General features: G+C 59.4%; 197 protein-coding genes, 1 tRNA gene, 3 pseudogenes and 1 riboswitch. Of the genes and pseudogenes, 101 read left to right on the plus strand and 100 right to left on the minus strand.

The annotated features are described in order from the left end of the window. Positions 1 to 86: 86 nt before the first annotated feature. Entirely contained in the window at positions 87 to 749 is a 663-nt protein-coding gene (locus AN476_RS06620; RefSeq protein ID WP_054460209.1) for a GntR family transcriptional regulator, read from the minus strand. Positions 750 to 947: 198 nt separating this feature from the next. On the opposite strand from AN476_RS06620, the gene AN476_RS06625 reads away from it, so the two are divergent. Continuing rightward, positions 948 to 2,222 (plus strand): FAD-binding oxidoreductase, encoded by a 1,275-nt coding sequence (locus AN476_RS06625; protein ID WP_083464261.1) that lies wholly within the window; start codon positions 948 to 950, stop codon positions 2,220 to 2,222. Positions 2,223 to 2,252: 30 nt separating this feature from the next. Here the strand turns inward: AN476_RS06625 and AN476_RS06630 are convergent. Beyond that, positions 2,253 to 2,828: pseudogene (locus AN476_RS06630) on the minus strand (PLP-dependent transferase); the annotation flags it as partial. Beyond that, positions 2,744 to 2,971, minus strand: a complete 228-nt coding sequence (locus AN476_RS23525; RefSeq protein ID WP_054460211.1) for a hypothetical protein — start codon at positions 2,969 to 2,971, stop codon at positions 2,744 to 2,746. The pseudogene AN476_RS06630 and the gene AN476_RS23525, both read right to left, overlap by 85 nt. A 103-nt stretch (positions 2,972 to 3,074) precedes the next feature. Between AN476_RS23525 and AN476_RS06640 the strand changes: the two genes are divergently transcribed. Further along, positions 3,075 to 3,533 (plus strand): Lrp/AsnC family transcriptional regulator, encoded by a 459-nt coding sequence (locus AN476_RS06640; RefSeq protein ID WP_054460384.1) that lies wholly within the window; start codon positions 3,075 to 3,077, stop codon positions 3,531 to 3,533. Positions 3,534 to 3,577: 44 nt separating this feature from the next. Here AN476_RS06640 and AN476_RS06645 read toward each other — a convergent pair whose 3' ends face one another. The 8 genes from AN476_RS06645 to AN476_RS06680 form a co-directional block, all read right to left on the minus strand. After that, positions 3,578 to 4,747 (minus strand): M56 family metallopeptidase, encoded by a 1,170-nt coding sequence (locus tag AN476_RS06645; RefSeq protein WP_054460212.1) that lies wholly within the window; start codon positions 4,745 to 4,747, stop codon positions 3,578 to 3,580. Further along, positions 4,737 to 5,153, minus strand: a complete 417-nt coding sequence (locus AN476_RS06650) for a BlaI/MecI/CopY family transcriptional regulator (protein ID WP_253279843.1) — start codon at positions 5,151 to 5,153, stop codon at positions 4,737 to 4,739. Before AN476_RS06650 ends, AN476_RS06645 begins: the two co-directional genes overlap by 11 nt. A 298-nt stretch (positions 5,154 to 5,451) precedes the next feature. Further along, the gene (locus tag AN476_RS06655; RefSeq protein ID WP_054460213.1) at positions 5,452 to 5,730 is read right to left on the minus strand and encodes a DUF2160 domain-containing protein; all 279 of its coding nucleotides are present in this window, start codon (positions 5,728 to 5,730) and stop codon (positions 5,452 to 5,454) included. Beyond that, a complete protein-coding gene (locus AN476_RS06660; RefSeq protein ID WP_009809434.1) occupies positions 5,730 to 6,527 on the minus strand; it encodes a carbohydrate ABC transporter permease in 798 nt (265 codons plus the stop codon). The genes AN476_RS06655 and AN476_RS06660 overlap by 1 nt, the downstream gene beginning before the upstream one ends. Positions 6,528 to 6,541: 14 nt before the next feature. Then, complete coding sequence (locus AN476_RS06665; RefSeq protein WP_054460214.1) at positions 6,542 to 7,405, minus strand: carbohydrate ABC transporter permease; 864 nt, start codon at positions 7,403 to 7,405, stop codon at positions 6,542 to 6,544. Further along, on the minus strand, positions 7,402 to 8,496 hold the full coding sequence (locus tag AN476_RS06670; protein WP_054460215.1) for an ABC transporter ATP-binding protein: 1,095 nt from the start codon (positions 8,494 to 8,496) through the stop codon (positions 7,402 to 7,404). The genes AN476_RS06665 and AN476_RS06670 overlap by 4 nt, the downstream gene beginning before the upstream one ends. Before the next feature lie 9 nt (positions 8,497 to 8,505). Continuing rightward, on the minus strand, positions 8,506 to 9,597 hold the full coding sequence (locus tag AN476_RS06675) for an ABC transporter ATP-binding protein (RefSeq protein ID WP_054460216.1): 1,092 nt from the start codon (positions 9,595 to 9,597) through the stop codon (positions 8,506 to 8,508). Between the two features lie 163 nt (positions 9,598 to 9,760). Then, on the minus strand, positions 9,761 to 11,494 hold the full coding sequence (locus AN476_RS06680) for an ABC transporter substrate-binding protein (protein ID WP_054460217.1): 1,734 nt from the start codon (positions 11,492 to 11,494) through the stop codon (positions 9,761 to 9,763). 298 nt (positions 11,495 to 11,792) lie between these two features. Between AN476_RS06680 and AN476_RS06685 the strand changes: the two genes are divergently transcribed. Beyond that, positions 11,793 to 12,923, plus strand: coding sequence for a class I SAM-dependent RNA methyltransferase (locus AN476_RS06685; protein ID WP_054460218.1), 1,131 nt, complete (start codon positions 11,793 to 11,795; stop codon positions 12,921 to 12,923). 51 nt (positions 12,924 to 12,974) lie between these two features. After that, positions 12,975 to 13,514, plus strand: a complete 540-nt coding sequence (locus AN476_RS06690; protein ID WP_253279844.1) for a thioesterase family protein — start codon at positions 12,975 to 12,977, stop codon at positions 13,512 to 13,514. A 111-nt stretch (positions 13,515 to 13,625) separates the two neighbouring features. Here AN476_RS06690 and AN476_RS23215 read toward each other — a convergent pair whose 3' ends face one another. Together AN476_RS23215 and AN476_RS22815 are read right to left on the minus strand one after the other, a co-directional pair. After that, positions 13,626 to 14,945, minus strand: a complete 1,320-nt coding sequence (locus AN476_RS23215; RefSeq protein ID WP_054460220.1) for a hypothetical protein — start codon at positions 14,943 to 14,945, stop codon at positions 13,626 to 13,628. Positions 14,946 to 15,059: 114 nt separating this feature from the next. After that, positions 15,060 to 15,242 carry a hypothetical protein gene (locus tag AN476_RS22815; RefSeq protein ID WP_157063693.1) on the minus strand — a complete coding sequence of 61 codons (183 nt, stop codon included), beginning with the start codon at positions 15,240 to 15,242 and terminating at the stop codon, positions 15,060 to 15,062. A 72-nt stretch (positions 15,243 to 15,314) separates the two neighbouring features. Between AN476_RS22815 and AN476_RS06700 the strand changes: the two genes are divergently transcribed. After that, positions 15,315 to 16,328: a hypothetical protein gene (locus AN476_RS06700; protein ID WP_054460221.1), complete on the plus strand. Its 1,014-nt coding sequence runs from the start codon at positions 15,315 to 15,317 to the stop codon at positions 16,326 to 16,328. Between the two features lie 153 nt (positions 16,329 to 16,481). Here the strand turns inward: AN476_RS06700 and AN476_RS06705 are convergent, their stop codons facing one another. Further along, positions 16,482 to 17,624, minus strand: coding sequence for an acyl-CoA dehydrogenase family protein (locus tag AN476_RS06705; protein ID WP_054460222.1), 1,143 nt, complete (start codon positions 17,622 to 17,624; stop codon positions 16,482 to 16,484). Continuing rightward, positions 17,608 to 18,312, minus strand: coding sequence for a TetR/AcrR family transcriptional regulator (locus tag AN476_RS06710; RefSeq protein WP_253279845.1), 705 nt, complete (start codon positions 18,310 to 18,312; stop codon positions 17,608 to 17,610). Before AN476_RS06710 ends, AN476_RS06705 begins: the two co-directional genes overlap by 17 nt. A gap of 103 nt (positions 18,313 to 18,415) precedes the next feature. Between AN476_RS06710 and AN476_RS06715 the strand changes: the two genes are divergently transcribed. After that, positions 18,416 to 19,210 carry a TIGR03084 family metal-binding protein gene (locus AN476_RS06715; protein WP_054460224.1) on the plus strand — a complete coding sequence of 265 codons (795 nt, stop codon included), beginning with the start codon at positions 18,416 to 18,418 and terminating at the stop codon, positions 19,208 to 19,210. 161 nt (positions 19,211 to 19,371) lie between these two features. Here the strand turns inward: AN476_RS06715 and AN476_RS06720 are convergent, their stop codons facing one another. Then, positions 19,372 to 20,253, minus strand: coding sequence for a 2-dehydro-3-deoxygalactonokinase (locus AN476_RS06720; RefSeq protein ID WP_054460225.1), 882 nt, complete (start codon positions 20,251 to 20,253; stop codon positions 19,372 to 19,374). A 552-nt stretch (positions 20,254 to 20,805) separates the two neighbouring features. Between AN476_RS06720 and AN476_RS06725 the strand changes: the two genes are divergently transcribed. The 3 genes from AN476_RS06725 (at position 20,806) to AN476_RS06735 (ending at position 24,367) form a co-directional block, all read left to right on the plus strand. Further along, positions 20,806 to 21,597 (plus strand): sugar transferase, encoded by a 792-nt coding sequence (locus AN476_RS06725; protein ID WP_054460226.1) that lies wholly within the window; start codon positions 20,806 to 20,808, stop codon positions 21,595 to 21,597. 221 nt (positions 21,598 to 21,818) lie between these two features. Beyond that, positions 21,819 to 22,934, plus strand: coding sequence for a CpsD/CapB family tyrosine-protein kinase (locus AN476_RS06730; RefSeq protein ID WP_054460227.1), 1,116 nt, complete (start codon positions 21,819 to 21,821; stop codon positions 22,932 to 22,934). Positions 22,935 to 23,086: 152 nt separating this feature from the next. Beyond that, the gene (locus tag AN476_RS06735) at positions 23,087 to 24,367 is read left to right on the plus strand and encodes a chain-length determining protein (RefSeq protein ID WP_054460228.1); all 1,281 of its coding nucleotides are present in this window, start codon (positions 23,087 to 23,089) and stop codon (positions 24,365 to 24,367) included. Between the two features lie 88 nt (positions 24,368 to 24,455). Here AN476_RS06735 and AN476_RS06740 read toward each other — a convergent pair whose 3' ends face one another. Then, on the minus strand, positions 24,456 to 25,823 hold the full coding sequence (locus tag AN476_RS06740) for an oligosaccharide flippase family protein (RefSeq protein WP_054460229.1): 1,368 nt from the start codon (positions 25,821 to 25,823) through the stop codon (positions 24,456 to 24,458). Between the two features lie 280 nt (positions 25,824 to 26,103). On the opposite strand from AN476_RS06740, the gene AN476_RS06745 reads away from it, so the two are divergent. Then, positions 26,104 to 27,318: a glycosyltransferase family 4 protein gene (locus AN476_RS06745; RefSeq protein ID WP_054460230.1), complete on the plus strand. Its 1,215-nt coding sequence runs from the start codon at positions 26,104 to 26,106 to the stop codon at positions 27,316 to 27,318. A 78-nt stretch (positions 27,319 to 27,396) separates the two neighbouring features. Here the strand turns inward: AN476_RS06745 and AN476_RS06750 are convergent, their stop codons facing one another. The 8 genes from AN476_RS06750 to AN476_RS06785 form a co-directional block, all read right to left on the minus strand. Beyond that, positions 27,397 to 28,266, minus strand: coding sequence for a glycosyltransferase family 2 protein (locus tag AN476_RS06750; protein WP_054460231.1), 870 nt, complete (start codon positions 28,264 to 28,266; stop codon positions 27,397 to 27,399). Next, on the minus strand, positions 28,263 to 30,791 hold the full coding sequence (locus tag AN476_RS06755) for a hypothetical protein (RefSeq protein ID WP_054460232.1): 2,529 nt from the start codon (positions 30,789 to 30,791) through the stop codon (positions 28,263 to 28,265). Before AN476_RS06755 ends, AN476_RS06750 begins: the two co-directional genes overlap by 4 nt. After that, complete coding sequence (locus AN476_RS06760) at positions 30,788 to 31,753, minus strand: hypothetical protein (protein ID WP_054460233.1); 966 nt, start codon at positions 31,751 to 31,753, stop codon at positions 30,788 to 30,790. Before AN476_RS06760 ends, AN476_RS06755 begins: the two co-directional genes overlap by 4 nt. 3 nt (positions 31,754 to 31,756) lie before the next feature. After that, positions 31,757 to 32,443, minus strand: coding sequence for a 4'-phosphopantetheinyl transferase (locus AN476_RS06765; RefSeq protein WP_054460234.1), 687 nt, complete (start codon positions 32,441 to 32,443; stop codon positions 31,757 to 31,759). After that, complete coding sequence (locus AN476_RS06770; RefSeq protein WP_054460235.1) at positions 32,440 to 37,074, minus strand: MupA/Atu3671 family FMN-dependent luciferase-like monooxygenase; 4,635 nt, start codon at positions 37,072 to 37,074, stop codon at positions 32,440 to 32,442. Before AN476_RS06770 ends, AN476_RS06765 begins: the two co-directional genes overlap by 4 nt. Beyond that, complete coding sequence (locus AN476_RS06775; RefSeq protein ID WP_054460236.1) at positions 37,071 to 38,084, minus strand: glycosyltransferase family 2 protein; 1,014 nt, start codon at positions 38,082 to 38,084, stop codon at positions 37,071 to 37,073. The genes AN476_RS06770 and AN476_RS06775 overlap by 4 nt, the downstream gene beginning before the upstream one ends. A 5-nt stretch (positions 38,085 to 38,089) precedes the next feature. After that, a complete protein-coding gene (locus AN476_RS06780) occupies positions 38,090 to 44,605 on the minus strand; it encodes a type I polyketide synthase (RefSeq protein WP_054460237.1) in 6,516 nt (2,171 codons plus the stop codon). Positions 44,606 to 44,875: 270 nt separating this feature from the next. Continuing rightward, on the minus strand, positions 44,876 to 46,339 hold the full coding sequence (locus AN476_RS06785) for a hypothetical protein (protein WP_054460238.1): 1,464 nt from the start codon (positions 46,337 to 46,339) through the stop codon (positions 44,876 to 44,878). 294 nt (positions 46,340 to 46,633) lie between these two features. Between AN476_RS06785 and AN476_RS06790 the strand changes: the two genes are divergently transcribed. Then, positions 46,634 to 47,383, plus strand: coding sequence for a WecB/TagA/CpsF family glycosyltransferase (locus tag AN476_RS06790; RefSeq protein WP_054460239.1), 750 nt, complete (start codon positions 46,634 to 46,636; stop codon positions 47,381 to 47,383). A 49-nt stretch (positions 47,384 to 47,432) separates the two neighbouring features. Here the strand turns inward: AN476_RS06790 and AN476_RS06795 are convergent, their stop codons facing one another. The 5 genes from AN476_RS06795 to AN476_RS06815 form a co-directional block, all read right to left on the minus strand. Then, a complete protein-coding gene (locus AN476_RS06795) occupies positions 47,433 to 48,398 on the minus strand; it encodes a glycosyltransferase family 2 protein (protein WP_054460240.1) in 966 nt (321 codons plus the stop codon). Continuing rightward, on the minus strand, positions 48,391 to 49,458 hold the full coding sequence (locus tag AN476_RS06800) for a glycosyltransferase family 2 protein (protein ID WP_054460241.1): 1,068 nt from the start codon (positions 49,456 to 49,458) through the stop codon (positions 48,391 to 48,393). The genes AN476_RS06795 and AN476_RS06800 overlap by 8 nt, the downstream gene beginning before the upstream one ends. Before the next feature lie 146 nt (positions 49,459 to 49,604). Then, a complete protein-coding gene (locus tag AN476_RS06805; protein ID WP_054460242.1) occupies positions 49,605 to 53,078 on the minus strand; it encodes a translocation/assembly module TamB domain-containing protein in 3,474 nt (1,157 codons plus the stop codon). Beyond that, positions 53,078 to 54,877, minus strand: coding sequence for an autotransporter assembly complex family protein (locus tag AN476_RS06810; protein WP_054460243.1), 1,800 nt, complete (start codon positions 54,875 to 54,877; stop codon positions 53,078 to 53,080). Before AN476_RS06810 ends, AN476_RS06805 begins: the two co-directional genes overlap by 1 nt. Positions 54,878 to 55,140: 263 nt before the next feature. Further along, positions 55,141 to 56,373 (minus strand): urate hydroxylase PuuD, encoded by a 1,233-nt coding sequence (locus AN476_RS06815; RefSeq protein ID WP_054460244.1) that lies wholly within the window; start codon positions 56,371 to 56,373, stop codon positions 55,141 to 55,143. A 139-nt stretch (positions 56,374 to 56,512) separates the two neighbouring features. Here AN476_RS06815 and AN476_RS06820 point away from each other — a divergent pair, with 139 nt between their 5' ends. After that, positions 56,513 to 57,457 carry a LysR family transcriptional regulator gene (locus AN476_RS06820; protein ID WP_054460245.1) on the plus strand — a complete coding sequence of 315 codons (945 nt, stop codon included), beginning with the start codon at positions 56,513 to 56,515 and terminating at the stop codon, positions 57,455 to 57,457. A 305-nt stretch (positions 57,458 to 57,762) separates the two neighbouring features. Here the strand turns inward: AN476_RS06820 and uraH are convergent, their stop codons facing one another. Continuing rightward, complete coding sequence (gene uraH, locus AN476_RS06825; protein ID WP_054460386.1) at positions 57,763 to 58,119, minus strand: hydroxyisourate hydrolase; 357 nt, start codon at positions 58,117 to 58,119, stop codon at positions 57,763 to 57,765. A 198-nt stretch (positions 58,120 to 58,317) separates the two neighbouring features. Between uraH and puuE the strand changes: the two genes are divergently transcribed. From puuE to AN476_RS06840, 3 genes are all read left to right on the plus strand, one after another. Next, positions 58,318 to 59,736 (plus strand): allantoinase PuuE, encoded by a 1,419-nt coding sequence (puuE, locus tag AN476_RS06830; protein WP_054460246.1) that lies wholly within the window; start codon positions 58,318 to 58,320, stop codon positions 59,734 to 59,736. Then, positions 59,733 to 60,224: an ureidoglycolate lyase gene (locus AN476_RS06835; RefSeq protein WP_054460247.1), complete on the plus strand. Its 492-nt coding sequence runs from the start codon at positions 59,733 to 59,735 to the stop codon at positions 60,222 to 60,224. Before puuE ends, AN476_RS06835 begins: the two co-directional genes overlap by 4 nt. A gap of 108 nt (positions 60,225 to 60,332) precedes the next feature. Then, entirely contained in the window at positions 60,333 to 61,760 is a 1,428-nt protein-coding gene (locus tag AN476_RS06840; RefSeq protein ID WP_054460387.1) for a uracil-xanthine permease family protein, read from the plus strand. Between the two features lie 350 nt (positions 61,761 to 62,110). Here the strand turns inward: AN476_RS06840 and AN476_RS06850 are convergent, their stop codons facing one another. From AN476_RS06850 to AN476_RS06865, 4 genes are all read right to left on the minus strand, one after another. Then, entirely contained in the window at positions 62,111 to 63,097 is a 987-nt protein-coding gene (locus tag AN476_RS06850) for a type I glyceraldehyde-3-phosphate dehydrogenase (RefSeq protein WP_054460249.1), read from the minus strand. A 111-nt stretch (positions 63,098 to 63,208) separates the two neighbouring features. Continuing rightward, on the minus strand, positions 63,209 to 63,571 hold the full coding sequence (locus tag AN476_RS06855) for a hypothetical protein (RefSeq protein ID WP_054460250.1): 363 nt from the start codon (positions 63,569 to 63,571) through the stop codon (positions 63,209 to 63,211). Between the two features lie 178 nt (positions 63,572 to 63,749). Then, positions 63,750 to 64,574: a bifunctional allantoicase/(S)-ureidoglycine aminohydrolase gene (locus AN476_RS06860; protein ID WP_054460251.1), complete on the minus strand. Its 825-nt coding sequence runs from the start codon at positions 64,572 to 64,574 to the stop codon at positions 63,750 to 63,752. A 205-nt stretch (positions 64,575 to 64,779) separates the two neighbouring features. Beyond that, a complete protein-coding gene (locus AN476_RS06865; protein WP_054460252.1) occupies positions 64,780 to 65,556 on the minus strand; it encodes an IclR family transcriptional regulator in 777 nt (258 codons plus the stop codon). Between the two features lie 166 nt (positions 65,557 to 65,722). Between AN476_RS06865 and AN476_RS06870 the strand changes: the two genes are divergently transcribed. The 6 genes from AN476_RS06870 (at position 65,723) to AN476_RS06895 (ending at position 75,483) form a co-directional block, all read left to right on the plus strand. Next, positions 65,723 to 67,072 carry an aromatic ring-hydroxylating dioxygenase subunit alpha gene (locus tag AN476_RS06870; protein WP_054460253.1) on the plus strand — a complete coding sequence of 450 codons (1,350 nt, stop codon included), beginning with the start codon at positions 65,723 to 65,725 and terminating at the stop codon, positions 67,070 to 67,072. A 152-nt stretch (positions 67,073 to 67,224) separates the two neighbouring features. Next, on the plus strand, positions 67,225 to 68,685 hold the full coding sequence (locus AN476_RS06875) for a glutamine synthetase family protein (RefSeq protein WP_054460254.1): 1,461 nt from the start codon (positions 67,225 to 67,227) through the stop codon (positions 68,683 to 68,685). A gap of 211 nt (positions 68,686 to 68,896) precedes the next feature. Beyond that, positions 68,897 to 68,979, plus strand: a riboswitch (glycine riboswitch). 179 nt (positions 68,980 to 69,158) lie between these two features. Beyond that, entirely contained in the window at positions 69,159 to 69,518 is a 360-nt protein-coding gene (gene gcvH / locus AN476_RS06880; RefSeq protein ID WP_054460255.1) for a glycine cleavage system protein GcvH, read from the plus strand. A 148-nt stretch (positions 69,519 to 69,666) separates the two neighbouring features. Next, entirely contained in the window at positions 69,667 to 72,516 is a 2,850-nt protein-coding gene (gene gcvP, locus AN476_RS06885; protein WP_054460256.1) for an aminomethyl-transferring glycine dehydrogenase, read from the plus strand. A gap of 110 nt (positions 72,517 to 72,626) precedes the next feature. Next, the gene (locus AN476_RS06890; RefSeq protein WP_054460257.1) at positions 72,627 to 73,082 is read left to right on the plus strand and encodes an SgcJ/EcaC family oxidoreductase; all 456 of its coding nucleotides are present in this window, start codon (positions 72,627 to 72,629) and stop codon (positions 73,080 to 73,082) included. A 667-nt stretch (positions 73,083 to 73,749) separates the two neighbouring features. Further along, complete coding sequence (locus AN476_RS06895) at positions 73,750 to 75,483, plus strand: amidohydrolase (protein ID WP_054460258.1); 1,734 nt, start codon at positions 73,750 to 73,752, stop codon at positions 75,481 to 75,483. Between the two features lie 185 nt (positions 75,484 to 75,668). Here the strand turns inward: AN476_RS06895 and AN476_RS06900 are convergent. Continuing rightward, positions 75,669 to 76,017 (minus strand): annotated as a pseudogene (locus AN476_RS06900) (cupin domain-containing protein). 49 nt (positions 76,018 to 76,066) lie between these two features. After that, a complete protein-coding gene (locus tag AN476_RS06905) occupies positions 76,067 to 77,002 on the minus strand; it encodes a glyoxylate/hydroxypyruvate reductase A (RefSeq protein WP_054460259.1) in 936 nt (311 codons plus the stop codon). Positions 77,003 to 77,126: 124 nt separating this feature from the next. On the opposite strand from AN476_RS06905, the gene AN476_RS06910 reads away from it, so the two are divergent. The 3 genes from AN476_RS06910 (at position 77,127) to AN476_RS06920 (ending at position 80,026) form a co-directional block, all read left to right on the plus strand. After that, the gene (locus AN476_RS06910) at positions 77,127 to 78,362 is read left to right on the plus strand and encodes an acyl-CoA dehydrogenase family protein (protein ID WP_054460260.1); all 1,236 of its coding nucleotides are present in this window, start codon (positions 77,127 to 77,129) and stop codon (positions 78,360 to 78,362) included. A gap of 4 nt (positions 78,363 to 78,366) precedes the next feature. Further along, a complete protein-coding gene (locus AN476_RS06915; RefSeq protein ID WP_054460261.1) occupies positions 78,367 to 79,173 on the plus strand; it encodes a thioesterase family protein in 807 nt (268 codons plus the stop codon). 337 nt (positions 79,174 to 79,510) lie between these two features. Continuing rightward, the gene (locus AN476_RS06920) at positions 79,511 to 80,026 is read left to right on the plus strand and encodes a hypothetical protein (protein WP_157063694.1); all 516 of its coding nucleotides are present in this window, start codon (positions 79,511 to 79,513) and stop codon (positions 80,024 to 80,026) included. 247 nt (positions 80,027 to 80,273) lie between these two features. Here the strand turns inward: AN476_RS06920 and truA are convergent, their stop codons facing one another. After that, positions 80,274 to 81,053 (minus strand): tRNA pseudouridine(38-40) synthase TruA, encoded by a 780-nt coding sequence (gene truA, locus AN476_RS06925; RefSeq protein WP_054460263.1) that lies wholly within the window; start codon positions 81,051 to 81,053, stop codon positions 80,274 to 80,276. 110 nt (positions 81,054 to 81,163) lie between these two features. On the opposite strand from truA, the gene AN476_RS06930 reads away from it, so the two are divergent. From AN476_RS06930 to AN476_RS06940, 3 genes are read left to right on the plus strand one after another with little or no spacing between them, the layout of a single operon-like run. After that, complete coding sequence (locus tag AN476_RS06930) at positions 81,164 to 82,579, plus strand: YcjX family protein (protein ID WP_054460388.1); 1,416 nt, start codon at positions 81,164 to 81,166, stop codon at positions 82,577 to 82,579. Then, positions 82,576 to 83,088, plus strand: coding sequence for a GNAT family N-acetyltransferase (locus AN476_RS06935; protein ID WP_253279846.1), 513 nt, complete (start codon positions 82,576 to 82,578; stop codon positions 83,086 to 83,088). The genes AN476_RS06930 and AN476_RS06935 overlap by 4 nt, the downstream gene beginning before the upstream one ends. Continuing rightward, positions 83,085 to 84,113 carry a YcjF family protein gene (locus AN476_RS06940; protein WP_054460264.1) on the plus strand — a complete coding sequence of 343 codons (1,029 nt, stop codon included), beginning with the start codon at positions 83,085 to 83,087 and terminating at the stop codon, positions 84,111 to 84,113. Before AN476_RS06935 ends, AN476_RS06940 begins: the two co-directional genes overlap by 4 nt. Positions 84,114 to 84,759: 646 nt before the next feature. Here the strand turns inward: AN476_RS06940 and AN476_RS06945 are convergent. Next, positions 84,760 to 85,194 (minus strand): group III truncated hemoglobin, encoded by a 435-nt coding sequence (locus AN476_RS06945; RefSeq protein WP_054460265.1) that lies wholly within the window; start codon positions 85,192 to 85,194, stop codon positions 84,760 to 84,762. A 159-nt stretch (positions 85,195 to 85,353) separates the two neighbouring features. On the opposite strand from AN476_RS06945, the gene AN476_RS06950 reads away from it, so the two are divergent. Both AN476_RS06950 and ileS read left to right on the plus strand, forming a co-directional pair. Next, positions 85,354 to 86,064: a VIT1/CCC1 transporter family protein gene (locus AN476_RS06950; RefSeq protein ID WP_054460266.1), complete on the plus strand. Its 711-nt coding sequence runs from the start codon at positions 85,354 to 85,356 to the stop codon at positions 86,062 to 86,064. A gap of 438 nt (positions 86,065 to 86,502) precedes the next feature. After that, complete coding sequence (gene ileS / locus AN476_RS06955; protein ID WP_054460267.1) at positions 86,503 to 89,412, plus strand: isoleucine--tRNA ligase; 2,910 nt, start codon at positions 86,503 to 86,505, stop codon at positions 89,410 to 89,412. A gap of 93 nt (positions 89,413 to 89,505) precedes the next feature. Here ileS and AN476_RS06960 read toward each other — a convergent pair whose 3' ends face one another. Further along, entirely contained in the window at positions 89,506 to 89,907 is a 402-nt protein-coding gene (locus AN476_RS06960) for a hypothetical protein (protein WP_157063695.1), read from the minus strand. A gap of 173 nt (positions 89,908 to 90,080) precedes the next feature. Here AN476_RS06960 and AN476_RS06965 point away from each other — a divergent pair, with 173 nt between their 5' ends. Continuing rightward, positions 90,081 to 90,545: a methylated-DNA--[protein]-cysteine S-methyltransferase gene (locus AN476_RS06965; RefSeq protein WP_054460269.1), complete on the plus strand. Its 465-nt coding sequence runs from the start codon at positions 90,081 to 90,083 to the stop codon at positions 90,543 to 90,545. 162 nt (positions 90,546 to 90,707) lie between these two features. Here the strand turns inward: AN476_RS06965 and AN476_RS06970 are convergent, their stop codons facing one another. Further along, the gene (locus AN476_RS06970) at positions 90,708 to 91,400 is read right to left on the minus strand and encodes a phosphatidylcholine/phosphatidylserine synthase (RefSeq protein WP_054460270.1); all 693 of its coding nucleotides are present in this window, start codon (positions 91,398 to 91,400) and stop codon (positions 90,708 to 90,710) included. A gap of 477 nt (positions 91,401 to 91,877) precedes the next feature. On the opposite strand from AN476_RS06970, the gene AN476_RS06980 reads away from it, so the two are divergent. Beyond that, entirely contained in the window at positions 91,878 to 92,489 is a 612-nt protein-coding gene (locus AN476_RS06980) for a trans-aconitate 2-methyltransferase (protein WP_054460272.1), read from the plus strand. A 49-nt stretch (positions 92,490 to 92,538) separates the two neighbouring features. Here the strand turns inward: AN476_RS06980 and AN476_RS06985 are convergent, their stop codons facing one another. From AN476_RS06985 to fsa, 3 genes are all read right to left on the minus strand, one after another. Beyond that, positions 92,539 to 93,477: a tyrosine recombinase XerC gene (locus tag AN476_RS06985; protein ID WP_054460273.1), complete on the minus strand. Its 939-nt coding sequence runs from the start codon at positions 93,475 to 93,477 to the stop codon at positions 92,539 to 92,541. Positions 93,478 to 93,595: 118 nt separating this feature from the next. Then, positions 93,596 to 94,306, minus strand: a complete 711-nt coding sequence (locus tag AN476_RS06990) for a DUF484 family protein (protein ID WP_054460274.1) — start codon at positions 94,304 to 94,306, stop codon at positions 93,596 to 93,598. Positions 94,307 to 94,859: 553 nt separating this feature from the next. After that, positions 94,860 to 95,513, minus strand: coding sequence for a fructose-6-phosphate aldolase (gene fsa, locus AN476_RS07000; protein ID WP_054460276.1), 654 nt, complete (start codon positions 95,511 to 95,513; stop codon positions 94,860 to 94,862). Between the two features lie 97 nt (positions 95,514 to 95,610). On the opposite strand from fsa, the gene AN476_RS07005 reads away from it, so the two are divergent. Continuing rightward, positions 95,611 to 97,806: a primosomal protein N' gene (locus tag AN476_RS07005; RefSeq protein WP_054460277.1), complete on the plus strand. Its 2,196-nt coding sequence runs from the start codon at positions 95,611 to 95,613 to the stop codon at positions 97,804 to 97,806. 149 nt (positions 97,807 to 97,955) lie between these two features. On the opposite strand, the gene AN476_RS07010 is transcribed toward AN476_RS07005, so the two are convergent. Then, complete coding sequence (locus AN476_RS07010; protein ID WP_054460390.1) at positions 97,956 to 99,029, minus strand: YeeE/YedE family protein; 1,074 nt, start codon at positions 99,027 to 99,029, stop codon at positions 97,956 to 97,958. A gap of 203 nt (positions 99,030 to 99,232) precedes the next feature. Here AN476_RS07010 and AN476_RS07015 point away from each other — a divergent pair, with 203 nt between their 5' ends. The 3 genes from AN476_RS07015 to AN476_RS07025 all read left to right on the plus strand — a co-directional run bounded on the left by AN476_RS07015 (position 99,233) and on the right by AN476_RS07025 (position 101,897). Beyond that, complete coding sequence (locus tag AN476_RS07015) at positions 99,233 to 100,468, plus strand: MFS transporter (protein WP_054460278.1); 1,236 nt, start codon at positions 99,233 to 99,235, stop codon at positions 100,466 to 100,468. Positions 100,469 to 100,575: 107 nt separating this feature from the next. Beyond that, positions 100,576 to 101,448, plus strand: coding sequence for a 50S ribosomal protein L11 methyltransferase (locus tag AN476_RS07020; protein WP_054460279.1), 873 nt, complete (start codon positions 100,576 to 100,578; stop codon positions 101,446 to 101,448). A 104-nt stretch (positions 101,449 to 101,552) separates the two neighbouring features. Further along, the gene (locus tag AN476_RS07025; protein WP_054460280.1) at positions 101,553 to 101,897 is read left to right on the plus strand and encodes a hypothetical protein; all 345 of its coding nucleotides are present in this window, start codon (positions 101,553 to 101,555) and stop codon (positions 101,895 to 101,897) included. 274 nt (positions 101,898 to 102,171) lie between these two features. Here the strand turns inward: AN476_RS07025 and AN476_RS07030 are convergent, their stop codons facing one another. Then, the gene (locus AN476_RS07030) at positions 102,172 to 102,390 is read right to left on the minus strand and encodes a DUF1127 domain-containing protein (RefSeq protein WP_054460281.1); all 219 of its coding nucleotides are present in this window, start codon (positions 102,388 to 102,390) and stop codon (positions 102,172 to 102,174) included. A 371-nt stretch (positions 102,391 to 102,761) separates the two neighbouring features. Between AN476_RS07030 and ruvC the strand changes: the two genes are divergently transcribed. From ruvC to folD, 19 genes are all read left to right on the plus strand, one after another. Then, positions 102,762 to 103,259: a crossover junction endodeoxyribonuclease RuvC gene (gene ruvC / locus AN476_RS07035; RefSeq protein ID WP_054460282.1), complete on the plus strand. Its 498-nt coding sequence runs from the start codon at positions 102,762 to 102,764 to the stop codon at positions 103,257 to 103,259. After that, positions 103,256 to 103,945, plus strand: a complete 690-nt coding sequence (gene ruvA / locus AN476_RS07040; protein ID WP_054460283.1) for a Holliday junction branch migration protein RuvA — start codon at positions 103,256 to 103,258, stop codon at positions 103,943 to 103,945. Before ruvC ends, ruvA begins: the two co-directional genes overlap by 4 nt. A gap of 134 nt (positions 103,946 to 104,079) precedes the next feature. Next, entirely contained in the window at positions 104,080 to 105,102 is a 1,023-nt protein-coding gene (ruvB, locus tag AN476_RS07045) for a Holliday junction branch migration DNA helicase RuvB (RefSeq protein WP_054460284.1), read from the plus strand. 7 nt (positions 105,103 to 105,109) lie between these two features. Beyond that, complete coding sequence (locus AN476_RS07050) at positions 105,110 to 105,436, plus strand: MazG nucleotide pyrophosphohydrolase domain-containing protein (RefSeq protein ID WP_054460391.1); 327 nt, start codon at positions 105,110 to 105,112, stop codon at positions 105,434 to 105,436. Positions 105,437 to 105,648: 212 nt separating this feature from the next. Continuing rightward, on the plus strand, positions 105,649 to 106,326 hold the full coding sequence (locus AN476_RS07055) for a hypothetical protein (RefSeq protein ID WP_054460285.1): 678 nt from the start codon (positions 105,649 to 105,651) through the stop codon (positions 106,324 to 106,326). A gap of 13 nt (positions 106,327 to 106,339) precedes the next feature. After that, positions 106,340 to 106,894: an RNA 2',3'-cyclic phosphodiesterase gene (gene thpR / locus AN476_RS07060; RefSeq protein ID WP_054460286.1), complete on the plus strand. Its 555-nt coding sequence runs from the start codon at positions 106,340 to 106,342 to the stop codon at positions 106,892 to 106,894. A 95-nt stretch (positions 106,895 to 106,989) separates the two neighbouring features. Continuing rightward, on the plus strand, positions 106,990 to 107,376 hold the full coding sequence (gene ybgC / locus AN476_RS07065; protein ID WP_054460287.1) for a tol-pal system-associated acyl-CoA thioesterase: 387 nt from the start codon (positions 106,990 to 106,992) through the stop codon (positions 107,374 to 107,376). 207 nt (positions 107,377 to 107,583) lie between these two features. Continuing rightward, positions 107,584 to 108,279: a protein TolQ gene (gene tolQ / locus AN476_RS07070; RefSeq protein WP_054460288.1), complete on the plus strand. Its 696-nt coding sequence runs from the start codon at positions 107,584 to 107,586 to the stop codon at positions 108,277 to 108,279. 3 nt (positions 108,280 to 108,282) lie between these two features. Next, the gene (gene tolR, locus AN476_RS07075; RefSeq protein WP_054460289.1) at positions 108,283 to 108,771 is read left to right on the plus strand and encodes a protein TolR; all 489 of its coding nucleotides are present in this window, start codon (positions 108,283 to 108,285) and stop codon (positions 108,769 to 108,771) included. Between the two features lie 27 nt (positions 108,772 to 108,798). Further along, entirely contained in the window at positions 108,799 to 109,920 is a 1,122-nt protein-coding gene (locus AN476_RS07080) for a hypothetical protein (RefSeq protein ID WP_054460392.1), read from the plus strand. A 142-nt stretch (positions 109,921 to 110,062) separates the two neighbouring features. After that, positions 110,063 to 111,400: a Tol-Pal system beta propeller repeat protein TolB gene (gene tolB / locus AN476_RS07085; RefSeq protein WP_054460290.1), complete on the plus strand. Its 1,338-nt coding sequence runs from the start codon at positions 110,063 to 110,065 to the stop codon at positions 111,398 to 111,400. Positions 111,401 to 111,516: 116 nt separating this feature from the next. Continuing rightward, complete coding sequence (pal, locus tag AN476_RS07090; RefSeq protein WP_054460291.1) at positions 111,517 to 112,017, plus strand: peptidoglycan-associated lipoprotein Pal; 501 nt, start codon at positions 111,517 to 111,519, stop codon at positions 112,015 to 112,017. 4 nt (positions 112,018 to 112,021) lie between these two features. Beyond that, complete coding sequence (ybgF, locus tag AN476_RS07095) at positions 112,022 to 112,861, plus strand: tol-pal system protein YbgF (protein ID WP_054460393.1); 840 nt, start codon at positions 112,022 to 112,024, stop codon at positions 112,859 to 112,861. Positions 112,862 to 112,899: 38 nt separating this feature from the next. Continuing rightward, positions 112,900 to 114,135 (plus strand): tRNA lysidine(34) synthetase TilS, encoded by a 1,236-nt coding sequence (gene tilS / locus AN476_RS07100; RefSeq protein ID WP_083464267.1) that lies wholly within the window; start codon positions 112,900 to 112,902, stop codon positions 114,133 to 114,135. A 75-nt stretch (positions 114,136 to 114,210) separates the two neighbouring features. After that, complete coding sequence (gene ftsH, locus AN476_RS07105; RefSeq protein ID WP_054460292.1) at positions 114,211 to 116,136, plus strand: ATP-dependent zinc metalloprotease FtsH; 1,926 nt, start codon at positions 114,211 to 114,213, stop codon at positions 116,134 to 116,136. 268 nt (positions 116,137 to 116,404) lie between these two features. Further along, positions 116,405 to 116,980 carry an MOSC domain-containing protein gene (locus AN476_RS07110; RefSeq protein ID WP_054460293.1) on the plus strand — a complete coding sequence of 192 codons (576 nt, stop codon included), beginning with the start codon at positions 116,405 to 116,407 and terminating at the stop codon, positions 116,978 to 116,980. 187 nt (positions 116,981 to 117,167) lie between these two features. Then, on the plus strand, positions 117,168 to 118,844 hold the full coding sequence (locus AN476_RS07115; RefSeq protein WP_054460294.1) for a formate--tetrahydrofolate ligase: 1,677 nt from the start codon (positions 117,168 to 117,170) through the stop codon (positions 118,842 to 118,844). 57 nt (positions 118,845 to 118,901) lie between these two features. Further along, a complete protein-coding gene (locus AN476_RS07120) occupies positions 118,902 to 119,207 on the plus strand; it encodes a chorismate mutase (RefSeq protein WP_054460295.1) in 306 nt (101 codons plus the stop codon). A 38-nt stretch (positions 119,208 to 119,245) separates the two neighbouring features. Continuing rightward, the gene (gene folD, locus AN476_RS07125) at positions 119,246 to 120,148 is read left to right on the plus strand and encodes a bifunctional methylenetetrahydrofolate dehydrogenase/methenyltetrahydrofolate cyclohydrolase FolD (protein WP_054460296.1); all 903 of its coding nucleotides are present in this window, start codon (positions 119,246 to 119,248) and stop codon (positions 120,146 to 120,148) included. Between the two features lie 851 nt (positions 120,149 to 120,999). On the opposite strand, the gene AN476_RS07135 is transcribed toward folD, so the two are convergent. Then, on the minus strand, positions 121,000 to 121,398 hold the full coding sequence (locus AN476_RS07135; protein WP_054460298.1) for a DUF2306 domain-containing protein: 399 nt from the start codon (positions 121,396 to 121,398) through the stop codon (positions 121,000 to 121,002). 115 nt (positions 121,399 to 121,513) lie between these two features. Between AN476_RS07135 and AN476_RS07140 the strand changes: the two genes are divergently transcribed. Then, positions 121,514 to 122,290 (plus strand): LytTR family DNA-binding domain-containing protein, encoded by a 777-nt coding sequence (locus AN476_RS07140; RefSeq protein ID WP_253279847.1) that lies wholly within the window; start codon positions 121,514 to 121,516, stop codon positions 122,288 to 122,290. Positions 122,291 to 122,302: 12 nt separating this feature from the next. Here the strand turns inward: AN476_RS07140 and AN476_RS07145 are convergent, their stop codons facing one another. From AN476_RS07145 to AN476_RS07155, 3 genes are all read right to left on the minus strand, one after another. Further along, the gene (locus AN476_RS07145; protein WP_054460300.1) at positions 122,303 to 122,710 is read right to left on the minus strand and encodes a PaaI family thioesterase; all 408 of its coding nucleotides are present in this window, start codon (positions 122,708 to 122,710) and stop codon (positions 122,303 to 122,305) included. 154 nt (positions 122,711 to 122,864) lie between these two features. Next, a complete protein-coding gene (locus AN476_RS07150) occupies positions 122,865 to 124,172 on the minus strand; it encodes an ATP-binding protein (protein ID WP_054460301.1) in 1,308 nt (435 codons plus the stop codon). 174 nt (positions 124,173 to 124,346) lie between these two features. Beyond that, entirely contained in the window at positions 124,347 to 124,865 is a 519-nt protein-coding gene (locus tag AN476_RS07155; protein ID WP_253279848.1) for a TetR/AcrR family transcriptional regulator, read from the minus strand. A gap of 77 nt (positions 124,866 to 124,942) precedes the next feature. Here AN476_RS07155 and AN476_RS07160 point away from each other — a divergent pair, with 77 nt between their 5' ends. After that, positions 124,943 to 125,992, plus strand: coding sequence for an alcohol dehydrogenase family protein (locus tag AN476_RS07160; protein WP_054460303.1), 1,050 nt, complete (start codon positions 124,943 to 124,945; stop codon positions 125,990 to 125,992). A 64-nt stretch (positions 125,993 to 126,056) separates the two neighbouring features. On the opposite strand, the gene AN476_RS07165 is transcribed toward AN476_RS07160, so the two are convergent. The 12 genes from AN476_RS07165 to AN476_RS07215 form a co-directional block, all read right to left on the minus strand. Next, a complete protein-coding gene (locus tag AN476_RS07165) occupies positions 126,057 to 126,563 on the minus strand; it encodes a prepilin peptidase (RefSeq protein WP_054460304.1) in 507 nt (168 codons plus the stop codon). 2 nt (positions 126,564 to 126,565) lie between these two features. Next, the gene (locus tag AN476_RS07170) at positions 126,566 to 127,417 is read right to left on the minus strand and encodes a lipopolysaccharide assembly protein LapB (RefSeq protein WP_054460305.1); all 852 of its coding nucleotides are present in this window, start codon (positions 127,415 to 127,417) and stop codon (positions 126,566 to 126,568) included. Between the two features lie 26 nt (positions 127,418 to 127,443). After that, positions 127,444 to 128,055: a tetratricopeptide repeat protein gene (locus AN476_RS07175; RefSeq protein ID WP_054460306.1), complete on the minus strand. Its 612-nt coding sequence runs from the start codon at positions 128,053 to 128,055 to the stop codon at positions 127,444 to 127,446. Next, on the minus strand, positions 128,055 to 129,038 hold the full coding sequence (locus tag AN476_RS07180) for a type II secretion system F family protein (protein WP_054460307.1): 984 nt from the start codon (positions 129,036 to 129,038) through the stop codon (positions 128,055 to 128,057). Before AN476_RS07180 ends, AN476_RS07175 begins: the two co-directional genes overlap by 1 nt. Before the next feature lie 10 nt (positions 129,039 to 129,048). Next, a complete protein-coding gene (locus AN476_RS07185) occupies positions 129,049 to 130,017 on the minus strand; it encodes a type II secretion system F family protein (protein WP_054460308.1) in 969 nt (322 codons plus the stop codon). Positions 130,018 to 130,019: 2 nt separating this feature from the next. Further along, positions 130,020 to 131,459 (minus strand): CpaF family protein, encoded by a 1,440-nt coding sequence (locus tag AN476_RS07190; RefSeq protein WP_054460309.1) that lies wholly within the window; start codon positions 131,457 to 131,459, stop codon positions 130,020 to 130,022. Positions 131,460 to 131,500: 41 nt separating this feature from the next. Then, positions 131,501 to 132,739, minus strand: a complete 1,239-nt coding sequence (locus AN476_RS07195; RefSeq protein ID WP_054460395.1) for an AAA family ATPase — start codon at positions 132,737 to 132,739, stop codon at positions 131,501 to 131,503. A gap of 156 nt (positions 132,740 to 132,895) precedes the next feature. Continuing rightward, complete coding sequence (locus tag AN476_RS07200; protein WP_054460310.1) at positions 132,896 to 133,525, minus strand: OmpA family protein; 630 nt, start codon at positions 133,523 to 133,525, stop codon at positions 132,896 to 132,898. 19 nt (positions 133,526 to 133,544) lie between these two features. After that, positions 133,545 to 134,921 (minus strand): type II and III secretion system protein family protein, encoded by a 1,377-nt coding sequence (locus AN476_RS07205; RefSeq protein WP_054460311.1) that lies wholly within the window; start codon positions 134,919 to 134,921, stop codon positions 133,545 to 133,547. Positions 134,922 to 135,176: 255 nt separating this feature from the next. Then, on the minus strand, positions 135,177 to 136,037 hold the full coding sequence (gene cpaB / locus AN476_RS07210) for a Flp pilus assembly protein CpaB (RefSeq protein WP_054460312.1): 861 nt from the start codon (positions 136,035 to 136,037) through the stop codon (positions 135,177 to 135,179). A 104-nt stretch (positions 136,038 to 136,141) separates the two neighbouring features. Further along, a complete protein-coding gene (locus tag AN476_RS23065; RefSeq protein ID WP_172684803.1) occupies positions 136,142 to 136,318 on the minus strand; it encodes a hypothetical protein in 177 nt (58 codons plus the stop codon). Positions 136,319 to 136,409: 91 nt separating this feature from the next. Further along, positions 136,410 to 136,607 (minus strand): hypothetical protein, encoded by a 198-nt coding sequence (locus tag AN476_RS07215; protein WP_054460313.1) that lies wholly within the window; start codon positions 136,605 to 136,607, stop codon positions 136,410 to 136,412. A gap of 362 nt (positions 136,608 to 136,969) precedes the next feature. On the opposite strand from AN476_RS07215, the gene AN476_RS07220 reads away from it, so the two are divergent. Next, the gene (locus tag AN476_RS07220; RefSeq protein WP_054460396.1) at positions 136,970 to 137,839 is read left to right on the plus strand and encodes a lytic transglycosylase domain-containing protein; all 870 of its coding nucleotides are present in this window, start codon (positions 136,970 to 136,972) and stop codon (positions 137,837 to 137,839) included. Between the two features lie 109 nt (positions 137,840 to 137,948). On the opposite strand, the gene AN476_RS07225 is transcribed toward AN476_RS07220, so the two are convergent. From AN476_RS07225 to tldD, 6 genes are all read right to left on the minus strand, one after another. Next, positions 137,949 to 138,971, minus strand: coding sequence for a fatty acid desaturase (locus AN476_RS07225; RefSeq protein WP_253279850.1), 1,023 nt, complete (start codon positions 138,969 to 138,971; stop codon positions 137,949 to 137,951). A 311-nt stretch (positions 138,972 to 139,282) separates the two neighbouring features. Next, a complete protein-coding gene (locus AN476_RS07230; protein ID WP_054460315.1) occupies positions 139,283 to 139,912 on the minus strand; it encodes a 3-oxoacid CoA-transferase subunit B in 630 nt (209 codons plus the stop codon). A gap of 3 nt (positions 139,913 to 139,915) precedes the next feature. After that, the gene (locus AN476_RS07235) at positions 139,916 to 140,635 is read right to left on the minus strand and encodes a CoA transferase subunit A (protein ID WP_054460316.1); all 720 of its coding nucleotides are present in this window, start codon (positions 140,633 to 140,635) and stop codon (positions 139,916 to 139,918) included. Positions 140,636 to 140,866: 231 nt separating this feature from the next. Beyond that, positions 140,867 to 143,527: a type I DNA topoisomerase gene (gene topA, locus AN476_RS07240; RefSeq protein WP_054460317.1), complete on the minus strand. Its 2,661-nt coding sequence runs from the start codon at positions 143,525 to 143,527 to the stop codon at positions 140,867 to 140,869. Positions 143,528 to 143,783: 256 nt separating this feature from the next. Further along, positions 143,784 to 145,121: a DNA-processing protein DprA gene (gene dprA / locus AN476_RS07245; RefSeq protein ID WP_054460318.1), complete on the minus strand. Its 1,338-nt coding sequence runs from the start codon at positions 145,119 to 145,121 to the stop codon at positions 143,784 to 143,786. A 326-nt stretch (positions 145,122 to 145,447) separates the two neighbouring features. Then, positions 145,448 to 146,869: a metalloprotease TldD gene (gene tldD, locus AN476_RS07250; RefSeq protein WP_054460319.1), complete on the minus strand. Its 1,422-nt coding sequence runs from the start codon at positions 146,867 to 146,869 to the stop codon at positions 145,448 to 145,450. A gap of 197 nt (positions 146,870 to 147,066) precedes the next feature. On the opposite strand from tldD, the gene coxB reads away from it, so the two are divergent. The 10 genes from coxB to AN476_RS07300 all read left to right on the plus strand — a co-directional run bounded on the left by coxB (position 147,067) and on the right by AN476_RS07300 (position 156,302). Further along, positions 147,067 to 147,906 (plus strand): cytochrome c oxidase subunit II, encoded by an 840-nt coding sequence (gene coxB, locus AN476_RS07255; protein WP_054460320.1) that lies wholly within the window; start codon positions 147,067 to 147,069, stop codon positions 147,904 to 147,906. A gap of 108 nt (positions 147,907 to 148,014) precedes the next feature. Beyond that, positions 148,015 to 148,956, plus strand: coding sequence for a heme o synthase (cyoE, locus tag AN476_RS07260; protein ID WP_054460397.1), 942 nt, complete (start codon positions 148,015 to 148,017; stop codon positions 148,954 to 148,956). 4 nt (positions 148,957 to 148,960) lie between these two features. Continuing rightward, the gene (locus AN476_RS07265) at positions 148,961 to 149,125 is read left to right on the plus strand and encodes a hypothetical protein (RefSeq protein WP_054460398.1); all 165 of its coding nucleotides are present in this window, start codon (positions 148,961 to 148,963) and stop codon (positions 149,123 to 149,125) included. Then, on the plus strand, positions 149,125 to 149,724 hold the full coding sequence (locus AN476_RS07270) for a cytochrome c oxidase assembly protein (protein ID WP_054460321.1): 600 nt from the start codon (positions 149,125 to 149,127) through the stop codon (positions 149,722 to 149,724). The genes AN476_RS07265 and AN476_RS07270 overlap by 1 nt, the downstream gene beginning before the upstream one ends. A gap of 11 nt (positions 149,725 to 149,735) precedes the next feature. After that, positions 149,736 to 150,545 (plus strand): cytochrome c oxidase subunit 3, encoded by an 810-nt coding sequence (locus AN476_RS07275; RefSeq protein ID WP_054460322.1) that lies wholly within the window; start codon positions 149,736 to 149,738, stop codon positions 150,543 to 150,545. A gap of 125 nt (positions 150,546 to 150,670) precedes the next feature. Beyond that, positions 150,671 to 151,345 (plus strand): SURF1 family protein, encoded by a 675-nt coding sequence (locus tag AN476_RS07280; protein WP_054460399.1) that lies wholly within the window; start codon positions 150,671 to 150,673, stop codon positions 151,343 to 151,345. A gap of 4 nt (positions 151,346 to 151,349) precedes the next feature. Continuing rightward, positions 151,350 to 152,738 (plus strand): threonine synthase, encoded by a 1,389-nt coding sequence (gene thrC, locus AN476_RS07285; RefSeq protein WP_054460323.1) that lies wholly within the window; start codon positions 151,350 to 151,352, stop codon positions 152,736 to 152,738. 10 nt (positions 152,739 to 152,748) lie between these two features. Further along, on the plus strand, positions 152,749 to 154,011 hold the full coding sequence (locus AN476_RS07290) for a pitrilysin family protein (protein WP_054460324.1): 1,263 nt from the start codon (positions 152,749 to 152,751) through the stop codon (positions 154,009 to 154,011). Further along, positions 154,011 to 154,595, plus strand: coding sequence for a GNAT family N-acetyltransferase (locus AN476_RS07295; RefSeq protein WP_054460325.1), 585 nt, complete (start codon positions 154,011 to 154,013; stop codon positions 154,593 to 154,595). The genes AN476_RS07290 and AN476_RS07295 overlap by 1 nt, the downstream gene beginning before the upstream one ends. Before the next feature lie 252 nt (positions 154,596 to 154,847). Beyond that, on the plus strand, positions 154,848 to 156,302 hold the full coding sequence (locus AN476_RS07300; RefSeq protein WP_054460326.1) for an FAD-binding oxidoreductase: 1,455 nt from the start codon (positions 154,848 to 154,850) through the stop codon (positions 156,300 to 156,302). 198 nt (positions 156,303 to 156,500) lie between these two features. On the opposite strand, the gene AN476_RS07305 is transcribed toward AN476_RS07300, so the two are convergent. The 5 genes from AN476_RS07305 to AN476_RS07325 all read right to left on the minus strand — a co-directional run bounded on the left by AN476_RS07305 (position 156,501) and on the right by AN476_RS07325 (position 160,457). Continuing rightward, positions 156,501 to 157,040: an adenine phosphoribosyltransferase gene (locus AN476_RS07305; RefSeq protein WP_054460327.1), complete on the minus strand. Its 540-nt coding sequence runs from the start codon at positions 157,038 to 157,040 to the stop codon at positions 156,501 to 156,503. A 140-nt stretch (positions 157,041 to 157,180) separates the two neighbouring features. Next, on the minus strand, positions 157,181 to 157,813 hold the full coding sequence (locus AN476_RS07310; RefSeq protein WP_054460328.1) for a LysE family translocator: 633 nt from the start codon (positions 157,811 to 157,813) through the stop codon (positions 157,181 to 157,183). 59 nt (positions 157,814 to 157,872) lie between these two features. After that, positions 157,873 to 158,883, minus strand: a complete 1,011-nt coding sequence (locus AN476_RS07315; RefSeq protein ID WP_054460400.1) for a DUF418 domain-containing protein — start codon at positions 158,881 to 158,883, stop codon at positions 157,873 to 157,875. A 117-nt stretch (positions 158,884 to 159,000) separates the two neighbouring features. Further along, the gene (locus tag AN476_RS07320) at positions 159,001 to 159,864 is read right to left on the minus strand and encodes an S-methyl-5'-thioadenosine phosphorylase (protein ID WP_054460402.1); all 864 of its coding nucleotides are present in this window, start codon (positions 159,862 to 159,864) and stop codon (positions 159,001 to 159,003) included. Between the two features lie 164 nt (positions 159,865 to 160,028). After that, positions 160,029 to 160,457 (minus strand): helix-turn-helix domain-containing protein, encoded by a 429-nt coding sequence (locus AN476_RS07325; RefSeq protein WP_054460329.1) that lies wholly within the window; start codon positions 160,455 to 160,457, stop codon positions 160,029 to 160,031. Positions 160,458 to 160,531: 74 nt separating this feature from the next. Between AN476_RS07325 and AN476_RS07330 the strand changes: the two genes are divergently transcribed. Beyond that, positions 160,532 to 161,032, plus strand: a complete 501-nt coding sequence (locus AN476_RS07330; protein WP_054460330.1) for a DUF2938 family protein — start codon at positions 160,532 to 160,534, stop codon at positions 161,030 to 161,032. Positions 161,033 to 161,154: 122 nt separating this feature from the next. Then, positions 161,155 to 162,798 carry a SulP family inorganic anion transporter gene (locus tag AN476_RS07335; protein WP_054460331.1) on the plus strand — a complete coding sequence of 548 codons (1,644 nt, stop codon included), beginning with the start codon at positions 161,155 to 161,157 and terminating at the stop codon, positions 162,796 to 162,798. Positions 162,799 to 162,911: 113 nt separating this feature from the next. On the opposite strand, the gene AN476_RS07340 is transcribed toward AN476_RS07335, so the two are convergent. Further along, complete coding sequence (locus AN476_RS07340; RefSeq protein ID WP_054460332.1) at positions 162,912 to 163,553, minus strand: CatB-related O-acetyltransferase; 642 nt, start codon at positions 163,551 to 163,553, stop codon at positions 162,912 to 162,914. Positions 163,554 to 163,562: 9 nt separating this feature from the next. After that, positions 163,563 to 164,168, minus strand: coding sequence for a flavin reductase family protein (locus AN476_RS07345; protein WP_054460333.1), 606 nt, complete (start codon positions 164,166 to 164,168; stop codon positions 163,563 to 163,565). Between the two features lie 92 nt (positions 164,169 to 164,260). Here AN476_RS07345 and AN476_RS07350 point away from each other — a divergent pair, with 92 nt between their 5' ends. From AN476_RS07350 to AN476_RS07365, 4 genes are all read left to right on the plus strand, one after another. After that, positions 164,261 to 164,803 carry a GNAT family N-acetyltransferase gene (locus AN476_RS07350; protein ID WP_054460334.1) on the plus strand — a complete coding sequence of 181 codons (543 nt, stop codon included), beginning with the start codon at positions 164,261 to 164,263 and terminating at the stop codon, positions 164,801 to 164,803. A 57-nt stretch (positions 164,804 to 164,860) separates the two neighbouring features. Then, a complete protein-coding gene (locus AN476_RS07355) occupies positions 164,861 to 165,628 on the plus strand; it encodes an EcsC family protein (protein WP_054460335.1) in 768 nt (255 codons plus the stop codon). Between the two features lie 142 nt (positions 165,629 to 165,770). Then, positions 165,771 to 166,319, plus strand: coding sequence for a DUF1178 family protein (locus AN476_RS07360; protein WP_054460336.1), 549 nt, complete (start codon positions 165,771 to 165,773; stop codon positions 166,317 to 166,319). 78 nt (positions 166,320 to 166,397) lie between these two features. Then, complete coding sequence (locus tag AN476_RS07365) at positions 166,398 to 167,039, plus strand: SDR family oxidoreductase (protein ID WP_054460337.1); 642 nt, start codon at positions 166,398 to 166,400, stop codon at positions 167,037 to 167,039. Positions 167,040 to 167,166: 127 nt separating this feature from the next. Here AN476_RS07365 and AN476_RS07370 read toward each other — a convergent pair whose 3' ends face one another. Further along, entirely contained in the window at positions 167,167 to 168,951 is a 1,785-nt protein-coding gene (locus AN476_RS07370) for a trypsin-like peptidase domain-containing protein (RefSeq protein WP_054460338.1), read from the minus strand. 327 nt (positions 168,952 to 169,278) lie between these two features. Between AN476_RS07370 and AN476_RS07375 the strand changes: the two genes are divergently transcribed. The 8 genes from AN476_RS07375 to folP all read left to right on the plus strand — a co-directional run bounded on the left by AN476_RS07375 (position 169,279) and on the right by folP (position 180,225). After that, entirely contained in the window at positions 169,279 to 170,214 is a 936-nt protein-coding gene (locus AN476_RS07375) for a glycine--tRNA ligase subunit alpha (RefSeq protein ID WP_054460404.1), read from the plus strand. An 89-nt stretch (positions 170,215 to 170,303) separates the two neighbouring features. Then, positions 170,304 to 170,828, plus strand: a complete 525-nt coding sequence (locus AN476_RS07380) for a DUF6446 family protein (protein WP_054460339.1) — start codon at positions 170,304 to 170,306, stop codon at positions 170,826 to 170,828. 109 nt (positions 170,829 to 170,937) lie between these two features. After that, a complete protein-coding gene (gene gltS / locus AN476_RS07385) occupies positions 170,938 to 172,146 on the plus strand; it encodes a sodium/glutamate symporter (RefSeq protein ID WP_054460340.1) in 1,209 nt (402 codons plus the stop codon). Between the two features lie 9 nt (positions 172,147 to 172,155). Next, positions 172,156 to 174,381, plus strand: coding sequence for a glycine--tRNA ligase subunit beta (gene glyS / locus AN476_RS07390; RefSeq protein ID WP_054460341.1), 2,226 nt, complete (start codon positions 172,156 to 172,158; stop codon positions 174,379 to 174,381). A 330-nt stretch (positions 174,382 to 174,711) separates the two neighbouring features. Then, positions 174,712 to 177,270 (plus strand): putative PEP-binding protein, encoded by a 2,559-nt coding sequence (locus AN476_RS07395; protein ID WP_054460342.1) that lies wholly within the window; start codon positions 174,712 to 174,714, stop codon positions 177,268 to 177,270. A 178-nt stretch (positions 177,271 to 177,448) separates the two neighbouring features. Further along, positions 177,449 to 178,096: a cell wall hydrolase gene (locus AN476_RS07400; protein ID WP_157063696.1), complete on the plus strand. Its 648-nt coding sequence runs from the start codon at positions 177,449 to 177,451 to the stop codon at positions 178,094 to 178,096. Between the two features lie 216 nt (positions 178,097 to 178,312). Continuing rightward, positions 178,313 to 179,233, plus strand: a complete 921-nt coding sequence (locus AN476_RS07405; protein ID WP_054460344.1) for a dihydroneopterin aldolase — start codon at positions 178,313 to 178,315, stop codon at positions 179,231 to 179,233. Next, positions 179,230 to 180,225 carry a dihydropteroate synthase gene (gene folP / locus AN476_RS07410; RefSeq protein WP_054460345.1) on the plus strand — a complete coding sequence of 332 codons (996 nt, stop codon included), beginning with the start codon at positions 179,230 to 179,232 and terminating at the stop codon, positions 180,223 to 180,225. Before AN476_RS07405 ends, folP begins: the two co-directional genes overlap by 4 nt. Before the next feature lie 7 nt (positions 180,226 to 180,232). Here folP and AN476_RS07415 read toward each other — a convergent pair whose 3' ends face one another. Together AN476_RS07415 and AN476_RS07420 are read right to left on the minus strand one after the other, a co-directional pair. Continuing rightward, positions 180,233 to 181,144: a DMT family transporter gene (locus AN476_RS07415; protein ID WP_054460346.1), complete on the minus strand. Its 912-nt coding sequence runs from the start codon at positions 181,142 to 181,144 to the stop codon at positions 180,233 to 180,235. 109 nt (positions 181,145 to 181,253) lie between these two features. Further along, positions 181,254 to 182,165 (minus strand): DMT family transporter, encoded by a 912-nt coding sequence (locus AN476_RS07420; RefSeq protein WP_054460347.1) that lies wholly within the window; start codon positions 182,163 to 182,165, stop codon positions 181,254 to 181,256. A 153-nt stretch (positions 182,166 to 182,318) separates the two neighbouring features. Here AN476_RS07420 and AN476_RS07425 point away from each other — a divergent pair, with 153 nt between their 5' ends. Then, entirely contained in the window at positions 182,319 to 182,945 is a 627-nt protein-coding gene (locus AN476_RS07425) for a hypothetical protein (RefSeq protein WP_054460348.1), read from the plus strand. 7 nt (positions 182,946 to 182,952) lie between these two features. After that, positions 182,953 to 184,191 (plus strand): hypothetical protein, encoded by a 1,239-nt coding sequence (locus AN476_RS07430; RefSeq protein WP_054460349.1) that lies wholly within the window; start codon positions 182,953 to 182,955, stop codon positions 184,189 to 184,191. A 65-nt stretch (positions 184,192 to 184,256) separates the two neighbouring features. Here the strand turns inward: AN476_RS07430 and ilvC are convergent, their stop codons facing one another. Beyond that, positions 184,257 to 185,279: a ketol-acid reductoisomerase gene (gene ilvC / locus AN476_RS07435; protein ID WP_009809277.1), complete on the minus strand. Its 1,023-nt coding sequence runs from the start codon at positions 185,277 to 185,279 to the stop codon at positions 184,257 to 184,259. Positions 185,280 to 185,411: 132 nt separating this feature from the next. On the opposite strand from ilvC, the gene AN476_RS07440 reads away from it, so the two are divergent. From AN476_RS07440 to AN476_RS07455, 4 genes are all read left to right on the plus strand, one after another. After that, on the plus strand, positions 185,412 to 185,867 hold the full coding sequence (locus AN476_RS07440) for an Lrp/AsnC family transcriptional regulator (protein ID WP_054460350.1): 456 nt from the start codon (positions 185,412 to 185,414) through the stop codon (positions 185,865 to 185,867). Beyond that, entirely contained in the window at positions 185,864 to 186,439 is a 576-nt protein-coding gene (locus AN476_RS07445; RefSeq protein WP_157063697.1) for a hypothetical protein, read from the plus strand. Before AN476_RS07440 ends, AN476_RS07445 begins: the two co-directional genes overlap by 4 nt. After that, positions 186,436 to 186,912 (plus strand): Lrp/AsnC family transcriptional regulator, encoded by a 477-nt coding sequence (locus AN476_RS07450; protein ID WP_054460352.1) that lies wholly within the window; start codon positions 186,436 to 186,438, stop codon positions 186,910 to 186,912. Before AN476_RS07445 ends, AN476_RS07450 begins: the two co-directional genes overlap by 4 nt. A gap of 156 nt (positions 186,913 to 187,068) precedes the next feature. Continuing rightward, the gene (locus AN476_RS07455) at positions 187,069 to 188,193 is read left to right on the plus strand and encodes an aminotransferase class V-fold PLP-dependent enzyme (protein ID WP_054460353.1); all 1,125 of its coding nucleotides are present in this window, start codon (positions 187,069 to 187,071) and stop codon (positions 188,191 to 188,193) included. Between the two features lie 103 nt (positions 188,194 to 188,296). On the opposite strand, the gene AN476_RS07460 is transcribed toward AN476_RS07455, so the two are convergent. The 3 genes from AN476_RS07460 to AN476_RS07470 all read right to left on the minus strand — a co-directional run bounded on the left by AN476_RS07460 (position 188,297) and on the right by AN476_RS07470 (position 190,634). Continuing rightward, the gene (locus AN476_RS07460) at positions 188,297 to 189,493 is read right to left on the minus strand and encodes a UbiH/UbiF family hydroxylase (RefSeq protein ID WP_054460354.1); all 1,197 of its coding nucleotides are present in this window, start codon (positions 189,491 to 189,493) and stop codon (positions 188,297 to 188,299) included. A gap of 99 nt (positions 189,494 to 189,592) precedes the next feature. Further along, a complete protein-coding gene (locus AN476_RS07465) occupies positions 189,593 to 189,844 on the minus strand; it encodes a hypothetical protein (RefSeq protein ID WP_054460355.1) in 252 nt (83 codons plus the stop codon). Between the two features lie 133 nt (positions 189,845 to 189,977). Continuing rightward, positions 189,978 to 190,634 (minus strand): pyrimidine 5'-nucleotidase, encoded by a 657-nt coding sequence (locus AN476_RS07470; RefSeq protein ID WP_054460356.1) that lies wholly within the window; start codon positions 190,632 to 190,634, stop codon positions 189,978 to 189,980. A 168-nt stretch (positions 190,635 to 190,802) separates the two neighbouring features. Here AN476_RS07470 and AN476_RS07475 point away from each other — a divergent pair, with 168 nt between their 5' ends. Beyond that, positions 190,803 to 191,456 (plus strand): GntR family transcriptional regulator, encoded by a 654-nt coding sequence (locus AN476_RS07475; RefSeq protein WP_054460406.1) that lies wholly within the window; start codon positions 190,803 to 190,805, stop codon positions 191,454 to 191,456. Between the two features lie 22 nt (positions 191,457 to 191,478). Here the strand turns inward: AN476_RS07475 and AN476_RS07480 are convergent, their stop codons facing one another. After that, positions 191,479 to 193,461, minus strand: coding sequence for a glycosyltransferase family 2 protein (locus tag AN476_RS07480; RefSeq protein ID WP_083464262.1), 1,983 nt, complete (start codon positions 193,459 to 193,461; stop codon positions 191,479 to 191,481). 187 nt (positions 193,462 to 193,648) lie between these two features. Continuing rightward, the gene (gene carA, locus AN476_RS07485) at positions 193,649 to 194,812 is read right to left on the minus strand and encodes a glutamine-hydrolyzing carbamoyl-phosphate synthase small subunit (RefSeq protein WP_054460357.1); all 1,164 of its coding nucleotides are present in this window, start codon (positions 194,810 to 194,812) and stop codon (positions 193,649 to 193,651) included. A 222-nt stretch (positions 194,813 to 195,034) separates the two neighbouring features. Between carA and AN476_RS07490 the strand changes: the two genes are divergently transcribed. Both AN476_RS07490 and AN476_RS07495 read left to right on the plus strand, forming a co-directional pair. Beyond that, positions 195,035 to 195,508 (plus strand): GatB/YqeY domain-containing protein, encoded by a 474-nt coding sequence (locus AN476_RS07490; RefSeq protein WP_054460358.1) that lies wholly within the window; start codon positions 195,035 to 195,037, stop codon positions 195,506 to 195,508. Positions 195,509 to 195,725: 217 nt separating this feature from the next. Continuing rightward, complete coding sequence (locus AN476_RS07495) at positions 195,726 to 196,193, plus strand: GNAT family N-acetyltransferase (protein ID WP_054460359.1); 468 nt, start codon at positions 195,726 to 195,728, stop codon at positions 196,191 to 196,193. 89 nt (positions 196,194 to 196,282) lie between these two features. Here AN476_RS07495 and AN476_RS07500 read toward each other — a convergent pair whose 3' ends face one another. Then, entirely contained in the window at positions 196,283 to 196,774 is a 492-nt protein-coding gene (locus AN476_RS07500) for a DUF2244 domain-containing protein (RefSeq protein WP_054460360.1), read from the minus strand. A 164-nt stretch (positions 196,775 to 196,938) separates the two neighbouring features. Continuing rightward, complete coding sequence (gene ctaD / locus AN476_RS07505) at positions 196,939 to 198,612, minus strand: cytochrome c oxidase subunit I (RefSeq protein WP_054460361.1); 1,674 nt, start codon at positions 198,610 to 198,612, stop codon at positions 196,939 to 196,941. A 339-nt stretch (positions 198,613 to 198,951) separates the two neighbouring features. Between ctaD and AN476_RS07510 the strand changes: the two genes are divergently transcribed. Both AN476_RS07510 and AN476_RS07515 read left to right on the plus strand, forming a co-directional pair. After that, positions 198,952 to 199,377, plus strand: a complete 426-nt coding sequence (locus AN476_RS07510; RefSeq protein WP_054460362.1) for an HIT family protein — start codon at positions 198,952 to 198,954, stop codon at positions 199,375 to 199,377. 593 nt (positions 199,378 to 199,970) lie between these two features. After that, on the plus strand, positions 199,971 to 201,611 hold the full coding sequence (locus AN476_RS07515) for an alpha/beta fold hydrolase (RefSeq protein WP_157063698.1): 1,641 nt from the start codon (positions 199,971 to 199,973) through the stop codon (positions 201,609 to 201,611). 118 nt (positions 201,612 to 201,729) lie between these two features. Here AN476_RS07515 and lipB read toward each other — a convergent pair whose 3' ends face one another. Next, positions 201,730 to 202,389: a lipoyl(octanoyl) transferase LipB gene (lipB, locus tag AN476_RS07520; RefSeq protein ID WP_054460408.1), complete on the minus strand. Its 660-nt coding sequence runs from the start codon at positions 202,387 to 202,389 to the stop codon at positions 201,730 to 201,732. Positions 202,390 to 202,515: 126 nt separating this feature from the next. On the opposite strand from lipB, the gene AN476_RS07525 reads away from it, so the two are divergent. The 3 genes from AN476_RS07525 (at position 202,516) to AN476_RS23335 (ending at position 205,174) form a co-directional block, all read left to right on the plus strand. Next, on the plus strand, positions 202,516 to 204,360 hold the full coding sequence (locus AN476_RS07525) for a caspase family protein (RefSeq protein WP_054460364.1): 1,845 nt from the start codon (positions 202,516 to 202,518) through the stop codon (positions 204,358 to 204,360). 190 nt (positions 204,361 to 204,550) lie between these two features. Beyond that, positions 204,551 to 204,637 (plus strand) — tRNA-Leu (locus AN476_RS07530). 321 nt (positions 204,638 to 204,958) lie between these two features. Further along, positions 204,959 to 205,174: a hypothetical protein gene (locus AN476_RS23335; RefSeq protein WP_054460365.1), complete on the plus strand. Its 216-nt coding sequence runs from the start codon at positions 204,959 to 204,961 to the stop codon at positions 205,172 to 205,174. Between the two features lie 5 nt (positions 205,175 to 205,179). Here the strand turns inward: AN476_RS23335 and AN476_RS23530 are convergent. Together AN476_RS23530 and AN476_RS07550 are read right to left on the minus strand one after the other, a co-directional pair. Beyond that, a pseudogene (locus tag AN476_RS23530) lies at positions 205,180 to 206,151 on the minus strand (recombinase family protein); the annotation flags it as partial. After that, positions 206,151 to 206,471 (minus strand): hypothetical protein, encoded by a 321-nt coding sequence (locus tag AN476_RS07550; protein ID WP_157063699.1) that lies wholly within the window; start codon positions 206,469 to 206,471, stop codon positions 206,151 to 206,153. The gene AN476_RS07550 and the pseudogene AN476_RS23530, both read right to left, overlap by 1 nt. Positions 206,472 to 206,678: 207 nt before the next feature. Here AN476_RS07550 and AN476_RS07555 point away from each other — a divergent pair, with 207 nt between their 5' ends. Continuing rightward, positions 206,679 to 207,419 carry a hypothetical protein gene (locus tag AN476_RS07555; protein WP_054460369.1) on the plus strand — a complete coding sequence of 247 codons (741 nt, stop codon included), beginning with the start codon at positions 206,679 to 206,681 and terminating at the stop codon, positions 207,417 to 207,419. An 87-nt stretch (positions 207,420 to 207,506) separates the two neighbouring features. On the opposite strand, the gene AN476_RS07560 is transcribed toward AN476_RS07555, so the two are convergent. The 5 genes from AN476_RS07560 to AN476_RS22825 all read right to left on the minus strand — a co-directional run bounded on the left by AN476_RS07560 (position 207,507) and on the right by AN476_RS22825 (position 215,933). After that, the gene (locus AN476_RS07560) at positions 207,507 to 209,429 is read right to left on the minus strand and encodes a UvrD-helicase domain-containing protein (protein ID WP_054460370.1); all 1,923 of its coding nucleotides are present in this window, start codon (positions 209,427 to 209,429) and stop codon (positions 207,507 to 207,509) included. Positions 209,430 to 209,438: 9 nt separating this feature from the next. Then, a complete protein-coding gene (locus AN476_RS07565; protein WP_054460371.1) occupies positions 209,439 to 211,601 on the minus strand; it encodes an ATP-dependent endonuclease in 2,163 nt (720 codons plus the stop codon). 157 nt (positions 211,602 to 211,758) lie between these two features. Further along, the gene (locus AN476_RS07570) at positions 211,759 to 212,721 is read right to left on the minus strand and encodes a hypothetical protein (protein WP_054460372.1); all 963 of its coding nucleotides are present in this window, start codon (positions 212,719 to 212,721) and stop codon (positions 211,759 to 211,761) included. A 91-nt stretch (positions 212,722 to 212,812) separates the two neighbouring features. Continuing rightward, positions 212,813 to 213,034 carry a hypothetical protein gene (locus tag AN476_RS22820; RefSeq protein ID WP_157063700.1) on the minus strand — a complete coding sequence of 74 codons (222 nt, stop codon included), beginning with the start codon at positions 213,032 to 213,034 and terminating at the stop codon, positions 212,813 to 212,815. Positions 213,035 to 213,734: 700 nt separating this feature from the next. Further along, on the minus strand, positions 213,735 to 215,933 hold the full coding sequence (locus AN476_RS22825) for a CHAT domain-containing protein (protein WP_157063701.1): 2,199 nt from the start codon (positions 215,931 to 215,933) through the stop codon (positions 213,735 to 213,737). Between the two features lie 403 nt (positions 215,934 to 216,336). On the opposite strand from AN476_RS22825, the gene AN476_RS07580 reads away from it, so the two are divergent. The 4 genes from AN476_RS07580 (at position 216,337) to AN476_RS07600 (ending at position 220,285) form a co-directional block, all read left to right on the plus strand. Then, positions 216,337 to 216,843 carry an antirestriction protein ArdA gene (locus AN476_RS07580; protein WP_054460374.1) on the plus strand — a complete coding sequence of 169 codons (507 nt, stop codon included), beginning with the start codon at positions 216,337 to 216,339 and terminating at the stop codon, positions 216,841 to 216,843. Between the two features lie 359 nt (positions 216,844 to 217,202). Continuing rightward, positions 217,203 to 217,907, plus strand: coding sequence for a recombinase family protein (locus AN476_RS07590; protein WP_253279852.1), 705 nt, complete (start codon positions 217,203 to 217,205; stop codon positions 217,905 to 217,907). 120 nt (positions 217,908 to 218,027) lie between these two features. Next, entirely contained in the window at positions 218,028 to 219,536 is a 1,509-nt protein-coding gene (locus tag AN476_RS07595; protein WP_083464264.1) for a type IV secretory system conjugative DNA transfer family protein, read from the plus strand. After that, the gene (locus AN476_RS07600) at positions 219,533 to 220,285 is read left to right on the plus strand and encodes a hypothetical protein (RefSeq protein ID WP_054460378.1); all 753 of its coding nucleotides are present in this window, start codon (positions 219,533 to 219,535) and stop codon (positions 220,283 to 220,285) included. The genes AN476_RS07595 and AN476_RS07600 overlap by 4 nt, the downstream gene beginning before the upstream one ends. Here the strand turns inward: AN476_RS07600 and AN476_RS07605 are convergent. The 6 genes from AN476_RS07605 to mobC are packed head-to-tail and all read right to left on the minus strand — an operon-like array spanning position 220,282 to position 223,944. After that, the gene (locus AN476_RS07605) at positions 220,282 to 220,986 is read right to left on the minus strand and encodes a Fic family protein (RefSeq protein ID WP_083464265.1); all 705 of its coding nucleotides are present in this window, start codon (positions 220,984 to 220,986) and stop codon (positions 220,282 to 220,284) included. The genes AN476_RS07600 and AN476_RS07605 overlap by 4 nt on opposite strands. Beyond that, positions 220,983 to 221,207 (minus strand): hypothetical protein, encoded by a 225-nt coding sequence (locus AN476_RS22830; protein ID WP_157063702.1) that lies wholly within the window; start codon positions 221,205 to 221,207, stop codon positions 220,983 to 220,985. The genes AN476_RS07605 and AN476_RS22830 overlap by 4 nt, the downstream gene beginning before the upstream one ends. Positions 221,208 to 221,244: 37 nt before the next feature. After that, complete coding sequence (locus tag AN476_RS07610; protein ID WP_054460379.1) at positions 221,245 to 221,853, minus strand: hypothetical protein; 609 nt, start codon at positions 221,851 to 221,853, stop codon at positions 221,245 to 221,247. Positions 221,854 to 221,903: 50 nt separating this feature from the next. Next, a complete protein-coding gene (locus tag AN476_RS07615) occupies positions 221,904 to 222,230 on the minus strand; it encodes a hypothetical protein (RefSeq protein ID WP_054460380.1) in 327 nt (108 codons plus the stop codon). A 56-nt stretch (positions 222,231 to 222,286) separates the two neighbouring features. Beyond that, positions 222,287 to 223,591 carry a relaxase/mobilization nuclease domain-containing protein gene (locus AN476_RS07620; RefSeq protein WP_054460381.1) on the minus strand — a complete coding sequence of 435 codons (1,305 nt, stop codon included), beginning with the start codon at positions 223,589 to 223,591 and terminating at the stop codon, positions 222,287 to 222,289. After that, the gene (gene mobC / locus AN476_RS07625; RefSeq protein ID WP_054460382.1) at positions 223,588 to 223,944 is read right to left on the minus strand and encodes a plasmid mobilization relaxosome protein MobC; all 357 of its coding nucleotides are present in this window, start codon (positions 223,942 to 223,944) and stop codon (positions 223,588 to 223,590) included. The genes AN476_RS07620 and mobC overlap by 4 nt, the downstream gene beginning before the upstream one ends. A 745-nt stretch (positions 223,945 to 224,689) precedes the next feature. On the opposite strand from mobC, the gene AN476_RS07635 reads away from it, so the two are divergent. Beyond that, a partial coding sequence (locus tag AN476_RS07635) for a hypothetical protein (protein WP_253279853.1) occupies positions 224,690 to 225,644 on the plus strand: 955 nt, incomplete at its 3' end.

Genomic DNA, 225,644 nt, shown 5'->3' on the forward strand with positions numbered 1-225,644 from the left:
CCAGCTAGAGTTCCCCGGGTTAAACCGGGACCGAATTTGAAACGCAGCCTCTTGAAATGGGGCTGCGTTTTTTATTGTCAGGCGGCCTAGCGTAGGCTGTTGATGTTTTGCAGCAGGGATTCCCGCGCGCCGGAAATATGTATGCGGGTCAGCTCGGCAGCCTGTGCTGCATTGCCCGCCACGCAGGCCTCCCAGATGGCGATATGTTCCTCATTGGCGCGCTCCATACCGTTGGACATCACCAGCTGGGCCCGCAGGTAGCGATCAATGCGGTCCATGGCATTGTCGATGACATCCAGATGATATTGCAACCCGCTGGCCCGATAGAGGGTCGCGTGGAAGTCTCGGTTGAGATCCCCCCAGCGCATCGGATCAGCTGAGGCCGAAAACGCCGCCCAGGAGCTGCGGGCCCGGTCGAGCGTTTCTGGTGACATCAAAGGCACGGCACGGCGGATCACTTCCGGCTCGATCAAGGCCCGGAAATCAAAGATCTCCTCGGCTTCTGTTGCGGAGAGGCCGGAAACAACAGCGCCTTTGTAGCGCTGTGTCTTGACCAGACCCTGCTCCTCCAACCTGGATATCGCTTCGCGCACCGGGATCCGGCTGGTGTTGAAAAGCCGCGCGATTTCGTCCTGTCGCAGGGGCTCGCCCTCTTTGACCTCGCCCTCGATAATGGCCCTGCGCAACGCCTCAAAGACAATGGAAGAGGCCGAAGCTGTCTTGGAAATATCGACGGAGTTCAACTTCATGGAGCTCGCTTTCTGCAGGGATCCAGGCGGGACCGACCGCTGACGGGACGTTGGCAGACAGCATAAGATAAATTGGATTCAATAGAAAATGAGAAAGCGCCGCGGCAGCGATTTCTGCACTGGCGCAAACTCGGCCTATACACTGCTCTGACATCGCGAGATAACCCCAGCAATGGTGATCGGTAACGGGAGCTCCTGATGGGCAAAGTGGCGGCGACAAGAGCGTCTTCTCAGGCGGGTATGACAATTGCCGTCATTGGCGCGGGCATTGTCGGAGTGTGTTGTGCCCTGCGGCTACAAGGCCTGGGCCATCAGGTAACGATCTATGACCGCAAGGGCCTGGCGGCAGAGGCCTCTGCCGGAAATGCCGGGGCTTTTGCCTTTAGTGAAATTATCCCGCTGGCCACGCCGGGGATGATGCGCAAGGCGCCAAAATGGCTGTTGGACCCTATGGGGCCGCTGTCGATCCCGCCGCGCTATGCCTTGCAATTGGCACCCTGGCTGCTGCGGTTTTGGCGCGCCAGCTGGCGGGACCGCTATGCGGCGTCGATGGCGGCGCAGGCTTCTCTGATGGGGCTGGCACGGCAGGCCCTGGAACGGCAGATCCGCGAGAGTGAGGCCGAGCATCTGATCCAGCGCGACGGCCAGCTGCAACTCTTTGAGGGCGAACGGGAATACCAGGCCAGCCAGGCTGCCTGGAAAGAGCGAAAAGCTAATGGCATAAGCTACGATCTGCTGCAAAGCCCCGATGAGATCGCCGAGATCCAACCTGGGTTGAGCCGCCAATTCACCCATGCCGGCTATACGCCGGACTGGATCAATACGGTCGACCCAAAGTCCTGGTGCGAGTATCTGGCCGGTCAATTCCTGGCCCGTGGCGGCCGCGTTGAGGTGCAGGAGGTGAGAGCGCTCAGCGCAGATCGCTGCTCCGCAGCCTTGGATCTGGGTAGCCACCGGATCACACCGGACCGGGTGGTTCTTGCGGCCGGAGCCTGGTCGCATCACCTGGCGCGCGGTCTGGGCGATGCATTGCCACTGGAGACGGAGCGTGGCTATAACACCACCCTACCGCAAGGGGCCTTTGATCTCCGGACACATATCACCTTTGGCAGTCATGGCTTTGTGGCCAGCCGGATCAATGGCGGCGTCCGGATCGGCGGCGCCGTGGAGTTGGGTGGGCTGAAACTGCCGCCCAATTACAAGCGCTCTGAGGTGTTGTTGCAAAAGGCCTGCCGCTTTATGCCGGGGCTCGACAGCTCTGGCGGCACGCAGTGGATGGGCTTTCGTCCCTCCATGCCAGACAGCCTGCCGGTGATTGGCGCCTCGCCTGCATCTGAGGCCGTGATCTATGCCTTTGGCCACGGCCATCTGGGACTGACCCAATCGGCGGCAACGGCGGAGTTGGTGGCAGACCTGATCATGGCCCGCACACCTGAAATTGACCTCAGCGCCGTTTCACCACAGCGATTCTAACCAGGGCGAAGAGCCAAAGGAAGGCCGCGATCAGGCGGCCTGTTCGTTGGCAGTGGACAGGGATTGCTCCAGATCCTGCAGGATGTCGTCGGGATCTTCCAACCCGGCAGAGAGCCGCACCAACCCATCGGTGATCCCATGCGCGGCGCGCTCTTCCGGGGTATAGGTCGAATGGGTCATGGAGGCCGGGTGCTGGATCAGGGTTTCCGCATCTCCCAAAGAGACGGCGCGGGCAATCATCTCGAGACGGTTCATCATAGCCTGACCAGCAGCCATACCGCCCTTGAGCTCAAAGGCAATCATGCCACCGGGCAGCGCCATCTGGCGGCAGGCCAGATCATATTGATCAAAACTGTCCAAACCGGGGTAATGCACTTTGGCCCCTGCGGGATGAGCCTCCCGCCAATCCGCGACTTCGGCGGCGGTGGTGCGGTGGCGCTCCATTCGCACGGCGAGGGTTTTGAGCCCGCGCATGACCAACAGGGCATTGAAAGGCGACATCACCGCGCCGGCCATGTCTTTCATACCCAACAGGCGGATTTGTTGGATCTGTTCGGCGCTGTCGGCAACCAGCCCGGCGACAACATCCCCATGGCCGCCCAGGTAGTGTCGACCACCACGATGGCGCCCAGGGCATGGGCGATCCGGCTGGCCTGGGAATCATAGGCGTGAAGGATGGCACGGGTAGTAAACAGGGTTTCGGGATGAGGCGACGATTCATGGTGGCCACCCGTCGATGTTTGAGCCATAATCAACTTGATAAATAGGTAAAGAATTGCGATTCATGCCTTTGAAACCTAATTTGTTGGCAGATCATGCCAAATATTTGAAGAGGGCTGAGGCGTGGTGACATTGGATCAAAAAGACCGTCAGATCATCCGAACCCTGCAACGCGATGGGCGGATGTCCAATCAGGATCTGGCCGAGGCGGTGAACCTGTCACCGTCTCCCTGTTTGCGGCGGCTGCGCAATCTGGAAAAATCGGGGGTGATCACTGGCTTTGCCGCCAGCGCAGATGCCAAGCTTTATGGGCTGGGTATGGAAATCTTTGTGCGTATTCGTCTGGAACGGCACCACGAGGATGTGGTGCAGAATTTTGAGCGTCGGGTCATCGCCATGCCCGAGGTGCTGGAATGCCATATGATGACCGGACAAGTGGATTACCAACTGCGGGTTCTGGTCTCGGGGTTGGACGCCTATGAGAACTTTATTCGCAAAAAGATCCATCCCATTGGCGGCGTAGGCTCGATCGAGACCAGTTTTGTCTATGGCACGGTCAAGAAAACGGCGGTGTTTCCGGATCTGGGATAGCCGCTACGTTTTGCGGCTGGGTAAACCCCATCCGCCGCATGGCGTTAGCGTTCTGCCGGCATAAAACTGCCCTGCAAAATGGCACTGGCCGAGGCAACCGGATCCGTGTCGCCAGCGCTGGTGTTGCCGGCGGTACGATTGGCCATGCGTTCAAGATTGACAATAGTCGACAGCATCAACCGGTCATGGCTCCAGTCGCCAGGGCGCTGCATCAGCAGGGCGGTGGTGAGAACCGAGGCGATCATCAGGACAGAGATCATTGCCCAGCCAAAGCCGCTTTGCCCCTGTGGGGGCGGCGCGGTCAGCGCAATGATCCGCTGTTGCAGCGTCGAATCACGGCGGGTTTCGCGCTGATCTACCAGCGCAACGGCAGGGCTGCGGCGGGTGAAGAAAACGCGCTCCTGAGCGGCATGGGCGCAGGCGCGGATCAGGCATTCGCCATAGGCGCGGATATCCAGGCCGGGGCGCGCGGTCAGGGCCTGGTCGCAGGCAAATTCACGCAGGCGGCGGACTTCGCGCTGCCAGAGATAAAAGGCGGGGTTCCAGAAGAGCAGGGGACGCAGCATTTCGAGCAGGAATTCGCATTCGATGTCGCGCTGGCGGAAATGCTGCAGCTCATGAGCCAGGGTAAGCCGCAGATCCTGCGGCTGGGTCAGCAGCGCGGAGGGCAGGACCACATAGCGGCGCATCAGCCCACGGGTGGAAAAGGCCACGGGGGTCCCGTCCGAGACCAGAATGTGGGTGCCTCCGATACGTTTCCACAGAAAGCTGCCTTTCAGCGCCCGGCGCAGGCGCAGGACCGAAGAGGCCAGCTGGGCTGCGCAGATCAGCCCGCCAATGACCAGGGCCAAGGTGAGCAGCCGGGGCCAGAGCAACTGTTGGGTCGACAAGATGCGCACGGTGTCTTCGCGCAGCCCCAGCAGGCTTTCAAAGCGGGTTGCGCTCATGTTGACGTTGCCCTGCAGGAACTGTGAGACCAGCAGGTCGGAGATATTGGGCGGATGGGCCATCACCAGACGGGTGAAGGCGAACATCAATAGCGGCGACAGCGCCAGCAACAGGGTCAGCGCATTCATCAGGCGCAGCTGGGCGCCAAAGGCATGGGCCAGCCGGGTATAAGACAGGAGTTTTCGCGCGCCAAGCCAGAGCAGGGTGCCAACAAGCAGCAATAGGTTGAGATCCAGGTAGCTATTGATCAGCGCGTCAGTTTCCATTGTCCCCCAACCTTTCGTTCAGCAGCGCCCGCATCTCAACGAGCATGTCGTCGGTTACTTCTTCATCATCCACAAGGCGGGCGACCAGGGCCGCCGGTGTGCCGTTGAAAAGCTTGCTCGAAAGGTCTTTCAGAGAGGTTTTTTGATACTCTGCCTTGGGAATGGCGGGGCGGTAGATCAGCGAGCGATCCTGTCTTTCGCTGGTCAGAAAACCCTTTTGTTCCATGATTTTTAAGACCGTGGCCACAGAGGTATAGGCACGTTCCTGTGCCTGGTTCAGCACTGCAAGGATGTCGCGCACGGTGCCGCCCCCAGTGGCCCAAACGACGGTCATGAATTCAAGCTCAACCTCGGTCAGCAGTGAATTGTCCTGTTTCTTGCGCATGTCGTCTGTTGTCCGGTCCATTTTGGTCTTTCAGAGATGCTAGTAGAAAAGCGGTGGCTTTGAAAACTATTTCTTTAGCAGAGAGGCGGTTCAGGGCTGGCCCTGTTAAAAGGAGCGCTTCCGCGCGCCGATTTCAGCCTGCCCAGAGGTGATAGGCCATCGCGGGCCTTAGAGATCTGAAGAGAGTTGGGAGGATCTGCTGAGAGGGCCTGAAGGGGCAGATGTGCCCTTCAGGCCCCTAGCAATTTTGGAAAGCTTGGCGCGTCAAGGGCAAGCCGCTGGCGCGGGGCCTTTGGCCCCCTTGACCCGCCGGTTCAGTTCAAACCTTCCAGAAGGTGAAACAGCCCCAGGCAACCGATATCGCCAGCGGTGTCCAAAGTGGCATGCCAATAAGGCCAAGCCAGGCGAGGAAGATGTAACTGGTGCCCAGAAGGGTGATGAACAAACGGTCCCCGCGGGTGGTGGTGAGCCCCAGCACGCCTTTGCGCGTGTCTCCGCCGGGGCTGCGGATTTCGAGCAAGACCAGTACCCCAATGGCAGAAAAAATACCGATAAAGACCAGAGCAGTGGGCCAGGTCCAGGCCATCCATGACAGCATTACACTCTCCCCATCGCAAAACCTTTTGCGATATAGTTGCGGACGAACCAGATCACGATGGCCCCCGGAATGATTGTCAATGTGCCTGCCGCTGCCAGCAGGCCCAGCTCGTACCCCGCACTGGAGGCGGTTTTGGTCATGGTGGCAGCGATGGGCTTTGCCGCCACGGCTGTCAGGGTTTTTGCCAGCAAAAGCTCCACCCAGGAGAACATGAAACAGAAGAAGGCGGCAACGCCGACGCCTGCCTTGATCGAGGGGATGAAGATGGTGCCAAAGAAACGCGGGAAGGAATAGCCGTCCACATAGGCGGTCTCATCCAGTTCTTTAGGGATGCCGCCCATGAAGCCTTCGAGGATCCAGACCGCCAATGGGATGTTGAACAGGCAATGGGCCAGGGCCACGGCCAGGTGGGTGTCAAAGATCCCCACCGCGGAATAGAGCTGGAAGAAGGGCAGGGCAAAGACCGCAGCGGGTGCCATGCGGTTGGTCAAAAGCCAAAAGAACAGCTGCTTGTCGCCGAGAAAGCGATAGCGCGAGAAGGCATAGGCCGCAGGCAGGGCAACGGCGACCGAGATCACCGTGTTGATGCTCACGTAGATGATCGAGTTGATATAGCCCCAATACCAGGAGGGGTCGGTGAAGATGGTGACGTAGTTCTCCAGCGTGAAGGTCTGCGGGAACAGGGAGAAGCCGGAGAGGATCTCGTTTGTGGTCTTAAAGCTCATCGCCACCAGCCAGTAGATCGGCAGCATCAGGAAGAGAATATAGACAATGGGGATGATGGATCGTTTTTGCATCTGTCAAACCCTCCTTAGTTCAGGTCGTCTTTGGTCATCAGCGTGTAGAACAGCCAGGAGACCAGAAGCGTGATTGCAAAGTAGATGAGGCTCATCGCGGCGGCGGGGCCGAGGTCGAACTGACCCAAGGCGATTTTCACCAGATCGATTGACAACAGGGTTGTGGAGTTGCCGGGGCCTCCACCGGTGAGCACGAAGGGTTCGGTGTAGATGTTGAAACTGTCCATGAAGCGCAACAGGATGGCGATGGTCAGAACAGTTTTCATCTTGGGAAGCTGGATAAAGCGGAACACCGCCCAGTTGGAGGCGCCATCGATCTTGGCCGCCTGATAATAGGCATCGGGGATCGAGACCAAGCCGGCGTAGCTGAGCAGCACCACCAGCGAGGTCCAGTGCCAGACATCCATGGTGACGATTGTGACCCAGGCGGCCAGCGGGTTCTGGGTCATGTCGTAAGAGATGCCCAGCACATGGTTGAGGAAATAGCCCAGGAGGCCAATGTCGGGCAGGGTAAAGATGTTCCACATCGCGCCCACCACGTTCCAGGGGATCAGCATCGGCAACGCCATGGTGACCAGACACACCGGCACCCAGAAGCCTTTGCGCGGCATTGAGAGCGCGATAATGATGCCCAGCGGCACCTCGATGATCAGGATCAGGAAGGTGAAGAGAAATTGGCGCCCCAGGGCGGCATGGAAACGCTCGGAGCGCAGGATTTGCTCGAACCAGTCCAGACCCTGCCAAAAGAACACATTGTCGCCAAAGGTCTCTTGCACCGAATAGTTCACCACCGTCATCATCGGGATCAGCGCGTTAAAGGCGACCAGTACCAGGACGGGCAGCACAAAGAACCAGGCTTTTTGGTTTTCGGTTTTCATGATGCGGCCTCCGCCGGGGTTGAAGGATCTGTGGCCAGCCAGCCATCGACATAAAGCCGGGTCTGATCACGGCGGAAATCAAGATGTACGGAGGCGCCCTTTTCCGGGGCGGACCCGTCGATCACAGCGTTGATCTTGCAGCCATCTGTATTGCATTCCACCACCGTGTGACGGCCGACATCCGAGATTTTGGTCACCGTTGCAGGCAGGCCCTTGTCAGCGAGCGCGACAAATTCGGGGCGGATGCCCACTTCGGTCCTGCCCACGGCCTCGCCTCTGATTGGACCCTCCAGTGCAATGGCATGGGCGCCAAAGCGCGCGACGCCGGCCTGTAAATCGCAGGGAAGAATATTCATACCGGGCGAGCCGATGAAATGGCCGACAAAGGTATGTGCGGGACGTTCGAACAGCTCGACGGGGGTGCCGATCTGCACCACCTCGCCGTCCTGCATCACCACCACCTGATCGGCGAAGGTCAGCGCTTCGGTCTGGTCATGGGTCACATAGATCATCGTCGCCTTGACCCTTTGGTGCAGTTCTTTCAGCTTGCTGCGCAGTTTCCATTTCAGATGTGGATCAATGACGGTCAGAGGTTCGTCAAACATCACCACATTGACGTCTTCGCGGACCAGGCCACGGCCCATCGAGATCTTCTGTTTGTTGTCTGGGCTGAGGCCAGCGGCCTTTTGATCCAGCATCTCGGTGACTTCGAGCATCTCGGCAATGGCCATGACCCGCGCGCGCACGGTGGTCTCATCGCGGCCACGATTGCGCAGCGGAAAGGCCAGGTTGTCATAGACCGTCATGGTGTCGTAGATCACTGGGAACTGGAACACCTGGGCGATATTGCGCTGATCCGGGGGCAGGGCGGTGACGTCCTGGCCGTCAAACAGGATCTGCCCCTCGGACGGCACCAGCAGGCCTGAGATGATGTTCAGCAGGGTGGATTTGCCACAGCCCGAGGGGCCCAGCAGCGCATAGGCGCCGCCATCGCTCCAATCCAGATCGATCTCCTTCAGGGCATAGTCTGACGGGGATTTGGGCGCGGGCATGTAGCTGTGCCGCAGCTTTGAAAGGGTAATTTTTGCCATTGTTGGGCCTCAGGCTGCGCGGGAGCCGTCGGGTGCAAAGAAGTAGCACGCCGAAGGATCCATGTAGAAGTCATGCATTTCGCCAATCTCGTAAGGGTGCACCCCAGCCGAGAGCGAGACCCAATTGGCGTGCAGTTCGCTGCCACTGGTCTTGCCCAGGCCCAGGTCGAAATGGGCGGAGCTTTCAGAGCCGGAAAGCTCGGTTACCTGTACCTGGCCGGCCAAGCGAACAGAGGCCTTAGGGCTGGCGGTGGGCAGGACGTGATAGGGGCGGATGGCAATGGAATAGGGGCCGTCACTTAGGCCAGCGGCATCACCGCTCAGCTGCCAGCTGACCCGGCTGCCCAAGCGGGCCGTCGTGCCCTCCTTGATCACCGTGGCGGTGTTGATTGGCGGATCGGAAAAGACCCGCGCCGCATCCAGATTTTCGGGATTTCGGTAGATTTCAGCAGTCGGACCAAACTGGGTCACATGCCCGTCGCGCATCAATGCGGTCTTACCACCCAGCAGCAGCGCCTCTTCGGGTTCCGAGGTGGCATAGACCACCACCGCGCCACGACCAGCAAAAAGCTCGGGCAGCTGATCGCGCAGCTCTTCGCGCAATTTGTAGTCGAGGTTTGCAAGCGGTTCGTCCAGAAAAACCGCGCGGCTTTCCTTGGCAATTGCCCGCGCCAGGGCACAGCGCTGTTGCTGGCCGCCAGACAGTTCATGCGGACGGCGCTGCAGCATCGGTTCCAACTGCAGGATCTTGGCCGCCTCGGCGACGCGATCCTCGATCTCGGACTTCGCCATTCCAGCCACTTTGAGCGGCGAGGCGATATTATCATAGACCGTCATATGCGGGTAGTTGATGAAAAACTGATGCACCAGACTGATGTTGCGTTTCTGGGTGCTGAGCTGCGAGACATCCTCGCCCTCCATCAACACCTGCCCGCTGGCCATCGGGTCCAGCCCGGCCATCAATTTGATGAGTGAGGTCTTACCCGACCCGGTGGCGCCCAGAAGGACGTTGAAGTGACCGGGTTCAAGCAGCAGGGAAGTGTCCTTGATATGCTCGATTGCGCCGACGCGCTTGGTCACGTTTCTTAATTCAAGTGCCATCGTTGTTTAACTTTCCGGCAAACCGGCCATGCAGCGGGAACTGACGGGGCCGTATCTGTATGTCGCAGGGGAGAAAGCGCCCCGCAGTCCTGCGGGGTGCAGGGCTGCGGGGCAAAGTGCCGGGCCAGAGCCGAAGGCGATCAGGCCCGACGGGGAGGAGCGGTTACTGCGAGGCCCAGCGGGCGACCAGCTCGTCATAGTTGACGGTCTGACCTGCGGGCTTTTCGTTCTCCAGCGGAGGCTTGGCGCCACCGTTGGCATACCACCATTCAGCGTCTTTTTCCTCGTTCAGACGTGGGCCACAGCCGCCGTAGATTTCCGCCTGTTCATCAGCACGCTGCATCCGAGCCATGGTGATGTCCATTTCCTCGGCCAGACGGTTCATGGCTTCCTGCGGAGTAAAGGCGCCGGAGTTCACGTCACCAATCTGCTGCCACCAGATCTGTGCCAGTTTTGGATAGTCTGGCACGTTCACGCCGGTTGGCGACCAAGCCACCCGATCTGGCGAGCGGTAGAATTCCACCAGACCGCCCAGGTTTGCAGCACGCTCCGAGAAGCTCTCGTGGTTGACCGAGCTGTCGCGGATGAAGGTCAGACCCACGTGGGACTTTTTCACGTCGACAGTTTTGGACACGACGAACTGAGCATAGAGCCAAGCCGCCTGCGACCGTTCCAGAGGCGTGGACTTGAGGAAGGTCCAGGAGCCAACGTCCTGATAACCAACCTTCTGGCCTTCTTCCCAATAGGGACCATGGGGGCTGGGCGCCATCCGCCACAGCGGTGCACCGGCTTCGTCCACGGTGTTGTTGCCTTCGGACTGCGGCTTTACCATGTCGGCGGTAAAGGCGGTGTACCAGAAGATCTGCTGGGCAACATTGCCCTGGGCCAAAGCGGGCAGCGACTGGTAGAAGTCATAGGACGCCGCACCGGGAGGTGCGTATTTGCGCAGCCATTCGTCCCATTTGCGGATCGCATAGACCGCCGCCGGACCGTTTGCAGCACCACCACGGGTGACACTTGCGCCCGCAGGGTTACAGGAGCCGGCTTCCATACGGATGCCCCATTCATCAATTGGCACGCCGTTAGGCTCACCCACGGAACCCGCACCGGCCATCGACAGCCAGGCATCGGTCATCCGCCAGCCCAGATCCGGCGCACGTTTGCCGTAATCCATGTGGCCATAGATGGCGGTGCCGTCGATTTCCTTTACGTCTTCGCTAAAGAATTCGGCGATGTCCTCATAGGCGGACCAGTTGACCGGAACACCCAGGTCATAGCCGTATTTTGCCTTAAAGGCCTCTTGCAGATCAGCGCGATCAAACCAGTCTTTGCGGAACCAATAGAGGTTGGCAAACTGCTGGTCGGGCAGCTGATACAGATCGCCATCGGGACCGGTGGTGAACTGGGTGCCCATGAAGTCATCCAGGTCGAGACCGGGGTTGGTCTGGTCCTTGAAATCCCCTGCCATCATATCCGTGAGGTTATGGGCCAGCTGCAGCCGCGAATGGGTGCCGATCAGATCCGAGTCATTGACATAGGCATCGTAAAGATTGCGCTGTGTCTGCATCTGGGTCTGAACCGCCTGAACCACTTCGCCTTCGCCTAGGATTTGGTGATTAACCTTGATCCCGGTGATTTCCTCAAAGGCTTTGGTCAGAACTTCCGACTCGTAAGAATGCGTCGGGATCCCTTCGGAGAGCACGTTGATCTCCATACCTTTGAAGGGTTCCGCGGCGGTGATAAACCACTGCATCTCGCTCATCTGTTCATCTTTGGTCAGGACCGAGGGCTGGAATTCCTCATCGATCCACTTAAGTGCGGCTGCTTCATCGGCATAGACCGCCTGTCCCGCAGCCACGGCGCATACCGCTGCTGCGGACAAAAGATACCTGCGCATCTTTTTCCTCCCTAAAAGTCTGTAAGGCCAGCTACGCTCTCTCGCATCTGACTGGCATTTAGCTTTCATATCAGCGTCACAGTTGTCAAACTAAAAATTTAGTTTGAATGTAAGTTAATGAAAACGCTTTATATTTAGTGACTACTTTTAGGGCTTTAGCGGTCGGGGTAACGACTCTTTTTCGTCCTGTTCGGCCGCTTTTGCAATGCTGCAATGCGGTAATTCGGACGCTACTCTTGTGGTGGGCTTGGGCAAGATTGTCATCGCGGCGCGGCGCAAAGCGGGGTAAGAGATCCCCATGAGCGATACAGATACATTCGAGATTTTCCTGACCGCAGCCCCTGGGCTGGAAGCGGCGTTGCTGGCCGAGACCCGCGAAGCGGGGTTTGCCGCAGCCAAATCGGTGCCCGGTGGCGTCACCGTCCAGGGGACTTGGTCTGAGGTCTGGCGGGCCAATCTTTGCCTGCGGGGCGCGGCGCGTGTCCTGGCCCGGATCGGCGAATTTCGCGCCTTTCACCTGGCGCAGCTGGACAAACGGTCGCGCAAATTCCCCTGGGGCGAGGTGCTGCGCCGCGAGGTGCCGGTAAAGGTCGAAGTCAGTACCAACAAAAAGTCCAAGATCTACCATGCCGGGGCGGCCGCTCAACGGGTGGAAAAGGCCCTGGTCGAGAGCTTTGGCGCCACCCTGTCCAAAGAGGCTCCAGTGACGTTGAAGCTGCGCATTGATGACAATATGTGCCAGTTCAGCGTCGATACCTCGGGCGAAGGGCTGCACAAACGAGGCCATAAACCTGCCGTTGGCAAGGCGCCGATGCGGGAAAACCTGGCGGCGCTGTTTCTGCGCGACTGTGGCTTTGACGGGCAAGAGGCCGTGGTGGATCCCATGTGTGGCTCCGGCACCTTTGTGCTTGAAGCGGCCGAGATCGCCCTGGGCCTTGTGCCGGGGCGCAGCCGCAGCTTTGCCTTTGAACAGATGGCGAGTTTCGACCCCACAGCCTATGCCGCCCTGAAGGCCGAACTCAGCCCGCAAGCTGTCGATATGGCGGGGCTCGCGTTCTTTGGCTCGGATCGCAATGCAGGCGCGGTGGAGATGGCCACAGCCAATGCCGAACGTGCCGGGGTGGCAGGATGCACCCAGTTCAGCCAACAGGCGGTCAGCGATCTGCTGCCCCCCGAGGGGGTGGAACCAGGGCTGGTCATCGTCAATCCGCCCTATGGGGCCCGTATCGGCAACAAGAAACTGCTCTTTGCTCTCTATGGCGCGCTGGGCAAGACCCTGATGGAGCGTTTCTCAGGCTGGCGTGTTGGCATTGTCACCAGCGAGACCTCTTTGGCCAAGGCAACAGGGCTGCCCTTTTTGCCCCTGGGCGCACCGGTGGCGCATGGCGGGTTGAAAATCCGCCTGTTCAAAACCAAACCGTTGCCGTGACGCAAGGATCTGCTTTACCCGTCTTGCGCTGCAGGGCAGGGGCTGGACAGAATGAGGTCCTACAGCGATGAGGCAGCCCGGATGACACCAGAGCCAATCGGAGGCCATGATGGCCCCTATGCCGCGCCCATTCTGGTGGCGGAGCAATCGGTCTTACCTGAGTGGATCGACTACAACGGCCATATGAATGTGGGCTACTACGGGCTGGCCTTTGATCGGGCGATCGATCAGCTGTTTGATCACCAGCTGGGCAATGGCGAGGCCTTAGTGCGTGCTGCGGGGCAGGGGCTGTTTGTTCTGCAGTCCAGCATCCAATTCCTGCGGGAGCTCAAGCAGGGGCAGGCGTTCACCGTGCGCTTCCAGCTGATTGATCACGATCACAAGCGGATTCATTTCTGGGCCGAGATCCAGGTCGCTGGCCAGACCTGCGCCACGCAGGAAGTGTTGGCGATGAATGTTGATCATATCAGCAAGCGTTCTACGCCCTTCCCGAATTGGCTGCAGGCACGGCTGGCGCAGATGCAGGGAGACCATGCCGGGCTGGGGCGCCCCGATCAGCTGGGGGCCAGGATCGGTATCCGGCGGGTGTGAGGGGCGTCGGGTGCTCTCTCTACCGCGCAGCCATCTCAGTGACATGAGGCGAAACAAAAAAGGGGGCGCTGTGCAGCGCCCCCTTTGGGGAGGTCCGTCAGGGGACAAGGCTTAAACGAAACAGTCGTTCTCCATTTCCTCGTCGTCCTTGCAATCCTCGGTGGGGTCTTCGACCGGTTGGTTCATCAGCGCCATGAATTCTGCCGCCTCAGCTTCGCCAGCCTCTGTTGCGCTGTCAGAGCCCTCTGATGGTGCAGTATTGGCCGCATACCAGGCTTCCATGCCGGCATCGGACACCCCGCCATTGGCATAGCTGTCGCTGTCAGAGGCCGCCGCTGCCGGATCATAGCCGCCCGTCAGTACCTCCTGGGTGCCATCCGGGTTAGAAATCACCAGGGACATCGAGCTGAGGTCGATATCATCCAGGGTCAGGCCAGAGTCGGACCAGAGGGTGAAATTGGCGTTGTTTACGGTGCCATCGGTGCTGTCCGGCGCCTGGCCAAACTGTACCATGCCGTCGTAGTTCTCGGGCACTGTGGCGCCATCGTCCAACGTGTTGACCGCGTTGGCCTCGGCTGCGTGGCCGGTCACCGGCAGGGCGTTTTCATCCGGGAAGAAGTTCAGACCATCCACGGTGGCATCATCGGACATGTTGAAGAACATACCGTCGACGTCAGCCACTTCGCCGTCATAGGAGGTTGGCTCCAGCTTGATAAAGAGCTGACCCTGCGGGGTCTGGGTGACTTCTACCGTGACGCTGGGATCGCCATTGCCGCCGATCTCAAAGCTGACGGAGGTTTTTCCATCGCCGCCGCCAGTATCGCCACCACCGCCAGTGTCACCCGTCCCACCTGTGCCAGAACCGCCCGTACCAGAACCGCCTGCGCCGGAGCCGCCTGTGCCCGAGCCACCTGTGCCGGAGCCGCCTGTGCCCGAGCCGCCCGTACCAGAGCCACCTGTGCCAGAGCCACCTGTGCCAGAACCACCTGTACCAGAGCCGTTCTCATCCTCGTCGCGGTCCTGCCACCACTTCTTTTTGCCCCAACGGCCATGTCCGCGTCCGCCGCCAGTGCCACAGCCATCCTTGCCTGATCCGCCAGTCCCGGACCCGCCAGTCCCGGATCCACCAGTGCCCGAGCCGTTCTCGTTGTCGTCGTCGCGGTTATTCCACCATTTCTTTTTGCCCCAGCGGCCATGCCCACCGCCAGTCCCACCGGTGCCACCTGTGCCCGAGCCATGCTCGTCCTCATCGCGCTGCCAGTGTTTGCGACCGCCGCGGCCGCCATAGTGGTTGGAGAGCTTGTCGCTGTACCAGCGGTCAAAGCCACCATCGCGCACGCCACCGTCATGGTAGCTCCGGCTTTGGCAAGCCCCCTTGCCGCCCCAGCCAGATCGCCCGCCACCCCAGTTCGAAAAATGTCCTCGACCCATACCTCAGCACCTCTTGAAAATGTCCTTCGCAGCTGCCGGGAATTTCCCTCAGCACGCGCATCCCGCAAAATTAATAAGGTGCTGGGTTTGAGCCAAATTTTTGCCGCAATTAGGTCAAATTTTCCGAATCTCGCCGTCCAGCCGGAAACAAAGTGTGAAGCGGCTGCGTGACTGTTCGCACCGCTGCGACAGCGGGTTGATTCGTTCGGCCTGGGTGACATCGGAGCCGCGTCCCGGGGCATAGACCGCCAATGACTGTCCCATGAAGGCGACCTCATCTCTCCTGAAAAATGCCATCTTCTGCGCCTAAGGGGTTACCACAGATGCTCGAAACACAGGCTGTTTCGCAGAGAAGAGAGGGTGACGCTGATGGCGGACGGAAGCTTTGATGAACGCGCGGCCTATATCGTCGCAAAAGCACAAGAGACCCTGGGCAAGGCCCCGGACCGGATCACCACGCCGGGCGGCAAGTCCCGCTCTTCGATGCGCCTGCACTTTGGCGAGGACAGGGCGATTGCCACCCTGCGCGATAATTTCCGCCGCACCCATTTGGAAGCCTATGTGCTGGAAAAGCTCGGACCTCACTGTGATGACATTCCTCGGGTGCTGGGCGTCAACGACGATGTCCTGTTCCAGTCAGACACCGGCGAGATCCGTCTGAGCCGCGAGGTGCTGGAACATGACACGGGGGATCAGGTCGAGTTGGCGGCCGAGGCCTGCGCGGCGATTTTCCGCATTCATGCCGCCGCGCGTCAGACTGACCTGGCCGAGATGCTGCCGCATCTGGGCTCCAACCGGGACTGGATCATCAATCTGGTGGGATCGGTGGATGCGCTGCAGGCCTATTCCATGGGTATCTCGAAAGACTTCGACTTTGTGGCTGTCGCTGAACGGATGGACCAGCCGGGACGGCAGTTTTTGAAATGGGATTGCCGGGCGGGCAATGCGGCCATTGGCGATGACGGGTTTGTGCGCTGGTTTGACTTTGAATATGCGGGTCTGCGCCACGGGGCTGAGGATTTTGCCTGGCTCATCGCTGACGAGACCTGGCCGGTTGCGCCGGACAAGATGGCCGATGTGATGATTGATACCTTTGATCACGGCGCAGGCTATGACATTGCCGATTATCTGGATTATCTGTCGGTTTATACCAGCCTGCATGCGGTGCAGCGGCTAAAACTGATCCAGAAAGAGGTGAAGAAGCGCGGCTGGCTTAGCAAGGCGCGGGTGGTCAAATATGACGATGCCGGGGTGCACCCGGACTATGCCCAGCAGCTCTGCCGGGTTGGGGCCTATTATGCGGCGCAGTCAAAACTGACCGCCCCCTTGGCGCGAAATTTTGAAGCCGCGGCGCGGGCCTTTAAGGCCATCGCCGAGGGATAAGCTCTGGTGCAGATCCGGTGAGATCTGTTTTGCCGGCCCCCCCGCCGGGCAGCGCCCGCCCCCCCCCACGGGAGGGCGCTTTCGCACCCACCCAGGGTCAGGCGCGGCCCTTTGAGAGTGCAGGTATCGACGACAAGCTGGTGTCAGACGTTTTTACAGCCCCATCTGGCGCACGGCGAGGTCGCGCATGATTTCCTCGGAGCCGCCGCCGATCGCCATGACCTTGACCTCGCGGTAGATGCGCTCCACCCGGTTGCCGCGCAGATAGCCAGCCCCGCCGAGGATCTGCATCGCTTCGGAGGCGCAGAATTCGCAGGCCTTGGTGGCAAAGAACTTGGCCTTGCTCAGTTCCGCCACTGGCATATCGCCCTGGTTTACCTGCCAGCAGATCATCCGCAGGGTGGCTTCGACTGCATCGATATGCGCTGACATATCGGCGATCTTGTGGCGGATCACCTGATGTTTGATCAGCTTCTTGCCAAAGGTCTCGCGGTCTTGCGCCCAGGCAATGCTGTCCTCCAGGCAGGCCTTCATCATCCCCAGAACCCCGGCAATCAGGGCAATCCGTTCCATGTTGAAATTGTTCATGATGGCCAGGAAGCCGGTGCCCTCGTCGCCCATCATATTGCTGGCGGGAACGCGGACCTCATCGAGGAATAGCGTCGCCTGATCCGAACACCACCAGCCCATTTTGCGGGTGAGGGGCGAGCGGGTGAAGCCCGGCGTGTCGGCCTCGACAAAGAACAAGGAAATGCCCTGCAGCCCTTCACCGCCGGTACGGGCCGGGATCACAAAGTAATCCGAAGTCATGCCACCGGTGATAAAAGTCTTGGAACCATTGATCACCCAGTGATTGCCATCGCGCCGCGCCGTGGTCTTCAGGTTTGCGACATCCGAGCCGCCGCCGGGTTCGGTCACCCCCAGCGAGGAGCCTTTGCGCCCGGAAATGATCTCGGGCAGCACCCGTTCTTTGATCTCATCCGTGGCGAGGCGTGCGATGGGCTCGATCGAGATGGTGCGCCCGGCCATGGCCGCGGTGACCCCGCCCGCGCCGCAGCGGGCCAGCTCTTCGCTATAGGCCGCGCGCAGGAAACAATCGTCAAAGCCCAGTCCGCCGTATTTCTCGTCGATCCCAAAGCCCCAGACGCCAAAGGCGCCAACCTTCTGGTGCAGCTCCCAGGGGATCTCGCCGGCTTCGTCCCAATCATCGCAATGGGGCTGAATTTCCTTTTCGACAAAGCTGCGCAGGTTGTCGCGAAAGGCGCGGTGCTCTTCGGTTTCAAATGGGTTCTTCATCTTTCTCTGTGTCTCCCTGACGGCTGCGCGCGGACATGTGCGGCGCCATGATGCGGCCGAAGAGATCGACCATCTTGGTTATGATTTTTGGATCCCGCTCATAGGGCACCTGGGTGTGCAGCCCCCGCATGAAGCTGCGGCAGATCGACCAGAGCAACGCCAGCTCATCCTCATGACCCTCGGCGGCCTGGTAGAGATTGGCGATATTGCGGTTGAAATCGTCATTATAGGCGTGCAGCGAGGGGGTGATCCGCTCACTCAGGGCCACGTCAGTGCGCGCTGCCACCAGAATCTCCATCAGGGCGCGGCCCTCGCGGGTGTTTATCACCCGACTCCAAAGCGCGTGCAGCTGTTCCTGCAGGCAATCACTGCCTTCTGAGGGGCGCAGCAGATTGGCCTCTTGATCATCCGACACGGAGGTGCCGCGCACCGGGGCCAGCAGATGCTCGAGGGTTTTCACCATCATCTCTTCTTTGGAGGGGAAGTGGTGGGTAAGGGCACCGCGGGATACGCCCGCCAGGGTCTGCACCCGGTTGATGGAACATTCAGAATAACCCAGATCGTCAAGCGAGGTGATCACCGCGTTCAGGATCTTGCCACGTGTGCGGGCCACACGCGCCGGGTTGCCGCGCATTTGCGCGGCGGCGCTAGAGGTGACGTTCGGTTGGTCTTCGGTTCCTGGGCACATCAGCTTATCCTTTTGACGAATCATAAAACAGAACGTTTGGTCTGTTCAATCACATGAATTTGGGTCAGACGCAGCGGCATTTGATCAGGAGAGGGAGCAAAACATGCAACAAGCCGAAGATTTCCGCGCCGAGAGCCGGGCTCTGGCCGAGGTACTACAGGATCTGCCAGAGGCGGATCTGCATCGGGCGACCCTATTCAAGGATTGGACCATTGATCACGTGTTGGGGCATCTGCATCTGTTTAATGTGGCGGCCGAGACCTCGTTGCAGGGGAGCGCGGCCTTTGGTGCCTTTATTGGCCCCATTGTAAAAGACATGCAATCTGGCAAGTCGATTTTGCAGTGTCAGTTTCCCTGGCTTGATGGCCTGTCGGGGCGGGCGCTGTTTGATGCCTGGCGCGCGGGCGCCGAGAGCTGCGCCGATGCCTTTGCCAGGGCCGACCCAAAAGAGCGGGTGAAATGGGTGGGGCCGGATATGAGCGCGCTGAGTTCGATCACCGCGCGACAGATGGAAACCTGGGCCCATGGCCAGGAGGTCTTTGATCTGTTGGGACTGGAACGGTCCGAGCAGGACCGCATCCGCAATATCGCGCATCTGGGCGTCTCGACCTATGGCTGGACCTTTATGAACCGCAAGGAAGAGATTCCTGACCCGGCCCCCCACGTGGAACTGACGGGGCCGTCGGGGGCGGTCTGGACCTGGAACGCCGCGCAGGAAGACAATGTGGTGCGGGGCTCTGCGGTGGAATTTGCCCAGGTGGTGACCCAGGTGCGCAACATCGCCGATACGGATCTGGAGACCCGAGGGGCAACAGCGGCGCGCTGGATGGAGGTTGCCCAATGTTTTGCCGGCCCGGCGGAAACGCCACCAGAAAAAGGCGCGCGTCACAAGGCATAGGCTGAGTGGCCGTACCGCCCGCGACGAGGGGAGGGCTCCCGCGCAGATTTATCTCCTTTGGAGCCTGCATCCCTTGGGCCCAGCGCCGCCGCCCACAGGGCGACGGCGCTGCAGCGCGAGATTGCCGTGCTGCGCCTGGGGGCGCGGCGGGTGTTTCGCTTTTAGGGGGTGGTGGGGCTGTCGCCCTTTCGCCGCCAGGCCTGCTTCAATCCCTCCAATGCCATCCGGTCAGGCTGGGCCTGTGTCACCGGCAGGCCCTGGGCGGCGAGGGCGGAAATATAGGGGCTGGCGAGACTGTCCGGCGCAATCAGGGCCAGGTTCTGGCCCAGCCAATAGGGGCGTGTCGCTGCCAGGTCCGCGCCAAGCAAATAGCCCCAGAGCAGTCCGGCGGCCTCTGTCCTGTCACCGGGGGCAGAAACGGTATCGGTGCTTTGCAGGCTGGCCTGCAGTTCGGCCAGACGGGAGGCCAGCCGTTCGGGGCGAGAGATGGTATCGGCCACGGCCTGAGCCAGGGCGCTTTCGGACCAGCTGGCGGGCAGGGCAAAGCGCGTTTCCAGCGCCGCATAGAGCCCGGTTGTCAGGGTGCTCTGAAAGCTGACGACCTCGGCGGCGCTGACCTGCACCCAATGGGTGACGGCGCCGGGCAGGCAGATTACCCCGTCCCATTTGGGATTGAGGGCGAGAAAACCGGCGATCTGCGCGGTGCTGTTCTGCATGAGCCCAACAGGGCTTGTCTGGCGCAGCCCAGGCAGGGCCAATAGCGGCCAACCTTCGAGGTCATAAGCCATCAGGTCCAGATCCGCAGGCGTCACAGGGACTTTGAGCGCGGCCCTGGGCTCCGTCAAACCGCAGACCAGAACGGGCGCTGATTTGGTCACCTGGGCCTGGCTGAGCGCAGCAATCAGATCCTGCTTTGCATCTGCCGCGGTGCGTGGGGTGCGCTGATGATGGATCACATCCCCGGAGGCTAAGGTCCAAAGCAGTGTTTCCTTGTCGCCCAGATGAACGGCGGTCCAGTGTTTCGAGCTGAGGGATGCACACATAGTCTGACGGCCTTTTTTGGGGCAATATTCACAGGTGGTGGCTACCGGTGCCCATCAACGGTAGCCCTATCCTCGTCATACTGGCGCAGGCCGCAGGTTTCAAATCCCCATAGCATCTGGGGCCGTGTTGGCGGCCAGAAGAGAGCGCCCTTGCGAGCTGCAAGATCAGAGAATCGGGCAATTTGACGTCGAAAACAAGAATGGGGGCAGGATGGTTTTAGGAGTAATCGTGGATAGTTACTGACCCAAAAGGTGAATTGTTTCCTCTTTTGAGCAGATAAGACCCTATTTCGCCATAATCCCTAACCTTTGGTTATAATTCTCATTAATTTGGCTAGATATATCCTTGTCGCGGAATGCTGTATCTTGAAAAGCAAGAGGGGGTCCAACCCAGGCATTCATCAGGGCCGAAACATGTGGGGGCATGGTTCGGGAAACAACCCTGAACGTGACGAGGATATCCGCGTCGCTGCTGTCGCGGAAATCAAATGGTGAAAAAGTTTTTGCACTGGGATTTTCCCGGGGCTCTAGCTGCGAGCGCATGGGGTGACGATGAAAGATTTCGTATCAAACGCAACCGAGCAGGCTTTGACCAGCTCAGGCTTGGCTATGCCAGGTGTCAGCGCTGCCCGGCGATCTTCGATGATCTGCGCTGCGGTTCCGTCGTCGTCCGTTGCGAGCCTGTCTGCCGGAGCTGGTATCGGCCAAGCACTGGCAATGGCGCGGGGGCAAAACTCGGGATATGCCGTGGCGGGGAAGCGAATGCTTGATCTGCTTTTGGTCTTGCTGGCGCTGCCCGTCGCCCTGCCGATCATTGTATTATCTGCTTTGGTGCTTTGGCTGGAAAGCGGCTTGCCGTTTTACAGCCAGGATCGTTTGGGCCAGCACGGCAAGCGGTTTCGTATTTTTAAATTGCGTACCATGGTGCGGGATGCGGACGCGCGGTTGCAAGCCTGCCTAGAGAGCGATCCCGCGCTGCGACAGGAGTGGGAAACAACGCAAAAGCTGAAGTCTGATCCCCGTATTACCCGCGTGGGGCGCGTTTTGCGAATGACCTCATTGGATGAGCTGCCACAGCTTTGGAACGTGTTTATCGGCGAAATGAGCCTGGTCGGCCCGCGTCCAATGTTGCCCGAGCAACTGCCGCTCTATGGGGATGCTTCGGCCTATTTCGCTGTGAAACCCGGCATTACGGGCATCTGGCAAGTCTCGACCCGCAACGAAAGCGGTTTTTCCTCGCGGGCAAAGGCGGATGTGGATTATCTGGCCCAGATGGGATTGCAGCAGGACCTGAACCTGCTGATGCGCACCGTTGGCGTCGTCGCCAAGGGAACCGGATACTAGGCCCGTCGCCAAGAATGCTTGGCGCGATGGGCACTGGATGTTAATTTCTTTGCTCTTGACTGCTCGGGGGCATTGAACGGTCAGGAAACTGGGCAGAGCGGCCCCACGTAAGGCGCCGTGACGCAGGGTGAAAAACGAGTGTTGAGAAAACCAGCCCCGGCTGGGGCAAGCCAGTCCCAGGACTGTGGTTGTCTTATTTTGGAATTGTCAGGAGATGACGCATGAAGCACTTTGCTGTATCAGCCTCTGATGGCACTCCGGCCCGTCCAGAGGGCGGGGAAAATGAGTTGAGCAACACAGGACCTACCTTTGAAACGGGAGGTGAGGACCGCATGACGCAAAGAGGTTTCAAAAGGTTCCGCCGTCGCGGCACGCAGTCACAGTCGCTGACTGATCCAGCGCCGGCGCTGGATCAGCAGGTCGCAGCCCGGCCCGAGACAGCATCATCGCAAGAGGCACCAACGGAAAACCCGCAAACCGCTGAGGCAGTCCCCATTGGCACGGCGGAGGCGTCATCGCGGGTGCAGCCTGCACGTGTGAAACCGCGACTCGAGCTGGATCCGCAGTCACGCGTTGATATCGCCCAGGAGATCATTTCAGAACCTCGGGTGGATCTGCCAGCCCGGTTCGACCCCTGGCTGCAGATGCCAGAGGTCCCTTTTGACTTTCTGGGACAAAGAACCTCGCGGTTGCCACTGGTCAGCGCCTTTCGATCTTCGCCAACGGCACGCGCTTTTGATCTGCTGCGCACCCGGCTGTTGCACAGTCTCAAAGCCCATGGCTGGAAGCGAGTGGCTGTCACCAGCCCTTCGGCAGGGGGCGGGACCACCTTTTCTGCGGTCAATCTTGCGCTTAGTTTGGCGCGTGTGCCCCACAGTCGTACCCTGTTGATGGATCTGAACTTCCGCGCGCCGGGTGTTGCGGCAGCGCTGGGCATCCCGCCACATGGTGACATGGCGGCCTTTCTGGCCGGAGAGGTGCCTCTGGGGCAGCACCTGCAGCGCCTGTCAGACACTTTGGCCGTTGGCTGTAACTGCCATCCTGATCAGAATGCTTCAGATATCCTGCATGACCCCCGGGCGGCCGAGGTGATCTCTGAGCTGATTGACGAAACTCGGGCCGATACGGTTCTGTTTGATCTGCCCCCGGTGCTGGAACATGATGATGTGACCGCCTTTTTGCCGCAGGTCGACGGCGTGCTGTTGATCTCTGATGGCGATAAAACCACCGCTGCCGAACTGGCGGCCTGTGAAAAGATGCTGGCGGGGCATGCGCCTCTGCTGGGGGTGGTGCTGAACAGGGCTCAGCAAGCGGATAAGACGCAGGTCACCCCCTGAGAAATTCACGAAACGACATCGCAGCAGCCGGTCAAAGCCACAGTTTTGCCCGGTTGCTGTGTTTTCTTGGCGATTGAATGTATCCGCTGCGCTCTGGCCTGCTGTGCAAAAGCCAGGCAGAATGAGAAAAAGACGACAAGGTGAACTGACCCATGGGGCCGATTTTTTCGCTGGCTGATTTTCTGGACATGCTGCGCCGCCGTGCGGCGGTTATCCTCTATGTCGTGGTGGCCGGCAGTATCCTGTCGCTCTGGATGGCGCTTAATCAGCAGCATATGTATCACAGCGCCGAGGTGATCCAGGTCACCCGCCCAACCATCGCGGATGAGTTGGCCAAATCCACCGTCGAAGGCTCCTCGGCACGGCGGATGCAGCTGATCGAACAGCGCTTGATGGCGCGCGGCACCCTGTTAGAAATCATCGAGAAATTTGCCCTCTATGCCGATATGGCGGGGCTGACACCAACCGAGAAAGTGGTGATGCTGCGCAATGCCGTGAGCATCACCGGGGTTGCGGCGGTACGCGAAGGCTTTGCCGATGACGGCACCATTTCGGTTCTCACCATCACTGCAATGCTGCCGACGGCCGAACAGGCGCAGCAGGTGGCTAGCGAATTTGGCCGCCGCACCATTGAATTGAGCGTCAGCAGCCGGATTGCTCAGGCCCGCGAGACCCTGACCTTCTTTGCCGAGAAGGAAGCAGCTCTGGCCAGCCAGATCACCGCACTGGAAGATGAGATTTCCGCCTTTCATACCGCCAATGATGTGGCCCTGCCGGGCACCGCCGAATTCCGGCGCAATGAGGTGGCAGCCATCAACCAAAGCCTGCTGGATATCGAACGCGAAAAGATCCTGATCCGGCGCGCCGCAGATCAGGCCAGCGCCACCGAGCGCCCGGCAACCGCCCGACGTTTGTTGGCCGAAGCGCAGGAACAGCTGGCAACGCTGGACGCGCAGCACGATCTGCTGAGCCAGCGCAAGAATGAATTGGAAGCCGCGCTACAGACCACCCCGGAGGTGCAGCGCCAGCTGGGCGTCTATGCACGTCAGATGCAGTCGCTGCAGGGCGAGCTGGAGGTGGTCTCGACCCGCCGCAATGAGGCCGAGGTGGGCTTTCGATTGGAAACCTCAAACCAGGGCGAACGGCTGACGGTGCTGGAACCGGCTGAGCTGGCGGATTATCCTTCAACCTCGGCCCGCAAGAATAAGGCTCTGATGGGCGGGTTTGCCAGCATACTCGCGGGTATTGGGATTGCATTTTTGCTGGAACTGCGGGCGCCTGTGCTGCGTTCTGCCGCCCAGATGGAGCGCGAAACCGGTCTGGCCCCGGTGGCCTCGATCCCGGTTTTGGACACCCGACCACGCCGTCGTGGGCTGGGCGATGTCCTGCGCAGTTGGCGGCGGCTGCTGCCGCAGAAAATGGCGCGCCGCTAGAGCCCCCGGCAGATCCCGTAAGAGACAAAGGCGCTACCTTCCCGTTAGAGCGGGGGGACTTTGGGGGAGCAGTGCTACGGGGCTGTTGCTAGGTGGGCAGGGGCGTGATCAGCGCCATGATCCTGTCCAGATGCCAATAGGCCGCGCCGCCGCCGACACAGAGCGCCAGCAGCGCAAACCCCAGATCATGCAGTGGATCCCAGGCGCAGTGTTTGACCGCCAGCCAGATCAACACCGGATAGGCGGCCAGCATGGACAGCCCCATGGAGCCAATGCCACCGGCCAGGCCAAACCACATGGTGGCCAGCAGGAACAGGCCAGTCTGCACCAGGGCGCGTGTGGCGGTAAATACAAAGAACGCCCGGCTGTCGCCTGCGGCCAGCGCGGCCTGATCATAGGTCATGGTGAGCACCGCCGGCACCAGCGCCAGGGAGATCATCACGATCATGGCGCCGGCCTGCGCATAGCGGGGATCATAGAGCACATCCACCAGCCAGGGGCCGATCCAGGCCATCACGAGCAACATCGACAGCACCACTGTGGTCAGCCCGGCGCGCAGCAGTCTCTGTTTGCGCCGATTGGCGGGATCTGCCGAGACGGGCTTGTCGCGATAGACCGGAATCATCAGCCGCTGATTGACCGTATGACCCAGCAGCATGGGGAAACTGGCAAGGAAGAAACCAATGTTATAGATGCCCAGCATCTCGAGCGAGACAAAGCGGCCCAGGATCGCCCGGTCCCCCTGCGAGGTCAGAAACCAAAAGGCGGTGGACAGGAAAATCCATTTGCCAAAGCGCACGAGCTCCTTCACCGATGCGGGCTCCCAGCAAAAGCGGTTGCGCATCCCTGGCAGGCCAAAATGCGTCAACCCCAGCTTCGCCGCAGCCTGGATGACACCGCCCAGTACCAGCGCAATTACCGATCCGCTCATCCAGGCCAAAAGCACCATCGCGCCAACCCCAATGATTTGTGCCGCCAGATCCAGCAGGGTTAACCGTCCCACCAGCAGATGGCGATTGGCGGTCTCGATCCGGGTGGGGTTGAAACCGGCGATGGCCAGGCCGATCCCGGCAATCGGCAGGTAATACAGCAGCTCGGGAACCTGATAGAACCAGGCCATCGGCCAGGCCAGAGCCAGGGTCAGCGCCCAAAGCGCAAACCCCCGCAGCACCTGAATGCTCCAGGCAGTGTTCAGGAAATTCGGCTCATCGCCGCGTTTGTTCTGGGCAACTGAGGGGCCGATGCCCACATCCGAGAACAGCGACAACCCCACCGTGACCACGGTGACCAGCGCCATCAGGCCAAAGGCTTCAGGAAAGAGAAGTCGGGCCAGCACCAGATTGGCCGCCAGCCGCAGCGCCTGGCTACCGCCATAGCCGATCATCATCCAGGAGGCCGAGCGCAGCACCCGAGCCATCAGCCCCTGGCCGGCAAAGTGACGGGTCAGCTGTTTCATGAGAACTCCGGTTGGGCGGCTTTGGGTGATCTGTCTTAGCGGCTGATGCGGAGCCAGTCGACACCGATTGGCTTTAGGCTAGGCAGGCTGGCGGGGCGCGTCAATTGTCGGCGCGCCGGGCACTGCACAGAGGTGAAAATACGGTTTGATCTGGCAGACAATCGCGACTGAAATTCGACATTGAACAGGTTTTGGCGACAGGTGTCCGCCCCCCCTAGGCAAGCCCGAACAGAGGGGCTACCCTAGCCAAAACCCAGCGGGCTGTCAGGAGTATGGGCCATTGAAAATTGCTTATGTTCTGAACAGTTATCCGCAGCCTTCCCATAGTTTTATCCGTCGCGAAATTCAGGCGCTGGAGCGTCAGGGGCTCGCGGTGTTGCGGTTGGCGATGCGCCCCGGTTCAGCCCCTTTGGTGGATCCGGGCGATCAGGCTGAGGCCAGCAAAACTCAGTATATCCTGCAAGCCGGAGCGCTGTCTTTGGGGGGGGGGCTGCTGCGTCAGGCTCTGGGCGCGCCCTCTCGGTTTTGGCGCGCATTGAAACTGGCGCTGCAGCTGGGGCGGGTGTCGCAGGCCGGAGTGCTCCGGCATCTGATCTACCTGGCCGAGGCCTGCGCTGTGAAGATGCGCTGTCAGGCGGAAGGGGTTGACCATATACACGCGCATTTTGGCACCAATGCCACTGCGGTTGCTTTCTTGGCCCAGGCGCTTGGCGGGCCAGGCTATAGTTTCACCACCCATGGTCCCGAGGAATTTGACGCGCCCATCGCCCTGTCTTTGGGAGAAAAGATTGCCCAGGCACGCTTTGCCGTGGCGATCAGCAGCTTTGGCAAAAGCCAGCTGAGCCGCTGGGCTGATTTTGGCGCTTGGGAGCGTTTGCAGGTGGTGCATTGCGGCATTGAACCGGCCAAGTTCGCCGCGCCGGCGCCGCTGCCAGCGGGGCCGTTGCGGCTCGCCGCCATAGGGCGCTTTGTTGAACAGAAAGGCCAGATGGTGCTGGTGCGCGCCATGGCGGAAGTGGTGCAGACCCATCCGCAGGTGCATCTGGCGCTGATCGGCGATGGCGAGATGCGGATTGATCTGGAGGCGGCCATTGCCGCGGCTGGGTTACAAAAGAACATCACTCTGACGGGCTGGCTGTCAGAGGAGGGCGTGCGGGATGAGCTCGCGGCCTCCCATGCTCTGGTGATGCCCTCCTTTGCCGAGGGTCTGCCCATGGTGGTGATGGAGGCCATGGCTGCGGCGCGCCCGGTTTTGGCAACCTATATTGCCGGTACCCCGGAGCTAGTCCTGCAAGGCGAGACCGGCTGGATGGTGCCTGCGGGGGACGCCGGGGTCCTGGCCGCGGCGATTGGTGAGCTGACGCAGGTCCCGCCCGCGCGCCTGGCTGCGATGGGGGCTGCCGCCCGCAAGCGGGTCATGCAGCGTCATGACAGCGATGTCGAAGCCAGAAAGCTGGCGGGTCATTTCCGGGCAGCTTGCCACCGCAAAGACTAGCAATGTTCAGGACACAGGGGTAAATCCCCCTGGCTCAAAAGACATTCAGACAGAATGTGCGCACAGGCCGAACGGGGGTCAGCGCCCGCGTGTCCAGCGCTGCTCACTGGCAAAGAGCGGTGATTTCACCGCCAGCGACACCAGCGCATAGGTGGCAAAGCCAAGTGGGTCTTGCAGCAGTAGCCCCAAGAGCTGCGACAGCGGCAACGCCGGCTTATCATCGTTTTCCAGCAACTGCGGGTATTTCTTTGCCAGCTCGGCCACGCCTGCATTCTGCCGCCGCCGCACCCGGGTGAGATTGCGAAACCCTTCAACCATGGGCCAGGTGTAGCAGGCGGGCAGCTTGACGCGCTCAGCCGGAGCAAAGGAGAGACGGGCAAAGGTGTCATCGGCAATGATATCGGGCCAGGTCTGCCAGCGATCGCGCCCGGCGCGGTTCATTGCAAAGAGGCCAAAGCCGGGAGTGCCGTTCCGGACAAAGGGCAAGCGCATCCAAAACCCGCCATAGGCGCGGGTCACGGCGCTGCGGGCAGGGGCGAGCTGCGGTGTGCCGCTGGCGTAGCGTGGTTGTGGGAGGTCAAGTGCCTTGGTGATCTGCCCGATCAGGGAAGGGTCAACAGTGACATCTGCGTCCAGATAGATCAGCACCGCAGCGCGGGCCTCGGCGTCACCCGCATTCAGCGCCTTGAGCTTATTGCCCTCAGCCAGGTCCAGAATCCTGAGCTGCCAATGGAGCGGCGGGATCTGGGCAGCGGCGACCCTGGCAGTGGCATCGCTACAGCCATTTGCCAGGACCAGTATTTCGCCCTTCATCTCCGGTGGCAGCTCGGATGCAAATAGCGCAGCAAGGCAGTCCGCGATGTAATCGGCCTCGTTATGGGCGGGGATCAGAACGCTCACCTCTGGGCGAGGCGCCGCTGTGGCGGAGGCGGCGGTGGTAGGGCTCATTTTACCTCCTCCAGCGCGGACCAGCGCGGGTTGTCATCGCTGAGGCTGCGCAGCGCACCCCAGCTGCCCCATTTGCCGGGCACCGCCACATCGGCATAGGCGCCAAACAGGCTGCCGCCCAGCTCCTGCCAGCCGCGCAGTAAATTCGCATAGAGCGCGCCCATTTCCGGGGTGTAGTTGAAATGGGTAAAGAAGCCGGTGAGCGTTGCATCCTCGACCATGGGACCAATGCCAACCACATGGCTGCCGCCCTCATACATGATCAGATCCAGCCCATGTTGGTCAGCGATGGCGCGATGGTAGGGCAAGACCCGGCCCAGCAGATCACTCAGCGTATCGGTGCTGTCGCCCGTCACCAGCCCATCGGTGAGCTCGGCCGCGGCCTGGACGCTGGCCACGTCATATTGATGCTTGGCAATAAAGGCCTCGGCCTCGGCGCCCTGCAGCCCCTGTGCTGCGGCGATGTCACGGGCGTGTTGCTGGCTATCGGCGATCCAGGCCCGCAGAATTGGTGCGCGATCTTGCAACCCCAGAATGCCGCCAAAGTATCCGGTTACCGCATAGGCGTCGAAATAGCTGGCCGGTGCTTGACGGTCAGCCGCTTCTGCCACCCAGAGCGGCGCGGACAGGCTGTGTTCTTCCAGCCCCAGCCAGCCGGTCTGGGTGGATAGGACCCGCACCATGCGGTCGGGCGCGGGCGCGCCAAAGACCTCACTCCAGATCTGCGCCACCTCTGCGGCGCGGCCACCGTAAAACTGCATCCACAGGTCCTGGCCCCCCCAACGTGCCTGGGCCTGGGCATCGGCCCAGGCGGCCTGTTCAAACTGCCAGTTCCAGACCTCGTTGGAATATTCCACATAGGCTTTTAGATCAAAATCCAGGCCGGCATCCACGGCGCGAGCAAAATTGCGCAGGTAGCTGTCATCGGCGCGATGGGGCATGTTGAACCAAGGGTGGGCGCCCAGCTCATTGGCCAGCGCCAGCATTACCTGCAGCGGCACGCCTCTGCGGGCCCAGCTGTAGTCACGCAGCTGTGGGCGTTCCTCCCAGCCGGTGATGGCGGAGTCATTGGTGGCCATCCAATCCATAAAGCGCAGCACGTCAAAACCGTCTAGTATGTCCAGCCAGTCCGGGTTGAACAGCTCACCGGCGGCATGGCGTTGCAGGTGCTCTTCTTTCACCACGGTGATATTACGCGGGTAGTCACCGTCCTTGCTGATGCGCTGCAGCCTGATTTCAACGGGACCGGGGCCGGGGGTGAAGTCAAAGGAGACTTCGCCCTTGCCATAGCGCTGGTTGCGCGCCCGACCGGACACTTCAACAATGCCCTCACCCTCATAGCGCAGCACATAGCGCCCTTTGAGCGAGCGGGCGCTTTCGGGCAAGTCGGTCAGGATCACCGTTCCGATCGAGCCGAGCTCGGGTGGAAGCGCTGTCGGCCAGCCCTGCGGATCCAGATAGCCGGCTACCGCCAGATCCTGTTCCGTGGCTCCGCCCCATTGACCGGGCAGATGCCCGACCCAGGGGCGCGCGGTCTTGAAGTGATCCAAAAACGGTGCCTGGGGGCTCCAGTCGGCAATTGGCATCAGGTTCATTGCAATGGGTTGCCGACTGGGGGGCGGCTGCGTCAGATCCTGAGGCGCCAGTGCTTCGGCAACGGGGCCGTTGAGCCGGGGCATTGCAGGGTCGCTTGGCAGATCGGCCAAATCGGGTGGCAGGGCGGGGGAGGCAAGGTCGGTGCCCCCCGCAGCTGCCCAGGCAAGGCGTTGTAGCTGGCGGGCCAGGGGCTTGGATGGGGCCGGGTAGTCCTGCCCCCAGCGGTCCTGCAACACCCCGGACAACCCCTGGGGATCTTGCCCGGTGAGGACTGCATATTGCACCAGGCTGAGATAATAAAACCCAATGTGATTGGGGTGAATGTCATCGGAAAATACCGCTGAAATATCCGCCAGCTCCGGGACTGTGCCAGCCTGGATGGCGTCATCAAGTCGGGCCAGTGCCTGCCCCGTGGGCAGCAGCTCTATATTGCCGCCGGTTGCGTGGTTGACTTCGTCCACCAGGGCTTGCCAGCGGGGCAGGTCCTGTTCCAACCGATCGCGCCAGGCTATCGCACCTCCCGCGTCAAAGGGCACCTCGGTACCGGTGCCACTGTTCAGGCTGTGCCAGGTTTCCTGCAGATAGAACTTCACCTCCGGGTTGGCGGCACGGGCCAGCTCATAGAATTGGGTGATAGCCGCTTCGGAATTGCTCCACTTCAGATGATTGGCCAGCGGGATTGCTTCGGTGACGATCACCGCATCCACAGGAGAGGCCAGCCGGGTGCGCGCATTGATGCCTTCGGCGCTGTCAGCATGTTGCCAATTGTAGCTCAGTGGCGCGCCATTGATGATCTGCGCCTCAACCCTTGCTGGCACCTTGGCACCGGGCTGTGACCTCAGCAGCTGTTGCAACATCTGCGGATTGTCCTGGCCAAAAAGCGAATGCCCGACCATCACCACCGAGGTGATCAATGTCTCCAGGTTCATCTGTTGCCCGCCTTTGCTGCGCCCGCGTCCGCCGACTGTGCGGCGGCGGCAAGACCGCTGCGCGGCTGCGCCAGAACAACCTCCCAAACGATGCTTTGCACCTTGGCAGCGGCCTGATCGGTCAGAGGCTGCGCAGCACTACCATCCGCGCGGTTCAGCCGATGAGGCAGGCCCAGGGGGGGGCGCTGATACAGCACCGCAAAATGGGTGAGCGCCACAACATAGGCTCCCAGATCATTGATATGGATGGTGTCCAGGTCTCCCTGGGGGCTGCGGGCAAAGAGGTCCTGGCGCGATGTCAGCCCGTCGATGTCGCCAGCCTCTATCGCGCGGACAACGGCGGCCATGACCTGCCCTGCGGGGATCAGATAGGCGGGGCGATCCGGTGCAGCACGGCTGTCTTCTCCGGTCAGTTTTTCCAGCCAGAGGCTGTCCAGGTCTTGGTGAATGCGGTTGTTCCAGCCATCGGGATCATCCAAATGATGCCAGGTTTCATAAAGATAGATCCGGGTATCGGCGCTGCTTGACCGGGCCAGATTGGCCCAGCGTTGGAAATAGTCGGCGCCATCAAAGTAGCGAATGGCATCGCGCAGCTCGACCATTTCGGTCAGAACCACCGCATCGTAGTCCCCCGAGCCGATGGCTTCCCGGGCGTCCCGGTAGACCGGAGGGCGGTTGGTTGTTTCAAAGTCGAGGATCGCGAGATCCGGCTCCCAATGCTGTTTCAGATTGGTGCCCGACCCCAGCTGGCTGTTCCAGCCATGGCCCTGAGGCGCGAGCTGCGCCAGCATATGGGGCATGTCTGCGCCCACCAACGAATGGCCGAGGTGAAACACCCGCAGCGCGCCTTCGGGGGGCGATAGCACGGGGACAGCTGGCAGCGGATCAGGTCGCAGCCAGCGGCTTAGCGGCCAGAGAGCGAAGAGGGCGGGCACCGCCAGAAGAGCGCGACGTGACATCATGGATCAGCCCCGCAGCTCGGCGATGGTGGCAATCACCCCGGTCCCAATGGCAAAGTGCCCACAGATCTGGTCGCCACAGTTGAAGGGGGGCTGGTCGGCACAAAACCGGGCGGCGAACCGACGGTTTTCCAGGTCGATTGTCAGCTCCATTCCGTCAAACCCATAGTATCTTTCGCTGAGGGTAAACTGGCATTTATAGGCGGCCTCCTTGGCGGAAAACATCAGCTTTGCCAGTTGCCCGGGGTTGTCCTGTTGGCGCAGCCAGTCCTGTTCCTGCGCCGAACAGATCGCAGGCCAAAGATCATCGGCCAGTGGTTTGTCTTCTTCCACATCGATGCCCAGGCCCAGAACCTCCCGCTTAGGGGCGACCACGGCCATGGCGCAACTGCGGGTATGGGTGATCGATCCGACCAGATGGTCGGGCCAGACGGGCGCGCGATTTTCTGCCACCACGATGGCGCGGGGCTGCTGCCCCAGCATCTGCATGGCCTGATGCGCGGCGGCGCGCCCGGCGGCAAACTCGCGCTGGCGCTTTTCCACCGCATTGGGTGACAGACAGGCGAGCTCCTCGGCAAAGGGCTGAGGGAGCTGCCCCAGAGGGTTTTCCACCGCCAGGGCAATATCGTCAGCCAGCAGCGGGCGCACCAGCGCCAGCCGCTCAAGATTCAAAGGTGCAATTTCAGCCGTCATCCTGCCCGTGCTTTGCGGTTTGCCCGCATTGCCCGCCGTTTCGACATGGTGTCGGACTTGGCGGCCTGTGCGGCGTCATCTTCCGCCGGATCATCGGGTTTTGTGCCGCCGCCTGCAAGGGTCTCAATATGCAGGGCGAGCCCGGCCAGCGTCGGGAAACGGAAGATATCGGTGATCGACAGTTTGCTCACCTCCAGGGCGGCGCGGATGTCGCGATGCGACTGCACCGCCAGCAAGGAGTGCCCGCCAAGGGCAAAGAAATTGTCCTGGGCGCCAATACCTTCGACGCCGAGTATGCGCGACCATATCTTGGCGATTTCGGCCTGCACTCCAGCGCTAAGCGGCACCACGGCGGCCTCGTCTGCTGGTTTGACCGTCGCGTTCAGGTCCGGCGCAGGCAGCGCCTTGCGGTCGATTTTCTTGTTTGGTGTCAGCGGGAAACTCTCGAGCGCGACAAGATGCGCAGGCACCATTACAGCGGCAAGACGACGGGAGAGCTCCTCTCGGATGGCCGCCAGATCCGCCGGTTTGGCGCTGTCCTGCGTGACATAGCCGACCAGCTGAGCATCCGCGCCGATGTGGCGTTCCACAACCACAGCACCGGTGACGTTGGGCTGGTTGGCCAGGGCTGCTTCGATCTCACCCAGTTCAATGCGCTGGCCGCGGATCTTGACCTGATGGTCGGTCCGTCCGAGGAAGGCCAGCTGCCCCTGCGCGGTCCAACGCACCAGATCACCGGTGCGATACATGGGGGCGCCTGACAGCGGATCGGCAACAAAACGCTCCTGTGTCAGCTCCGGGCGCTGCCAGTAGCCCGCCGTGACACCTGTGCCGCCGATATACAGCTCACCAGCGGCCCCCATGGGCACCGGGCGCTGGGCCGTGTCCAGCACATAGACCTGTGTATTGGCCAGCGGCGTGCCGATATTGGCCACGCCCGCAGGCTGCTCCGTCAATGTGGTCGAGGTTGACCAGATGGTGGTCTCCGTGGGCCCATACATATTGTGGATCTGGGCCGGGGTGGCCTCGCGCAGGGTGCCGACCAGATCGCCGGGCAGGGCTTCGCCGCCAACCAGCAGATGTTTGAGCCGCCCCATAACCATGCGGGCCTCGTCATCCTGCACCAGCATCCGCGCCATTGAAGGCGTGCATTGCATATGGCTGACACCGTGGCGCATCATCTGCGCCGACAGGGAGAAGTCATCCTCGGCCAGCTCTTGCGGGGTATTGGCACGTTTCAACACCTCGGCCAGGGGTTTCAACCCTTCCAGCGCCACATCGGGCGCGATGCCATAGTCGATCAGGCAGGCGATTTCGTCCACACCAATGCGTTTGAGCTGCTCGGTACGCGCCAGCGCATCCTCCACGGTGCCAAACAACCCAGAGTCCTCAAAGTAGCGCTCAAAGGCAAACTCGAGGATCGCCTCCAGCTCTTCGGTGCTGAGCGCGTCCAGCTGCATGTCAAAGGCATTGTTGACCCCCTTGGGCCGTTTGAAAGCGGGAAAGGCCCAGGCATATTGCTTGATTAGCCCGGCGGCTGAACGCAGATAGTCCTTCATCGGTTCGCGGGCGATACGGCGGGATTCCTCGCGGGTTTCGGCCAGATAGCTGTGCAGCATCAGCGTCACCTTGAAATCCGCCGGATCATGACCGGCTGCGCGCAGGGCATCGTGATAGATGCGGATCTTGCCGCCCACTTCTTCGATGCTTTGCCCCAACAGATGGGTCAGCACATTGGCGCCGATCTCGCCTGCTTCGCGCCAGGTCTCGGGGTTACCTGCGGTGGTGACCCAGACCGGTAGTTCCTGTGACACCGGGCGCGGCTGGGTGACAACCGCATGTGTTGATCCATCCTTGCGGGGAAATTCCACTTCCTCGCCGCGCCAGAGCCTGCGCAGGGTCTCGATGCACTCATACATGGCCGGTTTATTGGCGGGGGGCGTGTTTTCCGGGCGCAGCACAAAATCATCCGGTTGCCAGCCCGCTGCGATCCCCAGACCAGCGCGGCCATTGGTGAGGTTGTCGATCACCGACCATTCCTCGGCCACACGGGCGGGATGGTGCAGCGGCGCAACGCAGGACCCTGCCCGAACGCTCAGATTATGGGTGACGGCAGCAACGGCTGCCCCAGTCACTGAGGGGTTGGGGTAGGGACCGCCAAAGGCGTGGAAGTGGCGCTCGGGGGTCCAGACCGCGTTAAAGCCATTGGCATCGGCGAATTTGGCGCCTTCCAGCAGCAGGTGATATTTACGGGGGCCAGGGCCATCGTCATTGCCCCAGTAAAACAGATTGAAATCCATCCGCCTGTCGGAAATCCCAATGGGACCATTGGACAGCTCAAGCCGGCTTTCATCGCTGGAGAGTACCAGTTTGAAGCCCCGCGACAGGGTCCAGAACAGCTCGAGCACCGAGATATCAAAGGAGAGCGAAGTTACCGCCAGCCAGGCATCGCCCGCCTTATGTGGGATGCGCGCATCCATGGCGGCAAAGAAATTGGCCACATTGTCCTGACGCACCATGACGCCCTTGGGTGTGCCGGTAGAGCCCGAAGTATAGATCAGATAGGCCAGATCGGCGCCACTGGCCGCACTGGTGACATTCTCGGCCAGGGCCTCGGTCACCGGCAGGGTCTCCAGTGTGAGGATCTCCGCCTGGGTGGCGGGCAGATCGGCGCGCAGAGCCTCCTGGGTGAGGACGACGCTGGCCTGGCTGTCTGACAGGTAATGGGCAATGCGATCCTGTGGGTAGGCAGGGTCCAGCGGGACATAGGCCCCCCCGGCTTTGAGCACCGCTAGGGCACCAACCAACAGATCCGCCGAGCGTTTGATATAGACGCCCACATGGGTGCCGGGCTTGACGCCTAAACCTTGCAAGCGGGCGGCCAGCGCATTGGCACGGGCGTTCAACCCCTCGTAGCTGTAGCTTTCGCCTTCAAACACCAGCGCTGTGGCTTTGGGGGTGCGGGCCACCTGGGCTTCAAAGGCCGCCTGAATGGTTGTTTCAATAGGCAGGTCAGTCGCAGTCTGATTCCAGTCCTGCAACAGGATCCTGCGCTCTGCCTCTGGCAGGATGCACAGATCCGACAGGGCGCAATCCGTGCCCGCTGCAAGATGAGATGCGGTGACACCCAGCGTGGTTTCGAGCCGCGCGGCGAGCAGCTCCGCGGCCCGAGTATCCAGCCGGGTGTCATCCACATGTAGCGCCAAGGCGCCCTCTACCAGCGAAACGGTCATGATGCAGCCTGGCAGGGCCGCATCCCGATGCGCTGTAAACCCAATCCCCGGCATGGTCTGCGCTGTAAGTTCCGGGGCACGGGCCACCAAATCCAGAGCGAAACCGCCGAATCTGCGGGCCTTTTCTATATCCCTATCTACCTCAGCCACCAAAAGGTTAACAGACGAATCCCGCTTTGCCTGCAGCGGGACCCAGGGGGAGACGAGCTGCCTGGCCGACTCTGGGGTGCTCTGCGCGGTGGCACAGGCGATATCGGCCTGATCTGCCCCGGTGCTCAGCAGCGCCCAGGCGAGAACGGCGCTGATGATCTGCGGTTCGCTTAGCTTTGGAGCTGCCCCCTCGGGTAGGGACAGCGCATGGCGGGAGGTCTTGGCAGGCTTGCCCGTCGCACTGGCCAGGGGCACCGTGACCGGCTGCATCGCTGCCAAAGCGCGCCGCCAATGAGCCTCGCCCGCCTGCGATTGTGTCAGGGTAGCGCTGATCTTTTGCGCGGTCTCGGGGCTCAGCGCCGGGAGCTGAGCGCCTGTCTCAAACAGGGTCGGCAGGTCCAGCTTTGTGCCCGCCAGCGTGGTGATGTCCTGCAGGGCGACAGCGCCTTCGCCACAGGCAACAGTGACAACCGCGCCGGTCACCGAGAGCAGGGTTCCAGGCGCGGCATTCGCGGCATCCGATACCTGCACTGGCTTGGCATGACCCACCCGCAGCACTTGATCACTGAGCAGCAGCTTGGCAGAGCCAAGCGGGTTCCAATAGGTGCCATAGTCCAACCCGCGCACCAGCCGACTCAGCTCTTGGGCCGTGCGCGAAAAATCGAGAATGGCGCCGGCCGCGGGTCGATGGTCTTTGGCAAAGTAGCTGCGCTGCGACAGGTCCTGCGGCTGGCGCTGCAGGTTATCTGTGCTCAGCTGGTCCAGGACTTCGCCAAAACTGTCCATGGCGGCGGCATAGCATTTGGAGTTGAGACTAAAGGCCGTCTCATCCTCGGCAATGTCGATGAGGCGCTGGGCGAGGATATCGCCCTCATCAATGCCGCCCTCCATCACATGCCAGGTAATGCCATGTTGAGCTTCCCCGGCCATCAATGCCCAGTTGGGCGTGTTCAGCCCCGCATAGCGCGGCAGCGGGCCGTCATGAAAGTTGACCGCGCCCTTGCGGGCCAGGGCCAGAACGGGATCGGGGATCACCCGCAGGTTGGCAATGGACAATAGCCAGTCAAAGCCTTCGGTGATCTCGGCGGGGGCGTTCAAGAGGCGCAGTTCCTTGCCCTTGGCCCAGGCGCAAATGTCCCTGTCGGTGGAGACCACCGCAGCGATCTGATGGCCCTGGGCCAGGACCGCTTCGGCGCAGCCGATCAACAGAGATTCATTGCCGATGACAACACAGGAAAATTGGTTCATTTGAGATCCTCCGAAACCGGGGCGTGAAGGCGCGTTTCACGAGAGAAAGAGGGGGCGCGGGGCGCGGGGCGCAGCGCATGGGCGATCAAATCGCGCAGAAAATGATCCGGGTCCGCCTGCGGTTTGCGCTGCACCAGGCGGCGCAGCCCATAAAGGGCAGAACCGGCAATGCGGGCCAGGGTGGCCAAAGCGGCATAGAGACGCCCGTGAGATTTGGTGAAGTAATGGCTGCGTGAGCGGAACCAATAGGCTGGCGTGCGGTGCCAGTCTTTCATTCCGGTTGAGGCAGAGCCGAGATGTTCGATCCTGCTGTCCGGCACATAGTGGGTCCGCCAGCCCGCGCGGGCGGCGCGACGGCACAGGTCGGTTTCCTCGAAATACAAAAAGAAGGTCTCGTCAAAGCCGCCGGTCTCTTCGATGACGGGTTGGCGGATCATCAGGCTGGCCCCGGCGGTCCAATCCACCTGGGTCTGGGCCTGCGGCATCTCCATCGCCACCACCCAAGGGGCCAGCAACCGGGTAAAGACACCGGTGCGCGCGGCCATCTCAAACTCGCCCGCAATGGAGGGAAAGCGAAAGGCGGTGCGATGGGGGCTGCCATCGGTGCCATGCACATAGGATCCGGCCAGCCCGGCACCGGGATGATCGGCCAGGAAATCGCGCAGAGTGGCGATGGTCTGCCCCTGCACAAAGGCATCAGAGTTCAACAGGTAATAGTAGTCCGGGGCCGAGCCATCCGACAGGCCGGCAGCAAAGCCGATGTTCATGCCGGCGCCAAAGCCGCCATTGACCAGGGATTGATGCAAGCGGATCTTTTTGCTGTTCTGCCAGCCGCGCTGGGCCGCACCAGCTTGCAGGGCCTCCCAGGATCCATCGCCCGAGCCATTGTCGATCACCAGAACTTCACCGGGGAGATCCTCCATCTCGGCCAGCGCGGCCTCGGCCGCCCTGAGGGTCATCTCAGGGGTGCGGTAGTTCAGGATGATGGTGAGAATGCTGCCTGTGCTCATGACTGTCACTCCGCCGCTCGGGCATAGGAAGGCTGCTGCGCGTCCTGCTGAGGCGCGGGCTGCGGGGCAGTCGGGGTCGGCGCAACCGCCAGTCGAGGCTTCAGCGCCGCCGCCAGAGTGCTGACATTGGGCACCAGAACCATGCTGTCATGATCGCCGGGTACTTCGATCACCTCCAGCCCCGGCGCCCAGCCTGTCCAGTCGTTATCGGCAAAGACATATTCGCGTTCCGAGCTCACCCAATTGCTGCCAGAGACCTGCCAGTGACGATCCAGCGGTGGGCGCATCAGCGTCAGCGGGCCATTCCAGGGCTGCAACGCGTAGCTCTCGACGGCTTGGCGGAAGGCCAGTTCGATTTTGCGGTTGTTAAAGGCGGGGGCCTGGCCAGTCTCGGCAGGGAGCTGGCGGCGTTTGGTGACCTCCCAGAGGATGCGGTTCTTTGCCCATTCCAACAGATAGCCGGGCCCCTTGCGGCGCAGCTCCTGTACTTTGATCAGCGCCTTGTCGATCGGCTTGAGGGCCGGGCGCACCGGCAATGGGGTGTCGAGCAGAACCAGCGCGGCAGTCTCTTGACCTGTGGCCTGCAATTGCTGCGCCATCTCATATGCAGTGATGCCGCCGCCTGAAAAGCCCCCCAGCAGATAGGGGCCCTGGGGTTGGATCTGTCGAATTTCCGCCAGGTAGTCCTGGGCTGCCTGGGCGATACTGATATGGGGTTCGTCATCGCCGATCAGACCTCGGGCCTGAAGTCCGTAGACGGGCCGCTCGCCGCCCAATTCCAGTGCCAGATGACGCAGGTTCAAGACATTGCCAAACATGCCTGCCACCACAAAGAACGGGGCGGCCTCCGTATTGGCGCCGGGGTGCAGCAGGACCAGATGGGTATGGGCGGCCGGGGTCTCCGGGTCGGGTTGGGCGGTGGTGGGACTGTCGCCGCCATCGCTGACCCCACGCTGGATCAGCAGCTGGGCCAGGTCGGCAACACTGGGCGCCTCGAACAGGGTCGCCAACGGCAGGTCCTGGCCGTAGAGCCGTTTGATCTGAGCGAACAGACGCACGGCGATCAGCGAATGGCCGCCAAGATCAAAGAAACTATCGGCTACGCCAACCTGTGAAACCCCAAGCAGGCTTTGGAACAGTTCGGCCAGCCGTTCCTCTACCGGGTTGGAGGGCGCCAGGTAATCCGTGTCCAGCTGTGGTCTTTCAAACCCCTGGCTTTCCGCGCTTGTGGATTGGGCGGTTGCCTGTGCTGCCTGCTCAATCAACGCGGGCAAATCCAGTGAAGAGACCACAACCTGTGCCCGGCCGGTGGCCATGGCGCGGGTCAGGGCCACTGGGCCTTCCTCGGCGCGGATCCCATTGGAGAGGTTCAGTTGTAGACGGCGCTCTTCCTCGGACAGCGGTTGTTGCGGGGCGCTGGCGGCCAGGCCCAGAGCCTCGGCACTGTGATCCGCGCTGGTCTGGTCGGGCAGCGCGTCAAAGCCACCGGCAAGCCGGGTCATCTGGAAACCTGAGATTTCAACCAGCACCCGACCTGTGGCGTCGGTGAGGGTGACATCAAAACTGGCGCTGTCAGCGGTGGCACCGGGGCAGAGCCGCATATGGCTGTGGATCTCAGCCGTCAAAGGCGCCAGCACAAGGATGCTGTGATAGCCCAGTGGCACCCAGAGGTCAGAGCCATCATAGCCCGGCGCCAGGGAGATGGCCCAGCCGGTTGCCAGATCCATCAGGCCGGGGTGCAGCAGGCAGCCATCGGTTTGGGCGGCCTGAGGCAGAGCCAGATGGGCCAGCCCTTCATCCGTGCCGAGTGCGGTCTGCCGTAGCACCTGCCAACGCGGGCCAAAATTCAGATGCGCCTCTTGTGGGGAGTGCAGCGGTGCCGTGGCCGAGCTGATTTCCACCTGCGGGCAGCGGGCCTGAATCGCGGCCAGATCCAGCGCGGGGGGGCGGTTTGCCTCGGGCAGCAGGATGATATCTGCCTCGGCATTTTGTGCGTAGCCTCCCGCAGGCAGGGCGCCATGTGCGGTAAAGCCATAGCCCTGGTCCTTTGCCTGCAGGCGCAGAACCACCTCACGCGGGGTGCTCTGCGCGACCACCAGCGGGCGCAGGAAATAGAGATCCTTGATTTCAAACGGCGCGCCGAGATCCAGCGCGCAGAGCGCCTCATTGATCCATTCGATATGGCCCGTGCCGGGCACCAGCGCGGTGCCGGATTTGGTGCGATGTTCATTCAGCAGCCAGGACTGATCTGCCTGCAGCGTGGTGGCAAAGATCGGATTGCCAAACGTGTCAAAACCGGTCTCTTGCAACAGCGGTTGCGCACAGCCTGTGCGTTTGCTGGGCGCAGCACCGCCCTGGCGCAGGGCCATGGCTTCGGCGGCCATGCCGGTATCGGCCCAGACGCCCCAGTCAACCGCGACGACATGGGTTTGATTGCCCTGGCGATGGGCCGCATAGGCGTTCAGATACTCATTGGCGGCGATATAGTCGATCTGCCCCGCAGGCCGTGTCACTGTCGAGGAAGAAGAAAACAGCACCATCAGATCCAGGCTGCCATCCGGGAAAAGATCATGCAGAACTCTGAGGCCCGTCACCTTGGGGGCAAGAACCCGGGCGATCTCGGCTTCAGTTTTGGCAAGGATTGCGCCGTCATCAATGATGCCGGCACCGTGGATCACCCCGTTGATAGAGCCAAATTCGGCCTCTGCATGATCCAGGGCCGCGCGCATCTCGGCGCTGTTGCAGATATCGGCGGCCAGCGGCAGCACCGCGCCTGTGCCGATCTTTTCCATCTCCTGCACCGCGCGGATGCGCTGGGCGGTTTGATTGGCGGGGCTATGCGTGGCAAGATAGCGGGTCCAGTCGGCGCGCGCAGGTAGGCCAGAGCGCGACAGCAATGTGACCCGGGCTTCAAAATGGCGCATCAGATGCGCCGCCGTCGCCAGGCCAATGCCGCCATAGCCTCCGGTGATCAGATAGTGGCCGCCGCGTTTGATTTCGGGCAAATCTGTGCCGGAACCCTCTGCCAGCTCTGGCAGAGAAAGACTGCGCCAGCTTTTTTCAAACCGCTTGTCACCACGCCAGGCGACAGTTGTATTGCCGGGCTCGGCCAGCAGCTCTTCCAGAATGCGCCAGGTCAGATCAGAGGGTTCCGCGCCGCGCAGGGTTGCGAGGAAACCCGGGGCCTTGGGCAACTCAACATCAATTGTGCTGCAGCTGATTTGCGGAAACTCGCGCGGGATCACCCCGGCGGGGCCAATGATCATTGCCTTTTCCGGATAGGGCAGGGGTTCTGAGCTGAGCTGCGCCGCACCAGTGGTAAAGACGCTCAGGTGGATGGGATGTTCCAGCTCCAAACCGCCCAGTTCCTGGGCCAGAGCGGTGAGGGAGGCAAAGCCCATCTCGATATTGCGATCAAAGAAGGAAGAGCCGGGGCGGAACTGTTCCTGGGCACCGGTCACCAGCCAGAAATGTGCAATGCGGCTGGGCAGGGCACCCGACTCGGCCAGATCGGCCAGCAGGGCCCCATAGCCAAAGCGGCCCTGCTCGGGGGGCAGGATGTAATTGCCTTCGCCAAGGTCCGCATAGGTGTCGCCAGGGCGCACCACGGCAACACCGTGTCCTGCCGCGCGCAGACGTTGAGCTGTGGCATCGGCCAGGCCGCAGTCATCGGCAAAAAGCAGCCAGCTTTCCGGGCTTTCCTTGAGCTCGGTGTCAAGATCCAGCGGACATTCGGCCAGACGCGGAATCCAGGCCGGGCGGTAGCCCCAGTCGCTGATCGCGTCATGGCGCCGGGGCAGCGCCGCGTCTTCTTGCAGCTGTGGCGTGCCCGGCGCGATGAAATAGCGGCTTCTTTGGAACTGGTAGCCGGGCAGCGGCAGGCGATGGCGCTTGGCCTCGCCCCAGATCTGATCCCAATCGGCCTCGACCCCACAGGCCCAGAGCCGTCCGATGACGCCAAAGAAATAGGCGTCATCCATCATGTCCTGATCCGGGTGGCGCAGCGAGCTGAGCACCTGGCCGGGCTGAACTGAAGGGCACATCTGTGCCAGCGCAGAGAGCGCTTTGCCGGGGCCGACCTCGAGGAAGACACGACCGGGCGTTGCCGCCAGGGTCTCGATGCAATCGGCAAACATCACCGTATTGCGCAGCTGGCCGACCCAGTAGTCAGGGCTGGTGGCCTCTTGGTCTGTCAGGGGGTGGCCGGAGCGGTTGGAAATAACCGGTATCTGCGGCGCAGCAAGCGTCAGCCCGGCGAGGAAGGCGCGATACTCCGCCAGAATGCCATCCAGCATGCGCGAATGAGCGGCGATGTCGATCTGGATGCGCTGATGGTCAATGTCCCGGGTCCCGAGATCGTGGGAGAGCTGGTCCAGCGCGGCCTGAGGACCAGAGACGGCGGTCAGGCTGGGGCCATTGACGCTGGCAATGTCCAGATCATCCCCGATCAGCGCCTCGACCTCTGCTAGGGGCAGGGCAATGGACAACATGCCGCCCGCTGGCACCGTGTCAAACAGACGCCCCCGCAGCAGCACCAGATCAATGCAATCCTCAAAGCTCAGCACCCCTGCCAGACAGGCGGCAGTGTTTTCCCCCATGGAATGTCCCACCAGCGCTGCCGGGCGAATGCCCCAGCTGATCCAGAGCTGTGCCAGCGCATATTCCACCATCATGATCAGCGGCAATTGCACCGAGGGCTGTTGCAGCTTGGCATTGGCTGCGGCCTCTGCGCCCTCTTCCGGCAGCCAGAGCGCGCGTAGGTCATAGTCAATCTGCGGCTGCAAATGGTCCAGCCCGCGGTCCATCCAATCGGCAAAGACTGGCTCGGTCTCGTATAGATCCCGCGCCATGCCCGCATATTGCGCGCCACCACCGGGAAAGGAAAAAACCACCTCGGGATCGGCGCCCAGATGATCATGGGTAAAGACCTGACGCAGATCAGCGGCGCGCAACAGTTCTGCGGCCTCAGTCGCGGTTTCGGCCACAAGGCAACGGCGCTTGGCAAAGCCGCGGCGACCCTGTTTTAGGGTATAGGCCACATCGGCCAGATCCACTTCGGGGTTGGCCTCGAGATAGCTGGCGAGCGCGGTGCTATTGGCCTCGAGCGCGGCTTTTGACTGGCCGGAAATGCACAGCACATGAAAGGGGAAATCGCTTTCCTCAGAGGCGACACGCGCGGGGGCCTCCTCCAGAATGGCATGGGCATTGGTGCCACCCACCCCCAGCGCGTTGATCCCGGCGCGGCGGGGCCCTTGATGGGAGGCCCAGGGGGTGAGCTGGCTATTCACCTTGAAGGGTGAGCTGTCAAAATCAATCGCCGGATTGGGCGCCTCATAGCTTAGCGAGGGCGGGATTTCGCGATGTTTCAGCCCCAGCGAGGTCTTGACCAGCCCGGCAATGCCCGCAGCGGTGTCCAGATGGCCGATATTGGTTTTCACCGAGCCGATGCGGCAATAGCCGGTCTCCTCGGTGCTGTCGCGGTAAGCTTCGGTCAGGGCTGAGACCTCGATCGGGTCGCCCAGATAGGTGCCGGTGCCATGGCATTCCACATAGTCGATGGTCTCAGCCGAGACATCGGCCTCTTCCAGGGCCTGCCGGATGGCGGTGGCCTGACCGCCGACCGAGGGCGCCAGATAGCCGGCCTTGTCGGCGCCATCATTGTTGATGGCAGAGCCTTTGATCACGGCCCAGATATGATCGCCATCTGCCTGAGCATCCTCGAGCCGCCGCAGGGCCACTGCGCCCGCACCCGAACCAAAGACGGTGCCCTGGGCGCGGTGGTCAAAGGCGTGGCAATGGCCATCGGGGCTGAGGATCTCGTTCTCTTTATAGAGATAACCGCGCCCCTGCGGCATATCGATGGTGACCCCCCCGGCCAGAGCCATGCCACATTCGCCTGCGCGCAGGGCCTTGCAGGCGTAGTGCACCGCCACCAGCGAGGTTGAGCAGGCGGTTTGGATATTGACCGACGGGCCTTTGAGATCAAAGACATGGCTGACGCGGGTGGTGAGGAAGTCCTTGTCGTTACCAGTGTGGCGCAGCAGGAACATGCCGACCTCATCCACCAGACCAGGGTTCGAGCAGATATTGAAATAGAAATAGCTGCCCATGCCGCAGCCGGCATAGACCCCGATGGGATCTTTCATGCTCTCAGGCGGATGGGCGGCATTTTCCATCGCGCCCCAGGCCACTTCCAGAAACTTGCGGTGTTGTGGGTCGAGGATGGCGGCCTCTTTGGGGCTGAAACCAAAGAATTCGGCGTCAAAATCGGCAAAGCCGTCGAGCAGGGCGGCATGGGGCACATAGTTGGGATCAGCCAGGGTGGCAGCAGAAACGCCGGCCTCGAGCAGGGCCTCGCGCTCGAGCGGCACGATGGATTCAATGCCCGCACGCAGGTTGTTCCAATAGGTTTCGACCCCTTCGGCACCGGGCACATTGACCGACATGCCAACAATGGCGATATCCCCAGAGTACTGGGGAGAGACGGACCGCTGATCTGCTGTCTTTGCCACGAAAAACACCGACCTTTACTCTCGGCAAACCTAAGATGCCTCCCCTGCCGGACTGCTCCACTATGCCGAAAAGCGGAGCCCGGTGCCCCAGGAGAGGCGATTGTCTATTGGGTGGTCAGGGGCGTAATCTCTGGCGGATCTGCTGGCCGTTGCCAGTTGTTCTGCCGGGCGGTTACGAATCCTTCTTACCCAAGGCGAAAATGGTTCTTCACTGCGGCAATGCTGTGAAGGCTTGATGTTGAAAACGGGTATAAAAGCGGAAACAATAAGGCATGGTTATCATATATGACGGGGTGGTTTCAGGGACAGGGATTGCGGCATCAGAACTTGCCTACCTTCAAAGAGCGCGCGAGGTTTTTCAAACAGGCCAGGATAGCGCAGCCGCTCAGCATAGCCCAGAACCGACCCAACGCAGAGCCAGGTCATAGGCACCAGGGTATCATTGAGCATCATATCCACCATGGTCGCGGCCAGGATCAGCGCGATGGGCGTGGCATAGGGAGAGATATCTTTGGCGCCACGGCGGTGGATCTCGATGCCCAATAGGAAAATGGACAGCGAAAGCAGGCCCATCTCGGCCAAATAGCCCAGCCAGCCCAGGGTGCCAAAGACCAGGATCCAATGGCCATCCGGGATCGATAGAATGGCGCCGGTTTCCAATTCGCGCACCAGATTACGGCCCCAGCCGCCCCAGCCAAACCAGGGCTTTTCAGCGGCGCGGTCCAGCATCATCGCCTCATTGTCAAAACGATAACCTAGGGATTGGGCCCGCTCGGCGCTGATGGCCTCGGCCTGGGCCAGGATAGCCTCGGTAGGGATCAGGCCCAAATTGCGCAGCATCGGATAGGTGATGGCCAGGGCTGCCAGCGCCATGGCAACCCGGATCTGCCAGCGCGGCGAGGCCAGGGCCACCAGCGGCACAAAGCTCAAGCCATAGGCCAACGAGGCGAAACTCTTGCACAAAACCAACACAACAAAGAGATATGTTGAGGCCAGGGCGAAGTTCAGTCGCCTCTTGGCTTGAGCCGCCCGCGCCAGTGCCGTGGTGGCCAGAAGCGCCGAGAGCATAAACAGGGCCAGCCAGAGCGAATGCGGCATAAAGACAATCGGGCGAAAGCCCCCCTGACGCATGGTCTGGGAGAAATCATGCTGGAAAAACCCATAGATGGTGGTGTTGATCTGTGGGCTGAACCGGATCTCGATCAGCGAGGGAATCGAATAAGCAAGCCCGGCGATGCAGAAGGCCAGCAGCAGTTCCCGTTGCCCTTCGGGCGAAGAGAGATAACGCCGCGCCAGCAAAAAGGGCATCAGGATGATCACCTGATTGATCATCACCGAGCCAAGGTCGCGCCAGCGCAGCCCGGGCAGCATATCGATGATAAAGACAATCGGATCGGCATCGGCCAGCACCTCAAAGATCACCGGGTCTCCATTGGTCATCACCGTTGGAATGACCGCAAAGGCAAACAGGATCGTGAGGAGGCGGGCCAGCGGATGGCGCGGCAACAGTGGGACCTTCTTGCGCATCAGGCCCACGCAAAGCACAAAGGCCATGATCGAGGGTATGGTGAATTTGTCCATATCCGGCACCAGTGGCAGATCGAATTCGGCCACAGGCGGCAACACCATATAGCCTGCAAGAATGCACCACAAAATCGCCCGTTCCAGCGGTAGACGCCGGAACAGCACCAGGCTGACCAAAGGCCAGAGCAGCAGCATCAGATAGGCGAGCGCGTTGGGCATGAGGCTGGGTCTAATCTCCAATTGAGGCAGCGCGATGGGTATTTGTTGTCGGGCTGGTGGCGCTGTGGTGACCGGGAAAGGCGACTGTGACCCCAGAATAAAACACCTGCGCGGGACTGTCGCGGTGAATTCCGCGCGAAACATATCCTGAAGGATAGGGGGAAAGGCGCAAAAGGCTAGATTCAGCCGGTTCTGATTGAGGAGCTTGAGCCGTAGCCTTTTGCGGGGTATTTGCGCAGTGCTGCCAGATAAAGGCTGATCTCGAATTTAGGGGAGCAGCGCAGAGGTGAACCAGTGATTTTTGACTTTCAGGACAAACGTATAACGGTGAATGTGCCGACGCGGGCTGCGTTGGAAGCGGAGGTTCTGCGCCGCTTTTCTGCAGGCGAAGGCTTTGCCCTGGCGACGGTGAACCTGGATCATCTGGTCAAGCTGGCCGAGTCGCAGGAGTTTCTGGAGGCCTATCTGGGGCAGGATCTGGTGGTTGCGGATGGGCGGCCAATTGTCTGGCTGTCGCAGCTGGCCAGACGACCGGTTGAACTGATGCCGGGGTCCGACATGGTGCTGCCGCTTTGTCGTCTTGCTGCTGCTGCTGGGGTGCCTGTTGCTCTGGTGGGCAGCACCGATCAGGCCCTGACGGATGCCAAATCACATCTGGAAGGGCAGGTGCCGGGATTAGATCTGGCCTGGTGTCATGCGCCTTCGGGGGTGTTCGACCCCCAGAGCACAGAGGCGGGTGACATTCTCAAAGAGTTGAACAGTCGGGGCATTCGGCTGTGTTTCCTGGCTCTGGGCGCCCCCAAGCAGGAGAGCCTGGCGCATCGGGGTCGTCAGGACGCCCCTTTGGTTGGATTCGCCTCAATCGGGGCCGGGCTCGATTTTCTGGGCGGGCATCAAACGCGCGCGCCTCTCTGGGTGCGCCGGATCGCCATGGAATGGCTGTGGCGGGCACTCAGCAGCCCGGCGCGATTGGTGCCACGCTATGCCAAGTGTTTCGCCATTTTGCCTGGGCAGATCTGGAAAGCCCTGCGCAACCGCCTCTAATACTGGTCTGGAAGCCAGATCAGTCCCTTTGCCCGGGGGCGCAACGGGGCTATTTATACTCTAGGATCTTGCGGTTCCGGCCCCGCAGGCGGTTCCACCAGTATTCGGCAACTCCCGCGCATTCGGCAAACTTGCCCAGCAGGGAAAACCCGGCGGGCAGGGCCCCAAGCCGCGAAGTGAGCCGCAGCCATTGCAGCGGATAGATCCCTGCGGTCAGCAGCATCCAGGGGGAAATCACAAAGGCCGACAGCAGGATTGCCAAGGGGAAGATGCCGCCCCAGAGGAGCGCTCGCCGGGTCTCGGTGACCCAGTGTCGTTCTGGCGGGGCGCCGTGCAAGGCCGCCCCTTGGGCAAAAGCATAGCCCGCACGTCGACTGCGTTTCCACCATTGGCCAAATCGCGTCATCTGGGCGTCATGCATTGTCATTTCAGCCTGCAGCCGCCAGATCTTCCAACCCCTGTGACGCAGACGTAGACACATCTCAGGCTCTTCGCCTGCGATCAGATCGGCGCGATAGCCGCCGACCGCGCGCAGGGCCTCTAGCCGCATCAAGGCGTCGCCGCCACAGGCCTTGGCCTCGCCTACTGGCGTGTCCCATTCCGCATCGCACAGCTGGTTGTAGATCGACGCTTCGGGACAGCGCTCGCGGCGCCGCCCGCAGACCACCGCCACTTCCGGGTGTTGCTGCAGGAATGCGGTGGCCTGGGAAATCCAATTGGCGTCTACCTCGCAATCGCCATCGACCAGCTGTACATAGCCCTCCTGCTGCGCCAGCAGCGCCAGCCCGGCATTGCGGGCGCGGGCGGCGGTAAAGGGCAGAGACATATCAAGATCAACCACCTCGACCCCCATCGCGCGGGCGGCCTCGGCTGACCCATCGCTGGAGCCACTGTCCACATAGATCAGCCGGCTGACCTGGGCTTGCAACGAGGTGAGGCAGGCGAGCAGCCGAGCGCCTTCGTTGCGGCCAATCACAACCGCGCTGAGAGCAGGGGCAGGGGGCGCGTCAGTCATTCAACACCTCGCTTTTGCGCTGCACCAGATCGGCGGAGTAAGCTGCATCTGTCTGCAAAAATCCTTGAGATTGTAGCGCAGTAATTCCGGGGTAGCGCTGTGCAGTGGGAGACCAGAGGCTCAGGTCTGGGGTTTGTGCCAGAACCGAGAGACGCTGGCGGTCCTCGCCATGGCTGATTGATCCCTCTGCCACCGAAGCCTGGTCGCGCGCCAAGGCATCATTGGCGAATTTGTAATGTTTGATCAGGGCCGTCATTGGCGCGATGCGGATCCCGGTCGAGGCATGGGGATGCAGCGCCGGTTCGACATCGGGTCCGACAAAGACCAACGGATGTTTGGTCAGGCAGCAGTTCTCGCCAAAGACCTTGCCGCGGATGCCGCCAAACAGCACCTTTGGCTCTGGAGCAGTGGTCTGGTTCTGGCGCAGGAAATAGCCCAGCCCTGATCCCGGGCTTTGGTAGTCATGCGCCGTGACGCTGCTGATATCGCAGTAATCGAACTGCAACAGTGATTGAGCATAAGAGAGCGTGGCGACCTCGCGCAGGGGGGGCTTGGGGAACATCTCCAGCATTTGCGCCACCACGCCAGTGTAGCCCCGCCTGGTGAGAAATGCGGTCAGCCCCGCCAGCCCAATTTCGGTACTGCCTTCAAAATCAAAGATCTCGTCCATATCGGTGATGAGGCACCAACGATCCGTGGCAAAGCGTTTGGCGGCATAGTTGCGAAAGCTGTTTTCAAATGCGCCCCAGGGCAGGGTTGACTGCAGCAGGCTGACATCCGGCTCTTGGCGCAGCCTCTCCAGGGTATCATCCTGCGAGCCATTGTCGAAAAAGACAAAATGCGCCACCCCAAGGCGGCGGTAATGGTCAAAGAAGGCCTCGAGATAATAGGCGCCATCGCGTACCAGAGCGATCAGAACCACTTCATCCGATGCGGCGATGCGCTGCTTTGGCCCATGGAGGTGACGCAACGAGGCCTTGAACCGGCCATGATGCCACGCAACGCTCATCCGTTTGCGGAGGCGCGCGGCAAAAGAAGTTTGTGGCAAAGGATCACTCATGCGGTCTGTCCAGCTCTGGGGCTCATGCTCAGGATAAGCCGCTGCTCCGATTTGGAAAAGCACTTGCTGACCTAAACAGGACTTGTGTCGAAATTGCGCCGCAGGATTGATTTGCTGATGACCCTTGCCGGGCAGGGCCTGCGGTATTAGTAGTCGCGCTTGAAAAATAGCCCAAACCCGCTTTCGCCCTCGCTGTCGACGGTACCGGTCACGGTGACTGAATCGCTCAGGTCGACATTGATGCTCAGCTCGCTGTCGCCCCGCGTGTTGACGTTGAAATCGGTATAGGCCTTTTCGCCAATATAGCCGCCCAGCCCCAAAAGGCCCGAACCAATACTGTCGAGGCCGATTTCCGCGTTGTCGGCTCCGGTTGCTTCGCGCAGGCGGTTTTGCCCGCTGAGGCTATTGCCGCTGAGATCCAGCGCGGATTTGGCCAGCCGCGCCAGGGCAAGCGGTGACAGATCGTCCAGATTGTCGCCAAAGAGCAAGAGCGCCAGAGCCTCTTCGCTGGGACGGGGCGGATCCGATGTCACCTTGATCTGCGGCGCATCCACCGTACCGTCGATTTCCAGCGTGGCTGTGCCGTTTGCAGTGCTGGCAGAAGAGCGGAACTCCAGATTTGGCTTGAGGTCCCCCAGCAGGGTGATGCGGCCTTCGTCCAGCTCCAGTCGCCGCCCAAGGATGTCAAAGGTGCCACGTTTGAGGCTGATCTGGCCAGAGGGCGCCAAGGCCGAAGTGCTGCCGCGCAGATGGATGCGCCCGCCCAACTCGGCATTCAGCCCGCGCCCGCGCGCATAGATGCGGTTGGGGGCATCAATGATCAGATCGAGGTCGATATTGGTCTTGGAACCACTGCTGCTGCCGGTCTGGATCAACCCGGCACGGGCCCGCGTTTGTCGCGCTTGGGGCGGCTCGCCAATGTGGCGGATCGGCGGGATGGGCGCGGCAGAAATGGCCCCCCCGGCGGTGTTCAGATTGATATTGCTCTCCCCGACATCAATGCGCCCGCTCAGCTGGCTGTTGCCCGCCAGTGGTCCCGCCAGAGTGAGATCGCCGTTCAATCGAGTTTCATAGCTCAGATGATCGGTGAGGGTGACATCCGAGATGCCAATCCTGAGGGTCCCGTCAAAGGGCGGCGCCAGCGCAACCGGTCCGGTAAGGCGCAGCAGCCCACCATCGCGCGGGCGGGCAGAGACTTGAAGCTGCGCCCGGGCCTGCTGCAGCGTAATGGCAGCGGTGATATCGTCAATCCGCTGGGCCGCCGCCGGAAGCGCCATGGAGGCGCCCTGGGTGGTGATCTGACCGCTCAGGGACTCCAGGGATGGGGGGCCTTTTAGCGCGAGATCAAACTTCGCAGTGCCTTGCAGCAGGTTTGGGGTGATAAAGGGGTTGGCCCCTTCCAGCCGTGCCTGCCCCTTGGCCGCGATATCGGCCAGACCGCTGGTCTCGTTAAAACTGCCCGACAGTTTGGCCTCGGCTCCCGATGGGGCCTTGGCATCGCTGCGGATCTGCCACACCCTGTCGCGCCGCTGCGCCACACCGCTGGCAATCAGTTGGCCCGGCAGTTCCGGTACAAAGCGCTGCATCTCTGCGAGTGCTGCGTCAAATTTGATATCCGCCGCCCCGTCTAGGCGGGCGCTGCCATTGATCCGCGCAAAAGAGGCATGCGGCCCCTTGAGCTCCAGGGCCCCGGTGAGACTCTCCCCAGACCGGCTCAGATCGCCCTCGAGGCTGAGCGCGCCAGAGACCTGGGGCACCAGCGGGTTCAGGTCCTCGAGCCGTGCCTGCAGGCTCAAGACGCCGCTTTGGCTGTTTAGATTGCCGTGGGCTGTGGCCGAGATCTGACCGCCGAGCAGTTTGAAATCTTCGATCTCCAGACCCGTGGCGCCACGCCCGCCGGTAAAGGTGAGCGCCAGATTGCCCTTTGTCAGTTGGTCAAGGCTCTCAATTCCGGTTGTAACCCCCTGTCCCTGCAGCGCCAGATCGGCATCAAAGGCACCGGAGAGTGGGGTGAAAGAGCCTTTGACCTGGCTTTGCAGCGCTCCCGACAGGGGCAACCCTGCCAATGCCGAGAATCGCTCCAGGTTTCCGGCTCCGATGCGCAGGTTTGCAACGATCTGCAGGCCCTGCTCTAGGCCCGCAAAGCCCAGGTCTCCGCTGGCCTGGTAGTCAGCGCCCTGCACCAGCAGATCCGTCAGCTCGATGGCCGAGGCACCACCGGTGGTGATGGCGCTGCGCAACGAGACTGCATCGCCCATCGCCTCTGCCAGAGCCGGATCGCGCAGCTTCACGCCCTGCAGTTTTGCAGTTACACGCCCGTCGAGTTGCGGCTCTCCGGTGACTACTGGTGTCAGCAGCCCATCGGCGGTGATAACCCCGGCGTCGATCAGCGCCTCTGCGTGGCTGAGCTGGTTGAGCTCGGCTGTAATCGACCAGGGCCCCTCAGCAGTTTTCCGGGCCTGAAGCTGGGCTGCAGCAAGCGTGGTATCGGCACCGGGAAGCGGCAGGATCACTGCGGCATGGCCCTCAGGCGGGGCAATCGCTGCGCGAATATTTGCGGTGTCCAGCTGGCCGGATGGGGCCAAGGCCAGGGCTCCGGTCAGGCGCAGAGCCTGGCTGCGCAGGGCAAAACTGTCCAGCACCACGCCGCCTGCGTCGCTGGTGCTGCCGCGCAGGGTCAGTTTCAGATCGGGGCCAAAGAAGGGGCGATAATCTGGCAAGAGCAAGACATCGATATCACCGCCAAGATCAGCGGAGAACCGGAGACCCGCCCCCAAACCCGCATCGCCCGCCTCTGTTTCGCCGGCCTCTGTTTCGGGTGTGGCGGGCTCCGGGATGGCGGCCAGTTCGACGGTTCCTGCCAGCCGGGGGCTGTCGTTAGAGGCCAGGCCAATCTGCGCGGTGAAATCCTCGACCTGGCCCGTGCCGGCCGCCGTCAGCTGCAGGCTCGGGGCACCGGGCAGGGCCAGGGCGGTGGAAATCAACCCGCCTGCGGCCTCCTGCAGGGCCAGATCCAGAGTGATCTGGCGGCTGTCGTTGGCATATCCGGCCACCAGTTTCAGCCGGTCACCGGGTTTGTCGAGCCGATTCACTTCTAGGTTGGTGGCCAAGCTACCTTCGGCCAGTTCCAGCTCGCCCTGCAGGTTCAGCGTTGCAGCAAAACCCAGCAGCGCCTTGCCTAGATCAATACGCGCAACACTGATCTCACCCAGTTTGACCGAGACGGGAAGCTCTGGCAGCTGAAACGGTGTGGCCTCGGGGGCGGGCAGGCTGGGATCTTGTGGCAGGGGCTGTGGCTGGCGCAACAGGGTGACCTCGGCAGCCTTCAGATGGTTGATCGACAGGTTCCCCCGCAACAGTGCCAGCCGGTTCCAGTCCAGTTCCGCGCCGCGCAGGCGCAGCCAGATGCCAGCCTCATCCGCAACCGTGATTTCATCGATTGTGGCCTGGGATGAAAAGGCCCCCACCAGTCCGGTCACAGTGATAAATTGGTTGTCCCCCGACAGGGTGTCTTCCAGAAACACCTCCAGATAGCTGGGCTCCGGGGCAGCGTCCTGCGCGGTGACAGTGAGGGCCGTACTGGCCAGCAGCGCGGCGCAGAGGAGAAGAGGCAGGCGCATCAAAAGGCCTGCCCGATGCCAATGTAAAACTGCAAGCCGTCATCCGTTCCGCCCTCCACCGGATAGGCAAAATCCACCCGCAGGGGCCCGATCCCGGCCACATCATAGCGCAGGCCCAAGCCGGCGCCGGAATGGCTGGCGGAGCTGCCAGAGACAAAGGCGTCACTGTCGACATAACCAATGTCAAAGAAACCAACCAATGAGAGCTTGTCGCTGAGACGTCCGCGCAGCTCAGTCGACAGGGAGAGATAGCCCCGTCCGCCTGCAGAGCTTGTGCCGATGGGAATGCCAAGCGACTGATACTCGTGACCGCGCACCGATCCAGCCCCGCCAGAGAAAAACAGCAGCGTTGGCGAGGTGTTGCCAAGAGAGGGGCCGATCACCGAACCCAGCTGGGCACGGGCAGCCAGTACCAGGCGGTCATTGCTGCCCAACCCGTGATAGATCCGCCCATCCAGTTTGATCTGCAGCCCATCATCGGTGCCGTCCAGCCCCAGAAACGGGGTCAGCCGGGCGTTGAGGAAATAGCCGCCCGTGGCATCAACCCTGCTGTTGCGGCGGTCATATTCGGCGCGCAGAAATCCGGCGACATATTTGAAACGCCGCTTGCCAAAGGCATCCGTCGCCAGGATCGAGTTAAAGCCAATGCCAGCCTCGGCAAAAAGCTGATCTGAATAGACCCGGCGCACGCCAATGCCGCCCAGACCCTGGGTGGCGGTGTAATGCTCTTCGTCCAGCCGTTCGGCCTCGGCCAGGTAGAACAGATTGTCATCCGGCCCCAGTGTGGCCGGGCGGTCCAGACGCAGGGCGATGCGCCCGTCGATGTCATTGCTGCTGCCCAGCCCGCTGAGCCGCGCCTCAAAGCGCAGTTTCTCTGCCCCACCAAAGAGGTTGCGATGCATCCAGGTGGTGGTGAGCTCAATTCCATCAGAAGAGCTGATCTCGGCGCCAAAGGTCAGACGGCGCGGCGGCATGTCCTCGACCCCGGCGATATAGTCCAGGGTGCCATCCGGGTTGGGCTGCTCTTCAGCCCGCAGCGTGACCGAGGAAAACGCCCCGGTGCGCCGCAACCGGGTGGCGGACCTGGCCACCAAGTCGGGATGATAAATCTCGCCGCTGGGCAGACCTGCGATATGCTGGATGGCTGCAGCGCGCACCGCGCTGGGCGTGGCCAGCTTTAGGCGGCCAAAGCGCAGTTGCGCACCCGGAGCCAGGGTCAGCCGCGCGTCCAGGGTATGGGCGCGATGATTGGCGGTGATGGCCTGTTGGGCCAATCGCACCTTGGGGTGGCCCGCGCGGCGCCAGGCCATGACACCGGCGGCTCCGGCATCGCGCAGCACGCCTGTTGTTGCGGGCGCACCGGTGACAAACTCAGCGGGCGGTGTCACATCACTGTTCTTGGGCCAGGGGGTGATCTCGGCACGGGAGAAGCGAAAGCTGGGGCCGGGCACAACATTGATGCGCAGGGAGGCGATCTGGCTCGGCGCATTCAGGGGCTGGATGCGGGCGGCCTCTTGCCCGTCGAGCAGGATATTGACCTGCGGGGAAAAATACCCGGCATCATAGAGGACCTGCACCAGGGTTCGGTAATCCGACAGGGCGGCGGCAAGCAGCTCCTGCGCGTCGGTCTGCGGAGCGGCGGCCAAGGCGCTGGAGGCATCCCGCAGGCGCTGTTGCAGCTCCGGCGCAGCACCGGGAGCAGTCAGGAGTGCTTCGGCAGCGGTGCCGGAATGCGGCAGGGATACCCCAACGAGGCAGAGGCACATGGCTGCTGCGCGCAGAGGAAAAGTGAAAGGCATAGGCACTCCGGGCAGCGTGCAGAAATCGGGCGCAGAACAGCAATCTCAAAAATGTGGCAGCAGGCAGAATGGCCACGCGAGATGGTCCAGCGACCCTAGCACAGGGCGGCGGAAGGTAAAGTGGTCTCAAGCGTGATTTGGAGCCTGCCTGTGCCGACGGGCAGGAAGCCGCGCAGACCAGGGCCTAGTTGCCAGAGGCCCAGCCCAGGGGAGCGACAGAACCAGTCGGTGGGAGGGCAGGGAGCAGGTTGCTAAACAGCGGGCTACATGCGGGCGTTTTTGAACCAGCGCCGGATGGCAGCGCGGTCTTCGGGTTCCATGAAGGTGACATTGGCGGGGGGCATGGCATCCGTCACCCCGGCATGCAGAAAGACGGCCTCTGCCTGACGCGCCAGATCGCCCTCTGTCTCCAGCAGGACGGCCTTGGGGGCGGTGCGTATACCATCCCAGAAAGGTTCGCGCGCGTGGCACATGCTACAGCGGCCCAGAACGATTTCATGCACCTCTTCAAAGCCTTCGGCCTGGGCCATCATCAGGGCCGTGCCGGTCAGGACGGCACTGTCCTCCTCGGCATCGCCATCGTGCTCCAGCCCCAGGGTGGAGAGCATGATCACGCCCAGGAACAGCAGGGTGGTAACCAGCCAGGTCCAGGTGGGATTGCCGGTGCCGGCATGTTTGGTGTTGAAATAGTGCCGGATGGTGACGCCCATCAAAAACACCAGTGCCGCGATCAGCCAGTTGTATTCAGAGGCAAAGGCCAGCGGGTAGTGGTTGGACAGCATCAGGAAGATCACCGGCAGGGTGAGGTAGTTGTTATGGGTCGAGCGCAGCTTGGCGATCTTGCCATATTTGGCATCCGGGGTACGGCCGGCCTGTAGGTCCGCCACCACGATGCGCTGGTTCGGCATGATGATGAAAAAGACATTGGCGGTCATGATCGTGGCGGTAAAGGCCCCGAGGTGCAGCATCATAGCGCGGCCGGTAAAGACCTGATTTAGCCCATAGCCCATCACCACCAGCAATCCGAACAAAAGCACCATCAGCAGAGTGGGGCGCTCAGCCAGGCCGGACTTGCACAGGCGGTCATAGATCAGCCAGCCAATCGACAGGGTGGCCGCTGAAATCGCGATGCCCTGCCAGAGCGTCAGCTCCGCCTTGCTTTGGTCTATCAAATAGAGCTCGCCGCCGACCCAATAGACCACCATCAACAGGGCAAAGCCCGAGAGCCAGGTGGTGTAGCTCTCCCATTTGAACCAGATCAGATGCTCGGGCATGCGGTCGGGGGCGACCAGAAATTTGGTAATGTGGTAAAAGCCGCCGCCATGCACCTGCCATTCTTCGCCATGGGCTCCGGCAGGCAGATCGGGGGCCTTGCGCAGACCCAGATCCAGGGCAATGAAATAGAAGGAGGAGCCAATCCAGGCCATGGCGGTGATCACATGCAGCCAGCGAAAGACAAAGCCAAGCCAGTCCCACATCATCAAAATCTCATACATTGCGTGCCTTTCGCTGTCTTTTTGGCTGGGTTTACCCTGTCGCCACCCTAGGCAAAGCCAAGTTTATTCGGTATTCCAGTAAACTTCCAAACTGTATCAAAAAAACAAGAAGAATGCCGCAGGGGCGGAGAGGGGGCCGATGTCATATCTGGACAATATCAGAACCTTTGTACGGGTCTATGAGCTGGGCTCGATGTCGGCAGCGGGGCGGGATCTACGGGTCTCTCCGGCGGTGACCTCGGCGCGGATCTCGCAGCTTGAGGATTACCTCGGCGTGCGCCTGTTTCAGCGCACCACCCGCAATCTGACGGCGACGGAACAGGGGCAGGCGTTTTATTCCGGCGCGGTCTCGGTGCTTGAGGCGGTGGATCAGGCCGAGGCGCAGGTGATGCATCTGACCGACACGCCGCGCGGCACCCTGTTTGTGGCGGCACCTTTGGGGGCCGGGCGGCGATTGGTCGCCCCGGAAGTGCCGGAATTTCTGACCGATTATCCTGAGATCAATATCCGATTGCGGCTGTCGGATCGCACGGTGGATCTGACCACCGAAGGCCTGGATCTGGCGTTTTTCCTGGGCCAGCCGGAAGACAGTAACCTGCGCATTCGCAAGATCGCCGACTGTCAGCGGGTGCTCTGCGCGGCGCCGGACTATGTGGCCCGCCATGGCATGCCTGCCAGCGGCGAGGACTTAGTGAAGGGCCGTCACAACTGCCTGAACCTGCGCTATCCTGGCGCCAGTGAATTTCAGTGGATGCTGCAGACGGATGAAGGGCCAAAGCGGTTTGCGGTTTCGGGGCGGTATGAATGTGACGATGGCGATGTGCTGACGGATTGGGCCTTGGCCGGGGAGGGTATCGCGCTGAAACCGGTATTTGAAGTGGCGGAGCATCTGACCTCGGGGGCGCTGATCGCGGTGGCAGAGCAGACCCCACCGGTGCCGGTACAGATGGCCTGTCTGTATACTCATCGCCGCCACCAGGACCCAAAGACGCGATTGTTCATGGATTTTATGACCCAGCGCATGGGGGCTTCGGTGCGTGCGGCAGAAGCTTTGGTCGGAACAGTCACGGCAAAGGAGAGCTGATCTCCCAGGATCAGGGCGGGGCTCCCGCCCCCGGGGGAGCAGGCCCTTTGGGCCCGCCCCGGCGTTGGGCCCGGCACCGCTGTCGCGGTGCGGTTGCGCGGATCGAGGGCGGTGCGTTTGGGCGCTTCCCTTGTACTGGACCGGCAGAAAAATCTGCTGAGAAGCGCTTCAGGAGGTTTTCTGCCTCCTGAAGACGCCCTGTCTATGGTGTCGGATTTTTGATCACCTCAAGGGCAAGCCGGGCGGGGCCCGGCGGCTGCGCCGTCCTTGACCTGATCAAAGATCCTGTGGGGGGCGGCTGGCGATCAGCTGCCGCGATAGGTGGAATAGCCATAGGGCGAGAGCAGCAGCGGTACGTGGTAATGGGCCTGCGCGTCATTGATGCCAAAGCGGATCGGCACCTGATCGAGAAACAGCGGGTCTGCGCCGGCCTGGCCAGAGGCCCGCAGATAGCTGCCCGCCTCAAAGACCAGCTCATAGGTGCCGGGGCTGAACTGCTCCGCTGGCAGGATGGGGCTATCGGTGCGCCCATCCGAATTGGTGGTCATGGCGGCCAGCTTTTGGCGGACCTCGCCATCGAGGCGATAGAGCGTGATGGGCAGGTCCGCGGCGGGGCAGCCCCGGGCGGTGTCCAGAACATGGGTGGTGAGATATCCGGTCATTTCAGAGGCGCTCCGTGAGATATATGCCGTATTTTCCTGCATCACTTGGGGTTTTGCTGCAAACCCCCCTGCTTTGACAGTGTATTCGGGAAATTTTGAAAAAGAAGCGGGGTCTTTTACAATAGCAAGAGAGATGAGGCGAAATTTGCAATGTCAGAGCAGATGTCGCCAGCCAAGGTTAGGAAAGAGACGCAGCGCATGAACAGATACCCGCGCAATATGATTGGTTATGGGGCGCAAAGGCCGGAGGCGGCCTGGCCCGGCGGCGCCCGTGTGGCGGTGCAATTTGTGTTGAACTATGAAGAGGGCGGCGAGAACTGCATCCTGCATGGCGATGCAGGGTCAGAGGCCTTTCTGTCCGATATTGCCGGGGCGGCACCCTGGCCGGGACAGCGCCATTGGAACATGGAATCAATCTATGAATATGGCGCGCGGGCTGGGTTCTGGCGGCTGCATGACATGTTCACCCAGGCTGATATTCCGCTGACCATCTATGGGGTGGCCACGGCGCTGGCGCGCTCGCCCGATCAGGTGGCGGCAATGAAATCCGCAGGCTGGGAGATCGCCAGCCATGGGCTGAAATGGGTCGAACACAAGGATATGAGCGAGGCGGAGGAACGTGCCGCCATCACTGAGGCCGTGCGCCTGCACACCGAGGTGGTCGGCGCGCGGCCTCGTGGCTGGTACACCGGGCGCTGCAGCAGCAACACGGTGCGATTGGTGGCTGAAGAGGGGGGCTTTGATTATGTCTCGGACACCTATGACGATGACCTGCCCTATTGGCTGGAAGTCGGGGACCGTGACCAACTGGTGATCCCCTATACGCTGGAAGCCAATGATATGCGCTTTGCCACGGCGCCCGGTTACATCACCGGCGAGCAGTTTTTTCAGTATCTGAAAGATGCCTTTGATTTGCTTTATGCGGAAGGCGCAGCAGGCAAACCCAAGATGATGAGCATCGGGTTGCATTGCCGCCTGATCGGCCGGCCTGGCAAGGCGGCGGGGTTGAAGAAGTTCATCGACTATATTCAGAGGTTCGATCAGGTCTGGTGCCCGCGCCGGATCGATATTGCAGACCACTGGGCCAAGACCCATCCGCATCAGCGCCATGAGCGAGCCAGCCAGATGGAGCGCGCGCGTTTTGTTGAGGTCTTTGGCGGTGTCTTTGAACATTCGCCCTGGATTGCGGAACGCGCCCATGGGTTGGAGCTGGGACCGGCGCATGACACTGCGGGGGGCGTGCATAATGCCCTGTGCCGGATGTTCCGCTCTGCCAGTGAGGACGAACGCCTTGGCGTGCTGACGGCCCACCCGGATCTTGCGGGCAAGCTGGCGGCGGCCAAACGGCTGACCGCCGAGAGCACCTCGGAGCAGGCCAGCGCGGGCCTGGATGCGCTGACTGATGCGGAGCGAGCGCGGTTTAGCGAACTCAACAGCGCCTATGTGGAAAAATATGGTTTTCCCTTCATCATAGCGGTGCGCGACTACGACAAACCCAGCATTCTGGCGGCGTTTGAACGTCGTATCAACAATGATCGCGCGGTGGAATTTTCCGAGGCCTGCAAACAGGTGGAACGCATTGCCGAATTCCGGCTGCGCGACCTGGTGCCCGCATGAGCGCGCCGGTTGAGATTCGTATCCAGCCGATGAGCGCCGCGGCGTTTGCGCCCTTTGGTGATCTTCTGGATATCTCGGGCAACCCTGACAAGATGATCAATCAGGGGCTTTGCGGCCGCTATCATGACCGGGCGCAGATGGCGTTTGTCGAGGGGCGTGCCGGGCTGAGCCTGTTCAATGCAGAGCCACGCGATTTGCCGATGCCGCTGGCGATGATGGAGCGCCACCCCGAGGGCAGCCAGGCCTTTATCCCCATGAGCGAACATGGGTTTTTGGTTATTGTGGCAGCGGATGCGGGGGGGAAGCCGGGCCATCCCATCGCCTTTGAGACCCAGCCGGGTCAGGCCGTGAATTTCCATCGCGGCACCTGGCACGGGGTGCTGACGCCTCTGCAGGCGCCCGGGCTCTTTGCGGTGGTGGACAGGATCGGTGCAGGTGACAACCTGCAGGAACATTGGTTCGACGCGGCCTATGTGGTGTGCCGCTAGGCCAATACCTGTGTGAATAAGTTTGGAAATATGAAGTAAATCAAATGGGTAAAGCAGATCGTCCAAAGAAGGCGACAGCTTATCAACCAACAGAACGAGGGAATGAAAATGGCCGATGGCTCTTTGGGAAGCCCCGCGCAAATGCGGGATCCGAACTATACTCCACCCCTGGCGCGCGCGGTGCCGCTGGGCATCCAGCATGTGCTGGCAATGTTTGTCTCTAATGTAACGCCGGCGATCATCGTGGCGGGGGCGGCGGGTTTTGGCTTTGGCTCCAACTCGCCGGATTTCCCGGAACTGCTCTATCTGATCCAGATGTCGATGCTCTTTGCCGGGGTGGCGACGCTGTTGCAGACCGTCACTCTGGGGCCGGTTGGCGCGGCGCTGCCGATTGTGCAGGGCACCAGCTTTGCCTTTTTGCCGATCATGATCCCGCTGGTGGCGGGCAAAGGCGTGGACGGCCTGGCGGCGCTCTATGGCGGTGTGCTGATTGGCGGCATCTTCCATGGGCTCCTGGGGCTGGTGATTGGCAAGGTCCGGTTCGCGCTGCCGCCGCTGGTCACGGGGCTGGTGGTGACGATGATCGGTCTTGCTCTGGTCAAGGTGGGTATCCAATACGCCGCGGGCGGTGTGCCTGCGATTGGCACGCCGGAATATGGTTCTTTGTTGAACTGGTCAGCGGCGCTGGTGGTGATCTTTGCCACGCTGGGGCTCAAGTTTTTTGCCCGTGGTATGCTGTCGGTTTCTGCCGTGCTTTTGGGGCTGATCGTGGGCTATATCTATGCGCTGATGATGGGCATGGTCACCATTGAAGCGATCAGTGGCAGCTGGTCACGCGCGGCGGGCTTTGCGCTGCCGGTGCCTTTCAAATACGGGTTTGAACTCTCGTTTGCGGCTATTCTGGGCTTTTGCTTGATGGCCTTTGTTTCGGCAGTTGAGACGGTTGGTGATGTCAGCGGCATCACCCGGGGCGGGGCCAAGCGGGAAGCAACAGAGGCGGAAATCACCGGGGCCACCTATGCCGATGGTATCGGATCGGCTGTTGCGGGGATCTTTGGCGGGCTGCCCAATACCTCGTTCAGCCAGAACGTCGGGTTGATTGCCATGACTGGGGTGATGAGCCGCCATGTGGTGACTATCGGCGCCTTGTTCCTGATCCTCTGTGGCCTGGTGCCCAAGGTTGGCGCGATCATTCGTACCATCCCGATCGAGGTGCTGGGCGGTGGCGTCATTGTGATGTTTGGCATGGTGGTGGCCGCAGGGATTTCGATGCTGTCGGATGTGGACTGGAACCGGCGCAATATGGTGATCTTTGCGATTTCTCTGTCGGTTGGCCTGGGGCTGCAGCTGGAACCCGGCGCGGTGCAATACCTGCCGGGCACGCTGAAAATCTTGATGACCAGTGGCCTGCTGCCAGCGGCGCTTATTGCCATTGTTTTGAACTTGATCCTCCCGGCGGAACTTGCGGATGAGGCAACTGAGGAAGTCTCAGGTGGCATGGCAGGTCATGGCGATGGCAGCCTGCCCGGAGAATGAGGTCAAAGCCTTCTGGGTTGAGGCGGGGCTCCCGCCCAATCCAGGACAATCAAAGATTGGCCTAGATCAGTTGGGCCCAGCGCCGCGCTTTGCGCGGCGCTTTTCTTTTGCTGAGAAGCCCTTTACGGGCAGATCTGCCCGTAAAGGGCGGCAACCAGGATGGTGCACCGCAGCCCGCGTCAAAGGTAAACCGCGCTGGCGCGCGGCAGCCATGGCTGCCCTTGACCCAGTCCGCGGCAAAGATCTCCGGTGGTGAGGGGGCGCACGCCGCGCAAAGCGCGGCGCCGGGCCCAACGGGAGCTCTGCAGCTTTGCTGCTGTGGCGACGGGCGGGAGCCATCCCTCTTTTGGTTAGCTTCTGGCCATCAGCTGGGCGACATCTAGCATGCGGGCGGAAAACCCCCATTCATTGTCATACCAGCCAAAGACCCGCGCTTGCCGCGCGCCAATCATGCGGATTTCCGGTGCGGCCAGCACCAAGGATTCCGGTCGGGCCCGCAGATCCGAAGATACCAGTGGCATCTCGGTCCAGCCCAGGACTTCAGCGCTGTGACAGCCCGCCTTCAGGGTGGAAAGGAAATCGACCTCATCCATGGGCTCTTGTAGCTGGGCGACCAGATCCACCGCCGAGACACTGGCAGTCGGCACTCGCACCGCTGCCCCGCTGATCCTGCCCTTCAGGTGCGGCAGCACCTCGTCGATCAGATGGGTGGCAGAACTGGTGGTGGGCACCATCGACAGAGCCCCGGCCCGCGAACGGGCAAAATCGCCACGCGGCGCATCCACCATGGGCTGCGAGTTGGTATAGCAATGGATGGTGGTCATATGGGCGCTGGCAATGCCGGCAATCTCATCCACCAGCTTGACCAGTGGCGCCAGGCCATTGGTGGTACAGGAGGCGTTTGAGACAATCCGCGCCGCTCCAAGCTGGTCCTCATTGGCGCCATAGACCACCGTCAGCTCGGCGGCGGGCGAGGGACCTGAGATCAGCACCTTGGCGGCCCCCGCCGCCAGGCCACGCTGGGCCACATCCGAACTGCGGGCAATGCCGGTGCAGTCCAGCACCACATCAACCCCAGAAAGATCGACACGGGTAAGATTATCCTCGTGGCGCATCTCGATAGCCTGATCCAGCACGTGGAGCTGGCCGTCACTATGGGTCACTGCATGGGGAAAGGGGCCAAAGGTGCTGTCATATTGAAACAGATAGGCGCACATTTCCAGCGGCGCGATATCATTGATCAACACGACCTCGACACCCTCGCCGCGCGCGGTGGTAAGGATCTGGCGCAAAATGGCACGGCCGATACGTCCAAACCCATTGATGGCAATTTTCATGAGCGCAACTCTCTGGCGTTCCGGATGGCGCCCAAAGGGGCGCGGGACCGGACTCTGTTGAACGAAGGTCCGGCGCAGCACATGGGACCGCAGGACCGTGAGGGAATAGGGTCAGTTCCGGGGGCAGATCAGGGTGGCATAATAGGCCCCGGTGATGTCACGATACAGCGTGTCGATATTGGCGCTGCAGCCAGTGGCCCCGCGAAAGGCGCGTACCGCCTGCCGGGCGCTCAGCACCGCAGGCGGGCGGTGGGGCAACAGTGCCTCATTCAACCGGATCGCCCGATGAAATCCCGGAGCCTGCTCGGCTGGGGCAACAACCCAGTTGCGGCCCAGAACCGTGACCTGTTTGGCCTCTTCCTGTGCTGCCACGGTCTGGGGCATCAGGCTGCTGGCCAGGGTGACAGCAAGCGCGGCCACCAGGCTCAGGGGGCGTTTGGAGGTCGGTCTTGCGGATGGGCGACTTGTGATCATCAGGAAAAACTCCGGCAGTCAAAAGCATTTGCCTCAGCCTAGCGCTGGGGCCTGGCTTTGCAATGGGCATCTCCGCCAGTTGGCACAAAGAATGCGGCAACCTGCGGGATCTGACAAAAGAGTGTATTGCCTTAATGGCCCTGCCAGGGGTTGTCCCCGGGGATGGCCTGCACTTGCGCTACAGAGAGAGAGGCATGTGCCGATTTACATCTTTGTAGAGCAGATAGCGGAAGGGGCCGGGACCGGCGGCATAGCAGGCCTGCGGGCAAAAGGCGCGCAGCCACATGAAATCCCCGGCTTCGACCTCGACCCAGTCCTTGTTCAGCAGATAGACCGCCTTACCCTCAAGCACATAGAGCCCGTGCTCCATCACATGGGTCTCTTCAAAGGGAATGACGCCGCCGGGCTGGAAGGTGACGATGGTGACATGCATGTCGTGCGACATGTCCTCTGGATCCATAAAGCGGGTGGTGGCCCAGCGTCCCTCGGTGTCAGGCATGGCATTGGGGGCGATGTCCTGCTCGTTGCAGGTAAAGGCGCGGGGTTTGTCTATGCCGGGGGCGTCCTGCCAGCGTTTGCGGATCCAGTGGAAGTTGGCGCTGGTCTCACTTCTGTTGTGCAGGGTCCAGTTGCTGCCCGCGGGCAGATAGGCAAAGCTGCCAGATCTAAGGGTCTGAACTGCGCCCTCAATGCTGATTTGCAGGCTGCCTTCGGTGACAAACAGCGCGCTTTGCGCAGCCTCATCGCTTTCGGGGCTGTCTGAGCCGCCACCGGGCTGCAGTTCGACAATATATTGCGAGAAGGTTTCGGCAAATCCAGTCATTGGCCGGGCGATGACCCACATGCGCATGCCCCACCATCCCGGCAGGAAAGAGGTGGTGATATCGCGCATGGTGCCGCCGGGCAGCACCGCATAGGCCTCGGTAAAGACCGCGCGCCCGGTGAGCAGTTGATCCTGGCCGGGCAGGCCGCCTTTGGGGGTGAAATAGCTGCTCTGGCTCATGTCGCGTTCCTATTGCTCGCTGTCCCGCCAGTGAGGGCAGGTCAGGACCAATATGCGCCTGTCGCGAGGTGGCTCCAAGCGGCGCCGCGCTGATAACAACCTTCGCGTTTTTTTGAAAACGATCCATGGTTTGAATAAGATCCTAAAGACCGGGCAGAGGCACAATCAGGCTGCAACTGCACGGCCTTTGAGGCAAGCGGCAGGATCAGAGATCATCAACCGCATGGGTCTGGCGCAACTCAGCGGCACAGAGCTGCAGCCCCTGCAGCAATTCTTCGGCCTTGGGTCCAGTGGCCAACCCTCCCGGAGCGGAGCTGCCCAGAACCACGGGGGTTTTTCCCGGGCGCGACAGGGGCACGGCATAGCCGACAATGCCGGGTTCGAATTCGCTGTCGGTCAGGCAGTAGCCCTGGCTGCGGGCCTGCTCCACCTGGGCCAGGATCGCCTCCGGGTTCAGTAGCGATTGTACCGTATGCTGCGGGATTTCCGCCCCCTGTACCAGCGCCTCGGCGTCCGCCTGTGGCAGACAGCTCATCAGCATTCTGCCAAGGCTGGTATGCAGCAGCGGAATATGCGCGCCGGGGGTAAAGCCATAGGTCACAGGGCCGCCTTCGGTGGTGGATTGCGCCAGCAACAAGACCCGCCCGCGGTCCAATGTGGCCAGGCTGAGCTCCGCCCCCAGTTTGCGGGCATGTTGGTTCAGCACCGGCTGGACCCGGCGGCCAAATTGATTGCCCTGCAAAAACCCGCCGGCCAGCGCCAGAACCCGCGGGGTGAGCGACAGCATGCGCCCCTGTTGGCGCAGATAGCCGGCCTGAACCAGTGTCAGCGCGCCACGTCGCGCCGTAGCGCGATCTTGATTCGTGCGACGGGCAATTTCCGCCAATGTCATGCAGGGGGTTGCGGCATCGAACACAGCCAGAACAGATAAGCCTTTGGCAAAGCTGGAAGAAATATTTCGGTCTTGCACGTGTTTGGTCATGTGATCCGTCGTCTGTCTTTACTGAAATGATTTTGCTGACCTTGACAATGGCCGATACACACAACAAAACTTGATCGTATTTAATAACATATGTTCGTATGTTGAACCAAGTCAACTAGGTTAAAATACGTAGCCTTTGATCGCTCCGCAAAAGAAAGACCCGTCCATGATCAGCCAGGAAATGAACGACAGCCTCACCCGTGTCGGCAAAGGCAGCGATGCCGGAGAGGTCTTGCGGCGGTATTGGCAACCGGCAGCGCTCTTGGATGAGCTGGAGGGCGCCCGCCCAGTGGTGCCGGTGCGCCTGCTGGGAGAGGATCTTGTGTTGTTTCGCGACAGTGAGGGTGAGTTGGGACTGATCGGGCGCCATTGCCCGCATCGCGGTGCGGATATGTGCTTTGGCCGCCTCGAGAACAACGGGCTGCGCTGCCCCTTCCATGGCTGGCATTTCAACCGTGCAGGCCAATGCGTTGAACAGCCCGGCGAGCCGGAAGGCAGCCGGATGCACAAACAGATCCAAAGCGCCGCCTATCCGGTGGTCGAGAGAAACGGCATTATCTGGGCCTATATGGGACCGGGGGAGCCTCCGGCTTTTCCGGCGCTCGATTGTTTTCGCGCGCCCACCAGTCATGTCTTTGCCTTCAAAGGACTCTGGCAGTGCAACTGGCTGCAGGCGATGGAAGTGGGGATTGACCCGGCCCATGCTTCCTTCTTGCATCGGTTCCTGCAGGACGAAGACCCGGCCGAGGCCTATGGCAAGCAATTCCGCGATACAGCCGGCAATACCGAAATCCCGATGACCAAGCTGTTGCGCGATTTTCCGCGCCCCGAAATCACAGCGGAAGAGGCGGATCACGGGCTCAGGATCACCGCCCTGCGGCATTTGGGGGATGGGCGCACCCATGTGCGGATCACCAATCAGATCTTCCCCGAGGCGATCTGCATTCCGATGTCGCGCGAGATGACCATCACCCAGTGGCATGTGCCGATTGATGATGAGAACTGCTATTGGTATTCGATGTTCACCAGCTTTGATCAACCCGTAAACAAGGCGCTGATGCGTGAACAGCGCCTGAAAGAGCACCGCCTGCCGGACTATGCGCCGCTGAAGGGGCGTCATAACAACTATGGCTTTGACCCACAGGAGCAGCAGCGCGAGACCTATACCGGCATGGGGCTGGACATCAACGTGCATGACCAATGGGCCGTGGAAAGCATGGGCGCCATTCAGGACCGCACCCAGGAGCATCTGGGTAAGTCGGATGTGGCCATCATCCGCTATCGGCGCCAGCTGCGCGCCGCGATTGCGGCGGTCAAGGAGGGGCGGGATCAGGATCTGCCGATGTATGGCGGGCTGGATCTTGCGACGCTGTTTGGGCCAATCTCCAACGATTCCATTGCACAGGATGGCGATTGGCAACGGGCCGCGCAGCAGGCAGATCAGAGCCGCCGGGGCGGCTGTCCTTGGGATGCCAGGGTTGCGCAGGCTGCAGATCAAGACACGGCGCCTGGCTGAAGTGCTGCCTATTCCCAGAGCAAAGGGGGATTACCTTACGGCAGAATTACCGCGCTGCCCGGTGCAGGGCGCTATTGCTAGTGACCTTCAACGCGCACAGCGGCAGGATGCCCCCAAGGTGAACCACTAGCCGCAAAGGACATGACGACGCAATGACTTATGATCTGGCAACAGGGCGACTGGCCCGCAGGGGGCTGCTTGAGTCACAGGCGTTGCAACAGGCGCAGGCGGTTCTGGACGCTGCCAAGGCGGCCGGGATTGAAACCCTGCGTGTGCTCTTTGTCGATCAGCACGGCATCCTGCGGGGCAAAACCCTGGTGGCAGATGCCTTTGCCGGATTGTTTCGCACCGGGCTCAACATGCCCTCGACATTGTTGTTGAAAGATACCTCGCATCGCACCGCCTTTGGCGTCTGGGAGGGCGAACAGGGCGGTGACGTGGAGGGCTTTGTGCCGATGCGGGGCGCTGGGGATGTGCTGCTGGTGCCGCGCCCCGAAACATTTCGGGTGCTGCCTTGGTCGTCGCATTCCGCCTGGATCCTCTGCGATCCGGTGCAAAACGATGGCAGCGCCATCAGCTTTTCCTCAACCCAGGTTCTGCGCCATGCCATCGGCAGTCTGGATGCGCAGGGCCTGGAGGCGGTGTTTGGCCTTGAGGTGGAATTCCAGATCTTTGAACGGCTGGACCCGGCGCTGGACCATTGGCAGGGCAGTATGCCCGGCGCGCCGGTGGCAACCCGTAACCTGACACAGGGCCATCAGTTTCTGACCGAAAGCCGCTATAGCGACTGCGAGGCGGTGCTGGATGACATCCGCCGCAATGCGCAAGGATTGGGCCTGCAGCTGCGCTCGGTCGAGATCGAGATGGGACCAAGCCAATTCGAATTCACCTTTGCGCCGCTGCCTGCGCTGGAGCAGGCCGATGCCATGGTGATGTTCCGCACCATGGTCAAAGAGGTCTGCGCCCGCGCAGGGTTGCACGCCAGCTTTATGGCGAAGCCGCGGCTGGAAAACGCCATGGCCAATGGCTGGCACCTGCATCAGTCACTGGTAGAGCGCAGCTCTGGGCGCAACCTCTTTGAACCCGCAGCTGATGGCAGTCTCAGTGCGCAGGCCTCGGGCTGGATTGCCGGACTGCTAAATCACGCGGCGGAATGCTCGCTGATGATTGCACCGACGGTGAACAGCTACAAACGCTATCTGCCCTATCAACTGGCGCCGGACCGCATTCAATGGGGGCAGGACAATCGCGGCGCCATGCTGCGGGCCTTGATGCAGCCCAATGATGCCGCTTCGCGTATTGAAAACCGCGCGCCAGACAGTTCGGCCAACCCCTATTATGCCATTGCGGCGCAAATCCTTGCAGGCTCGGCCGGGATGGCGGCGGGGCTTCAGGCTCCGGCCCCGACCACCTCGCCCTACGGTGCAGGAGCGGAGCGTCTGCCACGCTCGCTGGGGCAGGCCTTGGAGGGGTTTTCCTCCTCAGAACTTTTTGCCAGCAGCCTGGGTGCGGAGTTTGTCAGCTACTTAACCCAGCTCAAGCGCTTTGAATGGAATCGCTACCTCAATACCGTCAGCGAGTGGGAGCAGGCGGAGTATTTCAACCTGTTCTGATCCGCTTTTATCTGGTTCAAGATTGTTATGAGTAAAAGCGACAAATCGGTGCGCATTTGCGCCTTGAACGCCTGTTATGGCGCTGGTACTTGTGGACCTGCGTATTGGGGAGAACCGGTGCTGCGTTTTTGAGCGTTTGCTTATCTGCGCAAGTCCGGTGCCGAAGGAGCAACCGCCCCGGAAACTCTCAGGCAGCAGGGACCTTATGCGCGCTAAAGACTCTGGAGAGAGCCTGTGAAACCCATAGGCCGCCGAAGGGATAACGATCTCAGGCACCTGGACAGAGGGGGCATCAGACCGGGCGGCCGTCCTCTTTGGGGCGGGGCGCGAAGATGCCGGAGTGACTTGACCAGATCCCACTGATCAAGCCGGCCCCAGTTTTCGGCACTCTGCCCAGGGATTGGCAAGGGACCGGAAGGCCAGATCAAACCACCGGGCAGGCGCACCGGGGCAAGCAATAGGGGATAAGACAGATGAAATTTACCGAAGAACACGAATGGCTGGACGTGGACGGCGATATTGTGACCGTGGGGATCACGGCCCATGCCGCCGAGCAGCTGGGCGATGTGGTCTTTATCGAGCTGCCCGAGGTCGGCGACGAATTTGCCAAGGATGATGAGATCGTGGTGATTGAATCGGTCAAGGCCGCCTCTGACATCCTGTCGCCGCTGGACGGCGAAGTGGTCGAGGTCAACGCCGCCCTGACCGAGACCCCCGGCAAGGTGAATGAAGACCCACAGGGCGATGCCTGGTTCTTCAAGCTCAAGGTCGAAGACATGTCACCCATGGACGACTATATGGAAGAAGCCGCCTATAAGGACTTCATCGGTTAAACCCGCCCCCGCCGCGCCCCTGGTTCGGCGGGATTTCTTTTTCCAGCGCAGCGTTCAGGTCAGCCGCAACTGACACCGGGTTTGCCCGAATAAAAGCCTGCGCCCTGCGCTGTGCCTGCAACCTCTCCAGATCAACAGGACCCCTGTGATGCCTTTCACCCCGACCGACTATTTGCCCTACGATTTTGCCAATCGCCGCCATATCGGCCCCTCTCCCGAGGAGATGCAGGAGATGCTGGCCGTTATCGGCGTCGAGAGCTTGGATGCGCTGATCGACGACACCGTGCCTGCCTCTATCCGTCAGGCTGCTGGGTTGGAATTTGGACGGCCCTTGTCGGAGCGCGAACTGCTGTTTCACATGCGCGAAGTGGCGGATAAGAATCAGCTGATGACCTCGCTCATCGGTCAGGGCTACCATGGTACCGTGACGCCCCCGGCGATCCAGCGCAATATTCTGGAAAACCCCGCCTGGTACACCGCCTATACGCCTTACCAGCCAGAGATATCTCAAGGTCGGCTTGAGGCGCTTTTGAACTTTCAGACAATGATTTCCGACCTCACCGGGCTTGAGATCGCCAATGCCTCTCTGCTGGATGAGGGCACTGCTGCGGCTGAGGCGATGACCATGGCGCAGCGGCTGGCCAAATCCAAGGCAAAGGCGTTTTTTGTTGACCGTGACTGCCACCCGCAGACCATCGCCGTGGTACAGACAAGGGCCGCGCCACTGGATATCGAGGTGATCGTCGGCAACCCGGACAAGCTGCAGGCGGATCAAGTCTTTGGCGCCCTGTTCCAATACCCTGGCACCTATGGTCATGTGCGCGACTTCACCCCGCAGATGGAGGCCCTGCATGCCGCCAAGGCGATTGGCGTGGTGGCCGCAGACCCCCTGGCGCTGACCCTGCTGAAAGAGCCGGGCGCCATGGGCGTCGATATTGCCGTGGGCTCGACCCAGCGTTTTGGCGTGCCCATGGGGGCGGGCGGTCCCCATGCGGCCTATATGGCCACGCGCGATGCCTATAAACGAGCAATGCCGGGGCGCATTGTCGGCGTGTCGATTGATGCCCAGGGCAACAAGGCCTACCGGCTGTCGCTGCAAACCCGCGAGCAACACATCCGCCGCGAAAAGGCCACCTCGAATGTCTGTACCGCGCAGGCACTGCTGGCGGTGATGGCCTCCATGTATGCGGTGTTCCACGGTCCCAAGGGGCTGAAGGCCATCGCGCAGCGGATCCACCGCAAAACTGTGCGTCTGGCCCGTGGGCTGGAAGAGGCGGGCTTCAAGGTCGATCCCAAGAGCTTTTTTGACACCATCACCGTGGATGTGGGGCCTTTGCAGGCGGCGGTGATGAAGTCGGCCCTGGACGAGGGCATCAACCTGCGCCGCGTTGGCGAGACCCGCGTTGGCATTACCCTGGATGAAACCACCCGCCGCGACACCACCGAGGCCGTCTGGCGCGCCTTTGGCATTACCCGCGCGGATGATGCGCTGGTGCCAGAGTATCGCGTGCCACAGGATATGCACCGCAGCTCCGACTACCTGAGCCATCCGATTTTCCACATGAATCGGGCGGAGACTGAGATGATGCGCTATATGCGCCGTCTGGCGGACCGTGATCTGGCCCTTGACCGGGCGATGATCCCGCTGGGCTCCTGCACCATGAAGCTGAACGCCGCGGCTGAGATGATGCCGCTGAGCTGGCCTGAGTTTGCGCATATCCACCCCTTTGCCCCGGCAGCGCAGCAGGCAGGTTACGCCGAGATGCTGACGGATTTGTCGGCGAAACTGTGCCAGATCACTGGCTATGATGCGATCTCGATGCAACCAAATTCCGGCGCGCAGGGCGAATATGCGGGTCTGTTGACCATTGCCGCCTATCACCGGGCGAAAGGGGAGGGGCATCGCAATATCTGTCTGATCCCGATGTCAGCCCATGGCACCAACCCGGCCTCGGCTCAGATGGTGGGCTGGAAGGTTGTGGTGGTGAAATCCGCCCAGAATGGCGATATCGATCTGGATGATTTCCGCGCCAAGGCGGAAAAACACAGCGAAAACCTGGCGGGCTGCATGATCACATACCCCTCCACCCATGGGGTGTTTGAGGAAACCGTGCACGAGGTCTGCCAGATCACCCATGATCACGGCGGCCAGGTCTATATTGATGGCGCCAATATGAACGCCATGGTGGGGCTCAGCCGTCCCGGGGATCTGGGCGGCGATGTGAGCCACCTGAACCTGCACAAGACATTTGCCATTCCCCATGGCGGCGGTGGCCCCGGCATGGGGCCGATTGGCGTTAAGGCACATCTGGCGGCGCATCTGCCGGGCCACCCTGAATTGGGTGGTGCCCAAGGGCCTGTCTCGGCAGCGCCCTATGGCTCGGCCTCGATCCTGACCATTTCCTGGGCCTATTGCCTGATGATGGGCGGCGAGGGTCTGACCCAGGCGACCAAGGTGGCAATTCTCAATGCCAACTATATCGCCAAACGGTTGGAGGGCGCCTATGGCGTCTTGTACAAGGGGCCAACAGGCCGGGTGGCGCATGAGTGTATCCTGGACACCCGTCCCTTTGATGAAAGCGCGGGTGTAACTGTCGATGACGTGGCGAAACGGCTGATCGATAGTGGCTTTCACGCCCCCACCATGAGCTGGCCGGTTGCGGGGACGCTGATGGTGGAGCCTACAGAATCCGAGACCAAGGCCGAGCTGGATCGTTTTGTCGATGCCATGCTGTCGATCCGCGCCGAGGTGCAGGCCATCGAGGAGGGGGCGATTGATCCACAGAACAACCCGCTGAAACATGCGCCCCACACGATGGAGGATCTGGTGAAGGATTGGGATCGTCCCTACAGCCGCGAGCAGGGCTGCTTTCCCCCCGGTGCCTTCCGCGTCGACAAATACTGGCCGCCGGTCAACCGCGTCGACAATGCCTATGGTGACCGCAACCTCATCTGCACCTGCCCACCGCTAGAAGACTACGCTGAGGCCGCGGAGTAGGCCTAGGGTGCAGCTTTGTTAAATTGGACGGGCCCTGTGGGGCCCGTTCTGGTTTCTGGTACTGCCATTGACAGGTTGAGGCAGGGGCGCGGGCTTGGCATACTGCGCCCATGACCCTGCCGCAAACACCAGAAGAGATCCCCGAGCTTTTTGCTGCCGCATGGAACGCCCGCGACGCTGCTGCTCTGGCTGCGCTCTTTGTTGAGGATGCGGATTTTGTCAATGTGGTTGGGCTGTGGTGGCACAAGCGTGCAGATATCCAGCGTGCCCATGCCTATGGGCTTCAGGTGATCTTTGACCAAAGCAGCCTGCGTGCCGGAGGCATCAAAGTCCGCCTTTTGGGGAAAGACTATGCGGTAGTGCATTGCCGTTGGCATCTCACGGGGCAGCGCGATCCAGTGGGGGAGCTCTTGGGAGAGCGCACCACGGTCATGGTCTTTGTCGCGCAGCAATCCAGCTCGGGCTGGCAGGTTGTAACCGCGCAGAATACCGATGTGATCCCCGGCTCGGAAACCCTGGGAAATCGCGCCGAAGGCAGCGCGGCGCTGCGCTATCAAGACCGCTAGCTCAGGACCTAAAAAACGCGGGCCAAGGCTGGGTCACTTCCCGAAGCCATGATATGATGTTTCCACTGTCTCAATGCAAACCCACGAAGGTATCGCCGGCTTTGGGAGCCGTATTCGGCCAGCCAAAGCGACTTCGTTCCAAACCATTTATCTTCCAGATAACAGAGCCTTCATGGCCCAGCATTTGAACGTCTCCCCAGGCTTTACAGTAGCAACAAGAATTGCTCATGTCAGGCCTGAATTGGCTTACAGGTGAACAGGTTGAACGGATCATGCCGTTCTTTGCCAAAGCTCCCTGGCGTAGATCGTGCTGACGACCGTAGCGTCCTGATCCGCCTCATCTACTTCATCATGAATGGGCTGCCACGAGGCCGATAAAGCTTGGCTCGACGTGGAAAGTTTTTTCTAGTCTCACTGACTCGCGGCGTATCGCTAGCCGATATGACAGCTGCGTCGATGGGGTCAGACCGCTCAACTCCCTCGCAAGATTGCTCCTCTTTCGGGCATGAGTGCTGGCCCGGAGATTTCGGCTTGGCTCCGAATCTTGCCTGGATTGCACTCCAGACCTCTCTGTTGCCTTAAAGGCGTGCCCCTTTCGCAACGTCAGCCTTGTTCTCAATGACCTGGGCTTTGATCCTTTCGGCGGGATCCAAGGGGGAGTGGCGCGATGAGATGGCTTGGTCGGGAAATCATAGGGTTTTTGTTGTTGCTTGCCCTCGCGGCGGGGGGGAGCTGGTATGCGCTGCGATCTGAACAGGTTCCGGGGCGGCTGATCCTCACCGGCGGGCAGATCCTTCCCATGGGAGGAGATCCTGCGGAGCCGAGCCCCGAGGCGCTGTTGCTCGAAGAGGGGGTGATCACGGCCATGGGGTCGCTGGCGGCGCTGCAAGAGATCGGTGCGCCCCTCTACGATCTGGGCGGCAGAGTGCTGACACCAGGGCTGATCGAACCCCATACCCACCCCATCGCCACGGCGCTGCTGGGGGCAGTGGTGGATGTCAGCGGTTTCTCCCACACCAGCCGCGCTGAGGTGATGCAGAGCCTGCGCACCGCAGCGGATAAGACCGCGCTGACCCCCTGGCTGGTGGCCTATGGCTGGGACCCGGTGGCCATTGCGGATCTTGCCGCTCCCACCCTGGCCGAGCTGGACGAGATCGCGCCCGAGCGGCCGCTGGTGGTGATCACCCAGATGCTGCATGAGGTCTTTGCCAATAGCGCAGCGATGCGGGCCGCGGGCATTTCTCTGGCCGCTCCTGCGGAGGGGGAAGCCCATGGCATCATCCGCGATGCGGCAGGGCAGGCGACCGGCGCCTTTCGCGAGCTGGAGGCGGTGAACAGCATTCTGGGCGCCATGCCTGCCGCCAATCCGGCGGTGATCGAGCTCCTGGTGCGCCGGGCCTATACGGCTTACGCAAAGGCAGGCTATACTGCGATTGGCATCACCGGGGCAGTGGGGAAACATCCCGATCCGGTGGGGCTCCTGCGCCATATCGGCGCCACGGGATCGCCGCTGCGGGCCTATCTCTATCTGCTGCCCCATCAGGGCAGGGATCTGGGCGGCAGCGATGATTTCCGGGTGCTGGGGTCCAAGTTTTGGATGGATGGCTCGCCCTTTACCGGGGGTGCAGCCTTTGCCGAGGCCTATGAGCAAAGCGATCTTACCTCAAAGCGGATGCATCTCCCCCATGGGCATCTGGGGCCGGTGAACCATGCGCCAGCGGATTTTAATGCCAAGGTGGCAGAGCTGCAAGCGGCGGGTCATCAGATTGCGGTGCATGGCCAGGGAGAGCGCGCCATTGATCAGATCCTCGACGCCTTTGAGGCCGCAGGGCCCAATCCGGGTCTGCCGCATCGGTTGGAGCATAACGCGCTGATCACCCCGGAACAGATTGTACGGGCCGGGGCGCTGGGGGTGAGCCTGGGCTTCTTTGTGGATCATATCCACTACTACGGCGATGCGCTGCCGGATATCGTCGGAGCCCGTGCCGATCGCTATATGCCGGTTGCAGAGGCCCTGCGGGCCGGGGTGGTCACAACGCTGCACGGGGATCATCCCGCCTCGCCGATTGAGGCGTTGCGAACCCTGCGTACGGCGGTGGAACGCCGCTCGGTTTCGGGGCAGACCGTCACCGCGCCGGATCAGGCGCTCACCCGCTACGAGGCCCTGTTGGCGATGACGCGATTGGCGGCACAGCAGCTGGGACAGGATGATCTGATCGGCTCGATTGAGGTGGGGAAACGCGCGGATTTCACCCTGTTCAATGGCAACCCGCTGACCAGTGACTGGTCGGAGCTCTCGGTGGCAGCGACCTGGAAGCAGGGGCAGCCAACCCATATCGGAGTGACCAGCTGGCTTCGCATCGGCCCTGCCTGGGCTGCGGCAAAATCGCTGTTGTTCTGACCCAAGCAGGCCATGAGTTCTGCGGCCAGCGGATGTGCAATTGAATATTTGGGGAAAGATGATGGGGGGAGCCCCTTGCCCTTTCATCTTTCCAATAAATATTCATTGCGCCAGGTTGCCACGGGGGGAGGTCGCTTGGCGCTCTGCCAATGGCCACCTGGCGCAAAGGCAGCAATGCGCGGCGATCAGAGCTTGATCACATAGTCTTTGACGGTGGTCTCGATCACCTCCCAGATGCCTTCAAAGCCGGGGCGGATCAGAAAGCTGTCGCCTTCTTTCAAGACCCGTTCGCTGCCGTCTGCGCTGCGCAGCACGGAATGTCCCCTGCGGATGCGGCAGTATTCCCATTCCTCATAGCTGACGCGCCAGGCGCCTGGGGTGGATTGCCAAATCCCGGCATAAAAGCCCCTCTGCCTCGCGCTCTTCAAAATCCCAAGTGGTGAAAACGGGATCCCCCGATATCAGTTTTTCTGGGGCTGTGCGGTCGGTGGTCGGGGTGAGGGTTGATGGATCTAGGGGTTGGAAGACGTCCATGGGGATCTTTCGTGTTTTGATTTGTTGGCAGGTGCTGGTCCTTGGGGCTTTAGTAGCCGCGTGCGCGATCCACTGCATGCAGCAGATCCTCCTTGGCGCCCAAACGGCGGTAGTTTTCCATCACATCTGCCAGAGCCTCGCCCAGGTGCCAGCCCGAAACATGCGGCGTGATGGTAACTTTTGGATGCGCCCAAAGCGGATCGGAAGCGGGCAGGGGTTCGGTGCAGAGCACATCCAGTATCGCCTGGCCCAGATGGCCACGATCCAGATCGGCAATCAAAGCAGCCTCCTCCACCAGGTCACCACGTCCAGCATTGATAAATGTGGCGCCGGGCTTCATCGCGGCCAGTGTCTGCGCATTGATCAGCCCACGGGTCTCTTCGGTGGAGGGCAAGATGGCGCAGATATAGTCGCAGCTGCCCAGCATCGGTTCAAGCGCCTTGGCCCCATGATGACAGGTGACCCCCTGCAATTCCTTGGCCGAGCGGCTCCAGCCATGGACGTCAAACCCGAGGTCGCGCATCAGCTTGGCGGTCTCGCCGCCGATATGGCCCAGGCCCAATACCCCGACGCGGGTCTTGTGGTTCTGCCGGGGCTCCAGGGGTTCCCAGGCGGCGCGGGACTGGCTGTCCGCATGGGCGGCAACGTTGCGCTGCCCCATCAGCACATAGGTGAGGCAGAATTGGGCAATCTCGCGGGCGGGCTCGAGCGGCTTGAGCCGGGCCACCTGCACATGGGGCGCAAGGGCCGGATGGGCGACGATGGTTTCGACGCCGGCCCCCAGTTTTTGCACCAAAGCCAAATTGGGCAGGCTGGCAGGCAATTCGGGGTCAAGCCCGGAGACCGCCAGCATGGTGATTTCGGCCATATCGCCAGGTGCGTCCAGGGTACGAATATCTGCTCCGGGTTCCAAGGCGCGCAGCTCCGCCGCCAGGTCGGTGTCTGTGTACCATCCGTCATGTCCTATGTTGACAAGCAATGCCATGGCAGTTCCCTTTCGTGCTTTTTCCTCTGTCAGCCCGTGACGTCCCGTCATTGCGCTGGACAGTTCTGGCGCGACTAAGCCATGGTTTTTGCAAAAGGGAAAGCGCACTGGAGGAGAATGTAGGATGGATATGAATTTTGGCATGCGGGCCGAGAACCGCAAGCTGCTGGAGCGGGTTGCCGCTATGGTGCGCGATGAGATCATGCCGCTGGAGGCCGAGTACCAGGCCGAGATCGGCAAGCAGGATCGCTGGCAGTATACCGAGCGTCAGGCCGAGATCCTCGAAGGGTTGAAAGCCAAGGCCAAGGCCGAGGGGCTGTGGAACTTCTGGCTCACTGACAGCGACAAGGGCTTTGGCCTGTCGACCGTGGAATACGCCTATTTTGCCGAAGAAATGGGCAAGACCCCGCTGGGGGCCGAGGTGTTCAACTGTGCCGCACCGGACACTGGCAATATGGAAGTGTTTGAGCGCTACGGCTCGGAACAGATGAAAGTGGAGTGGCTGGCGCCGCTGCTCGAAGGCAAGATCCGCTCCGCCTATCTGATGACTGAGCCCGATGTGGCCTCGTCCGATGCCACCAATGTGTCGATGGCCTGTGTGCGTGATGGCGACGACTATGTGCTGAACGGCGAAAAATGGTGGGCCTCGGGGGCGGGGGATCCGCGCTGCAAGGTCTATATCGTCATGGTGAAAACCGGCGGCGAGGAGCAGCCCAAGCACCAGCGTCAGTCGATGATCGTGGTGCCTGCGGACACGCCGGGCATCGAGGTCCTGCGCCCGATGGAGGTCTATGGCCACGATGACGCCCCCCATGGCCATATGCATATCCGTTTTACAAATGTGCGGGTGCCGGCGGAAAACATCCTGCTGGGCGAAGGCCGCGGTTTTGAAATCGCGCAAGGCCGCCTGGGGCCCGGACGCATCCACCACTGCATGCGCGCCATTGGTCAGGCCGAAAGCGCCCTGGATCAGATGTGCAAACGCGCGCTCCAGCGGGAGGCCTTTGGCAAGAAGCTGGCGCATCTGGGGGCAAATTACGATATCATTGCCGAATGCCGGATGGAGATCGAAATGGCGCGGCTGCTCTGTCTCAAGGCCGCCTGGTACATGGATCAGGGCGACGGCCGTGCCGCCGCCCCCTGGATCAGCCAGATCAAAGTGGTGGCGCCGCGCGTTGCGCTCAAGGTTATTGACGAGGCGGTGCAGATGTTCGGTGGGCAGGGCGTCAGCCAGGATACTCCGCTGGCGATCGCCTGGACCCATGTGCGCACCCTGCGTCTGGCGGATGGTCCTGACGCGGTGCATCGCCGTCAGGTGGCCCGGACCGAGCTGAAAAAGCACACCCAGGAAAAGGTCTGACCAAATGGCATCAAAGGCCCTGTCTGCCCCGGCTTTCTTTACGCAAAGAGAGGACGGGGCCTTTGTTGGCAATGATCCGGCGCGCGGACCCTGGTCGCCAGACCATTGTCACGCGGGTCCGGTTGCCGGGCTTTGCGCCCGCGCCGCCGAAGTGGAAGTCGGCCCGGACAAGATGCTGTGCCGGCTCACGCTTGATATCCTGCGCCCCGTGCCCCTGGCGGGCATCCGTGTTGCGGCGGAAACCACGCGCCACACCCGGACGCTCGCCACCACCCGGATTACCGTGCATGATCTGAACGATGGGCTCTGTGTACAGGGCACTTCAATGCATCTGATGCGCAAGGACTTAGGTCAGGTGCCCTCTGCGCCTGTGACCCGCTTGAACCGGGCCGAGGCCGAACCAGGACCGTTTTCCATTGGCGCAGGCCTGCATGACAAACCCTATTTTGGCCAGTTCCTGGATGTGGCCTACCCGCCCGGTTTTGGGCTTGAACCCGGACCAAAGACGCTGTGGATGCGGACACCCCAGCTGCTGGAGGGCGAAGAACAATCCCCGGTGCAGTCGCTTTGTGCGCTGGCCGATTGTGGCAATGGCATCTCCTGGAACGCCCGCCCCAGTGAAATGGGCTTTATGAACACCGATCTGACCCTGAATGTGCACCGGGAACCGCGCGGAGACTGGCTGGCCTCGGAGTCGATCTCGCATTGGCACGAGACAGGGATCGGCATGTCGCAATCCGTGTTGCAGGACGAGGCGGGGCCAGTGGCAACCGCCTTGCAAACCCTGGTGCTGCACCCACCAAAGACTTAATTGCACCCTGGCTTTGCAGATGCGCCGCGGCGGGCATGACCCCTGGGGCATGCGACACCTCCCTTTTAAAGGGCTCACAGTTCCAGGGGCTGAGCCCCCCTTTTTGCCAAGAGCGCGTCTGCATAAGGCAGATTTCCGACAGGGCCGAGGATGAGCGCGTACCCACAGGAGGATTGCGACACTCATAGGTAGAGTAAACCTGTCGCAAGAAGTGGTGCTAGGCCCCCTTTTTTCTTTACGATTCTAAACATGGCTGACAACCTTTGGGTGTGTTCTGGCAGTGTCGCAGGGGCTGTTCCCGCGCGCGACGCCTGAACATTTTCGAAGGGAGAGAGAGATGAAGTCTTTTACACAAGTAATTCTCTGCGCAATGGCGGCCAGCCTGTTTGGGGCAGGGGCAATGGCGCAGCAGGCTCCTGATGTAGGTGAACCCTGGACGGCAAATGGCAAGCTCGACACCCAGGGGGACAAACTGTTTGGCATGCAGGCCGGGCCAATCTTTTCCAATGCCCAGGCGCCCAAGTCCTGCGCGGCGGCCTGCAACATCAGCTGGAACGGCGAATGGGTGACTGTGATCGAGGGCGAAATGTCGATCTGTGCGGGCACCAATGCCGCCACGGATGGTAAGAATTTTAACGTTCTGAATGTGAATGGCGTGGCCGCGGGTCTCGAAGCCGGACCGATCTGGGACAATGACGATGCCAAGGCAAAATGCGAAGCGGCCTTTAACACCGTCAGTTGGGAAACCAATAATTGGATCACCTATGTGGAGGGCGAAGCCTCTGCATGCGCCTGCACCTCCAGCGCAGGCTACAAGGTGCGCTCCTGGCTGCCAAACAACGTCGAGCAATAGGCAATGGGAGCACAAGCCGAGCCCTCAGCGGATCGGCTTGTGCTCAAGACCTCGGTGCTGGACACCCGGTGCTGGACACCCGGTGCCTGACGTTCGGTGCCTGACCCTTTCTGCGGTCGCGGATGCCTGCGCTGGCCTGGCTGCGACAGGCTGGCTTGGCGAGCGGGTGCACCTGCATTCAGGCCTGTCTTTGGACCTCTGAACAGCGTTGAATTCAGCGGCGGGGGGGATCTAAACGAGGCCTGTCTCAAACCGCTCCTGGCAGAAACGGATCCTCCGGATAGCCGACCCGCGCCAGATAGAGCCCATGGCCAGGGCAGACCGGGCCACAGGCGGAGCGGTCCTTTGCCTCGAGCGCCGTTTTTACATCAACCGGGTCCCAGGCGCCGGCGCCAACACGCTCCAGCGTGCCGACAAAGCTGCGCACCTGATTGTGCAGAAAGCTGCGCGCGCGCACATGGAAATGTACTTCAGGGCCGGATAGGCCCTGCACCCGCTCCACCCGCAGCTCATCCAGCGTTTTCTGCGGGCTTTGCGCCTGACAGATCGACGAGCGGAAAGTGGTGAAATCATGATTTCCCAGCAGGTGGTTGGCCGCTTCCTGCATGGCCTCGACATCCAGATCATTGTTGATCTGCCAGACCTGCCCTGCGTCATGGGTTGCAGGCGCGCGGCGCACCAGAATGCGGAACAGATACTGCCGCTCGATGGCGGAAAACCGCGCGTGCCAGTCCGGCTCCACCTCGGCGCAGTCCACAATGGCCACCGGGGCGGGCTTGAGGTGAAAATTCAGCGCTTCCGACAGGCGAAAGGGCGTCCAGGGCTTTTGTAGATCGCAATGGGCGACCTGACCCAGCCCATGCACGCCGGTATCCGTGCGGCCGGCCGCGGCAATGGTATGGGGCCTGGGCTCCAAACGTGCCAGGGCCTCTTCGATCGCCCCCTGCACCGAGGGCTGATCCTTCTGCCGCTGCCATCCGGCAAAGGGCTTTCCGTGATATTCAACTTTGAGAGCAAAACGAGCCATGGAGGGGCAAGTAACCCGGCAACAGGAGCGAGGCAAGTGGTGGGCTGCTCTGGAAACCCTCTGTGGCTCTGCCTATCTTGGGACCAGACGAACAACAGCGGGTGAGCCGGGTGGTATTATCGACATTGACCGAGGGCGCGGTGCGCGGGCTTGATACGCTTGGCACGGGCCTGTCATCGCGGGTTTTTGACACAACACTCAGGCTAGGCGTCACCGGCTTGGCGCGGGCGGGCAAGACGGTCTTTATCACTTCGCTGGTGGCCAACCTGTTGAACCGGGGGCGGATGCTACAGCTGGAGGCCGCGCGCGCCGGGCGTATCGACAGCGCCTATCTGCAACCTCAGCCCGACGATACCGTGCCCCGTTTTGCCTATGAGGACCATCTGGCCTCTCTTACCGGTCCGCAGCCCCATTGGCCGGCCAGCACCCGCGTCGTATCCGAACTGCGGCTCAGCCTGACCCTGCGCCCCTCGGGTCTGTTGTCGGGCTTCCAAGCCCCGCGGCGGCTGCATCTGGATATCGTGGATTATCCGGGGGAATGGCTGCTGGATCTGGCACTCCTGGACAAATCCTACGCGGAATGGTCCGCCGAGGTTCTGGAACGGTTACCGGCCCGGGATGTGGCTGCGAAATTCCTGCAGGTGCTGACCACGGTGGCGGCCAATGAGCCCCATGATGAGCCTCAGGCGCAGCGCCTGGCGGCAGAGTTCACCGCCTATCTGAACGCGGCACGTCAGGCCGGGTTTTACGATTGCTCGCCGGGGCGCTTCTTGTTGCCTGGCGACCTAGAGGGCTCCCCGGTGCTGACCTTTGGCCCGCTGCCGCCCGCGTCTGCCGCGCCGCGCCGCAGCCTGTGGCGCGAGATGGAGCGCCGCTATGAGGCTTACAAGTCCAAAGTGGTCCAACCTTTCTTTCGCGATCACTTTACCCGGATCGACCGCCAGGTGGTGCTGGTGGATGCGCTCAGCGCCATTCACTCCGGTCCGCAGGCGGTGGAGGATCTGCGCCTGGCCATGGGCGATGCGCTCGCGGCCTTTCGTCCCGGCCGCAATGGGTTCCTGACCTCGCTTCTGCGCGGCAAGCGGGTGGAGAAAATCCTCTTTGCCGCCACCAAGGCCGATCATCTGCACCATTTGCAACACCCGCAGATGACCGCGGTCATCGAAGCCCTGACCCGCGATGCGCGCGATCGGGCGCAGTTTGCCGGAGCGGAAACCGCTGCCCTGGCGCTGGCCTCTCTGCGCGCCACCACCGAAGAGATGCGACCCCACAACGGCAGCGAGCTGCCCTGCGTGCGTGGGCGGTTGCTGGAAACAGGACGGCAGGCAGCCTTTTACCCCGGCGCCCTGCCCGAGGATCCGGCGCAATTGCTCGCCCCCGCCCGGCAGGGGGCAACGCGCTGGCTCGAAGGGGAGTACAGGGCGATGCAATTTGCCCCGGCGGCGCTGAGCCTGAAGCCCGGGGATGGCCCGCCGCATATCCGGCTGGACCGGGCGGCGGAGTTTCTGATCGGAGATGCCCTGTGAGCGCGTCGCGGCCTGCGCTGCCTGAGCCGGGAATCACTCTGCGCCCCGCCGGGGCCTTGGATGCAGGGGCTACGGGCTGGATACTATACCGCTTTGCCCAGGACACCCCCTGGATGCCCAAGCTGTATTCCGAGGCCGAGACAATATCCTTTTGTGGCGTGATGATCTCACGGGGCTGGGTCACGGTGGCGGAGCAGGAGGGGCAGGTGGTGGGCTTTATCGCGCGGGACGGGGCCGAAATCTGCAGCCTCTATCTGGCACCTGGCCGCTGCGGCCAGGGGGTTGGCAAGGCCTTGTTGCAGCAGGCACAGGCGGCGCAGCCGCAGCTATGGTTGCAGGCCTTTGTTGCCAATCGCGGCGCGCGGCGTTTTTACCAGCGCGAGGGGTTTTATGAGACACAGCGCTCTGACGGCGCCGATAACGAAGAGGGGCTGCCGGATGTTCGGCTGGCCTGGTCGCCGCAGGGGAAGGGTGCCGGTCAGCACCCTGCACAGGAGGAACAGGGATGAGCCAGAAACCGGTAGTGTTCGATCTGGAGGACGGCGACAGCGCCCAGGGACCGGATGTGTCGGCGGCGCCACCAGTGCCTGACCCGTTGCCAAGCCTGTCCGAGAGGGCCGCTCCGGCAGCGATGGAACAGGCCGCGCGCCTGGCGGCCCGACCGACCTCCAAGCTGGGGCGTTGGTTCTGGGGGCTGGTTCTGGCGCTTCTGGGAACGGTTGTCTCGCTGGCGGCCTGGGACTATGCGGTTGGATTGGTGGCGCGGGTGCCGGTGCTGGGCTGGGCGGTCAGCGCCGGGTTGGCGCTTGCCCTTGTGTTGGCACTGGTGATGGTGCTGCGCGAACTGGCCGCCCTGGCCCGGATGAAGCGGGTGGATGGGCTGCGACAGGGGGCTATTCAGGCCAGTGCGGATCTGGCTGCGGCCCAGACACATATCGCCCGGCTGGAGGCTTTCTATGCCGCCCGCCCGGATATGGCCTGGCAATTGGCGCGGCTCTCGGAGCGGCGGGGCGAGGTCCTGGACGCGGATGCTTTGCTGATGCTGGCCGAAGAAGAGCTGCTGCTGCCGCTGGATGCCCGCGCTTTGCAAGAGGTCGAGGCCGCCGCTCGTCAGGTTGCGACCGTCACCGCCTTGGTGCCTCTGGCGCTGGCCGATGTTGCTGTGGCGCTGCTCACCTCGGTTCGGATGATCCGGCAGGTGGCACAGATCTATGGCGGGCACTCGGGCCTGTTCAGTTCCTGGCGGCTCACCCGCGCGGTTCTGGCGCATTTGACCGCCACCGGCGCAGTGGCGGCCGGTGATGATCTGCTGGACTCCGTTCTTGGAGGCTCGGTTCTGTCCAAACTGTCGCGCCGCTTTGGCGAAGGCGTGGTGAACGGCGCCCTGTCGGCCCGCGTCGGCATCGCCGCCATGGAGGTCTGCCGCCCGATGCCTTTCTCGCCCGCCCATCGCCCTGCGACCCGCCGGGTGATCAGGGGAGCTCTGGCTGGGCTGTTTCGCCGCGAGCAGACCGCTGCCGAGCCAAAGCCCTGAGGGCGCCAATCAGGTGACTCTTTCCAGCGGAGATCTTGAGCCCCTAAGGTTTTCTCCTTGGGGACAGGCGGGATTTGCCACCTGATGGAGCAGGCTGCAACGGGCAACGGGTTTGGTGCCTGCCAGGTCTGAATGCCGTTGCGACGCGCGGGCTGTGGGTAAGCCCCTGTGTAAGTCTGGGGGTGGATCTGTGGGTAAGGCCAGAAATTGATGTCTATCAGTCCGTTGCAGCATTTTCTTTGGCACAAAAATAGCCTGGGAGGCCTGGGAGGCCTGTGAGTATCGGTGATGCTTTTTCTACAAGACTGGGGCAGATGCCTGGCCTGTGCCTGCATCACCAGGGGCGGAACTGGTTAAGTGGAGCCCAGGGGGTGGCGATGCCCGTAACCTCCTACAATAAAGTAGTTTTCCACAGGGCGAGACGGTTTTTCCCCAGGTGGCGCGCTGTTATGCACAGGGCCGTGACCGGGGGGACGCGTAACCCAGTCACATTTTTCAGGAGATAGTTTTACATTTGTGAACTTTTTGATCCTGAAATCTGCGGCAATCCGAAAAATTGATGTCTTTTATCAACTTTTTTCAGTCTGGGTTTGCCTGCGGTGGTAAGTTGTCTCATTCACAGCAACTCTCAGAGACCACCTCTGGCCTAGAACAGCTTGGGTGGGGCGTCCTTGGGTTGGCGCATGGCGACGATACCGGTGCGAAAGCCTTCGCCGATGCGATCTGCCAAAACGCCCCATTGGCGGGCGGTTAGCTCGGGCAGTTCGGCCTGCAGGACCTGGTGAAACAGCCCAAGCCACTGCGGGAAATGTTCCGCCTGGATTTCTGGGCGCGAGACATGCACCCGCATGGGATTGCCGCTATAGCTCTTCTCGCGCAGGATCGCATTGCGCCAGAAGCGGGCGATCTTTGCCTCATGCTCGGGCCAGTCTCCATCCGCCACATAGCGCGCAAAGATGGGCCCCAATTCCGCATGGGCTCGGACACGGATGTAAAACAGGGTCACAATCCTGTCGATCTCCGCCCCGGTGATGTCAAAGCGTTTCATCGGATAGTCGGTGGTTTCTGGGGCTTGGCTCATGTCTTGTCTCGCGCTGGAGGGAGGGCACAGATACCCACCCATGCCGCCGTCCCCACATAGGGGATGGGCGCGGCGATGGGTAGAGGTGGCGTTGATCTGTCGCAAGGCAAAGAGAGTTCACTGGGCTAGATTAGGGGTTCACAGCAAAAAGAGCCCGCCATGATCGACCACGGTCACAGCCCGCAAGAAGTCAGCGATCGTATAGGAGCCCCGCCGGGACGCGGGGTGCTGCGCGATGTGATCTACGGGGCCATTGACGGCTCGGTCACCACCTTCGCCATTGTTGCCGGGGTGGCGGGGGCCGGGTTGTCCCCCTTTGTCATTGTCGCCCTGGGGTTGGCCAATGTGCTGGCGGATGGGTTTTCCATGGCGGCAGGGAATTACTCTGGCACCAAGGCAGAGCTCGACAACCTAAAACGCCTGCGCCGGGTCGAGGAGCGCCATATTCAAACCTTCCCCGAAGGCGAGCGCAGAGAGGCCCGAGAGATCCTGCGGCTCAAGGGGCTGTCAGGCCCTGTGCTGGAGGCCGCCACCGATGCCATCTGCGCCGACAGGGAGGCCTGGATCAATCTGATGATGGAGGGCGAATATGGCGCCAGCCCGGTGGATCCAGAGCCGATGCGCGCCGCGATTGCCACCTTTGCGGCCTTTTTATTGGCGGGGCTGGTGCCGCTCTTGCCCTTCTTGCTGGGACTTGAGGCGGCCTTCTCCCTCTCGGTCTGGCTGACGCTGGCAGTCTTTTTTGCCATTGGCGCCTTCAAAAGCCATTGGTCGCTGACCCCCTGGTGGCGCTCTGGGGCGGAGACCTTGGCAATCGGCGGTGCGGCGGCGGCCTTGGCCTATGGGGTGGGCAGCCTGTTTCAGCTGTGATCTGGGCACTCATAGTGCCCGTGTCTGAAGGGGCCATATGATGCATAGAAGGTTTCGCGCGCGAAACGAATTAGGCTTGTGTTAACACCGCCGCACGCTTTGGCTGCACCGTTCCGGCCGGGCCATGGCGATCTGCCCTGCGGGACGGCGTTTGCAGGCTCCGGGGCAGCCTCAAAATGGTGCTTCGAGCTGAGATGCGGCCCGGCGTGGGGACCGGTCAACAGGCGAGCAGGCTGCGACACTGCGCGCAGCCACAAGCCCGCTTTACCCCGGCCCCTAGTCGGCCTATAACGCCCCCATGTCCTATATCGAGGCCATCATTATTCGAATTATATCCCCGGCGCTCTGACACCATGAGACGCCGGGCAAAGGCGCTTGAGCCATCGCGCCGCACCGAACACCCGATTTTCCGAACAGCTCATCCAAAGGACGCCACCCATGTGCGCCGACACACCTGAATACAAAGACTCGCTGAACCTGCCCAAGACCGATTTCCCCATGCGCGCGGGCCTGCCCAAGCGCGAACCCTCCTGGCTGGAGCGCTGGGAAAAGATCGGTGTCTATGACCGCCTGCGCGAAAAAGAGGGGCGCACCCCTTTTGTGCTGCATGACGGCCCTCCCTATGCCAATGGCCATCTGCACATCGGTCACGCGCTGAACAAGACCATCAAGGACATGATCGTGCGCTCGCATCAGATGATGGGTTTTGACAGCCGCTATGTACCGGGCTGGGATTGCCACGGTCTGCCGATTGAGTGGAAGATCGAAGAGCAGTACCGCAAGAAGGGCAAGAACAAGGATGCAGTGGATGTGGTTGAGTTCCGCCAGGAATGCCGCGCCTTTGCTGACAAATGGGTGGATATCCAGCGCGAAGAATTCAAGCGTCTTGGCATCACCGGCAATTGGGCTGACCCCTATCTGACCATGGATTTCCATGCCGAGGCGGTGATCGCGGCTGAGTTCCAGAAGTTCCTAATGAACGGCACGCTCTATCAGGGCTCCAAACCCGTTATGTGGTCGCCGGTTGAGAAAACCGCCCTGGCCGAGGCCGAGGTGGAATACAAAGACAAAGACAGCTTTACCATCTGGGTGAAGTTTGCGGTTTTCGGTGCAGGTGATGATCTGAACGGGGCCAGCGTTGTGATCTGGACCACCACCCCCTGGACCATCCCGTCCAACAAGGCCGTGGTCTACGGTGCCGACTATGACTACGGCCTATATGAGGTCACCGACGCGCCAGAAGAATGCTGGGCGGCCAAGGGCGATCGCTTCCTGCTGGCCGACAAACTGGCCGGTGATGTGATGTCGCGCGCTCGCCTGGAAGAGGGGCAATACACCCGTGTCCGCGCCGTGCCTGCGGATGAGCTGGCAACCCTGCAGCTGAGCCACCCGCTGGCCGGGGCCGAAGGCTCCAACGGCGAATGGGATCAGCCCCGTGATTTCCGAGCAGCACCTTTTGTGACTGATGAGGAAGGCACCGGTTTCGTGCACTGCGCGCCAAGCCACGGTATGGAGGAATTCGAGCTCTATCGTGACCTTGGCATGCTGGAAGATGTCATCACCTACAATGTGATGGATGATGGCGGTTTCCGCGCTGATCTGCCTTTCTTTGGTGGCAAATACATCCTCAACCGCAAGGGCGGTGAAGGCGATGCCAACAAGACGGTCATCGACAAGCTGGTCGAGGTCGGCGGTCTGCTGGCCCGTGGCAAGATCAAGCACAGCTACCCGCACTCCTGGCGCTCCAAGGCGCCGATCATCTATCGCAACACGCCGCAGTGGTTTGCTTCTGTGGACCGCGAAGTTGGCGACGGTCAGGACGAGATGGGCACAACCATCCGCGAACGCGCCCTGCGCTCAATTGATGAGCTGGTGAAATGGACCCCGCAAAAGGGTCGTAACCGGCTCTATTCGATGATCGAAGCCCGCCCGGACTGGGTGCTGTCACGCCAGCGCGCCTGGGGCGTACCGCTGACTTGCTTTGTCAAAAAGGGTCTGCTGCCCACAGATGCGGGTTTCATTCTGCGGGACGAAGCAGTGAATGCCCGCATCGTCGCGGCCTTTGAGGCCGAGGGCGCAGATGCCTGGTACGCGGATGGCGCCAAAGAGCGTTTCCTGGGCGATGACTACTCTGCGGATGACTGGGAGCAGGTCTTTGACGTTTTGGACGTCTGGTTTGACTCCGGCTCGACCCATGCCTTTGTGCTGCGTGACCGCGAAGATGGCAGCCCCGATGGCATTGCCGATGTCTATATGGAAGGCACCGACCAACACCGCGGCTGGTTCCATTCTTCGCTGTTGCAGGCCTGTGGCACCAAGGGGCGGGCGCCTTATAAAAACGTTGTCACCCATGGGTTTACCCTAGATGGCAAGGGCAATAAGATGTCGAAATCCTTGGGCAATACCATCGTGCCCGAGGAAATCGTCAAACAGTATGGCGCCGATATCCTGCGGCTCTGGGTGGCGCAGACCGATTACACTTCGGATCAGCGCATCGGCCCTGAGATCCTGAAAGGCACCGCCGACAGCTATCGCCGTTTGCGCAACACCATGCGCTATATGCTGGGTTCGCTGCATGACTTCACCGAGGATCAGCGGGTTGAACCCGCCGATATGCCCGAGCTGGAGCAATGGGTGCTGCATCGTCTGGCAGAGCTGGATCATCAGGTCCGCAATGGCTATCAGAGCTTTGATTTCAACGGTGTCTGGCAGGCGCTTTTCACCTTTGCCACCGTTGATCTGTCGGCCTTCTACTTTGATGTCCGTAAAGACGCGCTCTACTGCGATGGCGACACGCTGAATGCCCGGGCCGCGCGCACTGTGTTGGACATCCTGTTCCATCGCCTCACCACTTGGCTGGCGCCCATTCTGGTCTTCACCATGGAAGAGGTCTGGCTAGAGCGTTTCCCTGGTGACGACAGCTCGGTGCACCTGACCGATATCCCCAATACCCCTGCGGATTGGCTGAACGAGCCCCTCTCGGGCAAATGGGCGCAAATCCGCCAAGCCCGCCGTGTGGTGACAGCCGCCCTGGAAGTGCAGCGTGTGGATAAGGTGATCGGCGCCTCGCTCGAGGCGCATCCGGTGGTGCATGTGCGCGATGCAGAGGTTCTGGAACTGCTGAAATCGGTGAATTTTTCTGATATCTGCATCACTTCCGACATCTCCCTCACCAATGACCCGGCCCCGGCCGAAGCCTTCCGCATGCCCGAAGTCGACGGCATCTCAGTGGTCTTTGAAAAGGCCGAAGGCGAGAAATGTCAGCGCTGTTGGAAGATCCTGCCGGATGTAGGCAAATTCGCTCATACCGGAGTTTGCGGCCGCTGCGAGGCAGCCCTGACCGAGTAAGAAGAATCCCTCTGCGATAACGCCAAAGAAAACCCTGCTGCGCATGGCGCGGCAGGGTTTATTTGTGCTTTCATTGTGCGGGGAGACAGAAAATTACAGATTGGCGCCAGCGACGGGGGGCACAACAATGCTGCGCGCGGCGCGGTAGCTATCTTCTGCAAGTAGGCTGCTGACGGGTTTGGGACCGGGGGCATGGGCTGAAGCCATCACCAGAAACTGTACCGCCAGAGATCCTTCGCCATAGCTTCCGCGGCCCAAGGCCTGATCTCTTGCCGCTTCGAGGGCCGGACCTACCGGCTCGCTGTCGCCAACCTTGGCCGCAACGCTCATCTCTGCCGCTTCCAGCGCCGTGTTGCGCTGAACGGCGCGATACATGCCTTCGGTTTTACCTTCATTAAGGCTTGCATCCATTGCAGGAACGCCTGCCTTCAAAGAGGAAGTGATGTTGCTGATGCCAAAATTCGAACCAATTGCAGAGATCATTGTCTTACCCACTCTTTCCTTCTGTACTTGTTTTAGCCCAATTTTAGCAAAATTCACGGCCCCCTAGGGTCAGTCTTTTGGGCAAATGGGATAGCGACCTATACCAAAGATGTAGATTCCCCTGTCTCACCTCGAGGTTTTGGTGCTTTAATACTGAAAATCCTCTCTTTATTCTGGAGTGTCTGATGCCCTCTGCCCAGATTGATACATTTGTCGGAACGCTGCGGGTGACAGAAACTGACGGCGCCATCACCCGCCTGGCCTGGCCCTCCCCGGAACAAGATCCGGCGCAGGACAAAAGCGCCCTGCTGGCGCGCGCCTGTGACCAGCTCCAGGCCTATTTCGCCGGGGAGCTCCAGGTCTTTGATCTGCCGCTGCAGGTCTCGGGCTCGGATTTCCAGCGCGCGGTCTGCGACGCAATGCTGGCGATTCCTTTGGGCGAAACCCGCACCTATGGCGATCTGGCACGGGATCTGGGCAGGCCGCCGCAACCGGTGGGCAATGCCTGTGGTACCAATCCGATCCCGGTGATCATTCCCTGTCACCGGATCCTGGGGGCAAATGGTCTGGGCGGGTTTTCCGGCGGCATCGGGATTGAGACCAAGATCACCCTGCTCAAACACGAAGGCGCGGCCAGCCTGTTGATCTAGATTTAGCGTTGAGGCGGGCCTCTGGTCCCGCGGCAGGTCGGCAATTGGGCCAGGCCATTGGCCAACCAGCCCCTGCTTTCACCTATCCAAAAATATTCCGGGGTGAATGGGCGTTGATGAAATCAGCGCACAGAGGGGCTGGCCCCTCATGACTGCGGGGTGTTAGCTCCGCTGTGGGATGATTTGTTGCGCAACGCCCACAAAGACCAGATAGATCGAGGTCACAACCAACCCCCAATGGGCCCAGCTTTCGGGATGGAAATCTACCCAGGCAGCCCAGCCGGCAAAAAAGGTCCAGGCCAGCGCCATTGGCAGCGAGACCTTGCGCCAGCGCTCGGTGCGCACGGGGTGGATGAACTTCAACGGCAGAAACATGGCAAGCGACAGCACCGTCACCAGCACCAATATGGTCCAATGGCTGGGTTCCAGGGCAAAGATCACCAGAACCAGCATGTTCCAGCAGCCGGGAAAGCCGGAAAAAGAATTGTCCTTGGTCTTCATCCTTGTGTCTGCAAAATACATCGCACTGGCAAAGGTGATGACAATAATGGCAAACCAGCCGGTCCAGCCGGCCATCAACCCCGATTGGAACAGGGCAAAGGCCGGAATGAACACATAGGTCAGATAATCGATGATCAGATCCAGCAGTACCCCGTCAAACTGCGGCGCATAGCGGCCAACCTGGTAATGGCGGGCCAGGGGACCATCAATGCCATCCACCGCAAAAGCCACAACCAGCCAAACGAACATCAAGCTCCATTTGGCCTCCACAGCGGCGAGCATGGCAAGCATTGCAAAAACAGCACCGGTAGCGGTGAGCAGGTGAACGGAGAGAGCGCGTATCTGAGGTGTCATGTCCCCGTGATGGCGAATTTCCTCCGCGCCTGCAAGGCTTCAGTGCAACCAAGTCGGGTATTCCTGACGGTGCAGGCCCTGTTCGTTGGGGCTTAGCTCAGGGTTTTCTGCGCCTAAAAGAACCATTTTGGTTTTGGAGGCCCCTGGCAGCGGCAGCTCTGCACGGTGAGGGTTCTGCGGCAGGCGCGGAAAACGGATTTGCGATGGGGCGGGCGCAGGGGCGGCGGGGGCAGGGTGAAACGCGTAGGCAAGAGCCGGAGACATAGGGGCATCCTTTCTGGAGCAATGGGAGGCCTCAGTTAAGCGCAGAGCTCTTAACCCCTGATGCAGGCGCTAGAGTAATTTGTTTCGAATTTTAGCAAACCGGGCAGAAACCGGGCAGAAACCGGTATGGGGGCAAGAAAATTTTAAATTCCAAAAATGGAATTTATCTGGCAGAGTTTAAAGATAGGGAAATGAGAATGCGAGGAGGGCGAAATGCGGCAACCTGCAGAGCACTGGAACCGGGTCTACCAGACCAAAGACACAGAACAGCTGAGCTGGTTTCAGGCGGATCCAACCCCCTCCCTGCGCGCCATTTCCCTCTGTGGCCCGCGCTCTCTTTCCGTGATCGACATCGGCGGCGGGGCCTCTCGGCTGGCCGGTGCACTGGTCGACCAGCGCCGCCAAGATATTACCGTTCTGGATATCTCACAACGCGCCTTGACCCTGGCCCGTGTCCGGCTGGGCGCAGATGGGCAACGCGTGGCTTGGATAGCCCGGGACATTACGATGTGGCAGCCGCACCGCCTGTGGGATATCTGGCACGACCGAGCGGTGTTTCACTTTTTGACCGAAGCCTGCGACCGGCAGGCCTATATACAGGCCTTGAGTGCCGCGGTGCCCAGGGGCGGTCATGTGATCCTGGCTTGCTTCGCACCCGACGGGCCCAAGACCTGTAGTGGCCTGCCCGTACAGCGCTATGCCCCCAAAGACCTGCAGGCCGAACTGGGGCAGGGGTTTGATCTGCTGCACAGCTGGTCCGAGCCCCATGTCACCCCGGCAGGGGATATGCAGGCCTTTACCTGGTCGGTGTTCGACCGGGTTTGAGCGAGACAATCTGCGCGGTTGCCTTGGGGCGCAGGGGGGCAGGGGCGGATCAGGCTTTGGGGTGGCTGCGGTTATAGACCGCCATCAGATGCGCCGTATCCACCGCCGTATAGGCCTGGGTTGTCGATAGCGAAGCATGGCCTAGCAGTTCCTGAATGGCGCGTAGATCGCCGCCCGCCTCGAGCAGATGGGTGGCAAAGCTGTGGCGCAATGCATGAGGGGTTGCGCTGGCAGGAAGCCCCAGCTGAGCCCGCGCCTGGGCCATGGCGCCCTGGATCTGGCGGGGATTAAGCGCGCCGCCACGGACCCCGCGAAACAGCGGCCCATCGTCTTCTTTGGGGTAGGGGGCGAGGGCCAGATAGCGCTCTACCGCCTGACGGGCAGCGGCGATTACCGGCACCAGACGTTCTTTGCCGCCCTTGCCAGAGATGCGCAGGCTGGCGGGCAGAGGCGCGGCCTTGCCTGTCAGGGCCAGGGCTTCGGAGATGCGCAGCCCGCAGCCATAGAGCAGCGTCACCACCGCCACATCGCGCGCGGCCACCCAATCGGTGGTGGATTGCAGCTCAACGGTGTCGATGACCGCCCGGGCGGCATCCTGGGCAAGGGGGCGCGGCAGCTTCTTTTGGTACTTGGGGGCGCGCGCCGCCAGAACGGCTGTGGGTTCAAAGCCTTCCCGTTCGGCGAGCCAGCGATAAAAGCTTTTGACCGCCGAGAGCTTGCGGGCCAGGGAGCGTGCCCCGGTTCCGGTATTGCGTTCCTGAGCCATCCAGGCGCGCATATCCGAGGTGGAGATCCGAGCCAGGGCCCCGAGCCCCTGTGGCGCACCGTGATGGCTGGTCATAAAGGCGAGAAAACCACTGAGATCGCCCTGATAGGCGGTGAGGGTATTGGCCGCAGCCCCGTCCAGCGCGCTCAAGCCCTGCAACCAGAGTTGCAGCGCATCGCGGCAGGCCGCGGATATCAGCAACTGGGCCTCGGTGGTGGTCATGATCGGGCGGCCCCAAACGGCGCGATCCGCGCAAAGCCTATCGTGCAGTCAGGAAGGCTGCGCAGGTCGCAAGACAAAGATCCCGCGCCGCGGGGGCGCCGGGACAGATGGGCAGCTGTCACGCCAGCCAGCGGCACATGCTGCGTTCAAAGACCCCGGCAAAGAAGGTCAGCAGATCAGTGCCATGCTGAGGCGTGAATTGATGCGGGTCTTCCGAGCCGAGAACCAAAAGCCCGGGCAGGCGGCCATTGCCGAGATCCAGCCGCAGGCAGGCCTCAGAGCGGATCCAGTCGGCCTTGTTGCCAAAGATCTTGGGGGTGCCGCCCTGCATCTGGCGCAGAGTGACCTGACGCGCCGGGCCGCCACGATTGGTTCCGACATAGGCGTCGATAAAGCCAGGGCTGGCGGTTTTCAGCACATCGCCAATGCGGGCCGCGGCGGCGCCGCCGTCATCCTGCAGGGTTTCCAGCACCAGCGACACCGAATCGACGCGCATGATTTCGGCCAGATCGCCATTCAGGGTCTGCAGAAAGCCTGGGAAATCGGTGGGGTCCAGCAGGCGCAGGATGGCGCGGTGAATCTGATTCGTGCCGGCCAGGTTTTCATAGGCAGCGGCAATCACCGAGCGGTGGGTGTCTTCCAGCCGGTCCAGCCGGGCCTCCATCCGCTCCATGGCGATGCCGCGCAGATCAACGATATTGGAGCCCATGGCGCGTTCATTGGCAGTAACCAGCGCATCCATCAGGCCCTGATCTTCGAGAACCGCGTCGGGCTTTGCCAGAATCGCGTCGCGCAGGGGAGTGTCTAGTTTGGCTGTGGTGCTGCTCATTCTTGAACCTTTGTGGCTTGAACCTTTGCGGGTTTTGAACCTGTAGAGGGTTGAACCTTTGGGCTTTGAGCCCGGGTTATAACATGGGTTTTCCGATATAGGGGCTAAAATTTTGTTAGGAGCGGGAAAAGACTGGGCAGGGACCGGCGAGACAGGCGCCCAGCACTGTTTCGAGCGGCATCCAAAAAGAGCGGGGGGCTCCCGCCCAGGGCGGCTGGATCAAAGATCCCTGGCCCCGGTTGGGCCCAGCGCCGGGCTGCGCCCGGCGCAACAGGGCAAGATCTGCTGAGAAGCGGTTTCAGGGCAGGTCTGCCCAGAAACGCGCCTTATTGAGTGTGAAGCGCCCGCCGCCGCCTCAAGGGTGGATCGCGCCGGGGCGCGACCGCTGGCGCGGCCCTTGACCCGGCGGCGACCAATGGGGGCCGCCAGGACAGCCGCGACCAGGGGCAGGGTAAAGGGAAAGACGTGAAGGGTGTGTGCTGGGAAAAGAAAAGGCGCCCGCAATGGGCGCCTTTTGTCTGCTGCTTTCCGGTGCTCCCAATTAGCTGGGCGCTTACAGGATTTTGATGTCTGCGGCTTTGATGTCGTCGAGGAAAGTGGCCAGGCCCTTGTCGGTCAGCGGGTGGTTGGCCAGCGATTTGATCACGGCGGGGGGGGCGGTGATCACATCGGCGCCGATCAGGGCACTGTCGAGGATATGGTTGGCCGAACGGATCGACGCAGCCAGGATTTCGGTGTCAAAACCGTAGTTGTCATAGATCTGGCGGATATCGTTGATCAGCTCCATACCGTCGAGGTTGATATCATCCAGGCGGCCAATGAAGGGCGAGATGAAGGTGGCGCCGGCCTTGGCAGCGATCAGCGCCTGATTGGCGGAGAAGCAGAGGGTGACATTGACCATATGGCCGTCGTCGGAGAGGGTTTTACAGGCCTTGAGACCATCCCAGGTCAGCGGCACTTTGACGGCGATGTTTTCAGCGATCTCGACCAGCTTGCGGCCCTCGGCGATCATGGTCTCGGCGTCGGTGGCGGTGACCTCGGCAGAGACCGGGCCGGTGACCAGATCGCAGATCTCTTTGGTGACCTCAATGATGTCGCGACCGGATTTCTTGATCAGCGAAGGGTTGGTGGTCACACCATCGACCATGCCAAGGTCGTTCAGTTCGGCAATGGCGTCGATTTCGGCGGTATCTACAAAGAATTTCATCGGCGGGGATCCTTTTGGGAAAGTTTGGCCTTGATTGCGCTAGCCTTTAGCGCATGGCGCGGGCATTAAAAAGCCCCGAGGTTTGGAGGCGATACAGGTGAGCGGGCAGGACTTTTTCCATCAGGGCGACAGGGTGGCGGTTTTGACCGCGCAACCTCTTGATCGGCTTTTGGATTATCGCGCTCCCGAGGGTGGCTGTTTTCGCGGCGCTTTTGTGGAAGTGCCGCTGGGACCGCGCAAGGTTCTGGGGGTGATCTGGGGCGCTGGGGGTGGCGGTTTTGATTCGGCCAAGCTGCGCAGTGTCATCCGGGTGCTGGATCTGGCGCCGATGCGCGAGGAGATGCGCCAGTTTCTGACTCGTGCAGCAGATTACACGCTGACGCCCATGTCTTTGATGCTGCGGCTGGCAACCCGGGCTCCGGGCCTGTCGGACCCGCCGTCGATGCGAAAGGTGCTGCGACTGGGCGACAGCGCCCCCGAACGGATGACCGAGGCGCGTGCCCGGGTGCTGACGGTGATGGAGGATTTCAGCGCGCTGGCCTTTACCGCCAAGGAATTGTCGGATCTGGCGGAAGTCACCCCGTCGGTGGTGAAGGGATTGGTGAAACAGGGCGCGCTGCGCGAAGAGGAGACCCCGCGTGATCTGCCCTATCCGCCTCTGGACCCAGCGCGCCCCGGAAAGAAGTTGACCGAAGATCAGGCTGCTGCGGCTGCGACCCTGGCCAAAGCAGTGCAAAGCGGCAGCTATGGCACCACGCTGCTGAAGGGTGTCACCGGATCGGGCAAGACCGAGGTCTATCTGGAGGCCGTAGCGGCCTGTCTGCGCAGTGGCCGTCAGGCACTGGTGCTCTTGCCGGAAATTGCCCTGACAGCGGAATTTCTGAAACGGGTCGAGCAACGCTTTGGCGCCACCCCGGCGGAGTGGCATTCCGGCGCCACCATGACCGAGCGGCGCCGGGTCTGGCGCATGGTGGGCCAGGGCAGCGCGCAACTGGTGATCGGGGCGCGTTCGGCCCTGTTTTTGCCCTTTCGCGATCTGGGGCTGATCATTGTCGATGAAGAACATGACACCGCCTATAAGCAGGAAGAGGGCGTGTTGTATAACGCCCGTGACATGGCGGTGCTGCGCGCGGTGATGTGCTCGGCGCAGGTGGTGCTGGCTTCAGCGACACCTTCGCTGGAGACCTGGGTCAATGCCGAGGCGGGCAAATACAAGCGGGTGGATCTGAAGGCGCGCTTTGGCACTGCGGTTTTGCCGACGATGCGGGCAGTGGATATGCGCAGTGAGGCTCTGGCGCCGTCGACCTGGATTTCGCCGACCTTGAAGCAGGCGATGACTCTGCGCCTGGAGCGCGGGGAGCAGTCGCTCTTGTTCCTGAACCGGCGCGGCTTTGCGCCGGTGACGATCTGCCGGGCCTGCGGCACGCAGGTGGCCTGTGACAATTGCGATGCCCGCATGGTGGAGCATCGATTTTTGAAGCGGCTGATGTGCCATCAATGTGGCGAGACCAAGCCGGTGCCCGAGGTTTGCCCCTCCTGTCAGGTGGAGGGCAAGATGGCCCCGGTCGGGCCGGGCATTGAACGCCTGGGGGAGGAAGCCGCAGCGCTGTTTCCTGAGGCGCGCATTGCGGTGTTGAGCTCGGATCTGTTTGGATCAGCCCGGGCGCTGAAGGCGCGCATCGAAGAGATTGCCGCGGGAGAGGCGGACATCGTTCTGGGCACCCAGCTGGTGGCCAAGGGGCATAACTTTCCGCTCCTGACCCTGGTGGGGGTGATTGATGCGGACCTTGGCCTGCAGGGCTCGGATCTGCGCGCCGGAGAGCGCACCTTTCAGCTGATGCGCCAGGTGGCGGGGCGGGCGGGGCGGGCCGAACGCCCGGGCGAGGCGCTATTGCAGACCTTTCAGCCCGAGCATCCGGTGATCCTCGCAATCCTGAGCGGTGATGAGGAGGAATTCTGGCGCGCCGAGGCAGAAGAGCGTCGTGCCGCAGGCGTGCCGCCCTTTGGCCGCATGGCGGGGATTATCCTGTCGGGGTCCGATCTGGCGCAGGTCTTTGATCTGGGCAATGCGCTGGCGCGCAATGACGGGCCCCTGCGTCAGGTCGGGGCGCAGCTCTTTGGCCCGGCGCCGGCGCCGATCGCTCGGGTGCGCGGGCGACATCGGGTGCGACTGCTGGTGAAGGCGGAAAAGGGGGTTGCCCTGCAGGAGGCGCTGGCGCGCTGGGTGCAGCCCTTCCGCATGAAGGGCGACCTGCGTCTCAGCATTGATATTGATCCGCAGAATTTCTTTTGAAGCGGTTTTGAGGCGAGAGCGCCTTTTGTGAAACCCAGGCCGGGTGGCCCTGCGACTTGGGGGCAATTGAATATTTATGGAAAGATGATGACAGGGGCACCCTGTTGGTCGCGCGGTCGCGCCCTGTCAGGTCGGTGTTGGATTTGGGCTCAGGCTGTGGAGGTCTGGTGTTTTTGATCCACCAGAAAATCGGTGGTCACAGCGCCGACCCACATGAAGAACAGCGCCAGCCAAGCGGTGCCGGTGAAAATCGAGCCACCGGTGACGCCCGCGCCAATGGCACAGCCGCCGGCCAGCATCCCGCCAAAGCCCATCAGCACCGCGCCGATCATTGCCTTGCGCATGGTGGCGGCATCATCAAAGGCCTGCAGCTTCATCTCGCCCGCGGACCAGGCGGCCAGCATGGCGCCGATAAAGACTCCGGGCACCAGGCCGATGTCGAACTCAAGAATGGCATTGCGATCCAGGAAGAACATCAATGTGTGGGCCGAGGGGCCGGTGAAAGTTGCGCTTTCGATCTGCACCGGGTCAAAGGCCACCTGGGAGAGACCAAAGGTGAGCACCCAGCCAAGCGCTACGGCAAAGCCAACACCGGAGGCAAAGACCAGCCGCGCCGCGCCAATGTGATTGCGCCGCGACAAAACCAGCGCCAGGGCTGCGATCCCCAGTCCCAGCGCCAGCCCGCCCCATTCTGGCAAACCGACCTCGACCAGCAGATCCATATTGCGCCCGCCGGAGGTGATCCAGAGACCGGCGATCTTGTCACGCAGCGGCGAGAGCATGCCCGAGAGGCTCATCTGTGCCACCACGGCAAAAATCATGCCGGAAACCACCGAGCGAAGATTGCCGGTGGCGGCCAGCACCAGCAGGCGGCCGGAACAGCCGCGTGCCAGCACCATGCCTGCGCCAAAGATCAAACCGCCGATAATGGCGCCTGACCAGCTGCCGGGCACGGCCATCATCCGGGCGTCAGCACTGCGCATCAACCCCAATAGTTCGGCCCCCTGTACCCAGACCACGGCGGTAGAGAACGTGAGCAACCAGACCGCCATCCGGTCGCCCAGGCCGCCGCGGGCAAATTCTACCGTGGCGGCGCGCAGACAAAACCGGGAGCGCTGGGCTGCGATGCCAAAGGTAACACCGGTCAACAGACCAAAGAGCGCTGCCAGAGGGGCTTCGCCGAGGCGCTCGGCCAGAGTTTCGATAAGAGTGAGTAGATCCATGATCCAGGCCTCCGCGCGTAAGAATTCTGCGGACAATATACACATATTCGCATTTTTGATTTGATTTAGGTCATGGGCGGCGGGGGCAGAGCCCGGCACCGGTCCATATTTACGGGCGGCTGTTCTGTGCAGGGATGTGGGGCTGTATGTGCAGGGGCTGCTTTGGTCTCGCGCTGGGGCAAAAAGAGGCGTAGAGGAGGGGCATGTTCAAACCTCTCTCTCTGGATGCGGCCCGTCATTTGCCGCTGTGGCGTCGCCCGACAACATTGCTCTTTGTGATGGCGGTCTGCATGCCGATTGCCTTTAATGCCTGGTCAGCGCTGCTGAACAACTTTGTCATCGAGGTGGCGCAGTTTGACGGGGCTGATATTGGCCTGCTGCATACGGTACGCGAAATCCCAGGCTTTCTGGCGGTGGGGGTGATAGCGGTCATCCTGTTTGTGCGCGAGCAGGTGCTGGGGTTGATCTCGCTGATCATGCTGGGTGTGGCCACTATGCTGACCGCCTGGTTCCCCTCGCTTGGCGGCATTCTGATGATCACCCTGCTCAGCTCCATCGGCTTTCATTACTACGAGACGGTGAACCAGTCGCTGCAACTGCAATGGCTGCCCAAGGACCGTGCGCCGCAAATCCTGGGTTGGCTGATTGCCTGCGGGTCTGCCGCGACCTTTGTGGTCTACGGGCTGATCGTGCTGCTCTGGGAGAGCTTTGATCTCACTTTCAACATGGTCTTCATGACGGCTGGTGGCGTGACTGCACTGCTGGCCATGGCCTGCCTGCTGCTCTATCCGCAGTTTGACTCGCCAACACCACAAAACAAGAAACTGGTGCTGCGCCGCCGCTATTGGCTCTACTATCTGTTGCAGTTCATGGCCGGGGCACGGCGGCAGATCTTTGTGGTCTTTGCCGGTTTCATGATGGTGGAGCGCTTTGGTTTTGACGTGCATGAAGTCACCGGGCTGTTCCTCATCAACCTGGTGATCAATATTCTGGTGGCGCCGCTCCTGGGGCGGTTTGTGGCCCATTTTGGTGAGCGTCGAACACTGATTATCGAATATGCTGGCCTGGCGCTGGTCTTTGCGCTCTATGGCGGCATCTATTGGTTTGGCTGGGGCGTGTTGCTGGCCTCGATCCTCTATGTAGTGGACCATGTGCTCTTTGCGCTGGCGCTGGCGCTGAAGACCTATTTCCAAAAGATCGCAGATCCGGCGGATATCGCACCAACGGCGGCTGTGGCCTTTACCATCAACCATATCGCGGCGGTGTTCCTGCCGGTCCTGTTGGGGCTGCTTTGGGTGATTTCTCCGGCGATGGTTTTCGCACTGGCTGCTGCCATGGCGCTGGTCTCTTTGGGGCTGTCCTGCCTGATCCCGCGCCATCCGGAGCCGGGCAACGAGACGATTTTTGCCAAGTACCGGCCTCGGGTTGCGGCGGAATAACCCTGCGAAGGGCCGAAAACAGGGGAGATAGGCGGGCTGCGCAGCTCAGCTCTTGACCTCTGCGGTGCATCGGCCTAGGCGCGGGGCACCGCAGCTGGAGATCCGACATGCCCACCTTTACCGCTCTGACCACCCTTCCTGGCAAAGCCCAAGCCGAAGCCCTGGGCGATGCGATGGAGAGCCTGATGCCCGAACCCACCGGGGTGGGCGTTTTTGAGATGGAAGATGGCTCGGGCCTGTGGGAAGTGGGCGGCTATTTCACCGAAGAACCTGACCAGGCCGGGCTGGCCCTGCTGGCGACGCTGCACGGTGCCAAGGAATTCGCTGTCTCGGAACTGCCGGAAACCGATTGGGTGGCCCATGTGCGCCGCGAGCTGGCACCTGTCGAGGCGGGGCGCTTCTATGTCTACGGCAGCCATGACGCCGAGACCGTGCCCGAGGGGCGCATCCCGCTGCTGATCGAGGCGGCGATGGCTTTTGGCACCGGACACCATGGCACCACTCTGGGCTGTCTCAAAGCACTGGATCATCTGATCGACGCGGGATTTGTCGGCGCCAAGGTGGCTGATATTGGCTGCGGCACCGCGGTGCTGGCCATGGCAGCCGCGCGGGTCTGGGAAGGCGACTTTGTCGCCAGTGACATCGACGAGGTGGCGGTCGAGGTGGCCGAGGCCAATCTCAAGGCCAATGGCATGGAAGGAGCCGTCACCTGCCTGGAGGCGGCGGGCTTTGATCACCCCGGACTGAAAGACATGGCGCCCTATGATCTGGTCTTTGCAAATATCCTCAAAGGTCCGCTGGTGGCGCTGTCGCCGGATCTCTGCGCCAATCTGCGCCCCGGTGGCTATGCCATCCTGTCCGGGATTCTCAACGAACAGGCCGATAGCGTGATTTCCGTTTATGCCGAAAATGGAACCAATCTGGTGCGACGCGAAGAGATTGGTGAATGGACCACCCTGCTTTTGCAGCGGAATAGCTGATTTTACGAAGGTTTATGACGATTTTTAGGCAATTGCCTTGGAATCGCATCTGATGGAAACTATAAAAGTTTATCCGCTGGTGGGGGCCAGTTCGGAGCAACTTTATGAGTATTCAACATCAAGAATTCCGGGGTCGTGTGGCCCGTTTGCAGAGCAAACATGATGGTTTCTCGCAGGGCTATGCTGCGCGAGTCCAATCCGACGGGCTGATTGTCATCGAACCACGTAAGATCCGTTCGCGTGTCTCTGGAAAAATCTTTGTTCTGATCATCGGTGCCTTTTTGCTGTTCAAGGCTTTCCTGATAGCCGCGCTGGGCTTTGACACCTATGACGAACGGGTGGCCAAGCTGGCGGGCGGCAACCAGGTTGAACAGATTGGCGCAGTGATCATGCAGTCTGATCCGGCATCTGTCTGGGCGGCGCAACAAATCGGGCCTATTCTGCGCTAGAGCATAGCATCTATGCTGAGGGGCAGCTTTTGCCCGCCTCTCAAAGCGGCCAGTCTGACAGGGCGGCGCTGGGTGCCTGATTTCCCAATTGCCGATTAAAAAACCGTCGTGGCTTTGCCCGACGGTTTTTTGCAGTTCTGCCGCAGGATTTCGCCCCAGTGTTCAGATCGCCTCTTGGGCCAAAAGAAAACCGCCGCGGCCAGTCTGGCGCGCGGCGGCATGTGGGTGATCCTTTAGGGAGGAGGAGAGAGGATCACCGGGAGCTGGTCTATGATTAAAAGACAGGCTTGCCTGTTGCGATGTCTTCGATATCACCGCGGCTCAGGCCGATGTCAGCCAATTCGCGATCCGACAGAGCGTTCAGGGCGTTCTTGGAGTTGCGTGCATCATTCCACGACACCACGGCGCTGGCCGCGGCGATGAACAAAAGGCCGATACGGCCAAACAGGCCGGTGGAGCCATAGGTGGTGCGGGTCGTGTCAAAAGCAGCCATATCCTCATCCTTTGTATCTGAGTGAACATGTTGTGCAGCAACGGGATGTTGCTTCGGTTTTGCGCATTTAGGGTGGAATTTTTGCCCGCACAAGTGTCGAAAAACGCATGTGTCATATGCACAGTGCGCATAGCTTTGGCCTATAAAAATAAGGCTGATCTGTATCTATTTACGCCCTGCTCAGAAATGTCGCGTCCTGCCTGGTAAGGGGTCGGTTTTGGAACAGGATCCGGGGGTTTTGGCGTGGTGTTCCCATTTTGGCGCGGCCAGGGCGGCGTGCAACAGGATGGGAAAGCGTTTGGCCATGTTCGCCTTTTGTGCTATTTGCGGTAAAAATACTTTGAACACCACAGGCAAAGGCCGGGCAGAACATGCGCATTTTGGGAATTGATCCGGGGCTTCGCAACCTCGGGTGGGGGGTTATCGAATCGCAGGGCAGCCGGCTCAGCCATGTAGCCAATGGGGTCTGCACCTCGGATGGCGATGATCTGGGCGAGCGGCTGTTGTCGCTGCACAATCAGGTCTCAGAGGTGATCGAGCGCTATGCGCCCTGTCAGGCCGCCATTGAACAGACCTTTGTCAACAAGGACGGCGTGGCGACGCTGAAACTGGGACAGGCGCGCGGTGTTGCCCTGCTGACCCTGGCCAAGGCCGGCTTGCCCACCGGGGAATATGCCCCCAACCGGGTGAAAAAGACCGTGGTCGGGGTGGGCCATGCCAGCAAGGAGCAGATCATCCATATGGTCAAACTGCAGCTGCCCGGCTGCAGCCCCAAAAGCGCCGATGCGGCAGATGCGCTGGCGATTGCCATCTGTCACGCCTATTACGGTGGAACCCAGCAAAGACAGTTGAAAGAGGTGCGGGCATGATTGGCAAGCTCACGGGACGTCTGGACTATCGCGCCACGGATCACGTGCTGATTGACGTGCGTGGCGTTGGCTATCTGGTCTATTGCTCGGAACGCACCATGATGAGCCTGCCGGGGGTGGGTGAGCCGGTGGCGCTTTATACCGATATGCTGGTGCGCGAAGACCTTTTGCAGCTGTTTGGTTTTACCTCGCTGGTGGAGAAGGAATGGCACCGGTTGCTGACTTCGGTGCAGGGGGTCGGGGCCAAGGTTTCGCTGGCGATCCTGGGCACCCTGGGCCCCGATGGAGTCAGCCGTGCCATTGCCCTGGGGGACTGGGGCAGCGTCAAGGCGGCCAAGGGGGTTGGCCCCAAGACCGCGCAACGCATCGTGCTGGATCTGAAAGACAAAGCACCCGGTGTCATGGCCATGGGCGGCAGCCTACCCGAGGCTATGGAGGGTGCGGACCTGGAGGCGGTGGTCGAACCGGCAGAACCCGCCGCGCCAAAGAAAACGACGCGCAAGGCCAAGGCTCAGCCCAGCGGCGCGGCGGCGGCCTCGGCCGGGGCTTTGTCTGCTTTGGGCAACCTTGGTTATAGCCCCTCGGATGCGGCTTCAGCGGTGGCAGAGGCGGCAGGAGACAACCCCGAGGCTGATGAAGCTGCATTGATCCGCGCCGCGCTGCGGCTCTTGGCACCAAAGGGGTGAGGGGATGCAAGAGAAAGCGACCCTTATGCCTTGGCCTCTTGGCCAAGGCGCGCCTGAGCTCCCCCCCGGGAGGGCGCTTTGCACCCACCCGAGGTCGGGCACTGCGGATATAGCTAGCCGAACACGAGGCCCCCATGATTGACGCCGATCCCTCCCTGCGGCCCGAGCCGCTGCCCGAGGACAATGACCGCGCGCTGCGTCCGCAGGGCATTTCCGAATTCATCGGCCAGGCCGAGGCCCGCGCCAATCTGCGCATCTTTATCGAAAGCGCCCGCCGCCGGGGCGAGGCGATGGACCATACCTTGTTTCACGGGCCTCCCGGCCTGGGCAAGACAACGCTCGCACAGATCGTGGCGCGCGAGCTGGGGGTGAACTTCCGCATGACCTCGGGGCCGGTGCTGGCCAAGGCCGGGGATCTGGCGGCAATCCTGACCAATCTGGAAGCCCGCGATGTGCTGTTCATTGATGAGATCCACCGGCTGAACCCGGTGGTGGAAGAGATCCTCTATCCGGCGATGGAGGATTTTGAGCTGGACCTGGTGATCGGCGAAGGGCCCGCCGCGCGCACTGTGCGCATCGAGCTGCAGCCTTTCACCCTGGTGGGGGCCACCACCCGCATGGGGCTGCTCACGACGCCCCTGCGGGATCGCTTTGGCATCCCCACCCGGTTGCAGTTCTATACCGTGGAGGAGCTGTTTGAGATCGTCAGCCGCAATGCCCGCAAGCTGGGCACCCCGGCGGATGACGATGGCGCCCGAGAGATTGCGCGGCGCGCAAGGGGAACCCCAAGGATCGCCGGGCGGCTCCTGCGCCGCGTGGTGGACTTTGCGGTGGTCGAGGGCGACGGCCATATCACCCAGGCGCTGGCGGATGGGGCCTTGACCCGGTTGGGGGTCGATCATCTGGGGCTGGATGGGGCGGACCGGCGCTATCTGCGCTTGATCGCCGAAAACTATAGCGGAGGTCCGGTGGGCATCGAGACGCTTTCAGCGGCGCTGAGTGAAAGCCGCGATTCCCTAGAGGATGTGATTGAGCCATATCTGCTGCAACAGGGGCTGATCCAGCGCACTCCGCGGGGGCGAATGCTGGCGCAGAAGGCCTGGACCCATCTGGGCATGGCACCGCCGCCGCGTGCAGCGGACCTGTTTGGACAATAGGGTGGCGATGGCCAAGGCCCCAAGACAGGCGCGGGCAGGGGATCTGACTGCCTTGACCGAATTGGCCCGTCGCGTCTCCGATATCTATGCCGAACGTTTTGACATCAATCGGGATCCCACCTGGTATCTGGGCAAGATGAGCGAAGAGCTGGGAGAGGTCACCGCCGCCTATCTGAAACTGCAGGGACAGGGGCGGGGCCCGGGGACGCGCCGGGATCTGGAGGATGAACTTGGCGATCTGTTGGGCTTTGTGCTGCTTTTTGCAGATTGGCAGGGCGTGGATATCGGGGCGGCTTTTGAGCGCAAATGGGGAGGATATTTGCCCGGTGATTGATTTTGCTAAGAAGGCCCTCAGGGGGCGGTGTGCCCCCTGAGGGCCTAACCCAATTTTAAGGAAGCACTGCGCGTCAAGGACAAGCCGCTGCGCGGGGCCTGGCGGCCTCCTTGACCCGCGGGGGCAGTCGGGGTGGTCTTGTCGTTTTGCTCTGTGCGGGGCATAGAGCGGCAAGCCGCACTGCAAAACGCCTATCTGATGGAGAGCCTCTCATGTCGCTGGACCTGACCCCGGAAGACATCCAAGCCTTTTTCACCCGCCCGGATGGCAGCTATCTTTTTGCCCGCTGGGGGCGCCCCATTGCGCCGATTGTCTTTGGCGTTGAGGATCAGACCCTGCGGGTGGTCAAAGGGGCCATCGAGGCGGTGGCAACGCTGGCGGGGGCACAGATGGCGGAGACCGATCCGGAACTGGGCTCCAACCTGATGTTCTTTTTCTTTCGCGACTGGAGTGAGCTGTTGGATGTGCCCGATATGGGGCGTCTGATTCCCGGGCTGGAGGCGCTGGTTGCGCGTCTTCAGGCGGCGGATGCCAGCCAGTACCGGGCTTTCCGCTTTGATGATCAAGGCGCCATTCAGGCCAGTTTTGTCTTTTTGCGCATGCAGGGGGCCTTGGCCGAAATTCCGGCCGAAACCCTGGCGCTGGGTCAGGCGGCGCAGGTGATTGTGATGTGGGGCGAGGCCGCCTTTGCCGAGACCTCGCCGTTGGCGGTGCTGCCAGAGACCGGCGCGACTATCCTGCGCCCCGAGATTGCCGCCATTATTGCTGCCGCCTATGACCGGATGATGCCGCCCTCTGCGGATGATGCCTCTCATGCTCTGCGGTTGTTTGCCAGGCTGCAAGCGCCAACCCAGACCCGCGCGCCGGGTTCCCCCGAGGCGCAGGGCTAACGGGGCTGGGACGGTGCGTTGTTTTCTGGGGCTTTGCCTGCCGGATCCGATCCTTGATCAGCTGGACCGGCTGCAGGATGAGATCCCGGTCGGGCGGCGGGTGCCCAGTGAAAATCTGCATATTACGCTGAGCTTTCTGGACGACCAACCCGACGAGCTGTTGGAGGCCCTGCATCAGGCGCTCTGCCAATTCCGGGCGCCTCAGCTGCGGCTGGAGCTGCGCGGGTTGCGCGTCATGGGCGGCAAGAGCCCAAGGGTGCTCTGTGCCGAGGTGACGCCGGATGCCTCTCTGAGCCAGTTGCAAAGCTGCCTGCGGTCGCTGGTACAGGTCAGTGGCATTGCCCTGCCGCGGGCGCGCTTTCGCCCGCATGTCACGCTGGCGCGGTTTGCCCCGCGCCTGCAACCGGGCCAGCAGCAGCGGATAGAAAAGGCGCTGCTACAATATGGCGGCTTTACCTCGCCGGTTTTTGCGGTCCCTGAAATCACGTTGTTTGGCTCGACCCTTCTGCCTGATGGCGCCCGTTACGAGGTGTTGGCGCAATACCCGCTGGGGGCGGAGCCGAGCTGAGAGCGCTACGGAACATGGCTGTCGCGCCGTGCCGGGGCTTGTGAGCGTCTTGTCCCGGACCTAGGTTGCCAGCAAGAGCACAGGAGCATTTTCCCATGACCCACATCTTTCCCGTCCGCGTCTACTACGAGGACACCGACATGGGGGGCATTGTCTATCACGCCAATTACCTGCGCTTTATCGAACGCGCCCGCAGTGACTGGGTGCGCGGCCTGGGCAATGATCAAAACGCCATGCGCGATGCCGGGGTGATCTGGGTGGTGCAGCGGATCGAAGCAGATTACCTCGCCGCGGCAAAATATGATGACGAACTGGTGATCGAAACCGAGATGATCAAACTGACCCCGGCGCGGCTGATCATGAGCCAGCTGGTCAAGCGCGGCGAGACCGCGCTGTTTCGCGCCAAGGTCTCGGCGGTTTGTATGAGCGCAGAGACCGGGCGGCCGACGCGGCTTCCGGCAGAGATTCGCGCATTGCTGTAACAATGCCTGCCCGGCGCACTGTTTGATTGGCAATTGCTGCGAACATCGGCTAGCCTGCTTGAAAATAAGGCCGCAACAGACGGCTGAGGTCGCAACAGACGATCAAGAGCACTTGAGGGCAACACGCAGACAATATCGGGCTTCCGCAGTGGGGCGCGATGTACAGATGTAAGACCGGAGCGATCCGGCAGAGGATTGAGCAGGCAAATGGAAGCAGAAACTCTGGCGCTGGCGCAGGAGATTGACTTCTCCATGTGGGGTCTTTTCGCGCGGGCCACCTTTACCGTGAAACTGGTGATGCTGATGCTGACGGCGGCCTCGATCTGGTCCTGGGGTATCATTATTCAGAAACTGATCAACTATCGCCAGGCGCGGCGCCGGGCGGCGCGTTTTGACCAGGCCTTTTGGTCGGGAGAGCCGTTGGATGGGCTGTTTGACCAACTGGGCCCGGATCCCACGGGCCATTCAGAGCGGATTTTTGCTGCCGGGATGGCAGAGTGGCGGCGCAGCCACCGCAGCGATGGTGGGCTGATCCCCGGGGCGCAGGCACGGATTGATCGTTCGATGGACGTGGCTATCGCCAAAGAGACCGAAGATTTGCAACGCGGATTATCGGTGCTGGCGACCGTGGGCTCTACCGCGCCCTTTGTCGGGCTGTTTGGCACCGTCTGGGGCATCATGACCGCTTTTATCGAGATTGCTGAACAGCAAAGCACCAATCTGGCGGTTGTCGCTCCCGGCATTGCCGAGGCGCTTTTGGCTACCGGCCTGGGCCTGCTGGCGGCGATCCCTGCGGTGGTCTTTTACAACAAGCTGAGCGCCGACAGCGATCGTATCTTGGGCGGTTACGAGGCCTTTGCGGATGAGTTTGCCACCATCCTTAGCCGTCAGTTGGATTCCTGAGCCATGGGAGCCGCGGTTCAGACCTCCTCCTCTAGTGACCGGCGTCGTGGTCGGCGTCGGGGCCGGGCACGGCCCATGTCTGAAATCAATGTGACACCCTTTGTCGATGTCATGCTGGTCTTGCTGATCATCTTCATGGTGGCCGCGCCACTGACCACCGTCGGCGTGCCGGTGGATCTGCCAAAGACTGAGGCAGGCGCGTTGCCAAGTGAGCAGGAAGAGCCGCTGACCGTGACCATGATCCTGGGCGGCGAGATCCAGATCCAGACCACCCCGGTGGCCCGCGCCGAACTGGTGGCAAAACTGCGCGCCATCGCGGCGGAACGCACATCCGACCGGGTCTACCTGCGTGCTGATGGTGGGATTTCCTATGCGGAGGTGATGCAGGTGATGGGGGCGCTGAACGCAGGCGGCTTTGCCAATGTCGGTCTGGTGACAGATTTGGCGGCGCCAGAGACCGATGCGGCCTCCGTTTCTGGCACGGATCAATAAGCGGGGGCTTGGGGCATTTTTATGGGCCTGCAAACCGGAACCAAAATCTCTCTTGCCGGGCACGGGGTGCTGGTGGGCTGGGTGGCCTTTGGCGCCTGGTTGCCCTCGGAGCCGCTACCGCTGCCGGTTCAGGAGGTTGCGGTGATTTCGGCGCAAGAATTTGCCAGGTTGAGCCAGCAGATTCAGGCCCCTGAGGTGGTAGAAACCCCAAGCAGTCTGACGCCACCAGAGCGATCTCCTGAGCCCCCCGAGGTCTCGGTGCGTCCGGAAACCCGCCCCGATACATCCACGCCCCAATCGACGCCCGCTCCGGCCGAGGAGGCTCCGGTGCCAACCCCGCCCGAGCCCGAGCCGGAACCCGAGCTGGCCGACTCGCTGCCGGTGCCTGAGAGTCCGATTGAAACGCCCACAATCCTGCGAAACCTGCCGGTTCCCGAACAGGTCCGTCCCGCAGATCGGGTTGCGCCTGTGCCAGTAGAGGCCCCAGAGGATGAGGTCGCGATTGATGATTTGGTGCAGGAAGAGGTGAGCCCGGATGCGGGCGCGGTGAGCGCGCAGGAACTGCAGGACGCAACTGCGCCCGAAGCGGCCAGCGACAGAATTGCCACCGAAGCCAATGAAGATGACGAGGCCGAGCCCGCCCCGACGGTGACAGCTCCGGCGACCTCGGTGCGGCCAAAGGCACGGCCAAGGCGCCCCGAGCCGCCCCAGGTGGCGGAACCAGAGCCAAACACGCCCGAGCCAGATCAATCTTCGGCGATTGAGGATGCCCTGGCGGCTGCCATAGCAGGTGGCGGCGAAGTGGAAGCGCCGGAGCCCGCGGGCCCGCCCTTGACGGTTGGTGAGAAAGACGCGCTGCGGGTGTCGGTGTCCAAATGCTGGAACGTGGGTTCGCTCTCGACCGAGGCGCTGAAGACCACCGTCGAGGTTGCTGTCTCGCTTGACCCGGAGGGGCGGCCCAAAACCGGCACCATCCGGATGATGGCAAGCACCGGTGGCTCTGCCAGTGCGGCCAAACAGGCCTATGAGGCGGCGCGGCGCGCGATCATTCGCTGCGGAGCCAAGGGGTTTTCCCTGCCGAGCGAAAAATATGACCATTGGCGTGACATCGTGATGACTTTTAACCCTGAGAAGATGCGGATCAAATGAGACACCAAAAAGTGAAAACGCCACGCAGGGGGTTCGATTATGAAGACGACTATGATTGTGGCGGGGGTGTTTTTCCCCCTGCATTGACACCCCGAACGCTTGATACTGCACTGACATTCACTCCGGAAAGGACGCGACGCTCATGAGGCGCAACCTGACAGCTCTTTTGGCAAGCCTTCTTCTTGCGGCGGCTCCGCTGGTGCTTTCTGGCAGCAGCGCCGAAGCCCAGAATGGCCCTCTGCGGATCGAAATCACTGACGGGGTGATCGAACCCTTGCCCTATGCGGTGCCGAGTTTTCTGGCTGAAACTCCGGCAGCGGCAGAGCTGGCCAATCAAATCACCCGAGTGATTGCGGCGGATCTCAGCGGCACGGGCCTGTTTCGTGAAATCCCTGCCACCGCGCATATCTCTGGCGTGACCGATTTTAACGCGCCCGTGCGTTATGCCGATTGGAAAGCGGTGAACGCCCAGGCCCTGATCACCGGGGCCGTGTCGGTCAATGGCAAGCAGCTGACCGTGCGTTTCCGCGGCTATGACGTCTTTGCAGACAATGAACTGGGCGCGGGCCTGCAGTTCAGCGGCACCACCGATGGCTGGCGTCGCATGGCCCATAAGGTGGCCGATGCCATCTACAGTAGGATCACCGGTGAAAGCGGCTATTTTGACAGCCGGGTGGTGTTTGTCTCGGAAACCGGTCCCAAGAACGACCGACGCAAGCGGTTGGCAATCATGGATTATGATGGCGCCAATGTGCAGTATCTGACCAATAGCGCTGCGCTGGTGCTGGCGCCGCGCTTCTCGCCCACCGGCGACCGGGTGCTCTACACCAGCTATGAAAGCGGCTTTCCGCAGATCCATGTGCTGGATGTGGGCAAGGTGCAGCGCCGGGTTCTGTCGGCGGATAAGGGCATCATGAGCTTTGCGCCGCGCTTTGCTCCCGATGGCAATACCGTGGTCTATTCGCAGGCCGAAGGCGGCAATACCGATCTTTACACAATGGATATCGCCACGGGGGCGCGCAAGCGGCTGACCCATGCGCCTTCGATCGAGACGGCGCCTTCCTATTCGCCAGATGGCAGCCAGATCGTCTTTGAAAGCGACCGCTCCGGCACGCCGCAGCTCTATGTGATGTCCGCCAGTGGTGGTGAAGCCCGCCGGGTGAGCTTTGGCAAGGGGCGCTATGGCACGCCTGTTTGGTCGCCGCGTGGTGATCTCATCGCCTTTACCAAGCAAAGCAAGGGGCGGTTTCATATTGGCGTCATGCGGCTGGATGGCAGCGAAGAACGCCTGCTGACGGCTTCGTTCCTGGATGAGGGCCCCAGCTGGTCCCCCAATGGGCGGGTGATCATGTTTACGCGTGAAACCCAGGGGGCCAATGGTCGCGCGCTGCTTTACTCGGTGGATATCCTGGGACGGAACTTGAAACCGGTGCGCACACCGGACGGGGCCTCTGATCCGGCCTGGTCGCCGTTGCAATAACAAAAGACTGTTAAAGCCTGAACCGGCGTGAAAACGCAAGGCTGGAAGACCTGCATAGAATCGGCCCCTGCTCTGTGATAGGTTCGGGCCAAGAAACCAAAGGAAAAGACTTTGTCATGAGCGGTTTTAAGAAGGCATTTATGCTTGTTGCAGCCCTGGGGCTGGCAGGCTGTAGCACCTCGCCCTGGGACGATAGCGCCCTTGGCAATACCGGCGGAGCGGGTGATCTCGGCTCTAATCTGAATCCGGCCAGCCCGGCCTATTTCCAGGAAACCATCGGTGACCGTGTGCTGTTTCTGGTGGATCAGTCCACGCTGAACCCGGCAGCGGAAGCCATCCTGCAGGGCCAGGCGCGCTGGCTGACGGCCAACGCGGATTACACCGTGACCATCCAGGGCCATGCAGATGAGCAGGGCACGCGGGAATATAACCTGGCTCTGGGCGCGCGCCGCGCCAATTCCGCGCGGGAGTATCTGATTTCGCAGGGCATTGCTGGTTCCCGTATTGATGTGGTCAGTTTTGGCAAGGAACGCCCGCTAGAGATCTGCTCGGCGGAAAGCTGTTATGCCAAGAACCGCCGTGCGGTCACTGTCTTGGCCGGTGGATTGACGGGGTAAGATGATGCGGTTTCTGCAAGCGGTCTTTTTGTCGACAACTCTATTGGGGACATCCAGCCTGGTGTCACCTGCATTGGCGCAGGATCAACAGACCCTGGCTGACATTCGTCAGGAATTGACGGTGCTCTATGTGGATATTCAGCGCCTCAAGCGCGAGCTCTCCACCACCGGAGGTGCCAATTCCGGAGTTGTCGCGGGCAGTTCGGTTCTGGACCGCGTAGGGGCGATCGAGACCAGCTTGCAGCAACTCACTGCGCAGACGGAACAGTTGGAATACCGCATTAATCGCATTGTTGCCGATGGCACCAATCGGATTGGTGATCTGGAATTCCGTCTGGTGGAGCTGGAAGGTGGCGATATCGCAGCGCTTGGAGAAACCACCACCCTGGGTGGTGAAGAGGCGCTGACCGGCGCCGGAAGCCTGGGGAGCGGGCAATCAGAGACCGACGGCAGCGAGCTGGCGGTTGGGGAACAGGCTGATTTTGACGCAGCCCAGCAGGATCTGAGCGACGGCTCTTATCAGCAGGCCGCAGAGAAATTCGCCATTTTCACCCAGTCCTATCCCGGAAGTCCCCTCGCTCCAAAGGCCGATTTCAACCGTGGCAAGGCGCTGGACGGTTTGGGCGATACCCGCGAAGCGGCGCGCGCCTACCTGGCCTCCTTTACCGCAGAGGCAAATGGTGAAACCGCGCCCAAGGCTCTGTTTGAACTGGGGGCTGCCCTGGGGCGCCTGGGCCAGGTTGATCAGGCCTGTATTACCTTGTCAGAGGTGGCCGTGCGCTTCCCGGGGAGCGATACAGTCGCAGTGGCGACGGTCGAAATGGCCGAATTGGGATGCTCTTGACGGAAACCGGAATTGAGAAGACCGGCAGCAGGGAAAAGATGATCTCTACCCTGCGCCGTCACTTTACCACGCCGCCGCCTGCGCGGATTGGCATCGCGGTCTCTGGTGGCGGTGATTCCGTCGCCTTGATGCATCTTCTGCAAGAGTGCTTTGGCGATGAGCCGGTCGAGCTCATGGTGGCCACGGTTGACCACGGGCTGCGTGACGAATCGCGGCAGGAGGCCGAGGCGGTTGCCCGGATGGCGCAGGGGCTTGGCCTGCGTCACGAGATCCTGACATGGCAACAGGGGCCAGAGGAGACGGGAAATTTGCAGGACCAGGCGCGGCGCGCCCGGTATGAATTGCTGGTGGATTGGGCCCGGCGAAACGGAATCCCGGTTCTGGCACTAGGCCATACGGCGGATGATCAGGCCGAAACCGTGATCATGCGGCTGACGCGGGCCTCTGGGGTCAACGGGCTTGCAGGCATACCGGTGCGGCGCACGCAGGATGGGGTTTCTTTGGTGCGCCCCTGTCTGGCGATGCGGAGGGTTGATCTGCGACAGTATCTGCGCGCGGTGGGGCAGGATTGGATTGAAGACCCGTCAAACGACGATGAGAGCTTTGACCGCATCAAGATCCGCAAAGCTTTGGCCGTTTTGGAGGAGCTCGGGCTGACCGTGCCGGCATTGGCTACCGTGGCGCAGAATATGGGTAAGGCGCAAAAGGCGCTCGGCTGGTATGCCTTCCTGTCGGCGCGGGATATGGTGCAGATTGAGGCTGGGGCCGTGGTTTTTGAGTTGCGAAAATTCCGCACGCTGCCGGATGAAATCTCGCATCGGTTGATGATGCAGGCGCTTTTGTGGGTTTCTGGCGGCCAATACCCGCCGAGACGCCAGCCAATGATCGAGGCCGTGGCAATTGCGCAGCGCGGCGGATCGACCACTCTGGCGGGATGCCGGGTCCTGAGCCACAGGGATAAGATCTGGGTCTGTCGCGAGGCGGCCATGGTGCAGCAAGAGCGCTGCGAACCCGGCGAGGTCTGGGATCATAGATGGTGTTTTTTTGGCGGAAAATTAGAGGCTTGCGAGGTTCGCGCTGTGGGGGAACTCGGATTGAAATCCTGCCCCAACTGGAGGGACCAGGGCTGCCCGGCGCCGGTTTTGGAGGTCACCCCTTCGCTGTGGCGAGACGGGGTTTTGGTGGCGGCCCCGCTGGCCGGATTGGCCAATGGATGCAGCGCAGAACCGATAAATAGTGCAGAAGAGTTCTTCGCATCGCTTTTATCGCATTGAACCTGCGTGAATGTTCCTTATTTTATGCGCAACGAGGGCGTTCTGCGCGGACGCCCGGATATTAGGAGATATTCCTTGGGAAACGCACGTAACATCGCCTTCTGGGTTGTTCTGTTTGTCTTGATCCTGGCGCTGTTCAATCTGTTCAGTGGCTCAGGCGGTACGATGCAGAGCAACGAACGCTCTTTCTCTGATTTTGTTGCCTCAGTCGAAGGTGGACAGGTCAGCACTGTGGTGCTGGACGGGGAGCAGGTTCGCTTTTCGACCTCTGACGGACAGAACTATGTGACCATCCGGCCCTCTGATGCCGAAGTCACCGAGTTGCTGATCAAGAACAACATTCCGGTGCGGGCTGAAAAGCAGCAGCAATCTGGGTTCCAGTCCTTTTTGATTACCTTGCTGCCTTTCGTGCTGCTGATTGGTGTCTGGATCTATTTTATGAACCGGATGCAGGGCGGTGGCAAAGGTGGGGCCATGGGCTTTGGCAAATCCAAGGCCAAGATGCTGACGGAAAAGCATGGCCGCGTCACCTTTGATGATGTGGCGGGCATTGATGAGGCCAAGGAAGAGCTGGAAGAGATCGTGGAATTCCTGCGCAACCCGCAGAAATTCTCGCGGCTCGGCGGCAAGATCCCCAAGGGCGCTCTGCTGGTGGGCCCTCCCGGCACTGGTAAAACGCTGCTGGCCCGCGCGATTGCAGGTGAGGCGGGGGTGCCGTTCTTCACCATTTCGGGCTCTGACTTTGTTGAGATGTTTGTCGGGGTCGGTGCCTCTCGCGTGCGCGACATGTTTGAACAGGCCAAGAAGAACGCCCCCTGTATTGTCTTTATCGATGAGATCGACGCTGTTGGCCGTCATCGTGGTGCTGGCTATGGCGGTGGCAATGATGAGCGCGAGCAGACCCTGAACCAGCTCTTGGTTGAGATGGACGGCTTTGAGGCCAATGAAGGCGTCATCATCCTGGCTGCGACCAACCGAAAGGATGTGCTGGACCCAGCCCTGCTGCGTCCGGGTCGTTTTGACCGCAACGTGACCGTTGGCAACCCCGACATCAAGGGCCGCGAAAAGATCCTCGGCGTGCATGCCCGCAAGACCCCGCTGGGTCCGGACGTCGATCTGCGCATCATTGCCCGTGGCACGCCTGGGTTCTCGGGCGCGGATCTGGCCAACCTGGTCAACGAATCTGCGCTGATGGCTGCCCGCGTTGGCCGCCGCTTTGTCACCATGGAGGATTTTGAATCCGCCAAGGATAAGGTGATGATGGGCGCCGAACGTCGCTCGATGGTGCTGACCCAGGACCAAAAGGAAAAAACTGCCTATCACGAGGCGGGCCATGCGGTTGTTGGTCTGGAGCTGCCGCTCTGCGATCCGGTCTACAAGGCGACCATCATTCCCCGCGGCGGTGCCCTGGGGATGGTTGTCTCGTTGCCGGAAATGGACCGTCTCAACTATCACCGCGATGAATGCGAACAAAAGCTGGCCATGACCATGGCGGGCAAGGCTGCGGAAGTGATCAAATACGGTGAAGATCATGTCTCCAACGGCCCTGCCGGCGATATCCAGCAGGCTTCGGCCCTGGCGCGGGCCATGGTGTTGCAGTGGGGCATGTCCGACAAGGTGGGCAATATCGACTACCGCGAAGCGGCAGAAGGCTATTCTGGCAATACCGCAGGTTTCTCGGTCTCCGCCCATACCAAGGAGCTGATTGAGGAAGAGGTGAAACGCTTCATCCAGACTGGCTATGACCGGGCCTTGCAGATCCTCACTGACAAGAATGAGGAATGGGAACGTCTGGCCAAGGGGCTGTTGGAATATGAAACCCTGACTGGTGATGAGATCAAGCGGGTCATGAAGGGGGAGCCGCCGCATGAGAAGGGCGACGACTCCGACGAGGATCAGGGCAATGCTTCGGTCACGGCGATTCCTAAGGCCAAGCCGAAGAAGCCCTCTCCCGATGGAGAAGGTGGCGAGAGTGGGCTGGAGCCCGAGCCGACCTCCTAAGTCATAGGCCCTATGTACAATGAGACGAGACCCCAAATGCCCTCACCGGTTTTGGGGTCTTTTTTCCATCGTGGCCTGTAGCGCCTAGATTGGCTTTTGGGGGTGGCGCGGGGCTGGCGGGCAGCGAGCTGCCCGCCAGCCCCGCGCCCGGGTCGGATCGCTTTGCGATCCGATCCCGCTCCTAGACGCAAATGGGGCTTTCCATCGGAAAACTTCGGCCTATTGTCGCCGGTATTGAGCAGTTTGGAACGGATTTGGAGGACATAGAATGCCGGTATTGCTGGAAACGGAATTCAGAGGCGAAGTGGTTTGGGCTGGCGAAACGGCGGCCAACACAGGTATCGCGGGCACCGAAGTACAGACGCTCTCTTTGGGCTTTGACGGGCTCACCGGCGAGCGCCATCAGGGTGAAAACCGGACTTCCTGTGTGCGGATGCGCAATCTTCACCCTGAAGGCACCCTCATCCGCAATGTGCGCCAGCTGAGCATCCTCTCAGCAGAGGAGCTGGCACTGATTGCCGCCGACATGGGGCTGGAACAGGTGGATCCGGCGGCACTGGGGGCCAATCTGGTGCTGCGCGGCATTCCGGATTTCACCTATGTTCCCCCTTCCTCTCGCCTGCGGGGGCCCGACGGGGTGACACTGACCGTAGACATGGAAAACCGCCCCTGCATCTTCCCGGGACGCGAAATCGACAAGCATCACGCAGGCTTTGGACCAAAATTCAAACCGGCTGCTAGGGGGCGGCGGGGAATCACCGCTTGGGTCGAGTGCCCGGGGCAGCTGAAAACCGGCGACAGCCTAAGGCTGTTTGTGCCGGATCAACGCGCCTGGGCGCCCTAGCGGCAGCCTATCGGGGACAGAACTTTCGTTTTGGCACCTTTCGTTCTCTCAAACTTTGCCTGGACGCCGCTTCATGGCCGGAAAATGTCGGAAATCACGCGCGCTTTTTGACGCATTCTGACTAAATCTGAGACAGATCCGGCAGACTGTGGCCGGTGTTTCTATTCTCACATTCAGGAACCAGGCCATGAGCTACAAGAGTGACATCGAGATCGCCCGCGAGGCGAATAAGCTCCCGATCCAAGAGATCGGTGCAAAGATCGGCATGTCAAACGACGACCTGCTGCCCTATGGCCATGACAAAGCCAAAGTCAGCCAGGAGTTCATCAACTCCGTGCAGGGCAACGAAGACGGCAAACTGATCCTCGTGACCGCGATCAACCCAACGCCGGCAGGCGAAGGTAAGACCACAACCACCGTTGGTCTGGGCGATGGTCTGAACCGCATCGGCAAAAACGCCATGGTCTGTATCCGCGAAGCGAGCCTCGGCCCGAACTTCGGCATGAAGGGTGGCGCTGCTGGCGGTGGTTATGCTCAGGTCGTGCCAATGGAGGAAATGAACCTCCACTTCACCGGTGACTTCCACGCCATCACCTCAGCGCATTCTCTGCTCTCGGCGATGATCGACAACCACATCTACTGGGGCAATGAGTGCGAAATCGACATTCGCCGCGTCGCCTGGCGTCGTGTGGTCGATATGAACGACCGCGCTTTGCGTCAGATCACGGCCTCCCTGGGCGGCGTGTCCAATGGCTTCCCCCGTGAAACCGGCTTTGACATCACGGTAGCCTCCGAAGTCATGGCGATCCTGTGCCTGGCCACCGATCTGCAGGATCTGGAAAAGCGCCTGGGCGACATCATCGTGGCCTACCGCCGCGACAAGACCGCCGTTTACTGCCGCGACATCAAGGCCGCAGGTGCCATGACTGTATTGCTGAAAGATGCGATGCAGCCCAACCTGGTGCAGACCCTGGAAAACAACGCAGCCTTTGTGCATGGCGGCCCCTTCGCCAATATCGCCCATGGCTGTAACTCGGTTATCGCCACCAAGACGGCGCTGAAGATCTCGGACTATGTTGTCACTGAAGCAGGCTTTGGTGCCGACCTGGGTGCCGAAAAGTTCATGAACATCAAGTGCCGCAAGGCCGGTATCGCGCCTTCGGCCGTGGTTCTGGTTGCCACCGTCCGCGCGATGAAAATGAACGGCGGCGTGGCCAAGGCGGATCTGGGCGCGGAAAATGTCGACGCGGTCAACAACGGCTGCGCCAACCTGGGCCGTCACATCGAGAACATCAAAAGCTTTGGTGTGCCCGTTGTTGTCGCCATCAACCACTTTGTCACCGATACCGATGCCGAAGTTGATGCGGTCAAAGCCTATGCTGAAACCCACGGCGTCGAGGCAGTTCTGTCGCGTCACTGGGAGCTGGGCTCGGAAGGCTCTGCTGATCTGGCCAAGAAGGTTGTGGAAATCGTCGATAGCGGGTCGGCCAACTTTGCCCCGATCTACCCCGACGAGATGTCGCTGTTCGACAAAATCGACACCATCGCCAAGCGTATCTATCGCGCTGACGAAGTGCTGGCCGACAACAAGATCCGCAACCAGCTGAAAGAATGGGAAGCCGCAGGCTACGGCAATCTGCCGGTCTGCATGGCCAAGACACAGTATTCGTTCTCGACCGATCCCAGCCTGCGCGGCGCGCCGGTCGGCCATTCGGTTCCGGTTCGTGAAGTGCGTCTGTCGGCGGGTGCCGGTTTCATCGTTGCCGTCTGCGGCGAGATCATGACCATGCCGGGTCTGCCCCGCAAACCAGCAGCGGAAAACATCCGATTGAACGAAGATGGCCAAATCGAAGGCTTGTTCTAAATCGTAAAACGCGCAATCTGCGGCCCGAGACCTTCTCGGGCCGCAAGAGTTTTGAATATGACACATCTGATCCCTCCGCCGCACTGTGGTGACATGGCTGAACTGCGTGGCCAGATCGACGATCTGGATGAAATGCTGGTAGAGCTGCTGGCGACGCGGGCCGGATACATCGACCGGGCGATTGAGCTGAAGCGGCTGAACGGCTGGCCTGCTCGGATCCCGACGCGGGTGGATGAGGTCATCGAGAATGCCCGCGCCAAGGCGGGCGAAGCTGGGCTCGACCCCGATCTGATCGAGACACTGTGGCGCCAGCTGGTAGAATGGTCGATCGCGCGCGAAGCCCGCGTGATCCACGAGACTTAGAGCGGGCCGGTTGGGTCTGCGGCAAAAGGAAGAATGCAATGGCAGCAAACATCATTGACGGCAAAGCCTTCGCCGCCACAGTACGGGAAAAAGTGGCAGGCCATGTTGCACGCCTGAAGGAAGAACATGGTATCACCCCTGGACTGGCCGTGGTCCTGGTGGGCGAAGATCCGGCCTCCCAGGTCTATGTGCGCTCCAAGGGTAAGCAGACCGTCGAGACGGGCATGAACTCCTATGAGCACAAGATGGATGCCGAGACCTCGGAAGAGGATCTGTTGGCGGTCATCACCAAGCTGAACAATGACCCTGCGGTGCATGGCATTCTGGTGCAGCTGCCGCTGCCTGGTCATCTCAATGAAGACCTGATCATCAATTCCATTGCACCGGAAAAGGACGTGGACGGTTTCCACATCTCCAACGTGGGCCTGTTGGGCACCGGCCAGAAGTCCATGGTGCCCTGCACGCCGCTGGGCTGCCTGATGATGCTGCGCGACTACCACGGCAGCCTGTCCGGCATGAATGCGGTTGTCATTGGGCGTTCCAACATCGTTGGCAAACCCATGGCGCAATTGCTGCTGGGCGACAGCTGCACCGTCACCATCGCCCATAGCCGTACAAAGGACCTGCCCGAGGTGGTAGGGCGCGCGGATATCGTTGTGGCTGCGGTTGGACGACCTGAAATGGTGCCAGGGGATTGGATCAAGGAAGGCGCCACGGTTATCGACGTTGGCATCAATCGTATTCCCGCTCCGGAAAAAGGCGAAGGCAAGATGAAACTGGTGGGCGATGTGGATTTTGCCAGCTGTTCTGAGCGCGCTGGTGCGATCACACCTGTACCCGGTGGCGTCGGTCCGATGACCATTGCCTGCCTGCTGGCCAATACCGTCACTGCTTGCTGCCGCGCCAACGGTTTGGCCGAGCCGGAAGGTCTGACTGCCTGACACAGGAATTGATTATTTTTCGGAAAGGGCTCCAAATTGGAGCCCTTTGCTATGCAGTCCGGCATAGTTCGTTCCTGGGGCGTGGCAACACCGCATGCAGTGGAGCGGGCAGGGACAGTTAAGGGGGCGTTGCCCCCTCGCGCCAAGGCGCTCACCCCCAGGATATTAAAGGCCAAATGAAACCTGGAGCTTTTTCACTTTCATTTGGCAAAAAGTATCCCGGGGGAGCCGCCAGGGGCGGCGGGGGCAGAGCCCCCTGTTATGGCTATCAGTTTGACGCTGTGCTCTAGAGGCGCCGGAGGACCTCTGTGTGACGTTTTTTACCGCAAGCATGGGGCGTTGGTTGGTTCTGCCAGAAAAACATCCTCAGGAGACGCCCCAGAAAGCTGCCAGAGAGGACACCGAGTAAGGCTAGGTATAGGATTTGGAAAGATGCCATTGCCGCAAGCTCAGGAAACAGGGAGGCGACAAGCCCGTTTGCAAAGTTCGCCCAGAACAGGAGCATTAGCGCCGTGAGGCTGAACCATTCTCCTGCAGCCATGACGCGAAGCCCGGTGCGGGCCAGGGTCCAGTGCCCCTGCTTCCAAAACCCACCGAGGATGCCACAAAGGTAGGCAAGTCCCCAGGATATAAAAGCCAGTCTGTATGCTTCCAGTGCCAGAAGGCTGGGTAGGTTTATCAGGGCAATGAGAGGTACCGGTATCTGAGACAACAGCGAAATCTGACGGTCCCGACTGCAAAGAAGCCCAAGGGCGATGAGAAGGGCGAGCAGGGGCCAGACCCCAATCGGGGCCCCAGTCAGGATGCCAAGGGTGAGTTCAGCCATAGCGTTCATTGGGGGTGTTCCTCCTTCAAAATCCAAGCAGGACAGCATTCATCAGCCGACCGGGAAGCAGAGTGAACAGCCCGGCTGTCATGAGGGAGCCATAGGTGAGCCAGGTCATCACCCGTCGGTGACGGGAAATCTGTTTGCTGCGTGCAGCCCGGAGCGCTATCGCAATCGAAAAGAGGGTTATCAGCGACAGCAGATGGATCGGGCTGAACCCGCCCAGAAGTCTGATTTCCTGGATCCAGAAACTCGACAGGGCGACACAGCCCATAAGGCAGATCCAGGTCCAACCGAGCATCCGGTGCAGGCGGTTTCCGCGCTTCAGCGAGAAAATGGCGATGGTTAGCGGGATCAAAGCGAGGGCCGCAAATGCATGTAGCTGAACTGCAATAGGTGCGCTCAAGAGTGGTGAGAAGGTCATATTGGGTCCGTGGTTGATATCTGTCCTCTAGCCATGGCAAATTCGGTGCAATATCAGCAAAGTGATTTACGCCAGAGGCGCTTTGGCTTCGTAAAATGCAGGGATTAGGGATGTGATGTCATTCACGAAGCGTGAAAAACCAATGGCGGTCTCGCTGGTTTTGCTTTGGGCATTGCTGACGGTTTTTGCAGCGGCCACCGGCCCTTTTGGCACTTTTGAGGGGCTGGGTTTGGGCGGTCGGATTGTCTATTGGGCGGTCATTGTGGGCGTGTCGATCGGGCTGACCAGACTGCAGTTGCATTTGCTGCGGGGCGCGCCACAGATCCTGCGCTTTGCCAGTCAGCTGCCCTACGGGCTGGCCTTGGCCGTCCTTGCTCATGGCATGAACCTGATGATTTTTCCCCAATGGGGCGGCTGGGCGGATTTTGGATTTTTGGCTCTGGTGACGCTCAGCGTTGTCGTGATGATCGAAGCTGCTGTTTTCCTAGGGCGTCGTCATCTCGCTGTCGACAGTTCCAGGGAGGGCGCGCCAGACAGCAAGGATCTGTCTCCTGAGCCGACAGCGGAAACCTTGCCCAGCCCCGAGGTTCTGTTTCAGCGCCGTTTGCCCCTGGATAAGCGCGGCGCGCTGGTCCGGCTGGAGGCGCAGGACCATTATTTGTTGGTGGTTACGGATCAGGGCAGTGAGACCCTGTTGATGCGTCTGGGTGACGCAGCCGATGAACTGGCCGGGGTCGGCCTGCGGGTGCATCGCTCGCATTGGGTCAGCCGGGCTCAGGTGCGGGAGCATATCCGGCAAAAGGGGCGGGATATCCTCAAGATGTCTAATGGTGAGCCTGTTCCTGTCAGCCGCAGTTACAAGGCCGCGGCGCAGGCTGCAGGCATTTTGTAGGGGACGGTTTTTTTAAAGCGAAACCGGGATCATGGTGCCCTGCAGGACTGCGATCAGTTTTTCGCCCTCTCCGGTGACGGCGTGGACTTCGGCGCTGACCACCACCAGGCGGCGGCCGGGCTTGATCACGCGACCTGTCGCGCGCAAATAGTCCCCGGCGCCTGGTGCCAGAAGGTTCACCTTGATCTCCGCCGTCATCACCTCCTGATCTGCAGGCAGCAGGGTCAGTGCTGAATAGCCTGCAGCGCTGTCGCCAATGGCAAAGGTCAGAGCCGCATGCGCAAAGCCCTGTTGCTGGCGGCTTGTGTCCAGAATAGGTGCCGTGATGATCACCTCGCCTGGGGTGATGCTGCTGATCCTGGCCCCAAGGGTTTCCATCATGCTTTGGCGGGCAAAACTGTCGCGAATACGCTGTTCCAAATGGCGGGTCCTTATCTGCGCTATTTGAGACAGAGCCTAATGCATGAAGGCGCGAGAGCGCCCCGTGACGCTGCGCCACATCTGCGCTGGGGGGCAGCACAAGGGCGTGGCTTGCCCCCCCCTTTGTACAGCCCCATCCAGTGCACCCAGGCTGCTATTTTACGATATGCTCGTCTTTCACAAACATATTGGCCCAGGCGCGGTCGATCAGCTTTGGGGACATCTGATAGGGGATGCCTTCGAACTCGCAGATGGCTATCATCTGATCAATCAGGAAGATCGGCTGATAATTGGCATAGGTGTTGTCGATGGTTGGGTATTTCACCTTGAGCAGATGCACCAGCGCCGACTCGTCCAGCGGCATGCCGCGTTTGCGGGCAACCATGGCAAAGATTTTAAGGAAGTTTTCCTGGTTCGGCCCGTCGATCTTGATCTTGAAAAAGATCCGCCGCAGCGCCGCTTGGTCAAAGATCTCATTGGGGTGAAAGTTGGTGGAGAAGATCACCAGGGTGTCAAAGGGCACCTCGAACTTCTCACCCGATTGCAACGCCAGGATATCCTTGTTCTCTTCAAGGGGCACAATCCAGCGGTTGACCAGAGACTGAGGCGACTCGGCCTGACGTCCCAGATCGTCGACGATGAAAATGCCACCGGTGGATTTCAATTGCAGCGGTGCTTGATAGGTGCGCGCCGTGGGGTTGTAGACCAGATCCAGCATATCCAGCGAGAGTTCGCCGCCAGTGATCACCGTGGGGCGTTCACATTTGACATAGCGGCTGTCAAAGCGTTTGGGGCGGCGAATGGCAGTTGGATCTTCGGGGGCCTCTTCGATCAGGGTATGCACGATGGGGTCATAGACCGTGATCACCTGACCGGCATATTCGATGGCGCGGGGCACATAGACATGATCGCCCAGGGCGTCGCGGATCCCGTTGGAAATCGAGGATTTACCGTTGCCGGGCGGGCCATACATCAGGATCGACCGGCCGGCGCTGACCGCAGGGCCTAGATGATCCAGCAGGCTGTCGGGCAGAACCAGATGCCCCATCGCGTTGACCAGCTGGTTGCGGGTCACCATGATATTGCGGATCGACTGGCGTTTGATCTGTTCACGGTAGACATCCAGCGGCACTGGCATCGGGCCAAAGTATTCGGATTGGGCCAGCGCATCCTGGGCGCGGGCCTTGCCTGCATCTGTGAGCTGGTAGCCCATCTCGTTGCCGCTATTGGCGTTTAGCGTGCCGGTGGCCTCCAGCAGTTTCTGTTCGCGAGCCATGTCGACCAGCTCTTGGGTGACCGGGATCGGCAGGCAGATCGCCTCGGCTACATCGCTGACGATGTTGACGTTCTTGCGAAAGATCGTTTTGAGCAAGATATCCCGCATCATCACGATCGGAAGCTGCATCTGCGCCAGCCCCTTTGGGGTGGGCGGGGCAGTGACGGGGCTGTTTTGCATGTTCATCTGATGGCCTGCTCATGTGATCGCAACAATGCCGGACCTGACAAAAGGCCAGGGGGGCTTGCGCAACAGTCTATTCACCACTGCGGCAAGACTGAGGCACAGAGCGAGCAATTTGACGGTCGAAGGGTTGGAATTTAATCCCAATTGTCTGGCATGCCGCAGGAAGCGCCTGTCTCAATGCGCAACAGCAGCCCTTTTGGCGAGGGCAGCCAGCCGTTTTGCACTGATCAAGGCGGCCTCCTTGGCCAAAGGCCAGGCCTGGGTCAGCCCCTCCAGGATCACTAGGGCATCACTGGCGGTTACATCATTTCCTGCCTGACTCGCTGCCAGTTGCGAAATTTCTGCCTTGTGTCGCTCCAGCAGGCTGCGCAGGGACCTGTCCGTTGGGGCCGAAACGACAGCCGCATGAAACAGGCACCCGTGACTGGCTTCGGTTCTCATCCAGTCAGCGACCCGATCAAGGGTATCTTCCAGGCTCTGCGGCACTGATCCGGTGGGGGTCGTAAAAATATGCGACAGATACCTTTGGTGCCGGTGTTCCAGCGCCAGGCGAACCATAGCATCGCGCGAGGGCGCGTATTTATACAGGGTACGCAAGCTCACGCCTGCCGCATCACGCAGCTCTTCAACGCTGGGCTCGGTAAAGCCCCGTGCTGCAAAGGCGCGCTCCAAGCCGCCTGCGATCTTGGTCATCATTTTGTTCATGCTTGACGAAGTAGAGTAAACATTTTACCTGATCAAGTAGAGTAAACATTCTACCGGAGGCAGGCATGACCCTACCCAACTTGATGAACGGCGTGGTTTTGACTGGCCACGGTGGCCCGGAGGTGCTTGAGAAGCGCAGTGATCTGCCTATTCCTGCGCCCGGGCCACAGGACGTGATCATTCGGGTAAAGGCTGCGGGGGTGAACAACACAGACATCAATACCCGCACGGGCTGGTACTCCAAGGGTGACGCCGAGGGCGCGGATGCCTCTTGGACCGGGACACCTTTGGAGTTTCCGCGTGTGCAGGGGGCAGATGTCTGTGGGGAAATCGTAGCTGTTGGCGCTGATGTGGCGCCAAACCGCATTGGTGAGCGGGTTCTGGTCGAGCCCTGTCTGCGATTTGCCGATGGTGTTGAGCAAAGCCCACCCTGGTACATTGGTTCTGAATGCGATGGTGGGTTTGCACAGTACACCCGGGTCGACAGCCGCCATGCCCATGCGATCAAAAGCGATTTGACGGATGTGGAGCTGGCCTCCTTTCCCTGTTCTTATTCAACGGCGGAAAATATGCTGACGCGGGCCAATCTGCAGCCCGGAGAAACTGTCCTGATCACCGGCGCCTCTGGCGGGGTGGGGTCCGCAGCAATCCAGTTGGCCCGCGCAAGAGGCGCCCACGTAATTGCGGTGACTAGCCCTGCAAAAATGACCACCTTGCAGGATCTTGGGGCCGAAAATGTCCTGCCGCGCGAGGCTGATCTTGTTGCCGAACTGGGCAAGAGCAGTGTCGATGTGGTGGTGGATCTGGTTGCCGGACGCGCTTGGCCTATCCTGCTGGATGTTTTGCGTCCCGGTGGCCGCTATGCCGTTGCCGGTGCCATCGCAGGGCCATTGGTCGAGTTGGATGTCCGCACCCTATACCTCAAGGATCTCAGCTTTTTTGGCTGTACCGTTCTGGGGCCCCAGGTCTTTGGCAACCTCATTGCGCGGATTGAGCGATCCGAAATCAAACCGCTGGTGGCCGAGGTGTTTGCCTTGGATGACATCAATGCCGCCCAAAGAGCTTTTGATAAAAAGGGCTACACAGGGAAGATTGTTCTGAAAGTGGACGCTTAGCCCTTGGCCTGGGCCCGGGCCTCAACACCTCGGGCAGGTGCCATACTGCGGCTGATCCTGAGGGCTAGCTACCGAAGCTGGCCACCAGGATCAGATAGATTGCCAGGGTGCCGCCAAGGCTGAAGCCCATGGGGAATTTCTTGCCCACGCTCCAGCTTTTCCAGCCTGGCGCCAGACGGCTGAGCGGGGTGAATTTGGCCAGCCTATGGGTGGCAAAGGCCGCCAATAGGTTGGCGGTATAGATCATGATCAGGGCAGGTAGGTCGGCCAGCATCACCAAAGGGGCGGCCGCGCCGATGAATTTGGCGTCGCCCGCGCCCATGACCCCGGCGGAATAGAACAAAAATCCGATGCCGATGCCGATTGGAAGGTGCAAGAGTTGCCAGCCATACTCGGCCCAGCTTGGCATGATAAAGAGCCCGAGGATCACATAGGTTGCGCCAAGGCAGTCATTGATCCAATTGGGAATGCGCATGCTGGACAGATCGGTATAGGCCGCCGCTAAGCACAGCGGCAGCACAAAGGGCAGGAACCAGCGGGCGACCTCGGCCGAGCCGGCCAGCGCCGCCATGATCAGCCGTTCTCCAGAGCGCTGAGCGCCTTGGCCGCGGCGTCGAAATGCTGCGGATGAGTGGCAACGGCCTGACGTAGCAGGGCTTCGCCGGTTTGAACGTCACCCTGTTTTACCGCCGTCAGCGCGAGCGTGTGCAGCAGCTTGGCCTGTTCGGTCTGGGTCATGGAGATGACAGGCAGGTCATAGTTCCGCTGGGCTCCCCGGGCCAGAACCAGATTGTTCTTGGCGGTGAACAGCCCCTGGTCTTGCAGGATCGCTTCGCCAAACAGACGTTCGGCCTCGGCGTAATCGCCACGGGTTAGTTTAGAATAGCCCCAGTTGTTCATGATCTTTGCCGGTCTGGTGGTTAGCCCAACCGCAATTTCATAAAAACTGTCAGCGCGTTTCCAATCCTGACTGGCATCCGCCACCATGGCTTCGAGACGGTAGCGTTGATAGGTCTCATGGGTGGGGGGGATGGCGTTCAGGGCCCCCTTGGCCTGCTCCCAATCGCCGGTACGGATTAGCGCATCCGCCAACCCGAGCTGATCTTCGCTGGTGACACCCGGCATTTCAGCAAGCTTTTTCCAAGCGGCGACGGCTTCGGTATGTCGCTTGGCACGGATCAGGGAAACCGCCAGACCGCGCTGCATCTCGATCCGCTCAGGCTCTGCTTTTGCTGCATCGCGGAAATAGTTTACCGCTTGATTGGGGTCTGCAACGGTCAGCATGACATCATTGAGATTGCTCTCGTCGATGACATTCACGTCCTGAAAGGCACGTTCAACCGTTTCTTCGCCGTCCTGTTTGCCACAGGCTGACAGCGCCAAAGCGCCCGCCAGACAGGCAGATACTAGAAATCCATGGCGCATTTTTGCGTCCTTTTACTGCTCAGTCTCTAGAGGTCGGGGGATTTGCGAATCAGGTAGCTGCCCCCGCCTTGTTGCACCAACTTGTATGTGTCGTTTTCTGTGCTTTGCCCGTCACTATGGGGGGTATTTTCAAATTTTTCGAGAGCCAGGCGCAAATTATCCCGGATTGCGTCACTTTCGCCATTGTTGAGCGCAAAAGCCCGTTTGAGGATCTGTACGGCCTCGGCGGTTTTGCCCCGTTCCATCAGCACAATGCCCAGGTTGTTATGGGGTTCGGCCCAGTCCGGGGCCTGTTTGACCGCGCGTCGCAATAGCTCCTCTGCCTGGCCTAACCGGCCAAGACCCAGATTGGCGGAGCCCAGGCTGGAGAGAATTTCCGGGGTCAGCCCATGCTCCAGTGTGGCGCGGGTAAAGGCATCCATTGCCAGCTCATATTCCTGCGCGGCCATCAATCGGTGACCTACGATGAGCGGGTCTTCGCCCTTCTGGCGCAGATCGACGCCAGGTGCCGCCCAGCTGCCGGGGGAGGTGTGCAATTGGCCCGCCGGAGAACAGCCAACCGCCACCAATGCAAAAGCAACGGCGGCGGTTCGGGGTCCAAATCGGCGAACGGGCGCGGCCCGTTCGAGAATAGTCATTAGTGCGTGCCCATATTGCCCATGTTTGTGATGTTCTTAATCGAAGGGCCGACCAGAATGATCAGCAGCGGCGGAACCGTCAGCATCATTGTGGCAAGGGTCATCTTGACTGGCAACTTATTTGCGGCCTCTTCGGCCCGCATCACGCGTTTGTCCCGCATTTCAGCGGCGTAGACACGCAGGGCTTCAGCAATTGAGGTACCAAAGGCGGCCGATTGGATCATCACGGTGGTAAAGGAGGTGATATCCTGGACGCCGCAACGTGTGCCCATATCACGGAGCACCTTTTCCTTATCCTTGCCGGCTTTCATTTCCTTCGCAACAATGTCGAATTCATAGGCGAGCTGCGGGAAAGAGGTATGAAGCTCTGCGGCGACGCGCACAATCGCCTGATCCAGCGACTGACCGGCCTCGACACAGACCAGCATCATATCCAGCGAGTCCGGAAAACCTGACTCGATTTCTTCTTTGCGTTCCGCTATCCGGCGGGTCACCCAATATTTGGGCAGAAAATAACCGACGCCACCGGGGCCGATAATGCGGATCACCAGAGCCTGAGTGTCGAATTCATAGCCCGCGTTCATCACATAGACGTAGAACAACCCCAGCGCGAGTCCGACAAGGCCCAGGGCCATCTGAGCAAAGTGAAAAAACCGCACCGCATCCTTGGAATGATATCCGGCCTGGCGCAGCTTGAGCTCCATAGCCGAAAGCTCTTCGGCGTCCTGGGGTTCAAGAAAGCTGGCAAATTTCTGCAACTGCTCGTTGCGGTTGTTCTGGCGCAGACGCTCCTTTTGTGGCTTGGCCCGGGACTCCGTCGAGATGTCGCGCTGTAGCTTTTTCAGCGGATCTTCTGGCTGGTTCAGCAATAGACCGACGGCAATGACCACCATGAGAAGGCCCATAAAGCCCAGCACCAGCAAGGGGCCAAAGGGGCCAAACAGGTCTGTCAGAAAGGTTTCGATATTGGCAAAGATGCTCATGTTCTTATCCTCAAACCTTAATGTTGGTCAGGTAGCGCATCACAAACAGGTTCACCGTCAACATGATGCCGACAAAGAAACAGGCTGGGATAAAGAAGGGGTGATCCAACACATCGTCGTAATAGGTAGGATCCTTGAGCAGGGTGCCGATCAGGGCCAGCAGCGGGAAGGCTGATAGGAATTTACCCGACCACTGCGCTTCGGCGGTGATTGCCTTCACACGACGGAACAGGCGGAACCGCGCGCGGATGACCTTGGCCAGGCCCGCCAGAACCTCGGCCAGGTTACCACCGGATTGCTGCTGGATGGTGACGGCAACCGACAGAAAGCGGAGGTCCTGCAGATCGAGCCGTTCGGCCATCTCTTTCAGAGCTTCGCCAACATCCCGACCATAGGCGCTTTCATCAGCAATAATGCCAAATTCGGTGGCCAGTGGATCTTCGATCTCATGGGCAACAATCTGCACAGTTGAGTTAAAGGGATGGCCGACGCGCAGGCTGCGCACCATAAGCTCAACCGCATCTGGCAATTGTTCTTCGATCAGGGCCATGCGTTTGGCGGCCTTTTTGTTGACCCAGAAAAACACGCCCCCGACACCCATCACAATCGCGGCAAGCACCCGCGCGGGCAGAGGTGTATTGGTGCCGACGCTCAAGCCAAAGAAGGCCAGGGTGGCAACCCCGGCCATGATCATCATCAATTGTTTGGGGCTAAAGGCGATGGCTGCCTTTTGGGCCTTTTCAGCCAGAATGGAATAGAGCGGGATGGTCTTAGACTTGCCATGCTGCCCCATCTCCTTGCGCAGCTGCTCCAGCACCTGCTCGCGGGTATTCCCCTTTTGCATCATCTCCAGACGGCGATTGACCTGGTTGTTCAATCGAATGGATTTGCCAAAGGCCACCAGATATAGGCCTTCGACCAAGACCACCACGCCGACAAAGATCAGAATATAGATGACCGGTTCTGCACTCAGTTGCATCTTCAGACCTCCACTTGGCTGGGTTCATAAATTGAGGCAGGCAGGTCATAGCCCCACAGGCGGAAGCGCTCGGAATAGTGGCTGCGCACGCCAGTGGCGGTGAAATGACCGATGATCTTATTGTCCGGCGTTAGGCCGACACGCTGGAAGCGGAACAGCTCCTGCATCGAGATCACATCGCCCTCCATGCCGGTGATTTCGGTGATCGAGGTCATCCGGCGCGAGCCGTCCTGCAGGCGCGAGGCCTGCACGATCACATTCACCGCCGAAGAGATCTGGCTGCGCACGGCTTTGATTGGCATTTCCATGCCGGCCATGGCGATCATGTTTTCCAGACGGCTGATACCATCGCGCGCCGAGTTGGCGTGGATGGTGGTCATCGAGCCATCGTGGCCGGTGTTCATCGCCTGCAACATGTCGATGACTTCTTCGCCGCGGGTCTCCCCCACGATGATCCGGTCAGGCCGCATCCGCAGGGCGTTTTTCAGACAGTCGCGGGGGGAGACCTCGCCTTTGCCCTCGACATTGGGCGGGCGGCTTTCCATCCGCCCTACATGGGTCTGTTGCAGCTGGAGTTCCGCCGTGTCCTCGATTGTCAGGATGCGTTCGGAATTGTCGATAAAGCTGGACAATGCGTTGAGAGTGGTGGTTTTCCCGGAACCGGTCCCGCCCGAGACAATCACGTTCAGGCGGGTGGAAACGGCGGCCTGAAGATAGGCGGCCATTTCTTCGGTAAAGGCGCCGAATTCGACCAGATCGTCGATGCCCAGTTTGTCTTTTTTGAATTTCCGGATCGACACCAGCGAGCCATCCACAGCGACTGGCGGCACCATGGCGTTGAAACGTGAACCATCTGCCAGACGGGCATCCACATAGGGGTTGCTTTCATCAACACGACGTCCCACGGCCGAGACGATCTTGTCGATGATCCGCATCAGGTGCTTTTCATCTTTGAAGGCGATGTTGCTCAGCTGCAGTTTACCGCTGCGTTCGATAAAGATCTGGTGGGGGCCGTTGACCAGAATATCGCTGACGGTTTCATCCTGCAAAAGCGTCTCGAGCGGGCCTAGGCCCGTGACCTCATCATAAAGCTCTTTGTTGAGCGTCATGCGGTCTTCGCGGTTGAGCACGATACCCTTTTCTTCGAGGATCTCTGCAGCAATGGCTGAAATCTCGCCGCGCAGCTCGGCTTCGGGGGCGGTCTCGAGCGCGGCGAGGTTGAGGTTTTCCAACAGATCGCGGTGCAGTTGCACCTTGATCTCGCTCAGGCGCTCCTGGCGCTTGCGTTCTTTGTCACCAGCCGAGGCCTCTGCCGCCAGGCGCGCAACGGGGCGGCGCAGGCTGGTTGTTTGCTTGGGGCTGGGCGCCGCTGCAATTGCAGCATCCACAACCGGGGCCTCAGCTTTCTGTTTGGACGATGATTTCTTGTACTTGGAAAACATGAGAGACCCCCCGGTTACTCAGTGAAATGGGACGCGACGGGCTAGGCGGCTGCCTCGGCCTCGCTGACCCCCAAGTCGTGCAAAGAACGCGCCAGTTTGGCGATTTCCTTACGCAGGGGGTTTTTGGCGTTTGATGTGGCCAGAGGCAGCCCATGATCACAGCTTTGGGTGATCGGTTTGCCACCATCAGGCAATTGCAGATCAATCGAGATCCCGAGGCTTTCTGCCATCCGTTTGACCCGGGCTTTGCCGCCGAGATCGGTGAATTTTGGCGCCCGGTTCAGAGCAAAACGCAGCTTGTCAAAGGGCAGGCCTTCGGATTGCAGCGCGCGTTTCAGGCGCAGAGCATTTTGGGCCGACCGCATGTCCAGTTCGATCAGGGCAAAATAGACATGCGCCATCTGCAAAATGGTTTCAGACCACTGAACCAGGGTGTGCGGCATGTCGATGATGACAAAATCAAAATGGCTGCGGGCCATTTCCACCACCCGTTCAACGTCCTCAACCGAGATGAACTCGAGAGGAATCATGTCACTGGGGGCGGTCAGAACCTGAAGTTTTTCTTCAAAAGGAAGCAACGCCTGGCCAAAGATGTCGGCGTCCATCTCTTCGGTTTCGCTCAACATCTCCATCACCACCTCGCGGCGGGGTAGGTCCAGATAGGTCGAAACCGATCCCTGTTGCATGTCAAAATCAAGCAGACAGACCGAAGGCGTCTTGGCGGCGCTCATTTGAGCCAGCTCCCAGGCGAGGTTCACGGCCAGGGTGGTTGATCCGGTGCCTCCGGCCAATCCATGACAGACAATCACCGCACCTTCGCGACGGGAGTCCGCCTGCAGCGTATGTGGGTTACTGGCTGCCACGGGTTCGGGTTCGGGCGTGTTGAGCCGGTCAATGGCGGCCTGCAACTCCCCTTCGGGCAGCGGGTAGGGGATAAATTCGTCAGCCCCCTGGCGCAGCAGCGTGTGCAATGCGGCGGGGCTTACCTCTTCTGCGATCAGAATTACCTTGATCTCGCGGGCCTTGGCCTGGGTGATGATCTCCCCCATCTGGGCCAGATTGGCCTCGTCCTCGGCATCCATGGCCAGGGCAACAAATTCCAGTGTTTCAGCCTCTGGCTGGGCAAAAAAGGCTAGGGTTTCACCAAAACCCAGATCGCCCCAGGCTTCGCCAAGCGAGGTTTCCATGTCTTCGATCAAGAGGTCGAAATTCTGCACGTCGCGACTGATGGTGCAGGCAACAATAGCAGCTGTTTCAGGTTGTGGCATTTCACCGCTCATCGACATCATCCTCTTGGTTTCAAGGAGGTCAGACAAACGGGGTTGCCTGACGACCTCTGAGGATCAATGTCGATGAAGATCTGGGCAAGATTGGGGCCAAAAAGCCCCAAAGATGGGGAAATGTTAAGAGGTCTTAAACGAAAGCGACCTGGAGGCCTATTCCTCGGCCAGTGTTACGGACTCAGACAGGGTCAAGCCGGTTTCAGATTTTGCACTGGCAACATAGTCGCGATAGACGATCTGGGCGTATTTCCCATCCAATAGGGAAGGATGGCGTTTCATAAAGCCGCTGACCTCGGTAACGGTGCGGCGATTGCGGCGTTCCCGTCCCTCGGTAAGAACCAGCGGCTGACTTTCACCAAAGGACACCATGGCTTCTAGGCGGCGCCGGTCAATGCCCTTGCTGACCAGGTAGCTCACGGCGGCACGCGCGCGTCGCTGGCCCAATCGCTTGTTGTAGGCAGCGCTGCCCACCGAATCGGTGTGGCCATAGACGCGAAAGCGCACCTCGGGGAATTGCTTGATCCAATGGGCCTGGCGATCCAGGACCTGGCGGGCCTCCCCATCCAGACGGGCATCGTCAAAGGGGAAGTTGATTGTTGATGGCACTTCCTTGGCAAAGCGCTGCGCCAGCTGGATGGCAAAATCGCGCTCTCCGCTCATCACGGCGGCATTGTTCAGGGCTGCTGACCCCAGAAGACCGCCTTCAATCGGTGTACCCGCCTGTCGATGGGAACAGGCCGAGGCACTCAGAACCAGTCCCAGGACCGCTACATGTTTGATCATCTACCCGGTTTCCTTTGCTCTAGTCCAAAACGTAGCCGTAGGAGCCATTGAAGTCCTGATTGGCTACTTCGCCGGCAGGTCCTTCCTTGGTGTGGAAGGTGCGCCCGAACAGGAACAGCTCGGCCTCGCTGGGCGGGGTGATGCGATCCGTCGGCAGGCTCAGGGCTTCGCCGCGGGTCGGGCTGACCAGATGGGCGCTTACGATGATCACCAGCTCCGATTGCTCGCGCTGGTATTCGGCGCTGCGAAACAGTGCGCCAATGATCGGGACATCGCCGAGCCAGGGCACCTGGCCGTTACTGTCGCGGAACTCATCCTCAACCAGACCGGCGATGGCAAAGCTTTCACCGTCGCGCAATTCAACCGTGGTTGAGGCCTCGCGGCGTGAGAATGCGGGAACCGTGATGCTGTTGGTGGTGATGGAGTTTGCCGAGTCGATAGCGGAAACTGCGGTTCTGAGTTCCAGATTGATTAGGTCACCATCCACAACGCGGGGGATGAAATTCATCTCAACGCCAAAGGGTTTGAATTCGAGGGCGATGGCGCCGTCGCCATCTGGGACGGGGATCGGAAATTCACCACCGGCCAGGAATTTGGCCTCTTGCCCGGACAGGGCCGAGAGATTGGGTTCCGCCAGTGTGCGGACCACACCCTTTTGTTCGAGCGCTTCAAGAAGAAGGTTCACCTGCAATGAGTCGACGCCAAAGTTGAAAGCAATTGCCCCTTGCCGGCCGGTCAGTCCGGTTCCGCTGTTGAGGCTGCCGGTTGACCCAGTGGCGGCATTGCTGCCGCTTGCGTTGCCGAAGGAAACCGAGGATCGCAATGCCTTGGAAACCGTACGTTGCATCTCGGCAAAGCGGACCTTGAGCATGACCTGCTGTACACCGCCCACTGACATCAGGTTGCTGACCCGTTCCGGGGCATAGCGTTCCGCTAGATCCAGAGCGCGCTGCAGCCTGGACGCACTGGAGACCGTCCCGGACAGTACAATGCCATCATTGGCGGTGCGGACTTCGATTTTCTCTCCGGGCAGGATTTGGCGCAGCCGCTCTTTGAACTCGGAAACATCCGCAGCCACCCGGACATTGACGTTGGTGATCAGCTTGCCAGAGGCATCCAGCAGGGTCAGCGTTGTCAGACCCGGGGATTTGCCCAGCACGTAGATGGTACGATCCGACAGTGAAGAGATATCGGCGATATTGGGGTTGGCGATGCTCAGCTCGGCAAAGGGATCATCGCTTTCGACCACCACCGCGCGGTTCATTGGCACGTCCAGGGTGACAGAGGTGCCACGTTTCACCACTCGCAGCCCATTTGCCAGAGACACATCTGGAACAGCCATACAGAGAAGCGATAGCCCTGCGAGAGCTGCCGCAAAAAATCCACGAATTTTCATGTGACCTGCCTTTCCGATCACGCCTCAATTTCGGGTCTTTTTGCCCGTTGTTTGGAGCAACTGTGCTGCAATTTGCAAATTATTGCAAGAATCAAAGGCTTCCGAGGGGGAGTTACAGTCATTCCTGTGTGGGACCCTGGCAACAGAGACCGCCGGACCACCCAAAGGGGCGGCCCGGCAGCGGAGGTTAATCTGTTGAAAACACGGCCCTTCCAACCCGATTACATCGCAGGGGGCAGGGAGGGGGGCTGCGCCTTAGTTGGTGCAGGGGATGGGGATTTCCACCACCTCGGCGCCGCGACGGGTGCGAATGGTGCAGACCCGTTTTTGCTCGACCGGCGCAGGCGCCAGCTGTTCACCCAGACCCAGAAGGCTGCGCTGGTTCACTTCGATTACCGATGCAACGCTCTCATCACCCGCGCCGACCAAAGACAGGGAAAGCCTCCCAGTCGATTGGGCCTGTGCCAGCGAGGCCACTTGCTCCGGGCGGACTGCTACGGTCACGGTGCGGGCAATGCGGGCACCGTTCACATCTCCGTTGGCGCTCTGGTCTACAGCGATCAATTCGATGCTGGTATCTATAAGTCGGGTAATCTCCTGTTGTCCCCGCTCGCCGCCGCCGCGCACGCTCCCCGTCCAGTAGACGTCCACGTTATCGCCTGGGCGCAGGAAGCCTGAGACGCCGGAATGCACATCAACCTTGATGGCAAAAGCCCGCATGCCGGGCTTCAGCCGCGAGGTGATCCCCGCCTCCTGGCCAGGATTGGTCAGCTTAACCGCTAAAAGGGCTTCATTTTTTTCCATGGTCCGCAGGACAACCCGCAGATCACCGGGATTGGCGGGCGGGAAAAGGGCTTCAAGCGTGGTAAAGGCGCCTTCGGGCACTGACTCGCTGGGCCAGCGTACTTTGCGCACCAATTCCTTAGTCAGGCGCTCGCCGTACTTCAGTTGCTGGGTTGTCACAAAGATTTCGGTGGTTGGGATCGAGTCTGTTCGATTGGCGCGCTCTTGGGCAAGGGCGTTTTGATAGGCAGAAATATAGTTCTTGGCCATCATCACGGCGCCGCCGGCGAGGGCGACCCCGACAATCAGGACCAATCCGAAAACTGCACGCATGGTGAGACCTCTCAAGGCTAGCCCGCAGCCGCCCAGGGACGACCGCAGCTGTTTGTCGAAACAAGTGATGATCTGCCTTCTGCAGATATTGGAAAGGCAATCTCCTAGAAGAATGTCAGACCTTCCAAGAAGATTTTGGTATTTGCAGCGACTGCGGTCACTGCGGTAGGCATCATTGTGTTGACGATGGAGATAATGGTTACGACCGCTGCGGTCAAAACCACCCAATCGACTGTCACAGCCCCGTCATCACTGGCGATGAAGAACCAGATTTTTTTCATGGTACCCTCGCATGTTGTCGGCTTCGGACAAGAGGCCGCGCCTTTTGTAAAAGACGCGGCCTCGAAACTTACCTAGGCTTAAGCCTTAAGCTTAGGAGCCGTCGCCAACAGTCGCGGTACCGTGTGTGGTGATGAAGCCAGCGGTGTTGGTTGTTACGGTGTCGGTGGCGCCGTCGATGGCGGTGTATGCAGCGCCGGCCAGAGCGGCAACAGCAGCGGTCAGAACAACCCAGTCAACAGTCACGGCGCCAGAGTCGTCTTTACGGAAGTTTTTGATGAACTTGATCATTGTATTGTCCCTCCAGGGATATCTAAAGTTTGTTACGTGATCCGGCGACGTTGTGTTCAGGGTCTGTCTCTCTCTCTCACCGACCCTGCGTCGTTTGGATGAGTACATATAGCCGGGTGAGCGTGGCAGGAATTGGGCCGGATTCAGGAAATCACTGCCCAAATTTAACTTTTTGGCAATGAGTGGCTTAAGTGATTGAAAAGTAAGATTTTTAAAATTTACCTTTTGTCAATCATCTGGACTTTGCCGGGGCAATAGGCTGCAAATATGGCGAAGTTGCCCGATTTGAGGCTGTATTGCTGGCTTTTTTCACCCCGATCGGCGAGTCTGCCGGAAAAAAGACCCAAGTGTTGAGCAGCAAAATGACCAAGAGATCTCGCGTGAGGCCCAAATTTTTTGTTGGACCGTTTGTTTTGGCTTTAGCAGCCGGGGCCGGCTTTGCCCAACAGCGCGAGCCTGACCAATCGGGGGCCCGGCCGCAGGCCTTCCCGACATTTGAAGCCAAGCGTATAACAGCCCCCAGGCCCGGAACGCCGCCCAGAATCACGGTTCAGATCCAGGATCCACAGCCTGCGCCCGCCTCTTCAGCAGGCGGGGCTGAGCGGGCAGAGGGCAGCGGCGGGACCAGCTCTGGCGCGCAGGGCCGGTATGATTGGTTCTGGCAGCGGGTGCCCAGTGAAATTGCGGCCGAGACAACGGCGCATGGACGCTTGGAGCAGGCGCTGACGGCACTCCAGACCGCACCGACCCCTGTTTCTGCACCCGGCTTGCAGCTGATGCAGCAGATCATTCAGGAGCAGGCCGCTCCAATCCTGATCTCGTCTGCGGGCAGCCGGGTCTCTCCGGCGCTGGTGCTGGCGGTCATTGCGGTCGAATCCGCCGGCAAACCCGCCGCGGTAAGCAGTGCCGGGGCTACTGGGTTGATGCAGCTGATGCCGGATACGGCGGCGCGTTTTGGCGTCACCGATGCGCTTCAGGCTGAGCAGAACATCTCTGGCGGCATCAAATACCTCGATTGGCTGCTGGAAGAGTTCGCAGGCGATGCTGTGCTGGCCCTGGCTGGATATAACGCGGGCGAAGGCGCGGTGCGGGCGCATCAGGGGGTGCCTCCCTTTGCCGAGACCCGCGACTATGTGCCCAAGGTGCTGGCGGCCTATCAGGTGGCGCGGGCGCTCTGTATGACCCCGCCGCAGCTGATCAGCGATGGCTGCGTCTTTCGCCAGATAAAATAGCCTCGATCCCTGGTCGCTTTCGGCGCTAGACCGTTTCTAACCGGGCGCAGCCAACAAAAAAACGGGGCCGCTTGGGCCCCGTTTTTGTTTGTGCAGGTTCCTGACTCTATCAGCCGTAGAGCGCACGTGCCTGCGAAAAGGACAGCAGGCGTTTGCTGTTTTCGTCCCAGAGATGCAGTTTGGCACAGGCCAGGCTCTCGCGGATGGTCAGGCGGTTCTTCATCGCCAGCTCCGAATGATCTTTGAGCACCTGCGGCAACCGGTAAAAGGGGATGCGGCTATAGAGGTGATGCACCTGATGAATGCCGATATTGGCGGAAAACCACTGCAGAACCGAGGGCAGAACATAGTAGGAGCTGCCGTTGAGTGCCGCATCATGCAGTTGCCAGTCGTCGGCATGTTCCCAATGGGTGGTTTCAAACTGGTGCTGGACGTAGAACAGCCAGACCCCGGCAGTGGCGGCCAGAATGGTCGAGGGCAGGAAGATCAAGAGCAGAGGCAGCAACCCGCCAAAGTACCAGATCGCGCCCAGGGCGGCGATAATGGCCAGATTGGTGCCCATGGCGCTGGTCCAATACCGCAGGCTGTTCATCAACCCCAGGGGAATGCGGTTCTGCAGCAAAAACAGATAGCTTGGACCCAGGCCGAACAGGGTGACGGGGCTGCGGTAGATCCGGTAGTGAAGTTTGCCAAGCCCCGACAGGGCCTGGTACTCGGTCACGGTCAATGTGTGCACATCGCCCATGCCGCGCTTGTCCAGATTGCCGGCCGCGCTGTGGTGCTCGGAATGGGTGCGGCGCCAGACGTCATAGGGTGTTAGGGTCAAAACGCCTAAGATCCGGCCAACCCAGTCGCTTAGTTGGCGGTTCTTGAAAAAGGCACCATGTCCGCAGTCGTGTTGAATGGTGAAGAGGCGGAGCAAAAAGGCAGCATTGAGCAGGGAGATGCCAAAGGCCAGCCAATAGCTGTAGGACAGCGACCACCAGGCCAGAGCCCAAAGGAGCACAAAGGGAATTGCAGTGACGCCCAGCTCAAAACTGCTGCGCAGCTCACTGGGTTCGCGATACTGCGCCAGAATCTTGACCCAGTCGCGGGATGACCGCGCCGTGGGCTGCGGTGTGGAACGGTCCATGTTGTCTGTCATGCGCCTGCCATGCTCGTTTGTATGAGGTTCGGATAAACTACCTGCGCCGCTTGGCAAGTTATTTATGGCTTCCAAGTGTTCACAGCGACTTTATGCCGTCGCAAATGATGCATCAAAACCAGCTTTCCCGCGGATTTCGCCACTTTGCCCGCTGGAAAGTTTACCTAAGGTCGGGTGCAGGGTGCGTGCGGGCCGCCGATCTGGGCGGAGCGGGAATCAAAAAGGGCCCATCCCCACAAGAGATGAGCCCTTCCATGGTCTTGATCGCGTTGGCAGGAAAACCGGCCGCGATCTTTTACCTACGCGACGATTGTTGCAAGCGTGGAGGCGCGCAGTTCCTTTTCTGAGACGCCATCTGCGCATTCGACGATCTTCAGCCCGCCTTCGACCACGTCCAGCACGCCGAGGTTGGTGATAATGCGATCGACAACTTTCTGACCGGTCAGCGGCAGGGTGCATTCCTTGAGGACCTTGCTGTCGCCGTGCTTGTTGGTGTGATCCATGACCACCACCACGCGGCCAACGCCCGCCACCAGATCCATGGCGCCGCCCATGCCTTTGACTAGCTTGCCGGGGATCATCCAGTTGGCGAGATCGCCGTTTTCGGCCACTTCCATCGCGCCAAGGATCGCCATGGCGATCTTGCCGCCCCGGATCATCGCAAAGGATTGTGCGGAATCGAAATAGGCAGTCTGTGGCAGCTCGGTGATGGTCTGCTTGCCAGCATTGATCAGGTCGGCGTCTTCTTCGCCTTCAATCGGGAAAGGGCCCATGCCCAGCATGCCGTTTTCCGACTGCAGCGTGACTTCGACGCCCTCGGGAATGTAGTTCGAAACCAGGGTCGGGATGCCGATGCCGAGGTTCACATACCAGCCGTCCTGCAGTTCCTGCGCGGCCCGGGCGGCCATTTGATTGCGGTCCCATGCCATGGATCAGGCCTCCTTCTGGCGCACAGTGCGCTGTTCGATGCGTTTCTCGTGATCACCTTTGATGATGCGATGCACATAGATGCCGGGCAGATGAATGCTGTCGGGATCCAGGCTGCCGGTTGGCACGATTTCTTCGACCTCGACGACGCAGACCTTGCCGCAGGTCGCGGCAGGCGCGTTGAAGTTGCGCGCGGTTTTGCGGAACACCAGATTGCCGGTCTCGTCGGCCTTCCAGGCTTTCACAATAGCAAGATCGGCAAAGATGCCTTCTTCCATAATATAGTCTTCCATGGCGCCATCAGCACCGGTGGGAAACTGCTTTTCCATCTTGCCTTCGGCAATCACGGTGCCAACGCCGGTCTTGGTGAAAAAGCCCGGAATGCCCGCACCACCGGCACGCATACGCTCGGCCAGGGTGCCTTGGGGGTTGAATTCCAGCTCCAGCTCACCGCTCAGATACTGGCGCATGAACTCCGCATTTTCCCCAACGTACGAAGAAATCATCTTCTTGACCTGCTTGGTCTGCAACAAGATGCCAATGCCGAAATCATCCACACCCGCGTTATTGGAGGCAAAGGTGAGATCCTTGGTGCCGGCCTCCTTGATTGCATCGAGCAAAAGCTCGGGAATGCCGCAGAGACCAAAGCCCCCCGCCGCAATGAACATGCCGTCATGAAGCAACCCATCCAGGGCTTCAGCGGCGTTGGAATAGACTTTTTTCATGAAGTTCTCCCATCAACAACCAATTGAAAGAGCTTCTCGCGCCGTGCCGCCGCGAAGTCAACAATACCGATAGGGACGCGTATTACTACGGAGCACCTGCGCGCCTGGCAAAGCTCACTTACAAACAGCACGGGGCGCCCCCTGCCAGAGCGCCCCTTTTCATCTTTCCAAAAATATTCCGGGGGAGGCCCTGCGGGCCGGGGGCAGAGCCCCAACCGGCTTTGCCGCGCGTTACTCGCCGCTCTTTGCAGTTTTCTTTGCAGGCGCTTTCTTGGCCGTGGCCTTCTTTGCTGCGGGCTTTTTCTTGGGCGCTGCTTTTTTCTTGGTTTTCCCGGCCTTCTCAGCGATCAACTGAACCGCCATCTCCATGGTGACATCTTTGGCTTCGACATCCTTAGGGAGAGTGGCATTGACCTTCTCCCATTTGACATAGGCGCCATAGCGTCCATCCATGATATTGACGGCGCCCCCGCTCTCAGGATGTTCACCCAGCTCTTTCAACGCCTTGGCCGCTGCCCGGCGTCCGCGCCCAGGATTGTTGCGCTTTTCGGTGATCATCTCCATCGCCCGGTTCATGCCGATCTCAAAGACATCCAGGGTCTCTTTCAGATTGGCATAGACAGGTTTTTCCTCATCCGGAAGTTGGTGCATGATATAGGGACCAAAGCGGCCCAGGTTGGAGGCAATAACGCCACCCTCTGGATGCGGGCCGATTTCACGGGGCAGGGTCAACAGCGTGACGGCCTGCTCCAGTGTCACCTCATTGGGCCCCCAACCGGGTAGGAAGTCCTTGCCCTGTTTGGGCAGCGATGACCGGGGGGGCTTTTTGTTCTCAGGAGTTGCCTCGCCGCGCTGCACATAGGGGCCGAAGCGACCGGACTTCAGATGGATCTCGTCGCCATCATCCTCGCCCAGAATTTTTTCATAGCCCTCGGCGCCTTCGCCGGAAATCGGACGGGTGTAGTTGCATTCGGGGTAATTGCCGCAGCCGACAAAACCACCGGTGCGTGAGGTTTTCAGGTGCAGCTGGCCCGCGCCGCATTTGGGGCAGACGCGCGGATCGGTGCCGTCTTCGCGCGGGGGATAGAGCTGCGGTGCTAGGGTTTCGTCCAGCACATCCAGCACTTCGGAAATCCGCAGATCCGAGGTTTCCGAGATGGCTGCCGAAAAATCGCGCCAGAATTTGCTCAGGATGTCTTTGTAGTCGCGCCCGCCTGCGCTGACATCATCCAGCTCCCCTTCCAGATTGGCGGTGAACTCATAGCCCACATAGGTGCGGAAGAAATTCAGCAGGAAGATGGTAACGATACGGCCCTTGTCCTCGGGGAACAGGCGGTTCTTGTCCTTGCGGACATATTCGCGGTCCTGGATCGTGGTGATCACGGAGGCATAGGTCGAGGGGCGGCCAATGCCCAGCTCTTCCATGCGCTTGACTAGGGTTGCTTCGGTAAAGCGGGGCGGTGGCTGCGTATGGTGCTGCAGGCCGAGAACCGCCTTGTCGTCGGACAGGATGGATCCATCCGTTCCGGCCTTTTCCGCCTGTGTCGCCAGCGAGGAGGCAAATTTCAGCGCTTCGCCCTGCATGATCTGGGGCAGGCGCTTGTCGTCCTCATCGACCACATCATCGCGGCCCTCTTCATAAACCCGCAGAAAGCCGTCAAACAGCATCACCTGACCGGTGGCGCGCAGCACCACCTGACCATCGTCAGAGCCCAAGTCAACCGTGGTGCGCTCCAACCGGGCGCCCGCCATCTGGCAGGCCAGGGTCCGCTTCCAGATCAGATCATAGAGTTTGCGCTGGTCATCCTCAGAGACCTTCAGGCTCTTGGCATCGCGGCCCATCTCGGTGGGGCGGATACATTCGTGGGCTTCCTGGGCGTTCTTGGCTTTGTTCTTATAGATCCTAGGCGAGCTGGGTACATATTCAGCACCATAGCGGGTTTCGATCTCTGCACGGGCCTCCTGGACGGCCTCGGGTGCCATGTCGATGCCATCGGTTCGCATATAGGTGATGAGACCTGCCTCATAGAGACGCTGAGCCGCATTCATGCACTGTTTGGCCCCCATGCCAAATTTTCGGCTGGCTTCCTGTTGCAGGGTCGAGGTCATGAAGGGCGCGGACGGATTTCGGGAGGCGGGTTTGGCCTCAACCGATTGTGCCACCATGTTGCGGCTCGACACGGCCTGGACGGCCATTTCCGCTGCGGTGGAATTGGCCAGGCTGTATTTGTCCAGCTTGTCACCAGCCAAAACCGTCAGACGGGCTTCAAACTCCTGGCCACGCGGGGTCGCCATATTGGCTTTGACCGACCAATATTCCTGCGGGTTAAAGGCCTCGATCTCCATCTCGCGCTCAACGATCAGGCGCAGGCAGACAGATTGCACCCGGCCGGCCGAGCGCGCACCAGGCAGTTTGCGCCACAGAACTGGCGAGAGGTTAAAGCCCACCAAATAGTCCAGCGCCCGGCGGGCCAGATAGGCTTCCACCAGTGGCATATCCACCTGACGCGGGTTGCGCATGGCTTCAGCCACGGCCTCTTTGGTGATGGCGTTAAATGTCACCCGGCTGACAGGGGTGTCTTTTTTGATCGAGCGGCGCTTGGTGAGCGCCTGTTGCAGGTGCCAGCTGATGGCTTCGCCTTCGCGGTCAGGGTCAGTCGCGAGAATCAAGGCGTTGTCTTCTTTCAGCGCATCGGCGATGGCCTTGACATGTTTGCGGCTGTCATTGCCGACCTCCCATGTCATTTCGAAATCGTTGTCGGTATCAACCGAGCCGTTCTTTGCCGGCAGGTCGCGCACATGCCCGTAAGAGGCCAGAACCGTGTAGTCCGAGCCCAAGTATTTATTGATTGTTTTGGCCTTGGCCGGGGATTCGACAACAACAACTGGCATGTAATTCTTGGGCCTCTCAAGTGCACTAACGGGCGTTCTATGGCCGCGCAATGTCATCGGCGCAAGGGGAGAATGTCAATGAGCGAGCATTGGACGCAGGAAGTGTAACCCTATGCCGGGGAGAATTTCAGGTCTGTACCTATCGCCAAGACTGCGCCTTGGTGCACCGCCGCAAGTCCATGGCTGTAGGGGGTCAAACCTGCGGGCGCCTCCAAAAAGCCGCAGGGGGGAACAGGTTGAAAACATTGGGACTGCGTTATTTCTTCTTGTGATCATTTGGTCTGGTCAGCAGACCGCCGGGCATCCTGCTGATCTTTCCCTGCAGCTCTAACTCGGTCAGGGCAGGGGCAAAGGCCTGCGGCGACAGCTCCAGGTCCCGCATCAATTGATCCGAGGCGGTCGGGCTAGGGCCAAGGCCTGCCAGAATCAACTGATGTAGGGCCGCGGTCTCATGCAGGCTGCGTTTTTCCGGCGGTGGCGCGGGCACATCTCCCAGCGCCTGGGTAAGCGATGAGAGCTGCGCCAGCTTGTCCTCAACCGCCTTGTCGCGGCTGGAACGTCCCGCTTGCTTGGCCGCAGGTGGCCGGTCGGGATGGCTGGCGTTCAGCTGGTGGGCAGAGATTGGCGATGCGCTCTGGGGCTGGGACTGCGGCGCGCGGGCTGGGGGCTGAGGTGGCAGGGGAACGGCTGAGGGCATGCCAAGGGGCGCAAGGGCCGCGATCACATCTTCTGCATTGCGGACCAGCACCGCCCCCTCCCGGATCAGCGCATTGCAGCCAAAGGCGCGGGCGTCAAAGGGGTGGCCGGGAACCGCCAAGACCTCGCGGCCAAGGTCCAACGCGTCGCGGGCGGTGATCAGGCTGCCGGACCGAGCCGCGGCCTCGACCACGATCACGGCCTGGGCAAGGCCTGCGATGATCCGGTTGCGTTTGGGAAAATCGCGGGCCTGGGGCCTCTGTCCCATGGGTTGCTCCGAGAGGATCAGCCCATGGGCAGCGATTTCCTGGGCCAGATCGGCGTTTTGCTGGGGGTAAACCACATCGCAGCCGCCGGCCAGCACGGCGATTGTGCCGCTTTCCAGGCTGGCAAGATGGGCGGCGGTATCAACCCCACGGGCGAGCCCCGATATCACCGTATAGCCCGCCTTGCCTAAGTCCTGGGCGAGGCGGCGCGCCATGCGGGTGCCCAGGGAAGAGGCATTGCGCGCGCCGACCATGGCCACCATCGGCCGGGTCAATTGCTGCAGATCGCCAATGGCCCAGAGCAGGGGCGGAGCCGAATGCAATTGGGAGAGGGCAGGGGGATAGAGAGGGTCATCAAAGCACAAAAGCCGCGCTTTGGCGGCTTTTGCGGCATTTGCTTCTGCGGTGACCGCGCTTGCAGGACATGTTTCATACCCTGCCATTCCGGCGGCACGTGCCATTTTTGGCAACGCATCCAGCGCGTTCTGCGCTGAACCATGCTCTGCGAGGAGGCGGTGAAAGCTCACCGGGCCTACGCGTCGAGAGCGCAAAAGACGAAGCCGCGAAAACCAGCTATCTTCCGTGGTGGGTGGGAGTGGGGGGTGAGTGGAAGAATATGCTTCCTTGGTCATCCGTAGCTCCGCCTATTTGCACTGAAAGGAATACCCCTGAAAGGGTTAACAGGGGGTGAATGTTTGAAAATTATCCAAAGTTTTTCTGTATTCCGGTCATGATTTGTAGAGATCTGGAGACAGGGCCTGCCAGAGTGTTGAAAAACAACGGGAAAGATTCCCGTCCCCGCAGTGCTACTTTGCCATTTTTGGCCGGAAACGGCCGCAAAAAGCCCGAAAAAACGCGACCCTAGGGCCGCGTTTCTGGTTAAGAGGGGGCTAGACCTCTGGGGTTGGGAAGAGGGGGCCGGGCTCTCAAGCCCTGAGATCCTGTCTGCTTATGCGGATCAGGTGGCCGAGCCTCCGACGGTCAAACCATCCATCAAGACACTGGGCTGACCCACGCCAACTGGCACCCATTGGCCGGCCTTGCCGCAGTTGCCCATGCCGGGATCCAGCTGCATGTCATTGCCCAGGGCGCGGATCTGTTTCAGCGCAGTGGCCCCATCGCCAATCAGCGTAGCGCCCTTGACCGGGGCCCCGACCTTGCCGTTTTCGACCCGGTAGGCCTCGGTGCAGGAGAAGACAAATTTGCCGTTGGTGATATCGACCTGGCCGCCGCCAAAGCCCACCGCCCAGATGCCATCCTTGATACCTGCCACCAGATCGGCGGGATCGGTTTCGCCGCCCAGCATATAGGTGTTTGTCATCCGTGGCATTGGGGCATGGGCATAGCTCTGGCGTCGCCCGTTGCCGGTGGGTTCGACCCCCATAAGTCGCGCGTTCTGGCGGTCCTGCATAAAGCCGACAAGGATGCCATCTTCGATCAGAGTTGTTTTTTGCGAGGGCGTGCCCTCGTCGTCGACGGTGATGGATCCGCGCCGATCGGCAATGGTGCCATCATCCAGCACAGTGACCCCTGGCGCTGCAATGCGTTGCCCCATCAGGCCGGCAAAGGCCGAGCTGCCCTTGCGGTTAAAATCGCCCTCCAACCCGTGCCCAATGGCTTCGTGCAGCAGGATGCCGGGCCAGCCGGGGCCAAGCACCACTTCCATGGCGCCTGCCGGGGCTGGCACCGCTTCGAGGTTGACCAGGGCGATGCGCAGGGCTTCGCGGACCTTTTCCTGCCAGGAGCGCGGATCAATCAACCCCTCCAGCCCGACGCGCCCGCCGCCGCCTGCCGAGCCGCCTTCGCGACGGCCATCCTGCTCGACAATCACCGAAACATTGAGCCGGGTCATGGGGCGGGTATCACGCACCCGCACGCCATCGGCCCGCAGAATTTCGATCTCTTGCAGGGAGGCGGCGATAGAGGCGGAAACCTGCACCACTCTTTGATCTAGATCACGCGCAAAGGCATCGATCTCGCGCAGGGTCTCAACCTTCACGGGGAAGGGCTCTGCGCTGATGGGATCGGCATCTGTATAGAGTTTGGTATTGGTGGGCTGTGGCGCATCGGCATAGGTGCCGCCGCCCGTCGCAACCGCCAGCCGCGCCGTCTGCGCGGCCCGTTTCAGCGCCGCAATAGAGACATCGGTCGAATGGGCATATCCGGCCACATCCCCATTGACGGCCCGCAGGCCAAAGCCTTCGGAGGCATCATAGCTGGCACTGCGCAACCGGCCATCATCGAACATCAGCGCTTCGGACTTGTGACGTTCGGCAAAGATCTCGCCGTCATCTGCCCCGGCCAGGGTTTCGCGCAGGAGTGGCAGGGCCTCATCCTCGGGGAGGAGAGTTTCAAAGGGTCGAAAGGCTGGGTTTTCCATGTCACGGACCTCAGGTTTTTTTGATCTAAATCAAGAAAGCGACGCTTTGACGCTCGCCTGCCTCTTTATCTGTACGCCTGAATATGATTTTAAGCAGCGTCAAAGACAACGGGTTCGAGCGCGATTTGTGGAATCAACTCTCCATGAGGCGCAATCGGCTGCAAGAAAAAAACGATCACTAACGATCAGGACATGATATGAAGAATGCTTTGATGCTTTCGGGCCTTTTTGCTGGCCTTTCCAGTCTTCCAGCCAAGGCGCAAGAAGCACTGGAAACCATTGGCAAGCCGACAAATGGCGGCCTGAACTTCCAACCGGCGGCGACGGAGCTGGCGGAAGGGGTCCAAAAACTGGACTGGATGATTCTCGTGATCATCACCGCAGTCTGTATTTTTGTTGCTGGGCTGCTGCTTTATGCGATCGTTCGGTTCAATCGCCGCGCCAACCCAAATCCTGCCGCCTTTACCCACCACACCCCGATCGAGATTGCCTGGACCTTGATCCCAATCCTGATCCTGGTCTTCATCGGGTCCTTCTCGCTGCCCGAGCTGTTCCGCCAGCAGGAAATTCCCGAAGGCGACATCACCATCAAAGTGACGGGTTACCAGTGGTACTGGGGCTATGAATATGTCGACCACGAGTTCGGCTTTGAAAGCTTTATGCTGCCACGTGAAGAGCTGGCTGAGAATGGGTTTGCCGAAGATGAATATCTGCTGGCCACCGACACCGCCGTTGTTGTGCCTGTTGGCAAGACCGTGGTGATGCAGGTGACAGCTGCCGATGTGATCCACTCCTGGGCGATGCCCTCCTTTGGTGTCAAACAAGACGGCGTTCCCGGCCGTCTGGCTGAGCTCTGGTTCAAGGCCGAAAAAGAAGGTGTCTACTTCGGTCAGTGTTCCGAACTCTGCGGTAAGGATCACTCCTACATGCCGATCACCGTTAAGGTGGTCAGCCAGGAAGCCTATGACGCATGGTTGAAAGGCGCGATCGAAGAATACGCCGGTCTGCCCCAGTCCTATCAGGTTGCTTCCAACTGAAGCAGGTCTCACCAGCTTTCTCTTCCGGTGCAAATAGGTGCCGGGAGAGGGTGACACAGTGAAATGCGCAGGCAGCTGCGCCTTTCTGGTCCACGCAAAGGGTCTAAGATGAGCGACGCAAGCATCAACGCCAGCACTCCCCGTGAAGACGAGGCCAGCTTTGGCGATTATTTCGCCCTGCTGAAGCCGCGGGTGATGTCATTGGTGGTTTTTACCGCCTTTGTTGGCCTGCTAGCGGCCCCTGTAGGCGTGCATCCGGTGATTGGCTTTTGCGCCGTCTTGTTCATCGCAATCGGTGGCGGTGCCTCTGGCGCGCTGAACATGTGGTGGGATGCGGATATCGACCAGGTGATGAAACGCACCAAGTCGCGCCCCATTCCCGCCGGTAAGGTCGAGCCAGGCGAAGCCTTGAGCCTTGGTCTGGCGCTGTCGGGGCTGTCGGTGATTATGCTGGCGCTGGCGACCAATATCTTTGCAGGTGCCTTCCTTGCCTTCACCATCTTCTTTTATGTGGTGATCTATACCATGTGGCTGAAGCGGGCGACGCCGCAGAATATCGTCATCGGCGGCGCAGCCGGAGCCTTCCCACCCGTGATCGGCTGGATTGCTGCCACCGGCACCATGTCGGTTGAGCCCTGGTTGATGTTTGCCCTGACCTTCATGTGGACACCGCCGCATTTCTGGGCCCTGTGCCTGTTCATGCGCTCGGACTACGATGATGCCGGAGTGCCAATGCTGACTGTGACCCATGGCCGTCCGGCAACGCGGGTTCACATCCTGGTCTATACCGTCCTCCTGGCCATCCTGGCTGTTGGCACTGCCTTTTCGGGCATCGGTGGTCCGATCTATCTGGCCGTTGCCCTGGTGATGAACGCCCTGTTCCTTCTGGGGGCCTGGAAGATTTCGCGCCGCAACGAGGAGATCTCCGAAGAGGATGATTTCAAGGTTGAGCGCAGCTTTTTCAAACTTTCGCTGCTCTACCTGTTTTTGCACTTTGGTGCGATTCTGGTCGAAGCCAGCCTGAAACCTTATGGACTTGGAGGCTGGTAAAGACATGGCTTTGAACAAGGAACACGATCTGCACAAACGTCGCTTTGGCCGCAACTTGGGCGTTGGCCTGCTCTTGGGTAGCTTTGTCGTGCTGGTACTGGCCCTGACCATGGTCAAGGTGACATCCAACGGCTTCCAGTTCCCGCAGACACAAGGCACGCAAGACTGATGGCGATGCAGGGGCCACAAAAAACGGTTCTGCAACTGGTGGCAGTTGTCCTGACCATGGGCGCGCTGTCCTGGGCCTCGGTGCCGTTTTACGACTGGTTCTGCCGGGTGACGGGCTTTGGCGGCGTCACTGGCGTGGCCACCGAAGGATCCGACACCGTTCTGGATCAAACCATCACGGTGCGCTTTGACGCCTCCAAGGAGCGCGATTTTGCCTGGGAGTTCAAACCCGTGCAGCGCGAAATGGAGATCAAGATCGGCGATACCGGTCTGGCCTTTTACGAGGCATACAATCCGACGGACCGGCCCGTTGCGGGCCAGGCCTCTTACAATGTGACCCCCTATGCGGCGGGTGCATTCTTTGAAAAAATCGACTGCTTCTGCTTTACCGAGCAGGTGCTGCAACCAGGGGAGCGGGTGGAAATGCCCGTGACCTTCTTTGTCGACCCGGAAATCGTTACCGACCGGGACGGAAAATTCGTGCATACGATTACGCTTTCGTACACGTTTTATGAAATCGATCTGCCCGAGGGCTACGCGGCTCTCGACGCCGGGGAAAACACCGGGGCAGATCTAACCACGAACCAGGCCGACGGGTGAGGGACACTTAAATGGCGCACGCTAAAAATCACGATTTTCACATTCTGCCTCCATCAATTCTGCCGCTTATGGCAGCTGTTGGCGGTTTCATCATGCTCTTCGGTGCCGTTCTTTGGATGCAGGGAATCACGGCTTGGATGTTCTGGATCGGCTTTGCTCTGACCATCTACACCTCTTTTGCCTGGTGGTCCGAAATGGTCACAGAGGCACGTCAGGGCGACCACGCACCTGTTGTCCGCATTGGGCTGCGCTACGGGTTCATCCTCTTTGTGATGTCCGAAGTCATGTTCTTCTTTGCCTGGTTCTGGTCGTTTTTCAAACACGCGATGTACCCGATGGAAGAATACATCGGCTCTGAATATGTGACGCCAGAGATCTATGCGGTGGACCCGTTCCACCTGCCTCTGATCAACACGCTGGTGCTGCTGCTCTCCGGGTGTGCCGTGACCTGGGCGCACCACGCTCTGGTGCACAACAATGACCGCAAGGCGCTGATCCAGGGTCTGTCCATCGGTATCGTCCTGGGCATCTTTTTCACCTTCCTGCAGGGCTATGAATACGCGCACCTGCTGCACGAAGGCTGGCAGTTTGGCGGCGATGAGTTCTATTCCAACTTCTTCATGGCCACCGGCTTCCACGGCTTCCACGTTCTTCTGGGCACCATCTTCCTCATCGTCTGCCTGATCCGCGCGATGAAGGGCGATTTCACCCCAGAGCAGCACGTCGGTTTTGAGGCCGCAGCCTGGTACTGGCACTTCGTTGACGTTGTCTGGCTGTTCCTGTTCTTCGCAGTCTACCTCTGGGGCACTTCCGGCCTGTAAGAGGTATCTGGCCTTCGGGAGAATGTACCGGGTACATGTTTGAGGTTTCAAAACCGGAAAACAGACCGTATCAAGCACAGCGCATGGGGAAACTCATGCGCTGTTTTTTTGGCAACGGAACGGATATGCAACGAGCATCCTTTTTTCTGTGGATTGGCGGGCTGGGCCTCGTGGTCCTGCTGGGCCTTGGCACCTGGCAGATGCAGCGTCTGGCTTGGAAAGCCGGGCTGTTGCACACCATTGAAACACGTATCACCGCGGCGCCGGTTGCCGTGCCGCAAAGCCCAAGCGAGGCGCTGGATCGCTACCGGGCTGTCACCGCTAAGGGCCTGATTGGCGACCAGGAACTGCATGTGTTTTGGGTCACCAAACAGGCTGTGACCGGCTACCGGGTGATTTCGGCCCTTGAAACCGATGGTGGTCGCCGCTTGTTACTGGACAGGGGCTTTATCCCAGCAACCGACAAGAACAGCCCACGCAATTCTGGCGCTATTTCGGTTACGGGCAATCTCTTGTGGCCGGATGAGGGCGACTGGACGACGCCCGCGCCCGAAGTCGAGGCCAATATCCTCTATGCTCGCGATCTTGCCTATATGGCCGAGCAGTTGCGCACCGAGCCAGTTCTGATTGTTGCCCGCAGCCTCTCGCCTGAAACAGCCGTGACACCGCAGGGGGTGACATCGGCGGGCATCCCGAACAACCACTTGCAATATGCGATCACCTGGTTTTCGCTGGCCTTTATCTGGGCTGCGATGACCGCCTCTTTTCTATGGCGTTCCCGCGCCAAATCCGAAGGCTGAAGCGATGAAATATATCTCTACCCGTGGGCAGGCGCCCGAGCTGACTTTTGAAGAGGCCATGCTGACTGGTCTGGCCCGTGACGGCGGATTATACGTCCCAGCCGAGATCCCACAGATGAGCCGTGCAGAGATCGCAGCCCTGTCCGGCCTTTCATACGAGGAAACCGCCTTTCGGGTGATGAAGCCCTTCATTGGCGATTGCTTCACGGAGGAAGAGTTCCGCGGCATCATCGCGCGTGCCTATGCAGGTTTCGGCCATGCCGCCCGCGCCCCGCTGAAACAGCTGGCGCCCAATCATTTCCTGCTTGAGCTGTTCCATGGGCCCACGCTGGCCTTCAAAGACTTTGCTATGCAGCTGATTGGCCAGCTGTTCCAGGTGGCGCTGGAACGCCGTAATGAGCGCGTGACCATCGCCGGGGCCACCTCGGGCGATACTGGATCAGCGGCCATGGAGGCCTTTCGCGGCCTCAGCAATGTGGATGTCTTTATCCTGTATCCCCATGGCCGTGTGTCCGAGGTGCAGCGCCGCCAGATGACCACCCCTGCGGACAAAAACGTGCATGCCTTGGCGCTGGATGGCGATTTCGACGATTGTCAGGCGCGGGTCAAAGACATGTTCAACCACTTTGAGTTCCGCGATGGTGTTAAACTTGCCGGGGTGAACTCGATCAATATCGCCCGGGTTCTGGCGCAGGTGGTCTATTATTTCTCTTCCGCCGTGTCGCTAGGCGCGCCCGCGCGCGAGGTGAGCTTTACCGTGCCCACCGGTAACTTTGGCGACATTTTTGCGGGCTATATTGCCAAGCAGATGGGCCTGCCGATCAAGGATCTGGTGGTGGCGACCAACCAAAACGACATCCTGCACCGCTGCCTGGAGGGCAAAGGCTATCATAAGGGCGATACCGTACCGTCGATCTCTCCCTCGATGGACATCCAGGTCTCGTCGAACTTTGAACGCGCTCTCTATTTTGCCTATGACAAGGATGCGAGCGCGGTGGCGCAGCTGATGGAAGAGCTGAAGGCTGGCGGTTTTGAGGTCAGCCAGGGCGCCATGCAGGCCCTGTCGGAAACCTACAAATCCGGCCGTGCCTCGGAAGAGGAAACTCTGGCAACCATAAAGTCCGAACTGGCCGCTTCGGGGGAGCTGTTGTGCCCCCACGGCGCGGTTGGGGTAAAGGTCGCAGCCGAGCAGCGCCAGGCGGATGTGCCGATGATCACCCTGGCCACAGCGCACCCCGCCAAGTTCCCGGCGGCGGTGGAACAGGCTTCGGGGCAATATCCGGACTTGCCTGACCGTATGGCAGATCTGTATGAGCGGGATGAACGGGTCACGCAAATTGCCAATGATCTGACCACAATCGAAGACCATATCAGAAAGAATATCGCAGAATGAGATCTATTCAGTGAGCGTCCAGCAGCATCAACTGGCCAATGGCTTTCGCATCGTGACGGAGGCCATGCCGGGTCTGCAATCCGCCTCGATCGGGATCTGGGTCACTGCGGGGGGGCGCAACGAGCGGCTCGAGCAGAACGGCATTGCGCATTTTCTGGAGCATATGGCCTTTAAGGGCACCGAGAAGCGCTCGGCCTTGCAGATCGCCGAGGCGGTTGAGGATGTGGGCGGCTATATCAACGCCTATACCTCGCGCGAGGTAACCGCCTATTACGCGCGGGTGCTCAAGGATGATGTGCCGCTGGCCCTGGATGTTCTGGCGGATATTCTGCGCAATCCGGTGTTTGATCCCCGCGAGATCGAGGTGGAGCGCGGGGTGATCCTGCAGGAGATCGGCCAAGCTTTGGACACGCCGGACGATGTGATCTTTGACTGGTTGCAGGAGCAGAGCTACCACGACCAGCCGCTGGGGCGCACTATTCTGGGCCCGGCTGAACGGGTCAGCGCCTTTAATCGTGAGGATCTGACGCAGTTTGTTTCTGAACACTATGGTCCGGGGCAGATGATACTGTCAGCAGCGGGTGCGGTGGATCACGCGGCGCTGGTCAAACTGGCCGAAGACCTGTTTGGCGATATGACCGCACGGCCTTCACTGGTGATGGAACCTGCCCAGTTTACTGGGGGCGAGGCGCGCCACGTCAAGGATCTGGAGCAGGCCCATTTTGCCCTCTCCTTTGAAAGCCCCGGCTACCGGGATGAGGCGATCTATACCGCGCAGATCTATTCGGCAGTGATGGGCGGTGGCATGTCCAGCCGTCTGTTCCAGGAAGTGCGCGAAAAACGCGGGCTGTGCTATTCCATCTTTGCCCAGGCCGGGGCCCATGCGGATACTGGCAGCACCACGATTTATGCCGGCACCTCGGGCGACCAGGTTGAAGAATTGGCCCATATCACCGTGGATGAGATGAAGCGCGCAGCGTCGGATATGTCGGACGCAGAGGTCGAGCGCGCCCGGGCCCAGATGAAGGCCGGCATGTTGATGGGCCTGGAAAGCCCCACCAACCGGGCTGAGCGTCTGGCGCGTCTGGTGCAGATCTGGGACCGGGTGCCGGCGCTTGAGGAAACGGTGAAACTGATCGATGCGGTCAGCACCGAAGATGTGCGCGCCATGGCGGAACAGCTGGCGGTGCAGGCGCCCTCAGCGATGGCGCTTTATGGTCCGGTTGCGGGGGCCCCGAGCCTGGACGCTCTGCAGGAGCGCCGTGTTGCCTGATGTTGCTGGGACGTCGCAAACTTCGACTTGAGACCGAGCGTCTGACGCTGCGCCCGCCAGTGCATTCGGATTTTCAGGCCTGGGCGGCCCTGCGGCTGCAAAGCCGGGACTATCTGACCCCCTGGGAGCCTGCCTGGGCGCCGGATCATCTGGGGCGCAAGAGCTTTACCAACCGGGTCTACTGGGCGCAGCGCTCGGTCTCTGGGGGGACGGCGCTACCGCTGTTTCTGATCCGGCGCGAGGATCAGGTGATCCTGGGGGCCATTACCCTGGACAATATTCGCCGTGGCCCGGCCATGGCCGGCACGCTTGGCTACTGGACAGGGCAGCCCTTTGGGCGGCAGGGCTATATGCGGGAGGCCATTGGCGCGGTGGTGCATTACGCCTATGGCAAGCTGGATCTCAGTCGTATTGAGGCTGCCTGCCTTCCGGAGAACGCGGCATCGCGCGGTTTGTTGGAAAAGTCCGGATTCAAATACGAAGGCGTGGCCCAGTCCTATCTGCAAATCGACGGGCGCTGGCGGACCCATGTGCTCTATGCGGCACTTCGCCATGACCGACGGGGCCGCACCCAAGTAGGATAGGGGTCGAAGAGCGCGGGGCGGTGGAATATTGTGGTGTTGGGGACCACCAAAAGGGGGGCTCCCGCCTCCTTGGCGACAATCCGAGGCTCTGCGGCCCCGGATTGTCACGCAGAGTTGGGCCCGGCGCCGCGCTGTCGCGCGGCGCGGTTGCGCAGTTTGGTGAGCCTTGGGCTGCACCTTTCCACCGTGCTCTTCTTAGGTCGAGATGCGAGAAGGGCTTGCCTTGTGGCTTTGGATTAGAGATGCAAGGGCATGCGTTATACACCTGCCGATCCCGCCTTTGCCGCCAGCCTGTCCGCCGACCTGCCAGAGGGCGTTCTGGCCCCCTGTGAACCAAGATACCTGGAGGAGCCACGCGGGCGTTATCAGGGGCAGGCCGGGATCTTGGCCAAGCCGAGCAATACCGAGCAGGTGGCGATGCTTCTGCGGGCTGCCAATGCCGCGCGGGTGCCGGTGGTGCCCTATGGTGGCGGCACCGGGCTGGTTGGGGGGCAGGTGAAGCCTGACGGGGCCGCGCCGCTGCTGCTATCCTTGGAGCGCATGACCAAAATTCGTGCAGTCTACCCAGAAGAAAACGTCATTCTGGCCGAGGCCGGCGCCATTCTCGCTGATGTGCAGGCTGCTGCCTTGGCACAGGACCGCCTGTTTCCGCTGTCCTTGGCGGCAGAGGGCACAGCGCGGATCGGTGGCAATCTGGCGACCAATGCCGGCGGGGTAAATGTACTGCGCTACGGCAATGCTCGGGAGCTCTGTCTGGGGCTGGAGGCGGTCTTGCCAAGCGGCGAGATCTGGAATGGGCTCACCCGGCTGCGCAAGGACAACACTGGCTATGACCTGCGCAATCTGTTGATTGGCTCCGAGGGCTCCCTAGGGGTGATCACTGCGGCGGCGTTGAAACTCTCGCCAGTTCCGGCGCAGCAAGGGGTGGCGCATTTTGTGGTGCCCTCACCAGAGGCGGCGATTGCGCTGCTTGCCCTGGCACGAGACCAGCTGGGCGAGGTGGTGAGCGCCTTTGAACTGATGCATCGCCAGGGGCTCGAGTTTTTGGCACGGCACCTGCCTCAGCTGCGCCAACCCTTTGCTACGGCGCCGGAATGGTCGGTTCTGATCGATCTAGGGCTGTCCCGGGGCCAAGATCCGGTGCAGGCCCTATCGGATCTGTTCGAGGCAGCGCTTGAGGCCGGATTGGCCGAGGACGGGGTGATTGCCCAGTCAAAGGCGCAGGCAGAGGCGCTGTGGGCGGTGCGCGAACAAATCCCGGAGGCGAACCGGCTGGTGGGGTCGATTTCCAGCCATGATATCTCGGTGCCGATCTCGGCCATCCCCGAGTTCATACGCCGGGGGGGCGCGGCAATTGCGGCACTGGGAGAGGGGGACATGCGGGTGAATTGCTTTGGCCATCTGGGCGATGGCAATCTGCATTATAATGTCTTTCCGGCCGAAGCGAAATCCCGTGGTGACTATGAGGGGCTGCGGGAGGCGGTAAAAACCCTTGTGCATGAGTTGGTGCTGGAAATGGGCGGCTCCTTTAGCGCGGAACATGGTGTTGGTCGGATGAAGGTTGCAGATCTTCAGCGTTATGGCGATCCGGTGAAGGTCGCAATGATGCGCGGGATCAAACAGGCTCTGGACCCGCGGGGGATCATGAACCCGGGGGCAGTACTGCCCGCGCAAGAGGACGGAGGTCTAAGTAAAGCGTCCAAGTAAAGGGAGGGCTCCCGCGCAGCCTTCTCCCTCCTGTAAGGAGGAAGGCCTGCTTGGGCCCGGCGCCGCGCTGGAGCGCGGCGCGCCTTTTGGGCTCTTTGAGCCCAAAAGGCCATGCCCAACGGGAAGGAGACATTGTAATGGCGACCTGACGGGCGGGAGGACCACCTGCGAAGAGGCGATTGGCAGGCCTTTGGTGGCTTATTCGCCCTCAAACTCACAGAGCACATGGACATCCATGCCCAGGTCTTCCAGCACCCTGCGCCCGCCGAGATCGGGCAGGTCGACGATGAAGGCGCAGGAGATGATTTCTCCTCCCAGCCGTTCAATCAGCTTGATACCGGCAGAGGCCGTGCCGCCTGTGGCCAGGAGATCATCCACCACCAGCACCTTTTCACCGGGCTGGATCGCATCCTCGTGGATCTCAACAATGGCCTCACCGTACTCCAGTTTGTACTCCTGGCTCAGGGTGCGCCCGGGCAGCTTGCCCTTCTTGCGGATCGGCACGAAGCCAACGCTCAGCTGGTGGGCAATGGCGCCACCCATGATAAAGCCACGGGCCTCCAGCCCGACCACCTTGTCGATCCGCTCTCCGGCATAGGGGTGCAGCATCTGGTCGATGGCCATGCGAAACCCACGCGGATCAGCAAAAAGCGTGGTGACATCGCGGAACATGATGCCCTCGTGCGGGAAATCAACGATGGTGCGGATATAGTCTTTCACAGAGGTCTTTTTGGGCATGGAGAGGCTTTCTCTTGCGTGGCGGATCTGTGCCGGACGGCAGGAGAGTGGTTATAGACTGCCATTCAGGTCCCGGCCAGCAGGGTTTGACCCAAGCTATCCCAGCTTGCAAGGGGCAAGCGGGGATCCTGTCCGAAATGTCAGGCGGGGCGGCGCAGCAGGGCCGTGGCCAACCCCATGGCCACCAGCGCCGCGCCGCCAACCCGTGTCAGATTGGCTGTGGTCCGCGGGCGGGCGACCCAGAGCCGCAGGCGATCGGCCAGCAGCGCATAGGCCAGCGCATTGAGGCCGGCCAGTCCCACAAAGGTGGCAATCAGGATTGCAAACTGAGGGGCCAGCGCTTCGCTGGGCCGGATGAATTGGGGCACAAAGGCGATGAAGAAGGCAATGGATTTGGGGTTCAGGGCGGTGACTACGGCCGTGTGACCCAAAACACCGCCGGCCCGAACGGCCTCCGTGTTGGCCATATCTTCCAACCCTTTTGCGCCCGCAGCGCTGCGCCAGAGTTTGATTCCCAACCAGACCAGATAAGCCGCCCCGACCCATTTCAGGGCGGTGAACAAACTGGCCGAAGCCAGAACCAGCGCGCCAAGTCCGGCCAGAGAGGCGCTCATGGCGATGAGATCACCTATGGCCACACCAATGGCTGAGGCCACAGCAACCTGGCGGCCCTTAGAGAGGGCATAGCTCAGGACCAGCAAGACAGTCGGACCGGGGATCAGCAGCAAGGCCAGGGAGGCCGAGGCAAAGGCCAGCCAGAGCGAAAAATCCATGGGGGGCTCCTATGTTTCGGTCACAGCGGCGACAGCAAAGACAGCAGATTTGTTAGAGGTCAACGGAAAACTCCCGAGATACGGCGCAACAAAGCCTCGAGTGGGCCGCGTGCAGCCAGGAGGTTCCAGACCCAGCTGAGCACCATGGCAAGGGCACAAAAGCCGAGGCTGAAGCCAAATATGGCCTCTGGCGTGAGCGACCCATCCAGCTGCCCCATGGCTTCAAGCGTGCCCATGCCCAGGAGGATATGGGCCACATAGAGGCTGAGCGCCATACGCCCCGGTGCAGCCAGCCATTCCGCCAGTCCCAATCGGTCCAGCAGGTTGCTCAGTCGCAGCATCACGCCAATCACCACACAGGCACTGCCGCTGGCGGCGATCAGATAAAAGGGGCCTGGGGGGATGGAGGTGGTGCCAAAGAGCTCACGCAGCTCAGGGTCGGAGGTGAGCGGGCCGGGCAAGGTGGCCAGCAGGGCTGCGGCCAGGCCCCAAAGGATCAGACGATTTTGCACCAGCTTTTGCCCCAGATCCTGCCGCCCGACCCACATCCCCAGGAAAACAAAGCTCACCCAAGGGAAAACCGGATGCCAGCCGTTTAGAAACGCATGGCGCAAAAACCCTTCCGGGGTCCAGAAGTTCGAATAGACCAAGGTTTCCCAGTTCCAGTTGGCCTCATAGTCGAGCAGGACTATTCCCGCCATTCCAATCATGGCGGCGGCGAGGGCTGCCCATAGGAATATGCGAGAGGGCATGGCAAGAAAAGGTAGGGCGACCAGAAAATACAGTGCATAGTAATGCAGGATATCTGCCTCAAAAATCATCAGATTTGCCAGACCCAGGGCAAACAGGACAGCCGCCCGTGCCGCAATGACTCGTTTGGGCGTGCGGGTGAGGGTGAGGCCGATTCCGGCCATAATGACAAACAGGGCGGCGGCGCGCCCCTCTAGGCCATTGGTCAGGATGGAGGCAAAATCCGTGCCGGGTGTGACCTCAGCCGCGATGCGAAAATTCACCAGAACCATGCCGCAGAAGGCAAAAAAGCGGGCGATGTCCAATCCGTGAAGGCGCATGGTGTAGTGTACTCGCAGAAAACCTCTGGTTGCTTCTATCAAGGGGCGCAGGGGGGCAAAATAAAGGGGGCGGAAAAAAATTCCCGCCCCCTGTTGCATTTACTTTCCTGTGGAGGCTCAGCTCAGCACTCGGCCGGCCACAGCGTCCAGTTTTGCAAGCAGCGCAGGATCGCGTTTGTCCGGTGCAGTCATGATGGCGAATTCCAAGGCGCGATCACAGCCATGCGGGCAGGGCGCACGTTCCGTGCCAAGCAAGGCGGGCAAGCGGCGTACCAGCTCGCGGCCATTGCTGGAGTTGCCCTGCAGTGTCGCCAAGATATCGCTGATATCCACGGCCCCGTGTTCAGGGTGCCAGCTGTCGTAATCGGTGACCATGGCGATGGAGGCGTAGCAAAGCTCGGCCTCGCGGGCCAGTTTGGCCTCGGGCATATTGGTCATGCCGATGACATCGCACCCCCAGCTTTCGCGGTACATCTTGCTTTCGGCCATGGAGGAAAACTGCGGGCCCTCCATGCAAAGATAGGTGCCGCCGCGGTGCACCTTGATTCCCGCTGCCCTGGCCGCCTGCTCTGCGGCATCAGAGAGCCGTTGACAGGTCGGATGGGCGACGCTGACATGGGCGACACAGCCGGTGCCAAAGAAGCTTTTTTCGCGGGCGAATGTCCGGTCGATGAATTGATCGACAATGACAAAATCTCCCGGCGCCATTTCCTCGCGGAAGGAGCCGCAGGCGGAAACCGAGAACACATCCGTCGCCCCCAGCCGTTTCAGCGCGTCGATATTGGCGCGGTAAGGCACCTCGGTTGGAGAATGCACATGGCCGCGCCCATGCCGCGGCAGAAAGGCCATTTTGATACCATCGAGGCTGCCGGTGAGGATCTGATCAGAAGGCGCGCCCCAGGGGGTCTCAACAGAGACCCATTTGGCACCTTCCAGACCATCAATGTCGTAAATGCCGGACCCGCCGATCACGGCGATCATGGTGTCCCGGGGTTCGGAGATCTGTGTCACGCGCTACACTCCTGTCTGTCGCTATTGTCACGAGTTGGTCTCAAGGGTTGTGCCTTTCTGCGCGCGGTTTGACAACCGCGCGGCCTCCGGCGGGAATATTTATTGAAAGGTGATAGAGCGTGCTGCCTTTCGGCCTATAGTTTTTGCCTCTCGGCACTGGTCCAGGTCAGAGCCTCTGCCATCATGTTTCGAAAGGTTGGGCATTCGGCGTGACTTGGGGCGGTGCATTTGGCCACATGACGCAGGGCGCGCGACAGCAGGGTAAGTTGGCGAATGCGGTGGTCAACCTCATCAGCGCGTTGGGAAATGCGATTCCGCTCCAGCTGGAAGGTTGCTGCGCTTGTAGAGGACGGGCCCAGGGTCTCGGCGATGTCCTGCAGGGAAAACCCGGCGCGCTGGCCCAGGCTCACCAGGGCAAGGCGGTCGAGGACCGAGGCATCGTATTGGCGCCGCAATCCCTTGCGGCTGTCTGCCGCAATGATCCCGAGGCTTTCATAATAGCGCAGGGCTGAGGGTTTGACGCCACTGCGCCGGGCGACCTCGGCGATATCCAGAGATTTCATCCTTGACCTCAAGTCGGCTTGAATTTGCACAGAGAACACCTGTTGAAGCGATCCGTCAAGAAAAGGAGAACGGGATGAGCGAAGAATGGCAGGGTGTGGTCTGGAGTTTGGGAGTTGGGGTGAGCGCGACCCTGTTCATGGACGGGGTCGCCTGGCTGCGGGCGGGCCTGTTGGGGCAGCGGGGGCTGGACTGGGCGTTGGTCGGGCGCTGGTTGGGGCATCTCGCCCGGGGGCAATTGGTTCTTCCCTCTGCGCAGGCGGCTAGTCCGGTGCCATTTGAGCGGGCTTTGGGGTGGAGTTTTCACTATGGGGTCGGAGTGGGGTTGGCTGGGCTATTGTGGTGGCTGCTTCCTCAGGAAGGGCTGGATCAACCTCCACTGCTGTTGTGTGTTGGCTTTGATCTGGCAACGGTGCTGCTGCCGATGCTGACCCTGCAGCCGGGACTGGGCATGGGGCTGGCGGCGCGCAGGGCGCCACAGCCCTGGCTGGCGCGGCGGCGGAGCCTGCAGACACATCTCACCTTTGGGGTCGGGCTCTATTTGGGGGCTGAGCTGGTTGCGCAGCTCCTGGGGTGATGCATTTGTGGGCAGGTTAGGGGGGAGGAGGGCGGCAGGGCGCGGCTCGGCTCTTGTGCCAGGGGGGATTTTCGGCTAGGGGCGGGCTGCGAACCCAAGCTCCCCAATCACAGGTATTCCCCATGAGACGCGCCGCCATGGCCCTGCTGGCCAATCGTATTTCCCCGCCCAACCTCTCGATTATGCAGGATGAGGGCTGGTCCGTTGGCCGGGTCCGCACCGAGCTCTTGTCTGGGCTGACCGTTGCTTTGGCTTTGGTGCCCGAGGCGGTGGCCTTTGCTTTTGTCGCCGGAGTGCATCCGCTGGTGGGGCTTTATGCGGCCTTTCTGGTTGGGCTGGTCACAGCGCTGATCGGGGGGCGTCCGGGAATGATCTCAGGCGCAACCGGTGCTTTGGCGGTGGTCATGGTGGCCCTGGTGGCCCAGCATGGGGTTGAGTATCTCTTTGCGACCGTGGTGCTGATGGGTGTGCTGCAGTTGATTGCAGGTGTGATGCATTGGGGCAAATTCATCCGCCTGGTGCCGCATCCGGTGATGCTGGGCTTTGTGAATGGCCTGGCCATTGTGATCTTTCTGGCGCAAATGACCCAGTTTAAGGTGCCAGGCACCAATGGCGCCGAGTGGCTGTCGGGTGTGCCCATGATGCTGATGCTGGGGCTGGTTGGTCTGACCATGGTGATCATCTGGGCGACGCCTAAGATCACTTCGATTGTTCCGGCACCTCTGGCGGGGATTGGCATTGTTGCGGTGCTGGTGATTGCTCTGGGTCTGGACGTGCCGCGCGTGGGCGATATGGCTTCGATCGAAGGCGGTTTGCCCTTTATCCATGTGCCCTTTGGTGAGGGCATTGGCATCTATGGCGATGCGCTGGCGCCCTTTACCTGGGAAACCTTTATGATCATCCTGCCCTATTCGGTGATCCTGGCGGCCATCGGATTGATTGAAAGCCTGCTGACCCTGAACCTGGTGGGGGAAATCACCGGCAAGCGCGGCGGCGCCAGCCAGGAGTGTATCGCGCAGGGCACCGCCAATGTGATCACGGGTTTCTTTGGCGGTATGGGGGGCTGTGCTATGATTGGCCAGTCGATGATCAACGTGAAATCTGGCGGACGTACGCGGATTGCCGGCATTTTTGCCGCGCTCTGCCTGCTGGCCTTTATCGTGGTGGCCTCGCCCTTGATCGAGCAAATTCCGCTGGCGGCCTTGGTTGGGGTGATGTTCATGGTGGTGATCGGTACCTTTGCCTGGAACAGCCTGAAAATCATGACCAAGGTGCCGCCGATGGATGCTTTTGTCATCGTGCTGGTGACTGTGGTGACGGTGATGAGCGATCTGGCGATTGCGGTTGTGGTCGGCGTGATTGTCTCGGCTCTGGCCTATGCTTGGAGCAATGCGCGCCGCATCCATGCCATCACCCGGGAGTCGGAAAGCGAGAAGGGCGCCAAGGTCTATGAGATCGAAGGGCCGCTGTTCTTTGGCTCAACGGACGGGTTCATCGAGCTGTTTGATGTGGAAAACGATCCCGACAAAGTGATTGTCGAATTTGGCCGTAGCCGGGTGGTTGATCAGTCGGCCCTTCAGGCGATTGAGGCTATCGCGGGCAAATATGAAGCGGCAGGCAAGACCCTGATGCTGCGCCACCTCAGCCGCGATTGTCATGAACTGTTGACCAAGGCTGGTCATCTGATGATCGACAGTGATGACGACCCGGAATATCAAGTTGCTGTGGATTATTCCGTCAAGACCGGAATTCTGGGCGGCCACTAGGCCTGGACGCAGATACTGTTGCTGAGCGGTCGCGCCCCTGACGGGGCGCGGCTGTTTTGCTTTATGGGGTTTGGGGTTCAGGTTCACCCAAGCAGCCGCTCCTGGGATCAGGGTTAATCTGGGGAGAGGTCTTCGAGCATGTCGAGATCGCCGGACAACAGCGCCGGTTCGGCGCGGGCCAATGCCTCGGGTGGCCAATGCCACCATTTCAGTGAGAGCAGGCGGGCGATCTGGGGTTTGGAAAAACGATAGCGCTGCACTGTGGCCGGGTTGCCTGTGACAATCCCATAGGGGGGCACGGTGCCGCGCACCACGGCTCCGGCGCCAATAATAGCGCCATCCCCGATGCGGGCCCCGGGCAGAACGAGGGCGCCATAACCGATCCAGACATCATGGCCGACCACGGTGTCACGCGTGTCGGGCTGGAAATCCGCCATCTGCGCCGGATCAAAGACCGGGAAGGGGTAGCAGCTGAGGCCGTCCTGGGCATGATTGGCAGAAGAGGTTATGAAGCGCACCCCATGGGCAATCTGACAGAAGCGGCCGATTACCAGGCGCTCGCGGGCGCCGGCAAAAAGATAGGGTGCAAGATGGCCGGCCCAGTCCTGCGGTGGCGCGAAATCCGAGGCATAGGTGAAGTCCCCGACCTGGATGTTTGGATGCTCAAGTGCGCGCGATAGCATCACGGTGCCGCCATGGGGCGCGCCGCTTGGCAGAATGATCGGATTACGCAGGGCAGGATTGGGAAGGGGCATCAGAGGACCTCAGTCATCGGGGCGGGCCAGAGAGAAGGTCTCGCGGACCACAGCGTAGTCGCGGTATCCCATCCGGGCCAGCGGCTGGAAACGGGTGACGTCAAAGATCCCGTCTTGCAGACAATCATCGCGCAGATGAATGCCGGTGACTTCGCCAAAGGCCACACGGTTTGCGGCTCCCGGCAGGGTGACGATCTGGGTCAGCCTGCATTCCAGCGCCGCCGGAGCATCTGCAATGCGGGCGCAGCTGATGGTGTCGCATTCCGCAGCAGTGAGGCCTGCATGGGAAAACTCATCCACCTCTTTGGGCAGGGTCTCGGAACTGGCATTCATCGCATCGCGCATCTCAAAAGCCACGATATTGACGCAGAAGACACCTGTTTCTTCGATATTGGCGAGGCTGTCTTTGGTGCCGGGCTGGTCATCCTTACTGCCGGTGGAGGCAAACATCACCTGCGGCGGCGTATAGGCAACACCGTTGAAAAAGGAATAGGGGGCCAGATTGTTGGTGCCATCCGCCGCGCGGGAGGAAATCCAGCCGATAGGGCGCGGCGTAATCAGGGCGTTAAAAGGGTTATGCGGCAACCCATGGCCGTCTTCGGGGCGGTAGAACATGGCGCGTCTCCAATTGTTTGCCCCAGGCTTACGCCCGTGCTAGGGCGATTTCCAGCCCCTTGAGGTGAGGGCAGGGACGGAGGCCGCAAGGCGTGATCGAACTTATGGCAGAACAGCCCGGCGACCGCTGGGAGGTGGAAGCGCTTTATGATTTGTGCTTTGCGCCGGGGCGAGAAGCCCTATCGTCTTACCGTTTGCGCGATGATGTGCCGCCCGTTGCGGGCTTGAGCCAGGTGGCGCGCGACGAGCTGGGCATTCTGGCAGGGGCGATCCGGTTCTGGCCTGTCCATATCGAAGAGGAAGGCGAAGCGATCTCCGCTGGCGCCAAGGCGCAGCCTGTGACGGCCCTGCTGCTGGGACCTGTGGCGGTGCATCCCACCCACCAGGGCGAGGGGCTGGGCGGCTCGTTGATCCGGGACAGTCTGGCCAAGGCCGCCGAGCAGGGCTGGGAGCGGGTGATGTTGGTGGGGGATGCCCCCTATTATCGCCGGTTCGGGTTCGAGCAGTTGCAGGATGTGGAAATGCCGCCCCCAACAAACCCTGAGCGGGTTTTGGGGCTGGCCGCGCAGTCTGGCGCCTGGGCGGGGGTCCGAGGCCGGGTCACACGGTGGCAAGGGGCGGCGCATCGCGCCTGAAGACCTTGAAACCGACGCTCTGGGGGCCAATCTCTATGGGGAGGGAGGCCAGGAGCGATGAGTGAGATTTTGCAAGAGCAGCGTAGGCTGTCCCCATCTGAGATTGAGGCAGAGCTGGATGCGCTGGCACGGCGCTACAGAAATGCAAGCGGTTTGGGAGTCAACCTGCTGAACGTGATCGGCGGACAGTTTGAGAGCCTTTTGGCGCAACTGCCTGCGGGCCCGCGTGGGCAGCTGGGACAGGCAACCGAGCAAGCACTGCACCTGGCCATGCAGGCGGCGCGTCACTCCCGCCGGATGGTGCCGGGCCAATCGCGCCGGGTCAACCGGCTGGTCAGCACCGCAATGGGCGCCGCTGGTGGCGCTGCCGGGCTGCCGGGGGCACTGGTTGAGCTGCCCGCCACCACCGCCTTTTTACTGCGTACGATCCAGGATGCCGCGGCAAGCCAGGGGTTTGACCCCAACGCGGAAAACGTGATGTTTGATTGTCTGCGGGTGTTTTCTTCCGCAGGTCCGCTGGCGCGGGATGACGGCAGCGACACGGCCTTTGTCTCGTTGCGCTTCAGCCTCTCGGGGCAGGCGCTCAATCAGGTCATCACCACCGTGGCGCCCCGTCTAGCCACGGCACTGGGGCATAAGCTGGCGGCGCAGTCGGTGCCCGTTCTGGGGGCGGCCGCAGGGGCCACAGTGAACTATGTTTATTCCGGCTATTACCATGAGGTTGCCTTGGTGCATTTTGGACTGCGCCGCTTGGCGATCGAGGCTGACCAGTCCGAGGGGCGTTTGTTGGAGGATTTTGTCGCCCGGCTGCCGTTGCAGCCCTAGGCGACACTCCCTTTAGGCAGAAATTTCTGTTACGGGGGGCTTAGGCTCTGGTCCTGGACCCAACAGGGCTGCGGCATAATTTCGCCTCTTGATCTTACATTTGTTGCCCCGCTATTCAGCAAAACCTGCTACGAGTAAGTGAATGATAAACTACAGCCTGAAATGCGCCCAGGGGCATAGCTTTGACAGCTGGTTCCAGTCTGCCTCTGCCTTTGACAAGCTGTCCGCAGCGGGTCTGGTGGTCTGTGCCTTTTGCGGCAGCACCGATGTTGAAAAAGCCATCATGGCGCCACGGGTGCGCACCGGGCGCAAGGCCGTGTCAGGGATCGGCGAGCCTGAGCGCCCCGCCCCTGAGCCCTCGCAGGCCTCTGTGGCGTCATCCTCAAACTCAGACATCACTGGAGCCGCCCCCGTAGCCACGCCGGAGAGCGGCCCAGGGGCCTTGAGCACTCCGAAGACGGGTGCGGCGGGAGAGATAGAAAAAGCCCTAGGGGAGTTCCGCCGCAAGGTCGAAGAAAACTCTGACTATGTGGGTAAGGATTTTGCCAGCGAGGCCCGGGCCATGCATCTGGGCGACTCGCCGGAACGCGCCATTCACGGAGAGGCCAAGCCGGAAGAGGCCAAAGCCTTGATCGAGGAGGGTATCCCAGTTTTGCCGCTGCCCTTTGGGCGGGGTCGCAAAACAAACTAGAGACCTGCAGGGATTGGCTCGCTAAAAGAGGTTAGGACTGAAATCTATTCGTTTTGACCACAGCCAAGGGGCAAATTTATGCATGTAGTGATCACTGGTGCCAATCGTGGAATTGGCCAGGAAATGGCCTCTCAGCTCGTGGCGGCGGGGCATGAGGTCACAGGAACAGCGCGCGATAGCTCCTGTGACGTGGCGCTGGATGTGACCGACCCGGCACAGCAGGGGCAGTTTGCCAGCGCCCTTGGACAGCGCCCGATTGATCTATTGGTCTGCAATGCCGGGGTCTATCTGGACAAGGGCATGTCTATGGAAAACTACACCACCGACATTTGGAGCCAGAGTATGGCGGCCAATGTGACCGGGGTGTTTCTGACTGTACAGGCGCTGTTGCCCAATCTGCGGCTGGGGACCAATCCAAAGATCGCAATCATCTCTTCGCAGATGGCCAGCCACGTTCGGGCCCCGGGGGGCAGCTATGCCTATCGGGCCTCCAAGGCGGCTGCGCTGAATCTGGGTCGCAACCTCTCCACCGATCTCAAACCCGAGGGCATAGCCGTTGGGATCTATCATCCCGGCTGGGTGCGCACCGAAATGGGGGGCGCAGAGGGGGACATCAGCGTTGAAGCCTCTGCCCGTGGGCTGCTGCAGGAATTTGATGTGCTGACGCTTGAGACCACTGGCTGTTTTCACACCTGGGATGGCCAGATCCACGCCTACTGACGCATCTGCCCGGTCAATTTGCCCGACGCGGACTTGCCCGAAACAAAAAGACGCTGGCGGAGCACCACCAGCGTCTTTTGTGCGACTGCCCCTCAGACTTGTCGGGGCCGCCTTTGGTTTTTAGGGCTTATTCCCAACAGCTGACCAGAACGGTCATGCCGGTTGCCCGCAGCACCAGCGCCTGGTTTGGCAGAGCGCTGCCTGCTGGCGCATGTGATGTGGCGCTCAGCCCAGCTGCCTCCATGGCGCTGCCGATGGCGGCGGCATTTACCGCAAAGCTGACATCACCTGGCAGCTGACGTCCCTCACCGGCCTGTGGCAGCAGCATGCCAAGCACCGCGCCGGATTTATCCACCACCGGGCCACCGGCATCACCGGGTTGGGCAGAAAGCTCCAGACGGGCGAGATTGGTATCGCCTTCCAGGCTCTTGATATCAGCCAGGGTGCCCCAGGTGAGGCTGGGTGCCCCCAGCACGCCCTCATAGGAGAACCCGGAAACGGCAATCTCGGACTGCAGGCGTGGGCTCTGTGGGCTCAGCTCGGCCACGGCCATTGGGGCCAGTGTCTGGCTGGGACGCAACAGCGCCAGGCCGGTCTGAGCATCTACAGCCAGAACTTCGGCAGGGTAGCCGTGATCAAGCGTGACCCTGGTGCAGCCCTGCACCACATCTGCAGTTGTCACGGCAACGCCATCTGTGCTGACAAAGAAGCCCGAGCGGGAGATCTTGGGCTTGCGGATTTCCAGCCCTGACAGCAGGTCGATGTTTTGCTGAATATCGGCTCCTGCGGCATCGTCCAGAACGCCCTCGGTGCGTTCAAAACTATCCTGCATAGCGGTCAGGACGCGGCTGCGGCGGGCGTAATCTCCGGCGGGCCAGATCAGGGTAAAGCCTTTGATCTCGCCATTCTTGAGGCTGGCCTGGGTAAAGGAGACAAAGCGGCTGTTGCGGCCTTCCAGGGTAAAGCTCTTGTCCTTACGTTCGCGCGGGCCTTCCAGAGGTACGATTTCCAGGGTCTGCATGATGTCATAGAGACCATAAAGCGTGCTCTTGTCACCGCGTTGGCTGATCAGCAGGACGCGGACACCCAGATCGCCTGCGGCGTCGTAATGGGCAAAGGGAGGCTCGTAGCGGTTAAAGGCAACTTCCCCAGCAGGAATTTCCATGGAAACCCCAGCGCGAGTGTCAGTGATGCGGCGCATGCCGACCGAAATCAGTGGCGCGTTGTAGTCATCCAGCAGGATCTGGCGCTGGGCCGTGGTGAGAACACCTGTGACCTCAAAGCCCTTGGCGGTCTGCCAGTCGGACATGGAGCGGCGGGTGCCGCGACCAAAGGCGCCATCAATGGCCGAATTGTAAAAACCTGCGGCCTTAAGGGCGATCTGCAGGTCCTTGCGCTCATCCCGGCTCAACCGTTGCTCGCTGCGGCGGGCCTCGGCACGGGTTTCATCCGGCAGGGCCGGGGCTGCGGGTTCGGCCACACTCACGGGCTCTTCCGCCTGGGTTGGTTCAGGCGTGGCGGTGGCTTCGGGCACCTGTACCGGCTGTGTTGCCTGGGCAGCGCCGTCGCCAAGCGGATAGAACTGATTACGCAGATTGTTGGGCAGGGCGATGAAACTGTCGCGGGGGATTTGGCCCTCGGCGCGGTAGACCTGCAGCACGCGGGTGGCGTCTTGCCGGGTGTAGGGGCCGATCAGCACCCCGTACCAGCCGCCGCCAAGCGAAAACCCGGCCACATCCGGGATCTTGGCGGCAAAGGCGCGGGCCTCTTGGTTGGCAGAGGCCAGGGTGGGGCGCGCCGCCACCTGGATCCAGACCGTATCCTGCGGGTTTTGCTGCGCCTGCGCTGGCGCAAGTAGAAGAATGGCAAGCGCATTGAACGACAGAAGCAATGCGGCAATCAGTTTTCTCATTATCAGGACCCTATCCCGGTAAACCAAATTATTGCCGCGCAGATAAACATTTTGCGGCGACAAAGGGAACGCCCCATGCGGGGGGGAATTCCTTACGTGATGCAGCAATCTGGTGATTATGGCCTTAATGCCACGGCGAAATGCAATGTTATGTCGTTCTGTTGCCTTCTTCCCCGGGGTCTGCGGCGCATTGCGCGCTTCTAGCCGTTGACCCTGCCGGGGGGCTTGCATAGGAAGAAACCCGCATTTGCAGCCAAGACGAGGGATTTGGACATGACCCAGACCGCCACAGAGACCACCGGCCAGAGTATCGGCCAGACTGGCGCGATGACCGCTGGCGTAGCCGGCTCCACTCCGCGCTCTTTTCAAGAGATCATCTTGCGGCTGCAAAGCTATTGGGCCGCCAAGGGCTGCGCCGTGATGCAGCCCTATGACATGGAAGTCGGGGCAGGGACCTTTCACCCGGCGACCACGCTGCGTTCGCTGGGCAGCAAGCCCTGGGCTGCGGCCTATGTGCAGCCTTCGCGCCGTCCCACCGATGGCCGCTACGGGGAAAACCCCAACAGGCTGCAGCATTACTACCAGTTTCAGGCGCTGATCAAACCCAGCCCGCCCAATCTGCAAGAGCTTTACCTTGGCAGCCTTGAGGCCATCGGCGTCGACATGGCGCTGCATGACATCCGCTTTGTCGAGGACGACTGGGAGAGCCCGACATTGGGGGCCTGGGGCCTGGGCTGGGAGGTCTGGTGTGATGGTATGGAAGTCAGCCAGTTCACCTATTTCCAGCAGGTTGGCGGCCATGATTGCCACCCGGTCTCGGGAGAGCTTACCTATGGTCTGGAACGCCTGGCCATGTATGTACTGGGGGTCGACCACGTGATGGACATGCCCTTCAATGACCCGGATGCGCCAATCCCGCTGACCTATGGTGATGTCTTCAAACAGACTGAAGAAGAATATGCCCGCTGGAACTTTGACGTGGCCAACACCGAAGTTCTGCTGCGCCATTTTGAAGAGGCCGAGGCCGAATGCGCTGCCATTCTGGCGCAGGAACACGAGGACCCCAAGACCGGCAAGCGCATCATCATGGCGCACCCGGCCTATGACCAATGCATCAAGGCCAGCCATATCTTTAACCTGCTGGATGCCCGCGGGGTGATCTCGGTCACCGAACGTCAGGCCTATATTGGCCGGGTGCGTAATCTGGCCAAACAATGCGCCGATGCCTTTGTTTTGACCGAAGCTGGCGGCCACGCGGCCTAAGCTACGCGTTTTGCACATCTGGCTTCCCCAGTAGCGGGGAGGCCGTGAACCCGGCCAACACGGCCAGCCAGACATCAAGGGCCTCCGCCATGGGCAAGTTTCTCTCCATTATTCTCATCGCCTCAGGCCTCGCTGCTGGGGCGGCGATGTATTACCTGCAGGTCTATGGCTACTACGACGAGGTAACAGCCAATCCCGGGCAGGACGTGGTTTTGCTGCCGCTTGACCAAGACACGCCGCGCCCTATTGCCTATGACAATTTCCAGGCCATCGATGCCGGAAGTTCGCCTATCCGCTACCGCGCCTGTTTCACCACCTCGGTGACGCGGCAGGAGTTGGCGCAGGTTTTTCAGCTTTCTGATCAGCATGAGCCGCGAAATGCGCCTAAATGGTTTGATTGTTTTGATGCTGAGGCGCTGGGCGGGGCGCTGAAGGAAGATCGGGCGACAGCCTTTGTTGCGGTCAAAAACATCTTTTATGGCGTGGATCGCATTGTTGCGGTGACCGATCAGGGGTTGGGATATGCTTGGCATGAGCTGAACGCCTGTGGCCAAAAGGCCTATGATGGCACCGTGGTGGGTGAAGCCTGCCCGCCGCGCCCGCAGAGTAACTGAGCCGGCAGGTCAGGCGCGGGCCCTTTCCCAGGGACACTTGACCTGGGCTGATCGGGAGCCGAAGCGGGCATTGGATCAGGCAGGGCTGGCCAGGAAGATGAGGGCTGTGATGGAAACTGCGATTACCATTCCTGATTTTATCTCAGTGACGCTTGGCTTTGCTGTGTTTTTGCTGGGCGCTCAGCTCAACAACCGAGTGGCGGTCCTGCGCCGCTACAACATCCCACAGGCTGTGACGGGGGGCCTGAGCGCGGCTCTGGCGGTGATGCTGGTCTATAATCTCACCGGTCTGGAGATCAGCTTTGAGATGGGCAGCCGGGACATGTTTCTGGTGCTGTTCTTTGCCGCGATCGGGTTGAACGCCCGGTTGTCGGATCTTTTGGCGGGCGGTAAGCCGCTGGCAATTCTACTGTTTCTGACCTTTCTGACAATTTTGGCCCAGAATGTGATTGGCGCTGTGGGGGCTGTTGCCTTTGGCTACCCAGCCCAGGCAGGGGTTTTGATGGGCTCGGCGGCGTTGATTGGGGGTCATGGCACAGCGATTGCCTGGGCGCCGGAGGTCGCGGCCACCACCGGGCTGACCGGCGCGCCCGAGCTTGGCGTGGCAGTGGCAACCCTGGGGTTGGTGCTGGCGGCGCTGATCGGCGGGCCAATCGCGCGCAGCCTTATCACCCACCATGGGCTGACCCCAAGCCGTCCCGAAGAAGAACATACCGTTGGTGTCCCCCATGATGAGGCCGAGAGCGCAGCCATTGACCACCTGGCCCTGGTCCGGGTGATGCTCTACCTCAACCTCGCGATCATCCTGGGGTATGCGCTGCATGCTCTGTCGCAGGTCGCGGGGCTGAAACTGCCGCTCTTTGTGCCCTGTTTGGTGGCGGGGATCTTGCTGGCCAATCTGCGCGCCCTGATCGCACCCAAAGCGCCTTCGGTGGCGCGGACGCCGGCTCTGGCTCTGGTGTCAGACTTCTCCCTTGGAGCCTTTCTGGCGATGTCGCTGATGAGCCTGCAGCTTTGGACCATTGCGGATCTTGGCCTGACCATCCTGGTTATTCTGCTGGCGCAGACCCTGTTTGCCGTCGGCTTTGTGCTCTTTGTGCTGTTTCCGATGCTGGGCAGCAACTACCGGGCGGCCGTGCTGGCCGCCGGATTTGGCGGTTTTGCTCTTGGGGCGACCCCCACCGCCATCGCAAATATGACCGCAGTGACCAAACGCTATGGACCCTCTCCTATTGCTTTTGTAGTACTGCCCCTGGTGTCCGCCTTCTTTGTGGATATCGCCAATGCCATCGTCATCCAGACGATTGTGAACTTCTGAGGACCCCTGATGCCCGATCTGCTGATTGAACTGTTTTCCGAGGAAATCCCGGCCCGTATGCAGGCGCGTGCGGCTGAGGATCTGAAAAAGCGCATGACCGATGGTCTGGTCGAAGCGGGTCTCACCTATGCCGGGGCTGCGGCCTTTTCGACTCCGCGCCGTTTGACCCTGGCCGTTGAAGGCCTGCTGGCCGAAAGCCCAACCCTGCGTGAAGAGCGCAAGGGGCCCAAAGTCGGCGCACCGGACAAGGCTATTGAGGGTTTTCTGCGTGGTGCAGGGCTGACTCGGGATCAGCTGGAAGAGCGCGACACCCCCAAGGGTGCGGTTTATTTTGCTTTGATCGAAAAGCCGGGTCGCCCGGCTGCCGAGATCATTGCTGAGGTTTTGGAAGCGACCATTCGCAACTTCCCCTGGCCCAAAAGCATGCGCTGGGGTACGGGATCTTTGCGCTGGGTGCGTCCGCTGCATTCGATCCTGTGCCAGCTCAGCGATGAAAACGGCGCTGAGGTGGTGCCGCTGGAAATCGACGGGATCAAAGCGGGCAATGTGACCCAGGGCCATCGCTTTATGGCGCCGGGCGAGATCAGTGTGAACGGGTTTGAAGACTACGCCGCCAAATTGAAGCGCGCCAATGTGGTGCTGGACCCGGCAGAGCGCCAGGCCGCGATCTGGCAGGAAGCTGGTAATCAGGCCTTTGCCCGCGGGCTGGAGCTGGTCGAGGACAAGGGCCTTTTGGCCGAGGTCGCCGGTCTTGTGGAATGGCCGGTGGTGCTGCTGGGGGATATCGACTCCGAATTCCTGGAGCTGCCACCAGAGGTGCTGCAGACCTCCATGAAGGAACATCAGAAGTTCTTCTCGGTGAAGAATCCCAAGACGGGCCGGATCGAGGGCTTTGTCACCGTTGCCAACCGTGAAACCGCCGATCAAGGCGCGACCATTCTGGCGGGCAACCAAAAGGTGCTGTCGGCGCGTCTGGCCGATGCAAAATTCTTTTGGGAGAATGACCTGCGGGTTGCCAAATCCGAGAGCGGCATGGAGGCCTGGACCGCGCAGCTGTCGAATGTGACCTTCCACAACAAGCTGGGCACCCAATCTGAACGCATTGACCGCATCGCTGCGCTGGCGCGCGAGATTGCACCTGTCGTTGGCGCGGACGCGGATCTTGCGGAACAGGCGGCACGGGTGGCCAAGGCGGATCTGTCGTCCGAGATGGTCTATGAATTCCCCGAGCTGCAGGGGCTGATGGGGCGCTACTACGCCGAGGCCGCTGGCCTGCCGCAGGAGGTCGCGAACGCCTGCGAGATGCACTATTCGCCGCTGGGCCCCTCGGATGATGTGCCAACCGAGCCTGTCTCGGTCGCGGTGGCGCTGGCGGATAAGCTGGATACCCTCACCGGGTTCTGGGCGATTGATGAAAAGCCCACGGGCTCCAAAGACCCCTTTGCCCTGCGCCGCGCTGCCCTGGGGGTGATCCGGTTGGTGCTGGAAAACGATGTGCGGTTTTCCCTGGATCGCTTCTTTGACGGGCATCTGGTGCGGATTGAAGGCGCGTTGGATGCTTCTTTGCCCTCTGCCGAAATCGCCTCGCTGCTGGCAGAGATCGCGGAACATGGTGTCTTTGGCGCCGCTTTCCGCACTGTCAAAGAGAGCCTCGGGGATCTTGCCGAGGGTTCGTTCTTGGATCTTGAAACAAGGGTGCCGGACCTCTCGGTTGATCTGCTTTCTTTCTTCCATGACCGCCTGAAGGTCTTCCTGCGGGATCAGGGTATTCGCCACGATGTGATCGACGCTTGTATCGCCATGGAGGGCAATGATGATCTGACCCTGCTGGTAAAGCGCGCTCGGGCGCTGGAGGATTTCCTGAAGTCCGAAGACGGCACCAACTTGTTGCAGGGCTTTAAGCGCGCCAATAACATCCTGACCCAAGCCGAGGCAAAAGACGGCGTCGAATATTCCTATGGGGCGGATGTGAAATTCGCCGAGGACGAAAGCGAAAAGGAACTTTTCGCGGCGCTTGCAGCGAGCGAGGGGGCGATCTCTTCGGCCATCGAGGCCGAAGATTTCGCGGCCGCCATGGGCGGCATGGCGGCCCTGCGGGCGCCGGTGGATGCGTTTTTTGAGGCGGTGCAGGTGAATTCGGACAAGGATGTTGTGCGCCGCAACCGGCTGAACCTGCTGAGCCAGATCCGCAAGGTCTGCGGCCAGGTGGCGGATCTGACCCGGATCGAAGCCTGATCCACAGCCAGGGTGGCGAGGTTTGGGGGGCTGCGCTTGGGCGCGGCCCTTTTTCCTTTGCTGGGGAGGCGTTTTAGGGGCAGCTCTGCCCCTAAAAGCGCTGGCAATTGTAATAGGCCAAGTGCGCCTCAAGGTTGAACCCTGCCGTAGGCAGGGCCGCTGACGCGGAGCTTGACCCGCGCTTTGGCCAATGCTGTGATCGGGCGTGACGCTGTGGCATGGAAGTGATCTCTGAGGAAATTCCCACCCCGCGCCGGGCTTCACCCTTGCGAAGAGGGCTGGCGTGATTATGCTGCAGGCAACTAAAAGGTGCCGCAGTGCAGAAAAATCATGTCTGAGATCCCGCTTGCTACGTTGATCACCGCCACTGCGCCAATTGAGGCGGCGCAGCATGGGGGGCGTGCCAAATGTCTTCAGCGCTTGGTGCGACTGGACCTGCCGGTGCCCTGCACGGTGGCGCTGTCATTTGCTGCGGTGCAGAAGGTGGCAGCGGGTGAGATGCCGGACATTCCTGCCATTCTTGCGGAATTTTCTGAAGATGCGCTGCTCTGCGTGCGCCCCTCTTCGGAGGTGCCGGATTGGGGCGGACCCGGCGCCATTCTGAATATCGGTATGAACAATGCCCGCTATGTCTCCTTGAGCGAGGCGCTGGGGCAAGAGGCGGCGGCTTCGCTCTATCTGCGGTTTGTGCAGTCCTATGCGGTGCATGTGGCGCGGCTGGACCCGGATGTTTTTGATGATGTCGAGGATGGCGGGCCGGATGCGCTGCGCGAGATCCTACAGGCCTATGAGGCCGAAACGGATGAGGTATTTCCACAGGATCCGGGCGAACAATTGGCGGCGGTGCTACGCTCGATGGCGCGGGCCTGGGAGGGCACTTCGGCACGGCTGTTGCGGCAGGCCAAAGGCGCGCCGGCTGATGCCGGGCTGGGCCTGGTGGTGCAAGAGATGATTCCGGGCCTTGGCCAGGGGGAATGCGGCTCTGGCGTGCTGCAGCTGGTGGATTCCGATACCGGTCTGCCTCAGCTGACGGGGCGCTATCTGAGCCAGAGCCAGGGCCGTGAAGCACTGGGTGCGGGCACGGAAGCGCTGTTTTTGGAAAAGGACGCACGCGGACCCTCGCTGGAGGAGCTGGCACCTGAGGCTTTTGCTTCGATCAAGGCGGATGCGGCGCTGATGCGCGAGCGCCTGCGCGAAGAGATGCAGGTGGAGTTTGTCATCCAGGATGATCAGCTGCATATTCTGGACGGGGTGCGGGTGCAGCGCTCGTCGCGGGCGGCTGTGCGGATTGCGGTGGCTCTGGCGCAGGATGGAATCATCCCAGCCCATGAGGCGGTGATGCGGGTCGATGCCCATGTGCTGAACGAGTTGTTGCACCGGCAGGTGGCGCCAACGGCTGAACGTGACCTCATAGGTTCGGGCATTGCCGCCAGCCCAGGCGCGGCAACCGGGCAACTGGTGTTTACGGCTGCTGAGGCCCAGTCCAGCGCCGCGCGGGGGGAACCCTGTGTTCTGGTGCGCCGTGAGACCTCGCCCGAGGACGTGCGCGGCATGCATGCCTCTGTGGCGGTACTGACGGGGAAGGGCGGAATGACCAGCCACGCGGCGGTGATTGGGCGTGGGCTTGGCCTGCCTTGCATCGTGGGGGCGTCGGATATGAAATTCGATTCTCGCAAGAAACAGCTGGTCACCCCCAAGGGACGGGTGTTTCGCACCGGCGATATTGTCACCATTGATGGCAGCAGCGGTGAAGTCCTGGCCGGAGAGCCCGAGATGCTGGAAGCGGCGCAGGATGATGCTTTTCAGGCGCTGCTGACCTGGGCGGATGAGGCCCGGGATATTGGTATTCGCGCCAATGCCGACACGCCAGCAGATGCGCAGACTGCGCGTAATTTTAATGCCCAAGGTATCGGGCTGTGCCGGACCGAGCATATGTTTTTTGATCCCGGCCGCCTGACAGTGATGCGGGAAATGATCTTTGCAGAGACCTCTAGCGGGCGGGCGGCAGTGCTGGCGCGGCTGTTGCCAATGCAGCGCGAGGATTTTCTGGAGCTGTTTCGCATTATGGAGGGGCTGCCGGTCTGCATTCGCCTGTTTGATCCGCCTCTGCACGAATTTCTGCCGACAACCAAAACCGGGCAGCGCGAATTGTCCGAGGCGCTGGATATCCCGGTCAGCGATGTCACCCGCAGGGTGGGGGAGATGGCGGAATACAATCCAATGCTGGGTCTTCGCGGTGTGCGCCTTGGCGTCACGGTGCCAGAAATCTACGACATGCAGGCGCGGGCGATTTTTGAAGCCACGATTCTAGCCTCCAAAGACGGCGCTGCTGTGGTGCCCGAGGTGATGATCCCTCTGGTTTCGGCCAAACGCGAGGTCGAATTGGTGAAGGCACGTATTGATGCGGTTGCGGCAGCAGTGGCCTCTGAGCAGGGGATCAGTTTTGACTATCGTTTGGGTGTCATGGTCGAAACTCCGCGCGCCGCCCTGCGGGCCGATGAGATCTCGCCGCATACTTCCTTTCTGAGCTTTGGGACCAATGACCTGACCCAGATGACCTATGGGCTATCTCGTGATGATGCGGGCCGGTTTATGTCCAATTATGTGCAGCAGGGGGTCTTTCCCGAAGACCCGTTTCACGTGCTCGATGTAGACGGGGTGGGTGAGCTGCTCAAACTGGGCGTGCAACGGGGCCGAAGCGCCAATTCGGAGGTGACGCTTTCGATCTGTGGGGAGCATGGCGGCAATCCCGAATCGATTGCTTTTTGCCGCGCTGCGGGCTTTGACTATGTCTCCTGTTCCCCTTTCCGGGTTCCTGTCGTCAGATTGGCGGCAGCGCAGTTGGCGATTGGTGAAAAAACCGGGGCGGTCTCGCCAACATATACATAAAATTAGGAAAAATTTGCTCTTTCCCCCTCTGGTGCGGCCCTGTCCGTGATCCTGTGCCTTGCTGTGATTTGCCTCCTCCGGTCCCAGAACTGGACGTTTGGCATGAATGTGGTTAAAGGAGGCGATCGCATTGGACTGGGGAGGCCGTGCGCAGATGGATAATTTGAGGATCCCTGACATGAAATTCCTGACCTTGGCTGCCCTGGCGGTAGCAACAACAATGACGGGACAAATGGCCAAGGCCGAGACGGGCCTGAGCGCCCTGTTTAAGCGTGAGCAGTCGAGTCTGAATTCTGTTCCGGGCTCTCGCCTGTCGGGTTTCTTGGGCTTCAAAGTGCGCCCCAAGACAACCACCCCAGCTGAGATCACCTTTACCAAGGCCTGGCTGGACGAGCAGCCGGTGGCCACGGGAGATGCAAATTTTGCCTGCCTGGCAGAGGCGCTGTACTTTGAAGCGCGTGGCGAAACCGTCAAAGGTCAGTTTGCCGTGGCAGAGGTCATCATGAATCGGGTCAAATCGGCTCAGTTCCCCAATACGCTCTGTGGGGTGATCAATCAGGGCACCGGGCGCCGCTATCAGTGTCAGTTCACCTATACCTGCGATGGCCACGAAGAGGTGATCCGCGAAAAGAACGCCTATGTGCGGGGGGCCAAGATCGCGCGCATGGTGATCGACGGGGCTGCCCCCGATCTTACGCAGGGTGCGACCTATTACCATACCACGGCGGTCAGCCCGCGCTGGAGCCGCAGCTTTACCAAGACCACCCGCATTGGTGTGCATCTGTTTTACCGCGACGATCGCTATCGCACCGCCTCTACTGAATAAAGGCCTGTGCGACCTCGGAGAGAGGGCGGCATATCCTAGAGCGGAGGCCCGGAAGGGGCTCTTGCCCCGGGCTAGACTGACCCCAATTGCCAATTGCGCCGCATTCGATGCCTAGTCGGACGCAAGAGGGCCTGTTATGGCGGGCCTTGAAGGGTAGACTGCCGCCTACCCGTTGTTCAACGTTCTCCTTTCTGCCAGCCAAAGGCCCGTTTCCCCATGTCTTCAGATGTTCGCCTCGCCTTTGAACACCCCTCCGAGCGTGCCGCCGCAACAGCCCGGCCTGGCCCACTGGACCGGATTTCGCTGCGCGATCATATGGTCGAAGTCGAAATCGGCGCCTTTCAGGCCGAACGGGGCAATACGCAGCGGATCAGCTTTAATGTCGTGGTTGAGGTCACCCCGCTGCCGGCGGATCTGGACGACGATGTGGATCGGATCCTGTCCTATGACAAAGTGACCGAGGCCATCGCTTTTGAGTTGGCGGCGGAGCGGCTTAACCTGTTGGAAACGCTGGCTGAACGTGTTGCAGAACGCATCCTTCTGGAGCCGCAGGCGGTGCGGGTCTTTGTGCGTATTGAGAAGCTGGATCGCGGCCCCGGTGCCCTAGGCGTGGAAATTGCCCGGTCCAAGGATCAGGTCAGCCACAGCGTCGAAGAGGACGAACCGCCGCATCCGCGCCTGATGTATCTGTCAAACGCGGCAATCGAGAGCGCCAACTTCAAATCCTGGATTGATCAGATGGAAAGCCGTCAGCGGCCGCTGATTCTCTGTGTTGGTGCTCATCCGCTGGAGACGCCCAAAACTGGCCACAAGATGACACAGCGGCGAATTGATTTGCTTTCTATTGAACAAAATGCCTGGCGTCTGGCCGCCAAAGACGATCGCTGCGTGGTTGTCGCGACCCGAACCGAACTCGATTGGGCCATGAAAAATGGGCAGATCTGTGTTTGGGCGCCTTCCAAGATTGTTTTGGATGCGGTGGATGGCCCGTCTGAGGCGCCTTCTGAATCGGTTGCATTGGCAGCCTGGTTTGCGGCAACCTTTGAGGCGGGCGAGATGATTGTTATTGGCGCAGAAACTCCTGAAAGCCCGCAGGTTCCGCTGCGCGTGGTGAATGTGGAGCAAACACAGTTGTGATGTATTACCGGCCACTGGTACGGCATGGAGAGACACGACCCGAAGGCGCGCTGCCGCTTGCTGGCGGTTCGCTTTGGTTCTCGGAAGTTGAGCTGCTGAGCCGTGAGGCACCGCCACGGATCGTTCCGGTCGGGCTGATCCCGCCAGAGGTCCGGCATCGGCTGACCTTTCGGCGTGCGGCCATCGCCGGGTTGGATATGACTCGCCCCAAGATTATGGGCATCCTCAATGTCACGCCCGACAGCTTTTCCGATGGCGGACGCCATGCGGGTGTCGAGGCGGGTGTCGAGGCAGCCCAACGGATGGTGGCGGAAGGGGCAGATATCCTGGATATCGGCGGCGAATCTACCCGCCCCGGCGCGGCTTTTGTGCCCGAGGACGAAGAGATCGCCCGCACCAGCCCGGTGATTGCCGCTATTCGTGCCCGCTCCGAGGTGCCGATCTCGATCGACACCCGCAAAGCCTCCGTGGCGATGGAGGCCTTGGACGCCGGGGCGCAGCTGGTCAATGATGTCTCTGGTTTCACCTTTGATGCGGCCCTGGCTCCGCTGGCGGCCCAGGCAGGCGCACCGGTCTGTGTGATGCATTCGCAGGGTGACCCGGAAACCATGCAGAATGATCCCCGCTATGATCATGTGCTGCTGGATGTCTATGACTACCTGGAGCAGCAGGTGGACCGGCTGGAAGCCACGGGGATCCTGCGCGATCAGATCGTGGTTGACCCGGGCATTGGTTTTGGCAAAACCCAGGCCCATAATCTGACCCTTCTCAAAGGTTTGAGCCTGTTTCACGGGCTTGGATGTCCGATCCTTTTGGGGGTGTCGCGCAAGCGTTTTATCGGTGATATCGGCCAGGAGCCGCAGGCGGATAAGCGCGCGCCAGGCTCTATCGCCGTGGCGCTTTCGGGGATCGCCAAGGGGGTGCAGATGATCCGGGTGCATGATGTCGCGGAAACGGCACAGGCGCTGCGCCTGTGGCAGGCAATCCGCTGATCTGCCGTTAGCGCCCCTGGGCCCGGCTGAACAGGCGAGTTAGCGCGCCCCATTGGCTAATGCACAGCCCGGTCAGAATCAGCGCCATGGCCAGCAGCAGCGCGGCGGGCAGGGTTTCCCCCAGGAAGATCGCGCCCAGCACAACGGCCCAGACCGGGACTTGGTAATTGGTCAGTGTCATAAAGGTGGGCCCGGCCTCGCGCACCACGATCACCCGCAGCAGATTGGCAGCTGCCGTCGGGATCAGCCCCAGCACCGCAATCAGAGCCAGCGTCTGCCCGTCTGGCATCAGGGGAGGGCCCTCAATGGCCCAGGCTGTGGGTAGGATGATCACCGTGCCGATGAGCAACAAAAGGGCGGCCAGACCCAGGGGGTCTACTGGTGGCAGGCGGCGGGTCAGGATCGAGCTCATCGCATAGCAGCCCGCGGCTGACAGGCAGGCCAGGCGGCCAAGCAGTTCAAGTTCAGAGCTGCTGCTTTCAAAGGCCTTGCCGCCGATCAGAATGGCGACGCCGACAAAGCCGACCACAAAACCGATCACGCGGCGCAGGACCATTCGCTCGCCGGGGATGAACACATGCGCCAGGGGCAGCACCATGAGCGGGATCGCCGCCATGCTGAGGCCGGTGAACCCGGCAGAGACATGTTGTTGCCCCCAGTTGATCAGCATAAAGGGCAGGGCGGTGCTGAAGGTGCCGATGATCAGCACCGCAGGCCAGCTGCTTTGTCCTCTAAACAGGCGAAAGCCGCGCCAGCCCCAGATCACACCCAGCAACAGGGCGGCAAACCCAATGCGCCCAGCGGCTAGCCAAAAGGGGGTAATACCGGTGAGCGCCAGTTTGATCAGCGGAAAGGTTCCGCCCCAGACAAAGCCGAGCGTGGCGATCATCAGCCAGTATTTTCCCATCCGCTCTGGCATGATCTCTCCCCGCCCCACCGCTGTGCACAAGACGGCTTTGCGGTCTTGAGGTCAATTGCAATTGTTTCGGCCTGGGGCGATGTCTTGCCCTATGGCGGTGCTCCGGGTGTCAGGGGCGCTGGCGATGGGCGGGCGCCCGGCTGAGCAAGAGGCCCCCAAGGATCAGGATCAGCGCAGCAAAAAGCTGTGGGGGCAGGGTCTCATTCAGCAGCAGTGCGCCAAAGAACACCGACCAGACAGGGACCTGATAGTTCACGGTCGACAAAAAGCTGGGGCCTGCGCTGCGTGCCACCTGCACCAACAAGACCTGCGCCAGGGCAGTGGGCACCAGGCCAAGATAAAGCACCGCAAGCAGGGATTGCCCCTGTGGCAGGCTGGGCAGGCCTTCCTGCCACAGCGCCATGGGCACAATCATCACGGCACCACAGCTGAGCGCCGCCGCTGAGAGCGAAAGCAGATTCACGCTGGGGCAAAGCCGGGTGATGATGGAGCCGATGGCATAGCAGAGTGCCGCCGCCAGACAGGCCAGCCGCGCCAGCGATTCAAAATCACTGCCCGCAGAGGCAAAGGCCTTGAAGCCGATCAGGGTCAGCACGCCGCTGAACCCAATGGCAAAGCCCAAGGCGCGGTTCAGGGTCATCCGCTCGCCAGGCACCAGGACATGGGCCAGTGGCAGCACAAAGAGCGGCACCACAGCCATGCAGACCCCGGCAAAGCCACTGGCGACATAGGTCTGTCCCCAGCTGAGCAGGGTAAAGGGCAGGGCATTGGTGAAAAATCCCATGCCAAGCGCACAAAGCCAGATCACTCTGCCCTGACCGTTGTGCAGTGAAGGCAGGCCAATGCGCATCACCGAGATGATTGCCAGCAGAGACGCAGCCCCCAGGGAGATCCGCACGGCGGCAATTGTCACCGGCCCCAGCCCTTGGAGCGCGAGGGTAACCGCCATAAAGGAGGACCCCCAGATCAGGCCGAGGATGATCAGTTTGATCCAGTTGGCGGTGCCAGGAGATGTGGACATGGTTGATCTCATTTGCGCGAAACGATCCAGCCCTACGCGCAGTGGCAGGGCTTGGCAAGGGAGCAACCGGGGTGACGAACGATTGGGGTGAATTTTTTGCAAGATGATGCTATCATAGGTTGATTTTCAGATCACCATATTGGGAGGAAATGAATGCGTATTACAGTTTTTGCGACGACATTCTTGATGGCGACCCAGTTCAGCCCGGCCTTTTCACAACCGGTTTCTGAGGAGGAATTTGAGCTGGAGGCGCCGCAGCAACGGTCCTCGACCGGCTCTGGGGTGCGCGCCGCTCTTGAGGAGGATGGTTGGGAGGTCGATTTTGGACGCGAGCTCAGCCGTGAAGAAGTGATGGCATTGGAAAGAGCCAAAAGTGAGGTCTTCGCCTGTTTGGCGTCGGGGGGCGGGGTCACCTGCAGCGAACAGGCAGGGAATTGGGTGCAGGCCTTTGTGCCACAGGAACAGGAGGTTTGGAGTGCAGAAGGGTTGGTACTGAATGAGCGTATGACCCTGCCGACTGAAACATTTGGTATGGCGCTGAGAGAGGCAGCCTTGGGCAGGCAGACCTTTGTTGCAGAGGGTGTGGAAATCGATATCGGTTTCGCTGAGATCTCAAATTTCCAGAAATTCGAAGTTCGCGTCCCTACTCTGGTCAAAGAGCCCTGCGGGCCCAGCCTGTTCAAGATGCAGTGTTCCGTCATTGAGGAGCGGGTGGAGCAAAAATACCTACCGCTTGAGGATACCTACCAACCCTACGTCCGTACGCGTCCGGTGGAGTGAGAATACCATGGCTATAGAAACATCTGATCTAATTGCTCAAATCAAGGAAAAGGATGCGGTCAAGGAGACGCTGGTAGAGGCGCTGCGAAATCATGCAGAGTTCAAAAAGATGCTGCCAGAGCTTTGCGAAAACGATCTGGCAGGGATCATGCGCAACTCGGAGCATGTGCGTAAAACCCTTGTCGATGAACTCAAGGGAGATGAGGCTTTTTCGGAAAGCATCGTTAGCCTGATACAGGCAGAACAGCAACGCCAGCAAGAGGCACGCCCCAAGCTGCTCAGTCTAGAGTATTGGAAGCAATCCACCATTTGGGGGCCTGTTCTGGGGTTTGTGGTGTTTGCGGCTGCTCTGTTTGGGCTGTCGCTTAACGACTTTCTTCACCCGCGGGCTTGGGCGCATGAACTGTTGGATACCGATCAAAGGGTGGTCAATGTGGTGAAGGGGGCACCTAATTCTGAGACTGCCCAGGTCTTTGCGACTGAGCTGGAAGCAAAACTGGCTGGCCTGATCGGCTCTGACAAGGACGAGAACCCGGTCCGTGACAGTATTCGTGGCGTGATTGAGGCGCGGCCAGTTGTGATTTCGCATGACTGGCAGCCTTTCGACGTCTTTCCTGCCCAGCCGGCCTTTTCCTCCCAATGTCAAAATGAGCTTCGCCAAATTGAGCAGGAGTTGCAATTTGTAGAAACCAATAAGTTGATCCCGGCAAGTGAGAAGCAGTCGGTCTTGATCAGTGGTGGCTTGTGGGAGCAGTCGCCTGACAAGGATGTAATCGAAAGAGACATCAATGCGGCGCGTTTTTCGATGCTAGAACTGACTGGAAAGCAGCAGGAAAAAATGATGAGCTGCTATTCTCAGATGCCCGATCCCAGACTGATCTTCAGCTTCTATGCCGAGCCGGGCCAGGACACTGTGGAAGCCCGGTTTCGGATCCTTGAACTGACAAAGGCCGAAGATCTACGTGTCATGACCCCCTCCGACAAGGTCGCCTTTTCTGCCACCATTAGCTCTTTGTCACAGGATCATGAGGACCCGAACCTTTCAAAACCGATCCCGCTGAAAGTCACGGGCGATGGGGTTCTTGCGGCCAGTATCAATCTCCAGTCCGATGAGGCTGGTGGTTCAAGGATGGATCGAATCCACAAAATTGTCATTGCATTGGACCGCAGCGAAATTCGCCCCGACACATTGAATTTTGTCGTCGGTGCGGTGTTTTTTGTGAACAAGCAAACAGACAACGGATAGCAAAGCAAAAGGGCGCCATCTTCTGGCGCCCTTCTTTAACCGTAGTGTACTGAACCGTTCAGCGCTTAGTTCTTTGCTTTGTCGACCATTTTGCCGGCCGAGATCCAAGGCATCATGTCGCGCAGTTTCTGACCAACCACTTCGATCTGGTGCTCGTCATTGGCACGACGCGAGGCTTTGATGGTGGGCTGACCAACGGCGTTTTCCAGCATGAAGTCACGCACGAACTTACCGGACTGGATGTCCTGCAGGCTCTCTTTCATCGCTTTCTTGGTCTGCTCGTATGGCAGGATGCGTGGGCCGGTGACATACTGGCCGTATTCCGCAGTGTTGGAGATCGAGTAGTCCATGTTGGCTATGCCGCCTTCATAGATCAGGTCAACGATCAGCTTGGTTTCGTGCAGGCACTCGAAATAGGCCATCTCTGGCGCGTAGCCAGCTTCAACCAGAGTTTCAAAGCCACAACGGATCAGTTCAACGATACCGCCACACAGAACCGCCTGCTCACCGAACAGATCGGTTTCGCATTCTTCGCGGAAGTTGGTTTCGATGATGCCAGAGCGACCGCCACCGATGGCGGAGCAATAGGACAGACCGATTTCCAGCGCTTTGCCGGTGGCGTCGGTGTTAACAGCAACCAGGCAGGGCACGCCGCCGCCTTTGGTGTATTCGCCGCGCACGGTGTGACCTGGGCCTTTGGGCGCCATCATGATCACGTCGATGCCTTCTTTGGGCTCAATGAGGCCAAAGTGCACGTTCAGGCCGTGGGCGAATGCAATGGCAGCACCTGGCTTGATGTTGTCGTGAACGTATTTCTTGTAGGTTTCGGCCTGCAGCTCGTCGGGCATGGTGAACATGATCACGTCACACCAGGCTGCGGCTTCTGCGATACCCATAACCTTCAGGCCTTCGCCTTCGGCTTTCTTGGCAGAGGCAGAGCCTTCGCGCAGCGCAACCACGAGGTTTTTTGCACCGGAATCACGCAGGTTCAACGCATGGGCGTGGCCCTGGCTGCCGTAGCCCAGGATGGCCACTTTTTTGTCTTTGATCAGGTTAACGTCGCAATCGCGGTCATAGTATACGCGCATATCAGAGATCCTCTCGGGTTGTCGTTTGATGGCATCATAGGCGGCCTGCCGGGATATGCACTGCTGCACTTCGCATTTATTTCAACATTTTTGTAGTAGTCATTCGTGATATTGTTGATTTATGATGAAATCATGCTTGATGATCTGGATCGGCGCATATTGCGCCACATGCAAAGCGACCCGGAACAATCGATTCCGGATCTGGCTGAACGCCTCGGCCTGACACCCTCGCGCCTGTCGCGGCGGCTGGACAAGCTGCGCGAGGCGGGCATTCTGCTGGGCAGTCGGGCGATGATTGACTGGCGCGCCCTTGGCTATAGCGTCGAGGTCTCGCTGCGGGTCACGCTGGACAAGACCAATCCGCGTGCATTTGATGAATTCATCACCCAGGCCCGGGAGATCCCAGAGGTGCTGGAGATCCAGACATTTCTTGGCCAGGTAGATGTGCGTCTTTCGGTGATTGCCCGCGACATGGGCCACTACCAAATGATCTACCGCAGCGCCATTCTCACCCTGCCGCATATCGCCGATATTGAGGCCCTGATGCATGTAGCCCGGATCAAAAGCAACGAAAGCCTGCCACTATGAGTGATTTGAACTTCGGAAAAGATTGGGAAAGTAGATTCGGAGACGTTCCACCCTTAGGCTATTTGCTGCGTAGCAGACGACCTGATCAGTGGACACGCTTTCATGCGCTTCCCGAGTCCAAACGTTCTGCAGAAACTCGGACCGAGCGCCGGATCATTTTGGATCGCGCAGCAGAAATTGCTGAGTTTCTCTTCGGATCAAAAAAGGATGTATGGCTTGCGACGTGCAGTTTGACCTATGCTGGCGATCGTCGAGCCAAGCGGAAGCGCATAGTCGGCGTTGAGACGCCGCTTCCTTTTGTGTTTTCACGAGATGAAAGCTGCTTTTTCGGAGATCAGGTCCAGGTCGAAGTCTATGCGGACAGAACGATTTGGCGGCCCGGTCATCAAGATGCTCTGCTGACCAAGATCGCTGATGATAGAGAAAATGCGCTTTGGTTTGCCCCCTCCTCTGGCCGGGTCTTTGCCCCCTATGATGGCGGTTTCGACATTGTTGTTGAGAACAGTAATGTGGTCGCGCGAGCTGAAGAAAAGTACAGCGCTTGGATGTCGGATTTGGACAGCAAGCTATGAGTGATCTGGATGAGATCGATTTTGCCCTGCTGCGGGCGCTAAGCCAGGACGCCAGCCAATCTGCCGGAGCGTTGGGGCGCGAACTGGGTCTCAGCCAACCTGCCACCTGGCGGCGGATCAAACGCCTGCAGGACCTAAAGATCCTGGTTGGGCGGCAGCTGGATCTTGACCGCGAGAAACTGGGCTTTGGCGTCACCGTGTTTCTGGGCGTCAAACTCGGCACCAAGGGCCGCGTCAGCCTCGAGGATTTTGAACGCGCCGTGTCCGCCATTCCCGAAGTGCAGACGGTGGAACATGTACTGGGGCTCTATGACTATCGGCTGCGGGTCACTGCCCGCGATATTGCTGATTTTGAACGCGTGTTGCGTCGGCGGATCATGCTCCTGCCCGGTGTGGGATCGGTGGATGCCAATGTTCTGCTCAGCGAAGAGCGCCGCCCAGGGCCGCTTGGGCCATTGGACAGGGCGGGCTAATCTAGGGCCGTAGCCTATGGGCTCCGAAACACTGCTGATCGGATCATTCCTCGCGATTTTTAGACAGTCTTGTTGCTGGAAGCGGGCTAACCCCGCGGCGCTGACCGATATAGGCTGGGCCCAGATAGCAGCGTGCACAGATTTAGGGAGAGTTAGATGGCACTATTGGACAGCGTAGACTCGCAGGGGCTGGATGAATTCTCGGTGGTTTTCACCGACCGCTCGCTCAACCATATGTCCAAGGCCTTTCAGCAGGTGATGCTCGACATCAATGCGATGTTGAAAGAGGTCTATCGGGCTCAGGCTGTGGCGCTGGTCCCCGGTGGCGGCACCTATGCGATGGAGGCCGTGGCCCGGCAATTTGCCAAGGGGCAGGATGTACTGGTGGTGCGCAACGGCTGGTTCTCCTACCGTTGGAGTCAAATCATCGAGGCCGGTGGGCTGACCGCCTCAACTACGGTGATGAAGGCCCGCCAAAGCGGCAATGCGGCGCAGTCGCCCTTTGCGCCTGCCCCGATCGAAGAGGTCACCGAGGCCATCCGCGCGCAAAAGCCGGGCGTCGTCTTTGCGCCACATGTGGAAACAGCCGCCGGGGTGATCCTGCCCGATGACTATGTCACCGCCATGGCTGCCGCCGCCCATGAGGTTGGCGCACTGATGGTGCTGGATTGCATCGCCTCGGGTTGTGCCTGGGTGGATATGCAGGCCTGTGGCGTGGATGTGCTGATTTCGGCGCCCCAGAAGGGCTGGAGCGCCTCTCCCAGCGCAGGGCTGGTGATGTTCTCGGACAAGGCACTGGAGCGGCTTGAGGAAACCACCTCTGATAGTTTTGCCCTCAACCTCAAACAATGGCGTGCCATCATGCAGGCCTACGAGGACGGCGGCCATGCCTATCACGCCACCATGCCCACGGATGCGCTGCGCGCCTTTCGCGATACCATGCTGGAAACCAAAGACTACGGGTTTGAGAAACTGCGCGATGCGCAATGGGCGCTTGGGAATGGGGTGCGGGCCTTGCTGAAGGAGAAAGGCGTGACCTCGGTCGCGGCCGATGGCTTTGGCGCGCCGGGTGTTGTGGTGAGCTATACCAGTAACCCAGAGATCCAGACCGGCAAGAAATTCGCCGCCCTAGGCCTGCAGATCGCCGCCGGTGTGCCGCTGCAATGCGACGAGCCTGCCGAATTCCGAACCTTCCGCCTGGGTCTTTTTGGCCTCGACAAACTCTATGACGTCGAAGCGACGCTGCAGCGTTTGAGCAGCGTCCTAGATAAAGCGCTCTAGGGCATCATCTTTCCAAAAATATTCCCGCCGGAGGCCCCAGCTTTCCCGGCGGGAAAGCTGGTTTCCTGAACTTTATCTCGAGGGAAATGAAGGGGGGCTCGGTTTACTTAACCCCTAGTCCCATCTGCATCAGAGTGCGGCGCACCGGGGCGAGGGAGTAGAGCGCATTGAGACCCATTGCCCGCAGATCCCGCAGGGGGCGGGCCTCAATCATTGAGCTTCGGTTGAGCAAATCAATGCCTTTCACGCGCAGCAGGATCTCATTGTGCCGGGCTTTGTGATAGGCGCTGAGCATCTGCGCATCTCCCAGCCCCTCGGGGCGGGCCTCGGCCAGTTCCAGCAGCACCCGCAGATCGCCCAAAGACATATTCAGCCCCTGCGCTCCGATCGGGGGCACCACATGGGCAGCCTCGGCCATCAGGGCCAGACGCTGGCCGTCCATCCGTTCTGCAGATTGGCTGATGATCGGCCAGATGCTGCGGCGGGACGCCAGGGTGAGATCGCCAAATAGCCCACAGCTGCGTCGGGTCATTTCGGCCTCAAAGGCGGTGACTTCCATTTTCTGCAACGCATCGGCACGCGGTCCCCGTTCCATCCAGACCAGGGCCGAGGAGGGCTTGCCCTGATAATCCGGCAGCGGCACCAGTGTAAATGGCCCGCCCGAGCGATGGATCTCGGTCGAGACATTGTCATGCGGCACGGGGTGAGTCACCGCAAAGGCCAGGGCTTTTTGCCCGTAACGGGTGGTTTTTACCCCAATGCCTGCGGCCTGGCGCATGGGCGAGTCTCGGCCATCACAGGCGACAACCAGCTTGGCCTGGATCTGCGCGCCATCACTCAGGGTGACGCGGGCTGCAGTGGTGCGGGTAAACAGCGATTTGGTGCCAATGCCGGGGCGAAACTCCACATTCGGCAGGGACTCGATCCGGGCCAGGATCTCGCGCCGCAGCAACCAATTGGGCAGGTTCCAGCCAAAGGGTTTGTCGGAAATGTCAGCGGCATTGAAATCTTTGACCACCCGCGGCTCTGGCTGTTCTCCGCCAGCATCGACGATGCGCATGATCTGCAACGGCGCAGCGTGATCGGACAGGCGATCCCACAGACCAAAGCGCGCCAGCAGCGCCTGGGCGGGCTGCAAAAAGGCGGTGGTGCGCAGGTCAGAGCCATCGGCATCGCGCAGGGTTACTGGCGGCGTTGGATCGACACAGATCACCTTGAACCCAGCCGCGCCAAAGGTGGCCGCTGCCGTCAATCCGGCGACGCCGCCACCGGAAACCAGAATATCACATGTCTCAGCCATTGCCCTGCCTTTCCTGCTATCCCTTCCAGATAGGCCCGGCGACGGGGCAATGACAAGCGGCATCTCCCCGCAGGCTGGGCGATGAGCCAAAGCTGGCCGTTAGCCCCGCGAAATGGCAATGAGCAGGATGAACATCACCGGCACCAGTGCCACAGCGGGAAGGTAGAGGCCGGGGATGCCAAACAGCAGAATGGAGCTGCCCCAGAGGCAGATCAGAATGGCCAGTGCATAGATGAAATTTTCTTCATCGCCGTAGGCCACCTCTTTAGAAATCCGCCCCAGCAGGGGAACAGCAAAGAGAAAGCGTTGCCAGAGAGGCAGGCGGTCGGGGAGGGTATAGGCAAGAGCCATGCGCGCGATCCTGATGTGGTTTTGGTCGGGCGATATATAGGGCTGTAAAGATGAGTTTTTGAGGCCTGCTTCCCTGCAAACTCACAGCCTTCCCTGTGGCAGAATGTCCCCCAGCGACGTTCGGGCCTATGTCCTAGAGGATCTTGGCGAGAAATCCGGCCAGATCATCGGTGTGATGATGAATGTGGCTGTTGTCAGTGCCTCGTGCAAGCGCCTCGGGGGCGACATGCACAGTGCGCATCCCCATGGCATGCGGCGCAGTCAGGTTGCGCGGGTCATCCTCGAACATGGCGGCGGTTTCGGCTTGAACGCCTGCCTTGTCGAACACCATGTCAAAGGCTGCACGTTCGGGTTTGGGGCGGAATTCGGCATGTTCGACACCGTAGATCCCGTCAAACAGCCCTGACAGGCCACGGGCCTCCAGCACCCGTTTGGCATAGGGGGCGCTGCCATTGGTATAGACGATGCGCTTGCCCGGCAGGGCCTTGATACAGGCCGCCAGATCCGGGTCTTTGGGCAGATGATCCATGGAGATGTCATGCACCGCTTCCAGATAGGGGAGCGGATCCAGGTCATGCTCGCGCATCAGTCCCGCCAGGGTGGTGCCATGGTCGCGCCAATAGCTGTGGCGCAGATGATCCGCTTCTGCCTCGTCGACTCCCAGTTCCTGCATCACATAGTTGGTCATCTTGACCTCGATCTGATCAAACAGACGGGCCGAAGGGTGATAGAGCGTATTATCCAGATCAAAGACCCAGTGACGCACGTGAGAGAATGCTTTCTTGACCATAGCCAAGCAGTAGGCAGGCCGGGGCGTATTTGCAATGGGGGCAGCAGAGCCAAAGGATCAAATGCATCGGTTTCTCTTGCGGCTTTCTGGCTCGATAGGCTGGCAAAGGCTTGATTGCGCTGGCGTGACCTGTAGGAATACAGTCCTGCCAGTTGAATGGAAAACCTGATGACCCAGAACCGCAACACCCAGAAAGATGCCTATTCCCTTATTCTGGAGGCGATTGACATCGGCGTCTACAAACCGGGCGATCGGCTGGTCGAAAGCGATCTGGCGGAACGCCTGGGGGTGTCGCGCACACCAATCCGCGAAGCCCTGCAGCGTCTGGAAACCCAATCCCTGCTGGAACGCGATGGGCGCTCTTTGATCGTGGCCTCGCTGGACCACAATCAGATGGCTGAGCTATATATGGTGCGCCGCGAGCTGGAGGGGCTCGCCGCCAGCCTGGCCGCACGCCATGCCACTGCTGAAGAGGTGCGCGTGCTGAAAGACATGGTCCATGAGGATGACGCCCTGGTGGACAAGCCGACGGATCTGGCCAAGGCCAACCGACGCTTTCACGAGCAAATCCACCTAGCTTCGCATAACCGCTATCTGGTGCAACAGCTCAATCTGGTTCATCGCTCAATGGCGCTGATGGCGACAACCTCGCTGGCGGCAGAGGGCCGGGGTGAGATCGCCCAGGCGGAACATAAAAAGATCGTTGCGGCGATTGAGGCCCGCGACGAAGAGGCCGCAGGGCAGGCGCTGAAGGATCACATCTCGGTCGCCTTCATGACGCGGTTGAAACAGGATGCCGGAGACCGGGGGCAGGGTCGCTGAGGCCGGGCGACTTTTCCGGGGCTTATGTTTTTGGTGTGATCGGGTGGTTCTCAGGACGGGACTTTGGACCGCATGTGCGGTGCTCCCGTGCGCTGATATCCGGAGGATGCAGCCCATGACTGGTCTTATCCCAAAAGAAGGGATCATAGAGCAGTTCATAGAGCGCCTTGTAGACTGCCACCGGCCCCATCAGATAGTAGATTGGTAGCAAGGGCGCCCATAGGGCCAGTCTGGGACGGCCGGAAGCAAAGGCGCCGATGATGGCAAGCCCGACGCCGAGGGCTTCAAAGAAAATCAACGAGGACAGGCCAAAGAGCAGCAGCCCCTCCGGCAGCAGCGCCGCGCTGGGATGCGCCAGCCCCAGGATCACCAGCCAATAGGTCCATAGAAAAGGTGCCAGTAAAAATTGTCCGATGGTGCCCAAAAAGAACCCTTGAAAGCCCAGAAATCTGAACCAGCCAAGCGTTTGGGCCAATTGCATGGGGCGGCGCATGTGAACAAGGTAGGTGGCCATAAAACCCTTAAGCCAGCGCGAGCGTTGACGGACCCAAGCCGGAAAATGACAACTTGCTTCCTCGTAGGTCGCGGTGGGCAACATTTGGGTGCGATAACCCGCCCGGTAGAGGCGAACCCCTAGGTCGGCATCTTCGGTGACATTATGTGCATCCCACCCCCCCAGCCTATCCAGCACCTCACGTCGCACAAACATGGTGGTCCCGCCCAGGGGCACCACCAGGCCCAGGCGGGCAATGCCTTGCAAAATCACCCGGAACCAACTGGCATATTCGAGCGTGAAGCAGCGCGAAATCCAATTTGCGCGCGGATTGTAATAGTCCAGAACGCCCTGAAGGCAGGCGACGTCCGGCGGGGCATTGGCAAAACCCGCCGCGACTTTTTGCAATTGATCTGGCTGTGGTGCATCTTCGGCGTCCCAAACCCCGATGATGTCGCCCTGGCAGAAGTTCAAGGCATAGTTCATTGCACGCGGCTTGGTGCGCAGCTCTCCCCAGGAGGGCACTTCGATCGCGGCGATCCAGGCTGGCAGGGTGGTATCTGCCAGCGCCATTTGGGTGAGGCTATCGTGCTCTTCCAGAACCAAAAGAACCTCCAGCCGATCCTTTGGGTAGGTGAGCCTGGTCAGACGTTTGAGCAGTGCCGAGCTGACTTCGGCCTCCTTGTAGAGTGGCACCAGCACCGTGATCTTTGGCAGTATCTCAAGAGCTGAGCCAGCAGCCGTGGCCGCGTGTCGGTGCCGTCTTGCCAGCAAAAATGCGAAGAGACCGCTGAGTTTAAGCCCCGTAAACAGCAAAAGCAGCAGCAGGGCGGCACCGCAGCAGAAGGAAAAGACTTCCAGTGGAAACAGAACCGCGAGGCAGAAAACAGTACAAACGGGGAGCAGTTGCTTGAGCCGTCTTGCATGTTGGAACAATGTTCGGCTGCTGAGTTCGGGGGCGACGCTGTGACTGGCCTGTCGGGCCATGGAGGTCCGGAAATGCCGCAGGAGCAGGCTCGAAATTTGCCCCGCTGGGGCCAGCACAGGGATAAAAGGCCCAAAATGCGCGGTCAGGGTCTGTTGCTGGCGCTCGGCCTCCTCGGCTGTGGCAAAGGCAATGGCAATGGTATCGCCCAGCTGTACCCAGGGAATTGCGCGATGGCGCAGCCAGAAGCTGGCAGGCAGCCGGTTCAACAAGGGGGCGCTGGGCCGGTGTTTGCCCAGATCAACAGGTCGCAGGGCCAATGCCTCGGAGCGAAAAATCCCATTGGCAGCAACGCAATGGGGGTGTGCGTTTTGGTGCGCCAGCTCTTCGGCCTGGCCTTGGGCCGCCGGGCCAGTGGCGGGCAGCGGCTGGGTTGTTGGCCCGTCAGGCCTGACCTCAGGGGCTTGATTAGGGGGGCGCCCCGGTAGGGACTGTCGCTGTCCTGCGGCAGCGTGAGAGCTTCGCAGATAGAGTTGGCGCGTGCTCTCTTGCTCGCTCACCTTGGGAGCGGCTGTCGATACAGGCATCGCTCCCTTCTGTGGAACCCAGACGGAACGGCGAAAACGCTTAAATCCACGAGACTGCAAACCGCGCATACGATCACTCAAAACAAAACCCCAGATGCATTGCGCATCTGAGGCTGAAGAGGGTGGCTTAACAGTGTGTTAACCACAATATCTGCCCGGCAGTTTTAACCGAGTATTGATCAAGGCTTTATGAAGCTTTGCGCTCGGCCATGGCCTCGGCAAAACGCTCGAACAGGTAGAAGCTATCCTGTGGACCAGGGCTTGCCTCGGGGTGGTGCTGGACCGAATAGACTGGACGCCCTGCCATGCGGATGCCGCAGTTGGAGCCGTCAAACAGCGAGACATGGGTCTCTTCCACGCCCTCGGGCAGGCTTTGGGAATCCACCGCAAAGCCATGGTTCATCGAGGTGATCTCGACCTTGCCGGTGGCGTTTTCCTTGACAGGGTGGTTGGCCCCGTGATGGCCGTGGTTCATCTTGATGGTCTTGCCACCCAGCGCCAGCGCCAGCATCTGATGGCCGAGACAGATACCAAAGACCGGCAGGTCAGTGTTGTCCAGAATGCTCTTGATCATCGGCACCGCATATTCGCCAGTGGCGGCTGGATCGCCGGGACCATTGGAGAGGAACACGCCATCGGGGCCATGGGCCAGGACTTCTTCGGCGGTGGCTGTGGCGGGCAGCACTGTGACATCGCAGCCAGCCGAGGCCAGGCAGCGCAGAATGTTGCGCTTGGCACCATAGTCGATGGCGACAACCTTGTGCTGTGGATTTTCCTGACGGCTATAGCCCTCTGGCCAGGCCCAACGCATCTCGTCCCAGCGGTAGCTCTGGGCGCAGGTGACCTCCTTGGCCAGATCCAGGCCTTCTAGGCCGGACCAAGCGCGGGCCTCTGCCACCAGGGCCTCGACGTCAAAATTGCCGTCAGGGTCATGGGCCAGGGCGACATGCGGGGCGCCCAGCTGGCGGATGGCGCGGGTCAGGCGGCGGGTGTCGATACCGCCGATGGCGATGCGTCCGGTGCGGGTGAGCCAGGTGCCCAGCTCTTCGGTGGCGCGCCAGTTGGATGACTGTGTCGGGTCCCATTTCACCACCATGCCGGCGGCAACCGGATCTGCGGTTTCATCATCCTCGGGGGTGATGCCGGTATTGCCGATATGGGGGAAGGTAAAGGTCACGATCTGTCCGGCATAGGAGGGATCCGTCATGATCTCCTGATAGCCGGTCATCGCGGTGTTGAAACAGAGCTCAGCGACGCATTGACCTGTGGCGCCAAACCCGGCTCCATAAAAGACGGTGCCATCGGCGAGCGCCAGACATGCGGTTGGCTTGGACGGTGCTGTATCGGCCATGACAGAGAGTCTCCTGCGGGTGAAATTCACCGGCTTTTAGGGCCGGGCGGGCATGGGGTCAAGCCTCGCTGACAGGGCGAGGGAACAAGATGTGCGAGACAAATTGCCCTGTGGCTGAGCAGTTACCTGCCCTTGCGTCGCGACAAATGGCCTGGTGCTTGAAATGCGCAGGGCGATTGGATAGAGGTGCCAATTCCGGTTTCCTCTGGATGGATAAGAACGATGGATACGCGAACTCAGGTCAACCAGGCTCTGAAACAGGCGATGAAAGACAAGGCAGCCCAGCGGATTAGCACGCTGCGCCTGATCAACGCCGCAATCAAAGATAAGGAAATCGCCGCCCGTGGTGGGGATGGAGAAGTGACCATCGGCGACGCCGAAGTGCTGGCGATTCTTGGCAAAATGACCAAGCAGCGCAATGAGAGCGCGCGTGCCTATGAAGAGGGCAGCCGCCTGGATCTGGCCGAGCGCGAACTGGAAGAAGTTGCCATCATCGAGGAATTCCTACCCAAGCAGCTGGACGAGGACGAGACCCGCGCGGCGGTGAAGGCGGCGGTGGCCGAAACTGGTGCTGCTTCGATTCGCGACATGGGCAAGGTGATGGGGGCCTTGAAGGCCAAATTCACCGGCCAGTTGGATTTTGGCAAGGTCGGCCCCATGGTCAAGGACGAGCTGTGCAAGGACGGCGGCTGCTAGAGGCAAAGCAAACTCCGGACAAGATCTGCAATAGGGCCCCAGTTGAGGGCCCTTTTTTGTTCGTTGCATTTTCGCGGGACGGGTTGTTTTGTGGTGAGATTGACCATGAGGCTATCTGAAAGGGTGAAATGCACTTTGCCATTCAGCCATTGGCTATCTAGACTAAAACGTCTTGGGAGGTCCGAGACCGGGCCAAATGAATAAAAGGAAGCCACTGATGGGTGTTTTCGTCAGGGAGGCCACAGCAGAAGACGCTGAGCAGATGAGCCATATTCTGCAAAAGATTCTGGTTTCTTGGAACAGCGAACGGCCCAGCTCGGCGGCCCATGTTCTGGCGCATTATGTTGAAAGCCCGACAGGGATTCGTTGCTCTGTCGCCTGTGATCCGGCCGGCGATGTGGTGGGCTTTCAATCTCTGGGGCGGGCTGAGGCAGACAACCCCTACGATCTACCAACAGGCTGGGGTTACATCGGCACCTATGTGGATGCCAAAATGGCGGGCCAGGGCGTGGGAAAGGCTCTTTTTACCTCGTCGCTTGAAGCGGCGCATGAGGCGAAGCTGCAAGAGATTGACGCTACTATTGGCGAGACAAATGCTTCGGCACTGGCCTATTACAACGCGTTAGGGTTTCGCAGTTATCGGACCATGCCCGGGGCGATCGGTAAAAAATTCAGCCTTGGCTGAACGGTTTCTTGCGGTTCCGCTTTCTCTGCTCTGGATGTTCCCGCAGCCAGGGCTCTGAACTTCAGGCATCAAGGCGGGGCTGCTTGGGATCAAAACACCCGCTTTAACTCATCATATAGCGCCTTGCGTTCCTCCTCAGAGAGAAAGGCACCGATCTCCACTTCGCGGCCAGCTCCGCGCAGGGTGACGTAATTGGGCACTGGGCCATCGCTGGTATGCAGTTCTACCGTCACCCAATAGCGATTGCAGTGCCAATCTTGTTGGCTGCCATTTGCATTGCGCCGCTGCAACCTGGCCTCCTTGATATCCAGCGTCAGCACCTCGATTAGCTGCGCATCGCGGCGGTTGCGGTCCAGTGCGTATTTCAGACCAAAGAGTGCCAGCAGTAGAAAGGGCAGCAGCCCCCAGAACACCAGAGATCCCGCAAAAGACAGCAACGGCAGGGCGATCAGCAGGGCTGTGACGCCGATGAAACGCACATAGCCCCGCGCGTGCAGCGATTGATACGGCCATAGATGCAGCTCACAGCTTGTGGTGTCATCCGCCTTCTGTGGGGGCGGGGTAATCCAGGAGTAGGGCATCGCGTACTGGCACCAAATGGCATCGGGTCTGGTGGCATTTAGGTATGTTGGAGTCAGCTTTTCAAGCGGGCAATTCGGCACATCAGGGCCAATAGGACAAGGTCCAAAAGAAAAGCCCCGAAGCAGATGCTCCGGGGCTTATTACATTTGGTCTGTGCCGATGTTTAGTGAGAGTGGGATTTGTCCCAGTCTTCCTGCTTCGGCAGGATCTCAAAGGTGTGCTCTGGCGGTGGCGAGGGCAGGGTCCATTCGAGGGTGTCAGCATATTCATTCCAGTAGTTGTTCTGGGTGATCTTGGCGCCGCGCAGCAGCGAATAGATTACCACACCAAAGAACAGAATGAAGGATGCAAAGGACAGGAAGGCGCCATAGGACGAGATCTTGTTCCAGTAGGCAAAGCCTTCTGGATAGTCGATGTAACGACGTGGCATGCCTTGACGGCCCAGGAAGTGCTGGGGGAAGAAGGTCAGGTTGGCGCCGATGAAGAACATCCAGAAGTGAATCTGAGCGCCCAGCTCGTTGTACTGACGACCAGTCATCTTACCAAAGTAGAAGTAGATCCCCGAGAAGATGGCGAATACGGCACCCAGGCTCATCACGTAGTGGAAGTGTGCGACCACGTAGTAGGTGTCGTGATAGGCCCGGTCCACAGCCGCCTGCGACAGCACCACGCCGGTTACACCACCAACGGTGAACAGGAACAGGAAGCCAAAGGCAAACATCATCGGTGCTTTGAATTCGATGGAGCCGCCCCACATGGTGGCAATCCAAGAGAAGACCTTAACACCAGTCGGCACCGCGATGACCATGGTGGCCAGCATGAAATAGGCCTGTTGGTTCAGCGACATGCCAACTGTGTACATGTGGTGCGCCCAGACAACAAAACCCAGAACACCAATGGCGATGATCGCCCAGACCATGGGCAGATAGCCAAAGACCGGCTTGCGCGAGAAGGTGGCAATCACGTGGGAGATGATGCCAAAACCGGGCAGGATCACGATGTAGACTTCGGGGTGACCAAAGAACCACAGGATGTGCTGATACAGGATCGGGTCGCCGCCACCGGCAGGATCAAAAAAGGTGAAGCCAAAGTTGCGGTCCATCAAGAGCATGGTGATGGCGCCAGCCAGAACGGGCAGGGACAACAGGATCAGCCAGGAGGTCACAAAGATCGACCAGCTGAACAGCGGCACCTTGAACAGGGTCATGCCGGGGGCACGCATGTTCAGGAAGGTGGTGATCATGTTGATGGCACCCAGGATCGACGAGGCACCAGAGACGTGCACCGCAAAGATCGCCAGATCCATCGAATAGCCGCCCTCATTCACCGAGAGCGGTGGATAGAGAACCCAGCCCACACCGGAGCCCAGCTGGTCATTGCCGCCGGGCGACAGAACCGAGGCCACCGCCAGCGAAGTACCGGCGACATAGAGCCAGAAGCTGAGGTTGTTCATCCGGGGGAAGGCCATGTCAGGCGCGCCGATCTGCAGTGGCATGAAATAGTTGCCAAAGCCACCGAACAGCGCCGGGATCACCACGAAGAACATCATCAAGATGCCGTGGGCGGTGATCAACACGTTCCAAAGATGTCCGTTCGGGGTACATTCGCTGGAAGCATCCGCAACAAAGCGGGCGCCTTCCGCGCACATGTACTGAACGCCGGGATCCATCAGTTCAAGCCGCATGTAGACGGTGAACGCGACGGAGATGAAACCTACAAGCGCCGAAACGATGAGGTAGAGAATGCCGATATCCTTATGGTTCGTGCTCATGAACCAGCGCTGAAAGAATGTGCGCTCGTCTTCGTGGCCGTGACCATGAATGGCTGCGTCTGCCATTAGGTGCCTCCTGTTGCATAACTTTTGGCCCCAGGAAACACTCCGGGTGGCCATAGACTCATATGCGGTTTTAGTGTGCCGTGTTGTGGCCTTCAATGGCGGAGTTTGATCTGGATCAAGATTAATTGTCGCGGGCACTTGCTTTTGCCCCGAATTTTCCCATTTTCTGTTGGTTAGAACCGTCTCTTAGCTGAATTTTCTTTATTTGCTCTGTGCTCAGGGTTGAATGCGCCGCGCGGAGATGACCCCGGGCAAAGGCTTGACCCGAGAGATCAGTGGCAGCACAAGCTTGGGCAAGTCAGTGCAATACTGATCTGTGCAACCAAGGAGGCGAGCCCGATGACGGCCTATGATCCCGAAAACATCTTTGCGAAACTGCTGCGCGGTGAAATCCCTGCAGCGCGCGTCTATGAAGATGAACAGACTCTGGCCTTTATGGACATTATGCCCCGGGCGGACGGCCATCTGCTGGTGATCCCCAAGACCCCCTGTCGCAATGTGCTGGATGCCAGTCCCGAGCAATTGGCGGCGGTGATGCAGGCGGTGCAAAAGCTGAGCCAGGCGGTTCTAAAGGCTTTTTCGGCGGATGGGGTCACTTTGCAACAGTTCAACGAGGCCGCCGGTGGGCAGGAAGTCTTTCACCTGCATTTCCATATCTTGCCGCGCTTTGAAGGCGATAAGCTGCGCCCCCCAGGCAAGATGGCTGAGCGAGAGGTGATCGAAGCCCATGCCGCGCAGCTTCGTGCGGCGGTAGCGGCGCTCTAGCCTCGCCGTTCCAGGGATCAGGGGCTCCAAATCCACCCCGGTCTTGTGGCGGGGAGCCCTGATCGGCTCGATGAGAGCCGCGCGTTTGACTGTGGAGGCTGTGATCCCCGGTCCGGTCCTGCGGTCATAGGGGGGCAGATGGGGCCTTTCGAGTTTTAAACCTCAAATATTCTGTTTTGCGATTATTTTTGTTTTGACTGCAGCGTAGAGTTGATTTTATTTCCCTGCTGCGTAGTATCTCCCAAATTGAGACTGCAGTTTCTTGAAATCTGTGACCTATGTCGACGGCTTGGGAATTTGGCCTATTGTGGCCTTTACGCGCTGTCTGCGCAGCGATCTTTTGAATTTGTGTCTGGTGGGCATTTAAAGTGTTTGGTGGCTTTGGGTCACCCTTGACGATCCCGGGATGTTGAATGCGGTAATCGCCCCTTCATCTTTGGCGTGATGTCTGCCTTGTGCGTTTGTAATGGTGGTAAAACGGATTGGTAAATCTGCAACGAGAAAATCTGCCATCGAGGGAACAGATTGTTGCGGCAATCTATGAAACCGTTTTGCGGCCTCAGCTCTTTGACCGCTTTAGTTCACAGCAACAGATGGACTCCTTTTCCAGCGCAAAGCGCATCTCTGCTGGCGCCAGGCCCGTTTTCGAAGCGCCGGAACTGCAGGCTCATTTTGCCAGAGCTTTGGACATTCTGGAACACCAGTGGAATGAGATGGGGCGGCCGAGCCCAGCGGCGATCTGCGCGGATCCTGTTGTTCCCGGTTGGGAAAGCAACACCACGAAGGAAAGTGATTTCTGGGTTCTGCTTTCCCCCGCAGGAGAGGTGCTGCAACAGCCTAGAGCATGGTCCCGGGCCGGTGCGGAGCAGTCGATTGTGGCACGGGAGAGCCTTGCTTGGCTGGCGCAGGCAAGAGGGCCTACGGGAGATTGGCGGGCTTTTGTCGATCGAATTGAAGCGCAGAACTTTTCTTGGCAGGATATTTTGGTTCTTGAAACCTCCCTGCCGAACAAGAGGTTTTTGTGCCGCCCCATCTGGCAGGGGGGGGCAGCTGGGGCGCCTGTTGCGATCTCGGTCGAGCTAATGGAGGTCGCTTGGCCCTTGACTGCCAGTGCCTTCATCGCAAAGACCTTTGGCCTCGACACGCAGGAGGTCGAGCTATTGCGCACCGCAGTGCTTGGCATCAGCCCAGAGGTCGGGCGGGGGCAGGGCCTGGGCAGCATTGCCGCCAGGGCTGGCGCACCAGGCGCGGCCGAGCTTGTCCGGCTTGTGGGTTTTTTGTTGCAGGAACACGCCAATGATCTGGCGATCGCCCAGGGGCAGGTTTTGCCTCCCAGTGCCATGATTTGTGACCGCACCGGACGCGAGACCCAATACTTCAGGCTTGGGGCTGACACCGGGCAGCCAGTCATCTTTGTGCATGGCATGATGGATGGGATTGCCGGGGTGCAACACCTGCAGCCGTTGCTGCGGAATCGCGGCTTTCGCGTCTATGCGCCGTTGCGTGGCGGCTATGGCGCCTCGGCTCCGCCCCCAACGGAACACCAGCAGATCGACGCTTTTGTGGCGCAGGTTGATGCTCTGATCGAGCAGGAAAACCTGCAAAAACCGCTGCTTCTGGGGCATCGAAGCGGCGTCATCTTTGCAAGAGCCGCGGCCCTGCGTCTGCGCGGGCGGATTGGCGGTTTGGTAGGCGCAGCGGCAACGCCGCCACTGAAGCAGACCCGAGACTATCGCAGTCTGCATCGGTTTCACCGCGCGCTAGCGCTTTGCGCGCGCTTTGCCCCCCCTCTTGTGCCGATGGTCCTGAAGGGCTGGTATCGATCCATTCAGCGTCAGGGGGCTTCGGCATTGGTCCAAAGCCAGGCGCGCCCGGGCAGCTGGGGCTGGCGGCAAATTCACCAGATGGAGCTGGACGCGCTGCTTTCTCTTAGCCTCTCCTTGATGATGGAGCAGGGCGGGAAGGGGGTTTTGACGGATCTCAAGCTGACTTCCAAGGATTGGCGGGATCAGATGATCGGCCATGCCGGTAAGTCGATCTACCTTTGTGGCTCAGAGGATGCCCTGGCCCGGCAAAAAGGGCTCTACCCGCAGGCTCTGGGGGCTGAGAGGGTTCAGTTTCGCATCTCTACGGGGGCGGGAGATGTCCTGCTCTATGTCTGCCCAGAGCTGGTCCTGGAGGCGCTTGAGGATTTGTCATTGACCCAAAACCCCGAAATCAGACGGGTCTGTTAGGCATGGGTTGGGGCAGGGCGCCAGGCAGGAACTGAGCGGACTTGGAGGGCTACAGGGGCTCAACGATGGATGGGGGGGGGGAGATCCGCGCGGTGGCGGCTCTGCGGCGTTTCGGCTGTCAGTCGATCTCTGCGGCAAAGACTTCATAAAAGCTGCGTTTGAGGGCGACATCCACATCCGCCAGAGAAACGGGCAGGCCAAGATCAACAAGGCTGGTGACACCATGTTCCTGAATGCCACAGGGCACAATGCCGCCAAAGTGATCCAGATCGGGTTCAACATTGATCGAAATTCCGTGGAAGCTCACCCATTTCCGCAGTCTGATACCAATTGCAGCGATCTTGTCTTCCGTCAGGCTGCCATCGGCCCTGCGGGGTTTGTCCGGGCGCTCGATCCAGACGCCGACCCGCCCGGTCCTGATATGTCCTGTGAGATTGAATTCGGCCAGGGCTGCAATCACCCAGGTCTCCAACTCCTGAACAAACCGGCGCACGTCGTGACCGCGTTTGGCGACATTCAGCATGACATAGACCACCCGCTGGCCGGGGCCATGATAGGTATATTGGCCGCCGCGTTTGGACGGATAAACAGGAAAGCGGTCCGGATCTGTCAGGTCTTCGATCTTGGCCGAGGTTCCCGCCGTGTAGAGCGGCGGATGCTCCAGGAGCCAGATACATTCTGCAGCTTCGCCTGCGGCAATTGCAGCGGCGCGTGTTTCCATAAAGGAAACGGCACTATCGTAGTCCACCAGAGCGTCTGACGTGATCCATTCTACCATCAAAGATCCCGCCATTCAGGTGAGGCATGTTGCCTTAAAGGTGATTTTTTGTCGAAATGACTCGTGCAAAAGACGCGAGCTGCGCTAGGCTGATTCCATTCTGCGTGTTTTATAAAGGGGTGTGACATGTTTTCAAAGTCACTAAAGTCTGTTTTGGCAGCGGCGGTTTTTTCCACGTCATCGGTGGGGGCCGTAGGGCCCGCAGTTGCAGACAATCTGGGCGCGGCCCTTCTCGGGGGCATTATTGGCGGCGCCATCGTGAACGGGAGCAACCGCAACAGACGCGCCACCACCCGACGTTCCACCGGCAATTCAGCCGCCAGGACTCAGAACCGGGAAACGCAGACCTCGTTGAATTACTTTGGTTTCCCAGCTGGGTCGCCCGACGGGGTTATGGGGCGAAAATCGCGCGCCGCCATCAGCCAATATCAGGCCTATATGGGATACCCGTCCACGGGACAGCTGACTGAATATGAGCGCGGCTTTCTCAATTCATCGCGTCAGCGCGCCCTGGCCAGTGGCTTTCAGGCAACCCAGCAGGCCAATTCACACCCTGATGGATCCAAAATCCTGTTGAAAATCTACTTGAATGAGCAATTGCAACAGCGCCAGATCCCGCAGCAGCCGGTTCCTACCCAGCAGATGACAGGCGTTGCGACGACAACAATGGTCGGCGTGCCACAGCAATATGGTCAGCCGATCCAGCCACAGGGTACCTATGCCGGTCAGGCGCCTGTGACACTGCAAACCTACGGTGTGCAGCCTCAGATGAATGGTCAGCAGATGTTGGGGCAGGGCCAGCAAGTGCCAGCCTATGGAGCTCAGGCGAACCAGGGCCAAGCCTATCAGGGCCAGCTGCCACAGGGGCAGGCCTATCAGGGGCAGGTGCAACAAGGTCAGCATGCCTATCAGGGTCAGCAGCTGCAGGGACAGCAAGTCTTTCAGGGGCAGGTTTATCAGGGGCAACCTATCCAGGGTCAGGCACAGCAGGGACAAATGCCACAGGGCCAGCTGGTGCAGGGCCAGACGTTCCAGGGACAGACCTACCAGGGACAGCAGCAAAATCAGCAATTTCAGGGGCAGACCTATCAGGGGCAAGTGGCTCCACAGCCCGCCGTTCGGCAGCCGGCAGCTCCGCAGGGGGTCGCCGTTGCGGCGCTCAGCTCATCTGCGGCTGCTGCGGTGACAGCTGCAGTGGCTGAACCAGAGCCGAGCCAGAATCTCTACACCGGCCCACAGATCCAGCGCCGCGCTCTGGTGATCGGCGTGGATGGCTATGAGAACCTGGAATCCCTGCAGAAGGCCCGCAACGATGCATTGGCCGTGAGCAATGCTCTGGTCGATCTCGGCTTCGACGTCATGACGCTCTATGACGCCGGCCGCCGTGACATCAACAGCGCCGTTTCAACCATGGCGGGGCAGATCGAACCTGGGGATGAGGTCCTGTTCTACTTTGCCGGCCATGGCATCGAGGTGGATGGGCGCAACTACCTGCTGCCCTCGGATGTGCCGGTGGTGAACTATGGCGATGAAAGCTTCCTGACAGGGGAGAGCATCCCCGCGGGCCGCATTCTGGACACCTTCCAGCGCCGGGGCGCCCGGACCACCGTGATGGTTCTGGATGCCTGCCGCAATAATCCCTTTGCGCAGGATGGCCAACGCGCCGTTGGTGGTGCCCGGGGATTGGTTCGGATGGATCCGCCGGAAGGGGCCTTTATTCTCTATTCCGCTGGGGCCGGCCAAACAGCCCTGGATCGTTTGTCGGATGATGACGAGAACCCCAATTCGGTCTTTACCCGGGCCTTGCTGCCACGGCTTCAAGAGCCGGGCATGTCTCTGCATGATCTGGCCAAGCAGGTGCGTCGGGATGTGCAAAAACTGGCCTCTACCGTGAATCACGAGCAATTCCCGGCCTATTATGACCAGATGTCCGGGGACCTGTTCCTGTCGTCGCAAATGGCGGATCAGTAACAGTTTTCTCTTTCAGCGGTGAGGGTAATTTTTCGGGGGAGTGGGCCTGTGCCACGCCCCTGAACGCCCCGCGAAATTGAGCATATCTTTTGTGTGTCGGGGGGAGATCATGAAAACGCACTTTCTTTGATTTTGCCTCTTCACATCTCGCCATGGCTCGTCTAATACCGCGTCACCAAGCCTAGACAGTGCGGTCGTGGCGGAATTGGTAGACGCGCAGCGTTGAGGTCGCTGTGGGGTAACACCCGTGGAAGTTCGAGTCTTCTCGACCGCACCATTACTATTTTCCCTATACTGAAACACCCTTAACGCCTTGAATGGTATGGCTATTTCGGGTGTTCTAGCTCCCTCAATCCGATGGTATGCGAAACGGTCTACAAAGGCCAACCTAAGCAGTATTCTGCGCAGAGTGATATTTCCGCTATCCCATAGTTTCCAAGGGTTTGCGAGAAACTGGAGTGAGTGTTCTAGCATCTCTTCCAGTCTTCCCTGTTTTGGTGCGTGATGGATCAGAGAATCTTGCAATCTGACCTTGGATTTCTCCAATCTTGCGATCTTTTCCTCATAGGCGCCGATCACAGAGTCATTGGTCGCGTTGATGATCCGCGCCAGCAATGAATCGATCTGCTTTTCAGCCTCAGTGATTTGCCGTTTGACGGACGCCTTCGACTTTTTCATCTGTTCTGATCTGCCATTCCACGCTGCATGGAACATGGTTTTTGCCATAGCAAACATTGTCGGGCTGGGCTCCAAAGTTTTGATGACCTCGCCAAATGCACCTTCCACTTTGTCACGCGGGATGGATTTGCCGTAGCTGGCGCACCCCTTGGTCTGACACAGATAGTATGGATAATGCTTGTACTTGCCTTTGGACCATGAAGAGCGCAGCGGCACATTGCAGTCTCCGCAGGTCACGAAGCCGCGTAACGCGAAGCTTTCGCCGATGTTTTTGCGCGCGGGAGCCAAGGCAGTCCCCTTCAGGCGTTTCTGTGCCTTGTCGAAGGTCTCTAGCGAGATCAAGGGTTGGTGCTGCCCCTTGAGCCAGTTCAGGCCATAGGTCTCGCTACAGATGTAGCCTGCAAAGAGCGGCTGGTTCAAAATGTCGGTGACGCGCTGCTGCTTGACCTCACCGTGTTTGCTGCGCGGGAAATCGGGATGGACTTCAAAGAACCTTTTTACTTCCGCCTGCGTTTGGAAGCGCCCCGAAGCAAAGCCTTCAAAGGCGTCGCGCACGAGGCTGGCCAGTGGTTCGTCAGCGATCAGCAACTTGCCATGTCCTTTCACGGTCTTGTAGCGATAGCCCACAGGGGCGTTGTGCACCCAGTACCCTGACTGCATGCGGGCTTTCATCTTCTGCGCTACCTGACGACCGTTTTGTTTGCGCTCCAACGCGCCTTGGGCGGCCATGATGGTTTCGATGAACTCACCTTCTGGCGTGTCGTCAAACTTGAAGTTCAGGCACTCAATGGTTGCGTCCCGCTTGCGGAAGGCTTCGCGCAGGTCGAGGTGGAACCGTGTGTCACGGGCAAAGCGTTTGAGATCGTCAAAGATCACCACGAACTTCTGATCTGGCTGGGCATCAAGGAATGACAGCAGCGCCATCATTCCCGGACGTTTCATGAAATCCCCGCCGCCTGTGATCGTATCGGGAAAGACAGCGGCAACCTCGTAACCCTTGTTCGCGGCGAACTCACGGCATCGGGTTTCCTGAGATTGAAGCCCGTGGCCTTCAGCTTCTTGTGCCCGTGATGAGACACGGCAGTAGATGAGTGCTTGTTGTTTTGCTGTCATCAAAGACTCCCTTCCCGTTGCCCGCTTTCCTGCGGGGCTGCTGCTTGTTCAAATTTTGATACGGTATTGTTCAAGTTTAGCACATCAGCGGCAGGCAATTCAGCCAAAGAGATGTCTTGTCCACAGACCTGTTGGATGGGGTGAATGCCAAAGCCCAAATCAACAAAGCTGACCATGATCGACCACAGGGCTTCGATCAACTCGCGCTTTTGCTCTTCGGAGATGTCCTCATTCTCAAGAAACGGCAGATAGGCGTCCCAGTCGATGCTCAGGCGCGGCGGAGCGGTCTCGGGGTTAAATTCAGGGGGAATGTCGGTCATGGCCTCGTCTTTCTGCCTCTTGGCGTTTTTCTGTTTTGGGGATCTCCTTTTTTGAACCTTCACCATGAAGGAACATAAGTGGAACATCATAGGATAAAATTCCCAGAACCCAAAGCAGATTTTTGAATGTGTAGCGGTTGGTAGCCTCAGATTAGGCTGGCCATACGCGCGCGACACGAGGCAGAGTGCGGGTATAAACAGGTATTAATGTTCGGGAATTTTCTTGTGGATATTGATTGGCTGAAGGCCAGCGAAGACCAACGCAAGCAGCTCTATGTGGCGACGCGTGCCGTCGCAGATGCAGGCAGCACAACGGTTGAAGAGATCATGGACGTCGCCCTTGGCCGCAAGGCGCTGATGGGCACGGACTACCTGTCCACCTTCCGCAGGGGTAAAATTCGCAAGTCATATGCCAAGTTGATCCATGGCTGGATTGCGGAAAACCACATCGAAATCGCGAACAATATTGCACCGGGTTTGTTCCCTCTTTCTCATACGGATGCATGGGGGCGGTATCTTGCGGAACATGCCATCCACGGCAGGCTGCGCATCGCGCGATTTGGCAGACAGTCATTCGGGCTTGTGCAGCGGAAGAAGGATCAGCCCAAGCCTGATGAAGTTCTCAAGCTGGGGGAAGAATTCTGTTTCCATCTGGACAGCGATATCTACGGCTATGCTGTGGCGTTTCAGGAATACAAAGGCACCTTGCATCCGCTACCGTTGGGATCAAACGGGGAGCTACACATGCAAGTTCAAGCTGGTGAGCAAATTCTGCCAATCAAGGAGGATGGGAAGCCCGACAAACTCACCGAGATGAATGATTTGGGACAACACCTCTTCATCATCTCAGTAGCTAGTCAAATTGCCGAACTGCCGACGCCAACCAGTCCGAATGAATTTTACGGTTACACTGAAACACACTTGATCAAAGTTGAGATTGTCCCTTAATCCCATGAACTTTCAGGCCATGATCAGGCTTTGTTCACCAGCTGAGCCGAAATGTGGCGGTATCATCTGATGTTGTTCCAAGTACCTCTAAAATTCAATTACTTCACCTTCTTTAGCAAATTTTCTCTCTATAAGGTCAGCCTTAACTTTAGCCATATCGGATGTGTAAATCACATGAGCAAGGCTGTTCTTTGCTCTTGTGGATGTAACGTAGAACAATCGCCGCGTACGATCTGCGCTAATTTCTTCGCCAGCGTCCCGCTTCTTCTGGCTAGCTTTGGAGGGCTCTTTTGCGCCGAAGTACTGTTCGTATGAGAACAAGAAGCCACCCGCCTCATCATCATCCATGACAACCATGACGCGTTCGAATTCATTTCCCTTTACGCCTTGGTGAGTTCGAAAAATTGAATTCTGATCAATGTAGTCTCTATAGTTTTGAATTTGAAAGAAATCAGTCTCCAAAGCGTTAGCCCAAGCGGCGATCTCACTGTCATCATCCTCTTCGCTGACCAGTTCTGATACCTCTTCCGTTAGGTCTTCCCCTGTTTCGGCCTCATCGTTTCTGGAAGCGGGCACAAAAGCCTGCAATTTCGATGGAAGCCGAAGTAACCTGTGATCAGCAAGCACTTCAAGAACCGCCCGAAAGCTAACCTTGTCGTTCGAAACTACTTCTCTCAGCGCATGCTCTGCTGCCCGACCAAGCTTAAGCGGATCATCTTTGTTGGCGTCGAGGACACTAGCTTCCAGAAGTGGGGACTTGTTTCTCCGCAATATCGACATCAACTCAGCTCGGTTTTCCTTCAAACTCGCTTCAGCCAATGGAAATACTACACCTGAAAAAAAGTTTAATTCGGTATTGTCGCCTTCAGAAATCTGGCCCTTGATCTTTTCTGATACAGAAAGTTGATCCCAAAGACCATCAAATCCAAGACGACGTCCTGCCATTTTGTGTTCCAAGAGCAAGATTGCGGTTTCTTCGGATCTAGAATCCACCCACGCTTCATCACCTGTGGCTTGCGCCATGAACTCACGAATTTTCGCTTCGATTGCATCTTTGTCCGAAACACCGTGTGCAAGTAAAAAATACCGAACGTAGCCTTCTGCAGCCCCATCGCGGGCAAACTGCATACGCCCATCATCTTCACTACGGATTTGATTGCCTAATCCTACAATGCGCCGCGCCGAACGATGGTTCATTTCTTTGTCAAAGGTGATCCAACCGCTTGGCTTGGTTTTCCCAAGTTCAGGCTCCCCCCCCCCGAAGATGCGCTGCATTGTATCCCCCAACAGTCCGATCACAACGCTGTCCGACTTAGCAGTTTGCAGATCAAAGAAAGCACTAACTACATCTTTGTTGGTGTCCTGACTTTCATCGATGAAAATAAAAGGGAACTTGTTTACAATGACTTCAGCCATCATGGGTTTTGTGGTCAAAAAGTTTGAGAAGATTTTCAGAACATCTGCATGCGAAAGTGCATTCTGCGATGAGTTGACCCCGTTGGGATCGTAGACGAATGTGCGCGGTTCTGCCAACCACTCTAGCTTTTCTCGCAGGCGAATGATTGTTCTTTTGCGCGCGTCGGATGCTTTGGTCCCTGCGCGACCTCGACGTTCCAAATCTTCAACTTCGGCAAGATCCGCAGGCACTTTTCCTAAGTACCACTTGCGAATATCTTCGTTGAACCCCGCGATGGCCGACCAGCAAAAGCTATGAATCGTCGACACCGCGAAGATTGGGCTTTGCTGGATTCGGTCCTTAATTTCGTCAGCGGCATTGTTCGTAAAGGTAACGACAGCGATTTGCTTTCCCTGTCTAGCAAAATCACTGAAATGCTGAGAGTTCAGAAAATCGAGCGCTTCTTTAAGGGAGTATGTTTTTCCTGACCCCGCCCCGGCAAAGGTGATGAAGCTTTTCCCCGATCCAATGCGAAGGCACTCTCTGATGCCTTCATCAATGTTACTGTCATGATCGATAGGTTTAGTTTCAGCTAAGAATTTTTCTTGTGACATAACGGTCTCCTATGACTTTGGCGAGAGCTGCGCTTCCAACCATTTGAGGCCATCGCTCATGTACACCGGAGGTCTGAATCTCGCGGTCTCTTCACTTGACAGGTGAAAAAGGCAGTCAAAGGCGAAGTTTCCCTTGTTTAACTTTTTTACGTAGTCATACAGTGACTCTGATAGAGGCTTGCTACCGTCCTCAAAGGCAACTTTTGCATCTCTAATACTGCCTTCATTTTGAAAAAACTCATTATCAAAATTGGCCAAAATCAACGCATCCTCAAAGGTGCGGGACAGGACATCTTGGCCGTTAATTTTAGTTGATTTTTGATAAGCAACATAGAGCGGAGCCCCTCGACTGTTTGTCACGTGATCCATCATTGATTTGTCAATCAACTCATCCACAAGCACTACTTTTGGGTGCCAGTTTTTCAGAGTGGCATTACTAGTTTTTTGATCCGCTTGAATCTGCGGGAAGCAGGATTTTTTGGCGCTGTTAACAGAGTCGAGATCCGTAAGCACTAGAGTCGCAACGCCTAACTTCTCGACCAGATCTCTATATTTGTGAGTATGTGCTCCACTCACTTCAAGCATAGAAATATATCGACTCGACAACCCCGAAAAGCTGTTGGCTATAAATTCAGGCACGAGGAGACGCTCTGCTTGCCCCTCTACAAAAATGACGCCGTCAGCAAAGAAGATGTCACAATGTGTAAGCTTTAAATGCTTTCGTACAAACTGAAGCTCTTCTTTCGGGCTTGCAAAAAGCTCTGACATATTTGCGATTGATGTATGGTCCATTGCAATAGATGCATTCGCGCTATTTCTCCGGAAGTAGCGTAGATCTTTGAAATCAATATCATCAATAATGTGGCTCGAGTGCGTGCTGATCACCAATTGCGTTTGATATTCAGGCTTATCCACTCCGGTGCCCTTATCGCGCAAATTAGCGTGATTTCGGAGTGTTTCGTAAGCTTTCGAGATAAATACACGTTGAACCTGAGCATGTAAGTTAACTTCAGGCTCTTCAAGGAGGACCAAATGGATTGGTTCAATCTGCTCTTCCACTTTTTCCATTGTCGATGCGGACTTTCCGACGCGCATCCACTTATCTCGAAACTCTAACAGCCTAAACGTCAAGTAGATGAGATTTTGGTAACCAAGCCCCAGATAACTTTCAGGGAGAAAATCGTCTTCATCCTTGTCAAATTTGTATTGAACAGAAGAGGACTTCTGCAACGCGTCAGTTCCGCTAATCTTAGCAGCGATTTCGACAGTTGGGTTGCCGCCGATTCCTGGGTATCCCATGATCTTGAGTTCTTCGAAAGGATCCTTGAACTGCTCGTTTAACCTATCAGTAAATCCCTTTTCCAGTTTCTGCTGTTGTCCCAAGACAGTAAGGTCTTCCACTGCTGGGAAATCTTCTGGGTTCAATATGCGATCATAATAATCACGAAGCAGCTTGTTTAGCCGTTGCTTTTCAGAATATGGTCCTTTTTGTTCAGCGCTATCTTCTGCGCCTAGGCCTCGTTGCTCGGAGATAACGTCTACTCGAATAAGCTTTTTCAACGCTTCAGACTTGAGAGGCTGCAAGGTCTCGGTCGCGGAGGCGCCGCTTGCCTTACTCAAAATATGGTGTTTCTGCTTTACGTGCGTGCTGAAGTTTTTACCTTTTTCTAAAAAATCACATAGATCCTTGGGCCACAGACTGACCTCACCTTTATGTTCAGAAACTACGTGCCTTGCGTCGACAAACTCACGAAAGAGTCTCTCGATATCCTTTGGTTCGTAGGTCATGCGAACCGACAGTATGCCACCACGCCATTCTAAGTCAGGAAGGATATCGCGAACCTTATAAGCTTCACTTGCCTCCGCTGTGATGTCGATATCTAGACACGGTAGTAAACTGATCAGTTTTGCAGATAGCCCTGCCATATCCTCACTCTTAGGAAAGGCTTTCTCAACCTCTTCGCCAAGCGTTTGGATTGCCTTCCAATTTTTCTTCGAAATGTCTCGAACCCTGAGGTTTTCAGGGCTTTTTAGGAATGTATGAAGCGCACCGATGCAGGACGTCTTTCCGCTGTTGTTAGCTCCAACAAGTACTGTTTGTTTATCATCAAGCACCAAGCTCACGTCGGATAGTCGGCGATAGTTCTTCAAAGCAAAGGTAGAAATTTTCATATAGATGCGGCCCAAGGAATCTGAAATTTTCTATATAATACATAGATTTATCAGGCTCGCAACCTGAAGGTGTGATGCGAAGAGTGATTGCGGCAAACGAACGTATTCTGAAGTTTTATGTCGGATATTTTTCTTCATCCACGGTTTTCGAGTGTCATCAGGTCAACTTGACTCCCGATGCAACCAGTTCTCTCCATTGCTGCGCGCCGGTTGTGAGCAGTTTTACCGCTTCTGTACCTTGGTTGAGCTTGGCGAACTGAATGTCATGAAAAAACTCAGTCACGCTCCCTAGATCATCGATGATTGTTTGGGCAGTGGCCGTTTTTGCGAGCGAGACAGTGTCAAAGAATGCAGGTACAACAACTTGCGCAACAAAGTGTTCCTGCTCCTTCTTCTTTGAGAATTTTTCTGTGGAGGACATACATTCGCAGGAGTCGACCACCCCTAGGTGCGCCGAAAGTAAAGGCATATCAATGAGATGTCCGAGAAGTTGAAAAATGCGTGTCGCGGCTTTGGGGTGCGTTGTATTGGGCGAATGACTAGACGCATCAGTCCGTTCGATCAACATCATCATAGCTGAAATCGCAGCAACTCGGACACGCAGGGAAGCCCACTCGTTTGATGAATATGCATCTAGCAACATTTCAGTAGCATCGTGGTCAGCCTGCATTTCGAAAATCAAATCTTTGACAAACGTGTCAGAGCTTTTCTCTATCCGTTCCAAGAGAGCACGGTGCTTCGGGGTGGAGGTTCTTGACGATTGTTCTTGGGTAAGATTTTCGAAGTGCCCCATCTGGTAGTGGTGCATTTCATGCAACATCAACCAGACGAGGCTGACGTGTGTCATCGTCGCGGCATTGACACAGATTTCTTTTCCAAAGCCTGCATAGAAATTGTCATCAAGAAATGCTGACGTCCAAAGTGCAGAAATGCTGTCAACTGATCCGGAGCTCGCGTGGATGCGGAATACCTTGCCATCCATTTCTGCCAGAGCCCAGAGCTCGGGGTCAACGACGACATCAAGTACCGGCAGGACTGGAAACGCTTCTCCCATCGTTTCCGCATACTGTGCCAAGGCCGTATCAAGGGCACGTTTAAGATGATGCTCTGCTTCTAACATGAAGGGTTTGTTGCAGAGATGTGTTCAGTCTTCCACGTTGCAAACGAAGTCATGGCCGTGACAGAACCTCTCTAGAGCAGTAGTTGAAAAACTATTCAAAAAGATCTGGGGTGTTCTCATCGCGGCGCTTGGAGAGCCCTTTTCCCCTATCGAAACATGGATGCTTAATCTTGCCCAAACCTTTGCCGCCCTCAAAATGCGCCCAGCCATTGTTCTTCATCTTCACGCTGACGATTTGCGCACCGCATTCAGGACAAGCATGGCGAAAAGCAGCTTTCTTACCTTTTGGGTTTGAAGAAGTGTTGGTGTACACAGCTGTCTCTCTGACGTGTATGATCTGACCGTTTTTCCCCTGCCTAGTATGTGCAGCGCGGCGATGCCATTTTCCACTCATTGTTCACTCGCTTACCTCTAATAGAACAACGTTAAGTTGCTATCGGTCACAAAAGCAAGGCAAAGAGTCTGTTGGAATTTGGCTACTAGTAAAGAGTGTTGGCTTTGTGAAAGCGAGCTGCAAAACACATCATGAGATGTGGGTCACTGACCCGTTTCCGTTGTGTCACTTTGGGGTCATCTTCAGGTATAAGGTTTGCTGCGAGCTGTGTGTCAGATGAGAACCTGCGCTGCGATCCCTGCGGTCATCCTACAGCACTAAGATGTGCTGCAAGTTGTGTGTGGTAGTACCACACGACTTGACAAGGGGGCTGCTGCGCTCCCCCGTTGTATCCCCCAAAGCTGATGGTCGAGATTGGCATTGAGCCAGTCACGACCATGCAAACATATCGGTATTTGATCCCTCGCAGGTGAGATTTTGCTCTCCCTGCACCCATCGACCTAGGGGCGTTCCTGCCCCTAGGAACCCTGATCAACCGTCTGCCGATTGAATGCCGCCAGTTTGCTGAAGCTGGATCCTGTCAAAGGGCGAGACTGCTCCCCACGCCTTGAAACTCGCTCGTAGAGCTTGGGGATTGTGTCTCTCCTTCTGCATTGAAACATGCCCAAACGACGTATCTTCATTGAAAAATTTCGGATATTTGTTTCTCTGAGTGCACAAGTATCGTTTCAGGTCTTCCAACATGTAAGTAGCTGATAGCGCTTGAGTTAGCTACCGCACATCTAAGCTCACGTCTGGCTTGTTTTTCCATGATCCCCAATTCGGTCAGCGCAGTGATAACTTCTTCGAACGGCCATTTTGCCAGGCCGTTAATTGCGAAATTCCCCTTCAGATGCAAATCTTTGAACTGTTGTTCATTTATATGACCTTGTTTTTCCAGTGTTGCTAGGTAGTCCCTAAGCAGCTGCATCCGTATCATGCCTGAAACAATTTCTAACCACGAAAGAGATCTGCCATATACTTCATGAGCTCCCGGAATAAAGTTTGCAACACGGTGTAACAGGCGGCCTATGAATGCCGCGGCATCAATTGCATGAAGAGGAAAAACGGATGCGAGAACAGATCTTGCTCCCAAGGATAGAAAGCCGTTGGCAGTCGTGGCATGGTTGCGATCAGCCGCATGAGTGTCACATGCACTTAGGATGACGATTGGGGGGATGCGAATTTTTCTTTCGCTAAGTTTCCATACGTCTATTGCCATGCCCTCAAGGTGAATTTTAGCTGCTCCTTTACTCCTATGAGAGCCATGACCATCGAATATCAGCATTGCGCCGTCAAAAGCATTGAGTGCATCGACGAGCTCATCTTCATTTGCTACCTGAACTGTTCTGACTTTTACTTTGCCTTCTAGCTCCTTTCGGAAACCTGAGATCGCAAAGGGCATAAATGGACTGATTGGATCATCCCTTTTCAAAGCACTAATCACGAGTACTTCTTCAAAACTACTTGGTGTCAAGTGAAGGTGCCGTTTGGGAGATATGGAGTTAACAAATAGGTTTCCCGGAGTTACGGGGATGCGTGAAACATTCTTTTGTATGGATAGAGGAAGGCCTTTAACATCAAGCCACTCCAGATGGGTATCAGAAACGACCCGAACGCCATGCTCGTTGCGTTCTATGAGCGGGAGGAAATCAGCAGGAACCGCTTCGTTTATGTTCCGCTGTACTTTTTGAAAAAGTTTTGTTCTCTTCCTTTCAGTCGTATGCTTGGCATGATGTTGCTGAGCTAGCATTCTAACCTGCCCCGCAGTTTTGTTAATTTCGTTTGGCAGGCGGACAACAGCTGAACATTCTGACGCAGCCAAGACCCCAATACATTCCGTGCCAAACGATAACTCTTGCGCACGCATCCTTAAAAGGAAGTGGGGGGATGGCTTGTCCTCACCTTCGCTCCAAAATGTACCTTTCTGTGCAGTAGTTTGAGCGGTAAAACTGTATCCTTTTTGTCGAACTAAAGAGTTTCGAGCCACGATGAATTTTTTTTGTTCTTGAGTCGATACTGGTGCGCCGGCTAGCGGCAGTGTTTTGAAGTGTGGATATATAGAAGGTGCGTAGAGATTTAGTTCCGGCGTTGGGCGGAACAACTGATTAGCTTTTCGCTCTCCAATTTCGTGTCGTTCATCTAAAATTACTTTGGCGGTCTTTGAAATCTGTTCAACATATGGTGAGATGTCAGAGCCAATTTTACTGAACGGACCATCAATTAGTTCCTCGAATCCCATTACCGAAAGAGCGCACAAGTTCGGCGCGACTGAATTGTGTCCGCCCACTTTGAATCCGATGTCCCTTGCGCTTGGTTCTTCCCAGCTCTCAATAAGTTCTATTGCTTCCAATCTCTCTTCTTCATGGATCTTTCCTTTTAGTGACTTGCAGATGTCAACAAATGCATCTCTCAAGAGGTCAAGGGAGAAGTCTTTAGAAGATATTCGTGCGCCTTTTGTTGATACGGTTACTAAGGGGAAGGCGTGAGCATTAATCCACTCTTGATAATCTAGGATATTGTGGTTGGGGCCAAAGAAAATTACAACAAACGGAGAGAATTCGGGAACTAAAAATCTGGTTAGGGCTTTCGGTGATTGGCCAGCCCAGCTTAAAGGAGATTGTCCAGATATCTTAATAGGAAGTCGCGCATCTTTCAAACTGGGAGATAATTCGGAAATGCTTGAAGGTAGTAAAGAGATGCCACGAAGGAAATGGCTGTTCTCGCAAAGACTAGGTGCGAAACCTTGCATAAGAGTGGCTTGGTTCGGCGCTCCATCTTCTACAGGGATGAGATAGTGGATCTCGTGTAGTAAGTTTGTTTTAGGTGTGTCGGGCATTTTGCCGAAGCTTTCTATTTGTTATTAAGATTTCTGTAATTTATTTTGGAAAAATGATTGCTATCATAAGCTTATTGTGTCCGGAAGCTTGGTTGAGAGCAACAACTGTAGTGGAGATTTGCACACAAGGTTCCGCTCCTTGCAAGCTTTCCTACCAATGTATGTCGACCAGATTGGGGAGTGTCGGGGAGACATGTCCTCTCCTCAGTACTCCCATGACTGACTAGGGCTGCCGCCCCCGCGCGGTTCAAAGGGTGGGTCCTCACCATGCTCGCTTCATATGCATTGCAGCTCCGCGTGGCTCTGGTCCTGTCTGCGGCACCTTTGATCCTTGCACCCCCGCTCCTCGGCGGAAGCCAGACGGGTTTATGCGCAACCCGTCAGAGACCAGAGGAGAAAAGACATGCCGCAGCTACACGCACAACCATACGACCTAGACGCAATCGGTTTTTACTTTGAGAGCGTTGAGGAATATCAAACCATTTCCAAGCGGCACATGAATGCCCATTGGGAACCCGTTGAAGAATACGAAATCCTGTTCATTGATGGCGATGACATCGACTGCGCCTTGGCCAAGGCATGGGGCATCAATCAGGCCAATATTGGCGGGTACTTCGCGGCATGTGATGAATGGGAGGACTACCAGAAGAAAGTCTTCATCATCGCCGTTGGTGAAATCGGGTACGGTTTCGATCCCGAAGATGTTCACCCAGAAGAATTTGACGTGGATCTGTACCACGTGGACAGCATGAAAGAACTGGCGGAACAAATAGTCGGTGAAGGCCTATTCGGTGATATTCCCGAGCATTTAGAGCGCTACATCGACATGGACGCCATCGCCCGCGATTTGGCTCATGACTACACAGAAACCGAAATCGCAGGCGAACGTTTGATTTACAGGGCTGGGTAAAGGTGGTTGGCGTGCCGCCAACCTATTGAACTGGATGAAGGAATGGCGTCACACATGCCCTGACGGTCAATAAGCCAAAAAGCATAACCGCCAATTGAAATTTCCAAGTATTCCCAAGCCACAACCCTGCGCAAATGAAGAATACAAAAAAGGCTGCCCCGCTGCCTAGAATATAGAGAGTCGTTTCCTCCATCGTCATACGTTGCCCTCCGCATGGCGGTATTTCTGATTGTTAAGAATGATCATTGAAACCTCGTTTGAGCTGTAGCCGCTCAAAAGGGGTCCCTTTTGATAGGGGTAGCACATCACCACCATCGGAGTCCGCCATCGCTGTTTTCCACAGATTTTTTGACGGAGTCTTGCTGACCAAAACCACTTCCACCGCCGCTTTGAAAGGGACCCCTTTTGCAAAGAGGAAAATCACCATGTTTGGAGATTGTTTTGACGATCAAACCCCGCACAATCAGGGGATGGGAACGCAGGTAAAAGCAGGTAGGAAGATTGGGTATGTTCGCGTGTCGGACAAGGATCAAACCGAAGCTCTTCAACTTGATGCCCTGCAAGCTGAAGGTTGCAGGAAGATATACACGGATCATGGTGTGTCAGGCGGCAAGGTTGACCGCCCCGCACTGAATGCGCTGATGCAAGAGCTGAATGCAGGCGACACGCTCACAGTCTGGAAGCTGGATCGCCTTGGGCGATCAACTATCCACCTGTTACAGATCCTCAGCGACCTGCAAGAGCGCGGGGTTGAATTCCACGCCATCACGCAAGGGATTGATACGCGTACTGCAGTGGGGCGCATGATCTATGGGCAACTCGCCGTGTTTGCCGAATATGAACGCAGTCTAATTTCTGAGCGCACGAAAGCTGGCATGGCTGCGGCCAAGGCCAGAGGTGTGCATGTTGGTCGACCACGGTTGTCGAAAACGATGGAAACTGCCCTTGATGAACTGAGCGATATGGAAGTCACATTCAGTGTTCCTGATGACGAAATCGAGCGAAGCGTAGATCAAGGCAACTCCTCGGTGCTGCCGCAAGATGCCAGCAAGACAAAACACTAGGGTTGTGGTTCTACAGCTCAGAGATGACTTGAATTTTGAAAACCCGCGCCACACTATCTCAGGGTTGATTTGATTTAGATTCCATCAATCCTGACGTATTTCAATTTGTGGACTAGGCACATGCAATTTCAAGATCTGCCAAGAGGCATTCCCGGATCTCCGGCTAGTCATGATAGCGCGCCGCGTGCGTTGTGGGTTGATCCATCCGCCATCAGTGCAAATCCACGCTGGCGCTATGAAACGGATAAGGTGTTTCTTGGTGCAGCCGACGAGCAACTGATAGGCCTCAAGGATGATCGCCATCTATTGACCATCGCTGGATCAAGGACTGGGAAAGGCGTTTCTGCCATCGTGCCCAACCTGTTGCGTTATACGGGATCTGTATTGGTCATCGACCCCAAGGGCGAAAACGCCCGTTTAACGGCTGAACGGCGCGGCAAAGGACGAGATGTACCCAGTGGGGGGCTTGGCCAAGATGTCTTTGTCATTGATCCCTTTGGTGTGTCGGGCGTCTCAAACGAATATCTAGCTGGCTTCAACCCTCTGGCAGATCTCAACCCGCATAGTGATGATTTCATTGATGAATGCGATGCCATCGCGGATGCCTTGGTTGTGCAAGAGGGCGAAGGACAAAACGCCTATTTCTATGACGCAGCAAGACTGGTTTTGCGCGGATACATCGCGTGGGTCGTGGCGCATCCTGATATCCGAGATACATCTCTCAATGAAGTAAAGCGCCTGTTGTTTCTGCCTCGCATTGCTCAAGCCGGTGAGGGAAACACAGGCATTCCAGATGTGAACGACCCCAGCCTCACTTTTGACCAGCTCAGTGCATTGATGAGCAGCGATCCACGGTTTGCCCACGGCATTCCGTTTGAGGCGGCATCGACTTTGTTGAGTTTGGGGGATCGGGAGTTTGGCAGCATCATGTCGACCATTCGCAATCAGATTGGGTTTATCTCATCTCCGCCCATGGCACGAACATTGTCTGATACTGGACGCACGCCAAACTTGCTCTCTTGGAAACATGGGCAGCAATCTGTCTATCTCTGCCTGCCAGCAGGACGGATGCATCGACATTTTCGTTTGTTCCGCTTGTTCATCAATCGGCTGCTCAACGCCATTGAGGCGGACGAACAAAAACCTGACACGCCCGCGCTGATGATCTTGGATGAGATGCATGTGCTAGGTCACATGAAATCTCTGGAAACAGCGGCTGGTTTGATCGCAGGGTTTGGTGTTCGGATTTGGTCGTTCTTTCAGGATCTATCTCAGCTCAAAACCATCTATGGCGAACGATGGGAGACCTTTTTAGGCAACGCATCGATCTTTCAGACCTTCGGCCTGAATGACCTTGGAACCCTCAAATATGTATCCGAGCGCTTGGGCCAATCATCCATGCTCAAAATTTCCCAAAGCGAGCAGAGCACATCACAGGCAGCCTCAGGTTTCACGGGTCAATCAAAGAGTATTGAGGGCGCGCCATTGTTGGCACCGGATGAAGTGGCCGCATGCTTTTCCCGTCAGTCCAACAACCAGTTGATTATCTATCCCGGTGTCAGCGGCATTTTCCTGCAACGCGTATCCTATTTCGATCCAATTTTTGATGAAGTGAGGCCGACCGAATGAATGATCTGAAGAACAAAATTTTCGCGTTCTTGAAGTACCTTGTGACAGAGCAAAAGCCAAACAAACAGACGCAGCCTACGCCTGTGAATTCAGGGGAAAGCCCTAAGCCGCAGCTTTCTTCTACGACTTCTGATGCTTTTGTAATGCCTGTGCGTAAGACTCCTGTTGGGACAGAGCTTGTTAGACAAAATAATGAGCAAGCTGTCATGGCCGTTCAGGCCGCCATTCGTTTTTGGTGCTGGGTGGGACCCACAATGTGTCTTTCAACGATACTTGTTACGCTACCGATTGGTGGTGCTTTGGGATACCAGAGTTCATTTGATCGATATGGATATGTGACAGGAAGCCTTGGCGGGAACATCGTATGGGGATGTATTTTAGGTGTAGGAGCAAGTCTATTTGCCACTTTCTTGGCATACACGATGACGCGGCCAACTGTACGAGTTGAAGTGGACAAAGATTTCGTAACGTTCGGATCTTACAAGTTTGACAGGCGCTTTGCTGATGGCCTGCGGCCCGCTTATTCAAGCCAAGAAGTTGAACTCAATAAGAGTATCACCCAGCCAAAATTTGGAGTTACTGCGTTGCGGTTCGCCTATGGTCCTTGGGGCGAGGATATGAAGTACTTGGTTGATGCAAACTACGTGAATGACATCTGCGCTTGGATGAACATGATTATCGACACAGTTGGTGCGGAAGCGCCCAAAGAAAACGACGCCTCTGAGGGCAAGAAGGTCGAACTTCTCTAGTCGATATCTTGATCTTTCGACTGTTGCAGCTGCGCCGTCCTGTTTTGGCTCTGGCGCAGTGTTTCCTTGTAGCGCTCAGCCGATATCTGGGGGCGGAGTTGACCGTCATCAACGCCATCTCGTTCCAAGCTGTTTTGCTCCAATGCCCCTTGAATGCAATCTTGCATCTTCGAGTGATCGCCTCTGTTCGATGAGATAGAGGCGTCTATCCATTGCTCCTTGTCAATCTTGCACAGATCAATCTTGTGGCCTGCCTTTTCGGAAAGCTGCTGGAGGAACTGCATTTGCGTTCGACCATTGCCTTCGCGAAAGGGGTGAACGTGGTTGAGATCGCCGATGAGTTCGCCAGCTTGTTCAGAAAACTCCGATGGTGATGTTCCTTGCAGGTAGTTCGCAGATATGATGCGGCCATGGATGTCGTTCATGCCGTTTTCGATGAAACGACGGGGCATAAACTGAGATCCACCTTTGCTGATCTCAAGGGTGCGAACCTCTCCAGCCCACTCATAGGTATCTTGAAAAAGGTGATGATGAATGGACTGAAGGTGTTTCAGGTCGAAGTCACCTTCGGGGCAGCCTTGGCGTATGCGGGATGTCGAAAGCTCTCTTTCAACAGTATCCAAACCCTCTTGATCACTAATGTCGAACTTGTTGCGGAGAACCTTGTGATCTGGTGGGAGGCAATAGACGGGATCACTCATCCTGTGCCATTGCCCTTAGCTGCAAGCTCTAGAGCGCGCTTCATAATGTACTCATGACAGCGTTCGTCTGACCACCGTTCGCGCTCGAACATCTCGAACATTTCTACTTGCTCAGGCGTCAGCGGATTGCTTTCAATCTCTTGCAGATGCATCGCTTCTAACCGCCGCTTGCGACGTACTTTGACTTCCTCGTCTGTCAGTAATTTATCTATATTTGTCATGCGGTTATTGTATCACATAGTGGCGCGAAAAGCACGTTTATTCGATGTCTGGTCCCTTGGTTTTGTAGACTTCGTTGGTCCTTTCTGACGCCTGCCGAAAAGCTCTTGCATAGTCGCTTTGGGATATCTGCGGGCCGTCATTACCTGCCTTCGGTGAAGTATCATTGTTGGCCTGTTTCTGTTGATCGGGCGACCCCAATGATTGGGGAACTGAAGTTTCTCCACGATCTTGGTATTGCTCGTTCACAGCGCGATCATTGGTCGTTTGGAAAACCGCCGAGCCGTCATTTCCCATCATCTGATCGAAGGTCTCCTTGGAAGGCGCTGCTTCCTGCTCTGCCGCCGCAGCCTCTATCTCTTCAATCGGTTTGGTCTGATAGCCATCCGCGTGAGACTGGTCGTCGATTTCCTTTATGCCTGTCTCCACTGCAATGGGGCGTGTGTCCTCTGGAGTTTCTGTAGGTTGCTGGTGATTTTCAGGTTCAAAGGTGAAGACAAATTCGCGTGGTGCCGAACTAGTGCCAGTAGGCGTAAAAGAGTTCCCCACGCTGCCTCTAGGGGCAGCATTTGCGTTCTTGGCATTTTCGGGTTTGTGCTCTGGTGAAGTGTTCTTGCGCGGGCCTTTGTCGTCTTCATGATCAGACATGCAAGTTTTCCCTGATGAAAGATGAATGTGATCACCCTAAAAGGGTGAGATTAGATGTCCAACAAATCTTCTGGAGATGCTGGGTCACACCATTCTGGTCGTCCCATCTCCTTCTTTTCCATTTTCAGAAATGACTTGTGGACTAAGTTTCGAAAAGCAACGTTTTTACACCCAAATTCAGGCGTCCACATCTTTTGATTTTTCTGAAAAACTGCGTTGACGTTGGTGCCATGCTCACTTTCCATCCAATCAACGTAAGCCCATGAGATTCTGGGCATCACAATCAGCATAGGCTCACCAAAGGCTCCAGTCACATACCTACCTATTTCTTCGTCGGGGTCCTCATCAAAGTGCTTGTGCCAAGTCTCGTAACTCATATCCAATTTTACTCGAAAAATGGAATTAAATCAACTTATTGCTGTTATCTCTTGCTCTACGGTGTGAAGCTTGGGCCTCTGTCGCGACGAGGCCGTGTAGCAGGTTGCATCACCAAGTTCGGCTGTTGCTGTTTGATCGTTTCAGGTCTCAGTTTTGGGCGAAGAATACTGGCAATGTCGCGGGCAAGATTTTGGCGTTCAGCTCGTTGTTTGATCTTCAGCTTGTTGATCCACCCTTGAAGTTTCTGCCGCTCTTTCATCTGTTCTCGGATCATGAAATCCCGTTGTTGCTGATCACGCTTGGCGGCTTTCAGGGCTTCACGTTCGTTCTGCTGCCTCGTTGCTTTGGATTTGCCTGTCACCTTATCCAGTAGGCCACGAAGACCGCCATTCAGGCGGAGGGACCGAACCTTGGTTTCATCTGCCCAGCGTTTTGCCTGACCTTCTTTCAGCGTTTTTCGTTCTTGCCGATGTGCCCGAGCCATGGATGTGACTTCTTCACGGAGCGGATGCATCTCTGTTGAATGTCTGTTCTTTGCCTTGGCGATGAAGTCGCGCATCTGAGAAGAAACCTTCGAGCGGATCTGTGATTTTGTTTCATCGACGGAATGCAAGTCTTCAGGGGAGCCGAGTTTGGCTTTCACATCTTTGGACTTAACACCCGTCCATTTGGCAATGGCGTGGACATTGCCATCGACATCCAAGGCAACGAACCCACGCCGATCACCGCGCGCGAGGAAGTATCCGCGTTCCTCTAGAGCGTTCTTGAAGCTGGTTTGGTTGTCAGATCTGTCCCATGCATTTTGAAACGTTTGTTTGATCTCACGAGGATCGAGGTTCTGGCGTTTGGCTTGCTGCCATTCTTCCAACGTGAAGTTCAAAGGAGACTTGTTGCCGTAGGTGGCGAGACCATCTGGCAAAATCCATCCGTGATCAAGAAACAGATCACGAGACACGTCTCTCAGCTTGTTCTTGTAGTGCGGCAAGTTGATTGCCTTCAGTTCAACCCCATCAATGCGGGACCACACCGCATGAGCATGGCGGCGACCGTTCTTCTCATGAACGACAATGGCATGAGGTTGATCACTCAGGCCGACTGCATCCGCCACACGGCTTGCCGTGTCTCGAAAATCATCATCCGTGGCAACCGCATGTTCTGGCGGGTTCAGCGAAACCGAAAACAAGAACTGATTACACTGAGTCGCTTTGGAAATCGCATAGGCTTCCTTGAATGCCCCATGGAGATCGTCAGCCACGAACCCGTCGATATCTATCACGTCAACATGGTCGTTATCTCGGTCATTCATCAAATGATCTGCGAGCGCCACGGCACCTGAACGTTGTGAAGCTTTGATGATCATATCGATACCCCCAAGGCTTCCATCAGCTTTGTTCGCATCCATGCGACTTCGGCTACAGCTCGTTTAAGGTCCGCTTCCAAATCTGGATCAACAACCAGTGTACCTTGGTTGAGATGCTTGGCGATTTGGTTGAGATTATTGGCCTGACGAGTTTGGCCGAGGCGTGCCAGCACTTCCGCCAAGAGCTGTTGCTCCGCAACAGGTGGTTTCCGCCGACTACGATATTTAGGAGCTTCGTCGGCCAAAACCACGGATTTGATATATGACGCCAGCGGCATCGCCCCAGCTTGGGCTTCAAGCTGCTGGCGTTCCTCTGGTGTGAGACGAAGGGAAAACGGGGCAGGACGACTCATGGGCGAGGCCCCCGCAATTTTGGACGAGGTCGTGCTAACTCTTCGTCCAAGACATCCGTGGAACTGCTTTTCTCAGTATCTTGATCAATGGTGCGCAGCCTTTGAACAAGTTCAGGATCGGCTCCCAGAATGGTCTCCCACTCCTCCAACTTTTGGATCAAATCAGTGGGATCAAAGTGTTCTAGATAATCATCCTCCAGTGCACCATTTTACTGGAAAATTTTCTTTATTTTCAGTTACTTTAGGAAGTTGAAACTTTCTCAACCCACCTTTTTGACCACCCTTCGCTCTACCCTCTTTGCGCTTTGGATTACAGTGGATGCCATCGCTTTCCGGCAGGATGATCGAAAACTAGGTGACCTAAAAGTGCTAGGCCTTACGTATAAGACGCCTTGGATTGATTGCGGTTTTAGGGAATAAAATTACCCTTTGTCCGTCGGCAGAGTTTTTGGAACCAATGGCGGCTTAAACTCTGCACTTGATTTTAACGAAGAGGTGGGCGCAACACGATATCGGACACTCGCGCCTAGCGCAGCATTCGCCGGAACCCAGGGACCAGGGCGGGAACCGGTCATTCGCTGCGTCCCCCACCAAGGGCAGCTTTGCGCAGAAAGCGGACTTTGCAAAGTTTGAAGGACAGCCCAAAGCCGATCTTGGCACAATCCTAGCCTTTAAGATGCACGCTGGAAATGCAGAGCAAAGGCTCTAGTGTTCGTTGGTCGATTCTAGTTACGGAAATCATGCGATGCTTCAAATAAACACAGGGAAGTTATTTCAACGAGGCGTCGGACGCAAAAATGAGCTGAGAGGTGTTCTATATTCCAACGGTTGGCTTATCGGCGATAGAGATATCGAGACCAAGGCTGGAACTTTGAAAGCTGCAGGAAGTGGACCTAAAGATCGCGCTTTGGTGTACGAGTTAATCGAAAATATTGAAGAGGGAGAAAAAAGCCCAGGTTTCCTAATTTCCCATACAGTCACCCCTTATCTCAACGAGTTTTCGGTTGTTGCATCGTTCTCTTTTGATGTTGTCGTTACGCCCGATCATGACCTGCTTAGCAAGCTTGTCAGTGGTGGAGAACAGCACTCCGGCAGGTTCACTCCTGACAAGTTCGTTAAACGCTTCTTTGACAATCAAGCGAACATTTTGGACCCTGATATCAAAGAACTTATACAATTCGTTGACGAACTTTTGCGCTTAGAACGAAAACACTACCTTGGCTCGATGCGCGCCATTAAGACTTATATCGCCGCGCTTCATTGCATACCTTATGATCCAGCCCGTGCTTATACTCTGATGGTGTCTGCAGTCGAAACCCTTGCGCAAGAGTTTGATGACTATCGAAGTACGTGGATAGATGTGGACGACCGGAAAAGGAAAGCGATTGATGACGCTTTATCTGACATCGAAAATGATGGTGCTGAGAAAATCAGACACGCAATCCTTGAGTCAGAACATCTGTCGCTGTCCAGACGCTACCGGGCTTTCGTATCGTCGAAGATCGAAGCTGACTTCTTCCGGGTAAAAGGATCAAAGAATGGAAGGAGCATTGCGCGTTGGGAGGTTTCCCCGGCTCTTAAACAAGCCTATGGAATTCGATCTCAATACATACATTCTGCTAAGCCACTTCCTGATCAGCTTGCTGTGCCACATGAGCATTGGGAGGTTGCGACAGTTGAGCGACGGCCAGCACTAACCG

The organism is Phaeobacter sp. 11ANDIMAR09 (assembly GCF_001294455.1).
Lineage (GTDB): Bacteria > Pseudomonadota > Alphaproteobacteria > Rhodobacterales > Rhodobacteraceae > Pseudophaeobacter.

Coding starts and splice junctions, on each gene's coding strand:
- AN476_RS07295 (WP_054460325.1), top strand. CDS start 154,011: ATGTTGCTGGGACGTCGCAAACTTCGACTTGAGACCGAGCGTCTGACG.
- AN476_RS07405 (WP_054460344.1), top strand. CDS start 178,313: ATGTCTTCAGATGTTCGCCTCGCCTTTGAACACCCCTCCGAGCGTGCC.
- AN476_RS06890 (WP_054460257.1), top strand. CDS start 72,627: ATGACCCTGCCGCAAACACCAGAAGAGATCCCCGAGCTTTTTGCTGCC.
- AN476_RS07495 (WP_054460359.1), top strand. CDS start 195,726: ATGGGTGTTTTCGTCAGGGAGGCCACAGCAGAAGACGCTGAGCAGATG.
- AN476_RS07015 (WP_054460278.1), top strand. CDS start 99,233: ATGTTCAAACCTCTCTCTCTGGATGCGGCCCGTCATTTGCCGCTGTGG.
- AN476_RS07155 (WP_253279848.1), bottom strand. CDS start 124,865: ATGACCAAGATCGCAGGCGGCTTGGAGCGCGCCTTTGCAGCACGGGGC.
- ctaD (WP_054460361.1), bottom strand. CDS start 198,612: ATGGCAGACGCAGCCATTCATGGTCACGGCCACGAAGACGAGCGCACA.
- coxB (WP_054460320.1), top strand. CDS start 147,067: ATGAAGAATGCTTTGATGCTTTCGGGCCTTTTTGCTGGCCTTTCCAGT.
- AN476_RS06990 (WP_054460274.1), bottom strand. CDS start 94,306: ATGAGCAGCACCACAGCCAAACTAGACACTCCCCTGCGCGACGCGATT.
- AN476_RS23525 (WP_054460211.1), bottom strand. CDS start 2,971: ATGGCTCAAACATCGACGGGTGGCCACCATGAATCGTCGCCTCATCCC.
- AN476_RS07300 (WP_054460326.1), top strand. CDS start 154,848: ATGCGTTATACACCTGCCGATCCCGCCTTTGCCGCCAGCCTGTCCGCC.
- AN476_RS06690 (WP_253279844.1), top strand. CDS start 12,975: ATGAGGTCCTACAGCGATGAGGCAGCCCGGATGACACCAGAGCCAATC.
- AN476_RS07425 (WP_054460348.1), top strand. CDS start 182,319: ATGCGTATTACAGTTTTTGCGACGACATTCTTGATGGCGACCCAGTTC.
- AN476_RS07550 (WP_157063699.1), bottom strand. CDS start 206,471: ATGACCGACATTCCCCCTGAATTTAACCCCGAGACCGCTCCGCCGCGC.
- AN476_RS06810 (WP_054460243.1), bottom strand. CDS start 54,877: ATGCCTTTCACTTTTCCTCTGCGCGCAGCAGCCATGTGCCTCTGCCTC.
- AN476_RS06740 (WP_054460229.1), bottom strand. CDS start 25,823: ATGAAACAGCTGACCCGTCACTTTGCCGGCCAGGGGCTGATGGCTCGG.
- AN476_RS06840 (WP_054460387.1), top strand. CDS start 60,333: ATGGCCGATGGCTCTTTGGGAAGCCCCGCGCAAATGCGGGATCCGAAC.
- AN476_RS07360 (WP_054460336.1), top strand. CDS start 165,771: ATGATAAACTACAGCCTGAAATGCGCCCAGGGGCATAGCTTTGACAGC.
- mobC (WP_054460382.1), bottom strand. CDS start 223,944: ATGAGTCGTCCTGCCCCGTTTTCCCTTCGTCTCACACCAGAGGAACGC.
- tilS (WP_083464267.1), top strand. CDS start 112,900: ATGATCTCTACCCTGCGCCGTCACTTTACCACGCCGCCGCCTGCGCGG.
- AN476_RS06850 (WP_054460249.1), bottom strand. CDS start 63,097: ATGAAAATTGCCATCAATGGGTTTGGACGTATCGGCCGTGCCATTTTG.
- AN476_RS07205 (WP_054460311.1), bottom strand. CDS start 134,921: ATGAAAATTCGTGGATTTTTTGCGGCAGCTCTCGCAGGGCTATCGCTT.
- AN476_RS07325 (WP_054460329.1), bottom strand. CDS start 160,457: ATGAAATCTCTGGATATCGCCGAGGTCGCCCGGCGCAGTGGCGTCAAA.
- AN476_RS07375 (WP_054460404.1), top strand. CDS start 169,279: ATGACCGCTGGCGTAGCCGGCTCCACTCCGCGCTCTTTTCAAGAGATC.
- AN476_RS23335 (WP_054460365.1), top strand. CDS start 204,959: ATGATCCGCGCCAGCAATGAATCGATCTGCTTTTCAGCCTCAGTGATT.
- AN476_RS07305 (WP_054460327.1), bottom strand. CDS start 157,040: ATGCCCAAAAAGACCTCTGTGAAAGACTATATCCGCACCATCGTTGAT.
- AN476_RS06680 (WP_054460217.1), bottom strand. CDS start 11,494: ATGCGCAGGTATCTTTTGTCCGCAGCAGCGGTATGCGCCGTGGCTGCG.
- AN476_RS06940 (WP_054460264.1), top strand. CDS start 83,085: ATGAGCCAGAAACCGGTAGTGTTCGATCTGGAGGACGGCGACAGCGCC.
- AN476_RS07160 (WP_054460303.1), top strand. CDS start 124,943: ATGACCCTACCCAACTTGATGAACGGCGTGGTTTTGACTGGCCACGGT.
- AN476_RS06795 (WP_054460240.1), bottom strand. CDS start 48,398: ATGACTGACGCGCCCCCTGCCCCTGCTCTCAGCGCGGTTGTGATTGGC.
- AN476_RS07110 (WP_054460293.1), top strand. CDS start 116,405: ATGCCGGTATTGCTGGAAACGGAATTCAGAGGCGAAGTGGTTTGGGCT.
- gcvP (WP_054460256.1), top strand. CDS start 69,667: ATGCCTTTCACCCCGACCGACTATTTGCCCTACGATTTTGCCAATCGC.
- AN476_RS07430 (WP_054460349.1), top strand. CDS start 182,953: ATGGCTATAGAAACATCTGATCTAATTGCTCAAATCAAGGAAAAGGAT.
- uraH (WP_054460386.1), bottom strand. CDS start 58,119: ATGACCGGATATCTCACCACCCATGTTCTGGACACCGCCCGGGGCTGC.
- AN476_RS06980 (WP_054460272.1), top strand. CDS start 91,878: ATGCGGCAACCTGCAGAGCACTGGAACCGGGTCTACCAGACCAAAGAC.
- fsa (WP_054460276.1), bottom strand. CDS start 95,513: ATGAAATTCTTTGTAGATACCGCCGAAATCGACGCCATTGCCGAACTG.
- AN476_RS06620 (WP_054460209.1), bottom strand. CDS start 749: ATGAAGTTGAACTCCGTCGATATTTCCAAGACAGCTTCGGCCTCTTCC.
- AN476_RS07470 (WP_054460356.1), bottom strand. CDS start 190,634: ATGGTCAAGAAAGCATTCTCTCACGTGCGTCACTGGGTCTTTGATCTG.
- AN476_RS06625 (WP_083464261.1), top strand. CDS start 948: ATGGGCAAAGTGGCGGCGACAAGAGCGTCTTCTCAGGCGGGTATGACA.
- AN476_RS06895 (WP_054460258.1), top strand. CDS start 73,750: ATGAGATGGCTTGGTCGGGAAATCATAGGGTTTTTGTTGTTGCTTGCC.
- AN476_RS07480 (WP_083464262.1), bottom strand. CDS start 193,461: ATGCCTGTATCGACAGCCGCTCCCAAGGTGAGCGAGCAAGAGAGCACG.
- AN476_RS07020 (WP_054460279.1), top strand. CDS start 100,576: ATGCCCACCTTTACCGCTCTGACCACCCTTCCTGGCAAAGCCCAAGCC.
- AN476_RS07170 (WP_054460305.1), bottom strand. CDS start 127,417: ATGCGCCATGGATTTCTAGTATCTGCCTGTCTGGCGGGCGCTTTGGCG.
- AN476_RS06645 (WP_054460212.1), bottom strand. CDS start 4,747: ATGGAAACTGACGCGCTGATCAATAGCTACCTGGATCTCAACCTATTG.
- AN476_RS06910 (WP_054460260.1), top strand. CDS start 77,127: ATGGATATGAATTTTGGCATGCGGGCCGAGAACCGCAAGCTGCTGGAG.
- tldD (WP_054460319.1), bottom strand. CDS start 146,869: ATGGAAAACCCAGCCTTTCGACCCTTTGAAACTCTCCTCCCCGAGGAT.
- AN476_RS07510 (WP_054460362.1), top strand. CDS start 198,952: ATGACGGCCTATGATCCCGAAAACATCTTTGCGAAACTGCTGCGCGGT.
- AN476_RS07050 (WP_054460391.1), top strand. CDS start 105,110: ATGGCCAAGGCCCCAAGACAGGCGCGGGCAGGGGATCTGACTGCCTTG.
- AN476_RS07135 (WP_054460298.1), bottom strand. CDS start 121,398: ATGACCTTCTCACCACTCTTGAGCGCACCTATTGCAGTTCAGCTACAT.
- AN476_RS07030 (WP_054460281.1), bottom strand. CDS start 102,390: ATGGCTGCTTTTGACACGACCCGCACCACCTATGGCTCCACCGGCCTG.
- glyS (WP_054460341.1), top strand. CDS start 172,156: ATGCCCGATCTGCTGATTGAACTGTTTTCCGAGGAAATCCCGGCCCGT.
- AN476_RS06710 (WP_253279845.1), bottom strand. CDS start 18,312: ATGTGCCCAGGAACCGAAGACCAACCGAACGTCACCTCTAGCGCCGCC.
- AN476_RS07580 (WP_054460374.1), top strand. CDS start 216,337: ATGCCGCAGCTACACGCACAACCATACGACCTAGACGCAATCGGTTTT.
- AN476_RS06820 (WP_054460245.1), top strand. CDS start 56,513: ATGTCATATCTGGACAATATCAGAACCTTTGTACGGGTCTATGAGCTG.
- AN476_RS07195 (WP_054460395.1), bottom strand. CDS start 132,739: ATGAGCGGTGAAATGCCACAACCTGAAACAGCTGCTATTGTTGCCTGC.
- gltS (WP_054460340.1), top strand. CDS start 170,938: ATGGAAACTGCGATTACCATTCCTGATTTTATCTCAGTGACGCTTGGC.
- AN476_RS07395 (WP_054460342.1), top strand. CDS start 174,712: ATGTCTGAGATCCCGCTTGCTACGTTGATCACCGCCACTGCGCCAATT.
- AN476_RS07275 (WP_054460322.1), top strand. CDS start 149,736: ATGGCGCACGCTAAAAATCACGATTTTCACATTCTGCCTCCATCAATT.
- AN476_RS06655 (WP_054460213.1), bottom strand. CDS start 5,730: ATGCTGTCATGGATGGCCTGGACCTGGCCCACTGCTCTGGTCTTTATC.
- AN476_RS07055 (WP_054460285.1), top strand. CDS start 105,649: ATGTCGCTGGACCTGACCCCGGAAGACATCCAAGCCTTTTTCACCCGC.
- AN476_RS07365 (WP_054460337.1), top strand. CDS start 166,398: ATGCATGTAGTGATCACTGGTGCCAATCGTGGAATTGGCCAGGAAATG.
- AN476_RS07620 (WP_054460381.1), bottom strand. CDS start 223,591: ATGATCATCAAAGCTTCACAACGTTCAGGTGCCGTGGCGCTCGCAGAT.
- AN476_RS07175 (WP_054460306.1), bottom strand. CDS start 128,055: ATGACTATTCTCGAACGGGCCGCGCCCGTTCGCCGATTTGGACCCCGA.
- tolB (WP_054460290.1), top strand. CDS start 110,063: ATGAGGCGCAACCTGACAGCTCTTTTGGCAAGCCTTCTTCTTGCGGCG.
- AN476_RS22815 (WP_157063693.1), bottom strand. CDS start 15,242: ATGGCATTTTTCAGGAGAGATGAGGTCGCCTTCATGGGACAGTCATTG.
- tolQ (WP_054460288.1), top strand. CDS start 107,584: ATGGAAGCAGAAACTCTGGCGCTGGCGCAGGAGATTGACTTCTCCATG.
- AN476_RS06970 (WP_054460270.1), bottom strand. CDS start 91,400: ATGACACCTCAGATACGCGCTCTCTCCGTTCACCTGCTCACCGCTACC.
- ruvC (WP_054460282.1), top strand. CDS start 102,762: ATGCGCATTTTGGGAATTGATCCGGGGCTTCGCAACCTCGGGTGGGGG.
- AN476_RS06720 (WP_054460225.1), bottom strand. CDS start 20,253: ATGTGTGCATCCCTCAGCTCGAAACACTGGACCGCCGTTCATCTGGGC.
- AN476_RS06950 (WP_054460266.1), top strand. CDS start 85,354: ATGATCGACCACGGTCACAGCCCGCAAGAAGTCAGCGATCGTATAGGA.
- AN476_RS06700 (WP_054460221.1), top strand. CDS start 15,315: ATGGCGGACGGAAGCTTTGATGAACGCGCGGCCTATATCGTCGCAAAA.
- AN476_RS07185 (WP_054460308.1), bottom strand. CDS start 130,017: ATGCAACTGAGTGCAGAACCGGTCATCTATATTCTGATCTTTGTCGGC.
- AN476_RS07560 (WP_054460370.1), bottom strand. CDS start 209,429: ATGTCACAAGAAAAATTCTTAGCTGAAACTAAACCTATCGATCATGAC.
- AN476_RS07570 (WP_054460372.1), bottom strand. CDS start 212,721: ATGTTAGAAGCAGAGCATCATCTTAAACGTGCCCTTGATACGGCCTTG.
- AN476_RS07605 (WP_083464265.1), bottom strand. CDS start 220,986: ATGAGTGATCCCGTCTATTGCCTCCCACCAGATCACAAGGTTCTCCGC.
- cyoE (WP_054460397.1), top strand. CDS start 148,015: ATGAGCGACGCAAGCATCAACGCCAGCACTCCCCGTGAAGACGAGGCC.
- AN476_RS07600 (WP_054460378.1), top strand. CDS start 219,533: ATGAATGATCTGAAGAACAAAATTTTCGCGTTCTTGAAGTACCTTGTG.
- AN476_RS06800 (WP_054460241.1), bottom strand. CDS start 49,458: ATGAGTGATCCTTTGCCACAAACTTCTTTTGCCGCGCGCCTCCGCAAA.
- AN476_RS07230 (WP_054460315.1), bottom strand. CDS start 139,912: ATGGCATGGGACCGCAATCAAATGGCCGCCCGGGCCGCGCAGGAACTG.
- AN476_RS06945 (WP_054460265.1), bottom strand. CDS start 85,194: ATGAGCCAAGCCCCAGAAACCACCGACTATCCGATGAAACGCTTTGAC.
- lipB (WP_054460408.1), bottom strand. CDS start 202,389: ATGGTAGAATGGATCACGTCAGACGCTCTGGTGGACTACGATAGTGCC.
- AN476_RS07315 (WP_054460400.1), bottom strand. CDS start 158,883: ATGCGCCTTCACGGATTGGACATCGCCCGCTTTTTTGCCTTCTGCGGC.
- topA (WP_054460317.1), bottom strand. CDS start 143,527: ATGCCAGTTGTTGTTGTCGAATCCCCGGCCAAGGCCAAAACAATCAAT.
- AN476_RS06765 (WP_054460234.1), bottom strand. CDS start 32,443: ATGACGGCTGAAATTGCACCTTTGAATCTTGAGCGGCTGGCGCTGGTG.
- AN476_RS07165 (WP_054460304.1), bottom strand. CDS start 126,563: ATGGCGGCGCTGGCCGGCTCGGCCGAGGTCGCCCGCTGGTTCCTGCCC.
- AN476_RS06665 (WP_054460214.1), bottom strand. CDS start 7,405: ATGAAAACCGAAAACCAAAAAGCCTGGTTCTTTGTGCTGCCCGTCCTG.
- AN476_RS07355 (WP_054460335.1), top strand. CDS start 164,861: ATGAGTGAGATTTTGCAAGAGCAGCGTAGGCTGTCCCCATCTGAGATT.
- AN476_RS07190 (WP_054460309.1), bottom strand. CDS start 131,459: ATGTTTTCCAAGTACAAGAAATCATCGTCCAAACAGAAAGCTGAGGCC.
- AN476_RS07330 (WP_054460330.1), top strand. CDS start 160,532: ATGAGCGAAGAATGGCAGGGTGTGGTCTGGAGTTTGGGAGTTGGGGTG.
- AN476_RS07270 (WP_054460321.1), top strand. CDS start 149,125: ATGGCGATGCAGGGGCCACAAAAAACGGTTCTGCAACTGGTGGCAGTT.
- AN476_RS07310 (WP_054460328.1), bottom strand. CDS start 157,813: ATGGATTTTTCGCTCTGGCTGGCCTTTGCCTCGGCCTCCCTGGCCTTG.
- AN476_RS06785 (WP_054460238.1), bottom strand. CDS start 46,339: ATGCCCAACGCGCTCGCCTATCTGATGCTGCTGCTCTGGCCTTTGGTC.
- AN476_RS07225 (WP_253279850.1), bottom strand. CDS start 138,971: ATGGACCGTTCCACACCGCAGCCCACGGCGCGGTCATCCCGCGACTGG.
- AN476_RS22825 (WP_157063701.1), bottom strand. CDS start 215,933: ATGCCCGACACACCTAAAACAAACTTACTACACGAGATCCACTATCTC.
- AN476_RS07200 (WP_054460310.1), bottom strand. CDS start 133,525: ATGATCAAACATGTAGCGGTCCTGGGACTGGTTCTGAGTGCCTCGGCC.
- AN476_RS06770 (WP_054460235.1), bottom strand. CDS start 37,074: ATGAACCAATTTTCCTGTGTTGTCATCGGCAATGAATCTCTGTTGATC.
- AN476_RS06875 (WP_054460254.1), top strand. CDS start 67,225: ATGACTTATGATCTGGCAACAGGGCGACTGGCCCGCAGGGGGCTGCTT.
- AN476_RS07235 (WP_054460316.1), bottom strand. CDS start 140,635: ATGAAAAAAGTCTATTCCAACGCCGCTGAAGCCCTGGATGGGTTGCTT.
- AN476_RS07465 (WP_054460355.1), bottom strand. CDS start 189,844: ATGGCTCTTGCCTATACCCTCCCCGACCGCCTGCCTCTCTGGCAACGC.
- AN476_RS06870 (WP_054460253.1), top strand. CDS start 65,723: ATGATCAGCCAGGAAATGAACGACAGCCTCACCCGTGTCGGCAAAGGC.
- AN476_RS07610 (WP_054460379.1), bottom strand. CDS start 221,853: ATGTCTGATCATGAAGACGACAAAGGCCCGCGCAAGAACACTTCACCA.
- AN476_RS07340 (WP_054460332.1), bottom strand. CDS start 163,553: ATGCCCCTTCCCAATCCTGCCCTGCGTAATCCGATCATTCTGCCAAGC.
- AN476_RS06670 (WP_054460215.1), bottom strand. CDS start 8,496: ATGGCAAAAATTACCCTTTCAAAGCTGCGGCACAGCTACATGCCCGCG.
- ybgC (WP_054460287.1), top strand. CDS start 106,990: ATGACCCACATCTTTCCCGTCCGCGTCTACTACGAGGACACCGACATG.
- AN476_RS06660 (WP_009809434.1), bottom strand. CDS start 6,527: ATGCAAAAACGATCCATCATCCCCATTGTCTATATTCTCTTCCTGATG.
- AN476_RS07440 (WP_054460350.1), top strand. CDS start 185,412: ATGCTTGATGATCTGGATCGGCGCATATTGCGCCACATGCAAAGCGAC.
- ilvC (WP_009809277.1), bottom strand. CDS start 185,279: ATGCGCGTATACTATGACCGCGATTGCGACGTTAACCTGATCAAAGAC.
- AN476_RS06860 (WP_054460251.1), bottom strand. CDS start 64,574: ATGAGCCAGAGCAGCTATTTCACCCCCAAAGGCGGCCTGCCCGGCCAG.
- pal (WP_054460291.1), top strand. CDS start 111,517: ATGAGCGGTTTTAAGAAGGCATTTATGCTTGTTGCAGCCCTGGGGCTG.
- ybgF (WP_054460393.1), top strand. CDS start 112,022: ATGCGGTTTCTGCAAGCGGTCTTTTTGTCGACAACTCTATTGGGGACA.
- AN476_RS07115 (WP_054460294.1), top strand. CDS start 117,168: ATGAGCTACAAGAGTGACATCGAGATCGCCCGCGAGGCGAATAAGCTC.
- AN476_RS07335 (WP_054460331.1), top strand. CDS start 161,155: ATGAGACGCGCCGCCATGGCCCTGCTGGCCAATCGTATTTCCCCGCCC.
- AN476_RS06805 (WP_054460242.1), bottom strand. CDS start 53,078: ATGCGCCTGCCTCTTCTCCTCTGCGCCGCGCTGCTGGCCAGTACGGCC.
- AN476_RS06920 (WP_157063694.1), top strand. CDS start 79,511: ATGAAGTCTTTTACACAAGTAATTCTCTGCGCAATGGCGGCCAGCCTG.
- AN476_RS06705 (WP_054460222.1), bottom strand. CDS start 17,624: ATGAAGAACCCATTTGAAACCGAAGAGCACCGCGCCTTTCGCGACAAC.
- AN476_RS07370 (WP_054460338.1), bottom strand. CDS start 168,951: ATGAGAAAACTGATTGCCGCATTGCTTCTGTCGTTCAATGCGCTTGCC.
- AN476_RS07120 (WP_054460295.1), top strand. CDS start 118,902: ATGACACATCTGATCCCTCCGCCGCACTGTGGTGACATGGCTGAACTG.
- AN476_RS07025 (WP_054460280.1), top strand. CDS start 101,553: ATGAGTATTCAACATCAAGAATTCCGGGGTCGTGTGGCCCGTTTGCAG.
- AN476_RS07615 (WP_054460380.1), bottom strand. CDS start 222,230: ATGAGTTACGAGACTTGGCACAAGCACTTTGATGAGGACCCCGACGAA.
- AN476_RS07460 (WP_054460354.1), bottom strand. CDS start 189,493: ATGGCTGAGACATGTGATATTCTGGTTTCCGGTGGCGGCGTCGCCGGA.
- gcvH (WP_054460255.1), top strand. CDS start 69,159: ATGAAATTTACCGAAGAACACGAATGGCTGGACGTGGACGGCGATATT.
- AN476_RS07500 (WP_054460360.1), bottom strand. CDS start 196,774: ATGCCCTACTCCTGGATTACCCCGCCCCCACAGAAGGCGGATGACACC.
- AN476_RS07140 (WP_253279847.1), top strand. CDS start 121,514: ATGTCATTCACGAAGCGTGAAAAACCAATGGCGGTCTCGCTGGTTTTG.
- ruvB (WP_054460284.1), top strand. CDS start 104,080: ATGATTGACGCCGATCCCTCCCTGCGGCCCGAGCCGCTGCCCGAGGAC.
- AN476_RS07380 (WP_054460339.1), top strand. CDS start 170,304: ATGGGCAAGTTTCTCTCCATTATTCTCATCGCCTCAGGCCTCGCTGCT.
- AN476_RS07420 (WP_054460347.1), bottom strand. CDS start 182,165: ATGTCCACATCTCCTGGCACCGCCAACTGGATCAAACTGATCATCCTC.
- AN476_RS07220 (WP_054460396.1), top strand. CDS start 136,970: ATGACCAAGAGATCTCGCGTGAGGCCCAAATTTTTTGTTGGACCGTTT.
- AN476_RS07180 (WP_054460307.1), bottom strand. CDS start 129,038: ATGAGCATCTTTGCCAATATCGAAACCTTTCTGACAGACCTGTTTGGC.
- AN476_RS07450 (WP_054460352.1), top strand. CDS start 186,436: ATGAGTGATCTGGATGAGATCGATTTTGCCCTGCTGCGGGCGCTAAGC.
- cpaB (WP_054460312.1), bottom strand. CDS start 136,037: ATGCGTGCAGTTTTCGGATTGGTCCTGATTGTCGGGGTCGCCCTCGCC.
- AN476_RS07475 (WP_054460406.1), top strand. CDS start 190,803: ATGACCCAGAACCGCAACACCCAGAAAGATGCCTATTCCCTTATTCTG.
- AN476_RS07445 (WP_157063697.1), top strand. CDS start 185,864: ATGAGTGATTTGAACTTCGGAAAAGATTGGGAAAGTAGATTCGGAGAC.
- AN476_RS07215 (WP_054460313.1), bottom strand. CDS start 136,607: ATGATCAAGTTCATCAAAAACTTCCGTAAAGACGACTCTGGCGCCGTG.
- AN476_RS07265 (WP_054460398.1), top strand. CDS start 148,961: ATGGCTTTGAACAAGGAACACGATCTGCACAAACGTCGCTTTGGCCGC.
- AN476_RS06985 (WP_054460273.1), bottom strand. CDS start 93,477: ATGACCACCACCGAGGCCCAGTTGCTGATATCCGCGGCCTGCCGCGAT.
- folD (WP_054460296.1), top strand. CDS start 119,246: ATGGCAGCAAACATCATTGACGGCAAAGCCTTCGCCGCCACAGTACGG.
- AN476_RS07345 (WP_054460333.1), bottom strand. CDS start 164,168: ATGTTCTACCGCCCCGAAGACGGCCATGGGTTGCCGCATAACCCTTTT.
- AN476_RS06755 (WP_054460232.1), bottom strand. CDS start 30,791: ATGAACCTGGAGACATTGATCACCTCGGTGGTGATGGTCGGGCATTCG.
- AN476_RS07595 (WP_083464264.1), top strand. CDS start 218,028: ATGCAATTTCAAGATCTGCCAAGAGGCATTCCCGGATCTCCGGCTAGT.
- AN476_RS06915 (WP_054460261.1), top strand. CDS start 78,367: ATGGCATCAAAGGCCCTGTCTGCCCCGGCTTTCTTTACGCAAAGAGAG.
- truA (WP_054460263.1), bottom strand. CDS start 81,053: ATGGCTCGTTTTGCTCTCAAAGTTGAATATCACGGAAAGCCCTTTGCC.
- AN476_RS06730 (WP_054460227.1), top strand. CDS start 21,819: ATGAAGCACTTTGCTGTATCAGCCTCTGATGGCACTCCGGCCCGTCCA.
- ruvA (WP_054460283.1), top strand. CDS start 103,256: ATGATTGGCAAGCTCACGGGACGTCTGGACTATCGCGCCACGGATCAC.
- AN476_RS06715 (WP_054460224.1), top strand. CDS start 18,416: ATGCAACAAGCCGAAGATTTCCGCGCCGAGAGCCGGGCTCTGGCCGAG.
- carA (WP_054460357.1), bottom strand. CDS start 194,812: ATGGCCGATACAGCACCGTCCAAGCCAACCGCATGTCTGGCGCTCGCC.
- AN476_RS07280 (WP_054460399.1), top strand. CDS start 150,671: ATGCAACGAGCATCCTTTTTTCTGTGGATTGGCGGGCTGGGCCTCGTG.
- AN476_RS06855 (WP_054460250.1), bottom strand. CDS start 63,571: ATGATCACAAGTCGCCCATCCGCAAGACCGACCTCCAAACGCCCCCTG.
- AN476_RS23215 (WP_054460220.1), bottom strand. CDS start 14,945: ATGGGTCGAGGACATTTTTCGAACTGGGGTGGCGGGCGATCTGGCTGG.
- AN476_RS07400 (WP_157063696.1), top strand. CDS start 177,449: ATGAAATTCCTGACCTTGGCTGCCCTGGCGGTAGCAACAACAATGACG.
- AN476_RS06965 (WP_054460269.1), top strand. CDS start 90,081: ATGCCCTCTGCCCAGATTGATACATTTGTCGGAACGCTGCGGGTGACA.
- AN476_RS06675 (WP_054460216.1), bottom strand. CDS start 9,597: ATGGCACTTGAATTAAGAAACGTGACCAAGCGCGTCGGCGCAATCGAG.
- AN476_RS06905 (WP_054460259.1), bottom strand. CDS start 77,002: ATGGCATTGCTTGTCAACATAGGACATGACGGATGGTACACAGACACC.
- AN476_RS06815 (WP_054460244.1), bottom strand. CDS start 56,373: ATGTATGAGATTTTGATGATGTGGGACTGGCTTGGCTTTGTCTTTCGC.
- AN476_RS06735 (WP_054460228.1), top strand. CDS start 23,087: ATGGGGCCGATTTTTTCGCTGGCTGATTTTCTGGACATGCTGCGCCGC.
- AN476_RS06775 (WP_054460236.1), bottom strand. CDS start 38,084: ATGAGCACAGGCAGCATTCTCACCATCATCCTGAACTACCGCACCCCT.
- thrC (WP_054460323.1), top strand. CDS start 151,350: ATGAAATATATCTCTACCCGTGGGCAGGCGCCCGAGCTGACTTTTGAA.
- AN476_RS07010 (WP_054460390.1), bottom strand. CDS start 99,029: ATGGATCTACTCACTCTTATCGAAACTCTGGCCGAGCGCCTCGGCGAA.
- AN476_RS06650 (WP_253279843.1), bottom strand. CDS start 5,153: ATGGACCGGACAACAGACGACATGCGCAAGAAACAGGACAATTCACTG.
- AN476_RS07490 (WP_054460358.1), top strand. CDS start 195,035: ATGGATACGCGAACTCAGGTCAACCAGGCTCTGAAACAGGCGATGAAA.
- AN476_RS07150 (WP_054460301.1), bottom strand. CDS start 124,172: ATGAACATGCAAAACAGCCCCGTCACTGCCCCGCCCACCCCAAAGGGG.
- AN476_RS06760 (WP_054460233.1), bottom strand. CDS start 31,753: ATGATGTCACGTCGCGCTCTTCTGGCGGTGCCCGCCCTCTTCGCTCTC.
- tolR (WP_054460289.1), top strand. CDS start 108,283: ATGGGAGCCGCGGTTCAGACCTCCTCCTCTAGTGACCGGCGTCGTGGT.
- AN476_RS06835 (WP_054460247.1), top strand. CDS start 59,733: ATGAGCGCGCCGGTTGAGATTCGTATCCAGCCGATGAGCGCCGCGGCG.
- AN476_RS07320 (WP_054460402.1), bottom strand. CDS start 159,864: ATGATCGCCGTGATCGGCGGGTCCGGCATTTACGACATTGATGGTCTG.
- puuE (WP_054460246.1), top strand. CDS start 58,318: ATGAACAGATACCCGCGCAATATGATTGGTTATGGGGCGCAAAGGCCG.
- AN476_RS06865 (WP_054460252.1), bottom strand. CDS start 65,556: ATGACCAAACACGTGCAAGACCGAAATATTTCTTCCAGCTTTGCCAAA.
- AN476_RS06685 (WP_054460218.1), top strand. CDS start 11,793: ATGAGCGATACAGATACATTCGAGATTTTCCTGACCGCAGCCCCTGGG.
- AN476_RS07565 (WP_054460371.1), bottom strand. CDS start 211,601: ATGAAAATTTCTACCTTTGCTTTGAAGAACTATCGCCGACTATCCGAC.
- ileS (WP_054460267.1), top strand. CDS start 86,503: ATGTGCGCCGACACACCTGAATACAAAGACTCGCTGAACCTGCCCAAG.
- AN476_RS06750 (WP_054460231.1), bottom strand. CDS start 28,266: ATGAGCCCTACCACCGCCGCCTCCGCCACAGCGGCGCCTCGCCCAGAG.
- AN476_RS06725 (WP_054460226.1), top strand. CDS start 20,806: ATGAAAGATTTCGTATCAAACGCAACCGAGCAGGCTTTGACCAGCTCA.
- AN476_RS07415 (WP_054460346.1), bottom strand. CDS start 181,144: ATGCCAGAGCGGATGGGAAAATACTGGCTGATGATCGCCACGCTCGGC.
- AN476_RS23065 (WP_172684803.1), bottom strand. CDS start 136,318: ATGAAAAAAATCTGGTTCTTCATCGCCAGTGATGACGGGGCTGTGACA.
- AN476_RS07555 (WP_054460369.1), top strand. CDS start 206,679: ATGTTCGGGAATTTTCTTGTGGATATTGATTGGCTGAAGGCCAGCGAA.
- AN476_RS07525 (WP_054460364.1), top strand. CDS start 202,516: ATGTTTTCAAAGTCACTAAAGTCTGTTTTGGCAGCGGCGGTTTTTTCC.
- AN476_RS07455 (WP_054460353.1), top strand. CDS start 187,069: ATGGCACTATTGGACAGCGTAGACTCGCAGGGGCTGGATGAATTCTCG.
- dprA (WP_054460318.1), bottom strand. CDS start 145,121: ATGACCAAGGAAGCATATTCTTCCACTCACCCCCCACTCCCACCCACC.
- AN476_RS07515 (WP_157063698.1), top strand. CDS start 199,971: ATGGACTCCTTTTCCAGCGCAAAGCGCATCTCTGCTGGCGCCAGGCCC.
- AN476_RS22830 (WP_157063702.1), bottom strand. CDS start 221,207: ATGACAAATATAGATAAATTACTGACAGACGAGGAAGTCAAAGTACGT.